Annotated in this window: 201 protein-coding genes, 1 tRNA gene and 1 pseudogene (1 of these 203 cut by a window edge); 112 read left to right on the top strand and 91 right to left on the bottom strand. The window is 34.8% G+C overall.

Features of this window, described 5'->3' with window-relative positions:
- The 8 genes from E5D58_RS13805 to E5D58_RS13770 all read right to left on the bottom strand — a co-directional run.
- Positions 1-1,998: the 5' portion of a hypothetical protein gene (locus E5D58_RS13805; protein WP_136482754.1), read on the bottom strand. 69 nt of this gene lie to the left of the window's left edge; only the first 1,998 of its 2,067 coding nucleotides appear in the window; the start codon lies at positions 1,996-1,998; its stop codon lies off the left edge, out of view.
- Positions 1,999-2,012: 14 nt separating this feature from the next.
- Complete coding sequence (locus E5D58_RS13800) at positions 2,013-3,497, bottom strand: RagB/SusD family nutrient uptake outer membrane protein (RefSeq protein WP_136482752.1); 1,485 nt, start codon at positions 3,495-3,497, stop codon at positions 2,013-2,015.
- A 13-nt stretch (positions 3,498-3,510) separates the two neighbouring features.
- On the bottom strand, positions 3,511-6,513 hold the full coding sequence (locus tag E5D58_RS13795; RefSeq protein WP_136482750.1) for a SusC/RagA family TonB-linked outer membrane protein: 3,003 nt from the start codon (positions 6,511-6,513) through the stop codon (positions 3,511-3,513).
- A gap of 229 nt (positions 6,514-6,742) precedes the next feature.
- Positions 6,743-9,556, bottom strand: a complete 2,814-nt coding sequence (locus tag E5D58_RS13790; protein ID WP_235835923.1) for a helix-turn-helix and ligand-binding sensor domain-containing protein — start codon at positions 9,554-9,556, stop codon at positions 6,743-6,745.
- Between the two features lie 166 nt (positions 9,557-9,722).
- Positions 9,723-10,397 carry a head GIN domain-containing protein gene (locus E5D58_RS13785; RefSeq protein ID WP_136482748.1) on the bottom strand — a complete coding sequence of 225 codons (675 nt, stop codon included), beginning with the start codon at positions 10,395-10,397 and terminating at the stop codon, positions 9,723-9,725.
- A 70-nt stretch (positions 10,398-10,467) separates the two neighbouring features.
- Positions 10,468-12,669: a ribonuclease R gene (gene rnr / locus E5D58_RS13780; RefSeq protein WP_136482746.1), complete on the bottom strand. Its 2,202-nt coding sequence runs from the start codon at positions 12,667-12,669 to the stop codon at positions 10,468-10,470.
- Positions 12,670-12,857: 188 nt separating this feature from the next.
- Positions 12,858-15,449, bottom strand: a complete 2,592-nt coding sequence (locus E5D58_RS13775) for a T9SS type A sorting domain-containing protein (RefSeq protein WP_136482744.1) — start codon at positions 15,447-15,449, stop codon at positions 12,858-12,860.
- Between the two features lie 11 nt (positions 15,450-15,460).
- On the bottom strand, positions 15,461-18,109 hold the full coding sequence (locus E5D58_RS13770) for a T9SS type A sorting domain-containing protein (protein ID WP_136482742.1): 2,649 nt from the start codon (positions 18,107-18,109) through the stop codon (positions 15,461-15,463).
- A 573-nt stretch (positions 18,110-18,682) separates the two neighbouring features.
- On the opposite strand from E5D58_RS13770, the gene rpiB reads away from it, so the two are divergent.
- The 3 genes from rpiB to E5D58_RS13755 are packed head-to-tail and all read left to right on the top strand — an operon-like array spanning position 18,683 to position 20,490.
- Complete coding sequence (gene rpiB, locus E5D58_RS13765) at positions 18,683-19,117, top strand: ribose 5-phosphate isomerase B (RefSeq protein WP_136482740.1); 435 nt, start codon at positions 18,683-18,685, stop codon at positions 19,115-19,117.
- The gene (locus E5D58_RS13760) at positions 19,118-20,035 is read left to right on the top strand and encodes a cation diffusion facilitator family transporter (RefSeq protein WP_136482738.1); all 918 of its coding nucleotides are present in this window, start codon (positions 19,118-19,120) and stop codon (positions 20,033-20,035) included.
- 11 nt (positions 20,036-20,046) lie between these two features.
- Positions 20,047-20,490, top strand: coding sequence for a GNAT family N-acetyltransferase (locus E5D58_RS13755; RefSeq protein WP_136482736.1), 444 nt, complete (start codon positions 20,047-20,049; stop codon positions 20,488-20,490).
- Positions 20,491-20,498: 8 nt separating this feature from the next.
- Here the strand turns inward: E5D58_RS13755 and E5D58_RS13750 are convergent, their stop codons facing one another.
- From E5D58_RS13750 to rnpA, 4 genes are all read right to left on the bottom strand, one after another.
- Positions 20,499-21,836: a T9SS type B sorting domain-containing protein gene (locus E5D58_RS13750; RefSeq protein WP_136482734.1), complete on the bottom strand. Its 1,338-nt coding sequence runs from the start codon at positions 21,834-21,836 to the stop codon at positions 20,499-20,501.
- Between the two features lie 6 nt (positions 21,837-21,842).
- Positions 21,843-22,703, bottom strand: a complete 861-nt coding sequence (locus E5D58_RS13745; protein ID WP_136482732.1) for an OmpA family protein — start codon at positions 22,701-22,703, stop codon at positions 21,843-21,845.
- A gap of 140 nt (positions 22,704-22,843) precedes the next feature.
- Positions 22,844-24,478, bottom strand: a complete 1,635-nt coding sequence (locus tag E5D58_RS13740) for a S41 family peptidase (RefSeq protein WP_136482730.1) — start codon at positions 24,476-24,478, stop codon at positions 22,844-22,846.
- 11 nt (positions 24,479-24,489) lie between these two features.
- Positions 24,490-24,957, bottom strand: coding sequence for a ribonuclease P protein component (rnpA, locus tag E5D58_RS13735; RefSeq protein ID WP_317129285.1), 468 nt, complete (start codon positions 24,955-24,957; stop codon positions 24,490-24,492).
- A gap of 40 nt (positions 24,958-24,997) precedes the next feature.
- Between rnpA and E5D58_RS13730 the strand changes: the two genes are divergently transcribed.
- Positions 24,998-26,851 (top strand): CBS domain-containing protein, encoded by a 1,854-nt coding sequence (locus E5D58_RS13730; RefSeq protein ID WP_136482728.1) that lies wholly within the window; start codon positions 24,998-25,000, stop codon positions 26,849-26,851.
- 13 nt (positions 26,852-26,864) lie between these two features.
- Positions 26,865-28,055, top strand: a complete 1,191-nt coding sequence (locus E5D58_RS13725) for a M14 family metallopeptidase (RefSeq protein WP_136482726.1) — start codon at positions 26,865-26,867, stop codon at positions 28,053-28,055.
- An 8-nt stretch (positions 28,056-28,063) separates the two neighbouring features.
- On the opposite strand, the gene E5D58_RS13720 is transcribed toward E5D58_RS13725, so the two are convergent.
- The 5 genes from E5D58_RS13720 to E5D58_RS13700 form a co-directional block, all read right to left on the bottom strand.
- Positions 28,064-28,885 (bottom strand): hypothetical protein, encoded by an 822-nt coding sequence (locus E5D58_RS13720; RefSeq protein WP_205660322.1) that lies wholly within the window; start codon positions 28,883-28,885, stop codon positions 28,064-28,066.
- A gap of 4 nt (positions 28,886-28,889) precedes the next feature.
- Positions 28,890-30,593, bottom strand: a complete 1,704-nt coding sequence (locus E5D58_RS13715) for an amidohydrolase (protein ID WP_136482724.1) — start codon at positions 30,591-30,593, stop codon at positions 28,890-28,892.
- A gap of 134 nt (positions 30,594-30,727) precedes the next feature.
- Positions 30,728-32,554 carry a M1 family metallopeptidase gene (locus E5D58_RS13710; RefSeq protein WP_136482722.1) on the bottom strand — a complete coding sequence of 609 codons (1,827 nt, stop codon included), beginning with the start codon at positions 32,552-32,554 and terminating at the stop codon, positions 30,728-30,730.
- Between the two features lie 69 nt (positions 32,555-32,623).
- The gene (locus E5D58_RS13705) at positions 32,624-34,237 is read right to left on the bottom strand and encodes a S8 family peptidase (RefSeq protein WP_136482721.1); all 1,614 of its coding nucleotides are present in this window, start codon (positions 34,235-34,237) and stop codon (positions 32,624-32,626) included.
- 27 nt (positions 34,238-34,264) lie between these two features.
- Positions 34,265-35,122, bottom strand: coding sequence for an MBL fold metallo-hydrolase (locus tag E5D58_RS13700; RefSeq protein WP_136482719.1), 858 nt, complete (start codon positions 35,120-35,122; stop codon positions 34,265-34,267).
- Positions 35,123-35,611: 489 nt separating this feature from the next.
- Between E5D58_RS13700 and E5D58_RS13695 the strand changes: the two genes are divergently transcribed.
- Positions 35,612-37,432, top strand: a complete 1,821-nt coding sequence (locus E5D58_RS13695; RefSeq protein ID WP_136482717.1) for a cation:proton antiporter — start codon at positions 35,612-35,614, stop codon at positions 37,430-37,432.
- Positions 37,433-37,449: 17 nt separating this feature from the next.
- Here the strand turns inward: E5D58_RS13695 and gltX are convergent, their stop codons facing one another.
- Together gltX and E5D58_RS13685 are read right to left on the bottom strand one after the other, a co-directional pair.
- The gene (gene gltX, locus E5D58_RS13690; protein ID WP_136482715.1) at positions 37,450-38,961 is read right to left on the bottom strand and encodes a glutamate--tRNA ligase; all 1,512 of its coding nucleotides are present in this window, start codon (positions 38,959-38,961) and stop codon (positions 37,450-37,452) included.
- A gap of 110 nt (positions 38,962-39,071) precedes the next feature.
- Entirely contained in the window at positions 39,072-39,914 is an 843-nt protein-coding gene (locus tag E5D58_RS13685; protein WP_235835922.1) for a hypothetical protein, read from the bottom strand.
- 105 nt (positions 39,915-40,019) lie between these two features.
- Here E5D58_RS13685 and E5D58_RS13680 point away from each other — a divergent pair, with 105 nt between their 5' ends.
- The 7 genes from E5D58_RS13680 to E5D58_RS13650 all read left to right on the top strand — a co-directional run bounded on the left by E5D58_RS13680 (position 40,020) and on the right by E5D58_RS13650 (position 51,177).
- A complete protein-coding gene (locus E5D58_RS13680; RefSeq protein ID WP_168796698.1) occupies positions 40,020-43,427 on the top strand; it encodes a DUF4175 family protein in 3,408 nt (1,135 codons plus the stop codon).
- The gene (ybeY, locus tag E5D58_RS13675) at positions 43,420-43,836 is read left to right on the top strand and encodes an rRNA maturation RNase YbeY (RefSeq protein WP_136482714.1); all 417 of its coding nucleotides are present in this window, start codon (positions 43,420-43,422) and stop codon (positions 43,834-43,836) included. The genes E5D58_RS13680 and ybeY overlap by 8 nt, the downstream gene beginning before the upstream one ends.
- 72 nt (positions 43,837-43,908) lie before the next feature.
- Entirely contained in the window at positions 43,909-45,780 is a 1,872-nt protein-coding gene (mnmG, locus tag E5D58_RS13670) for a tRNA uridine-5-carboxymethylaminomethyl(34) synthesis enzyme MnmG (protein WP_136482712.1), read from the top strand.
- A gap of 174 nt (positions 45,781-45,954) precedes the next feature.
- Positions 45,955-46,752, top strand: coding sequence for a class I SAM-dependent methyltransferase (locus E5D58_RS13665; RefSeq protein WP_136482804.1), 798 nt, complete (start codon positions 45,955-45,957; stop codon positions 46,750-46,752).
- A gap of 225 nt (positions 46,753-46,977) precedes the next feature.
- Positions 46,978-47,499 (top strand): OmpH family outer membrane protein, encoded by a 522-nt coding sequence (locus E5D58_RS13660; RefSeq protein WP_136482710.1) that lies wholly within the window; start codon positions 46,978-46,980, stop codon positions 47,497-47,499.
- Between the two features lie 451 nt (positions 47,500-47,950).
- Entirely contained in the window at positions 47,951-50,326 is a 2,376-nt protein-coding gene (locus E5D58_RS13655; protein ID WP_136482708.1) for a TonB-dependent receptor, read from the top strand.
- A gap of 5 nt (positions 50,327-50,331) precedes the next feature.
- A complete protein-coding gene (locus E5D58_RS13650) occupies positions 50,332-51,177 on the top strand; it encodes a DUF4249 domain-containing protein (protein ID WP_136482706.1) in 846 nt (281 codons plus the stop codon).
- 55 nt (positions 51,178-51,232) lie between these two features.
- Here the strand turns inward: E5D58_RS13650 and E5D58_RS13645 are convergent, their stop codons facing one another.
- Complete coding sequence (locus tag E5D58_RS13645; protein ID WP_136482704.1) at positions 51,233-52,387, bottom strand: DNA polymerase III subunit; 1,155 nt, start codon at positions 52,385-52,387, stop codon at positions 51,233-51,235.
- 94 nt (positions 52,388-52,481) lie between these two features.
- Here E5D58_RS13645 and E5D58_RS13640 point away from each other — a divergent pair, with 94 nt between their 5' ends.
- The 4 genes from E5D58_RS13640 to E5D58_RS13625 all read left to right on the top strand — a co-directional run bounded on the left by E5D58_RS13640 (position 52,482) and on the right by E5D58_RS13625 (position 57,555).
- Entirely contained in the window at positions 52,482-53,555 is a 1,074-nt protein-coding gene (locus tag E5D58_RS13640; protein ID WP_136482702.1) for a DUF2652 domain-containing protein, read from the top strand.
- Between the two features lie 112 nt (positions 53,556-53,667).
- Complete coding sequence (locus tag E5D58_RS13635; protein WP_136482700.1) at positions 53,668-54,855, top strand: phosphoglycerate kinase; 1,188 nt, start codon at positions 53,668-53,670, stop codon at positions 54,853-54,855.
- Between the two features lie 79 nt (positions 54,856-54,934).
- On the top strand, positions 54,935-56,524 hold the full coding sequence (locus E5D58_RS13630) for a LysM peptidoglycan-binding domain-containing protein (protein WP_136482699.1): 1,590 nt from the start codon (positions 54,935-54,937) through the stop codon (positions 56,522-56,524).
- Between the two features lie 23 nt (positions 56,525-56,547).
- Positions 56,548-57,555: a DUF4837 family protein gene (locus E5D58_RS13625; RefSeq protein WP_136482697.1), complete on the top strand. Its 1,008-nt coding sequence runs from the start codon at positions 56,548-56,550 to the stop codon at positions 57,553-57,555.
- 77 nt (positions 57,556-57,632) lie between these two features.
- Here the strand turns inward: E5D58_RS13625 and tatA are convergent, their stop codons facing one another.
- Positions 57,633-57,815, bottom strand: a complete 183-nt coding sequence (tatA, locus tag E5D58_RS13620; RefSeq protein WP_136482695.1) for a twin-arginine translocase TatA/TatE family subunit — start codon at positions 57,813-57,815, stop codon at positions 57,633-57,635.
- A 175-nt stretch (positions 57,816-57,990) separates the two neighbouring features.
- Between tatA and E5D58_RS13615 the strand changes: the two genes are divergently transcribed.
- The 23 genes from E5D58_RS13615 to E5D58_RS13505 all read left to right on the top strand — a co-directional run bounded on the left by E5D58_RS13615 (position 57,991) and on the right by E5D58_RS13505 (position 86,247).
- Complete coding sequence (locus E5D58_RS13615) at positions 57,991-58,866, top strand: M23 family metallopeptidase (protein WP_136482693.1); 876 nt, start codon at positions 57,991-57,993, stop codon at positions 58,864-58,866.
- The gene (locus E5D58_RS13610) at positions 58,867-60,360 is read left to right on the top strand and encodes a GH3 family domain-containing protein (protein WP_136482691.1); all 1,494 of its coding nucleotides are present in this window, start codon (positions 58,867-58,869) and stop codon (positions 60,358-60,360) included.
- A 38-nt stretch (positions 60,361-60,398) separates the two neighbouring features.
- Entirely contained in the window at positions 60,399-62,087 is a 1,689-nt protein-coding gene (locus E5D58_RS13605; RefSeq protein WP_136482689.1) for a DUF6909 family protein, read from the top strand.
- An 8-nt stretch (positions 62,088-62,095) separates the two neighbouring features.
- Positions 62,096-63,142, top strand: coding sequence for a hypothetical protein (locus E5D58_RS13600; protein ID WP_136482688.1), 1,047 nt, complete (start codon positions 62,096-62,098; stop codon positions 63,140-63,142).
- Positions 63,142-64,194, top strand: coding sequence for a dTDP-glucose 4,6-dehydratase (gene rfbB / locus E5D58_RS13595; protein ID WP_168796697.1), 1,053 nt, complete (start codon positions 63,142-63,144; stop codon positions 64,192-64,194). Before E5D58_RS13600 ends, rfbB begins: the two co-directional genes overlap by 1 nt.
- Before the next feature lies 1 nt (position 64,195).
- The gene (gene rfbA, locus E5D58_RS13590) at positions 64,196-65,062 is read left to right on the top strand and encodes a glucose-1-phosphate thymidylyltransferase RfbA (protein ID WP_136482684.1); all 867 of its coding nucleotides are present in this window, start codon (positions 64,196-64,198) and stop codon (positions 65,060-65,062) included.
- Complete coding sequence (gene rfbC / locus E5D58_RS13585; protein ID WP_136482802.1) at positions 65,062-65,607, top strand: dTDP-4-dehydrorhamnose 3,5-epimerase; 546 nt, start codon at positions 65,062-65,064, stop codon at positions 65,605-65,607. The genes rfbA and rfbC overlap by 1 nt, the downstream gene beginning before the upstream one ends.
- On the top strand, positions 65,604-66,458 hold the full coding sequence (gene rfbD / locus E5D58_RS13580; RefSeq protein ID WP_136482682.1) for a dTDP-4-dehydrorhamnose reductase: 855 nt from the start codon (positions 65,604-65,606) through the stop codon (positions 66,456-66,458). The genes rfbC and rfbD overlap by 4 nt, the downstream gene beginning before the upstream one ends.
- A 55-nt stretch (positions 66,459-66,513) precedes the next feature.
- The gene (wecB, locus tag E5D58_RS13575; protein ID WP_136482681.1) at positions 66,514-67,638 is read left to right on the top strand and encodes a non-hydrolyzing UDP-N-acetylglucosamine 2-epimerase; all 1,125 of its coding nucleotides are present in this window, start codon (positions 66,514-66,516) and stop codon (positions 67,636-67,638) included.
- Between the two features lie 3 nt (positions 67,639-67,641).
- Positions 67,642-68,859, top strand: a complete 1,218-nt coding sequence (wecC, locus tag E5D58_RS13570) for a UDP-N-acetyl-D-mannosamine dehydrogenase (RefSeq protein ID WP_136482679.1) — start codon at positions 67,642-67,644, stop codon at positions 68,857-68,859.
- 45 nt (positions 68,860-68,904) lie between these two features.
- Positions 68,905-70,209 carry a lipid II flippase MurJ gene (locus E5D58_RS13565; RefSeq protein ID WP_136482677.1) on the top strand — a complete coding sequence of 435 codons (1,305 nt, stop codon included), beginning with the start codon at positions 68,905-68,907 and terminating at the stop codon, positions 70,207-70,209.
- Entirely contained in the window at positions 70,206-71,426 is a 1,221-nt protein-coding gene (locus E5D58_RS13560) for an O-antigen ligase family protein (protein WP_136482675.1), read from the top strand. The genes E5D58_RS13565 and E5D58_RS13560 overlap by 4 nt, the downstream gene beginning before the upstream one ends.
- A 5-nt stretch (positions 71,427-71,431) precedes the next feature.
- The gene (locus tag E5D58_RS13555; protein WP_136482673.1) at positions 71,432-72,496 is read left to right on the top strand and encodes a glycosyltransferase family 4 protein; all 1,065 of its coding nucleotides are present in this window, start codon (positions 71,432-71,434) and stop codon (positions 72,494-72,496) included.
- A complete protein-coding gene (locus E5D58_RS13550) occupies positions 72,486-73,529 on the top strand; it encodes a glycosyltransferase (RefSeq protein ID WP_136482671.1) in 1,044 nt (347 codons plus the stop codon). The genes E5D58_RS13555 and E5D58_RS13550 overlap by 11 nt, the downstream gene beginning before the upstream one ends.
- 68 nt (positions 73,530-73,597) lie before the next feature.
- Complete coding sequence (locus E5D58_RS13545) at positions 73,598-74,896, top strand: carboxypeptidase regulatory-like domain-containing protein (RefSeq protein WP_136482669.1); 1,299 nt, start codon at positions 73,598-73,600, stop codon at positions 74,894-74,896.
- Between the two features lie 117 nt (positions 74,897-75,013).
- Entirely contained in the window at positions 75,014-76,813 is a 1,800-nt protein-coding gene (locus tag E5D58_RS13540) for an O-antigen ligase family protein (protein WP_136482667.1), read from the top strand.
- Between the two features lie 142 nt (positions 76,814-76,955).
- Positions 76,956-79,073, top strand: a complete 2,118-nt coding sequence (locus E5D58_RS13535; protein ID WP_136482665.1) for a bi-domain-containing oxidoreductase — start codon at positions 76,956-76,958, stop codon at positions 79,071-79,073.
- Positions 79,074-79,249: 176 nt separating this feature from the next.
- Positions 79,250-80,635, top strand: a complete 1,386-nt coding sequence (locus tag E5D58_RS13530; RefSeq protein ID WP_168796696.1) for a heparinase II/III family protein — start codon at positions 79,250-79,252, stop codon at positions 80,633-80,635.
- The gene (locus tag E5D58_RS13525; protein ID WP_136482661.1) at positions 80,632-81,825 is read left to right on the top strand and encodes a glycosyltransferase family 4 protein; all 1,194 of its coding nucleotides are present in this window, start codon (positions 80,632-80,634) and stop codon (positions 81,823-81,825) included. The genes E5D58_RS13530 and E5D58_RS13525 overlap by 4 nt, the downstream gene beginning before the upstream one ends.
- Positions 81,826-81,988: 163 nt before the next feature.
- Positions 81,989-83,032, top strand: a complete 1,044-nt coding sequence (locus tag E5D58_RS13520) for an MraY family glycosyltransferase (protein WP_235835921.1) — start codon at positions 81,989-81,991, stop codon at positions 83,030-83,032.
- Between the two features lie 24 nt (positions 83,033-83,056).
- Positions 83,057-84,040 (top strand): UDP-glucuronic acid decarboxylase family protein, encoded by a 984-nt coding sequence (locus E5D58_RS13515; protein ID WP_136482657.1) that lies wholly within the window; start codon positions 83,057-83,059, stop codon positions 84,038-84,040.
- Between the two features lie 10 nt (positions 84,041-84,050).
- Positions 84,051-85,460, top strand: a complete 1,410-nt coding sequence (locus E5D58_RS13510) for an exopolysaccharide biosynthesis polyprenyl glycosylphosphotransferase (protein WP_136482655.1) — start codon at positions 84,051-84,053, stop codon at positions 85,458-85,460.
- A 7-nt stretch (positions 85,461-85,467) separates the two neighbouring features.
- Positions 85,468-86,247, top strand: coding sequence for a glycosyltransferase family 2 protein (locus tag E5D58_RS13505; RefSeq protein ID WP_136482653.1), 780 nt, complete (start codon positions 85,468-85,470; stop codon positions 86,245-86,247).
- On the opposite strand, the gene E5D58_RS13500 is transcribed toward E5D58_RS13505, so the two are convergent.
- Entirely contained in the window at positions 86,231-87,538 is a 1,308-nt protein-coding gene (locus E5D58_RS13500; RefSeq protein ID WP_136482650.1) for a phenylacetate--CoA ligase family protein, read from the bottom strand. The two genes, E5D58_RS13505 and E5D58_RS13500, sit on opposite strands and share 17 nt — an antisense overlap.
- A 112-nt stretch (positions 87,539-87,650) precedes the next feature.
- Between E5D58_RS13500 and purD the strand changes: the two genes are divergently transcribed.
- Complete coding sequence (gene purD / locus E5D58_RS13495) at positions 87,651-88,922, top strand: phosphoribosylamine--glycine ligase (protein WP_136482648.1); 1,272 nt, start codon at positions 87,651-87,653, stop codon at positions 88,920-88,922.
- Here purD and E5D58_RS13490 read toward each other — a convergent pair.
- Positions 88,917-89,144 carry a DUF6341 family protein gene (locus E5D58_RS13490; RefSeq protein ID WP_136482645.1) on the bottom strand — a complete coding sequence of 76 codons (228 nt, stop codon included), beginning with the start codon at positions 89,142-89,144 and terminating at the stop codon, positions 88,917-88,919. The two genes, purD and E5D58_RS13490, sit on opposite strands and share 6 nt — an antisense overlap.
- Before the next feature lie 69 nt (positions 89,145-89,213).
- Between E5D58_RS13490 and E5D58_RS13485 the strand changes: the two genes are divergently transcribed.
- Positions 89,214-90,137, top strand: a complete 924-nt coding sequence (locus E5D58_RS13485) for a DUF6427 family protein (protein ID WP_136482643.1) — start codon at positions 89,214-89,216, stop codon at positions 90,135-90,137.
- Here the strand turns inward: E5D58_RS13485 and upp are convergent.
- Positions 90,126-90,785 (bottom strand): uracil phosphoribosyltransferase, encoded by a 660-nt coding sequence (gene upp, locus E5D58_RS13480; protein WP_136482641.1) that lies wholly within the window; start codon positions 90,783-90,785, stop codon positions 90,126-90,128. The two genes, E5D58_RS13485 and upp, sit on opposite strands and share 12 nt — an antisense overlap.
- A 68-nt stretch (positions 90,786-90,853) precedes the next feature.
- On the opposite strand from upp, the gene E5D58_RS13475 reads away from it, so the two are divergent.
- A complete protein-coding gene (locus E5D58_RS13475) occupies positions 90,854-91,459 on the top strand; it encodes a DUF4254 domain-containing protein (RefSeq protein WP_136482638.1) in 606 nt (201 codons plus the stop codon).
- Between the two features lie 83 nt (positions 91,460-91,542).
- On the top strand, positions 91,543-92,526 hold the full coding sequence (locus E5D58_RS13470; RefSeq protein ID WP_136482636.1) for a glycosyltransferase family 9 protein: 984 nt from the start codon (positions 91,543-91,545) through the stop codon (positions 92,524-92,526).
- Here E5D58_RS13470 and E5D58_RS13465 read toward each other — a convergent pair.
- Entirely contained in the window at positions 92,523-93,581 is a 1,059-nt protein-coding gene (locus E5D58_RS13465; RefSeq protein WP_136482634.1) for a ferredoxin--NADP reductase, read from the bottom strand. The two genes, E5D58_RS13470 and E5D58_RS13465, sit on opposite strands and share 4 nt — an antisense overlap.
- A gap of 112 nt (positions 93,582-93,693) precedes the next feature.
- On the opposite strand from E5D58_RS13465, the gene E5D58_RS13460 reads away from it, so the two are divergent.
- The 20 genes and pseudogenes from E5D58_RS13460 to E5D58_RS13370 all read left to right on the top strand — a co-directional run bounded on the left by E5D58_RS13460 (position 93,694) and on the right by E5D58_RS13370 (position 110,212).
- Entirely contained in the window at positions 93,694-94,044 is a 351-nt protein-coding gene (locus tag E5D58_RS13460) for a PadR family transcriptional regulator (protein ID WP_136482632.1), read from the top strand.
- A gap of 130 nt (positions 94,045-94,174) precedes the next feature.
- A complete protein-coding gene (locus E5D58_RS13455; RefSeq protein WP_205660321.1) occupies positions 94,175-94,582 on the top strand; it encodes a DUF2059 domain-containing protein in 408 nt (135 codons plus the stop codon).
- 6 nt (positions 94,583-94,588) lie between these two features.
- A pseudogene (locus E5D58_RS15155) lies at positions 94,589-94,714 on the top strand (ABC transporter ATP-binding protein); the annotation flags it as partial.
- A gap of 142 nt (positions 94,715-94,856) precedes the next feature.
- The gene (gene porW / locus E5D58_RS13450) at positions 94,857-97,418 is read left to right on the top strand and encodes a type IX secretion system periplasmic lipoprotein PorW/SprE (RefSeq protein WP_168796695.1); all 2,562 of its coding nucleotides are present in this window, start codon (positions 94,857-94,859) and stop codon (positions 97,416-97,418) included.
- Between the two features lie 17 nt (positions 97,419-97,435).
- Complete coding sequence (locus E5D58_RS13445) at positions 97,436-97,858, top strand: bactofilin family protein (RefSeq protein ID WP_136482630.1); 423 nt, start codon at positions 97,436-97,438, stop codon at positions 97,856-97,858.
- A complete protein-coding gene (locus E5D58_RS13440) occupies positions 97,812-98,048 on the top strand; it encodes an AtpZ/AtpI family protein (RefSeq protein ID WP_317129284.1) in 237 nt (78 codons plus the stop codon). Before E5D58_RS13445 ends, E5D58_RS13440 begins: the two co-directional genes overlap by 47 nt.
- Positions 98,045-98,443, top strand: coding sequence for a DUF6168 family protein (locus tag E5D58_RS13435; RefSeq protein ID WP_136482626.1), 399 nt, complete (start codon positions 98,045-98,047; stop codon positions 98,441-98,443). The genes E5D58_RS13440 and E5D58_RS13435 overlap by 4 nt, the downstream gene beginning before the upstream one ends.
- 102 nt (positions 98,444-98,545) lie before the next feature.
- Positions 98,546-99,622 (top strand): F0F1 ATP synthase subunit A, encoded by a 1,077-nt coding sequence (gene atpB / locus E5D58_RS13430; protein WP_136482624.1) that lies wholly within the window; start codon positions 98,546-98,548, stop codon positions 99,620-99,622.
- Between the two features lie 35 nt (positions 99,623-99,657).
- Positions 99,658-99,849 (top strand): ATP synthase F0 subunit C, encoded by a 192-nt coding sequence (atpE, locus tag E5D58_RS13425; protein ID WP_168796694.1) that lies wholly within the window; start codon positions 99,658-99,660, stop codon positions 99,847-99,849.
- 77 nt (positions 99,850-99,926) lie between these two features.
- Positions 99,927-100,427 (top strand): F0F1 ATP synthase subunit B, encoded by a 501-nt coding sequence (locus tag E5D58_RS13420; protein WP_136482623.1) that lies wholly within the window; start codon positions 99,927-99,929, stop codon positions 100,425-100,427.
- A gap of 5 nt (positions 100,428-100,432) precedes the next feature.
- Positions 100,433-100,969, top strand: a complete 537-nt coding sequence (gene atpH / locus E5D58_RS13415; RefSeq protein ID WP_136482621.1) for an ATP synthase F1 subunit delta — start codon at positions 100,433-100,435, stop codon at positions 100,967-100,969.
- Between the two features lie 29 nt (positions 100,970-100,998).
- Positions 100,999-102,579, top strand: coding sequence for a F0F1 ATP synthase subunit alpha (atpA, locus tag E5D58_RS13410; RefSeq protein ID WP_136482620.1), 1,581 nt, complete (start codon positions 100,999-101,001; stop codon positions 102,577-102,579).
- Between the two features lie 44 nt (positions 102,580-102,623).
- Entirely contained in the window at positions 102,624-103,484 is an 861-nt protein-coding gene (atpG, locus tag E5D58_RS13405) for an ATP synthase F1 subunit gamma (RefSeq protein WP_136482618.1), read from the top strand.
- Between the two features lie 115 nt (positions 103,485-103,599).
- Positions 103,600-105,072: an oligosaccharide flippase family protein gene (locus E5D58_RS13400; protein ID WP_136482616.1), complete on the top strand. Its 1,473-nt coding sequence runs from the start codon at positions 103,600-103,602 to the stop codon at positions 105,070-105,072.
- Complete coding sequence (gene dut / locus E5D58_RS13395; protein WP_136482614.1) at positions 105,062-105,496, top strand: dUTP diphosphatase; 435 nt, start codon at positions 105,062-105,064, stop codon at positions 105,494-105,496. The genes E5D58_RS13400 and dut overlap by 11 nt, the downstream gene beginning before the upstream one ends.
- 26 nt (positions 105,497-105,522) lie before the next feature.
- Positions 105,523-106,542 (top strand): sugar phosphate nucleotidyltransferase, encoded by a 1,020-nt coding sequence (locus E5D58_RS13390; RefSeq protein WP_136482612.1) that lies wholly within the window; start codon positions 105,523-105,525, stop codon positions 106,540-106,542.
- 5 nt (positions 106,543-106,547) lie between these two features.
- On the top strand, positions 106,548-106,865 hold the full coding sequence (locus tag E5D58_RS13385; RefSeq protein WP_136482609.1) for an antibiotic biosynthesis monooxygenase family protein: 318 nt from the start codon (positions 106,548-106,550) through the stop codon (positions 106,863-106,865).
- A gap of 19 nt (positions 106,866-106,884) precedes the next feature.
- Positions 106,885-108,219 carry a tetratricopeptide repeat protein gene (locus E5D58_RS13380; protein ID WP_235835919.1) on the top strand — a complete coding sequence of 445 codons (1,335 nt, stop codon included), beginning with the start codon at positions 106,885-106,887 and terminating at the stop codon, positions 108,217-108,219.
- Complete coding sequence (locus E5D58_RS13375; RefSeq protein ID WP_136482605.1) at positions 108,219-108,986, top strand: DUF4292 domain-containing protein; 768 nt, start codon at positions 108,219-108,221, stop codon at positions 108,984-108,986. The genes E5D58_RS13380 and E5D58_RS13375 overlap by 1 nt, the downstream gene beginning before the upstream one ends.
- Entirely contained in the window at positions 108,983-110,212 is a 1,230-nt protein-coding gene (locus E5D58_RS13370) for a murein hydrolase activator EnvC family protein (protein WP_136482603.1), read from the top strand. Before E5D58_RS13375 ends, E5D58_RS13370 begins: the two co-directional genes overlap by 4 nt.
- Positions 110,213-110,339: 127 nt before the next feature.
- Here the strand turns inward: E5D58_RS13370 and E5D58_RS13365 are convergent, their stop codons facing one another.
- The 3 genes from E5D58_RS13365 to E5D58_RS13355 form a co-directional block, all read right to left on the bottom strand.
- On the bottom strand, positions 110,340-110,552 hold the full coding sequence (locus E5D58_RS13365; protein ID WP_136482601.1) for a DUF6515 family protein: 213 nt from the start codon (positions 110,550-110,552) through the stop codon (positions 110,340-110,342).
- A 54-nt stretch (positions 110,553-110,606) separates the two neighbouring features.
- Positions 110,607-111,116 carry an acyl-CoA thioesterase gene (locus E5D58_RS13360; RefSeq protein WP_136482599.1) on the bottom strand — a complete coding sequence of 170 codons (510 nt, stop codon included), beginning with the start codon at positions 111,114-111,116 and terminating at the stop codon, positions 110,607-110,609.
- A 67-nt stretch (positions 111,117-111,183) separates the two neighbouring features.
- Positions 111,184-112,119, bottom strand: coding sequence for an HU domain-containing protein (locus E5D58_RS13355; RefSeq protein WP_136482596.1), 936 nt, complete (start codon positions 112,117-112,119; stop codon positions 111,184-111,186).
- A 104-nt stretch (positions 112,120-112,223) separates the two neighbouring features.
- Here E5D58_RS13355 and dprA point away from each other — a divergent pair, with 104 nt between their 5' ends.
- Positions 112,224-113,327 carry a DNA-processing protein DprA gene (gene dprA / locus E5D58_RS13350; RefSeq protein WP_136482594.1) on the top strand — a complete coding sequence of 368 codons (1,104 nt, stop codon included), beginning with the start codon at positions 112,224-112,226 and terminating at the stop codon, positions 113,325-113,327.
- Here the strand turns inward: dprA and E5D58_RS13345 are convergent.
- The 3 genes from E5D58_RS13345 to E5D58_RS13335 form a co-directional block, all read right to left on the bottom strand.
- Complete coding sequence (locus E5D58_RS13345) at positions 113,324-114,796, bottom strand: hypothetical protein (protein ID WP_136482592.1); 1,473 nt, start codon at positions 114,794-114,796, stop codon at positions 113,324-113,326. The genes dprA and E5D58_RS13345 overlap by 4 nt on opposite strands.
- Before the next feature lie 15 nt (positions 114,797-114,811).
- On the bottom strand, positions 114,812-115,780 hold the full coding sequence (gene trpS, locus E5D58_RS13340; RefSeq protein ID WP_136482590.1) for a tryptophan--tRNA ligase: 969 nt from the start codon (positions 115,778-115,780) through the stop codon (positions 114,812-114,814).
- 87 nt (positions 115,781-115,867) lie between these two features.
- A complete protein-coding gene (locus E5D58_RS13335) occupies positions 115,868-116,104 on the bottom strand; it encodes a GlsB/YeaQ/YmgE family stress response membrane protein (RefSeq protein WP_136482588.1) in 237 nt (78 codons plus the stop codon).
- Positions 116,105-116,166: 62 nt separating this feature from the next.
- On the opposite strand from E5D58_RS13335, the gene E5D58_RS13330 reads away from it, so the two are divergent.
- Positions 116,167-116,904, top strand: a complete 738-nt coding sequence (locus E5D58_RS13330) for a lysophospholipid acyltransferase family protein (protein WP_136482586.1) — start codon at positions 116,167-116,169, stop codon at positions 116,902-116,904.
- Positions 116,905-116,993: 89 nt separating this feature from the next.
- Here E5D58_RS13330 and E5D58_RS13325 read toward each other — a convergent pair whose 3' ends face one another.
- From E5D58_RS13325 to recA, 3 genes are all read right to left on the bottom strand, one after another.
- On the bottom strand, positions 116,994-118,457 hold the full coding sequence (locus E5D58_RS13325) for a PorT family protein (RefSeq protein ID WP_136482585.1): 1,464 nt from the start codon (positions 118,455-118,457) through the stop codon (positions 116,994-116,996).
- The gene (locus E5D58_RS13320; protein ID WP_136482583.1) at positions 118,457-119,005 is read right to left on the bottom strand and encodes an RNA polymerase sigma factor; all 549 of its coding nucleotides are present in this window, start codon (positions 119,003-119,005) and stop codon (positions 118,457-118,459) included. The genes E5D58_RS13325 and E5D58_RS13320 overlap by 1 nt, the downstream gene beginning before the upstream one ends.
- A gap of 252 nt (positions 119,006-119,257) precedes the next feature.
- Positions 119,258-120,259: a recombinase RecA gene (recA, locus tag E5D58_RS13315; protein ID WP_136482581.1), complete on the bottom strand. Its 1,002-nt coding sequence runs from the start codon at positions 120,257-120,259 to the stop codon at positions 119,258-119,260.
- A 348-nt stretch (positions 120,260-120,607) separates the two neighbouring features.
- Here recA and trhO point away from each other — a divergent pair, with 348 nt between their 5' ends.
- The 8 genes from trhO (at position 120,608) to E5D58_RS13275 (ending at position 128,980) form a co-directional block, all read left to right on the top strand.
- Positions 120,608-121,684, top strand: coding sequence for an oxygen-dependent tRNA uridine(34) hydroxylase TrhO (trhO, locus tag E5D58_RS13310; RefSeq protein ID WP_136482579.1), 1,077 nt, complete (start codon positions 120,608-120,610; stop codon positions 121,682-121,684).
- A gap of 5 nt (positions 121,685-121,689) precedes the next feature.
- Positions 121,690-122,934: a U32 family peptidase gene (locus E5D58_RS13305; protein WP_136482577.1), complete on the top strand. Its 1,245-nt coding sequence runs from the start codon at positions 121,690-121,692 to the stop codon at positions 122,932-122,934.
- On the top strand, positions 122,934-123,164 hold the full coding sequence (locus E5D58_RS13300; protein ID WP_136482575.1) for a ferredoxin: 231 nt from the start codon (positions 122,934-122,936) through the stop codon (positions 123,162-123,164). Before E5D58_RS13305 ends, E5D58_RS13300 begins: the two co-directional genes overlap by 1 nt.
- Positions 123,165-123,279: 115 nt before the next feature.
- A complete protein-coding gene (locus E5D58_RS13295) occupies positions 123,280-124,533 on the top strand; it encodes a PSP1 domain-containing protein (RefSeq protein ID WP_136482573.1) in 1,254 nt (417 codons plus the stop codon).
- Positions 124,520-125,014 (top strand): gliding motility lipoprotein GldH, encoded by a 495-nt coding sequence (locus E5D58_RS13290; RefSeq protein ID WP_136482571.1) that lies wholly within the window; start codon positions 124,520-124,522, stop codon positions 125,012-125,014. The genes E5D58_RS13295 and E5D58_RS13290 overlap by 14 nt, the downstream gene beginning before the upstream one ends.
- Before the next feature lie 53 nt (positions 125,015-125,067).
- On the top strand, positions 125,068-127,416 hold the full coding sequence (locus E5D58_RS13285) for a penicillin-binding protein 1A (RefSeq protein WP_136482569.1): 2,349 nt from the start codon (positions 125,068-125,070) through the stop codon (positions 127,414-127,416).
- A gap of 129 nt (positions 127,417-127,545) precedes the next feature.
- Positions 127,546-128,250, top strand: coding sequence for a CoA transferase subunit A (locus E5D58_RS13280; protein ID WP_136482567.1), 705 nt, complete (start codon positions 127,546-127,548; stop codon positions 128,248-128,250).
- 76 nt (positions 128,251-128,326) lie between these two features.
- Positions 128,327-128,980: a CoA transferase subunit B gene (locus tag E5D58_RS13275; RefSeq protein ID WP_136482565.1), complete on the top strand. Its 654-nt coding sequence runs from the start codon at positions 128,327-128,329 to the stop codon at positions 128,978-128,980.
- Positions 128,981-129,343: 363 nt separating this feature from the next.
- On the opposite strand, the gene E5D58_RS13270 is transcribed toward E5D58_RS13275, so the two are convergent.
- From E5D58_RS13270 to E5D58_RS13250, 5 genes are all read right to left on the bottom strand, one after another.
- Complete coding sequence (locus E5D58_RS13270) at positions 129,344-131,023, bottom strand: ABC transporter ATP-binding protein (RefSeq protein WP_136482563.1); 1,680 nt, start codon at positions 131,021-131,023, stop codon at positions 129,344-129,346.
- A 38-nt stretch (positions 131,024-131,061) separates the two neighbouring features.
- Positions 131,062-131,775 carry a 3'-5' exonuclease gene (locus E5D58_RS13265; protein WP_136482561.1) on the bottom strand — a complete coding sequence of 238 codons (714 nt, stop codon included), beginning with the start codon at positions 131,773-131,775 and terminating at the stop codon, positions 131,062-131,064.
- Positions 131,772-133,991 (bottom strand): S41 family peptidase, encoded by a 2,220-nt coding sequence (locus E5D58_RS13260; protein ID WP_136482560.1) that lies wholly within the window; start codon positions 133,989-133,991, stop codon positions 131,772-131,774. Before E5D58_RS13260 ends, E5D58_RS13265 begins: the two co-directional genes overlap by 4 nt.
- 82 nt (positions 133,992-134,073) lie before the next feature.
- Positions 134,074-135,231 (bottom strand): serine hydrolase domain-containing protein, encoded by a 1,158-nt coding sequence (locus E5D58_RS13255; protein WP_136482558.1) that lies wholly within the window; start codon positions 135,229-135,231, stop codon positions 134,074-134,076.
- A gap of 59 nt (positions 135,232-135,290) precedes the next feature.
- Entirely contained in the window at positions 135,291-135,887 is a 597-nt protein-coding gene (locus E5D58_RS13250) for a TetR/AcrR family transcriptional regulator (protein WP_136482556.1), read from the bottom strand.
- A 72-nt stretch (positions 135,888-135,959) separates the two neighbouring features.
- Between E5D58_RS13250 and E5D58_RS13245 the strand changes: the two genes are divergently transcribed.
- Entirely contained in the window at positions 135,960-136,394 is a 435-nt protein-coding gene (locus tag E5D58_RS13245) for a cupin domain-containing protein (RefSeq protein ID WP_136482554.1), read from the top strand.
- Here the strand turns inward: E5D58_RS13245 and E5D58_RS13240 are convergent.
- Together E5D58_RS13240 and E5D58_RS13235 are read right to left on the bottom strand one after the other, a co-directional pair.
- A complete protein-coding gene (locus tag E5D58_RS13240) occupies positions 136,391-136,864 on the bottom strand; it encodes a methylated-DNA--[protein]-cysteine S-methyltransferase (RefSeq protein WP_136482552.1) in 474 nt (157 codons plus the stop codon). The two genes, E5D58_RS13245 and E5D58_RS13240, sit on opposite strands and share 4 nt — an antisense overlap.
- On the bottom strand, positions 136,864-137,949 hold the full coding sequence (locus E5D58_RS13235; protein WP_136482551.1) for a CNNM domain-containing protein: 1,086 nt from the start codon (positions 137,947-137,949) through the stop codon (positions 136,864-136,866). Before E5D58_RS13235 ends, E5D58_RS13240 begins: the two co-directional genes overlap by 1 nt.
- A 132-nt stretch (positions 137,950-138,081) precedes the next feature.
- On the opposite strand from E5D58_RS13235, the gene E5D58_RS13230 reads away from it, so the two are divergent.
- The gene (locus E5D58_RS13230) at positions 138,082-140,895 is read left to right on the top strand and encodes a hypothetical protein (RefSeq protein ID WP_136482549.1); all 2,814 of its coding nucleotides are present in this window, start codon (positions 138,082-138,084) and stop codon (positions 140,893-140,895) included.
- Entirely contained in the window at positions 140,892-143,639 is a 2,748-nt protein-coding gene (locus E5D58_RS13225) for a hypothetical protein (RefSeq protein ID WP_136482547.1), read from the top strand. Before E5D58_RS13230 ends, E5D58_RS13225 begins: the two co-directional genes overlap by 4 nt.
- 78 nt (positions 143,640-143,717) lie before the next feature.
- Here the strand turns inward: E5D58_RS13225 and hemB are convergent, their stop codons facing one another.
- From hemB to hemA, 8 genes are all read right to left on the bottom strand, one after another.
- Complete coding sequence (gene hemB, locus E5D58_RS13220) at positions 143,718-144,710, bottom strand: porphobilinogen synthase (protein ID WP_136482546.1); 993 nt, start codon at positions 144,708-144,710, stop codon at positions 143,718-143,720.
- A gap of 82 nt (positions 144,711-144,792) precedes the next feature.
- Entirely contained in the window at positions 144,793-145,773 is a 981-nt protein-coding gene (locus E5D58_RS13215) for a DUF4421 family protein (protein WP_136482544.1), read from the bottom strand.
- Positions 145,764-146,666 carry an oxygen-dependent coproporphyrinogen oxidase gene (gene hemF, locus E5D58_RS13210; RefSeq protein WP_136482542.1) on the bottom strand — a complete coding sequence of 301 codons (903 nt, stop codon included), beginning with the start codon at positions 146,664-146,666 and terminating at the stop codon, positions 145,764-145,766. Before hemF ends, E5D58_RS13215 begins: the two co-directional genes overlap by 10 nt.
- Positions 146,667-147,209, bottom strand: a complete 543-nt coding sequence (locus tag E5D58_RS13205; RefSeq protein ID WP_136482798.1) for a GNAT family N-acetyltransferase — start codon at positions 147,207-147,209, stop codon at positions 146,667-146,669.
- On the bottom strand, positions 147,199-147,957 hold the full coding sequence (locus tag E5D58_RS13200) for an EI24 domain-containing protein (RefSeq protein ID WP_136482540.1): 759 nt from the start codon (positions 147,955-147,957) through the stop codon (positions 147,199-147,201). The genes E5D58_RS13205 and E5D58_RS13200 overlap by 11 nt, the downstream gene beginning before the upstream one ends.
- 151 nt (positions 147,958-148,108) lie before the next feature.
- A complete protein-coding gene (gene hemE, locus E5D58_RS13195; RefSeq protein WP_136482538.1) occupies positions 148,109-149,134 on the bottom strand; it encodes a uroporphyrinogen decarboxylase in 1,026 nt (341 codons plus the stop codon).
- A gap of 19 nt (positions 149,135-149,153) precedes the next feature.
- On the bottom strand, positions 149,154-150,728 hold the full coding sequence (gene hemC, locus E5D58_RS13190) for a hydroxymethylbilane synthase (RefSeq protein ID WP_136482536.1): 1,575 nt from the start codon (positions 150,726-150,728) through the stop codon (positions 149,154-149,156).
- Positions 150,721-151,983 carry a glutamyl-tRNA reductase gene (gene hemA, locus E5D58_RS13185; RefSeq protein WP_136482534.1) on the bottom strand — a complete coding sequence of 421 codons (1,263 nt, stop codon included), beginning with the start codon at positions 151,981-151,983 and terminating at the stop codon, positions 150,721-150,723. The genes hemC and hemA overlap by 8 nt, the downstream gene beginning before the upstream one ends.
- A gap of 191 nt (positions 151,984-152,174) precedes the next feature.
- Between hemA and E5D58_RS13180 the strand changes: the two genes are divergently transcribed.
- From E5D58_RS13180 to E5D58_RS13150, 8 genes are all read left to right on the top strand, one after another.
- Positions 152,175-153,071, top strand: coding sequence for a helix-turn-helix transcriptional regulator (locus E5D58_RS13180; RefSeq protein ID WP_136482532.1), 897 nt, complete (start codon positions 152,175-152,177; stop codon positions 153,069-153,071).
- A gap of 53 nt (positions 153,072-153,124) precedes the next feature.
- Positions 153,125-153,286 (top strand): hypothetical protein, encoded by a 162-nt coding sequence (locus E5D58_RS14995; RefSeq protein ID WP_168796689.1) that lies wholly within the window; start codon positions 153,125-153,127, stop codon positions 153,284-153,286.
- A 73-nt stretch (positions 153,287-153,359) separates the two neighbouring features.
- A complete protein-coding gene (hemH, locus tag E5D58_RS13175; protein ID WP_136482530.1) occupies positions 153,360-154,394 on the top strand; it encodes a ferrochelatase in 1,035 nt (344 codons plus the stop codon).
- 3 nt (positions 154,395-154,397) lie between these two features.
- A complete protein-coding gene (locus E5D58_RS13170; RefSeq protein ID WP_136482528.1) occupies positions 154,398-154,946 on the top strand; it encodes a CopD family protein in 549 nt (182 codons plus the stop codon).
- 237 nt (positions 154,947-155,183) lie between these two features.
- Positions 155,184-156,623 carry a sensor histidine kinase gene (locus E5D58_RS13165; RefSeq protein ID WP_235835918.1) on the top strand — a complete coding sequence of 480 codons (1,440 nt, stop codon included), beginning with the start codon at positions 155,184-155,186 and terminating at the stop codon, positions 156,621-156,623.
- Between the two features lie 39 nt (positions 156,624-156,662).
- Complete coding sequence (locus tag E5D58_RS13160; protein WP_136482524.1) at positions 156,663-157,088, top strand: copper resistance protein NlpE N-terminal domain-containing protein; 426 nt, start codon at positions 156,663-156,665, stop codon at positions 157,086-157,088.
- Positions 157,089-157,091: 3 nt separating this feature from the next.
- Complete coding sequence (locus E5D58_RS13155; RefSeq protein WP_136482522.1) at positions 157,092-157,874, top strand: enoyl-CoA hydratase/isomerase family protein; 783 nt, start codon at positions 157,092-157,094, stop codon at positions 157,872-157,874.
- Positions 157,875-157,993: 119 nt separating this feature from the next.
- Positions 157,994-159,067 carry a PA0069 family radical SAM protein gene (locus tag E5D58_RS13150; RefSeq protein WP_136482520.1) on the top strand — a complete coding sequence of 358 codons (1,074 nt, stop codon included), beginning with the start codon at positions 157,994-157,996 and terminating at the stop codon, positions 159,065-159,067.
- A gap of 66 nt (positions 159,068-159,133) precedes the next feature.
- Here E5D58_RS13150 and E5D58_RS13145 read toward each other — a convergent pair whose 3' ends face one another.
- Together E5D58_RS13145 and E5D58_RS13140 are read right to left on the bottom strand one after the other, a co-directional pair.
- On the bottom strand, positions 159,134-159,748 hold the full coding sequence (locus tag E5D58_RS13145; protein ID WP_136482518.1) for a hypothetical protein: 615 nt from the start codon (positions 159,746-159,748) through the stop codon (positions 159,134-159,136).
- Between the two features lie 348 nt (positions 159,749-160,096).
- On the bottom strand, positions 160,097-160,690 hold the full coding sequence (locus E5D58_RS13140; protein WP_136482517.1) for a hypothetical protein: 594 nt from the start codon (positions 160,688-160,690) through the stop codon (positions 160,097-160,099).
- Positions 160,691-161,248: 558 nt separating this feature from the next.
- Between E5D58_RS13140 and E5D58_RS13135 the strand changes: the two genes are divergently transcribed.
- Positions 161,249-162,121: a helix-turn-helix domain-containing protein gene (locus E5D58_RS13135; RefSeq protein WP_136482515.1), complete on the top strand. Its 873-nt coding sequence runs from the start codon at positions 161,249-161,251 to the stop codon at positions 162,119-162,121.
- Between the two features lie 18 nt (positions 162,122-162,139).
- Here E5D58_RS13135 and E5D58_RS13130 read toward each other — a convergent pair whose 3' ends face one another.
- The 5 genes from E5D58_RS13130 to E5D58_RS13110 all read right to left on the bottom strand — a co-directional run bounded on the left by E5D58_RS13130 (position 162,140) and on the right by E5D58_RS13110 (position 165,567).
- Positions 162,140-162,793: an HD domain-containing protein gene (locus tag E5D58_RS13130; RefSeq protein ID WP_136482513.1), complete on the bottom strand. Its 654-nt coding sequence runs from the start codon at positions 162,791-162,793 to the stop codon at positions 162,140-162,142.
- Between the two features lie 70 nt (positions 162,794-162,863).
- Entirely contained in the window at positions 162,864-163,862 is a 999-nt protein-coding gene (locus tag E5D58_RS13125) for an acyl-ACP desaturase (protein WP_136482511.1), read from the bottom strand.
- A 9-nt stretch (positions 163,863-163,871) separates the two neighbouring features.
- Complete coding sequence (locus E5D58_RS13120; protein ID WP_136482509.1) at positions 163,872-164,609, bottom strand: lysophospholipid acyltransferase family protein; 738 nt, start codon at positions 164,607-164,609, stop codon at positions 163,872-163,874.
- A 26-nt stretch (positions 164,610-164,635) separates the two neighbouring features.
- Positions 164,636-165,034, bottom strand: coding sequence for a hypothetical protein (locus tag E5D58_RS13115; RefSeq protein ID WP_136482507.1), 399 nt, complete (start codon positions 165,032-165,034; stop codon positions 164,636-164,638).
- A gap of 122 nt (positions 165,035-165,156) precedes the next feature.
- Entirely contained in the window at positions 165,157-165,567 is a 411-nt protein-coding gene (locus E5D58_RS13110) for a BrxA/BrxB family bacilliredoxin (protein ID WP_136482505.1), read from the bottom strand.
- 122 nt (positions 165,568-165,689) lie between these two features.
- On the opposite strand from E5D58_RS13110, the gene E5D58_RS13105 reads away from it, so the two are divergent.
- Together E5D58_RS13105 and E5D58_RS13100 are read left to right on the top strand one after the other, a co-directional pair.
- The gene (locus E5D58_RS13105; protein WP_136482503.1) at positions 165,690-166,442 is read left to right on the top strand and encodes a TerB family tellurite resistance protein; all 753 of its coding nucleotides are present in this window, start codon (positions 165,690-165,692) and stop codon (positions 166,440-166,442) included.
- A 124-nt stretch (positions 166,443-166,566) separates the two neighbouring features.
- Positions 166,567-167,019, top strand: a complete 453-nt coding sequence (locus tag E5D58_RS13100) for a DUF1569 domain-containing protein (protein ID WP_136482501.1) — start codon at positions 166,567-166,569, stop codon at positions 167,017-167,019.
- Positions 167,020-167,022: 3 nt separating this feature from the next.
- Here E5D58_RS13100 and E5D58_RS13095 read toward each other — a convergent pair whose 3' ends face one another.
- Positions 167,023-167,934 carry a S66 peptidase family protein gene (locus E5D58_RS13095; RefSeq protein WP_394345712.1) on the bottom strand — a complete coding sequence of 304 codons (912 nt, stop codon included), beginning with the start codon at positions 167,932-167,934 and terminating at the stop codon, positions 167,023-167,025.
- Between the two features lie 263 nt (positions 167,935-168,197).
- Here E5D58_RS13095 and metG point away from each other — a divergent pair, with 263 nt between their 5' ends.
- The 10 genes from metG (at position 168,198) to E5D58_RS13050 (ending at position 177,917) form a co-directional block, all read left to right on the top strand.
- A complete protein-coding gene (gene metG / locus E5D58_RS13090; RefSeq protein ID WP_136482498.1) occupies positions 168,198-170,264 on the top strand; it encodes a methionine--tRNA ligase in 2,067 nt (688 codons plus the stop codon).
- Positions 170,265-170,453: 189 nt separating this feature from the next.
- Positions 170,454-170,939 carry a lipocalin family protein gene (locus tag E5D58_RS13085; protein WP_136482496.1) on the top strand — a complete coding sequence of 162 codons (486 nt, stop codon included), beginning with the start codon at positions 170,454-170,456 and terminating at the stop codon, positions 170,937-170,939.
- A gap of 27 nt (positions 170,940-170,966) precedes the next feature.
- On the top strand, positions 170,967-171,668 hold the full coding sequence (locus E5D58_RS13080; protein WP_136482494.1) for an OmpA family protein: 702 nt from the start codon (positions 170,967-170,969) through the stop codon (positions 171,666-171,668).
- Positions 171,669-171,768: 100 nt separating this feature from the next.
- Positions 171,769-172,611, top strand: coding sequence for a helix-turn-helix domain-containing protein (locus E5D58_RS13075; RefSeq protein WP_136482492.1), 843 nt, complete (start codon positions 171,769-171,771; stop codon positions 172,609-172,611).
- Positions 172,612-172,702: 91 nt separating this feature from the next.
- Positions 172,703-172,858: a hypothetical protein gene (locus tag E5D58_RS14990; RefSeq protein ID WP_168796693.1), complete on the top strand. Its 156-nt coding sequence runs from the start codon at positions 172,703-172,705 to the stop codon at positions 172,856-172,858.
- Between the two features lie 141 nt (positions 172,859-172,999).
- A complete protein-coding gene (locus tag E5D58_RS13070; protein WP_136482490.1) occupies positions 173,000-173,548 on the top strand; it encodes a carboxymuconolactone decarboxylase family protein in 549 nt (182 codons plus the stop codon).
- Positions 173,549-173,610: 62 nt separating this feature from the next.
- The gene (locus E5D58_RS13065) at positions 173,611-173,994 is read left to right on the top strand and encodes a cupredoxin domain-containing protein (protein WP_136482488.1); all 384 of its coding nucleotides are present in this window, start codon (positions 173,611-173,613) and stop codon (positions 173,992-173,994) included.
- A 115-nt stretch (positions 173,995-174,109) separates the two neighbouring features.
- Positions 174,110-174,628 (top strand): ferritin, encoded by a 519-nt coding sequence (locus tag E5D58_RS13060; RefSeq protein ID WP_136482485.1) that lies wholly within the window; start codon positions 174,110-174,112, stop codon positions 174,626-174,628.
- 308 nt (positions 174,629-174,936) lie between these two features.
- A complete protein-coding gene (locus tag E5D58_RS13055) occupies positions 174,937-177,054 on the top strand; it encodes a Tex family protein (RefSeq protein ID WP_136482483.1) in 2,118 nt (705 codons plus the stop codon).
- Positions 177,055-177,101: 47 nt separating this feature from the next.
- Positions 177,102-177,917, top strand: coding sequence for a cyclase family protein (locus E5D58_RS13050; protein ID WP_136482481.1), 816 nt, complete (start codon positions 177,102-177,104; stop codon positions 177,915-177,917).
- A gap of 66 nt (positions 177,918-177,983) precedes the next feature.
- Here E5D58_RS13050 and E5D58_RS13045 read toward each other — a convergent pair whose 3' ends face one another.
- Positions 177,984-178,415, bottom strand: a complete 432-nt coding sequence (locus tag E5D58_RS13045; protein ID WP_136482479.1) for a tellurite resistance TerB family protein — start codon at positions 178,413-178,415, stop codon at positions 177,984-177,986.
- Positions 178,416-178,611: 196 nt separating this feature from the next.
- Here E5D58_RS13045 and mfd point away from each other — a divergent pair, with 196 nt between their 5' ends.
- Together mfd and E5D58_RS13035 are read left to right on the top strand one after the other, a co-directional pair.
- Positions 178,612-181,959: a transcription-repair coupling factor gene (gene mfd, locus E5D58_RS13040; protein WP_136482477.1), complete on the top strand. Its 3,348-nt coding sequence runs from the start codon at positions 178,612-178,614 to the stop codon at positions 181,957-181,959.
- Between the two features lie 19 nt (positions 181,960-181,978).
- Positions 181,979-183,304 carry a TlpA family protein disulfide reductase gene (locus tag E5D58_RS13035; RefSeq protein ID WP_136482475.1) on the top strand — a complete coding sequence of 442 codons (1,326 nt, stop codon included), beginning with the start codon at positions 181,979-181,981 and terminating at the stop codon, positions 183,302-183,304.
- A 13-nt stretch (positions 183,305-183,317) separates the two neighbouring features.
- Here E5D58_RS13035 and E5D58_RS13030 read toward each other — a convergent pair whose 3' ends face one another.
- The 7 genes from E5D58_RS13030 to E5D58_RS13000 all read right to left on the bottom strand — a co-directional run bounded on the left by E5D58_RS13030 (position 183,318) and on the right by E5D58_RS13000 (position 190,702).
- Positions 183,318-183,677, bottom strand: coding sequence for a YraN family protein (locus E5D58_RS13030; RefSeq protein ID WP_136482473.1), 360 nt, complete (start codon positions 183,675-183,677; stop codon positions 183,318-183,320).
- A gap of 2 nt (positions 183,678-183,679) precedes the next feature.
- Positions 183,680-184,840: a metal ABC transporter permease gene (locus E5D58_RS13025; protein WP_136482471.1), complete on the bottom strand. Its 1,161-nt coding sequence runs from the start codon at positions 184,838-184,840 to the stop codon at positions 183,680-183,682.
- Positions 184,833-185,960 carry a metal ABC transporter permease gene (locus E5D58_RS13020; protein WP_136482469.1) on the bottom strand — a complete coding sequence of 376 codons (1,128 nt, stop codon included), beginning with the start codon at positions 185,958-185,960 and terminating at the stop codon, positions 184,833-184,835. Before E5D58_RS13020 ends, E5D58_RS13025 begins: the two co-directional genes overlap by 8 nt.
- Before the next feature lie 2 nt (positions 185,961-185,962).
- Positions 185,963-186,700, bottom strand: a complete 738-nt coding sequence (locus tag E5D58_RS13015; RefSeq protein ID WP_136482467.1) for a metal ABC transporter ATP-binding protein — start codon at positions 186,698-186,700, stop codon at positions 185,963-185,965.
- Between the two features lie 136 nt (positions 186,701-186,836).
- Positions 186,837-187,742, bottom strand: a complete 906-nt coding sequence (locus E5D58_RS13010) for a metal ABC transporter solute-binding protein, Zn/Mn family (protein ID WP_136482465.1) — start codon at positions 187,740-187,742, stop codon at positions 186,837-186,839.
- A gap of 4 nt (positions 187,743-187,746) precedes the next feature.
- A complete protein-coding gene (locus E5D58_RS13005) occupies positions 187,747-190,056 on the bottom strand; it encodes a TonB-dependent receptor (RefSeq protein WP_136482463.1) in 2,310 nt (769 codons plus the stop codon).
- The gene (locus tag E5D58_RS13000; protein ID WP_136482461.1) at positions 190,043-190,702 is read right to left on the bottom strand and encodes a metal-dependent transcriptional regulator; all 660 of its coding nucleotides are present in this window, start codon (positions 190,700-190,702) and stop codon (positions 190,043-190,045) included. Before E5D58_RS13000 ends, E5D58_RS13005 begins: the two co-directional genes overlap by 14 nt.
- 126 nt (positions 190,703-190,828) lie before the next feature.
- Here E5D58_RS13000 and E5D58_RS12995 point away from each other — a divergent pair, with 126 nt between their 5' ends.
- Complete coding sequence (locus E5D58_RS12995) at positions 190,829-191,362, top strand: DUF4251 domain-containing protein (RefSeq protein WP_168796692.1); 534 nt, start codon at positions 190,829-190,831, stop codon at positions 191,360-191,362.
- 161 nt (positions 191,363-191,523) lie between these two features.
- On the opposite strand, the gene feoB is transcribed toward E5D58_RS12995, so the two are convergent.
- The 3 genes from feoB to E5D58_RS12975 form a co-directional block, all read right to left on the bottom strand.
- The gene (feoB, locus tag E5D58_RS12985) at positions 191,524-193,623 is read right to left on the bottom strand and encodes a ferrous iron transport protein B (protein ID WP_136482455.1); all 2,100 of its coding nucleotides are present in this window, start codon (positions 193,621-193,623) and stop codon (positions 191,524-191,526) included.
- Positions 193,616-193,852 (bottom strand): FeoA family protein, encoded by a 237-nt coding sequence (locus E5D58_RS12980; protein WP_136482453.1) that lies wholly within the window; start codon positions 193,850-193,852, stop codon positions 193,616-193,618. The genes feoB and E5D58_RS12980 overlap by 8 nt, the downstream gene beginning before the upstream one ends.
- A gap of 72 nt (positions 193,853-193,924) precedes the next feature.
- Entirely contained in the window at positions 193,925-194,599 is a 675-nt protein-coding gene (locus E5D58_RS12975; RefSeq protein ID WP_136482451.1) for an SCO family protein, read from the bottom strand.
- A gap of 170 nt (positions 194,600-194,769) precedes the next feature.
- Between E5D58_RS12975 and rseP the strand changes: the two genes are divergently transcribed.
- The 4 genes from rseP to E5D58_RS12955 all read left to right on the top strand — a co-directional run bounded on the left by rseP (position 194,770) and on the right by E5D58_RS12955 (position 197,813).
- A complete protein-coding gene (gene rseP, locus E5D58_RS12970; RefSeq protein WP_136482449.1) occupies positions 194,770-196,116 on the top strand; it encodes an RIP metalloprotease RseP in 1,347 nt (448 codons plus the stop codon).
- Between the two features lie 74 nt (positions 196,117-196,190).
- Positions 196,191-196,264, top strand: a tRNA-Asn gene (locus E5D58_RS12965).
- 337 nt (positions 196,265-196,601) lie between these two features.
- Positions 196,602-197,213, top strand: a complete 612-nt coding sequence (locus E5D58_RS12960; RefSeq protein WP_168796691.1) for a DUF4136 domain-containing protein — start codon at positions 196,602-196,604, stop codon at positions 197,211-197,213.
- A gap of 9 nt (positions 197,214-197,222) precedes the next feature.
- Entirely contained in the window at positions 197,223-197,813 is a 591-nt protein-coding gene (locus E5D58_RS12955) for an outer membrane beta-barrel protein (RefSeq protein WP_136482445.1), read from the top strand.
- Between the two features lie 469 nt (positions 197,814-198,282).
- Here the strand turns inward: E5D58_RS12955 and E5D58_RS12950 are convergent, their stop codons facing one another.
- The 8 genes from E5D58_RS12950 to E5D58_RS12915 form a co-directional block, all read right to left on the bottom strand.
- Positions 198,283-198,696, bottom strand: coding sequence for a hypothetical protein (locus E5D58_RS12950; RefSeq protein ID WP_136482443.1), 414 nt, complete (start codon positions 198,694-198,696; stop codon positions 198,283-198,285).
- Positions 198,683-199,201 (bottom strand): archaeosortase/exosortase family protein, encoded by a 519-nt coding sequence (locus E5D58_RS12945; RefSeq protein ID WP_136482441.1) that lies wholly within the window; start codon positions 199,199-199,201, stop codon positions 198,683-198,685. Before E5D58_RS12945 ends, E5D58_RS12950 begins: the two co-directional genes overlap by 14 nt.
- A 55-nt stretch (positions 199,202-199,256) precedes the next feature.
- On the bottom strand, positions 199,257-199,655 hold the full coding sequence (locus tag E5D58_RS12940) for a PID-CTERM protein-sorting domain-containing protein (RefSeq protein ID WP_136482439.1): 399 nt from the start codon (positions 199,653-199,655) through the stop codon (positions 199,257-199,259).
- A 261-nt stretch (positions 199,656-199,916) separates the two neighbouring features.
- Positions 199,917-200,228: a PID-CTERM protein-sorting domain-containing protein gene (locus E5D58_RS12935; RefSeq protein WP_136482437.1), complete on the bottom strand. Its 312-nt coding sequence runs from the start codon at positions 200,226-200,228 to the stop codon at positions 199,917-199,919.
- Positions 200,229-200,415: 187 nt separating this feature from the next.
- Positions 200,416-200,619, bottom strand: coding sequence for a hypothetical protein (locus E5D58_RS12930; RefSeq protein WP_136482435.1), 204 nt, complete (start codon positions 200,617-200,619; stop codon positions 200,416-200,418).
- Positions 200,606-200,968: a hypothetical protein gene (locus tag E5D58_RS12925; RefSeq protein ID WP_136482433.1), complete on the bottom strand. Its 363-nt coding sequence runs from the start codon at positions 200,966-200,968 to the stop codon at positions 200,606-200,608. The genes E5D58_RS12930 and E5D58_RS12925 overlap by 14 nt, the downstream gene beginning before the upstream one ends.
- A complete protein-coding gene (locus E5D58_RS12920) occupies positions 200,968-201,324 on the bottom strand; it encodes a YtxH domain-containing protein (protein ID WP_136482431.1) in 357 nt (118 codons plus the stop codon). The genes E5D58_RS12925 and E5D58_RS12920 overlap by 1 nt, the downstream gene beginning before the upstream one ends.
- A gap of 84 nt (positions 201,325-201,408) precedes the next feature.
- Complete coding sequence (locus E5D58_RS12915) at positions 201,409-201,771, bottom strand: arsenate reductase family protein (RefSeq protein WP_136482429.1); 363 nt, start codon at positions 201,769-201,771, stop codon at positions 201,409-201,411.
- A gap of 54 nt (positions 201,772-201,825) precedes the next feature.
- On the opposite strand from E5D58_RS12915, the gene E5D58_RS12910 reads away from it, so the two are divergent.
- Positions 201,826-202,290, top strand: coding sequence for a DinB family protein (locus E5D58_RS12910; protein ID WP_136482427.1), 465 nt, complete (start codon positions 201,826-201,828; stop codon positions 202,288-202,290).
- A gap of 342 nt (positions 202,291-202,632) precedes the next feature.
- Here the strand turns inward: E5D58_RS12910 and E5D58_RS12905 are convergent, their stop codons facing one another.
- Positions 202,633-203,436, bottom strand: coding sequence for a THC0290_0291 family protein (locus E5D58_RS12905; RefSeq protein WP_136482425.1), 804 nt, complete (start codon positions 203,434-203,436; stop codon positions 202,633-202,635).
- A 201-nt stretch (positions 203,437-203,637) separates the two neighbouring features.
- Here E5D58_RS12905 and gdhA point away from each other — a divergent pair, with 201 nt between their 5' ends.
- Complete coding sequence (gene gdhA, locus E5D58_RS12900; protein ID WP_136482423.1) at positions 203,638-204,981, top strand: NADP-specific glutamate dehydrogenase; 1,344 nt, start codon at positions 203,638-203,640, stop codon at positions 204,979-204,981.
- A gap of 77 nt (positions 204,982-205,058) precedes the next feature.
- On the opposite strand, the gene E5D58_RS12895 is transcribed toward gdhA, so the two are convergent.
- The 3 genes from E5D58_RS12895 to E5D58_RS12885 all read right to left on the bottom strand — a co-directional run bounded on the left by E5D58_RS12895 (position 205,059) and on the right by E5D58_RS12885 (position 208,668).
- Positions 205,059-205,886, bottom strand: coding sequence for an OmpA/MotB family protein (locus E5D58_RS12895; protein ID WP_136482421.1), 828 nt, complete (start codon positions 205,884-205,886; stop codon positions 205,059-205,061).
- A gap of 83 nt (positions 205,887-205,969) precedes the next feature.
- A complete protein-coding gene (ppnP, locus tag E5D58_RS12890; RefSeq protein ID WP_136482419.1) occupies positions 205,970-206,251 on the bottom strand; it encodes a pyrimidine/purine nucleoside phosphorylase in 282 nt (93 codons plus the stop codon).
- Positions 206,252-206,370: 119 nt separating this feature from the next.
- Positions 206,371-208,668, bottom strand: coding sequence for an inorganic phosphate transporter (locus E5D58_RS12885; RefSeq protein WP_136482417.1), 2,298 nt, complete (start codon positions 208,666-208,668; stop codon positions 206,371-206,373).
- A gap of 289 nt (positions 208,669-208,957) precedes the next feature.
- Between E5D58_RS12885 and E5D58_RS12880 the strand changes: the two genes are divergently transcribed.
- Positions 208,958-209,272 carry a toxin-antitoxin system YwqK family antitoxin gene (locus E5D58_RS12880; protein WP_136482415.1) on the top strand — a complete coding sequence of 105 codons (315 nt, stop codon included), beginning with the start codon at positions 208,958-208,960 and terminating at the stop codon, positions 209,270-209,272.
- 86 nt (positions 209,273-209,358) lie between these two features.
- Here the strand turns inward: E5D58_RS12880 and E5D58_RS12875 are convergent, their stop codons facing one another.
- From E5D58_RS12875 to E5D58_RS12865, 3 genes are all read right to left on the bottom strand, one after another.
- Entirely contained in the window at positions 209,359-210,555 is a 1,197-nt protein-coding gene (locus E5D58_RS12875; protein WP_136482413.1) for a hypothetical protein, read from the bottom strand.
- 199 nt (positions 210,556-210,754) lie between these two features.
- The gene (locus tag E5D58_RS12870; protein ID WP_136482411.1) at positions 210,755-213,511 is read right to left on the bottom strand and encodes a TonB-dependent receptor; all 2,757 of its coding nucleotides are present in this window, start codon (positions 213,509-213,511) and stop codon (positions 210,755-210,757) included.
- A 326-nt stretch (positions 213,512-213,837) separates the two neighbouring features.
- On the bottom strand, positions 213,838-214,224 hold the full coding sequence (locus E5D58_RS12865) for a carboxypeptidase-like regulatory domain-containing protein (protein WP_136482409.1): 387 nt from the start codon (positions 214,222-214,224) through the stop codon (positions 213,838-213,840).
- Between the two features lie 275 nt (positions 214,225-214,499).
- On the opposite strand from E5D58_RS12865, the gene dgt reads away from it, so the two are divergent.
- Both dgt and E5D58_RS12855 read left to right on the top strand, forming a co-directional pair.
- On the top strand, positions 214,500-215,840 hold the full coding sequence (dgt, locus tag E5D58_RS12860) for a dGTP triphosphohydrolase (protein ID WP_136482407.1): 1,341 nt from the start codon (positions 214,500-214,502) through the stop codon (positions 215,838-215,840).
- 156 nt (positions 215,841-215,996) lie between these two features.
- The gene (locus tag E5D58_RS12855; protein ID WP_136482405.1) at positions 215,997-216,860 is read left to right on the top strand and encodes a hypothetical protein; all 864 of its coding nucleotides are present in this window, start codon (positions 215,997-215,999) and stop codon (positions 216,858-216,860) included.
- A 6-nt stretch (positions 216,861-216,866) separates the two neighbouring features.
- On the opposite strand, the gene dxs is transcribed toward E5D58_RS12855, so the two are convergent.
- Positions 216,867-218,624 carry a 1-deoxy-D-xylulose-5-phosphate synthase gene (gene dxs, locus E5D58_RS12850; RefSeq protein ID WP_136482404.1) on the bottom strand — a complete coding sequence of 586 codons (1,758 nt, stop codon included), beginning with the start codon at positions 218,622-218,624 and terminating at the stop codon, positions 216,867-216,869.
- A 39-nt stretch (positions 218,625-218,663) separates the two neighbouring features.
- Between dxs and E5D58_RS12845 the strand changes: the two genes are divergently transcribed.
- Entirely contained in the window at positions 218,664-219,113 is a 450-nt protein-coding gene (locus tag E5D58_RS12845; RefSeq protein WP_136482401.1) for a nucleoside deaminase, read from the top strand.
- 79 nt (positions 219,114-219,192) lie between these two features.
- Positions 219,193-219,774 carry an FISUMP domain-containing protein gene (locus tag E5D58_RS12840; protein WP_168796690.1) on the top strand — a complete coding sequence of 194 codons (582 nt, stop codon included), beginning with the start codon at positions 219,193-219,195 and terminating at the stop codon, positions 219,772-219,774.
- Positions 219,775-219,781: 7 nt separating this feature from the next.
- Here the strand turns inward: E5D58_RS12840 and E5D58_RS12835 are convergent, their stop codons facing one another.
- The 7 genes from E5D58_RS12835 to E5D58_RS12805 all read right to left on the bottom strand — a co-directional run bounded on the left by E5D58_RS12835 (position 219,782) and on the right by E5D58_RS12805 (position 230,489).
- Positions 219,782-220,018, bottom strand: coding sequence for a hypothetical protein (locus E5D58_RS12835; RefSeq protein ID WP_136482397.1), 237 nt, complete (start codon positions 220,016-220,018; stop codon positions 219,782-219,784).
- A 4-nt stretch (positions 220,019-220,022) separates the two neighbouring features.
- Positions 220,023-221,810 carry a chloride channel protein gene (locus tag E5D58_RS12830; RefSeq protein ID WP_136482395.1) on the bottom strand — a complete coding sequence of 596 codons (1,788 nt, stop codon included), beginning with the start codon at positions 221,808-221,810 and terminating at the stop codon, positions 220,023-220,025.
- 42 nt (positions 221,811-221,852) lie between these two features.
- Entirely contained in the window at positions 221,853-223,607 is a 1,755-nt protein-coding gene (aspS, locus tag E5D58_RS12825) for an aspartate--tRNA ligase (protein WP_136482393.1), read from the bottom strand.
- A gap of 192 nt (positions 223,608-223,799) precedes the next feature.
- Entirely contained in the window at positions 223,800-227,309 is a 3,510-nt protein-coding gene (locus E5D58_RS12820) for an efflux RND transporter permease subunit (protein ID WP_136482392.1), read from the bottom strand.
- Between the two features lie 20 nt (positions 227,310-227,329).
- Positions 227,330-228,508, bottom strand: a complete 1,179-nt coding sequence (locus E5D58_RS12815) for an efflux RND transporter periplasmic adaptor subunit (protein ID WP_136482390.1) — start codon at positions 228,506-228,508, stop codon at positions 227,330-227,332.
- 27 nt (positions 228,509-228,535) lie between these two features.
- On the bottom strand, positions 228,536-229,882 hold the full coding sequence (locus E5D58_RS12810; RefSeq protein WP_136482388.1) for a TolC family protein: 1,347 nt from the start codon (positions 229,880-229,882) through the stop codon (positions 228,536-228,538).
- A gap of 1 nt (position 229,883) precedes the next feature.
- The gene (locus tag E5D58_RS12805) at positions 229,884-230,489 is read right to left on the bottom strand and encodes a TetR/AcrR family transcriptional regulator (protein ID WP_136482386.1); all 606 of its coding nucleotides are present in this window, start codon (positions 230,487-230,489) and stop codon (positions 229,884-229,886) included.
- Between the last annotated feature and the right edge of the window lie 197 nt (positions 230,490-230,686).

Below are 230,686 nucleotides of genomic sequence, written 5' to 3'. Positions count from 1 at the left end.
ACTATCAATAAACGTAACGTTATATACTACAGCATCGGGAGCTGTGTTAGGATCTGTAAGTTCTGCCCCGTTGACTGCTTTCGGCAAACCTACATAAGCACCTTTTCCATTCAGCGTAAAGGTTCCTGCAGCACCGTCATAAGTATAGGTTGCAGGGTTTGAACCATCATGAGGTGCAACAGGCGGTCCGCAAGAATCGCCTCCACCTTGCCAAGGCTCTGTCCAAGTGTCAGAACCTTGAACATTTTGGAATGAGCCATCTACTCCAAATACGTATAAGTCGTCATAGTAACAGGCTCTTCCTGTTACACAAGAGTCATCACAATTCCACCAACTTATATCTCCTACCGATGGGCCTACCCCAAGAGCTCCAGCCTCATTAGCCATTTGCCATGTTCCAGTTAACGGCGTAGATACAACTCCTGATCTTATTAATCTGAATTGCCAGAAAGTTCCTCCTCCCACATCAATATTAACACTAATGGTATCATTATCTAAAAACTCTAGATTATAAACGATAGAAGCAGGAGCGTCGCCAGGGCTGGTTAACTCACCTCCATTAAAGGCCTTAGGCAACCCAATAAAGGCTCCAACACCATTCAATGTTAAAGTACCTGCTCCCTCATCATATATATAAGTTGCTGGATTTGATCCGTCGTGCGGTGCCACTGGAGTTCCACAAGCATCTCCGCCGCCTTGCCAACCCTCAATCCAAGAATCTGCACCCAAATCATTTTGGAACGAACCATCATTACCAAAAATGTAAACATCGTCATAATAACACGCTCTAGCTGCTACACAATCTGCATCACAATTCCACCAACTGACATCTCCAACCGAAGGTCCTACCCCTAAAGAACCAGCTTCAGGAGCCATTACCCATTGACCAGGTAACCCAGTTGCTCCGCTTGATGGTATGGTTTGGTTAATATCATCAATGTAGAATGTCCAATTTGAGCTCCCATCTCCAACTGTTCCAAAATCAAAGAAGAAAACTAGCTTTTGATAAGACTGAGACTCATCGATATCAGAGAAATCAATGGTAACTTCTTCCCAAGCACTGTTGCCTGTAAGAGTTGCCTCTTTCTCTATAAATATCTGACCATCATCAAGGTTTTCTAGCTTTAACAATAATTTACCTCCTGCTCTCGGAGACCAAACTTTCATTTTCATTGCCTTCTTCAAGCTGAAATCTATTGGTGAAGACATAGTTATTACAGTTCCAGCCCATACTTCAGGCGCATCCTTAATAATTCTTGCAACTTTAGCTGATGCGTTGCCATTAGTATCAGGGTTATCTATCACAGCGCTCGAAGCACCACCAAAACTGCCCATTGCTGTCTCATCAAACAACTCAAAATCTATAGGAAAAACTACTGGAGCTGAAATCGTTACTGTTTGCTCCAACTCACTAGTTTCTGTGCCTCCACTTAAAGCAACTACCTTAATGTTATAATCGCCAACACCCGGATATTCGTTACTTACAGTACCATCCAACTCTAAAGGTGTTCCTTCCTCATCAGGGTTACTGGTATCAAAGAACACTAAAAAACTTGCAGCAAAATCGGCTGTCGCAGATACATTAAGCAAAAATGGGTTAGCGCCATCTATGGCCGTATTAATTTCAATATTCTCTGGTGCTCTAAACGATACATTAACCGTTTGTGTTCCAGTGGCGGACTTACCGTTAATTCCTGTAGCTTTTATTATCGCCTCATAAGTACCCTCGGCATACATGTGCTCGGCATATTCTCCAGGAGCTAGGGATTCTGAAGGTTCAGAACCGTCACCAAAGTCTACTACAAAACTGGATACACCATTGCCTGTAGGGGTTATTTGGGTAAGTCCCGTATTGTCTGGAATAACATTAACTCCTGCCGAAATATTGGTAGGTGCAGCCACATTATTCACAAAATCTACGTTTTCATCTTTATCACAACCAAAAACCAATAGTATGGCCACTAAACAAAAACTGCTTATATATTTTATTGTTTTCATAATCTCTCTTTTTTTTAATAATTCGGATTCTGTTCCCAATTTCCATTAGCAAACTGAATTTCTTCAATAGGTATAGGAAATACATTATGTTTTCCTTCAACGAAACCAGGAATCCTTGAACCATCACCTGTTCTTACTAAATCGAAAAACCGGTGTCCTTCACCCATAAGTTCTAAACGTCTTTCTTGGGCAATTGCACTTGTTAAATTCGTACCTGTATCTGTAATATCTTTTGAAGCATCGTCTACACCAAAAGCACGTCTTCTTACCCTATTTAAGTATTCTTGCGCTTTAGTGTCTCCTAAACCTCCGCTATTGTAAGCTTCTGCAGCCATAAGCAACACGTCTGCAAAGCGAATAGCTCTATAATTTCCAGGATTCGTTAAGTTTAAATCTCCTGCCGCCTGCTCGCTACGTTTTCTTGGAATGTATTTTCTATTAAAATAACCGGTATGTTCATAGCCTGTTCCAAATGTAGCACCTTCTTGAGCTGCCCATGCTTCAATATCTAAAATGGCGATATCTTTTCTTAAGTCATCATCATCAAATGCATTGTAAGATTCTTCAGTAGGCACATTAAAACTAAATCCAGAAGAAAATAATGGTCCTGTATAATTTCTAATACCGCTAAAACCAATCGCTACATTACCTTCACTACATTGTAAACACTCAAAACCAGCGCCCTCAATATCTGTGTATTGAATTTCGAAAACAGCCTCTATACCATTCTCACCTTCAGCTTCCCAAAGCATTTCATAATCTTCTACTAAATCATAGGGGCCCATTTCTATTAAATTGTCAAAAGCGGCCGTTGCTTCGGCATACTTCTTTTGAAATAGATATGCTTTTCCTAAAAGTGCTTGAGCAGACCCTTTAGTTGCTCTTCCAACCTGAGGTGCCACGTATGTTAAATTTGAAACCGCATAGCTAAGATCGGCTTCTATGAGCGCATAAACATCTGCAACCGGAGCACGAGGTACTGATGTCTCGTCTCCAATTTGAAAACGTGTTTCTTTTAAAGGTACAGGACCAAACCATTTGACCAACTCAAAATAATAGTATGCTCTTAAAAATCTTGCTTCAGCAATTAAAGCGGCTCTACCTTCAAAGTCTGTTTTATCTTGAAACTCAAGAATAAAATTTGTTCTACTTACACCGGCGTACATCCAATTCCAGATATCTCTTAAGTTATCATTAACAGGAGTATGTACCATGTCGTCTATCTGCTGCCACCCGATAACGTCGGTAGCACTTTCTCCGCCACAAAGGGTGTTATCTGATGCTATTTCACCAAGAATGGCATTTGCATAAGACGATTGTAACAAATCGTAAGCCCCTACTAGAGCGTCATAATAATCTGACTCTGAATTAAAGTAGTTTTCTGAGTCAATATTGTATACTTGAACATCTTCTAAGTAAGCATCGCCACAAGAATGAGTTCCAAACGCAACTAGTGCAACAACTAAAGCTTTTGTTATTTTGTTTATATATTTTTTCATCTTGTATATAGTTTTAGATTGATAGGTTTACACCAAGAATAAATTGTCTTGCTACAGGGTAGAATCCATAATCTATACCACCTCCAAGTGCATCTCCACTTGTTGCAGCTGGATCGTAACCATTGTATTTAGTTAACGTAAACGGGTTGTTTACTAATCCGTATATACGTAACTTATTTATACCAATTTTTTCAATCACATCATCGGCTAAAGAATACCCTAACTGCATATTTTGAACTCTTAAGAATGAAGAATCTTCCACAAAGAAATCTGAAAATAGCCTGTTGGTTGTTCCTGCATTGGTTACTCTTGGCACAGAATTACTAGTACCCGGACCCGTCCATCTATCTAAGTATAATTTTAATCGGTTTACGTTAGGTTGATCACGCTCATAGTTTCTTACCGTCTCTTTACCTAATTCTGCATATAAATAGGCTCCGAAATCCCAATTTTTGTAGTCAAAAGTTAGATTAAGTCCCATAATATAATCTGGTTGAGGTTTTCCTATTTTTGTTCTATCGGCATCTGTGATTTCTCCATCGTTATTTATATCTACAAATCGAATATCACCAGGAGAAGCTTCACCTGCTTGGGCTGATCCATCAACCTCTGCTTGAGTTTGAAATAAACCATTTGTTTTATACCCAAGAAAGTATCCAACAGGTTGTCCTGGTTCTAATACAGATATTGGCGGTTGACCAACACTAAACTCACCTCCTCTTGAGGGAATGTTATCTCTTACTTCGATAACCTCTCCTTTAATTTTAGTCACATTATAGTTTACAGCGAAGGATGCTTTTTCGTTAATTTGACTTTTATAACCAATAGCCAATTCAATACCAGTATTTCTGGTAGTACCTGCATTAACAGTTGGTAAACCAGCACCTGGAGCAAAACCTCCAAGAATCCCCGACACGGGGAAATTTTCTATTAGTAAATTCTCTCTGTCCTCAACGAAATAATCTGCAACTATAGTTAGCTTATTATCGAACATGTTTAAGTCTAAACCAACATCAAACTTTTTAGCTGTTTCCCATTGCGCATCTGGATTAGGTATTCTACCACTTGCTCTACCATTTGTAATGCTGCCGTCAAGAACGTAAGTTGCTTCTCCATTAAGTAGAGCTCTATAAAGATCGGCCCCAGTGTTATTACCCAAGGTACCATAACTTGCTCTTAATTTAAGAAAATCAATGGTGTTAGAATCTTCTAAAAAAGGTTCGTCTGAAATTTTCCACCCTGCCGTTACCGAGGAGAAATAATCGATTCTATTTTCTGGAGAAAAATCAGAGGATCCATCTCGACGAATCATTCCGGAAAATAAATATTTGCCTTTGTAGTCGTATTGTACTCTGGCAAAATATGATGATAATCTACTATCGTAAACAAAGGAATTAGCATTTTTTGTTTCGTTAATACCGTCTGCTAATTGTAGTTCTGCAAATTCCCACGAATTATTAGGAACGTCGAAACCTGTACCACTTATGTTATCTCCCCACTCTCTGATAGCACTGGTACCAAGGGTAAACGTGGTATTATGATCTTCAGCAAATGTTTTTTGATACGTTGCAAAGGTTTCCCATGTATACGAGTTGTTTGTATTTCTATATTGATTAACACTACTACGGGGATTATTAAACACTTTACCTGAACCATACTCTACTATTGGGCTAAAAGTTTTGCCTTTATCGTTATAGGACCTAACACCGATACGCGATGTAATGGCTAAACCTTCAATAGGTTTGTAAACTAATTGAAAGGTGCCTTCAATCGCATTGCCTGTATAATCATTATAAGTGTTAGCTATCTGCGATAACGGATTAATAACTTCATTACCTAAAAACCCTGAAGTATCTTCCTCATCTATTGCGTAAGTAGGTGCATAATTAAGCGCATTAAATAAAGGCGTACCTAGTGCATTTTCACCAATAGTTTGTCGGTTTTGATTGAAATAGTTTGCGGAGGTTGTGAACTTAAGTTTTTTGCCAATATCGAAATCTAGTTTGAGTTTCACGTTCGCTCTTCTAAAATTGGATTTTTCTGGCGCTACAATACCTCTTTGATCGATGTAACCGGCACTTACATAATAGGTGCTAGTTTCGCCACCGCCAGAAGCGCTAATGTTGTGATTCATTATGGGAGCTGTACTAAATGCCTCATCTTGCCAATTAGTCCCTACTCCTAAGCCACTTACATCTGGATAAGGCAAAGCTTCACCATTGGCAGCATGACTTTCGTTAATTAACAAAGCATACTCTGTAGCGTTTAAATACGGTAATTCGCGCGACGTTTGTTGAACACCAGTAAAACCATTGTAGTTAATTCTTAAACCTGCATTTCTTTTACCGCTTTTTGTGGTGACTAATACTACCCCATTTGCACCCTCAATCCCATAAATGGCAGCTTGCGCATCCTTTAGAATTGAGAACGACTCAATATCACTTGGATTAATCGTGTTTAACTCCCCCTTATAACCATCAATGATTACCAAAGGTCCATTATCACCATTAGAACTTACACCTCTAATCAGAATATTAAACCCTCCACCAGGAGAGCCTGATGGTGCAGACACCGCAACCCCAGCCGAGGTACCTTGTAAGGCTTGCGCCGCATCTACGGGTTTTAAATCGTCAATAGTTTTGGAATCTACAACGGATACTGCCCCTGTAACATCCTTTTTTTTCTGTGAACCATAACCAATTACGACAACTTCATCAAGTTGTGCTAAGTCTTCTTGCAATTGGATAATTAGTTCTTCACTGCCCGTGATTGTTATTTCCTTTGTTACATATCCTATATAACTGATGGAAATTGTTGACCCCATTTCAACCTCTGTTAATGTAAAGTTACCATCAAAGTCTGTTGTTGTACCTTTGCTAGTCCCTACTACAATAATATTAGCCCCAGGAATTGGAAACTGTGTTTCGTCCTGTACTACTCCACTAATGTCCACAGTCTGGGCACTGGAGTATGCTATAAAGAATAAGGTTAAAATTTTAAATAGCGTGTGTCTCATAAATTGTTAGTTTTTGTTTCTAGTAAAACTATTAAATGATACTATTGATTTGATAAATTACACCTCGACAAAAAACATACATCGTAAAAAAATATGTATTTTTTTATTAAAACCTCAATAATAATGTGGTTTTACCAATAAATGTAAGACTTTAGAAATCTTTCAAAACCAAGCTATTATAAGTAGATGTTGTGGCTCTGTATAGGTAAAAAAAGGAAATGTTGTGTTCTTATATTTCCAAAATATAATCTGTTAAGCTCGATTCATGCTTTAAATTCATTTTTTTTCGCAATCTATAACGCTTAACTTCAACACTTCGAGGTGATATATTTAACAAAGGGGCTATTTCTTTGGATGATAAATTTAGTCTTAGGTATGCACAAAGCCTTAAGTCGTTTGAAGTTAACTCTGGGTGCAATGATTTAATCTTTTTTAGAAAGTCTTTATCGGCATTATTAAATGCTTCCTCAAAGACATGCCAGTCGTCGGTATTATTTAAGTTTCTATCAATAACTTTAATAACTTGCTTAATACTTTTTCCAGTATTATCAGCATTTAGTAATTCCTTTTTAATAGTGTTTAAAAATTCATTCTTTTTAATTAAACTCATCGTCGATATACCCAGCTCACGGTTTTTGTTTTCTATGTCTTGCCTTAATTTTTCATTATTAAAACGCATGAGTTGTTGCTTATTCTCTAACTCCTTTAATTCTAATTTTTGCTGAGACTGTTCTAGCAGTTTCTCTCTTTGCTTTCTGTAGTAGCGTTTGTAAACATTATGCATAAACCAAGAAAACAAAAGGACTATACCAATGTAAAGGCCGATCATTTTATTCGACAAGTACCATGGCCTTTCAATACTAAACGCGTACTCTAGCGTGTTATTTGTGATCTTATTACCAACTCGAGCTCTTACTTTAAAAGTATAGTCACCATAACTTAAATTCTTAAATGACGTTGAGGCACTGGTAGACCATTCGCTCCATTCAGGATAGTTTCCTTCTAATTTAAATTGATATTCTGTATCAATGTACTTGTCAAACTCCGCAACACTATAATTAAACTGAATATTACTCTCATTGTTTTTAAAATTACCATTTTCAAGCATATTAATGGCATGAGGGGTTGTGCCAACTTTTTGCTTTGTTATAGAATTAAAGGTTATTTTATAGTCTTTATTAGGCAACTTATCCAGATCGACAATGGTATATCCCGCTGACGTGCCAACTAAATATTTTTGTTCTTTTAAATAAGCAATATTTTCATAGCCTGTTAAACCACGTGGCAACGACTGAGAAAGCGAAATATTGTTGACCTTTGGTACATCACTTAATTTACCAGGAGATAGATAGTTTAAATTATTCTTGGAAAAAGCCCAAAGGGTATTGGTTTTATGTGAATAAATAAGCTTTCCTGAAGTATACTCTTCATTCTTAAATAATCTGCTTAACAAAGAGTCTTTTACAAAAGTATTGTTAACTTCATTATACTTATGTACCCCATCCTTGTATGCAAACAATAAATTGTCTTTATATTTTACTAGACTTGAATTCAACTCTTTTTCTATGCCAGGAAACTTGTCAATACCCACTGCCCTGGTAAAATCATTATCTAGTTTTATTCTAAAAACTCCTTTATATTCATGACTTACGAAAATGTGATTGTTATAAATTTCAAAATAGCGACTTGATAAATCAAAACCTTGAATCTTATTTCTCAAAACCCATCTGCCTCCAAGCTTTACTAATACGTAAAGTCCGTTACAGTTACCTTGAATTAACAGGTTAGGGTTTTCTGGTAAAGGTTTAATATCCCAGGTACAATGTTGAATATCATTAATTTTTTGAGAATTTACCCCGTTAACTACAGAGGTACCTGTATCATGTCCACAAAACAAGGTATTATTAATTTCTACCAAATTCCAAACAACTTCTTGAATACCCTCGACAATTCGAAACTCGTCATCACTTCCCACCGGTTTATAGAACAAGCCCTGATTAGTGCCTAAATAGAGGTAATCATTAAAAACCGCTGATGTATAAACAGTACCTATCCTACCGTTCTCATCTGTATAAATACTAAAAGGAGATTCGATATTTATGCAATTAATTCCATTTTCAAGAGCTAACCATATATTGTTTTCTTCATCTTCAAAGACCCCATGCACGGTATTGTTACTTAATCCATGAATAACATCAATAGTATAATCTATTTCCCCTGTTGACGTTAAATGAACAATGCCATTAGATCTAGTTCCTAAAATAAAGCTGTCATCTTTTAATTTAATACTTCTAAAAACACTAATTTCTAAAAGTTGTTTATTAGCTGGAATGTCCCACCTGTTTAATATATTTTTCTCTAAAACATAAAACCCATTGTTTTCAGTTTCAATTAGTAATGAACCGTTCCTCTTAAATATATTTACTAATCTATTATTTAATATTACTTCATGGTTTGAAATTAACTTCGCCTCTCCATTTTCAATTTTATAAACCCCCTCATTTATTTTTTGAAAATATATGCTCTCATCTACTTTAAATATTTTGTAGATTATAGTATTCGAATCAATAGTATTGTAACTTTTGTCTGTTTTATTGAAAATATAAATTTTCTTTAAGGATTGAAATAGGATATAATCTTCAAGACTAACTATGTTCCAAAAGTTTTCCTCATCCTCAAACTCTATGTTTAATTTTGTTGATAGAGAGGTATAATGAAGTGTTCCAAACTGGTTTTTTTCCCAATAACCAAACTCACTATTACTTCCAGTATATATTAAATCGTCAATAACGCTAACAGAGCGGATGATGGTTTCATTAGGTGAATTATATAAGGTCCAACGCGCACCATTATACTCTAATAAACCTTTATTATTAGCAACATATATGTTTCTATCTTTAGACTGAGAAACACACCAATTTTGCGTTTCGGCACCATAATCTTTTGCAGAAAATACTTTAATGGGGGGTTGCTCTTGCCCATAAATATTGCACAGATACAACATTACACATAGCCTAAATAGGCATGCCTTAATTAGCTTCACGTTTGTAGTTTTTTAGTTGTAGTGTTACTAAGATAATGAAAATAAGGGCTAGCAAAGCCATTGTATAGTTTTTGTATGGGTTAAAAAATCGTCATAAATTCTCTATACATAAAGAAAAAGCCATCTAATTAGATGGCTTTTTTACGAATATAGTATTGTACTTCGTTTAGTTCATTCGTTTAACCCTACCACCAAAAACATTACTTTCATTAACAGTTTCAGGATTACCGTAAATATAAACGTCGCCACCAGCTCTCATTTTTATATCCACCATTTTAGTAGCATTAACATAGGCCTCTCCAGCAGCATTAATAGATACTTCTGCATTTTCGGACTCTAGGTTTTCTCCTTTAAATTTACCTCCGGTGAATAAGGAGATTTTTTGCTTTTTAGACTGGCCTTCAACCTCGATAATACCACCTGTTACAGCCTTCGAAGTGGTATAAGTAACATTAACAGGAACGTTAATGGTGGCACCTTCTTGGGCATATAATTCTATTTCAAATTGCTTAATGGGCTCCTTAGTTATAACCGATGACCCTTCGTTAGCATCAATAATGTCAATTGTCGTATAAAACAATTTAACATGGGTGTTGGCGCCATCATAAGATTCGTCGAGATCCATTTTTATTTTAAGCTTTCCATTTTTATTAACAAAAACCACTTTACTCGCATTGTCTCCGCTAGCAACTGCTCTATTTTGATCTGACTTTATGAGTTCTACATTTAATAAATCGTAAACCTTTAACTCTTTAAACTCTCCAACGCTTCGTTGCATAGACTCTTGCGAAAAACCTACGAACGCACAAAAAAGAATGCCAAAATAAACTACTATTTTCATGATACTTATGTTTCTATTCTTAGCTAAGATTATCAATAATTGTTCCATTATAAGACTGTAGTTCTATGTTTTATTTATCTTCAAATTTACCTATTAAATTAAAGTCAAGATGCTTTTTAACAAGGTCGGTGTTTTTAACTTTAACAACAACCTCATCGCCAAGCTGATACATAACTTTAGTATTTCGACCTACCATGGCATATAAATCTTGATCGAAAGCATAGTGATCGTCTTTCATATCTCTTACACTAACCATGCCTTCGCATTTATTCGAAATAATTTCTACGTAAATACCCCAATCGGTAACGCCCGAAATAACTCCTACAAATTCTTGATCTTTATGATCTTCCATAAAGCGTATTTGCATATACTTAATAGAATCGCGTTCTGCTTTAGTAGCCAACATTTCCATAGAGCTTGAATGCTGACATTTTTCTTCATAATCTGCCTCATTAGCCGATTTTCCATCATCTAAGTACTGTTGTAGCAAACGGTGCGCCATGACATCTGGATATCGACGAATTGGTGAGGTAAAATGGCTATAATAGTCGAATGCTAAACCGTAATGTCCAATATTATGAGTTGTGTATTCTGCTTTACTCATACTCCTAATGGCAAGTGTGTCTACGAGATTTTGTTCCTTTTTACCAACCACGTCCTTTAATAAATTATTTAAAGAGGCTGTAGTGCTCTTTCTGTCTTTAAAATTAAGCTTATAACCAAACCGGCCTACTACATTTTGTAATGCCGCTAATTTACTGTCGTCCGGCTCATCGTGCACACGATACACAAATGTTTTTTTTGGGTTTTGTTTCCCTATAAACTCAGATACTTTTCGGTTGGCAAGAAGCATAAATTCCTCAATAAGCTTATTAGCATCTTTACTTGTTTTAAAAAATACGCCCTCAGGGTTGTTATCTTTATCTAAATTGAATTTTACTTCCACTTTATCAAAAGAAATAGCTCCATTCCTCATACGTTGTCCTCGCATAATTTTAGCTAACTCGTCCAACTTTAAAATCGCATCTGCTAATTCTTGATGAGTTTGATATGCTTTTCCAGTTAAAGATACTGCTGCAGGAATGGTTGTAGTTTTAGACTCTATAATTGCTTGCGCTTCTTCATAAGCAAATCGAGCATCGCTGTAGGTAACGGTTCTTCCAAACCATTCCTTTTTAATTTCAGCTTTATCATTTATTTGAAATACAGCCGAAAAGGTGTATTTTTCCTCATTAGGACGTAAAGAACAGGCGTTATTGGATAGCACTTCTGGCAACATTGGCACAACCCTATCTACTAAATATACCGAGGTTGCACGGTCGTAAGCTTCGTCATCAAGAACAGTGCCTTCTTTCAAATAATGCGACACATCGGCAATGTGAATACCTATTTCGTATAACCCGTTTTCTAGCACTTTAAAAGATAAAGCATCGTCAAAATCTTTAGCGTCTTTGGGGTCTATGGTAAAAGTTAAATCTTTACGCATATCCCTGCGTTTTGCTATTTCTTCTTTAGTAATAGCGGTGTCTAATTGATTAGCAAATTGTTCTACTTCGTAAGGAAACTCGTGTGTTAAGCCGTATTCAGCTAATATGGCATGAATCTCGGTGTTATGCTCTCCAGGTTTTCCTAGTATTTGTATCACCTTTCCATAGGGAGAATCGGCTTTTTCAGGCCAATCTTCTAGAGAAACCAATACTTTATCACCATCTTCTGCCTTAAGTGTTTTATTGATTGGTACAAAAATATCTTTGTACATCTTATTACTGTCTGGAACAACAAAGGCATAATTACTGTTTTTTTGAATTTGAATAACACCTACATATTCTGACTTTGCTCGCTTTATAATACTAGTGATTTCGCCTTCTATTTTACCGCGTTTTCGTCTTTTATAGACATAAAACTCTACCTCATCGCCGTTTAAGGCTTTATTTATGTTATTCGAGGCTATAAACACATCGTCATCAAAATCTTCGCATATAATGTATCCGCTACCCTTAGCAGACACATCTAAAATACCAACATGATACTCGGTATTAATAATGGCTTTAAACTTACCTCGGTCTACCTGTTGAATTTCTTGCTTAGCAGCGAGTTTAGCAAGTGTTTTTATAATTTGGTTTCTGCTACTGGCATCGTTAACGCCCAATTTAGCGGCTATTTGTTTATAATTAAAGGCTTGGTTTCTATCTTTTTTTAAAATACTTAGAATAGTATTTGTTAGGTTGGAAATTCCTTTTTTTCTGGACTTTCCTTTTCTTTTTTTACTCATGTAATTTTGTAATCATTTCAATATCCTAAGATACAGGAAATTGTGTTAATCAATAATGGTGTTTAAAGGAGAAGACTCATTATTGTTTTAAACAAAACTACAACTTTAATATGAAACCTATATTTCTTTATGATTAATTTATGGAAAAGACCACATTATTGTGAGCCTTGACCTATATAAGTTGATATCTAATCTATCACTATTTTCTTAGCAGATTTACCTTCATTAGTCACCACCTCAATAAAATAAACGCCGCTTGATAATTGACTAACATCTATTTTTGATGAATTTACTGAATATAAATATTGGCTTTGGATGTTGTAGATGTTTACTTGTTTTAATTCTAAATCTTTGTTTAAGTTGATGTTTAAAATATCCTTTACAGGATTTGGGTAATATGAAAAATAATCTCTTTCGAAACTTTTTGTTGATAATAATATTGCTGATAAATCATATACACGAGCATGACCAGAAGAAAGACCATTATCATCATTGTTTGGAGCTCCTATAACTACAACCTTTCCATCTGCAGACAAACTAACACTTGTACCTGAAAAATCTTCTGCTGCTTCACCATCTATATCATTGCCTATTTGTGTCCAAACATCATTTATGTTTTTATAAAGACGTACATGCCCAGAAGCAGTACCATTGCCATTATTAAATGGTGAGCCTATAGCAACAATACTTCCGTCTGATGAGAGTTCTAGACTTAATCCAAAATTATAATTTGCTGCTTCCCCATCTATATCATCACCTATTTGTGTCCATGCATTATTAATATATTTATAAACGCGCACATGTCCAGTATCAGAACCCTCTTCTGTTCCATCATTAAAAGGAGCTCCAATGGCTACAATATTTCCGTCTGAAGATAAACTTAAACTAAATCCAGATGCATCATATTCTGCTTCACCTGTAATATCATTGCCTTTTTGAGTCCAAATGCCATTTATGTTTTCAAAAATATAAACACGTCCTCCTGTTAAGGTATTATCTGAGGGTACACCTACAGCTATAATGGTTCCATTTGAAGATAAGCTTACATTTTGCGCACCTATAGTAAGAGATTGTTCAGTTATATCTTCAGTTAATTTAACCCAATTATTATTTATATTTTCATAAACAATTAAACTATCAATAGCTACAATATTTCCATTTGCTGATAAACTAATGCTTTCTCCAAAATTATTAATAATTGGTTCATATATATCGCTCCCTATTTGTGTCCAATTACCATTATTAAATTCAAAAACTCGAACATAACCAGAATTAAATCCGTTAATTCCATCATGTCTTGGAGCACCAATAGCTACAATGTTTCCGTTTGAAGACATACTTACAGAAGAACCTGATAAATCATGATTAGCTTCTCCAATTATATCATCACCTTTTTGGATCCAATTTCCATTAATATTTTCGTAAATACGTACACTTCCTTTTGCGGAGTCGTATCTAGGAGCGCCAATAGCTAGAATAGTTCCATCTGAAGATAGACTTACACTTTCTCCTAAATTGTCACCCGAAATACCAATATCACCATCAATATCATTTCCTATTTGAGTCCATGTATCGTTTATATTTTCAAACACTCTTATATGACCAGAATTTAGGCCATTCCCAGAATTTCTTGTGGCGCCAATTACTATAGTATTACCATCAGAAGATAGACTTACACTTTCACCAGAATAATCTTGTTTTCCCTCTCCATTAATATCCAATCCAACACTATTCCAAAAAACACCATTATATCTATATACCCTAACAAGACCTGATCTGTAATTATTTGTACTACTCGTTGGCGCACCAATGGCTATAACACTACCATCAGAAGATAAACTAACACTATGTCCTAATCGAATATCTCCTATTTGGGCATCAATATCATTTCCTATTTGAGTCCATGAATTACCAATATTCTCATAAACACGTACATGTCCACTTGAATTTATAGAACCATTGTTATATACAGCTCCTATAGCAACAATACTGCCGTTCGATGATAAGTCTATACTAAAACCTGATTGGTCTCTATTTGCTTCTCCATCAATATCATTTCCTACTTGCGTCCATGTACCAGCTATGTTTTCATAAATACGTGTAAGCCCTGTTCTTAAGTTATTTCCATTAAAACTATGTGGCGCACCAATAGCTAATATATTTCCATCATCAGATAAGCTTAAACTAAATCTAAACCATTCGTTACCTTCACTTTCAATAGTACTTCCTACTTGAGTCCAAATACCAGATATGTTTTTATAAATACTAACATTTTGAGCATTTTGAGCGCCTATTGCTACAATGCTTCCATCTGAGGATAAATTTACACTAAAACCAAATTCATCTCCTGCAGCTGCTCCATTTATATCATTTCCTATTTGCACCCAATTATCATTTATATTTTGGTATATCTTTACATAACCTGAACTTTCTAAATTATTAAAATTTCCTGGCGCTCCAACAGCTACAATACTCCCATCTGAGGATAAACTCACACTTTCTCCTAAATTATCTTGTGATACGTCACCACTAATATCATTTCCTATTTGAATCCAAGTCCCATTTATATTTTTGTAAACACGCAATTGACCTGAGTTGTTTCCATTTATATCGTCATTATTTGGTGTTCCAGCAGCTACTATAGTACCATCTGAAGACATAGCAACACTTTTACCGAAAAGATTGTCTACGTAACTATCTTTTCCGTCAATATCTTGACCTATTTGCGTTTGTCCAATTAGAAAAAACGGACATAATATTAAAATCAATAATTGCTTCATAAACTTATTTTTTAATCAATTATAATCTTCTTAGCAGATTTCCCTTCATTAGTAACCACCTCAATAAAATAAAAACCACTTGATAAATTGCTTACATCTATTTTTGATGATTTTACGGAATACAAATATTGACTTTGCAGATTATAAATATTAACCTGTTTTAGTTCTAAGCCTTTATTTATATTAATATTTAAAAAATCTTTTACGGGATTCGGATAGTATGAAAAATAATCTTTTTCAAAACTTTGTGTTGATAAAACTGCGCTTAAATTATATACACGAACATGACCGGAATCTATGGCATTGCCATCATTTCCAGGAGCTCCTATAGCTACAATACTGCCATCTGAAGATAAGCTTACACTGCTCCCTGATAAATCTCCTTCAGCTTCTCCATTTATACTTGTACCTACTTGTGTCCAAACGTTAGATATGTTTCTATAAATCTTTACATGACCCGTTGTAGCTCCATTACTGTCAATTCCTGCAGCTCCAATAGCAATAATACTGCCATCTGACGATAAACTTACACTTCTTCCAAAAAAATCTCCTGTTATAGCATCATTTATATCTGTACCTATCTGTGTCCAAACATTAGATATATTTTTGTATACCTTAACATAACCAGAATCACCTCCATTTACATCGCTAAAAGGCGCACTTATAGCAACAACATTTCCATTGGATGATAAACTCAATCCGAATCCAAAACGTTCATTAGCTGATTCTCCTTCAATATCATTCCCTATTTGAGTCCAAGTACCTGAAATATTTTCAAAAATACGTACATAGGCTGATGATGTCGGGTTTCCATTATTGAACTCAGAACTAACAGCAACTACATTTCCATTTGAAGCTAGACTTAATCTTATTCCAAAACGATCTCCTGCTCCTTTTCCTGGAATATTATTACCAATTTGAATCCAAGAACCTAATACATTCTCAAAAACACGTACATGACCAGAAGATGAACCATTATCATCATTTTGTGCAGCTCCAATAGCAACAATATTGCCATCAGAGGATAAACCTACACTGTATCCAAATAAATCTCCACGGGCTTGACCATCAATATCTTCACCTATTTGGGTCCAAATTCCTGATACATTCTCAAAAACTCTTGTATGTCCGGAACTTATTCCATTGCCATCATTTCTTACCGCTCCTATTGCAACTACATTTCCATCAGGTGATAAATCTATACTATATCCAGATTCATCTAGTCTCGCTTCACCGTCAATATCATCTCCTATTTGGGTCCAAATTCCCGATACATTTTCTAACACACGAACATGACCAGCTCTTTCTTCACTGCCATTATTTAATCTTGCGCCTATAGCAACGATATTACCATCGGCTGATAAAGAAACGCTTTGACCCGATGAGCCACCTATAGGTTCACCACCATCTATATCGCTACCTACCTGTGTCCAAACATCTGATACATTCTTATAAATTCTAACGTGACCTGAATTAAATCCATTTCCGTCATTTAAAAATGCGCCTATGGCAACCATACTTCCATCGGCGGATAAACTTACCGCTTCACCAGATTGATCCCCTGCTGCTTCTCCATCAATATCACTACCAATTTGAACCCATGAATCATTTATATTTTTATAGATTCTTACATGACCTGAATTTGATCCATTACCATCATTCAATATTGCTCCTATTGCAACAATACCACCATCGGAAGATAAACTTACACTTGACCCAAAAAAATCTCCTTCTGCTTCTCCATCAATATCACTACCTACTTGAACCCATGAATCATTTACATTTTTATAAACTCGTACATGGCCAGAATCTAAACCATTACCGTTATTAAAATAAGCCCCTATAGCCACTATATTCCCATTAGAGGATAAACTAACATTTCTACCTGAGTTATCACCTACTCCTTCTCCATCGATATCGTTACCTATTTGAACCCATGAATCGTTTATATTTTTATAGATTCTTACATGACCTGAATTTGATCCATTACCATCATTGCTCGGAGCTCCAATAGCCACAATACCACCATCAGAAGATAAACATACAGTCCAACCTGATAAATCATCAACAGCTTCACCATCAATATCACTACCCACTTGAACCCATGAATCATTGATATTCTTATAGATTCTTGCATGACCTGAGTTTTCTCCATTACCATCATTAAAATATGCCCCCACAGCCACTATATCTCCATTAGAGGATAAACTTAAACTTACACCGAAACCATCCCCGGCCGACTCCCCATCTATATCATTCCCCACTTGAACCCATGAATCATTTATATTTTTATAAACTCTTATATGGCCTGAATTCGATCCATTACCATTATTAGAAGATGCTCCTATAGCAACTACATTACCATCAGATGATAAACTTACTTCACTGAAATTATCCCCTCTAGCTTCACCATCAATATCACTACCTACTTGAACCCATGAATCATTGATATTCTTATAGATTCTTACATGACCTGAATTTAAACCATTACCATCATTGTTTGGAGCTCCTATAGCAACAACACTTCCATCAGCAGAAAAACTTATAGATCTACCTGAATTATCGCCTGCAATCGTTAATTCTCCATCTATATCATCACCTATTTGGATTTGACTGAATAATAGTAATGGACATAAAATAAAGAAGTAAACTTGTTTCATAATAAAGGTTAATTGTTTAAAATACAATTTAATACATAATTAATACCAAACTGTCCTGTCCAATACTGTATAACATAAACTAAGACGAGTTAGCTTTTTATAGTTATCCACATTATATACTACATATATATTTTCTTTTAAAAATTTTAAAAATAAAATTATAGTTATTATAGTGTGTTAATATGTGGCATAACTTTTTTCTAGTTTATTTTGAAATGTATCTTATTGAAAATTGTTGATAGGAAATAAACAGCTTTTTAAAACTTAACTTATTTATTTTAAAGCTCTAGTAAAATACTATTAACAATTGTTAGAAAACGCTATTAACAAGAATTTTTAATAAATAGTCATGTTAACATGGCTTAAAACTATACCTTTTAATGCTTATAACTTAACCAAAAATTTACATTAAGTTATTTGTATGTTACCTAAATGTTACTGATTGAAAAAATAAATGAATTCTCCTAGTTTAAATTTTATAAACTAATGAACAGTTATTAACAAGTAATTAATACCAACATTCACAATGTTTATAATTGTTACCTTTGTACTTCTTTAAATTATAAAAACGTTATGACAATTTCTATTGGGAATGACCATGCAGGAACCGATTATAAATTTGCTATTAAAGAACTCCTAGAGTCTAAAGGTTTTACTGTTAATAATTATGGTACCGATGCCAATGATAGTGTAGATTATGCAGATTTTGTACATCCAGTAGCAAAGGATGTTGAAAATGGTAATTCTACCTATGGTATTTTAATTTGTGGCAGTGCCAATGGTGTGGCAATGACCGCTAATAAACATCAAAAAATTAGGGCCGGTTTATGCTGGAATAAAGAAATTGTACACCTTATTAGAAGTCATAATAACGCTAATATTTTGTGTATTCCCGCTAGGTTTACAGCTATTAAGCAAGCGCTCGAGATGGTTGAGGTATTTTTAAACACTGAGTTTGAGGGGGGAAGACATCAAAACCGTATCGATAAAATTCCTTTATCTTGTTAAATGGGACAGCATCATGGGCATAACCACGCACATGATCATTCCGATTTAAAGGGTCGGAATCTTGTTATATCTATTTTATTAAATATTGGTATTACCGTAGCACAGGTTATTGGTGGTTTGGTATCTGGCAGTTTGGCTTTATTAAGTGATGCCTTGCATAATTTTAGTGATGTTTTATCACTAATAATTAGCTATGTTGCCAATCGATTAACCAAAAAGAAAGCTTCAACAAAAAAAACGTTTGGTTATAAACGCGCCGAAATTCTAGCGGCTTTTATTAATGCGGCTTCACTAATGATTGTAGCTATTTTATTAATAATTGAAGCGTTTAAAAGATTTAGAAATCCCGAAGTTATCGAATCTAATTTAGTTATTTGGTTATCTCTTATTGCTATTTTAGGCAATGGTTTTAGCGTGTTGTTACTAAAGAAAGACTCTAAAGCTAACATGAATATGAAAAGTGCTTATTTGCACTTGTTAACAGATATGATGGCTAGTGTGGCGGTATTAATTGGTGGTTTGCTCATGAAATACTATCAGTTATATTGGGTGGATAGTTTACTTACTTTGGCTATTGCTATTTATTTAATCTGGATGGGTTTTGATTTGTTGAAGAATTCTACTAGAGTACTCATGCTTTTTACACCAGATTCTATTCCTATAGATACTATTGTTAACGAGATAAATGCTTTTAAGAGTATAAAAAATGTGCACCATGTTCATGTTTGGCAGTTAAACGAAGATGAAATTCATCTGGAGGCTCATATCGATTTTCATGAAGATATTACCTTGTCTCAATTTGATGTTATTTTACACGATATTGAAGATTTGGTTTTTAATAAATACGATATCAATCATGTAAATATTCAACCAGAATATGGTAAAGATGATGTTAAAGATGTGATTGTACAGGATTAAGTTAAATCGATATGTTAAGTATTAAGATAAAATCGTACGATGAATTATCCAAAGCTCATTTATATGCGTTATTGCAATTGCGTAGTGAGGTGTTTGTGGTAGAGCAGGATTGTGTCTATCAAGATATTGATGGAAAAGACCAAGATGCTCTACATATACTCGGTTTTAAGGCAGATAAGTTGGTTGCTTATACGCGAATTTTTAAACCTGGTTTGTATTTTGAAGAAGCTAGTATTGGTCGGGTTGTGGTGGCCAAAGAGGAACGTAAGCATAGTTACGGTTATGATATTATGAAAGCGTCAATAAATGCTATAGAAACTTATTATAATCAAAAAACTATAAAGATTTCGGCACAGTGTTATTTACAAAAATTTTATACTAACTGCGGATTCGAGGCCGTGGGAGCATCTTATCTGGAAGATGGTATTCCACATATAGCAATGTTAAGACAGTAAATAAATTTTTAACGTTTTAGCGCAAAATAACCTCTTAATACTTGGCCCGTATTTAAAACTACTTCGTACCAGTAACTGTCTGTATTCATTGGGAGGCCTCTATAAGTCCCATCCCATTTTGGAGTGTCTCCAGGTAAAAACTTTAATAATTTTCCATGACGGTTAAAAATACTCACATTATTAATCGTTTTTGAACTATCCAAAATTTCCCAGGTATCATTAAAACCATCATTATTTGGCGTAAAATACTTCGGAATGTAATATGGATTATCGGTAATTAAAACATTGAAATTAGATTCATTGCGATAACAATTCTCTTCATTATATATGTATATGGTTTGTGAAGCGCTAATGATATCTCCAATATTTAATCTATTACCATTAGCGCCAGATTGTGTATAATACTGCCCATTTACAATTGGGGGAAGTGTATAACTTACACCAATAAAATCGTCTAAAGAATCTACAGGGACTTGAGCATCACAAGCTTCATTTGATGCGGTATAATTATTAAAAGTACTAGGAATCCAAGTACTGTGATCGGCATTAGGATTATCTACCACCACACAGTTTAAATTAGGATTGTTTGAAAAGTTTATATCGATAATATTACTGTTATTACCATTGTTAAGAATAAGTTGGCATAGTTGATTGTTGCTTGCATTTAAGGTAGTTAAACCAGTATTTTTACTTAAATCTAATGTATTTACTAGGTTATTTTGAACCAGTAGTACTTTTAAATTGCCATTATTAGTTAAGTTAAGACTAGCTATTTGGTTTTGTTCACATGATAAATATGAGAGGTTTGAATTGCTGGTAACATTTAAGCTTGATAAGGCATTATTTCCACATTGAAACCTACTTAAAAAGGTGTTTTTTGAAACATCTATAGCGTTTAGGTTATTGTTTTCACAAGCTAAATCAACCAAGTTAGTGTTATTGGATACGTCTAGCTGGGTTATCATGTTATTTTCGCAACGTAAAGCTGTTAATGCCGTGTTTTGGCTAATATTTAAAGTACTAATTTGGTTACTAAAACACCACAGGATTTTTAAATTTGAAAGTTGTGCTAGGTTGATAGTTGTTAGCATATTTACCGAACAATCAAGGTTTGTTAGGGCTTTAAAATCCTGAATACCTGTTAAATCCTGAATACCCTTACCTTTAATATCTAAATTGGTAACATTAGCAATATTGGTGGTTGGTACTTGATTATCGAGAGGGGGTGTATCTAATCCTAAATCGATTAGTGCTTGTTCAAAATTATTGTCTGGAATAGCTGTGTTTTGGCCAATACTTGTTAAGCAGAAAAAAAGGGTAACAATACAACACCAAGTTTTAAACATAGTTGATTAATTAGCATCGTCTTCTGCTGTGTGGGTTATTAATATTTCAACCCGTCTATCAAATTTAGGATCACCGCCTAAAGGAAATTTTCTACGCATTCCTAAATGACGCATACGCCTTTTATCAATGCCCTTTTTCGCAAAATAATCGTACACATATTTTGCCCTAGCTTCAGAAAGGTTTCTCTTTTTTGTTTTTCTATCTACAGCATCTCTGGTATATTGTGTACAGCATACATGGCCTTGAATGGTGAAGTAGATATCTTTTCTTTCAACTAAAGCGTTAGCTATGTCGTTAAGGGTTTGTTTAGATGATGGTGTTACGGTAGCATAGCCTGTTTTAAATAAAATATTTTTAAAAACAATTTTATCTCCCTTCTTACTATCATTAATTAATTCTACAACACCTTTTTCTTCAGGTTCAACTTTTTTGGGTGTTTCAGGCTTTGGTTTAGGCGGCCTAGGTTTTACTATAATTTCCACCTTTCTATTCAAACCACGTATTTTTAAAATATCATCTTCTTCTTCAACAATAATTAACAGAATTTCTCCTTTTCCATCTACATTGTTTATTAAACTTTCGCTTATTTCATTATTAGAAAAAATAGCTTTTATAGCATCAGCACGTTGTTGAGAGAGTCTTAAATTATAGGAATCGGCTCCCCGATCATCACAAAAGCCAAATATGGAAATAGATTCAATATCGACATCGGTTAATTTTGAAATAAATAATAATAAACGATTAACCTCTGTACTAGGAACTTCATATTTATCGGTCTCAAAATAAACCTCATGAGTTAGTTCATTTTGAGATAACAGCGTTGTAGACTGAAGCACAATTAATATTGTTACTATTAATTTAGTCATAGTAGGGAATAGAAAACGATATAAATATAATATTTTCTACTTAAATTTTAACGACATACCTACATATGTAAATATTTCATGGATAAAGAGAATCGTTCTTAGCACTTTCAATATAAAAATCCGATAAAATACGCTACTCTTTATTCTAAATAGCTTTGGTAGCTTGTTGGTTTGGCTAGTATTTCCATAGATTTTTTAATAGCAGGATCATGAATTTTGTAGTACTCATACAAACCTTCTCTATATACATATCTTTTTACGATATCTTCGGTTAAAAGGCTTAATAAAAAGTCTTTGTTTTCATCGATAACTAAAGTTTTGGATGTGTTTAAGTTAGTAATTAAGGTATTATAATCTTTAGATATATTGTCATTTAACTCTTCCTTTTTTGAAGTCTCAAAAGCCTTTTTAAGTGCTTTTTCCGTTTCTGTTTCAAATGAAAAATTATGAGTTATTAAATAATCTTTAAAGTTTTTAAAATCATTAGCCGATAACGATAAGCTATTTATATCATCATAGGTATGGTTGTAGTAATATTGAGTTGCAAAGTCAAATATTAAATCGCTGTCTACGATAGCTTTAGTAATCGTTGAGTTTTTTGGAGCTCCTATAATTTCGTCCGGAAATATACCTCCGCCATCAAATACTTGCCTACCATTTTTGGTTTTAAAAGCGTTGTAATTCTCTTGCTTTACTCTTACGGCTTCCCCTTTTTCATTACGGTTCCAATAATCTAAAGATTGAATACATCGTCCAGATGGGGTAAAATACCTTGAAATAGTAATTTTTACTTGAGTGCCGTAGGTTAAAGGTTTAGGGCGCTGTACTAAACCTTTTCCAAAGCTTCTAGAGCCTACAATAACAGCTCTGTCAAGGTCTTGAAGTGCTCCAGATACAATTTCACTTGCAGAGGCGCTAGAACCATCAATTAAAACAACCAAAGGCATGTTTGCATCAATAGGTTCGTTTTTGGTGATATATGTTCTATTGTATTTTTTTACTTTTGATTTGGTTGTGGCTACCAATTCGTTCTTTGGTACAAACAAGTTAACTATTTTAATAGCTTCGTTAACCAGTCCTCCAGGATTACCTCTTAAATCTAAAATCATTTTTTCGGCACCTTGGGCTTTTAAGTCTCTTAGAGCATAATTAGTTTCTACATAGGCTTTTCTACTAAATTGGCTTAAAACAATATAGCCGGTATTACTATTAATCATAGAAAAATGCGGAACTGCTTTTATTTCAACTTCTGCTCGTTTAATACGAGTTGTAGCTGTTTTACCTTGTCGTTTATAGGTAATCTCAACGTCAGAGCCCGGTGTACCTTTTAGTAAATCTCCAGCATTGTCATTATAATTTGAGACTTGAATATTTCCTATTTGAATAATTTCGTCACCAGCCTTTAAACCTGCTTTATCTGCAGGATAATCCTTATAGGGTTCTATAACAATTAGCTTATCGAGCAGGGTTTTAATTTTCGCGCCTATTCCCGTATAATCGCCAGTATTATTAATTCTTGCCGCTTCTACATCTTGCTCATTCATAAAGTTAGTGTATGGATCTAGGTCTGATAGCATACTTTTTATGGCGGTATCCATTAAATCACCAGGGTTAGTATCATCAACATAGTTCATGTTGAGTTCTTTAAATAAGGTGGTAAAGATTTCAATTTGCTTTGCTATTTCAAAAAAATCCTTTTTGAAGGCCGTAGTAGTAAAAAACACCACGCCAATCAAAACAGGAACAAGCACCTTCTTTTTTAGTAATAATTTCATGTAATCAGTTCTTATTTAGATATCTTTTTAGAGAATTTATCAAATAATAAATTCATTTTTTTTTCAACTTCTTGATACGATGGTTGGTCTTTACCAATGTACAAAATCATTAGGGCGTACTGTGTTGAAATATTGTTAAAATAGCGGGACTTATTCAATCTGTAAGATTCTCTCAATAAACGCTTTATACGATTTCTGTCTACGGCAGTTTTAAAGTTTCGTTTACTAACAGACACGCCTGTTTTGGCGAAAATAGATTCTTCAAAGCTAGCTGGTAGGTATACCAATCGTAAAGGAAAAACAGATATAGACTGACCTTCTGAAAACATTTGATCAATTAGCTTTTTACTTTTCAGTTTTTCTTTTTTCGAATAGGTGTAAAACATAAGTAGCTCTCTTGTTACAAAAGTAGCAATTACAATTAAAAGACTGCCCAGTATGAGGACCTCATGATAAAAATCATATTTAAAAAGCGACATTCGGAGTAATTTTAGCCCTTAGAACCAATCAAGATAAAGGATGGGAAATTTAAAAATAACCTCACTAAACACTAAAAAGGACCGAGAAAACTACGTGCATCATTTATTAAATGATATTAAAGCACTAGACATGCTAATAGATAAAGGCTTAATAGATGATGGTCCTCTAAGAATAGGAGCAGAGCAAGAGTTTTGCATGGTAAATGAAGATTTTTTTCCTGAAAGCAAATCTCTAGAAATATTGGAGGATATTAATGATAGTCATTTTACCACAGAGATAGGAAATTATAATTTGGAACTTAATTTAGATACTTTTGAGCTAGGTAATGAGTGTTTTTCAAAACTGCATAAACAACTAGAATCTTTATTAAACAAGGCCAAAACTGTAGCCGAAAAGAAAGGTATTAAAATTGTGCTTACTGGAATATTACCATCTTTATCTGTAAGTAATGTAGATGAGAGTAGTATGACGAATAAGGAACGTTATACCGTTTTAAATGATGCCATTAAAAAGAGCCGCAGAAAGAGTTTTGATATTCATATAAAGGGTGTTGATGAGCTTAATTTATTACATGATTCTGTAATGCTCGAGGGGTGTAATACAAGTTTTCAAATGCATTTACAATTAAACCCTAATGGTTTTGTCGACAATTACAATTGGGCGCAAGCTATCGCAGGTCCTATTTTAAGTGCTTGTACAAACTCACCACTTCTGTTTGGAAAAGAGCTTTGGAGTGAAACAAGAATAGCCTTATTTACCCAAAGCGTCGATACCAGAGCCAATTCATATTTACTTAATGAAAAGCAGTCTAGGGTGAGTTTTGGAAGGGATTGGCAGAGAGGTACAATAACCGATATTTTTAAGGATAATATTACGCGTTTTAGAAGTTTTTTAACAACCGATTTTGTTCTTGATAGTGTGAAAATGATTGAGAATGGCGAAACACCCAGGTTAAGGGCTTTGCAACTTCACAACGGAACTGTTTACCCTTGGAATAGGGTATGTTATGGTGTTTTAAATGATAAACCAACCTTAAGAATTGAAAATAGATATATCCCTTCTGGGCCTACGACTGTTGACGAAATTGCCAATATGATGTTTTGGGTAGGTGTTATGTTAGGTAAGCCTAAGAAGTATGATAATATCCATGAGCAATGGGATTTTAAGGATGTAAAAAATAACTTTTTTAGCGCCGCACGATATGGAATGGCTACTCAGTTTTATTGGAACGGAAAGTATGTGTCTAGTCATCAATTAATTATTGATGAGCTTTTACCAATGGCTTATAAAGGGCTTTATAGGTATGGGGTGTCTCCTAAGGACGCCGAGTACTATTTAAAGATTATTATCAATAGGGTAAGGGGGCATAATGGTTCGGAATGGATGGTTAGAAACTATAGGGACCTTCAAAAAACACATCATCGTTTTGAGGCTATGCAAATGTTAACAGCAAAAATGTATGAGAAGCAAGAAAAGGGATATCCTGTTTCGGCCTGGGGTACAGTGCATCATTCTGATGAGTCTTTTTTTAGTAAAGGCAAGCTAGTAAAGCATATTATGAGTTCAGATATTTTTTCCGTAGGGAAAAAAGATAGTGTCGATTTGGTTATTAATATTATGAAATGGAAAAATATTCATCATATGCCAGTTATAAATAGCGATAGAGAATTACTAGGACTAATAAGTTCAACTGATGTAGATGCCTACTTAGCCCAAGACAAAGTTCCTCATAATAGCGTTTCAAAGCTTATGCAGACAAGTATTGTGACTATAGATCAATATGACTCGGTTAAAAATGCAAAAGACCTTATGCAGAAGCATAATTTTAGAAGTTTGCCTGTTGTTAAAAATAATAAGTTGGTGGGATTAATAACTAGTAACGATTTTGATTAATAATGCATGATACATGATTGATGTATATAGTAAGGCCTTAGATAAGTATACAAAAGTTAACCGAGTAATAGGTAGGGTAGAAGGGTTACAACCTGGACCCACAGTTGTTTTTTTTGCTGGTATTCATGGTAACGAAACCTCGGGGGTATTTGCTATTAAGAGTTGTTTACAGTCTCTAACAAAAGACCATGTTCGTGGTGTAGTATATGGTATTTCAGGAAATTTAAGAGCACTAAAAAAGCATCAACGATATATTAACGAAGATTTAAACAGGCTTTGGACCAAACCGCATATAGATATTATAAAGTCAAAAACGGTTTTAAACCCGGATGAAGCAGAGTTATTAGAACTTCTTGAAGTGCTCAATGATATTTTAAAGAACGAGGTTGCGCCTTTTTATTTTATTGACTTACATACAACCTCCAGCAGAACATTACCATTTATTACTATTAATGATGCTCTTATTAATAGAAAGTTTTCTCAGGAGTTTCCTGTGCCAATTGTTTTAGGTATTGAAGAGTATTTAAGTGGACCTTTATTAAGCTATATTAATGAATTAGGGTATGTTTCTTTAGGGTTTGAATCTGGGCAACACGACGAATTAAATGCTATTACATATCATGAGGCATTTGTGTATCTATCACTAAAAAAATCTGGTGTTTTAGATGAGCAGTCGTCCTTAGATTTTTCATATTATCACAATCTGCTTTTTCTTGCAACATCTGGTTCTAAAGCAGTTTTTGAGGTGGTATACTTGCACAGCCTTAAAAATGAAGATGCTTTTAGTATGTTAAATGGGTTTGATAGTTTTCAACCTATAAAAAAAGGTATTCCTTTAGCCATACATAATAATAAGGAGTTAAAAGCACCCACTACAGGTAGTATTTTTATGCCATTATATCAGAAGAGGGGCTCCGAAGGCTTTTTTATAATTAAACCTATTAAACCCTTTTTTTTAAGATTATCAGCTCTACTGAGAAAGGTAAGGTTTGATGGTGTTTTAGTATTATTACCGGGGGTGTCTTGGGCTAATAAAAAGGAGGGAATACTTCAAGTAAACCTAAATATTGCTCATTTTTTTGCTAAATCTTTTTTTCATTTATTAGGCTATAGAAGTCGTCATATAACAGAAACACATTTAAGATTGAACAACAGAGAGCGTGTAGCCAAGTCTAAGCTTTATAAGAAAGAAGCTTGGTATTAGTTTATTAGCTATTTAGGAAATAGTAAAACAAGACCTGTTCTAAAACCCCATTCTGCAGTATTACCGTTACCGTAGGGTATTCTGGGACCTAGAATGAACTGAGTCATTTGTTTTCCTAAGGTGAATACTTTTGAAGCTATAAGATGCAAATACCCTGAGGAGGTATTGTTGTTCCAATTATGGGTGAGTTCAGTATTAAGTGCTAAAGCATAACCTCCTGCAAAGTTTTTTGCAAGAAACGGTTGGAAGAATGTAGCATTAACCGCAGCTCTTTCGTTACTGCCTGTTAAAGACCAAATATGATTTATAAGGCCACCAAAAGTTAAGGTCCCAGTCTGTTTTAGGGCTACTGCGGTGGGACCAACACCAAATTTTTCAGTACCTAGCAATTGGTCTGTTGCAGTTGGTACTAGTAAAACAGGGCCTGCTCCCCAGATTACTCCTCTTGATGTTGGTGCTTTGGGCGAAAAAAATCCACTTACTACAGCATCACTTATTCCAAATTGATTACCACTATTACCGAAAACGTCATTCTGGGAAATAACAGGTAAAATAATTCTACTTACTAAATTCCAGTTTTCACTAATACTTATGGGGATAACGGGCTGAATATTTAGGGTCATTCTTGATCCATCACTAGAGCCTACACCAAAATCAAAATTGAATTGAAAGGGGACACTAACTAAACTTGCTATAGGGTTTTGTAGTTGTTTCGCTAAGGCATCAGCCTCAGCGATTGGCGCGACCGAATTATTGGTGTTATCGGGTATTTGTGCATATATTAAGCCGTGTATAGTAAATATGCATAAAAGTAAACTTAACGTTTTCATTTTTTTATGGTTTTTGATAAACAACCTGGCCTTCTTTTATGGTAGTATTCACCAAGATATTTTTTATGTTTTCTTCCGAAACTTTTAGCGGATTTTTATCAAGTATAACCATATCTGCTAATTTACCGGCTTCTAAAGTTCCTTTAGTTTGCTCTTCAAAATGTTGATAGGCAGACCATACGGTTATACCTTTTAAGGCTTCATAAGGTGTTAGTTTTTCATGAGCGCCTATAACCTGTCCTGATCGTGATTTACGTTCAACAGAGATACCCACCATGCGCATTAAATTTGGCAATGCTACTGGAGCGTCGGTATGAATAGTTACTTTAAGACCTTTATTTATAGCGGTTCTCATTGGGCTTATTTTGTTTCCAAGGCTATCTCCAATAATCTGCTTATGCCAATCGCCCCAATAAAAGGTATGCAAAGGAAAAAAAGATCCGATAATATTTAGTTCTTTAAAGGCATCTAATTGATCTTCTCTAATATATTGACCATGTACCAAAACATTGCGTCTATTACTATTTCCGTATTTTTTGGCAATAGGTGTCATGGTTCTTATCATTTGATCCATCGCCGCATCACCGTTGGCATGTGTAAGTATTTGCCAGTTATTTTTAAAACCCGTTTCATAAATGCTTTGTACAACACTATCATTAGGTATGGCGGGGTAGCCGGCGTAGTCTTTGCTCGTCCCTTCTGGTGGAATAAGATAAGGTTGTGTTCTCCAAGCTGTTCGCCCTTGAGGAGAACCATCTAATGTTAATTTCATACCTCCAATTCTGTAGTGATTTGTATATGATGTCCCATACCATTTAGAGTCCATGAACTGGTCAGTAAATAAATAATCTATATAACTTACAACGTCTAATTTGATTTTACCTTGCTCGGCTGCATTTGCTAATATGTTATGGTTTTGCATGGCTCGGCCTTCTTGAGCTGTAGTATAACCATAAGAGAGCGCCAAATCCTGGCCAGCCTTAAAGAAAATATCCTCGGCCTCATTAGATGCGGGATGTATAACTTTTAACATATGTGGAATAGCTGCAAGTTCTTCTAAAACCCCGTTAGGTTCGTTACCGTTTTCTCTTCTTATAATACCGCCCTCAGGATCTTTGGTGCTTGCATTATAACCAATTTCATCTAAGCCTTTAGAATTTACAACGGCAAAATGTCCAGATATGTGTATCAGCATAATGGGATGTTCTGTGGTTACCTTATCTAAATCATGCTTGGTGGGAAATCTTTTGTCTTCGAGTACAGAATCATCGAATCCCATACCAAATATCCAACCAGTTAGGCTTCTGTTTTCAGGTGTGTTCCATGTTTTTAATATTTCTATTAACGACTCAATATTGTTAGCTTCGGCATCTGGAGGTGGTAATATTTGAGCTCCAATAGCTTGTGCAGAAAATGCGGCAAAATGGGCGTGTCCATCAATAAAACCAGGTAGAAGAGTCTGTCCATTTAGATCAGTCATTTTATGTCCTGGCCCAGCAACCTCCATGGCTTTATTCGAAGCACCGACAAACTCAATTTTTCCTGCCCGTTCAACCAGCGCTTCCTTGTACTCTGGAGTGTCGCCAACCATGGTTAAAATATCGCCACCGTAATACACGGTAGCAACACTTTTAGTAGTGTTTTTGGAATCTTTACAAGATACTATGAGTAAAGCTAATAGTAGTATAATTGTGGCATGCCTAGTCATTCTTCCTTGAGTTTTTCAGTTAGAAGTCAGTAAGTTATAAAAAAATATGTTCTTATAGCTGACACAGATATGTTTTGTAAAGCATAGTTGATATGCTTATAAAAAATGAAGTGCGGAGAATACGAGTAGGTGCTTTATTTTACATTGTTTACTCTGTTAATATCTGCCATCCTACTACTAGGGTCTATTTCTACTGATTTTACAGGCTTAGAAACTTTAAAACTATAAGTAGGGTAGGACCAAGCCCAATCCTTTATTACTGTGGCTGAGGTTGGTTTTTCTCCCCGCATCATTTGTAAAGGAATATAAAAATTTTCAGTGGTGTTATCGGTATAAGTAATTGATAGGTCTATAGGCATTGGCATTAAACCAATTCTTTCTAAAGTTATAGAGTCCCCTTCAATAGACTTTACACCATAATCTATGGTGTTGATGGTGCGTGTCCAATCATTTAAGTACCAATCTAATTCGAGGTTTGAAACTTTTTCGGCAATTCTTATAAAATCGGTGGGAGTGGGGTGTTTAAAAGCCCATTCGTTAAAATAAGATTTAATGGTTTTTTTAAGGTTATTATTTCCAATTACATAACCAAGTTGATTTAAGAAGATATAACCTTTGTAATAAGCAGATATTGCCGAAGAACGATTAAAATTAAATCTATCGGCATGTGTTGTTTGTGGTTGCTCGGTTCCAGATTCAACATAGTAATTATAAACATCGTAAACACGCCGTGTAGGTTTACTAAAAGGCTTATTAAAGATTTTGCTTTCTGCTAGTTCTCCAAAATACTCTGTAAAGCCTTCATCCATCCAGTAATTGGTAAGTTCATTTGTTGCTAGCAAAAATTGAAACCAAGAATGTGCCATTTCGTGGGCTGTAACTCCAAATAGACCATCAAATTCACCTTCTCCAACTATTAAAGTACACATGCCGTACTCCATACCACCATCACCACCTTGAATAATAGAGTATTGTTTATACGGGTATTGCCCAATATTTTGGCTATAAAATTCCATTAGTTTTTGCGCATAAGGTTGCAGTTTTTTCCAGTTATCGAGCTTTTCTTGCGGCATGGTGCGCTTATACAAGAAATGAAGTAAAGGACCATTAGGAACCTGCAAAGTATCATGATTGTATTCTGGGTCGGCTGCCCAAGTAAAATCATGTACATTTGGAGCCACAAAGTGCCAAGTAAGTTTGTCTTGGGTAGTTGGTGTAATTGCACCAGTTTCGTAGCCATGACCTATTCTATTAGGGTTTTGCAAGTAACCAGTACCTCCAAGGGTGTAATTTTTATCAATTGAAATCTTAACGTCAAAATCCCCCCAAACACCATGAAATTCACGACCAATATAAGGGTCTGTATGCCATCCTTCAAAATCGTATTCAGCTAGTTTAGGATACCACTGCGCCATGGATAAAGCAACTCCTTCTTTATTGTTTCTTCCCGATCTTCTAATTTGTAATGGTACTTGTGCATCAAAATCCATTTGAAAAGTAACTTTTTCTCCTGGTTGTATTGGTTTTGCTAGAGCTACCTCTAAAACAGTACCTACGGTTTCATAGTTTAAATTTGTATCATTTTGTTTTAAAGATATGACGTTTATATACCCAATTTCATCTGGTTTTAGTTGGCTAATTCTATTACCAACTCTTGGGTCTGGATCTTCTATGGTTCGAGACCTTACGTCCATTTCACTTCCTGGTTGAAAGGCATTGAAGTAAAGATGATAAAACACCTTGTTAAGTACGTCGGGCGAATTATTGGTATACACCAAAGTTTGTTTGCCTTTATACTGGTAGGTGTTCACATCCATATCAATATCCATGGTATAGTCTACGTGCTGTTGCCAATAGGTCGACTTTGAAGTTTGCGACGTACCTGTAGCTTTAACATTTTTAGAACTACTACAGGATATGAATAATGAAACAAGAAGAACATAGATAAATATACGATTCATAGATACTTAATTTAAAATAAGCTTGTCTAGACTTATAACTAAACAAGCTTATAAATTTAATATATGTAATTACTTCGCAGCCGATAATTTGGCGGCCATAATTAAGGCATTATAAGCATTTACCATTTTTGAAGATTTTGATAAATCTGCAAATGGACGAACATCTTCAGAGTCTCCGCCCACAATAACTTGTCTTTTAATAGCTAAACCAGAATCCATTATAATTTGCTTTACTTGGGCAGCTGTTAGGTTTGGGTAGTAGGAGCGTATAAGAGCTGCAACGCCAGCTACAGCAGGGGCAGCCATAGAGGTGCCTCCTTTGGTATCATATTCGCTCTCTGGGGTTGTAGAGTACACACTAGCACCAGGCGCAAAAACATCAACATTTTGCTTGCCATAATTAGAGAAACTAGCCACCATATTTGAACCATATTTTGGAGCTAATGCTCCAACACGTATGTAGGTGTCTGATATTTCTTCACCATCAATATTATCATCAGGGAAATTAGGTTCAATATCAATGTTTGCACTGTCATTTCCAGCGGCATGTACAAATAGTACATCTTTTTCAGCAGCATAGGTTATAGCCTCACGCACCCAATCACTATGTGGAGAATAACTTTTTCCAAAACTCCCATTGATTATTTTAGCACCGTTATCTACGGCATAGCGTATAGCAAGTGCAACATCTTTGTCGTATTCATCGCCATTAGGGACCGTTCTAACACTCATAATTTCAACGTTGTTAGCAACGCCATTAGCTCCTAAACCATTGTTACGCTCGGCAGCAATAATACCAGCAACATGCGTGCCATGACTTTCACTTTTCTTAACAGGTTTAACGTTGCCGTCTCCATAATATTTGGTAGACATATCGTCAGGGTCATCGCCAGTAACCCGGCCTTTAAGGTCTTTGTTTAAATTGGAGTTTAATCGATTATTAATACTCTCAAGGCTATTGCTAATTTCCTTTAAGGCGTCTTGCATACTGTCCAGATCATTGCTGAACATATATTGTGCTATTTGAACCGACCTGCCCAAAACCTCATCTTCAGTTTTAATGGCATTAACTTCTTCCTTAGAATAATCTTTTTTTCCGAGGTGATTAGCTATAGCTTCATCTGCATTTTTTACCTGCTCATAAATTTGATCGTATTGGGTTTTTCTGCCCAACCATTTTTCGTATTCTTCTTCATATTCTGCTTTGGCTCTAGCATAGTCTGGATTTGAAGTGTCTCCTTTTACTAAAATCCTTACCAATTCTAATTGTTCATCGTAACCAGCACCCAAGAAATTCCAACCATGCACATCGTCTACATACCCGTTTTTATCATCATCAATACCGTTATTTGGTATTTCTCCTTTGTTGGTCCAAATAACATTTTTTAAATCTTCATGATCAATATCAATACCTGAATCTAGAACAGCCACCAAAACTTTTTCGCCTTTTTTCTTTTTAATGAGTTCAGCATAAGCTTTGTCGACACTCATCCCTGGAATGGTATCTTTCACTAAGTCTAGGTGTCCCCAATTATGCTTTTCTGCTTCTGTTAATTCTGAAACTTTTAAAGGCGATGTATCAATATTTTCTACAGGAGTTGATAATATATCTGCGGTACCACCACATCCAGAAATTAAAATAGTTAATAATGCTGATGCTGTTATTGATTTAAATGATTTCATGCGTATCAATTGATTTTATCATGTTTATTATAAAATGTCGTTTGCCGTAATTATACTTTTTAGTCTTACCCCTTTTTCTGTTTGTTTTACAGTAATAATTTCATTGTGAGCATCGTGCTCTAGAAACAAATGGATTTGCTCATTAGCTGCCATATTTAAAAATGTTTCCTTTTCTTTTAAGGTTAATAATGGTCTAGTATCATAGCCCATAATATAAGGGAGAGGTAAGTGTCCTGCCGTTGGTAATAAGTCGGCCATAAAAGCTATGGTTTTTCCTTTATGTTTAATTAAGGGAATCATTTGCTTATCGGTATGGCCATTTGCAAAGAAAATATCAAAGCCTAATTCGGAGTTTTTGAGTGTATCTCCAGTGGGAATGTTAACAAACTTTAACTGTCCGCTTTCTTCTATAGGAAGTATATTTTCTTTTAAAAAAGAGGCCACCTCCCTTTTATTAGGGTTTGTTGCCCATTCCCAATGGTCCTCATTGCTCCAGTAATACGCATTTTTAAAGGCTGGTTCGTAACCCGTTTTGTCTTTGTTCCGTTGAATGCTACCTCCACAATGATCAAAATGCAAATGAGTTAAAAATACGTCGGTAATGTCATCTCTATGAAAACCATATTTTTTCAATGAATCATCCAAATTATCATTACCCCAAAGGTGATAATAACCAAAAAACTTATCGGATTGTTTATTGCCCATCCCATTATCAATTAAAATAAGCCTGTTACCATCTTCAATTAGTAAACATCGCATACTTATTTCAATCATATTATTGGAATCGGATGGGTTGGTACGTTCCCATAATGACTTGGGTACCACGCCAAACATGGCGCCACCATCAAGTTTTAAATTTCCTGCGCTAACGGGGTATAAATTCATAGAATTGTAAAATTAAGAAATCTGTTTAGATTCCTTGAATTTGTTAAGAATATATTTAGATATTTATGTTTTAAACGTTTTCCAAAATCAAAGATTGTCGAGATTTCTTTTATTGATGATGACATGAGTAATAAAAGGACCAACTAATCTTTCAACTAGACTAGAGTTAAACCATTTGTTAGAGGCGTTAGGAGGGTAGTTCTTTGTTTATAGAAAACATTTTTATGCTCATGTTAGAAGAAACTCATCGATAAACAGAATACACTAAAATGGTCATGAATACTAGAAGTAGGATCTTGTATGTTTTGTGCTGAAAAACACTATGAAAAGCCCTAAAAACACTCTTAAAGAGCTTTAAAGACTAGCATTTTTCGTTTTTATAAGAAGCTAAAAGTTAGATAGTATTTTTTATAAACTTAAAACAAAATATTATAAGTTGAAATCGATGGATTTAGTTAAATTAGTGATTTTTATTATTCATATAGCTATATGTTAGAACTAGCAGGTATTATTATTTTAGGAATATTAGCCCAATGGGTAGCATGGAAGTTTAAAATACCAGCTATTCTGCCACTTATTTTAATTGGCCTTTTAGTTGGACCAATTGCTTCTGAGTATTTTAGTGAGGACGGCTCTAAGTGGATGGAGCCTGTTTGGAATGGAAAGAAGGGTTTTTTTCCTGGTGAGGGTTTATATTATTTTGTGTCTTTAGCCATAAGTATTATCTTATTTGAAGGAGGACTTACACTTAAGCGTTCTGAAATTAAATCGTTGGGTCCAGTAATATCAAAACTAATTACCTTAGGAACAACGATAACTTTTTTTGGGGCTGGAATCTTAGCACGGGTTATTTTTAATTTAAGTTGGGAGCTCTCTTTTTTGTTTTCGGGTTTGGTTATTGTAACAGGGCCAACTGTAATTACACCTATTTTGAGAAACATTCCGCTAAAAAAAGATATTTCTACCGTTTTAAAATGGGAAGGTATTTTAATAGACCCGATTGGAGCTTTAGTAGCTGTATTGGTATTTGAGTTTATTAGTGTTGAAGGAGATAGTGGTTTTACAAAAACAGCATTAATTGAGTTTGGTAAAATTCTTTTATTTGGTATTACTTTTGGGTTTACGTTTGCACATGCTTTGGCCTTCGTTATTAATAAAAAATTAATCCCACATTATTTAATGAATGTGGTATCGTTATCTACGGTGCTCTTGGTATTTGTAGAATCTGAAATATTTGCTCACGAATCTGGTTTACTAGCGGTCGTGGTTATGGGTATGGTTTTGGGTAATGGCAAACTTAAAAATATTAAGGAATTGCTTTATTTTAAGGAATCCCTTAGTGTCTTATTAATTTCCATATTATTCATTCTCCTTGCGGCCAATATTGATTTTGAGGACCTCATGCTACTTTATACATGGAAAACAGTTATTTTGTTTTTTGCAATAGTGCTCGTTATTAGACCTTTAGGTGTTTTTTTAAGTACTCAGGGTTCTAAGCTACGTTTTAATGATAAACTTTTTATTAGTTGGGTAGGGCCAAGGGGTATTGTAGCGGCTGGTATAGCATCACTTTTTGGGAGTAAATTAATTAAGCAAGGTGTTGAAGGGGCGGAATATATTACGCCTTTGGTATTTATGGTTGTGCTAGGTACCGTATTATTGAATGCTACCACGGCCAGGTTGTTTGCTAAAATGGTGGGTGTTTTTCTAAAAAAATCGGAAGGTATTTTAATAGTAGGAGCTTCGCACGTATCGCGTCTTATAGGCAGGTATTTAGAAGATAATGGCAGGCATGTTGTGCTAATTGACAGCAATCAAACTAATATTAAATTGGCCCAAGAAGAGGGGCTGGAGGCGATTGATACCGACATTTATTCTGAAACGTTAGATGATAATATTGAACTTAATGATGTTGGCTTTTTAATGGCTTTAACTGGAAGTGCCGATATTAATGCCTATGCTATTGATAAGTTTAGGGGGCAATTTGGTGAGAGTGGTTATTACCGGTTAATTACGGCAGAAGAAATTGACAATCCTGATAGTCCAGAAGAAGGCTTGTTTTCTCAAACCGACGATTTTAATTCATTGACAGAGGTAGCAAGAAATAATCCTAAAATCCATGAGATAGAGCTGAAGGACAGAATGCATTTTGAGAAACTAATTGAAAGAACCAATAACGACCCAGATATTATTCCGTTATTGGTAAAAGACAAGAAGGGCGTGTTGGAGATAATCTCATCGCAGAATAAGGCTATTGATAAAATTGCATCAGGCTACAAGCTAGTGTACTTGGGTAAAAAAATAAGGTAAGCAAGGATATAACTTAGCTATAAACTTGCAACGACTTTTTCTAAACGCTTAACGGTTTCATTTTTTCCAATCATAAACATAATATCAAACACATCAGGTCCTTGCAAGGCTCCTACAAGGGCTAGCCTCAACGGCATCATAACCTTTCCAAAGCCAATGTTGTTTGATGTTATCCAACCTTTAATCGCACTTGTAAGGGTGCTCACAGTAAAGTCTTCCATGTTGTTAACCAAGGTTAACACTTCAGTTAAAATGGCCGCTGTACCGTCTTTAAAGGCTTTTTTAGACGCTTTTTCATCATAGCTCGATGGTGCTACAAAGAAGAAATGACTCAGATCCCAGAAATCAGAAATAAATGTAGCACGTTCTTTAATGAGACCTATAACCATAGAAATATAATTTATATCTATATCTTCTAGCTCTGAACGTTGTTTTTTAAACGAGTTTGCAAGCGTGTCATTGTCTTGTTCTTGCATATAATGATGATTAAACCATTTAGTTTTGTCAGGATCAAAACGGGCTCCAGATTTATTAACACGACCTAAATCAAAGGAATTTATTAATTCTTCAAGGCTAAATATTTCTTGTTCTGTTCCTGGGTTCCAGCCTAAAAATGCTAAGAAGTTTACCATGGCTTCAGGGAAATAACCATCTTCTTTATAACCTCTTGAAACATCATTGGTTTTTGGATCCGTCCATTCTAACGGAAATACGGGAAAGCCTAGTTTATCCCCATCACGCTTGCTTAGTTTCCCTTTTCCTGTAGGTTTTAAAATTAACGGTAAATGTGCAAATTCTGGAGTGTCCCAACCCAAAGCGTTGTACAATTGATAATGAAGTGCTAACGACGGTAACCATTCCTCACCACGAATAACGTGTGTAATTTTCATTAAGTGATCATCAACTATGTTTGCTAAATGGTACGTGGGCATACCGTCGCTTTTAAACAGAACTTTGTCATCTAAAATGTTGGTGTCAATTTTTATGTCGCCACGAATTATATCTTTTAAATGAAGTGTTTCGTCTTGGGGCGATTTAAAACGGATTACATAGTCTTCTCCGCCATCTAATTTTTCTTTTACTTCTTCTGCACTTAGCGCTAAAGAGTTATTTAGTTTTAAACGGTTATGCCAATTGTAAATAAACGTTTTGCCCTTAGCTTCATGGTCTTTTCTATGAAAATCTAAAGATTCTGCCGTATCAAAAGCATAGTAAGCATTTCCAGAAGCGACTAAATTATCAGCATATTGTTTATATAACTGTTTGCGCTCACTTTGCCTGTAGGGACCAAAATCACCGGGTTTACTAACGCCTTCGTCAAACGGTATACCACACCAATTTAAGGAATCAATAATATATTGCTCGGCACCTTCAACATAACGATTTTGGTCTGTGTCTTCAATTCGTAAAATAAAGTCTCCGCCATGTTTTTTAGCAAATAAATAGTTAAAAAGAGCGGTTCTTACACCTCCAATATGCAGAGGTCCTGTTGGGCTTGGTGCGAAACGCACACGAACGTTTTCGGTCATTTTTTTACAATTAAGACTGCAAAGATAAAATGTTATTTAGGAAAAGGAATAAGAAGGCTATATCATTTATAAGAAAGTTGATATGTTCTTAACTTAATACCATAAATTCTTTAGAATTTATGGTAAACACCAAAAGTTAAGGCTTGTCTTTTTGCAACATTGTTCCCAGAAAAAGCGCCGCCAATACCAACATTTACACCGAGCATTTCGGTTATTTCGCCAATAAATTTTAAACTATAAGCAGCATATTCCTGATCGTTTACATAAAGTCCTGTTAGGGTGTTTGATGGAGGCAGTATTACGTTGCCATTTTCAAACGATTTTACGACGTCAATCATACCTATTACTAAAATACGTTTAATAGGTTGCACCCCTAATTCGCCACCAATTTTAAAACTACTACTGTAATCGTTTGTTCTTAAAGCAACACCAGTAAATACTTGCGCATAGAACCATTTAAAGCTCCGGCCAGCATTAATAGTTGGGGTTAAAGACCAAGCATCAATACCTGTTCTTATACCAGAGGCATTGTCAAAAGAACTCGTGTTAGCCTCGAGATTTACTTGACCAGAAACCACCCACTTCTTGTTATAAAAATTTCTTTTAATACCAACTTCAAGATTTCCTATACTGGTTTTTGATGCTGCTGTAGTAATTGGAGTACCAGTGCTTACCGGATTACTTGTTTCTATTAATTTGAGTGGTAGGTTTAGAATAAGCGTTGTCTTATCGTTTAAACCATATTCACCATAGAGCTGCACCGTATTATCGGTAATTTCCCGTTCGGTACTGTAATCGGGATTACCATAAATATCTGCATATGGTCCGATATTTGAAAACGATAATTGGGTGTAGGCTTTTCCTTTTTTTTGAGTCCATGCGCCCTGAGCATGGGAAGTAATTATACTTAAAAAGGAGAAGGTGAAAACGACAAGTGCATACTTTTTCATCATGGATAATTTTTATGCTTAGTGGGGTTTCATGAGAGCTCCTTACAAAGGGTTTAACAAATATTAGCACATTTGTTATGCTAAATGCCGTATTTTTATCACATAATTATGACAAGTTTTAATACCATACAAAGTAAGTTGGAAACGTTTATAAAGCGTTATTATGCCAATGAGCTGCTAAAAGGTTTCATTCTTTTCTTTGCGGCGGGAACTTTATATTTTTTTCTAACACTTTTGATTGAGCATGTCTTATGGTTGGATACAGTTGCTAGAACAGTATTGTTTTGGCTATTTATTGTTGTTGAGTTTTTACTCTTGTTTAAGTTTATTTTTATTCCCTTGGCAAACTTGTTTAAGCTAAAAAAAGGAATAGATTACAAAGAGGCGTCCAAGATAATTGGAAGACATTTTCCAGAGGTAAACGATAAACTATTAAATGTTTTGCAACTGCACGAATTGAACTCAGAGTCAGAATTATTGTTGGCTAGTATCGAACAGAAGTCAATCGAATTAAGTCCTATTCCTTTTAAATTAGCCGTTAATTTTAGAAGTAATTTAGGTTATTTAAAGTACGCCGCTATTCCAGTTACGATATGGGTGATTATTTTTCTTACAGGAAATACGTCCTGGTTTTCCAGTAGTTATAAACGAGTTGTAGATTACCAAACAGCTTATGAGCCACCAGCGCCTTTTGCTTTTTTTATATTCAATGAAAAATTAGAGGCGCTAGAGAATAAAGATTTTAAACTTAAAGTTAAAACTGTTGGAGATGTAACGCCAGAAAGTATGCAAATAGCTTACAATGGCGAAACATATTTTCTGCAGCAAAAAAATATTGGCGAATTTGAATATGTGTTTACTCAACCCAAGGCATCTTTAAATTTTAGGTTATTTAGTAACGAAGTAAATTCAAAGCCTTACACGTTAAAGGTTATTAGAGTGCCATCATTACTAAGTTTTGAAATGACTTTAGATTATCCAGTATATACTAAGCGAAAGAATGAGCTTTTAAAAAGTACGGGTAATGCGATAGTTCCTGAGGGTACTAAAGTGGGCTGGAAAGTTACTACTAAGGCCACAAGTGATGTGTCGATTTGTGCAACAGATACGGTGAGTATGCAGGCCATTAGAGAAGATTATTTTGAGAGCTCAAAAGAAGTTGTTAATGATTTTAATTATGCCATTAGTACCAGCAATAAAACACTAAAGTATTTTGAGAGCCTAGAGTTTCATATTGATGTTGTAAAAGATGAATACCCAGCAATTGATGTCGTGGTTAAAAAAGACAGTTTAGATTTGCAATCACTCTATTTTTATGGGCAAATTAGCGACGATTATGGGTTTACTGGTTTGCAAATGGTCTATTATCCTGCTGGTAACGATAAGCATAAAGAATATCTTAACATTCCTATATCCAAAAGTAATATAGCTGATTTTATTAGTGCTTTTCCTAATGGATTGAACATTACAGATGGTGTTGTTTATCAAATATATTTTCAAGTATTTGATAATGATGCTGTTAACGGTGTTAAGACTACCAAAAGTAGTGTGTTTAATTATAGAAAACGTACCGTTGAAGAGGAGCAAGAAAGACAACTAAAGGAACAAGGAGAAACCATAAAACGTTTAGGGGAGTCTTTAACTAATTTTAAGGATCAGGAAAAGCGTTTGGACGAAATAACCAAAACTCAAAAAGAGAAATCTAGTTTAAATTTTAATGATAAAAAGAAGCTAGAGTCTTTTCTTCGTCGTCAAAAACAGCAAGACGAGATGATGAAAAACTTCAATAAAAAACTTTCAAAAAACCTGGAAGAATTTCAAAAGGAGAACCAAGAGAAAGATCAATTTAAGGAAAATCTTAAGGAGCGAATTAAGGAGAATGAGGAGAAATTGAAAAAGGATGAAAAAATGCTTGAAGAAATTGAAAAAATTCAAGATAAAATAAACAAAGAAGAGCTTATTAAAAAACTGGATGAACTGGCTAAAGAAAATAGGAATAAAGAGCGCAGTCTTGAGCAACTTTTAGAACTGACTAAGCGGTTTTATGTTGAAAAGAAATTAGAGAAACTTGCTGAGGACTTAAATACTTTGGCAAGTAAACAGGATGAGTTGTCAAATAAATCTGAGGAGGAAAACACGAAAAAGAATCAGGATAGTCTTAACGATCAATTTGAAGAATTTAAAAATCGCCTTGATAAGCTTGAAGAAGATAATAAGAGTTTAAAAAAGCCTATCAATATTCCCAGGGATCAACTTGAAGAACAGGAGGTAAAGAAGGAGCAGCAACAAGCGTCAGACGAATTAGAGAAGAATGAGGAAAAACAAAAAGATGGTAATAAGGAAAATTCTTCTGGAAGGAAAAACGATGAGTTGAAGAATGCTAAAAAGAGTCAAAGGAAAGCAGCTCAAAAAATGAGAAAAATGAGTCAAAATATGCAGAGTGCTATGCAAATGCAAGGGGAGGAGCAGATGCAAGAAGACCTTGATATGCTACGGCAGATTTTGGATAATTTGGTACTGTTCTCTTTTGATCAAGAAGCACTCATGGAGCAGTTTAAAGCTATTGAAGCTAATCATAATAAGTTTGCGAATTATTTAAAAAAGCAACATGATTTAAGGGAACATTTTGAACATATTGATGATAGTCTATTTGCGTTGTCCTTACGGCAGCCCAAAATATCGGAACAAGTAAACGGTGAGATTTCAGAAGTGTTTTACAGCATAGATAAGTCTTTAGATTTGATGGCCGATAATAGGTTATATCAAGGTATATCTAGTCAACAGTTCGCTATAACGTCGGCTAATAATTTGGCTAACTTGCTAAGTGATGCATTGGATAGCATGCAGGAGAATATGAGCATGTCTGCGGGCAAAGGTGGAAAGGGGGATATGCAATTGCCAGACATAATTATGAGTCAGGAGCAGTTAAATGAAATGATGAAAGAAGGGATGAAGAAGGCTAATAAAGGGAAGCCTAAAGATGGTGAAGGAAAAGAGGAAGGAAAAGGAAGAAAGGAAGGGGATGAAAAGGGTAAAGGAGAGAATACAAAGAATGGAAATGGCACGCAAAGAAATGGTGAAAATGGCGAAGATTTCAATAATGAGCAGGAAGGGTTGTTATTCGAAATTTATCAAAAACAGCAGCAGTTAAGGCAGGCACTACAGGATCGATTGGAAAAAGAAGGTAAAGGAGCGAATGGTTCATCTCTTGTAAGGCAAATGGAACAAGTCGAGCTAGAACTTTTAAACAAGGGCTTTAGCAATCAAACGTTGCAGAAGATGATGCGCTTAGAACATCAGTTACTAAAAATGGAAAATGCTGCATTACAACAAGGAGAAGATAGTAGTAGGGAATCTAAAACAAATAGGGATGATTTTGATGTTAATAGCGATGGTCAATTACCTACGGCAAAAGAGTATTTTGAAACCACAGAAATATTAAATAAAAGGGCATTACCTTTACAGCAAAGTTATAGGAAAAAGGTTCAGGATTATTTCAAGCAAAGTTATGATTAACTTCAATTACGAAACGGCATTTAGTTTAGATGAAGAAGGTAGGATTTCTAAATGGATAGTTGAAACCATCACATCGGAAGGGTGTAAATTAGAGGAAATAAACTATGTGTTTTGTGACGATGAATATCTTCATAAATTAAATGTAGAGTACCTTAATCATGATACCCTTACCGACATTATTAGTTTTGATTATTCTGTCGGGAAACTTCTGCAGGGCGATATATTTATTTCTGTTGAGCGTGTTAAGGAAAACGCAAAGGAGTATGGTGTTTCATTTGACGAAGAGATTAATCGCGTTATTATCCATGGCATTCTACACTATTGTGGATATAAAGACAAGTCTGAGGGTGAAGCCAAGCTTATGCGCAACAAGGAGAACTTCTACCTTGGGCAGCTTAGTACTTATTAAAGATTTCGGCGTATATTTGCAGACTTAAACGAAGATGTGTTCCACGTGGAACATGTTAATGAAAAGCTTATTATGTTTAACGAAGTTTATGATGTTATAGTTGTTGGTGCTGGGCATGCGGGAAGTGAAGCTGCTGCTGCTGCTGCTAACATGGGTAGCAAAACATTACTTATTACGATGAACTTGCAAAATATTGCGCAAATGTCTTGTAATCCAGCTATGGGTGGTATCGCTAAAGGACAAATAGTACGTGAGATTGATGCCTTGGGGGGTTACAGTGGTATCGTATCTGATACGTCGGCTATACAGTTTAAAATGCTTAATAAGTCTAAAGGACCAGCAATGTGGAGTCCACGGGTGCAAAGTGATAGAATGCGATTTGCTGAGGATTGGAGAATGCTTTTAGAGCGCACACCTAATCTTGATTTTTATCAAGAGATGGTGTCTGGATTACTAATTGAAAGAGACAAGGTGGTTGGTGTAAAAACATCCCTCGGTGTAGAGGTAAAAGCCAAAACGGTGGTATTAACTAATGGAACGTTTTTGAATGGGTTAATTCATATTGGGGATAAGAATTTTGGAGGAGGAAGAGCTGGGGAAAAAGCTGCGACTGGGATTACAGAGCAACTAGTGGATTTAGGCTTTGACTCAGGAAGAATGAAAACGGGTACACCACCTAGAGTTGATGGTAGGTCTTTAGATTATACTAAAATGGTGGAACAACCTGGAGATGATAACCCAGAAAAGTTTTCTTATTTAGATATTACAAAACCGTTGGAGACACAACGTTCTTGTTATATGACCTACACGAGCGAAGTGGTGCACGACTTGCTTCGAGAAGGCTTTGATAGGTCGCCTATGTTCAATGGTAGAATTAAGAGTTTAGGGCCTCGTTATTGTCCTTCTATTGAAGATAAAATAAATAGGTTTGCAGATAAGGATAGGCATCAATTGTTTATTGAGCCAGAGGGTTGGAATACTTGTGAGGTTTATGTTAATGGGTTCTCGACCTCATTACCAGAGGATGTTCAATTCAAGGCGTTGCGTTCTGTGGCAGGTTTCGAAAATGTAAAGTTTTTTAGACCAGGTTACGCTATTGAGTACGATTATTTTCCACCAACGCAATTAAAGCATACTTTGGAAACAAAATTAGTAAATGGCTTGTATTTTGCTGGGCAGATTAATGGTACCACAGGGTACGAAGAAGCAGCGTCTCAAGGTTTGATGGCTGGTGTTAATGCTAGTTTAAAAGTTCAGGAGAGAGATGTTTTTACACTTAAAAGAGATGAAGCTTATATTGGTGTTTTAGTTGATGATTTGATTACAAAAGGAACCGAAGAGCCATATAGGATGTTTACTTCGAGGGCAGAATATAGAACCTTATTGCGTCAAGATAATGCAGATTTAAGATTAACGCCAAAAGGGTTTGCGCTGGGATTAGCAACAGAAAAGCGTCTTAGAAGAATGGAGGAGAAGCATGAATCAGCGAAACAATTCGTTCGTTTTTTTGAAAATCAAAGCGTAAAACCGGAAGAGATTAACCCTATTCTCAAAGCTAAAAACTCGGCAATGGTAAAGCAGTCGGGTAAGCTTTTTAAAATTTTTGCTAGACCTAATATTGAGATGAATGATCTCAGGGAATTGGGCAGAGTGGCTTCTTATATTCAAGAACATGGTTTGGATAGGGAGATGATTGAGCAAGCGGAAATTCAAGTAAAATATGCGGGATATATTGCAAAGGAAAAGAACAATGCTGATAAATTAAGTCGATTGGAGTATGTAAAAATACCCGAGAATTTTGACTATTCAGTTATTAAATCTATGAGTTTTGAAGCTCGGGAAAAATTGAAAAAAATACAACCTACAACGGTGTCGCAAGCATCAAGAATTAGTGGGGTGTCTCCCAACGATATTTCTGTTTTATTAGTTTATATGGGCAGATAAGTTTCGTGAAAAATTAGTGTTCCACGTGGAACATTGTAAAAAAACACAGGTTTTTCAAAGAAACGTGAATACAATTTCAAGAGTAATAAGTGGTGTAACAATTTATAGTTCGTGCTAAAAACAAATCAAAAACGTGTTCGTTTAAAAGTTAAAGACTACTCTGTTTCAGGAGAAATGTTTGGGTTAATTAAAAACTCCGTTTATGGGTTTTTAGAAACATTTCCTCAGCCTTCCTCAAATAATTTGCCTAAATATTATCAGAGTGAAGATTATATTTCTCATACAGATGCCAAGCGAAATGTTTTTGAAAAGGTATATCATCTGGTAAGATCATTTTCATTAAAAAGTAAACTTAGTTTGATAAATAATTTTGCTGGAGAAAAAAAGACACTTTTAGATGTTGGGTGTGGTACTGGAGATTTTTTGCACAAAGCACAAAATAATGGTTGGAGTATTTCTGGAGTCGAACCCAACGATGAGGCTAGAGCTATTGCTAATTCAAAAACACATAAAGCAGTTTATAATATAGAGCAACTTTTACAATTTGAAAATAATAGTTTTGATGTTATTACGTTATGGCATGTTTTGGAACATTTGCCAAATTTAAATGAACAGCTTGCTGTGTTTAAAAAATTACTTAAAACAAATGGAACTTTAGTAATTGCGGTACCGAATTATAGAAGTTTTGATGCGGGGTATTATAAATCATTCTGGGCAGCTTTCGATGTTCCGAGACATTTATGGCATTTTAATAGAAAGTCTGTTTCAAAATTATTTAATAGTATAGAAATGGAGGTTATTAAAGTAAAACCTATGTGGTTTGATGCGTTTTATGTAAGTATGCTTTCAGAAAAATACAAAACTGGAAAAATGAATGCTATTAGGGGGCTTTGGATTGGTTTACTTTCAAATCTGAAAGCCGTCTCCACAAAAGAGGCCTCTTCGCTCATTTATATCATAAAAAACAAATAAAATTTAATTTAAAGGCTTTGTGGCGGGTTTTTCTTGAAAAACGCAAAAGTGATTATCCTTTTTTTAAAAGTGTTTTAAATCGCTTCGCAGTAAGTAGTTTTGTATAAATATAATTGATTGGTTTATGTTAAGTATATAGATTTTTATAATACGTTAAAGTAGAATCAATTAAAGGTCGCTTTTTAACTTACTTTGCTACATTTGTCCGGATATAAAAACAGAATAATGAAAAACATACTTTTTACTGCAGTTATAGCCTTGAGCTTATTTTCTTGTCAGCAACAAAAAATTGGATTTGTAAACAACGGTACTATTATTAACGATTATCAAGAAAAGAAGGATGTCGAGGCAAAATTTCAAAAGAAAGAAGAGGCTTTTAGAAAAAGAGCGGATAGTATAAGTCAGGCTTTTCAGTTGGAAGCTCAAAGTACGCAAACCGAGGCCCAAAAACTAGCACAGACAAATAACAGAAAGAAGGCAGAAGAACTTATGACAGGCTTACAGCAAAAGCAGCAGATGCTTCAACAGCAGATGCAGTTTGAACAAAGCCAGATAACCCAAGAATTCCAGGCGGAAATAGATACTTTAATTGTAAAAGTAAAAGACTATGTTAAGGATTATGGTAAAAAGAATGGCTATACGTATATATTAGGTACAAGTGATGCGGCTGCATCGGTTATGTATGGAGCAGACGAGAATGATTTAACGCAAACGGTTTTAGAGGCTCTTAATAACGCTTACGAGTAGTTTTAATATATTGATTTTCAAACAGATAATCCTATTGAGTGTTGCTTAATAGGATTTTTTTATTTATTCAATAGACAAAACTTTTTAATTCAATCTTCTTTTTTTTACGTCAATTACATTTAATTTAAACACAAAGAGTGTGTGTAAGAATGGATAATTTCATCACGCATTGCTTTCTTAGACCTAATTAGTCCAATGAGTTCTTAGTCAACTTTACAGGGTTACTATTAAGAACTTGTACCGGTCATACTGTTCAGCACACTTAAGTTTCTTGCGAAAAAGTCATATTGGTCAATATTTTAATTCAAATAGTGTTATGCCACCTCAAATAATTTGTTTTTGGGAGTATCGGTAAGTATTTAAATTTTCATTGTGTTTAGTTTTTTATGCAACCCTATCATATTTGGGTTGTCTATGATGGTATCAACAATCAAAAAACGAACAAATTAAAATGAAAAAAATTCTATTAGGAATATGCTTATTATTTGGCATATCACTCACGGCTCAAAACACGCATAGTGTTAGGGGAACCGTTAAAGACTTTAAAAATGGCGAAACCTTGTTAGGGGCCACGGTGTTTTTAAAAGGAACCTCTATAGGAACCATTACAAATGCTTATGGGTTTTACTCTTTATCTGCAAAACCAGGGGCTTACACCTTGGTGGTGTCTTATATGGGGTATAAGGAAACATCTAAAAAGATTGTATTAGACAAGGACCAAGTACTCGATTTTGAAATTGAGGAGCTTACCGAGCAACTAGAGGAGGTTGTCGTGATTGCTGAGGAATCAGAACGGGTAAGTATTAAAAGCCCTGAAACGGGAGTTTCTAAGTTAAATGCTGGTACCATTAAACAAATGCCAGCTGTTTTGGGAGAGGTAGATGTTATAAAATCCATTCAATTATTGCCTGGTGTTACCAATAACGGAGAAGGAACTGGAGGGTTTAATGTAAGAGGGGGAGCTGTCGATCAAAATTTAGTACTGTTGGACGAGGCCATAATTTACAATACCTCACATTTTTTTGGTTTCTTTTCTGTATTTAATACAGATGCCATTAAAAATATTAAACTTTACAAAGGCGATATTCCAGCAAAATTTGGAGGTAGGGTTTCCTCGGTGTTAGATGTACACCAAAAAGACGGAAATAGCAAGCACTTTGCTGCTACTGGTGGGATAGGGACTATAACAAGCAGGTTAGCCTTGGAAGCACCGTTATTCAATGAAAAGGGGTCTTTTTTGGTGGCTGGGCGTACTTCTTATGCGCATCTATTTATGAAAGGTATTGACGATTTTAAGGATGATAAAATATCTTTTTACGACTTAAACCTTAAGACAAATTACAGATTTAATAAGAACAATAGGTTATTTCTGTCTGGGTATTTCGGCAGGGATGCCTTTAATCTTTCAAAAATTGTAAAAAACAATTACGGTAATGCATCTGCTAACTTAAGATGGAATCATGTTTTTAATGATAAGCTATTCTCTAATTTGTCATTAATCTATAGTAAATATGATTATCAAGTTATTTTAGATTTTGCCGAACTAGACTGGATTGCCGATATTAAAAACTATAATGTTAAGTATGATTTTGGGTATTATCTTAATGATAGGATAAGAATCGATTTTGGAGTTAGTGGCATCTTGTATGGCTTAAATCCAGGAGAAGTAAAACCCACATCGGAGACATCTCCTATCAATTACCTGAAATTGGAGCAAAAGCGGGCTTTTGAAAGCGGGTTGTATGTTAGTGCAGAGCATCAATTAACAAATAAACTAACCGTGCAATACGGTTTAAGGTATAGCATGTTTAATAGGTTGGGTGGTCAATACATTACGCAGTATGTTAATAATCAACCTGTTGTTTATAATAGTAAGTTAGATATTTATGAAGATGGCGAAGTTTTAGGTCAGACCTATTACAAGAAAAATCAAAGTATAGCTACCTTTAATAATTTAGAACCTAGGTTTGGTTTATCCTATCAGCTAAACCCAGTGTCTTCTGTAAAAGCCAGTTTTAATAGAGCTGCGCAATATATGCATCTATTATCTAATACGTCCGCAGTAACACCTCTGGATGTATGGACACCTAGCGGAACCTATATTAAACCGCAGTTGTCTAATCAGTACGCTCTGGGGTATTACAGGAATTTTAAAAACAATATGTTTTCTGTTGAGTTTGAAACCTATTATAAAACGATTGAAAACCGAATAGATTATTTAGATGGCTCAAGTTTAATAGGTAATAATACCATTGAAACCGAAATTTTAAATGGTGAGTCTCGTGCTTACGGTGCCGAAGTTTTACTGAAAAAAAACAAAGGAAGCTTTACAGGGTGGTTTGCCTATACACTATCCAAATCTGAGCAAAAAACACTCGGGGGCACTGCTGGAGGCCCAGGTATAAATGGAGGAAAGTGGTACAATACACCTTATGACAGAACCCATGATTTTTCTGTTACAGGAACTTATAAGCTAAATGATAAATGGCGATTTAGTTCGAACTTGGTTTACCAAACAGGTCGACCAATAACCTATCCAGTAGGGCAATACCAGTATGAGGATCTCTCTATTGCAAGTTACGCTGATAGAAATGAAAGCAGGCTTCCAGCATATCATCGATTAGATGTTTCAGCAATACTCAGTCCGGGGAATAAAAATAACAAACGTTGGAAAGGGGAATGGGTATTTGGAATTTATAACGTTTATAACAGAAAAAATGCTGCCTCCATTTCATTTAGTCAAAACCAAGATACTGGAAACAATGAAGCCACTAGAATAGCCATTTTTGGTATTATTCCTTCAGTAACCTACAACTTTAAATTTTAATTATTATGAAACGATATATAAAACTATTTTTAGCCATTCTTATAGTCAGTTCGTCATCTTGTGAGGATGTCATCGAGGTGACAGTACCAAGTGCTGAGTCAAGGCTAGTCATTGAAGCCTCTTTAGATTGGCAAAAAGGAACGGATGGAAATAATCAGTTGATCTCTCTAAGTACTTCAACACCTTATTTTGATACTAATAAGCTAGTTCCTGTTACTGGAGCCAGTGTTAAAGTAACTAATAATAATAACGGTACAGAATATGTCTTTACGGATCAAAAAAACGGGAATTATATTATTTCAAATTTTGAACCTGTTATTAATAACACCTATACCCTAGAAGTTATTTATAATAATGAAACGTATACTGCAACCGAAACTTTACATGGGGTTTCACCAATAAAGGCCGTGGAGCAAACGCTTGAAGGTGGGTTTTATGATGATGTTCTTGATGTGTATATTTTTTGGGACGATCCCGCCGACGAGAAAAACTTTTATTTTATCAAGTTTATTGAAGAAGGCGATTTATTTCCAAATTTGGAGGATTTTCCAGATGAGTTTGTAAATGGGAATCAGTTAGATACTTTTTTTGAAAAAGAAAGAGATGATAATGACCCTGAGGCAGAATTTAACCCTGGCGATGAGGTGGAGATTGCGCTGTATGGTATATCGGAATCTTATTTTAATTATGTAAGACTTTTAATTGAGCAATATTACAGTGCAGGAGATCCGTTCTCGGCCATTCCGGCTAAGCTTAAAGGGAATTGTGTTAATGTAGATAACCCAGACAATTACGCACATGGCTATTTTAGGTTAACTGAGTTTGACAAGGTAAATTACACCTTCGAATAGCTTATGTTTTCTGCTTGTTGATTCCCCTGGCTAAATTCTTTTTAGTCGGGGGTTATTACTCAGCTTTTTTATGAAGCAATCGGGTAAGTTTAATCGATAAATCGGTTAAAATAATTTTTGAATTGCCATTGCGTTCAATATGGTAGATGGCATCTTGTAGCTCGTTGCTAATGTCCATGATATTATTACCATGCACAAAAGGTGCAAATTTTTCTAATTTAAAGCTATCCGCTTTTGGTTCGAAAAACACTAAATCTGTTGCGTTGTAGTTTAACAAAAGGGCCTGACGGAAAAAATCTAAACAAAAATTTAAAAATTGTTTTTGGGTTTCTCGCCCCGTTTTAGCAATGTCCTCACTCCAAGAAATTAAATCATGAATAGCTGCTTTATTGCCTTTGGCTTTAAAAGCACTTCTAATCCAGAAAATAAACCATGTTTCAAACTGCGTGTCTTCAGAATCATGATAAACCAAGTCGCAAGCTTTGTTATAATTTCCATTAGATTGGTGGGCAATTTTAGTGGCCACGGCACTATCTATATTGAATTGCTTTATCAATGATGCTTGAATAACACTTTCCGCCAATGGAGGAAAATGCATTATTTGGCAACGAGATTTTATGGTATTTATAATTTGCTCTTCATCTTCCGCAATTAGTAAAAATATGGTATCGTTGGGCGGTTCTTCTATTAATTTTAAAAGCTTATTAGCACATTGGGAGTTCATTTTTTCAGCCATCCAAATAAGCATAATCTTATAGCCACCTTCATACGATTTCAAAGTAAGCGATTTTAAAATCTCATGGGCTTCATCAACACCTATTTGTCCTTGTTTATTATCTACACCAAGTAGCTTATACCAATCAAAAAGGTTGCCATAGGGCTGTTCGTTTAATAACTGGCGCCATTCTTCTAAATAAAAGCTAGAAACAGGTTTACTCTTTACTTTGTCACTGGTAGTTACTGGGAAGGCAAAATGTAAATCGGGATGCGAAAAGTTTTTAAATTTGAGATTACATGATTCATTTCCAGTATTGTTTTCAGCATTACTGTTCGAGCACAAAATATATTGAGCATAGGCTAGGGCCATTGGTAAAGTGCCGCTGCCCTCAGGCCCTACAAATAGCTGGGCGTGTGGAATACGTCCATTATCTGCACTTTGAGTTAAGTGCGTTTTTATGTGTTCCTGCCCTAAAATATCTTGGAAAAGCATAAAACAAACCTACACATTTTTAACATTATCTTGTAACAAATTAATGATTAATCGACTTATTTTTATAGAGTAAATAAAGGCCTATAGATAAAAAATGACTCAAAACGCGATGCTATTTATTCCAGATATTTCTGGATTTACAGAGTTTGTGCATCATACTTCTATGGCGCATAGTAAACATATAATATCTGAACTTCTAGAGTTATTAATTGACAGTAATACTATGGGTTTAGAGTTGGCCGAAATTGAAGGAGATGCTTTGTTTTTTTATCATCTTGCAGACACCATTGAGATGCGCGTTTTAGAGCATCAAATAGAAGTTATGTATGTGGCGTTTCATACGCATTTAAAACGTTATGAACTTCAACGTATTTGCAATTGTGGTGCCTGTTCATCGGCCTATAATCTCAAATTAAAATTTGTAGTTCATTATGGTGAGATAGAGTTTATATCAGTTAAAGAAACTGAAAAACCTTATGGCAGTCATGTTATTAAGGCGCATAGGTTGCTTAAAAACAACGTTCCTATTGATGAATACGCTTTGTTTTCAGAGGCGGTTTTACCGGCGTTTAAATCGTATAATAAGACACTAAGTTCCCGGTACGATTTTGGAGATATTAGCTTTGTTTATAATCCGCTTAATCACCTAAAAAGACACGTACCAAAGATAGATCCTATTCCAGAGAATATTCCAAAGCATAAGTTGTACGACAAGACAGAAACCATACATATGCCCATAAATGATTTGTATGAAGTAATTAGTAATTTTGACTATCGGTTACTTTGGATCAATGGTGTTGACCGCTTGGAATATGAAAAAAATAAGGTGAATAGACTGGGAGAAAAACACAAATGTCTGTTTAACAAGAATGCCGATATTTCTCAAACTACAGTTACTAAAGCAGCAGGTAAAAATCAGCTTGTTTATGGCGAGTCTACCACAAATGTTCCGTTTACAAAGCTGTTTAATAATTATTTTGTGTTTGAAGAAACTGAGGGCGGTTATACTAAAATGAACATTCAGGTTTTTGCAGATTTTAATTCTTTTGGATGGTTTATGAAACCCTTTATGAAAAGAACGTTGAAAAAGGTAATTTCTGAAAACATTAAGCAACTTGTTTTATTAATTAATTCGGGATTTAGCCCCAATAAATCTGTTCTGGAATAAAATTTAGAAATCTTTTATCACTTCAAACGTTTTCGTTAAAAAAGGCATTTTTTATGGTCTTTTAATTAGTTACATTTGTGTTTCAAATAGTTAAAAGACAAAATATATAATAATGAAAACGCTTAACGATTTTAATTTCGAGAATAAAAAAGCATTAATTAGAGTAGATTTTAATGTGCCATTAAACGAGAATTTTGAGGTTACGGATGCTACTAGAATTGTATCGGCTAAACCAACTATTATTAAAATATTAGAAGATGGTGGTAGCTGTATTTTAATGTCACACTTAGGACGCCCAAAAGGGTTTCAGGATGAGTTTTCATTAAAACATATTGTGAGTAAAGTAGAAGATGTTTTAGGTGTTGATGTGAAGTTTGTTTCAGATTGTATTGGTACAGATGTTGAAGCGGCAGCGGCCAGCTTAGAACCAGGACAGGTTTTGCTTTTAGAGAACTTGCGTTTTTACAAAGAAGAAACAGCAGGGGATAAAGATTTTGCTGAGAAACTATCTAAACTAGGGGATATTTACGTTAATGATGCCTTTGGTACAGCGCATAGAGCACATGCCTCTACTACCATAGTGGCTCAGTTTTTTGAAGGGAAAAAATGTTTTGGAAGTTTATTAGCTCAAGAAATTGATAGTATTAAAAAAGTAATGGAAACTGGTGAAAAACCAGTTTTAGCTATTCTTGGTGGGGCTAAAGTATCATCAAAAATCACCATTATTGAAAACATTCTTGATAAGGTAGATCACTTAATTATAGGGGGAGGTATGGCGTTCACGTTTGTTAAAGCCCAAGGAGGAAAGATTGGAAATTCGATTTGCGAAGATGATAAAATGGAATTAGCTCTGGATATTTTAAAACAGGCTAAAGCAAAGAATGTTCAGGTTCATATTCCTGTTGATACAGTAGCAGCAGACGACTTTAGTAACGATGCGAATAAACAAATAGTTGATATTAATGCCATTCCTGATGGATGGGAAGGCGTTGATGCAGGACCAAAATCCATACAACAATTTCATCAAGTAGTGATGCAATCAAAAACGATTCTTTGGAACGGGCCATTGGGGGTTTTCGAAATGGAAAGTTTTGCTAACGGAACGATTGAATTGGGAAATTCTATTGCTGAATCTACCAAAAATGGCGCCTTTTCTTTAGTTGGTGGAGGCGATTCGGTTGCTGCCGTAAAGCAATTTGGTTTTGAAAATAAAGTGAGTTATGTAAGTACTGGTGGTGGGGCTATGTTAGAAAGTCTTGAAGGAAAAACGCTTCCTGGTATTGCTGCTATATTAGAATAATAAGCCTTAAGCTTTCAAATTAGAGTAAAAAATACGATTTTCGCCATAATGTCGTTCAATAACCAACTGAATTGATTTTATGGCGTTTCGTTTTTTTATATTGACTTTATTCTTACATACTTGTTGTTTTTCACAAACACAAGATTCTATTTTATTAGCTCAAAAATCTATTAAGGATAGTGTTTCTGTTCAAAACACTCAGGTTAAAGATTCCTTGGTTAATGCTACAACAAGCACTATTACGTCCTTAGAGACTTCAATCGATAGCTTATCGGTTAAAAACCTTAAGGATCTTGAGTTGGCTGCCAAATATGATGAAAAATGGTATGCCGAACTTTATAGTGCCATGCTGTTTGATTCTGTTTACAAATCGGTAGCAGAACTAGACTACAAACCTGTTGATTACCCAGATCTGCCCACAGACACTTTAAAAGCTAGATTAAAAGCTTTGGATGCCAAGACACCATTTAATGTGGCATATAATCCTTCTTTAGAGAGTGTTATTAAATCTTATTTAAAGCACAGAAGAAAACTACTTCAAAAGCTCATTACCTTAAGCGCTTTTTATTTTCCTATGTTTGAAGAAGAACTGGATAAGCATAATATACCTTTAGAAATTAAGTATTTAGCCATTGTGGAATCTGCGCTTAAACCAAGAGCCAAATCTCGGGTTGGAGCAACGGGGTTATGGCAGTTTATGTATGGTACAGGCAAAATGTACGGTCTTAATGTAAATAGTTATGTAGATGAGCGTTGCGACCCAATTATGGCAACAGAAGCCGCTGCAAAATACTTGTCAAAACTCTATGAGATTTTTGGAGATTGGGATTTGGCATTGGCGGCCTACAATTCGGGACCAGGTAATGTTACCAAGGCCATAAGGCGTTCTGGAGGTTACCAAAACTATTGGAATATTCGTCATAATCTCCCCAGAGAAACGGCTGGTTACTTACCAGCTTTTTTAGCTAATATGTATATTTTTGAATATGCTAAGGAGCATGGTTTTGTGGTGAATTCTAAACCAGAGTTTGCTTATATTGAAACAGATACTGTTAAGGTTAAGCAAATGATTACTTTGGATCAAGTTTCGGAGGTAACGGGGGCACCTATAGAAGAACTTCAATTTTTAAACCCCTCGTACAAACTAGATATCATTCCATATTTGGAAGACGAAAACTATGTTCTAAGATTGCCTAGGCAAGTGATTGGGAATTTTGTCACTAACGAAGATAAAATATACGCTTTTGCAAAAGACGAATTTGATAAAAGGGAAAAACCATTACCTCAATTTTTTAAAGCTAATGATAGAATTAGGTATCGTGTTAAATCGGGAGATTATTTAGGCAAAATTTCTAGAATGTATGGTGTGAGAGTAAGTGATATTAAAAGATGGAATGGTTTACGAAGTAATAACCTTAAAATAGGGCAGCGTTTAACCATATATCCACGTAAACCCTATATTGCACCAGCTGTTGTGGCAAAAAATACGGCAAGCAAAACAAAACCAATTTCTGGTGAAGCTATTACCTATACCGTTAAGAATGGTGATTCCTTATGGAGTATCGCTCAAAAATTTCCTGGAGTTTCTATTCAAAATATTAAAGATTGGAATGGTATTAGTGGTAGTCGCTTAAAACCAGGAATGAAACTTAAAATAGCAAAAGGTTAAATTCCTATTAAATAAAAACTATAATGAAACATGTTCTTTTTTCTGTTTTAGCATTAATGATTTTAATGTCTTGCGGCGATAAAAAAAAATCTACTGAAAAGTTTTTACCTGATGCCTCTGGGGCTATTAATAATGTATCTGTGGTTACAGAAAACGAAATTTGGGACGGTCGTGTAGGCGATGCCATTAGAAGCGTTTTGGCTAAACCAATTTATGGATTACCTCAGGATGAACCGATGTTTACTATTAGCCAGATTCCTCCTGCCGTTTTCTCAGGGTTTGTAACAAAAAACAGAACGGTACTAAAGATTGAAATGAATAAAGAAGTAGGTATTAAAACTTTAGAAGACGTATATGCTCAACCTCAAAAAGTAATTGTTATTTCAGGACAAAATAAAGAGGACATCATCAATACATTAAAAAAACACGAATCTGAGATAATTGAAACTTTTAGAAACGCAGAATTGGCAGAACGAATGCGTCAAATGTCTAAATCACCGCATAGTTTTACTGGTATTAAAGAAAAATTAGGGCTCACTATTCAGTTTCCGTCAATATATGAGGTGGCAAAAGAACGAGATGATTTTTTCTGGTTTAGAAAGAACATTACAACGGGCCATTCGCACCTTATGATTTATGAATTACCCTATAATGCTATCAAACGAAATGATAGTACAGTCGTACAACTCATTAAAATTAGAGATTCCATAGGGAAATTATATTTTAAAGGAAGATTGGATAACACGGTCGATGCTAAGGGAAATAAAATTAGTTCTTTTATGGTAACTGAAGATGCTTATACCCCTTTTTTTGGTGAAACCAGAATTGATAATAAACTGGCATTTGAAACCAAAGGTGTTTGGGAATTAACAAACGATTTTATGGGTGGTGCGTTCATAAATTATACCATCGAAGACATGGCAAATAATAGATGGGTAGGTGTTGAGGGGTTTGTGTTTGCGCCATCGATTGAGAAAAGAAATTATATGTTGGAATTAGAATCTATTATTAAATCTATTAAGATTGAATAGTATTGCTGCTTAATATTGGGCATAAAAAAAGACCGGTGTCTAAACACCGGTCTTTTTTTATGATACGATTATTAGATTTATTCCTTTTTATCGTCAGTTGTGTCCTCTTCTTTGCTAGCGTCTTTAAACTCTTTGATACCACTACCTAATCCGCGCATTAATTCTGGAATTTTCTTACCTCCAAATAACAATAAAACAACCACAACAATTAACGCAATTTGCCAAGGGCCTATAGCTAAGGGTAACATATATATGCTCATAATTAAAAATTTAAAAGGCAAAGTTAATAATTATAGTTTAATAATCTCGTTTTATAATTATTTTTAGCCTATTGGTAATAGCAGCTCAAATGCTGTAATTACTAATGATAATTAAAATTGGGCTTTATTAAAACCACATGAATAAAGTCATAAATTCTATTTATTTTTGTGGATAATGGGAGAAAAGGAAAAGAGACTAAGAAGACTAAAATTAAGGCGTAAGCTACTTGATAAGTACCGCCTAGTGATTCTTAATGAGAATACCTTTGAAGAGCGCCTATCGTTCAAGTTAACGAGGCTAAATGTTTTCGTAATGGGATCATTAATTGCCGTGTTCTTTATTTCAATAACATACATTATTATTGCCTTTACACCTCTTAGAGAATACATTCCAGGTTATTCCTCCACAGCATTAAAAAAGAAGGCTACAGAGCTCACTTATAAAACAGATTCTTTGCGTCAGGTTATTTTAATGAATGATCGGTATTATGCCTCCATTAAAAAAGTGCTAACAGGAGACGTAAGCACTATTGATTTTAATAGAGATTCTATCATTGATGCTGTTAAAATTGAGGCCAGCGAAGTCGATTTAGCACCAACAGCAGAAGATTCATTGTTGCGTGAAAAAGTTGATAAAGAGGACAAGTACAACCTTTTTGAATCGGCTACCTCGGCAACTAATTTTGTGCTGTTTCCACCTGTAAATGGAGAAATAACAGAACCCTATAATGCTCAGGAAAAGCATTATGCTGTAGATATTGTAGTCGCAAAAGATACTCCAATAAAAGCAACAGCCGATGGCGTGGTAATTTTTGCCGAATGGACAGCAAGCACTGGCTATGTAATTATTTTAGAACATAGCTATGGCTTAATATCTATATATAAACATTGTGCAGAACTTAATAAAGAACAAGGAGAATTAGTAAAATCGGGTGAGGTAATTGCCTCTGCAGGAAATACTGGAGAGCTATCTACAGGACCGCATTTACATTTTGAATTATGGAGTGATGGCTATCCAATAAACCCAACTAACTTTATAGATTTTAAGTAAATGGTATCATTAAAACCTGTATTAGCAAAACTGTTTGCGAAACGAATCTTTAAAAAAGTTCAAAAGTGGGCTAATAACCCTATTAGGGCGCAAGAAAAAGTATTTCAAAGCTTGATTCATGATGCTATCAGAACAGAATTTGGAAAAGACCATGATTTTGTCAATATAAATAATCATGCAGATTTTGTACAACGCGTCCCAATAAGGGATTATGAAGGCTTAAAGCCATACGTTGAAAAAGTGGTTGCAGGAAAAGAGGATGTTCTTTGGAAAGGAAAACCCCTGTATTTTGCTAAAACGTCAGGGACTACTTCAGGAGCTAAATATATTCCCATTTCTAAGGAAAGTATGCCTGGTCATGTTGAAGCTGCCAGAAATGCTATTTTATTTTATATTCACGAAACAGGTAATAATAAGTTCGTTGATGGAAAAATGATTTTCCTTCAAGGAAGCCCCATACTAAAGGAGCAAAACGGGGTGCAATTGGGCAGACTTTCAGGTATTGTAGCGCATTATGTTCCTAAATATCTACAGAAAAATAGGTTGCCGTCTTGGGAAACCAATTGCATTGAAGATTGGGAAACCAAGGTTGATGCCATAGTCGAAGAAACCTTACCAGAAAATATGACGGTTATTTCTGGGATTCCATCCTGGGTACAAATGTATTTTGAGAAACTTCAAAGTAAAACCGGTCAAAAGGTAGGCGATATATTTAAAAACTTTAATCTCTTCATTTTTGGGGGAGTTAATTACGAACCTTACCGTGCTAAATTTGAGAATTTAATAGGAAGACGTGTTGATAGTATTGAGTTATATCCAGCTAGTGAAGGTTTTTTTGCTTTTCAAGACAAACAGGCAGAAAAAGGGATGTTACTTCTATTAAACTCTGGGATATTTTATGAGTTTGTTAAGGCAGACCATTTCTTTGACGAAAACCCAGAGCGGATTACAATAAAAGATGTTGAATTAGAGGTAAATTATGTAATGATAATTTCTACCAATGCCGGGCTATGGGCTTATAATATTGGAGACACTGTAATATTTACCTCCATAAAACCCTACAGAGTTGTTGTTTCAGGCCGAATAAAACACTTTATTTCAGCGTTTGGGGAGCATGTTATTGGTAAAGAGGTTGAGCAAGCTATGCAAGAAGCTGTTTTAGGGTTGGATATACAAATCTCAGAATTTACAGTTGCTCCGCAAATAACCCCTCCAGAAGGGTTGCCGTACCATGAGTGGTTTATTGAGTTTGAGAAAACACCTCAAGATATTATGGAGTTCTCCAGAAGAATAGATGAATCACTTCAAAGGCAAAACACTTATTATTTTGATTTAATTCAAGGAAAAGTCTTGCAACCTTTAAAGATAACTATTGTTGAAAAAAATGGGTTTCAAAACTATATGAAATCTGTTGGTAAACTTGGAGGGCAAAACAAAATTCCAAGATTATCAAACGATAGAAAAATTGTTGACAAGCTAACGTATGTAAATTAGTTCAAATAATCTTATCTTTGGCCCATTCAAATTAAGCTATGGCCAGTAATAAGCAACATGAAAGAACAAGGGCGCAAGAGAGCTCTAACGCCATAGAGCGCATGTATATTACCATGCGTCATTTGTTTAATAGAGGGTTTTACAAACCTATGGGAGTTTCTGGCGAAACCTTAAGGCAAGCATTATTACTGTTAAGACCAGAAATTTATGGTTCGGTAGGCGAAGAAAAAGCAGAGCTAGAAGGGCTTCTTTATGTTATAGATAGATTACCACGAGGTATTGAAGAGTGTTCGTTTATAAACTTGACAAGTGATGAAGGATACTCCAATTCGCATTTTGAACCTATTATTCCTAAAAAAAGACGACGTAATTGTTATAGAATAGATGATGAACAGATGAATATTGAAATTACAAGAGGGCGTTCAGAAATCTACGATATTCTTACCCATTTAACGTTTCTTTTTATTGAATCTCATAAAATTGGGAACCGAGTATTAATTGATGAGGAAGGTTCGACAACGCGCGATTGGATCAAGTTAGAAAAAGTAGTACTTTCAAAAAAGAAGCTTACAAATGAACAGAGGGAGGTAGCTATTACACATGCTGCAAATATCCTTGGAAGAGCGTTTAACGAAATAAATGTAATCTACAGGTCATTTTCTTGTCCGTCACAACCAGAAAGACTTTTGCATATTGTATATTGGTTAGGTAAGTTGGCCATAGAAGAACTGGTTCATAATAACAAAAGAACGGTTACTTTTAGTCCTGTTTTAAGAGAAAGAATAGGGCATCACATTCATGGAGAATTATGGGCAAATTCTATCAAAGAAGTACTATATAGCCATAATCTTTTGGAGAGGCCTTTGCATATAATAAGTGCTAATATGCATAGCGTTATGAATACGCTTTTTGCAGGAAAGGCTTTAAAGGCCAAAACATCAAATTTGGATGTTGTTGAGCTTTATGAATCGTTGAGTAAAAAAGAGAATGAGGCATTAAGGAATAAAGTTACAAAAGTAGCCTTGCAAAATGGGATGATTTATATTGAAGATAAATCTAGAGCAAATATTGATGTTCAGATATTTGACACGTCTAAAATGGATATTTCAAAAGTTGGTGTTAAGATGTCAGAAGTTGTTATTGAAAAAGAAAAGCCTGTAGTTTTGGTTATGGATTATGCATTTGGGGAACAGGCCTATGAATCAATTGATGAACTATTAAAACCATATAAAAGGCAGGATGAAAAAATTCATTTAAATGTAGAATCGGTATCTATAATGGGTAAGGCGGGTATTTTAGAAGGAGGAAAGGGAGATATTATGATTCCTTCAGCACATATTTTTGAAGGCACTGCCGATAACTATCCTTTTAAAAACGAATTAAAAAAAGAAGATGTTGAGGGGCAAGGAGTTGGTGTTTATGAAGGCGCGATGATTACCGTATTAGGAACGTCCTTGCAAAACAAGGATATTTTGAAATTCTTTTATAATTCCACTTGGCAAGTTATAGGGTTAGAGATGGAAGGGGCGCATTATCAAAAAGCTATTCAAGCGGCATCGAAAGTAAGAGGAAGTATAAAGAAGGATGTAAAAGTACGATATGCCTATTACGCTAGTGATAACCCACTTGAAACAGGAGCTACTTTGGCATCTGGTGGACTTGGTACCACTGGGGTAAGACCGACATATTTAATTACGAAAACAATTATACAGCAAATACTTAATTAACAACTATTATGAGTAAAGAATCTAGTCAGCCGCAACAATCAGAAGAGGTAGATTTAGGCCAATTGTTTAAGCTTATAGGAAATGCCTTTGAGCGTTTTTTTAAATTTATTGGAAGCATTTTCAAAGGCATTTTTCGAATTATTATATTGTTTTTGCTTTTTATTCAAAAACATTTTATAAAGTTTGCGATTGCTGGGGTAATAGGCTTATTAATCGGGGTTTATTTAGATTACAATAAAGAACCTAAATATATTTCCACCATGGTATTAGAGCCAAATTTTAACAGTGTTCAACAGCTGTATAACAATATAAACTTTTATAATGAGTTAGCCGTATCTAAGGACTCTACGGCTTTGGCAGAGGCTCTTAATATTTCTCAAAGGGAAGCTTCTTATATTAAGAAATTTTCCGTTGAGTCATATTCCGATGAAAACCAAAAAGTGCTGTTATTTGATGAATTTGTACGCAGTTTAGATACAACTACTCAGAAGGCCATTGATATGAAAGCATATCTTAAGAATTTTAATTCCTTAGATGCCCGTTTTCATACCGTTTCTGTTGTTGCCTCAAGTAATGTTATCGCCAAACAAATACAGCCTGCTATCATAAACTCTATTTCAAGCAACGATTATTTTAATCTTCAGAAGGATATTAGTGATGTTAATATTCAATTACAAGATAGTTTGTACAATAAACAATTGATTGAAATAGACTCATTACAGTTGTTATACAAGAAAGTCATGCTAAAAGAAGCTGAAAAGATCGAATCAGGAACAAATATTAGTTTGGGACAAAATGGATCTAGTGAAAACAAAGAACTTTCTTTAATAAATAAAATGGAAGCTTTAAAAGCAAGACTGGTTGAACTTAACGAAGAACGAGCGAATAAATCTAGTATTTTAAATGTTATTTCAGACTTCCCTTCAAAGGGTGTAGAATTAAAAGGGGTTTTAAATAGTTATAAGTTTATTGTTCCTATTGTAATCGTTTGCATAATGATCTTGTTTTTTGGCTTAATAACATTAAATAGTTTTTTGAAGAACTATAATAAGTAGTGAAAGTGAGAGTATTAATTACAGGAGGAGCTGGTTTTATTGGGTCGCATGTGGTTCGGCTTTTTGTGAAGAAATATCCTAACTATAAGATTTTTAATTTAGATGCCTTGACATATGCAGGTAATCTCTCAAATCTTAAAGATATTGAGGAAGAGGCTAATTATACTTTTATAAAAGGAGATATTAATGATGAAGCATTTATCTCAGAAATCTTTCAAACGCATAGATTTGAAGGAGTTATTCATTTGGCTGCGGAATCGCATGTGGATAGGTCGATAAAAGACCCTTTGGCATTTGTGAAAACTAATATTATAGGTACATTAAACTTATTGAATGCTTTCAAAGATTTATGGAAAGATAATTTTGAAGGTAAACGTTTTTATCATATTAGTACAGATGAGGTCTACGGGACATTAGGGGAAACAGGATTATTTACAGAATCCACTTCTTACGATCCGAATTCTCCTTATTCAGCTTCGAAGGCCAGTTCAGATCATTTTGTTAGAGCCTACAGCGAAACCTATGGTTTGCCCTATGTTATTACAAATTGCTCTAATAATTATGGTGAGAACCAGTTTCCCGAGAAACTAATTCCGTTATTCATAAATAATATAATACACAACAAACCATTACCAGTATATGGCGATGGAAATTATACTAGAGATTGGTTGTATGTTAAAGATCATGCGATAGCAATTGATTTGGTTTATCATAAAGGATTAAACGAAGAAACTTATAATATAGGAGGGTTTAATGAATGGAAAAACATTGATTTGGTCAAGTTGCTATGTGAGCAAATGGACAGTAAATTAGGAAGGAAAAAGGGAACTTCTGAAAAGCTCATTACATATGTCAAAGACCGTCCAGGTCATGATTTAAGATATGCTATTGACGCTTCCAAAATAAAGAACGAATTAGGCTGGCAGCCTTCGGTAACTTTTGAGCAAGGACTTGAAAAAACAATTGAATGGTATTTAAATAATAAAGAGTGGTTAGATGATGTAACAAGTGGGGAATATCAGTCTTATTACGAAAATCACTATAATAAATAGTATGAAAGGAATTATACTCGCGGGGGGGTCAGGAACACGATTACACCCGCTAACACTTACAGTAAGCAAGCAACTTATGCCTATTTATGATAAGCCTATGATATATTATCCTCTGTCTACTTTAATGTATTCAGGGATTCGAGAAATTTTGATTATTTCTACGCCTAAGGACTTACCACTATTTAAAGACTTATTAGGAGATGGTGAAAAGTACGGATGTTCTTTTGAATATGCTATTCAAGAAGCTCCTAATGGATTGGCTGAGGCGTTTTTAATTGGAGAAGAGTTTATAGGAAACGACAAGGTGGCATTAATATTAGGAGATAATATTTTTTACGGGACTGGGCTCAAGAAACTCTTAAGGGCAAACAATAATCCTGAAGGAGGGATTATTTACGCTTATAGGGTTCATGATCCAGAGCGTTATGGGGTAGTGGAATTTGATGATAACAACAAAGCTATTTCTATTGAGGAAAAACCAGCTGAACCAAGATCAAACTACGCGGTTCCTGGAATTTATTTTTACGATAATTCTGTAGTTGGAATAGCCAAAAATATTAAACCCAGTCAGAGAGGGGAACTAGAGATAACAGATGTTAACAAACAGTATCTGGAACTAGGGAAATTAAATGTAAGTATCTTAGATAGAGGTACGGCCTGGTTAGATACGGGAACATTTCAATCCCTTATGCAGGCAGCTCAATTTGTTGAAGTCATAGAAGAAAGACAAGGGCTAAAAATAGGTGCTATTGAAGCAGCTGCATTTGAAATGGGTTATATTAATGAAAGTCAGTTTAAAGTTTTGGCAGAGCCTCTATTGAAAAGTGGCTATGGAAAGAATTTGCTAGGCATATTAAAGGAGAAATGATGAAGGCTACCCTAACTGAATTAGAAGGTTGTATTATTCTTGAACCGAAACTATTTGAAGATAAAAGAGGTTATTTTTTCGAGTCTTATAATGAAGCTGTTTTTAACGAAATTGTAGGGAATAAAGTTGGTTTTGTCCAAGATAACGAGTCCTTGTCTTTTCAAGGAGTTCTGAGGGGACTACATTTTCAACAAGGGAAATATGCACAAGCAAAATTGGTAAGAGTTCTTGAAGGACAAGTTTTGGATGTGGCGGTTGATATCAGAAGAGAATCACCAACATTTGGGCAACATATTGCTGTTGAACTATCTGAAGAAAATAAAAGGCAGTTGTTTATACCAAGAGGCTTTGCTCATGGCTTTGTTGTTTTAAGCAACACTGCACGTTTTTCATATAAATGTGATAATTACTACAACAAAGAATCTGAAGGCGGGGTATTGTATTCAGATAAGAGTTTAAACATTGATTGGAAGTTGCCAGATGAACAACTAATTGTTTCAGAGAAAGATTTAATATTACCTGAATTTGATAAAACCCTTATATGATAAATATTTTAGTTACTGGAGCTAGTGGTCAACTTGGACACTGCATAAGAGATTTATCGCCTAATTATATGGGGTTTAACTTTATTTACACAGATTATCAAGAACTAGATATTTGTAAAATGGATGAGGTCATTCCATTTTTTGAATCAAACCAAGTTGATTACTGTATAAATTGTGCTGCTTACACTGCTGTTGATGAGGCTGAATCAGATGTAGAAAAATCCTATAAAATTAATGCGCTCGGCCCAAAAAATTTGGCCTCGGCTTGTGCTAGACACAATGCTGTTTTAATTCATATTTCTACAGATTTTGTTTTTAATGGAAATCAATCAGTCCCTTATACCGAGGAAGATATGCCAGAGCCAATAAATGTTTATGGAGCCTCTAAATTGAAGGGAGAAAAAGAAATAGGCCACACTTTTAGCGAACATTTTATTATTAGAACGGCTTGGTTGTACTCGGAGCATGGGAATAACTTCTTGAAAACTATGTTAAGGTTAGCTAAGACGAAAGAAGTTTTAAGCGTTGTAAATGATCAAATAGGGACTCCCACCTATGCAAGAGATCTAGCCAATGTTATTTTGAAACTTATTGCAGAAAGAAAGGATTGTTATGGACTATATCATTACAGTAATGCGGGTATAGTAAGTTGGTACGATTTTGCTAAAGAGATATTTGATTTGTCGGAAGCAACAGTGCAATTAAATCCGATTAAATCTGAAGAGTACCCAACACCAGCAGCAAGACCAGCTTATAGTGTGATGAATAAAGGTAAGATAAAGGATGCTTTTAGCTTAAATATTCCATATTGGAAGGATAGTTTAAGTACGTGTTTATCAAGACTAAAATAGCTTTAAGCAATAGGGTATGGACTATATGGTTAATTTAAAGAAGGAAAGGTAGGATATGAAAAAAAAGAATTTATTGATTTTTGGTACAAGGCCGGAGGCAATAAAAATGGCTCCATTGATTAAAGAGTTTCAAAGATTCCCTAATAAATTTGACACAAAAGTTTGCATTACGGCTCAGCATCGTGAAATGTTGGATCAAGTTTTATCTTTTTTCGAAATTACTGCAGATTATGATTTAGACCTAATGAAGCCTAATCAAAACTTATACTCTTTGACGGCAGAAATTATACAAGGGCTGAAGGTTGTTTTAGAGGAGTTTAATCCGGATTTTGTATATGTTCATGGTGATACCACCACTACAATGGCTGCTAGTATAGCTGCATTTTATTCGGGTTCTAAGGTTTGCCATATTGAGGCTGGATTGAGAACCTTTAATAAAAGATCTCCTTTTCCAGAAGAGGTTAACAGAAGTATTACGGGCGTAGTATCAGACTACCATTTTGCCCCAACCATCACGTCGAAGAAAAACTTACTAAAGGAGAATATAAAAGATGATTTAATTTTGGTTACTGGAAACACGGTTATTGATGCTCTTAAGTTTAGCACAAATAAGGTTTCTTCAGAAGACTATTCTGACGAAGAGGTAGATGGACTAAAGACCATATTAGATCTTTCTAAAAGAATTATATTAGTAACTGGTCATAGAAGAGAAAACCACGGAGACGGATTCGTTAATATTTGCCATGCCTTAAAAGATATAGCTCAGGCCAACCAAGATGTTGAGATTGTTTATCCTGTGCACCTTAATCCAAATGTACAAAAACCTGTTTATAAGCTTTTGGGAGAAGTGAGCAATATAAAATTAATCTCGCCCTTATCCTATCCTGCCTTTGTTTGGTTAATGAACAAATCTTATTTAATAATAACAGATAGCGGTGGCGTGCAAGAAGAGGCACCAAGTTTGGGGAAGCCTGTTTTGGTTATGAGGAATACTACAGAAAGGCCTGAAGCGGTTGATGCTGGAACGGTTTTATTAGTGGGGACGAATACAGAAAAAATAGTAAAAGAGACGAATCGTTTACTATCAAATAAAAGCTATAATAGCATGAGTAGGTTACATAATCCTTATGGAAATGGAATGGCCTGTAAAAGAATTGTTGAATTTATTACTAAGTTATAAGATATGAACAAAAAACCACAAGTAGTAATGATAGGTTTAGGGTATATCGGATTACCTACGGCAGCCTTAATAGCTCAAAATAAAACTTACGTTCACGGGGTTGATATAAACTCTAAGGTTGTTGAAACAATTAATGCAGGAAAGATACATATTGTCGAGCCAGAATTAGATTTGGCAGTTGCAAGCGCCGTAAAAAACGGTTATTTGAAAGCAGACACGGTTCCCGTAGAGGCTAATACATATTTAATTGTTGTTCCAACCCCTTTTAAGGCAAAAAATGAACCAGATATTTCGTTTGTTGAATCTGCCACTAAAGCGATACTACCTCTTTTGAAAAAGGATGATTTATATATCATTGAATCAACCTCTCCCATAGGTACAACAGAAAAAATGATGCAGCTTATATATTCTGAAAGACCAGAGCTTGAAGGCATGCTAAATATTGCTTATTGTCCAGAACGTGTTTTACCAGGGAATGTTATGTATGAGTTAGTTCATAATGATAGAGTTATTGGCGGGGTTGATGAAGAATCGACAGAGAAGGCCCTATCGTTCTATAAACAGTTTATAAAAGGAGATTTGCACCGTACCAATGCTAGAACGGCAGAAATGTGTAAACTAGTTGAGAATTCATCAAGAGATGTACAAATAGCTTTTGCCAACGAATTATCTTTAATATGCGATAAGGCTGGAATAAATGTATGGGAATTAATAGAATTAGCAAATAAACACCCTCGAGTTAATATTTTGCAACCTGGTTGTGGGGTTGGAGGGCATTGCATTGCGGTAGATCCTTACTTTATAGTAGCAGATTACCCTATGGAGTCTAAAATAATAGGAAAGGCCAGGGAGATTAACAATTATAAGTCTTTTTGGTGTGCAGAAAAAGTACAGACAGCTAAATTAGAGTTTGAATTAGCTCATGGTAGAAAGCCAAGTGTTGCTATAATGGGCTTAGCCTTTAAGCCTAACATTGATGATCTAAGAGAGTCTCCAGCAAAATATATAGCTCAAAAAATATTGCAGAATGCCAATAATGAGAAACACTATATTGTAGAGCCCAACATAGATGTACATAATATCTTTAAGTTAACAGATTATACCGAAGCTGCTAAAAACGCAGATATTGTGGTGTTTTTAGTAGCCCATGATGAGTTTAAAGCCCTAGAACTGAATGAAGACAAGATTGTTTTAGATTTTTGCGGGGTATTTAGAAAGTAGAACGATGGAAAGAAAAGTGGTCACTATTAGAGGAAGCTTTATTGTATGAAGCAATCATGGAAAAAAAATTTTAGTATTCTTCTTATTGCTACTTTGTCGAGTAAGGCGATTGGATTTCTTAGAGAGTTAGTCATTGCTTCTAGATTTGGTGTTTCACAGGAGTTCGACATACTCTTAACAGTTTTCGTTGTGCCCAACATGATAATTAGTTTGCTTTTATACGCTATACCTCATATTGTAATTCCAAGACTTGATTTGGGCCAAAAATCCGAAGCTAAATTCTATACCCTCTTTGCCAAACAGTTTTTTTGGCCATATATAATATTTCTGCTAATTATAGTTATTATATATAACTTATTGTTTCAACTTTATATTAAGTTAACACCTTCAATTCAATTTGAAAATCACATACAATTAGCATCTAATCTTACCATTTTATTTGCTTTTTTCACTTTTTTTAGTTCAACTTACAACATTTTTAAAGCTGTTTATAACGCAAAAGAAAGGTTTACGTTACCTGCATTTACACCATTACTCATCCATATCTGTGTTATTTTATCAGTCCTATTTTTTTATCAAGAATATGGGGTGCTTTCATTTGCATATGGTCTTGTTTTGGGAAGTGTTTTACAAATATTTGTGTTTGTTTTTGATTTAGTTAAAAGAAATATTTTTAAATATTTTAGATTTTCCCTTCAGCCAAATAAGTTACATGTGGGGTCTTATGTGATAATACTTTTAATCGAATTTTTGGGGCAGAGCTATGCCTTAATTGACAGGTCTTTTATTGCAGATTTGCCTGAAGGACATATATCTTCAATGTACTATGCAGGGATTTTGAACAATCTGCCTGTAACAATTATTGGTTTGACATTGGGAACTGTATTTTTTCCAAAAATTTCACTTTATGCGCAAAACAGAAATTTCCTGGTTCTCAAGAGTTTTTTAAAGAAAGGGTTGGTGTTTTCTTTCTTAGTGGGATTCCCTTTCTCAATTGTTTTTTACTTTTACGGGGAGGATATAATTACTTTGATGTTTGAAAGAGGAGCTTTTAGCAATAATGCAAGTTTTGTTACAAGTAAATATCTTCAAGTTCTGTCAATAGGGCTGCCATTTATATTTTTTCATATCCTATTGGCTAAAGCGTGTTTTGCGTTGCATAAGGAAAGAATACTTTTTTTGAGTACTTTTTTAGCAATAGTAGTTAAAATTGTATTAAGTGTTTTGTTTATGAGTAAATCCTATTTTTGGGGACTATCGTTGGCCACTAGTATAAGTTTTATGCTGAATGTGATTATAATTGTGCTACTTCTTTATAGGCGATCTGAATTGTTTTTAAAAGTAAAATGATGAAAGAAGTTGATAACAGAGTTGATGATTATTACTACCCTATATTTATATTTTTGGTAATTATCACAGGATATTGGGATTCCCCTTTAAGGAAAGTAATATCCATGATATTTCCAATAATGTTAATTACCTTCTTTTTAGTAAAATTTAGGTTTACAGTAAAAATAAATTTTACAACATTACTGATATACTTATATATATTTATATGCGTAATTGCCTCAATTTATGCTTATGATAAAGCTAATAGTTTTTTCATCACTTTTAGGATTATTATTTTCTTTTTATTGATTAGTGGATTGTATTTATGGATGGATAATTATTATAGGTTTCAATTGATCGTTAAATCGATTATCTATGCAGGAATAGTAGTTTGTGGTTCTATATATTTGGCTGTTCTATTGGGAAACGTGCAGCATGAATCTAATGGTAGTATTAGAACCGGAGGAATTTTTTCCAATATCAATAGTGCTGGATTTATTTGTTACATATCCTGTGCATACTCATATTTCAAATTTATTGAAAAGAAGAAGAGTCGTTTCGTTTTTTTAATGTTATTTTTTGTAGGCGGAATTATTATAACTGGCTCTAGGGCAAGTATGCTGGCTTTAGCGGTCTCTTTCTTATTTTATAATTTGCGATTCAAATTAACAAAGAAAGTTATTAGTTTATTGTTTTTAGGGCTTATTTCTCTGTCTGGCGTCTTATTCTTTTTTAAAGATAAAATTCTTACAATGTTAAGATTAGATAAGGGCTTATCTGCAAGAGACGTTTTATTTAATATTGGTATAAATATTACTAAAGATCACCCTTATACTGGTATTGGACTTGGTAATCTAAAAGATATCGGAGCTATTTATATAGAAAAAGAGGACGTTGGAAATTGGTTAAAAAATATGCTATTAGATATTGGAATTCAAAGTTCTCATAACGTATTTATAGAAACAGCAGCAGAAATTGGTGTTTTTGGATCAGGAATTTTGGCGTTAATATTGCTGCACATTGGAAGAAAATATTATAAAGGACTGAAAGTCAGTCTCCTCAAAGACAGAAATTTTTATTTTATTATTTGGGGTATTTTTATGGGCATATTGGTAAGGTGTTTTTTTGAAAGCAATGGAATAATAAACCGAGGATGGATTACTATTGATATTTTTTTCTGGATTACCTATGTCATTTTTTTAAGATCTAAGCAATGGAAGCTTCAAAAAAGTATTTAATTTAAATGAAGAGAATAACCGTGTTGTTGCCAAAAGTTACTAAACCAAAAACGGGAGGACAGAAGTATGACATTTATCTTGTAAACAAATTAAAGGATTTACATGGTGAGATTGTTACAGTTACCGATAAAACCTTTAGTATTCAGCCAAAAGTTGCACTTATTTATAATTTTATTTATTCGTTGAAACTAAATAGTTTTCTTAATGCAGATGTTTTAATAACGAACAGTAGGATGTATCCGAGGCAATATTTGTTCTTAAAAATCTTGAAGATATTTAGTAAGAACATTAAACTTATTGTAATTCATCATCACTATAATTATAAGGTTAAATCTGGGTTAACTCGAAAGATACACAGATATTTTGAACTTCGATTTTTAAAAGGTTTTGATTTAATAATTATACCGAGTAGATATGTGAAGAATGAAACAAAGCGGCTTTTTCCAGAAAAGGCCTTACGGTTACTTGAAATAGCTTTTGAAAAAAGTAGCGATTTACAAGTTATAAAAAAACATCCTGAACCAAATTTACTTTATATAGGTACCATAGAGTCAAGGAAAGGAATACACCTGCTTATAGAGTCGTTAAAAGAGGTAAAAGAAGACTTTCAGCTTAAGCTCGTTGGAGCTTTTAAAAATCAAGACCCGTATTATTTAATGCTAAAATCCAAAATAGAAGAAGGTCATTTAGAGGATAAGATAACTTTTTGTGGGAGAGTTTCAGATGAACAAATGAAAGATTATCTCAAGGAGGCATCCATATTTGTTTTCCCAAGTTTGCATGAAGGCTATGGAATGGTTATGGTTGAAGCAATGTCTTACGGATTACCGGTTATTGCATTTAATAATTCCGCTATTCCTTTTGTAATAAAGGATAAACATAATGGGTTGCTTGTTGAAAATGAAAATATATATGATTTGACAGCAAAAATTAGACAAATATTATCTAATGAAGCATTACTTAAAAAATTAAGTAAAAACGCGCAATCCACTTATAAAAACATTAGAAAATTTGATGACTTAAACCTAGAGATTGAGTTGTTTTATAATGAGCTTATAGATGAAAGTTGAAATTTGGGGAACCTATCCTCCTCCTATAGGAGGTGTATCCATACATATAATGAGATTTATTCATGAAGTTAATAAACTTAACTCAAATATTGTACTGAAGGATTTTAATGGGTTAGATGAAAATGAATTCGATTATATAATTAAAGTTAAGAGTAAACTTAATGAATTTTTTGCCTTACCTTTTCGTTCAAAGATGTTAATTCATTTGCATTCAAATAAGTTTATTGTTTTTGTTTTGCTATTAATTTTTGGACGAAAGCATAAAATTGGGATGACAATTCACAATAAAAATCTTGTTAAGACCTCAAAAGGTGTAAAAAAGAAATTAACAACTTTATTTCTAAGAAGACTAGATTTTATAATACTAAATGATCCAGAATACGCTAATCAATTTACAGAAGCGTTTAAAATTGATAAATTAAAAACACATGTACTCCCCGCTTATATAAAGCCATTGGAGACAGAACGAAGTAAACTACCTAAAAAAGTCCTTCAATTTAGGCAACATAAAGAATTTTTAATATCCGCTAATGCATTTATGCTTCGTTTTGAGGAAGGTGTTGATATATATGGTTTTGATTTGTTAATTGATTTGGTATATGCCCTGAAAAAAAAAGATATTAATGTGGGCTTAATTTTTTGCTTACCACAAATTGGGAATCAGCAATACTATGGTCAATTGTGTGCTATAATTAAGGACAAAAGCTTAGAAAAAGATATATTAATACTACAAGAAAAATTACCAAATGCCTTCCAGATATGGGAGGCTTCAGATCTTTTTATTCGACCAACAACTACTGATATAGAGGGCGTTTCCGTTAAAGAGGCATTAGACTTTAACACTCCTGTTATTGCAAGTAATGTTTGTAAAAGACCTAAGGAGGCGGTCCTTTTTAAAAGTAGGGACTTTGAAGAACTATTAAGTAAAACTTTCGAGTTGTATAAAGCTTCAAAAGCTATTAATAAAACTCCCATTTCTTTCAATGGCGAAAAGATTACACCTAAAATTTTAGAGATCTATTTAAATTCTTAGAAATTATTTTCTATTTGTTAAAGCAAAACCAGGATATTTGTATCTTTATTCGTTCAAATCAAGAATTTATGAAAAGGAATATTTTAACCCTGTTTTTTCTAGTCATTACTTTGTTTCATTCATGTTCAAAAAAGGAAGATTCAAAGTTCTTTGAAGTAAAAGGAAGAGTATTTTTAGAAGGAGAGCTGGTTGAGGGTGCAGAGGTATTATTGAAAAATGAAAATGACAATTATAAAACCGTAACTAAAAATGATGGAGAATTCATATTTGAAAATTTAAATCCAGTACCCTATACATTGGAGGTATCCAAAGATTTGAATAATGAGGGGTTACATGTAAAAAAAGTATATAATACTAAAGGGAATAATGGAACTGAATTAGAGAGTATTTTTTTACCTATTCCAGTAGACTTCGCGGATCCTATTGAGGTTAGTAATACGTTTATTAATTTAGCGTGGAATGCATCAAATTCCGACGACTTTAAAGAATATAAAATATATAGAAGTGGAAGCTCCGCTTTAGATGAAGATACAGGAATTTTAAGACATGTATCAACTATTAGAAACGATACCACTTTTATCGACGACCAGAATTCCCCTTTAGGCGGTCTATACCCTAATACGGACTATTATTACCGTATTTATGTAATGAATGATAAAGGCAAGCTTGGAGGGAGTAGTATTTATAAAATAAAAACAAAAGAATTTGCTAATAATGTAAACACGGCTTATAAACTCAAATCTGTAACTAATTTTGCGGTTGAAAAAACAGTAACAGGTATAGAATTTTATGGTAGCCATTTATGGATAATGTATGAAAACGGTAAGCTTGTTAAATATGACTTTAAAACAGGTACAAATTTAGAGACATTTATTTTAGATGGTGATTTTAAGGGACTAGCATATGATGGCACGTATTTATGGACAAATTATAGGGTTCCTTTTGAAGGTACGTTGTTTCAAGTAAATCCTATTGATGGTAAAATAGTAAAAAGTTTTGGGATGGACCCTTCAAGTGATTTAGCATATTTAAATGGAAGCCTTTATATGCTTTGGAGAAATTTAAATCAAATAAACCCAATTAACGGTGGATTAATTAACCAATTTAAAAAACCTTTTCCGGAGGCTACTTGGGGGATTACTGCTAGAAATGGTGAAATTTGGATAAATAGTTATGCAAGAGACAGCAATAAAATAGCTATTTTGGATGAAGAAGGTAATCATTTTGGAATTGCCTACATCTCTGAGGATGAACATGATATTTTGTCGAATGGAGATCGATATACCATGTGCTTTATGAATAATCAAATTGTGTTATCATATGGCTCTAGGCTTTATATATATGATATTGAAAAAATTGAACTTTAGTAATTGAATATGATGGTTTTGGAGATTTTAGTTTAACAGTGGTTAAAAATAACAACTTAAATTAAAAGAAATCATAAGAAATTAAGTTCTGTTAGTGTAAAATAGTTTATTTATATTTTGTCAGAAGTATTAAAGCCACAGTATTCGAGATTGGAGATTTTTCAGCAATATGCCCTATACCTTTGGGCATTTTGTGCTTTTTTTTCAGATCTTAATTTTGTAGCATATATTTTCATTGGGGTTACTTTGGTTAAGATTGCTAAGCAAAAAGAGTATCATAATTTTAAGTTGTCAAGAGATAAATACCCTTATGTTTTTTTAATGCTTTTTATTGTTTGGCATTTAGTTTCTTTATTGTATTCAGAGAATTTATATGGGGGCATTAAGCAGATAGAAAAAAAAATTCCTTTACTACTTATTGCTATTCTTGGTATTGTTTCAAATACAATAACACTTCAGTTTAATAAAACTTTACGCTTTTATTTTTATGGTGCAATAACGGCTATCATAATTAGTTTATGTTATTGTTTTTACATGTTTTTTAATGGGTATTTAGGAGCAATAGCTTTAGTAAAAGGATTTAGTCAAGTTAATCTATTAAGCTTTTTTGAACATAGATTATATGTAGGCGTTTTGCTATTAATGATTCTACCTTTAATATTCCATAATTTAATAAGGAAAATCAGCTGGGTTAGAAAAGTTGGATATTTCTTATTGTTTGGAGTTGTTTTTTTTATGATATATTCTACCGGAGCAAGAATCTTGGTGCTTTGTACATTAGTTATTGCCCTCGGATTTCTTTTGAAATTTTTGAGAACTAAGGTAAAACGTGTATATTTTATTATGACGCTTATTATACTGGTTACTGCAGCGTTTTCGGTTTTAAGTTCCCATCCACGCACAAAACTAACCATAGACCTTATTAAGAAAAATAAGCCATTAGAAGATATTGATAATCGCTTTGTTACTTGGGTAAATGCCGTTGAAATAATAGCAGACAACCCAATTCTTGGCGTGGGTATAGGAGATTCTCATAATAAACTATTGCAATCATATCAAGCCAATGGAAATATTTTAGAATTATCAAATAAATTAAATGTTCATAATCAATATTTGCAAACTGTTCTTGAGACTGGTGTTGTTGGAATCATTTTGTTTATTTTTTTTCTTGTATCCTTATTTTTTGTTGGCTTTGATAGAAAACCTTACTTATATGCGTTTTTAGCATTATTTGGAATAGGTTTTTTTATTGAGTCAATGCTTTCGCGAGATATAGGTACTTTTCCAATGGCTCTATGGGTTTTTATTTTGGTTTCAACAAATAGTAGTAAAGAGGGAGGTAATAGCGCATATAGAAATGATGACAATATGATTGTTTTGGGAAGCAGTATAGCTTCTCTTATTTTAATTTTAATGATGTTTATATGGTCTAAAACTAATGGTTTTGATAATGCAAAACCTTATACGTATATGACATTACCTTTTACATATGTAAAATATGCAGATCTACCAGATAAAGAGGGTTTGCCTTTTGTGACGGATGCTTGTTCTTTTAATAGTTTAAGTGATTTTAGAGTGTTTGAGAGAGGCTATTTTATTGCGCCAGAGGTTTATACAACCACTATCGACCAGCCAGCAAAAGTTAATTTTGGAATATGGTGTTATCTTTCTGAAGATAGTAATATCAATGAAGTATATGTTTTTGCTTGGGATAGAGTAAATGTTTCATACCGAAAAAAGTATAACCTGAATAAAAAAAATACTTGGCAGTATTTAGAATTAGAAAATGAAAGTTTCAGGAATAGCTTTTCATTAGGTGTTAGAATAGATGTTTTAAAAGAACAATCTAAAATTGAAGGAAAAGTTTTTTTTGCATTACCAAAATATGACATTAAGTATAAAGAAAAGCCTCAATAAATTGTATTTTTGGCTTTTATTTTAGAAGACGCAATCTCTAAGTTTTATAAACTTAAGATACTCCGATAATTATGGATAAATTAAAGAGTAAGTTAAGGAATTAAAAAACTGGTAATGGTGTTAGAAAACGAAAACTAGATTTATGAAACAAATCATACAAGACCTTAAAAACGGAGAAACAATTCTAGAAGAAGTACCTGTGCCAATGGTAAAATCGGGTCATGTTCTCATAAAAACCTCGAAAACATTAGTTTCTCTTGGTACCGAAAGAATGTTGGTAGAATTTGGAAAAGCCAATTTTATCCAGAAAGCGAAACAACAACCGGATAAGGTGAAAATGGTTTTAGATAAGGTAAAAACCGACGGCTTAAAACCTACTATGGATGCTGTTTTTAATAAATTAAATCAGCCCTTACCTTTAGGATATTGTAATGTAGGGGAAGTTGTGGGAGTTGGTAAGGGAGTTAATGAATTCAAGATTGGAGACCGGGTAGCATCAAATGGGAATCATGCAGAATTTGTTAACGTACCAAAGAATTTGGTTGCTAAAATTCCTGACAATGTTTCTTACGATGAAGCTGTATTTACAGTAATAGGTTCGATAGGATTGCAGGGAATTAGGTTGTTGAACCCCACTTTTGGAGAAACGATAGTTGTTGTTGGTTTGGGGTTAATAGGACTGATTACCGCAGAATTGTTAATGGCTAATGGTTGTAATGTTGTAGGTTTTGATTTTGACTCTGAAAAAATAAAAATAGCCAAAGGAAAAGGTATTATGGCTCTTAACCCAGCCGAAGGAAGTGATCAAATTAAATATATAGAAGCCCATACAAATGGAGTTGGAGCCGATGGTGTCATTATTACGGCATCCAGCAAGAGTAATGAAATTATTTCTCAATCCGCAAACATGTGTAGAAAAAGAGGACGCATTGTTCTTGTAGGAGTAATAGGATTAGACATTAGCAGAGCAGATTTTTATGAAAAAGAAATATCCTTTCAAGTGTCTTGCTCGTATGGGCCAGGAAGATATGATGAAGAGTTTGAACAAAAAGGAAATGATTATCCAATAGGTTATGTGCGTTGGACCGAAAAAAGAAACTTCGAGGCGATATTAAATTCTATTTCTAAAGGAACACTTGATGTAAAACCCCTAATTACCGAACGAATTCCGTTAGCAGAATATCAAAAGATTTATGGAGATATGAAGAACCCAAAATCGATAGCCTCTATTTTGGAATATAACGACACAAAGTCTCCTCAATCTACAGTAGAGATTTTTCAAAAATCATTTGAGGGTAAAAAAGGAGTTTTAGGAATTATAGGGTCTGGTAATTTTACGAGCTCTACGATTTTACCAAATCTTAAAAAGTTAAATGCGGATGTAAAATATATTGCAAGTTCTGGGGGGCTTTCTTCTACAATTATGGCGAGACGCCATAACATTAAGAATTCAACGTCTGATTATAAAGAAATATTGAAGGATGATGATGTTGATCTTGTTTTTATTACTACAAAACACCATATGCATGCATCAATGGTTTTAGAAACTTTGAAAGCTGGGAAAAGTGTTTTTGTAGAAAAACCTTTGGCTTTGAATAATTCTGAGTTAGATGACATAATTGATGAGTACAATAAACAAAATGTAAATATATCAGTTGGTTTTAATCGGCGTTTTGCACCGTTATCTAAAAAAATGAAAAAGCTTTTAGGAAATGACAATACTCCCATTAATATTGTTGCGACAATGAATGCCGGTTTTATTCCAGGGGATGTTTGGGTTCATGACATGGAAGTTGGTGGTGGTAGAATCATAGGTGAAGCTTGTCATTACATTGATCTTTGCAGTTATTTTTCAGGAAGCAGAGTAACAGCTGTTTGTATGAATTCTTTGGGTAAAAACCCAGAAGAAAACACAGATAATGCAAGTATTCTATTAAAGTATGAAAATGGGAGTAATGCTGTTATTAATTATTTTTCAAATGGAAGTAAAGCATATTCTAAAGAGCGAGTTGAAGTGTATTCTCAAGAACGTACTTTGATTATGGATAATTGGCGTAGATTGAAAACCTACGGATTTAAAGGAGCAAATGCATCTTCTAAACAAGATAAAGGGCATTATAATCAATTTAAAGAGTTAATAATGAGTCAGAAGAATGGAAGTAGTCCCATTATTGCTTTTGCAGCTATTGTTAATACAACAAAGGCTTCTTTTGCAGCTATTGAATCACTTAAACAAGGTAAATGGATAGACATAAATTAAGTCTAATATTTAACACACTAAAGTATTTAAGGTTTAAGCAGGTCTATTATCGACTGGTTTATTTTGTTAAGCATAATTTTTTTAACCCTAAATATGAAAAAAGCCTGCCTAAGAATTTTACGAGATTAAATTGGAGTGATTCATTGCTTTACCCAAATTCTTTTCTAAAAAGTAATATGTTTCTTTTTTTAAATATTAAACATGTTTTTAAAAATGGGATAGATTGGAATTACTCAGGCTATGGAAAATTATGGACATTTAATTTAAACTATTTTGATTTTCTCAACCAAGAAAACATTAAAGTAGATGAAGGTCTTAGTTTAGTGAATGATTATATTTCTAATTATAAAATCCTTAAGGATGGTAAAGAGTCCTACACAATATCCTTAAGAACTATAAATTGGGTTAAGTTTTTGTCCAAACACAATATCCAAGATTTGTCAATAAACCAAGTTTTGTTTAACGATTATCAAAGGTTGTTAAGTAATTTAGAATTACAGTTTTTGGGAAATCACTATATGGAAAATGGTTTTGCCCTTTTATTTGGAGCATACTTCTTTCAAGACGACGAGCTTTATAAAGCATCGAAGAAAATATTAGAGTCAGAACTTGAAGAAGAAATTTTGAAAGATGGAGCACATTTTGAACTTTCACCAATGTATCATCAAACTATGTTGCATAGGGTTTTAGATTGTTTGTGTTTAGTTAGATATAACGATTACAAGTCTCAGGAGCTAGAGGAGTTCTTGAAATGTAAAGCAATTCAGATGTTAGCTTGGCTAGAAAAAGTGACATATAAGAATGGCAGTATTCCAATGGTAAACGATAGCAGTCATGATATAGCACCATCCTCTAAAAAACTGTTTGATTACGCTAAACTATTGAATTTAAATTGGAACCAAGGGGAGCTTAAGGAATCTGGGTATCGGAAAGTAATAATGAAAAATTATGAGCTTTTTATAGATGTTGGTCATATAGGAGCATCTTATCAACCAGCCCATGCTCATGCAGATACTTTTAACTTTGAGTTGATGGTTAAACAAGTCCCAATAATTGTTGATTCTGGGACATCAACATATGAAAAAAATAATTTAAGACAATTACAAAGAAGTACGGAGTCTCACAATACTGTGAAAATAGGGGATTATAATCAATCTCAAGTATGGAGTGGGTTTAGGGTAGGAAATCGAGCAAAAGTCATTAGTATAAATGAGGAAGGAAATATAATAGAAGCAACTCACGATGGGTATAAAAGAATAAAAGTGTTACATACCAGGAAGTACGTTGCTAAACCTAATGAAGTTATTATTGAGGACCTGCTTTCTAAAGAACCAGATTATGTATCACGAGCCTTTTTTCATTTTTACCCTGGAATTAGAGTTGTAAAAGATGAAAATAGTATTAAACTTGAAAAGGAAGGTGTGATAATGAAATTTTCCGAAGATGTATTAGATATTATTATACGCGAGTATAATTACGCTTTAGGATTTAATAAAACCACTAAGGCGCAAAAGGCAGAGGTGGTTTTTCGAAGAATATTAAAGACTCATATTTATCTATGAAAATACTTTTCTTAACAGATAATTTTCCGCCGGAGGTTAATGCTCCTGCTACTAGAACCTATGAGCATTGTAGGCAGTGGGTTAAGGAAGGTACTGATGTTACAGTAATTACATGCTTTCCTAACTTTCCTAAAGGAAAGGTGTTTGGTGGCTATAAAAATAAATTATATCAAAAAGAAATAGTTGATGGAATAAAAGTTGTTCGGGTTTGGACTTTTATATCCGAAAATAAAGGATTTATCAAAAGAATATTAGATTATGTAAGCTTCATGATATCATCATTTATTGTTGGTTTGTTTATTAGGACAGATGTTATAGTTGCAACATCTCCACAGTTTTTTACGGTTATTTCAGGAAGGTGGTTGTCTTTTTGGAAAAGAAAAAAATGGGTTATGGAAGTAAGAGATTTATGGCCAGAATCTATTAAAGCCGTTGGTGCAATGCAAACAGGCCCCATTATTAAGTTTTTTGAATATTTGGAAAAGAGTATGTATCGTAATGCGTCCAAAATAGTTGTGGTTACAGATTCTTTTAAAGACACATTAGTTTCTCAGCATAATATTCCAGAAACCAAAATAGAAATTATTAAAAATGGCATTAATAACGATTTGTTCTATCCTTCTGAAAAAAACATTTCATTATTAGAAAAATTAAATTTAAAAGATAAATTCATTATTGGATATATTGGAACGCATGGAATGGCTCATGGTTTAGATTTTATTTTGAAAAGTGCAAAAAAACTAAATAATAAAAGATTTCACTTTTTGTTTTTAGGAGACGGAGCGAAAAAGGAGGAGTTATTGATTTTAAAGGAAAGTTTAGATCTTGATAATGTGACCATGCTTTCGTCGGTTAAGAAGAACGATGTTGCAAGCTATATTTCAATTATTGATGTAGGCTTAGTGAACTTAAAGAAGTCTGATACTTTCATGCATGTATTGCCATCTAAAATTTTTGAATTATCTGCAATGCGAAAACCTATATTATTAGGTGTTGAGGGGGAGGCTAGAAAACTAATTGAGGATTATAATATTGGTATTGCCTTTTTGCCAGAGAATGAAGAAGATTTTATTAATAATCTCTATAAGATAGAGGCTATGTCCTTTAGCGAAACTGGCTTTAAAAGAATAGTAAAAGACTTTAACAGAAATAACCTTGCGTCTGCTATGCTCAGTTTTATTAGTAAATAATTAATAAATTCTACTGCGCGTAAACTAAGCATACTTTTGTACTTTTGCCATTAAACTACCTAGGATGCCATTTTACTACCTCATATTTTTTTTTGTAGGAGCTTATATATTGACTTTTTTTACTATTCCGAAAATAATAGGACTTGTTGAGTATAAAAATCTCATGGATAATCCTAATAGTAGAAGTTCCCATATTAGTAAAACACCTACTCTTGGAGGCGTTTCTTTTTTTTATGCACTTGTTTTAGCTCTTTTCTTTGCAAAAGATTGGTGTGAATATGCCGAGGCGATTTATCTAATACCAAGTTTAACTATTTTATTTATTGTAGGCTTAAAAGATGATTTAGTGGTATTATCGGCATATACGAAACTTGGTGCTCAGTTGCTTGCCGTTATTTTTGTGCTTAGTAATGAAAGTTTTACCATTTTTAGCATGAACGGATTTCTTGGTATTAACAACATTCCGCCTTATATTTATTATTTAGCAGGTGCCTTTATTATGTTAACCATCATAAATGCATATAATTTAATTGATGGTATCGATGGTCTAGCTGCAATTGTGGGTATAATTATTTTAATTATTTATACCACTATTTTTTATATGACGGAGGAGTATTTCTTTGTGCTCTTAAGTTTAACCTTAAACGGATGTTTAATAGCATTCTTAAAGTTTAATTTATCGTCCAAGCAAAAAATCTTTATGGGAGATACAGGCTCATTATTAGTTGGTTTTATAATTAGTGTTTTGACGCTAAAATTTTTGGCATTATCACCTGAGAAATACGATAGCTTGCCGTTTTTGATTGAAAATGTACCTCTAATTGCTATCGCCATATTAATAGTTCCTTTATTCGATACAGCTAGGGTTTTTACCATTCGATTGGCTAATAAAAAGAGCCCTTTTTCCGCCGATAGAAATCATACACACCATATATTAATAGATTATTTCAAGATTTCTCATAAAAAAGCGAGTTTAATAATAGGTGGGTTTAATTTAATATTTGTTTATTTAATTATAATTTTGGGTAGTACATCTTACAATTTTTGGTTGGTAACTGTTTTAGTTTTAACTGTTATTGGATTAGGATACTTTTTCTTCAGGTATGATTATAGTTTTGCAAATATTAGAAGAAAGATTTTGTTTAAAAACAAAGTTAAAAGCGTAAAAGGGAAAAGTAAGAAGCTAATAAAAAAAAATAAAAAGTAAAAGTGAAAAATCAATATATAGATTTTGAGTAAAGTATTAATAACAGGTGCTGCGGGGTTTTTAGGATCACATCTTTGCGATCGATTTATAAAAGAAGGTTATCAGGTTATAGGAATGGATAATTTTATAACTGGTGATAAGAAAAATATTGATCATCTCCTATCTAACCCATGTTTCGAGTTTATTGAGCATGATGTAACAGAATTTGTTCATATTGATGGCGATTTAGACTATATACTTCATTTTGCTTCGCCAGCAAGTCCAATAGATTATTTAAAGATTCCTATTCAAACTTTAAAAGTCGGTTCTCTTGGCACACATAATCTTCTGGGGTTAGCTAGAGTAAAAAAGGCCAGAATGCTCATTGCATCCACATCTGAGGTATATGGAGATCCCTTGGTGCATCCGCAAAGGGAGGACTATTACGGAAATGTTAACACTATTGGGCCTAGAGGCGTTTATGATGAAGCTAAGCGATTTCAGGAATCAATGACCATGGCATACCACAGGTTTCATAGTGTAGAGACCCGTATTGTTCGTATTTTTAATACCTATGGTCCAAGAATGCGGCTTAATGATGGAAGAGTCATCCCTGCATTCATGGGACAAGCATTAAGAGGGGAGGATTTAACGGTATTCGGTGATGGTTCTCAAACTCGGTCGTTTTGCTATATTGATGATCAAATCGAAGGCATTTACCGCCTATTACTAAGCGACTATGTCGAACCTGTTAACATAGGAAATCCTCATGAGATAAGCATTAAGGATTTTGCTGAAGAGATTATAAATTTAACAGGAACGACTCAAAAAATAATCTATAAGGACTTGCCTATAAATGACCCCATGCAGCGACAACCAGACATAACATTGGCTAAGAAACTTCTAGGCTGGGAACCAAGAGTGGGAAGAGAAGCAGGTATGAAGCTAACCTTCGATTATTTTAAAGGATTAACTGAAGAAGAGCTTTATAAAAGTGAGCATAAAGATTTTACGGGGTATATTAATTAATAATTAGCTTTTGAAATATAGACGAGGACGATATTCATGGCTCTTGAGACCTTTGTTAATTGGGTACGATATTTTTGTTGTTAATTTTTTTGCCTTTAAATATTTAAATTTTAATGACGAAAGCATGTATTTTTTTTCGTCAGATTTGTTTAACGATAGAAACTTATTGTATGCTTTCTACTCAACAGCATTATGGAGTGTTTCAACTTATTTTATTGGATTTTATAAGGTTTACCGATATACTTCAGCCTTTAAGGTTTTATCATTGCTGGTAAAGCAATTCATTGTCTATACTATAATTGTATTTGCCTTTATAGGAGTGTTTAGAAGTATTAATATGCCTGCTAGCGTTACTTTAAATTATCTCTTATATTCTTTTTTAGCCATTGGATCATTAAAATTGATTAGTTACTATTTTTTGAAATCATTTAGATCTTTATTGCAAGGGAATCTTAGGAATGTTATTCTTATTGGGAGTAGTGAGAGTACCGAAGAACTCAATATTCTCTTTAAAACTCAAAAAGAACTTGGATATAAATTGAAAGCTGTATTTAGTAACACAAGAGGGGGTGATTTTGAAGGTACCATTGCAGATAGTTTTGAGTACTTAAAGAAGAATAGAGATATTGACGAGATTTATTGCAGTATTGACGAGCTTACTGAAAAAGAAGTTAACGAATATGTTAAGTACGCTAATTTGAATCATTGCAATATTAAGTTTGTCCCCAACACATCAAGACTTTTTACAAAACGACTTCGTACGGATTACTATGACTATATTCCCGTTTTATCCATAGATGAGGCCAGTTTGAATGACGATTTTAATACATTTATAAAACGAACCTTTGATGTCTTATTTTCATCTTTTGTCTTAATATTTATTTTTTCTTGGCTTTCGGTAATTTTATTTATTTTAATTAAGTTGGAGTCTAAGGGCCCCTTATTCTATAAGCATAAAAGAAACGGGATAAACTATAAAGAGTTTAACTGCTATAAGTTTAGGTCTTTAAAAACCACAGACGAAATTAAAGGAACTTATGTAAAGCAGGGAGACAATAGAGTAACTAAAATTGGTGGGTTTTTAAGAAAAACCAGTTTAGATGAGCTGCCACAATTCATCAACGTATTAAAAGGAGATATGAGTGTTGTAGGGCCAAGACCTCATATGTTGTCTTATACCGATGAGTATTCAAAAGTCATTGACAAGTTTAACTTTATTTACAGACATCACGTAAAACCAGGGGTAACCGGTTTAGCTCAAATAAAAGGTTATCGAGGTGAGATAGAGACTAAAATAGATATTATAAACAGAATTAAGTACGATATTTTTTATATTGAAAATTGGTCTCTATTGTTGGATTTAAAGATTATTCTTCAGACTATCTTTAATATGTTTAAGGGAGAAAGTAAAGCTTATTAATTTTATATTGAATGCACTAGTATCCATAATCACCCCATTATATAATTCTGAAGCGTATATCTCAGAGACTATAAATAGCGTTCTTAGTCAAACCTATACCAATTGGGAGTTAATTTTAATTGATGATTATTCATCAGATAATACTTTGGGAATTGTAAAATCCTATACAGACAAATACAATAACATTAAACTACTGAGAAACGAAAATAATTCTGGAGCCGCAATCTCAAGGAACAAAGGCATTACGGAGGCTAGTGGGAAGTTTATAGCTTTTTTAGATGCAGACGACTTATGGAAACCCAATAAGTTAGAGGTTCAAGTTGCTATTTTGAATAAAGCAGACTGCGACGTGTGTTTTTCTAGTTATGAACAAATTGACGAATCTGGAGAACCTTTAAATAGAAAGGTTCGGGCTTTAAATTTATTAACATATAAGAAGTTATTGAAGAGTAATTACATCGGTAATTTAACAGGTATCTATAATGTTGAAAGCTTAGGGAAAATCACATCTCCAAACTTAAGAAAGAGACAGGATTGGTTGCTATGGCTGGCTGCGTTAAAAAAGTCCGGAAAACCTGCCATAGGAATTAAAGAGCCCTTGGCTTATTATAGAGTCAGAGAAAGGTCTATTTCCTCTAATAAAATAAACCTCTTAAAGTATAATTATTTGGTGTATAGGAAAGGCTTGCGCTATTCAAGCATTAAGTCTTTGTTGTTTTTAATAATATTTCTTATGGAACACTTTTTAGTAAAATCTAGGCAAACAGTTACTATAAATAAGATCTAAACTGTTTTAATTTACCTCTATTGGAGCGTTCCATTTTTTCTTTTCTTTCAAAAGTCACAACCAAATTCGGCTCGAGATAGTTAATGATTGCCGCTTTTATTTCTTCTGATTTTTCGAGAGATAACGCGTCGTCACTCACGTAACTTATTTTAAAAGTGTTTAGGTTAAGTTGCTCAATAATAAACTCTTTTACATTGGCACTATCTTCTATGACGGTTTTTGTAACGTAATAAAAAGTAAGTCCAGCTGCTTTTTTCCCACTTGGCAATTGTACCATGTCGTTTGTCCGCCCTGTCAGCTTTTTAAGAATGGGCTTTTGAGGTGTGCTTTTTTGTGATAGCGTACCAATATCACCCAAGTCGTATCTAATAAAAGGATGCGCTTTATTGTAAAGGGAAGTAATAACAATTCTGCCATTATTTCCAAGAGGTAAGGGATTATTATTGTCGTCTAGTATTTCCACGAATAAATCCTCTGAGTTCACAATCCAATTATCTTGTTCATCTTGAAAAGCAATTAGGCCAAGTTCGGCAGCTCCATATTCATTAATTATAGGCACACCTAGTGTATGCTCTAAAAGTTTTTTGTCACTATCAAATAGCATTTCAGAAGTTACAATGCAGCCTTTAAGCGAAGGGCATAACGATTTTAATATAAGATTTTTGCGTTCCAAATATTTGGCAACCTGCACTATCGAGCTTGTGTAACCGTTTATGTAATCAAATGCTGTTAATTTGAATTTTGTAATATTTCTATCAAGTTGCTCATCGCTTAAATCAAATACAGAAAAACGAAATCTGTTGCTAAAAAAATCTTTGAGTCGTTCCTTGTAATACCCTAGCATGTTCAAAGGGATGCCGTAAAACCTTGCTTGCTTGGAGCGGTTTATATCGATGTTAAACCAGTTATATCTGTCTATAAAAACAGCCCAGGTTAAAGCATGGCAAAACTTGTCTTTTGCAAAAATAAATGGATTACCAGAAGAGCCCGACGTTTTGTTTACATAAACATTCTTTTTTGTAAAACCGTCAGATAACCTAAGTTGTAGTGGTTGCTGAAGATCTTGCTTGGTCATAATGGGCAAATCATTCCAATTATTTATATCAATGTTTTTAGTAAATGATCTATAAAAAGAATTATGTTTTAAATGATAGCTTAATATGGCTTTTTTTCTAGTTTCTAAATGACCCACAAAATCAGCGTTGTTTTCGTTTTTAATGGTTTGGAAGTAAGCTTTTGCTTTTTCAATAGGAAAACCATTAAGCTTCAGCGAAATATCAAATAAGTTCAAGAATAAAAATTTTTGTAAAGTAAATAAAAAAATAACATGAAATAGAAGCATTAATTCTATTTTTGTAAACTAAATTTTGTTTCGGTTTTCGAGACATTAAAGTATCAAAACAATGAATATCTTAATTCTTGGTTCTGGCGGAAGAGAACATACCTTTGCATGGAAGATTGCACAAAGTTCAAAATGTGATAATTTGTTTGTAGCGCCGGGAAATTCGGGAACCGCTCAAGTAGCTACTAATGTTAATATTGGTGTTACAGATTTTCCCTCTATTAAAAAATTGGTATTAGACAAACGTATTGATATGGTCGTGGTAGGACCAGAAGACCCGTTGGTTCAGGGTGTTCATGATTTCTTTTTAAATGACGAGTCCATTAAGCATGTTTCTGTCATTGGACCACAACAAAAGGCAGCTGAACTAGAGGGAAGTAAAGAGTTTGCAAAAGAGTTTTTGTTTCGACATAATATACCGACAGCAGCATACCAGAGTTTTACTAAAGATAGTGTTGAGCAAGGTTATGCCTTTTTAGAGACTTTAAAGGCTCCATACGTACTAAAAGCAGATGGCTTAGCCGCAGGCAAAGGAGTGGTAATTTTGAATGATTTAAATGAAGCTAAAGCAGAACTTAAAAGCATGCTTGTTGATGCTAAATTTGGACAGGCAAGTACAAAAGTTGTTATTGAAGAGTTTTTGGATGGAATCGAGCTGAGCTGTTTTGTACTAACTGATGGTAAAAACTATAAAATATTACCTACGGCAAAAGACTATAAGCGCATTGGAGAAGGGGATACAGGGCTTAATACAGGAGGTATGGGAGCTGTTTCACCAGTGCCATTTGCAACAGAAGATTTTCTAACTAAAATAGAGGATCGAATAGTGCGGCCTACTATCGAGGGTTTTAAGATGGATAACCTTCCTTATGTTGGGTTTGTTTTTATTGGTCTTATAAAAGTAGGAGACGATCCAAAAGTTATTGAATACAATGTACGTATGGGTGATCCAGAAACAGAAGTCGTTTTTCCAAGAGTAAAGAACGATTTGGTTGAGGTTTTAGAGGCTATGGCTAACGGGACTTTAGACGAAATAAATATTGAAATTGATGAGCGGGCTGCCACAACCATTATGTTAGTATCTGGAGGCTATCCAGAGGCTTATGAAAAAGGTAAGGAAATTACCGGAGTTGATGCTATTGAGGGGTCAATTCCATTTCATGCAGGTGCCATATTAAAAGAGGGTAAAACTGTAACCTCTGGTGGACGCGTTATGGCTATAACCTCCTATGGTAACACATATCAAGAGGCCATAAAAAAATCTTACCAAAATATAGAAAAACTACATTTTGATAAGATGAATTATCGTAAGGATATTGGTTTTGATTTATAAAAAGGAGTGAGAAGAAATGCTTTTGTCTTCTTCATTATTATCATTAAACCCTTTTAATTGTATCATCCAATAAACCATGGCAACAAACCCTATGATTATAAAAATCCAAGAAATAAGATTTGCCATACCCCAGTTTTCAAGTTCTAAAGCTCTTAGTGCGTCTAAAGGAGCAAAAAGAACATTTACAAATAAATCTTGTATTGCGTAAAAGAAATCGGTCATTTTAATAAAATTAAGAACTAACGCAGCAATAGTTAGTATATTTACAAGGCAAAAATACAAAAACAGTTAATGTTAACAAGTTTTTTTAATAAATCTAAGCCAACAAACTTCATCATCGTTTTGGTTATTACGTTTTTAGCTTTTGTAATTGCGAGAACATCATATGAATATCAGGAGTTAACGGTAAATGTTTTAATCAAACAGGTTGTTCTATTACTAATATTAGTTGCCTCCATATTCCTTCTTAATTTTATTGCAAGTAAAAATAGTTTAACCCATAAGAGTAATTTTGAGGTCTTACTTTTTAGTCTTTTTTTATTACTCATACCACAGACTACTGGTAGTTCCAGTGTTATAGTATCAAATTTGTTTGTGCTTGTGGCGCTGAGGCGTATTGTAAGTTTGCGGTCACAGAAGCAAATTAAAAATAAGTTGTTTGATGCTGCATTTTGGATTGGTATTGCATCGCTATTTTATTTTTGGTCTATTATTTTCTTTGTGCTTATTATTCTATCCCTTGCTCTATATGCAGATAACAATCTAAGACATTGGATCATACCTTTTTTAGGTATTTTGGCAGTTTTTGTTACGTCTGTTGCATACTCTATTGTATGGAATGATGATTTTTTTTCAGTTTTCAATTTACCACCCTTAGTTAGTTATGATTACAGTGGATATAATTCAGTCAAATATTTAGTTGCAATTACGGTACTTTTATCCTTTGGAATATGGTCTTCATTTTTTTATCTGCAAAATATAAAAAAGCAAAAGAAAGTATTAAGAGCGTCTTTCAAAACAGTCATTTTAGGGGCTATACTTAGCTTTATTGTGGTTGTTATTGTTCCTAATAAAAATGGAAGTGAGTTTTTATTCTTATTGGCCCCATTGTCAATTGTAATTGCTAATTACCTTGAAATTATCAATGAAAAATGGTTTAAGGAAGTGTTTTTAGGCTTACTTATTCTCGTTCCTTTTGTGTTATTACTGCTGTAGTTTTTCACCAAATGCCAAATCACCTGCATCTCCCAATCCTGGAACGATATAGCCTTTTTCATTGAGATCGTTATCAATGGCAGCAATCCATAAGTCCGTATTTTTATCAAAATAATCGTTTACAAAGGCAACACCTTTTTTGGATCCTATAATGCTAACAATATTTGTTTTCTTGGGTATTCCGTAAGGTTTTAATGCTTCAAATGTAGATACTAAGGATTGTCCAGTGGCCAACATAGGATCGGCCAGAACAAGTGTTTTTCCGTTTAAATCTGGGCAGGCTAAATATTCAACTAAAATTTTAAACGTGTTAGAGTCTTCGTCATGTTGTCTGTAAGCCGAAATAAAAGCGTTTTCCGCGCGATCAAAGTAGTTTAATAAACCATTGTGCAACGGAATGCCTGCTCTTAAAATAGAGCATAGTACTAGGTTTTCCGATATTAGTTGCACAGAACTATTTCCAAGAGGTGTCTTCGTAGTTGATTTTTGAAAATTCAGAGTCTTACTCATTTCGTAGCCTAAAATTTCACCTATTCTCTCAATGTTCTTTCTAAATCTCAAAGGATCCTTTTGAGTATGAACATCTCTAATTTCAGAAAGAAAAGTGTTTAATACCGAGTTTTGCCTTGAGATATGGTGAATATGCATAATGAGATACGAATTAGCAGCTTAAAATTAATCAAATATAAGTATCTTTGCCTTCTAAATTTAATACTATGTTTTCAACTAAGGCGAATAAGATATTTCAAGATGTTATTGAAAAGTACCATGTTATTAATGAGGTAGATCAACCTTTCGAAAATCCTTATGATAAGGCTGATTTATTAGAGCATTTATTGTATAGAAAATGTTGGATTGATACCGTGCAATGGCATTATGAGGACATTATTCGTGATCCTCAAATAGATCCTGTTGCAGCTTTGACTTTAAAGCGTCAAATAGATGCTTCTAATCAAGATAGGACAGATATGGTGGAGTATATTGACAGTTACTTTCTTGAACAATATAAGAACGTTACGGTAAAGGAGAATGCAACGATTAATACAGAAAGTCCTGCTTGGGGAGTAGATAGGTTATCTATTTTGGCTCTTAAGATATATCATATGAATGAAGAAGCAACACGAGAGGACGCTTCTAGTGAACACAGAGCGGCATGCCAGAAAAAGTTGGATATTTTATTAGAGCAACGCGTTGATTTATCCACAGCAATAGATACGCTTTTAATTGACATTGAGAATGGCGATAAATACATGAAGGTTTACAAGCAAATGAAGATGTATAATGATGATGAGTTAAACCCAGTATTACGTTCTCAAAAGTAATCTTGTTTTTTCTAGCATCCTTTTAAGTTGAGATGCCACAACAAACACTAAAAAAACACATTCTAGTTATACGTCTTTCAGCTATGGGAGACGTTGCAATGACAGTGCCTGTTTTAAGGGCTTTGAATAAACAATACCCAGATGTACACTTAACCATTTTAACGCGGGAATTCTTTAAGCCTTTTTTTAGAGACTTATGTAATACTCAGGTGTATGCTGCTCAGGTAAATAAAAAGCATAAAGGTGTTTTCGGGCTTTATAGATTAGCCAAAGAATTAAAAAATATCATAAACTTTTATGCGGTTGCTGATTTGCATAACGTTTTAAGAAGTAAGCTGCTAAGACAATTTATGGGTTGTGACCTTACAGCCTATATTGATAAAGGGAGGGCAGACAAAAAAGCATTGGTTTCGGGTAAAGCGTTTAAACAACTTAAAACAACACACCAGCGCTATGCAGATGTCTTTGAAGCGTTGGGGTTTCCTTTGGACCTATCTAAACCTTTTTTGCCAGAACGGGTTGTTTTAAATGATGAATTGAGTTCTTTTTTGGTTAATAAAGACAGGAAATCGATTGGGATTGCTCCATTCGCAGCTCATCAGGGTAAAGTGTATCCGTTAGGGCACATGGAAGAGGTTGTATTAAAACTTTCTAATAATTATAATGTGGTATTAATAGGTGGGGGAAAAAGAGAAATAGAATTACTAGATAAAATTGAGGTTAAGTCTCCTAATATTAAGAGCATAGGTGGTAAATTGAATTTGAATGATGAGTTGGATTTAATATCTAATCTAGATGTAATGCTATCAATGGATTCTGGAAATGCGCATATAGCCGCTATGCTTGGTGTTAAAGTTGTTACTATTTGGGGAGTAACACATCCGTTTGCTGGTTTCTCGCCCTTTAATCAGCCTAAACATCATGCTATTTTAGCCGATAAAAAGAAGTATCCATTAATTCCTACGTCTATTTATGGGAATAAGTATCCGAACGGTTACAAAGAGGCAGCTGGAACTATTGCGCCCGATACTATAGTAGCTAAAGTTATATCGGTTCTAGAGGATTAGACATCGTCGAAATCAATTTTTAGAGTAGTTGAGGTTGGATGCGCTTGACAAGTTAAAATCAACCCCTCTGCCACCTCGCTTTCCGTTAAAATATTGTTTTGCACCATAGTGGCTTCACCCTCTGTTATGCGGGCTAAGCAACTACTACAAATACCGCCCTGACAGGAGTAGGGAGCATCAATGTCCTCATCTAAAGCTGCTTCTAAAATGGTGCGTTTTTGAGACATTTCAAAAGTAGATGTTTCGTCATCAACTGTCACAGATATTTTGGTGTTTCCAGATGGTGCGCTGCTACTGTCCTTGACTTCAGCTGGTTTGGCTGCTTTAAACAATTCAAAGTGAATTCTGTTTTCGTCAATATTATGTTCAGTTAGAACGTCTTTTACAGTATGAATCATACCTTCAGGTCCGCACAAATAATAGGCATCAACTTCGACATGCTTATGTTGGTTTTTCATAACATAATTAACGGTACTTTTTTCTATTCTACCAAAAATAGCGTCGTCTTCATCCTGTTGACTAAACACAAATTGCACAGAAAACCGTTCCTTGTACTGGTACTGCAGATCTAAGAGCTCTTGCAAGAACATTGTGTCTTTAGTGGTTTTATTACCGTACACAAGAATAACCTTGCTATACACCTCCTCTTCCAAGGCGCATTTTATGATGCTTAAAATAGGTGTAATACCACTTCCTGCAGCAAATAAAGCAATGTTTTTCGTTTTTGAATCGTTTGGCTCAAAAATAAAACGACCTTTTGGAGGAGCCACTTCAATGAGGTCTCCTGCCTGTAAGGTATTGTTTGCGTACGCCGAAAATGTTCCGCCCTTTACCTCTTTAACGGCAACTTTTAGTTCACTGCTTTTTGGCGATGAACACAAGGAATAGTCGCGCCTTATTTCGCTGCCATTAATTTTAGTTTTTAAAGTAATGTATTGTCCTGCTTTAAACGAAAATTGTTCTTTTAAATTATCAGGAATGTTAAATGAAATGCTTATGGCTTTATCGGTTTCTCTATTAATTTTTTTAACTGAGAGCGTGTAAAATGACGACATGGAATAAGTTTTTGGCAAAAATAGTGAAGCCTTTAAAAAAACGAGGGTATTTTAAAAGAAAAATATACCTAATATTTCAATGCATATATAAATTATGTATATTTTTGATGCTATGAAAAGCTCTCAATTATACAAAGGAAGTTTAACTATAATTATTTTAAAACTTCTCAATGAAAATGACAAGATGTATGGGTATGAAATTACTCAAAAAGTTAAAGAAATAACTCATGGCGAACTTATACTAACAGAAGGTGCTTTGTATCCGGCATTACACAAGCTTAAATCCCAAGGTTACTTGGAAGTTGAGGTGGTTAAAATTGGCAATAGGAAGCGGAAGTACTATAATTTAACAGAATCGGGTACCAAAGAAACTGTAGATAAACTTGCAGAGCTTGAAGATTATATTAGGACGATGCGAGCATTAGTAAATCCGAGGTACCGTTCTAATGAAGGAGCTAGTTAACTAGTTTTAAGATAATATGTTTTTTGTCTTGCAAATAGAGGATGCTAAAAAAATTCTAACAATATTGGAGCAGTTAACGTAATTTTACTCCAATAAACAATTCCTCTCTAACCACAATAACACTATTAAAATGAAAAAGATTTTATTTGTTTCCCTGCTTCTAATAACCATGAGCTTTGTTCAAGCTCAGGAAGGCAAAAAATTTAAAAATGAAACCGTCGAATTTTTAAAAATCACGGGGGCAGGAGCCGCTTTTGAGAATGCAATTACTCAAATTGGAACTATGGTACCCGAAACAAGTAGGGCAACCTATGTTCAAGAAGCTCAAGGAACATTAACTGATTTATACGATCAATTGGCAGAACTTTACATGGCCGAGTTTACTCCTGAAGAAATACAACAATTGGTTAACTTCTATAAAACAGATTTAGGTAAAAAATTGGCCGAAAAGCAATTGGGGTTAACACAAAAAGCCATGTCACATGGCCAAGCATGGGGCATGAAAGTGCAAAAGATTGCACAAAAATATAGTCAATGAGTTATTCATGATTTGCTACTCATAACGGATGTTTGTGAACGTATTTCGGTTTTAGAAAAAGGAATGGTTCTAAAAGATCTTCACACCAGTGAGGCCACTTTAAAAGAGCTAGAAGCACTTTTTTCTAGCTAATCAGGGCATGCAACGTAAAGCAGGTCTATTTTTTGTAAAATCAGTAGATAACTACTAATAATTCAAAAAGATGCTTATTTTTACCCGGCTGTATAATAATAACGGCCGATTGTAGTTATTATTTAGACTAAAAATACCAGTATTGAAAACATCCTTTAAAGTCATATTAACCTTTGGTTTTTGCGTAGTATTTGCTTTGAGTTGTTCGCGAAAAAAGGACAAGTTTGTAAGCAGAAATATGCATGCGCTTAGTACGGAATATAATATTCTATATAATGGGTACATTGCTTTAGAGCAGGGAAGAGAAGGTCTTAACACATCTTATTTTGATAACTATTGGGAAGTTTTGCCTGTTGAACGCATGCAGCTAAGCGAAGATATTGTGTTACCTGGTCAGGTGAAAAACGAAAACTTTAATCGAGCTGAAGAAAAAGCGATAAAAGCCATTCAAAAACATAGTATGAATATTGAGGGAAAAGAAAAAAACCCTCAAATGGATGAAGCTTATATGCTACTAGGGAAATCCAGATATTTTGATGAACGCTTTATTCCTGCTTTAGAAGCTTTTAATTACATACTTTACAAATATCCAGCTAGTGACAAGATTAATCAAGCTAAGGTTTGGCGTGAGAAAACCAATATGCGTTTAGATAATAATGAGTTGGCTATTAAAAACTTGAAACGCCTATTTAGACAAGAGGAATTAAGTGGACAGGACTTGGCCGATGCTTCTTCAACTTTGGCGCAAGCTTATATTAATACGAAAGTTATTGATACAGCTATTACCTACTTAGAAGTGGCTTCTGTAGCAACTAAAAGTCACGACGAGCGAGGTCGATATCGGTTTATTCAAGGTCAATTGTACAATAAACTCGGCTTAAAAGATAGTGCCAATATTGCTTTTGATAGGGTTATTGAGCTTAATAGAAAGACGCCAAGAATATACATGATTGCTGCGCACCTTGAAAAAGTTAAAAATTTTGATTTTGAAAACGGCGACGCTTACGAGGTAGCTCAATTATTACGTGAATTAGAGGAAAACCGAGAAAATCGTCCCTTTTTAGATAAAATATATCATCAAACGGCAGAGTTTTACAGGTTGAACGGATCCGATTCTCTTGCCATTGCTTATTACAATGAGTCATTAAGAACCAACTCTAGAGATAGTCATTTAAATGCTCGTAATTATGAAATTTTGGGTGACATGTATTTTGATGCTTCAATTTATGCCGATGCGGGGGCGTATTACGATAGCACGATGAGCAGTTTACCCTTAAACTCTAAGCCGTATCGAGTTATAAAAAGAAAGCGGGACAACTTAAATGACGTTATTTATTACGAAGGTATTGCAAAAGTTAACGATAGCGTTTTAAGACTAGTGAATATGCCCAATGAAGAGCGCAATTTGTATTTTAACGATTATGTCGAGCAACTAAAAATAAAAGCCGAGGAAGAAAAAGAAAAAGCGGAAGCTGCTGAGCGGCGAAATAATGGGCTGGTTACAGTAAATAACCGTATTGGAGGACAACCTAGTAGAGTAGGTGGAGATGCAGATCAGGCGCCATTATTCTATTTTTATAACCCTACAACAGTAGCCTATGGTAAAAATGAATTTGTAAAAATTTGGGGTAACAGAAAACAAGAAGATAACTGGCGTTGGTCTAGTAATGCAATAGGAATAATATCCAATAATGGTGTAACCAACATATCTGATACAGCTTCCGACGACGAAAAATTTGATCCTCAGTTTTACATTTCAAAAATTCCAACAGAACAAAAAGAAATTGATAGCATTTCTAAAGATAGAAATTACGCCTACTATCAACTTGGACTTATTTACAAAGAAAAGTTTAAGGAATATGAATTAGCAAAGAGTAAATTTCAAAATTTACTGCAAAGTAAACCAGAGGAACGTTTAATACTACCGTCAAAGTACAACCTGTATAAAATTTATGAGGCTTTGGGTAAGGCTGATGAGGCTAACATAGCCAAGAAAGATATTGTTAGCACGTATCCTGATTCAAGATATGCCACAATTTTACTTAATCCAGATCTTGTTTCAGAAAGAGATGAAAATAGCCCACAAAGTCTGTATGAAGCCTTATATCTTCAACATGAAAATCAGGAATACGCTCAAGTTATTTCTAAAAGTGAAAATTATATTAATAGGTTTGAGGGAGATGCCATTGTACCAAAATTTGAACTTCTAAAAGCAACAGCTACTGGGCGTTTGTATGGGTATGCCCCATATAAGGAGGCTATCGACTATATTGCCGTTACCTATGCTAACACGCCCGAAGGGAAACAGGCCCAAGACATATCGTCGAATATTTTGCCTAAATTAGCCAGTACAGATTTTGTTGAATCGAATGATAGTATTAGGGTGGGGCATAAAGTGGTGTTTCAGTTTAAGGAAACTAAGCCAGAGGCTATATCTAGATTTAAAACAACTTTAGATACTGTTTTAAAGCATGTTAGGTATTATAAATTAAAATCTTCTGTAGATGTTTATAACCCCAATACGACATTTGTAATGGTACATGGTATAAAATCTAAACAAGTTGCAGAAACCTTTGACCAATTGATTATAAAAAAAGATAAAAATAAAATAAAAGCCCCGTATTTTGTAGTATCGTCTACAAACTATCAAATTATTCAAATTCACAAAAATTTGGATGCTTATTTGAATCTATATAGTAACTAACCCTAACAATTACAATTATGTTCTCTGAAAACAAAAAAGACAAGCAAATGACAGAAGGTTCAACAAGTCAAAATATCGTTGCGCAAGGCACAAAAATGATTGGTGACTTTAATAGTGAAGGCGATTTTAGAATAGACGGTACTATTGAAGGTAATATTAACACTACAGGAAAAGTGGTAGTTGGAAAAGCAGGTCTAATTAAAGGAACTTTAAATGGTACAGATGCTTATTTTGAAGGTAAGTTTTCTGGTAAATTGGCGTTATCTGGTACCTTAACTTTAAAATCTTCGGCTCATATTGAAGGAGAAGTCGTGGTTGCTAAACTAGCTGTGGAGCCTGGTGCTAATTTTAATGTAACCTGCGTTATGAAAGGTACGGTGAAAGCTATGAATAATGACAATGGCGGGCAACAACAAAGGAAACCAGAAAAAACAGCTTAAACAGATTGCTGCATTATCTGGAATAGCTATTCAAATGGGTCTCACAATTTATCTGTTTGTGTTACTTGGTAGATGGCTAGATACTAAGTTTAATGGAGAGTCCAAAGTTTTTTTAATCATTTGCACATTGTTTGGTGTGGCGGTATCTTTATATGCTGTTTTAAAACAAATAAAGAAGTTAAATCCTTGATTTTTAATAAACTTTTAGAAAGCTGCCTTGTGGTTATTTTGGTAGCGGCGGTTTCTTTTGCCGTTCATTATGTAATAAATTTTTTTTTAGAGAGTGTTGTTACTTTAAATCAGCTTCTTTATTCATATAGCATAAACATGCTGTTAGCTTGTGGTGTTATTTCAATCATTTTCTTACTTAAAAAAAAGCTTAAAGACCAATTAGGTTTTGTGTTTATGCTGGCAAGCATGCTTAAATTTGTGTTCTTTTTTATTTTATTGTATCCAGAGTATAATGCAGATGGTCTTTTAAGTCGAATGGAGTTTCTAACCTTCTTTATTCCCTATGCGATTTGCTTGATTACAGAAAGTGTTATTCTATCTAAGTTTCTTAACAGTTTAGACAATTATAAGTAGTTAAAATTGAAGCAGGTAAATAATATTAAAATTTGTTTTTGGCTTTTGAGATAAAAACATACCTTTGCACCGATTTTTAAGCCACTATTTATAATAAGTGATATGCAAAATATTATTTCTAGAAAAACGATTTGTTTACTCTTCTTAATGGTTACAACGTTTTCTTTTGCGAAAGAAGAAAAGCATGAAGGTGAAGGAGATATTAAAACTGAAATAAAAGAATACATTAATCATCACTTGCTTGATTCTCATGATTTTAGTTTGTATTCGTACACAACCGACTCTGGAGAACATAAATATGTAGGGTTTCCTCTTCCAGTAATTCTGTGGGATAACGGTTTAAAAGTATTTTCATCATCAAAGTTTCATCATGGTGAATCTGTTGCCGAGGTTAATGGCGATTACTACACATTATATCATAATAAGATTTATAAAACAGATGCTCAAGGAAGTATCGATTTAGACGATCATCATCACCCAACAAATACAAAACCTTTAGATTTTTCAGTTACTAAAAACGTATTTACCATATTTTTAGTTGGCTTACTAATGTTTGTTATGTTCAGCCGAATGGCTAAAAAATACAAAACAGGTAGTTTGCCAAGAGGTATGGGTAGATTTTTAGAGCCTATCATTTTATATATTAGAGATGATATTGCGGTTCCTAATATTGGAGTAAAGAAGTATAAAAGATACATGCCCTATTTGTTAACGGTATTCTTTTTTATCTGGATTATAAACTTACTAGGTTTAACGCCATTAGGGGTAAATGTTACCAATAATATTGCCGTAACATTAGCATTGGCTTTAATAACCTACTTCCTAACAACATTTACAGCTAATAAGAATTACTGGGGCCACATTTTCTGGATGCCAGGTGTGCCAACTCCAATGAAAATTATCTTAGCACCTATTGAGTTGTTAGGAACTATAATTAAACCTTTCTCATTAATGATTCGTTTGTACGCTAACATTACAGCAGGACACATTGTATTGATGAGTATTATTGGTTTAATGTTCATATTTAAAAACTGGTTAGGAAGTTCGTTATCATTTGGTTTGGCATTTGCTTTATCATTGTTAGAACTTTTAGTAGCTGCTTTACAGGCATATATCTTTACAATGTTATCTGCACTGTATTTCGGTATGGCAGTTGAAGAACACCACGATGAGCACTAAAATTTTGAATGTTTAATTTTTAATATATATACATTATGACAATTCCAAACATTGTAGGAGCAGGTTTAATCGTTATCGGTGCTGGTTTAGGTATCGGTAGAATTGGTGGACAAGCAATGGACGCTATTGCACGTCAGCCAGAAGCTTCTGGAAAAATCCAAACGGCTATGCTTATTGCAGCAGCCCTTATTGAAGGTATTGGATTTGCTGCTTTATTCGCAGCTTAAAAAAACTAAAACAGCTTTAACGGTTGGTTAAAGCTGTTTTTTTAAAGTTACTATTTATTAAAAACTAAGATATATAAATGGAAAAGTTAATTAATGAGTTTTCAATAGGATTGTTTTTTTGGCAATTGGTGTTGTTTATTGGACTGGTTTTACTTTTAAGAAAGTTTGCATGGAAACCAATTCTTGACGCCGTTGAAAAGCGCGAAGACGGTATTAAAGATGCTTTAGATTCTGCTGAAAAAGCAAAATTGGAGATGACCAATCTGCAAGCTGATAACGAAAAGTTATTGAAGGAAGCAAGAGCCGAGCGCGAAACTATGCTGAAAGAAGCACGTGATATCAAGAACAAGATGATTGAAGACGCTAAAGGTGAAGCTCAAGAGCAAGCTAATAAAATGATTGAGCAAGCTCAAGCAGCTATAGAAAGTGAGAAAAAATCCGCTATGGCAGAACTTAAAAATCATGTTGCAGGATTATCTTTGGATATTGCTGAAAAAGTGGTGCGTACAGAATTATCTAATAAAGACAAACAATTGGAATTAGTTGAGTCCTTATTAGCTGAAAAAACTTCAAAATAAGAAACATGGCCGGAGCAAGAGCAGCAATACGTTATGCAAAAGCAGTATTAAGTTTAGCTACAGATCAAAAAGCAGCTGATGCTGTAAATAAAGATATGAAGTTGATAACTGATACAATTGCAGGTAGTAAAGAGTTAAATAGCATGCTTCAAAGCCCTGTAATTCCTTCATCTGAAAAGAAAGCTGTTTTATTGCAAGTTTTTGCAAAAGCAAACAAAACAACTTTAAGCTTAATAGATACCTTAAACGACAATAATAGAATTGATATTTTAGGTTTAGTAGCTGGAAAATTTACACAGTTATTTGATGAAGCTAAGGGTGTTCAAGTAGCAACGGTTACAACCGCTGTGCCTTTAACGGCTGCTTTAAAAAAGGAAGTCTTAGCAAAAGCTAAAGAACTTACGGGTAAAAATGTTGAAGTAGAAAACATTATTGATGAAAGCATATTAGGTGGTTTCATTTTACGAGTTGGCGATGTACAATATAATGCTAGTGTTGCAAACCAACTCAACAATTTAAAAAGAGAATTTACATTAAACTAAGATATTTATATATCTAAATAAATAATAAGATGGCAGAAGTAAAACCAGCTGAAATATCAGCAATCTTAAAAAAACAACTTTCAGGTTTTGAGGCTAGTGCTTCATTAGATGAAGTAGGAACTGTATTAACTGTAGGTGATGGTATTGTACGAGCTTACGGATTGGCTAACGCTCAATATGGTGAGTTAGTAGAATTTGAAGGTGGATTAGAAGGTATTGTACTTAACCTAGAAGAAGATAATGTGGGTATCGTATTATTGGGTGGATCGACTGGAGTTAAAGAAGGATCTACTGTAAAACGTACCGATAAAATTGCTTCTATTAATGTAGGTGAAGGGATTGTTGGTCGTGTGGTTGATACTTTAGGAAACCCTATCGATGGTAAAGGACCTATTACTGGAGATACTTACCAAATGCCTTTAGAGCGTAAAGCTCCTGGTGTTGTATTTCGTGAGCCAGTAACAGAACCATTACAAACAGGTATTAAGTCTATTGATGCCATGATTCCTGTAGGTCGTGGACAACGTGAGTTGGTAATCGGTGACCGTCAAACAGGTAAAACTACCGTTTGTATTGATACTATCTTAAATCAAAAAGAGTTTTACGATGCAGGTGAGCCTGTATATTGTATATATGTGGCAGTGGGTCAGAAAGCATCAACTGTAGCTAATATTGCTAAAGTATTAGAAGAAAGAGGTGCTCTGGCATATACTACTATTGTAGCGGCAAACGCATCAGATCCTGCGCCAATGCAAGTATACGCTCCTATGGCGGGTGCTGCAATTGGCGAGTATTTTAGAGATACTGGTCGTCCAGCATTAATCATTTACGATGACTTATCTAAGCAAGCAGTTGCTTACCGTGAGGTATCTTTATTATTAAGAAGACCACCAGGACGTGAGGCTTACCCAGGAGACGTTTTCTACCTACACTCTCGTTTATTAGAGCGTTCTGCAAAAGTAATTAATGATGATGCTATTGCTAAAGATATGAACGACCTGCCAGAAGCCTTAAAGCCTATGGTAAAAGGTGGAGGTTCTTTAACAGCGTTGCCTATTATTGAAACACAAGCGGGTGATGTATCTGCTTATATTCCAACAAACGTAATTTCTATTACAGACGGACAAATTTTCTTAGATGGAGATTTATTCAACTCAGGGGTTCGTCCAGCAATTAACGTAGGTATTTCTGTATCTCGTGTTGGTGGTAATGCCCAAATTAAATCCATGAAGAAAGTATCTGGTACCTTAAAACTAGACCAAGCGCAGTTCCGTGAGCTAGAAGCGTTTGCTAAGTTTGGTTCAGATCTTGATGCTGTAACGCTTAATGTAATTGAAAAAGGTAAACGTAACGTTGAGATATTAAAACAAGCTCAAAACGATCCTTTTACTGTTGAAGATCAAGTAGCAATTATTTATGCTGGTTCTAAAAACTTGTTAAAGGATGTGCCTGTAGATAAAGTAAAAGAATTTGAAAGAGATTTTATTGAATTCCTAAATGCTAAACATAGAGGTGTTTTAGATACATTAAAGTCAGGAAAATTAACTGATGAGGTTACAGATACATTAACGGCTGTAGCAAAAGATTTATCAGGAAAATATAGTGCATAATTCATGATTCCTGCGTAAGCGGGAATCTTTTCATATTTTAAAATATGGCAAATTTAAAGGAAATACGTAACAGAATATCATCAGTATCTTCAACGATGCAGATTACCAGTGCCATGAAAATGGTATCGGCTGCAAAGTTAAAGAAAGCTCAAGATGCTATTACGGCAATGCGTCCTTATGCAGATAAATTAACAGAGCTTTTACAAAGCTTAAGTGCTACTTTAGATGCAGATTCTGGAAGCACCTATTCTGAGCAACGTGAGTTAAAAAAGGTCCTTATCGTTCCAATTACTTCTAATAGAGGGTTGGCAGGTGCTTTTAATTCAAATATCATTAAAGAAGTTACAAGATTATCTTCAGAGACTTATGCTAATCAAGAAGTGTCTTATTTAGCTATTGGTAAGAAAGCAAATGATGCTTTTAAAAAGACGAATAAGGTTATTGCAAACAAAAGCGAAGTTTTTGATGATTTAACTTTTGATAATGTCGCAGATATAGCACAACTGTTAATGGATAAGTTTGTGGCGGGCGAGTTCGATAGAATCGAAATTGTATATAACAAGTTTAAAAATGCTGCGACTCAAATAATCATGACAGAGCAGTTCTTGCCAATTGTGCCAGTAGAAGGCGATGCCAATGTAAATGCCGATTATATTTTTGAACCATCAAAAGAAGAGATTGTAGAAGAATTAATACCTAAGTCCCTAAAGACTCAGCTTTATAAAGGTATTAGAGATTCTTTTGCAAGTGAACATGGAGCTCGTATGACCGCTATGCACAAAGCAACCGATAACGCAACAGAGTTAAGAGATCAACTTAAGTTAACTTATAATAAAGCACGTCAAGCTGCAATTACTAACGAAATCTTAGAAATTGTGGGTGGAGCAGAAGCTTTAAATAACTAGTAGGACTTTACAGAAGTAAAGAGAGCTACTAATAATTATACCAAACCTAACTTTAACGAGTTAGGTTTTTTTGTTTTAAAAACGCTATTTTTAGCCAACCAAAAAAGACCCATTTTTGAGCGCACTCAAGTCATTATTCAAGCAAACATTTATTTATGGTTTAGCAACTGTGCTTCCCAGAATGTTAAGCTTTTTATTGGTTAGACTCCATACCGATGATGACGTTTTAAAAGCGGTGGCAGATTACGGAAGTCTTTCCTTAATATATTCGTATTTCGTTCTATTCAATATTATTTTGGCCTATGGTATGGAAACAGCTTTTTTCAGGTTTTATAATAAAGAAGATAATAAGGAGCTGGTAATTGGCACTTCGGTAATTTCCCTCATAATTACATCGTTATCCTTTTTTCTACTGGCGTTAGTTTTTAATTCTAATATAGCTAGCCTTGTCGATATCAAAGTTGAATATATTAACTTAGTTGTATGGATTTTGCTATTTGACGCCCTTGTAATTATGCCTTTTGCTTGGTTAAGAGCTAATGCTAAACCCATAAAGTACGCCGCAATAAAGATTTTAAACGTTGTTATTAATTTAAGTTTAAATCTGTTTTTTTTAATATGGTTAGATGATTTAGCAGTCGATTATACTTTTTTTGACAGTATCTATAAACCGAACTTCGAAATTAATTATATTCTTATAGCAAATCTCGCCTCAAGTGCTATTACATTATTTATCGTACTTCCTATGTACTTTAAAGTGAACTATACCTTCAGCAGGGCTTTATGGACTAAAATGATGCGCTATGCCTTACCTATTTTTGTGGCAGGTTTGGCTTTCTCCATAAACGAAACATTTGATCGCATTTTGCTCGACAAGATATTACCTGAAAATATAGCCGAAACGCAAATTGGAATGTATTCGGCTTGTTATAAACTTGCCTTGTTTATGACCTTATTCGCTACCGCTTATAGGTTAGGTATTGAACCATTCTTTTTTAGCCACGCCAATACCAAAAACCCGCAAAAAAATTACGCGAAGATTCTTGAGTTTTTTGTTGTTTTTGGCTCTTTAATTATGCTAGGAGTAGTTGTTTTCGCAGATGTTTTAAAGGTTATTTTAATTGGTGATGAAGACTATTGGCCAGCTATGTGGATTGTACCAATAGTATTGTTAGCTAATTTTTGCTTAGGGATTTATCATAATTTGTCTGTCTGGTATAAGATTACGGACAGAACAAAATTCGGAGCATATATATCCGTATTTGGAGCCGTACTTACCTTGGCTCTTAACTTTTGGCTGATCCCAATAATGAGTTACAAAGGATCTGCTATAGCAACCCTATCTGCCTATGCTTCTATGATGCTGCTTTCGTATTATTTTGGTAAAAAATATTACCCCATACCCTATAATATTAAGAAAATTGTGGTGTATTTAGTGCTTACAATATCATTTTCAATGGTATCTTTTTATCAATTTAGGGGTAATTATTACGTTGGAATTTCACTGTTAGTTGTATTTTTGGGTATTATTTATATTTCAGAAAAAGAAGAAGTTAAACAGCTTTTAAATAAGAACAATGAAAATTAAAATCATAAATAAATCAAATCATAGTTTACCCAATTACGAAACCTTAGCCTCTGCTGGCATGGACTTAAGAGCTAATTTGTCAGAGCCCAGAATATTAAAACCTTTGGAAAGAAGCATTGTTGGTACGGGTTTGTTTTTGGAGCTTCCAGTAGGGCTCGAAGCTCAAGTGCGCCCAAGAAGTGGTTTGGCTGCAAAAAAAGGGATTACAGTATTGAATGCTCCAGGCACTATAGATGCAGATTACAGAGGTGAAGTAGGGGTTATTCTAGTGAACTTATCCCATGAAGAATTTACAATCAATAACGGCGAGCGTATTGCCCAATTGGTTGTAGCAAAACATGAGCGCGCTGAATGGATAGAAGTAGATGAGCTCTCCGAAACAGAACGTGGATCTGGAGGGTTTGGTAGTACTGGAGTCAAGTAAAAAAGCTATTAATAAAAAAAATAAAAATGAAAATTATAGTTCCAATGGCAGGACGTGGTTCTAGACTGCGTCCGCATAGTTTAACAGTTCCAAAACCTCTTATCCCAGTTGCTGGTCAGCCTATAGTGCATAGATTAGTAAAGGATATAGCAAAAGTTTTAAAACAACCCATTGAAGAAATTGCCTTTGTTTTAGGTGATCCGGCTTGGTTTGGCGATGAGGTTGTGGCAAGTTTGGAAGCACTTGCTAAAGGTTTAGGAGCCAAAGCATCAATTTATCGTCAAGACCAACCCTTAGGAACTGGTCATGCCATTATGTGCGCCAAACCATCATTATCTGGACCCGCCGTAATTGCCTATGCCGATACGCTTATTCGTGCAGAATTCGATTTAGACCCTCAGGCAGATAGCGTTATTTGGACAAAACAAGTTGAAAACCCTGAAGCCTATGGGGTTGTAAAATTGAATCAGAATAATGAAATAACAGAATTAGTTGAAAAGCCAGAAACATTTGTTTCTGATCAAGCGGTTATTGGAATTTACTATTTTAAAGATGTTGGCGTTTTAAAAGGGAAACTACAAGAAATCTTGGATGAAAATATTATGAATGGTGGAGAATATCAAATTAATGACGGTATAAAACGCATGATGGCCGATGGCAAAATATTTAAAACAGGAACGGTTGATGAATGGATGGACTGTGGTAATAAAGCCATTACCATAGAAACTAACCAAAGAATGTTAGGCTTTTTAAAGGCGGATGGCAATGAGCAGCTCATAGCTAGTACGGCCACTTTACAAAATACATCTATAATTGAGCCATGCTTTATTGGCGAGAATGTTGTTTTAAAAGATTGTACAATCGGACCTTTTGTTTCGGTTGGAGATCATACAGTTATAGACAATTCAATTGTTAAAAATAGCCTAATCCAAACGCATTCTAGTATTAAAAATGCTAAATTAGACCAAGCCATGATTGGAAACCATGTTAAATATAACGGGGAGTTTACCAGTATTAGTATTGGCGATTATTCGGTTCTAGAATAAATTGTATGTATATTGTCTTATATCGGTTTAAGGTAAAAGAAACATTAGCAGAAGCTTTTGTTAAAGGCTGGAAGGGCTTAACATCACATATATATAAATATGAAGGGAGCCTAGGGTCTCGTTTGCATAAAAAAGGACCGTTAGAGTATATGGCTTATGCACAATGGCCAGAAAAAGCAATTTTTGAGAATGCAGGAAAAAACCTTTCTAAAGAAGCCTTGAAATTTAGAGACTTAATGAAATCTGCTTGTGAAGAAATAAAGATTTTAGATGAGTTTGAAGTCGTTGAAGATTTGCTAGAGAAAAAAACGTATGAGGCTTAAAACCATTTGTATATTAACCATGTTTTTTGGAGTAATCGTTGCTCCAAGGCTATGTGATGCGCAAGTTGATTTTAATAAAACTCCAGATGATGATTTAGGGGATATAGAAGACAAATTTCAGGAGTCATTTTATGAGGGCCTAAAACAAAAAAGTATTGAAAATTTTGATAAGGCAGTTGAAGCTTTTACAGCATGTGTGAATTTGGATAATACTGTGCCCGTACTTTATTTTGAATTAGGGAAATGCTACAGCAAACTCAAAAATTTTGATGCTGCCGAAAACGCCTTTAAAGAAGCTGTTGCCAAGGCCCCAGATAACGAATGGTTTTTAGATGAATTGTACGGGTTCTACGCTGCTCAAAATGAGCATGAAAAAGCTATTGAAACCGTGAGACTTTTAGTTAAATATCATCCAGACTATAAAGAAGACCTTGCTGCCCTGTATTTAAGAACCGAAAAATATGACGAAGCTTTAATTATTTTGGATGAATTAGACGCTGAGTTTGGTAATTCTGTAAGTAGGGATATGATGAGAAATACTATTTATAACGCTACCGGAAGAAAGGACGACCAAATAAAGAATTTACAACAGCGCTTAGAGAACAATCCTGAGAAGGAGTCAAATTATTTGGCTTTGATTTTTAGGTACAGTGAGAATAATGAAAAGGAGAAAGCCTTTAAAGTGGCTAAAGAACTACTTAAGATAAACCCAAATTCTCAAAAAGTGCATCTGGCATTATATAAGTTTTATTTGGAAGACAATGAGACTGAAAAGGCCATCGAGTCTATGAAAATAGTGGTTAAAAGTCCAGAAATTAAGCCAAATGCGAAACTAAAAGTCTTAGCAGACTTTGTGTCTTTTGTAAAAGCGCACCCAGCGTACGAGGCCGATTTAGTGGAGGCTACAGCATTGGTAAGCAATACTAACGATAGCAAAACACTTATAGAATTGGGTCAGTATTATTTAGCCAAAGGAGAAAAGGAGAAAGCACTAAACTATTTTGAATCGGCTTTATCGTTAGAACCAAATAATTTTAAGGTTTTAAAGAGCACCATATTGCTGCATATCGATTTAGGCATGTATGAAAAAGCTCAAATCATGACCAAAGAGGCTTTAGGCAAGTATCCCTCTCAGCCTTTGCTATATTTGCTGGACGGTGTTTCACAGAACGCATTAAATCATCCAAAACTTGCTATAGAATCTTTAGAGCTTGGCCTAGATTACATAATAGACAATAATAGCATGGAGGTAGATTTTTATAAACAATTAAGCAAAGCATACAGCTTATTAAACAATACCTCTAAGGCAAAAACGTTCAGTGATAGAGCAAAAGAATTACAATCTGGAAATTAATGGGAAAATATATCTGCGTTTTAATCAGTATTTTATTCGTTTTTGTAAGTTGTAAGTCGGTTAAAACAGCACGTGCTGGTGAAGCTAACTTTAAACTATCTACAAGGCAACTTATTAAAGAAAACAGCAGGCAGGCAGCAAATTTCGAAACACTTCAAGCAAAGCTTAAAATTAATATTATTCAAAAGGGCAAGTCTCAAACACATTCTGTTAGTTTTAGGGCAAAAAAGGATGAAGTTTTATGGATTAATGCTACTTTTTCGGTGATTAGAGCTATGGTCACCCCCGAAAAAGTAAGTTTTTATAATAAGCTAGACAATACCTGTTTTGAAGGTGATTTTAAGTATTTAAGTGATTTATTAGGCACAGAATTAGATTTTGAGAAAGTACAAAACTTACTTTTTGCCGAAACACTTTACCCGTTAAAATCAAGTGAGTATTCCTCTGAAGTAGACGGCGAGTCCTATATTGTTCAACCTAAAGAGCAACAGGCCCTCTTCGAAATTTTCTTTTTGCTTTATCCAACTAATTTTAAAGTAAAGTCACAGCAAATTTCACAGCCTAAAACCTTTAGGCACCTTCAAATAGATTATTTATCATATCAAGAGATAGGGGCGCAATTAATCCCTGAAAAGATTAAGGTTATAGCGGTTGAGGCCAACGAAGAAACAATAATTAACCTTGAATATAAAAATGTTTCTTTAAACGAAGCACTCAGGTTTCCTTTTAAAATACCTGCAGGATTCAAAAAAATTGAACTTGAATGATTAGAGCCAAATCATTGTGTAAAAATATTGCTATAATAGCTATTCTGTTATGTGTAGGTTTAGGGTTTTCTCAAAACAATAAGCAAAAGCAGTTAGAATCGCGCCGTCAAGAATTAAGGCGTGAAATTCAGAAAATTAATGCGTTAAGGGCTGAGAATAAGTCAAGAGAAAAATCACAATTGTCTTTAATTGAAGATTTCAATTATAAAATTAATGTCTTATCAAATTTAATAAAGGTCACTAATCAACAAGCAAATTTACTTACACGTCAAATCAATTCAAACCAAAAGAAAATAACGGTTTTAAGAGATGAACTTGAGCAGTTAAAAGAAGACTATGCCGATATGATTGTGAAATCTTACAAAAGTCGAAATCAGCAAAGTAAAGTCATGTTTCTTTTATCCTCTGATGATTTTAAACAAGCCTACAAGCGCTTGCAATACATTAAGCAGTATTCGGAGCATCAAAGACAGCAGGGAGAGATTATAAAGCAAAAAACAGTTGATTTACAAGAGATAAATGTGAAGCTATTGGAGCAGCAACAAGAAAAAAAGAAATTAATTGCCGAAAACAGGATTACTCAAAGGTCTTTAGAAGAAGAACGAAAGGGACATCAGGTGCTGATGGCTTCCATTAAGAAAAACTTATCTAGATATACAGCACAGATTAAGAAAAAGCAAAGAGAAGCAGCTAAAATAGACCGAGAAATTGATAAAATTATTAAGGCGGCTATTGCTAAATCAAACAAAAAAGCAGGAAAGGCCACATCGTCGAAAACATTTGCTCTAACAGCCGAAGAGAAGGTTTTGGCTTCCAACTTTATGGCGAACAAAGGAAAGTTGCCATGGCCGGTAGAACGCGGCGTAGTAAGGTTAGGCTATGGTACCCAAAGGCACCCTATAGACCGTTCTTTAACCATTAAGAGTAATGGCGTGAGAATTGCAACTTCAAAAGGTGCCAAGGCCAGAGCTGTTTTTAATGGTGAAGTGAGTGAAATTATTAAGTTGAAAAATGTAAACCCTATTGTTATGATACGCCATGGTAATTATTTAACCATTTATAAAAATCTAGCATCGGTGTACGTAAAAAAAGGAGATAGAGTGACTACAAAACAGAGTATTGGAGAGGTGTTTACAAACCCTAGTAATGGAGAAACCATTTTGAGTTTTACTATTTCAAAAGGCTTTAATACAGAAAACCCTGGAAGCTGGATTTATAAAATGTAAGGTTGTTTTCTAGTACGTACACATTTAACCTAATCACATTATTAAGATAGTGTTTTCAAAAAAATATCGGGGCAATCGAACCGATTTATCTCGTCCTAACGTGCGTATATATGGAGCTCTAAACAATTTAAACCCTTACAACAACATAACCTTTTTTTGTTTTTCTGTAGTGTTTTCCATTCCAAACATAGTACCGTTGACCTTTAATTTTAACAACCCTATAGTGTTTAGGAGGTGTTTTAATTACAGTAACTTTTGCTGGTCTTGGAGTTACATGGGTAGCACAGGAGGAGGTGCTTAATACAACACTAAAAATGAATAACATTAAAGTAAGTCTCATAGCATTTTAAATTTGGTTCTGCTTTTAAGACTCACAAAAACTATAAAGGTTTAATTACTCAAATAGAGCTTTTAACTCGCTGGCTTGTTCTGGACCTATTTTTCCTGCTAATAGAAGGCTTAATTGTTTTCTTCGTAAAGCCGCTTCATACCGTTCTATTTCTAAGGGCGTGTCTGGAATAATTTCGGGTATGCTTATGGGTCTTCCTGTTTCGTCTACAGCAACAAAGGTATAAATAGCCTCGTTGGCTTTGGTGCGTTCGCCAGACTCTCTATCTTCGGTCCAAACATCAATATAAACTTCCATAGATGTTTTAAATGCCCTAGAAACTTTGGCCTCAACAGTAACAACACTTCCTAAAGGAACAGCTCTGTTAAATGCTACGTGGTTTACTGAGGCCGTTACAACAATACGTCTTGAGTGTCTGCGGGCAGAGATACTGGCGGCTCTATCCATTCGTGCCAATAACTCTCCGCCAAATAGGTTGTTTAAAGGATTTGTTTCACTGGGAAGAACCAAATCGGTCATTATGGTTTTTGATTGTTCTGGAGTCTTTGCTTTCATCACCAATTTTTTGATGTGCAAAGTTACATATTTTAAAGCTGTAAAACGGAGTTTAGCGCAGGATAGACTAGTCTAATCTTTTAACTAGAAGCCATGCTTCGCTGTTGTGAGTCCTCTTAATGTTTCTAAGTGCTTTTAGAGCGTCTAATCGGCCTTCATAGCTGGCATAAACTACCTGATGAAGTCCATATTTGTTGGCTCCTATTTTTCTAGCACTATACCCTTGGGCTTTTAGTTGCTTAACTTTTTTATCGCAATTGCTTTCAATTCTGAAGGCCCCAGCTACAATATGATAATTACCCGTTTGCTTCGTAACATTTAAAGTAATGGACGGCAATGGGTTTAAGTTAAAAGTGGCTTGTTGTATTCTCGAATCTAATTCCTTAATGGCTTCTTCTTGAGCTAACTGGTTATGAGCTTCAATCTTATCTACGTAAAACTTTGAAGCCCCAAAACCGCCAAGAGTAAGCGCAATAAGGGCTACAGCAGCGTATTTTAAATAAGGTCTTGACTTACGTTTTTCTGGAGTAACTGCAATAGGAATAACGCGTTCAATAGATTTAACTTCTTCCTTAAAAGATTCTCGTTTTACCTCAGCGGACACAAATTGGGATAAACCAAAAGCATCTGTTAAATAGTTTAACTGATATGTTGGCTCAAACAATATTTTCCCCTCGTTATTAAAAACAATGTCGCCAATATTTTTAAACGTTAAGGTTTCTCCTTGGGTTAAATACGATTTTAAAAGTTTGACACGTTTTGCAATTTTTTTGTTAGCAACCTCAAATGGAATTTTTTCAATGTCGGCGATATAATGTGCTAATAAACCATCATTTTGTTGAATTTGCTCATTAAAAGACAGTACTTTTTTAGGAGCATAAAATGTATGAGACTCAGGTTCAATAGTTGCCGACACGCACTGCGTTAAAAAAGACCCAAAGTCAGGAATGGTAACGCATTCATATCTATAAAGTAAATCGCTAATGTAGGTTTCTAATTGCATACGACCAAAGTTAAAAAATTATGCTTTTTGTAAAAATTTAGTCTTAACTATTTATTAACAGGGCAAAAATTCTTTTATTGTAATTTCATTATCAATGATATAGAATGACCGAAAATGATTTGCTCTATACTTTAGCACTCCAACACGTTCCTAATGTTGGAGATATTTTAGCCAAACGTCTTATGGCTTCTTGCGGTTCGGCGGAAGCGGTGCTTAAAGAAAAAAGACAAAATTTATTGAAAATAGATGGTATAGGTAGTGTTACGGTTACTGAATTAACAAAGGCAAATCATTTAAAGGAGGCTGAAAAAGAGCTAGAGTTCATCAAAAATAATGGTATTAAAACATCTTATTTTAAAAGTGAAAATTACCCTGAAAAGCTAAAGCATTGCATTGACGCTCCCATTTTACTATTTCAAGTTGGAAATATTGATTTTGATAATCGACCAATAATTAGTGTGGTTGGCACTAGAAAGATTACGACCTATGGTATAGCATTTTGTGAAAAACTAATTGAAGAACTAGCAATTTACAATCCAATAATAGTTTCTGGCTTTGCATACGGTACAGATATCACGGCACATAAAGCAGCGATACAGAAGGGCCTACAAACTATTGGGTGTTTGGCACACGGACTTAATCAAATATACCCTAGGGTTCATAAAAAGTATATGGTAGACGTTGAGAAGAATGGTGGGTTTTTGTCCGATTTTTGGAGTACCGATATATTTGACAAGAATAATTTTTTAAAACGAAATAGAATTATTGCTGGATTAAGTGAAGCCACGGTGGTGATTGAATCTGCTGAAAAAGGAGGAAGCTTAGTAACAGCCGATATTGCAAATTCCTATAATAGAGATGTTTTTGCTGTTCCGGGTAGGATTTCTGATAGCCAAAGTATAGGCTGTAATAATTTAATTAAACATCAAAAAGCCCATATGCTTACAACACCTTTAGATGTCCCGTATTTGCTAAACTGGCAGCTAGATAATGTTGAAAAACCAGCTATACAGAAACAACTTTTTGTGGAGTTAGATGGTAGCGAAAAAGTCATTTATAATTACCTCAAAGAAAACGAAAAACAACAATTGGATACGATTGCGCTTCATTGCAGTTTACCCATTTTTAAGGTGGCAAGTATGCTTTTAAATATGGAATTAAAAGGGGTGGTTAGGCCTTTACCTGGAAAATTATTTGAGCTGATTTAAAAATTGATTTTTAAAATCCAGATGTCTTCAAAATAGTCTAGTTTAGAAAGTTCCTTTTGCCTTTCGTAAATAAGAACGGGGTCTTCATCTCTATCTAAATAAACATAAGTCCATCCGTTTTTGGGATTAATATAGGACTTGGTTTCAAATCCTTTGGCCTTCAGGATAGTCATCCAGTTTGAAGCATTGCTTTTTGAAGCAAATACATTCGTTACCAAGTAATATCCTTTTTCAATGGATGGAATAGATAAGGTTTTAAGATTTTTTATTTTCTCTAGGTCTTGGTCTATTATTGGTTCTTTATTTTTTTCAATGACCAAGATAGATTCCGTGTTAGTTTTGCTTTCTAAGAAAATAGGATTGATTTCTGTTTCAAAAGCGACGAAAAACAAATAGAACTGATCTGCTTTAGAGTTAAAACTAACCTGGGCATGTCGCATATTATTTGAAATAATACTATTATTAGAATTAGGGATTTCCATTTTTAGCAAATCAAACCCTAATGTATTCTCGTTATTTGGGACTCTATTATTATAAAAGCTTTCATTAATAGTAATACTACCATTAAAAAAATTAAGCTTGGGCCTAAGTCTATTAAAAAGTGGGATGTAGGTTTCACTTTTATAATCTAGAAAAGAACAAAAATCTGTTTTAAATTTTTTATCACCTTCTAAGGCACCAAGTAAAATCGATGTTTTTATTTGCCCAGTTTCAGGGGCTTTAAAATCTTCAAAAACAATATCTACAGGTTTTTTAAAAACATTAATAAAACCATTATAAGCTGTAAAATATTTTGGCGAACTATTGTCGTCTTCGAATATAACATAAAGTAGCCAACCCCCAGCTGCACCACCGGAAAGCATACCTTGTGTTGCTTTTATATTGGCTACCGTATATTCTCCATTATGTTGCTTTAAGTTTTGTAATATCGAAGTCACATCGGCGTAGCAAACATAAGGTTTGGTTTCAGGAAAGGCATGCTCTTTGTTAAAACTATCATATATAATACGACCTTTAATTGGGCGGTATTCGCTGTTTGGAGTTTTAAACAAAATGGAATTAACGTCGGTAGAGCGTATATTATCGCCTTCGTAGAACATTTGTTTTATGTTCTTATTATGTCCCGATAGTTTTTTTGTTACCGTGCGGCCTTTATCATATTTATATATCGCACTCCAATATAATGCGGCGTATGCTACTTTTTGACCTTTTTGCGTTGTTTCTAAGGTAGCTTTACTAGAACTAAAAGTGGTTTTATCCTTGTCAACATCTATATATCTTAAACTTAAAACATCGTTGAAAGAGTTGCCTTGATAGGTTTTAGTTGGGTGGGTGCTAACTATATTATTTCCTATTAATGTAGAATAGCCTTTTGTGTAAACTTTTTTATTTGAAGAAAATGGCAATCCGTTTTGGGCTTGAAAACTATAGATAGCGAATAAGGAAATTACTAAAGCTTTCTTAAACATAATCTTAATTTTTAATTAATACCCAACTTTCTCTCTTACTCTACTTAAAACGTTATTAGCAATTAATTTCGCTTTTTCGGCACCAACAGCCAGAGCTTTATCAACCTCGTTCAGGTTACTCATGTAGTAGTTATACTTTTCGCGCGGAACCGCAAATTTTTCAACGACTAATTCATAAAGGGCCTGTTTAGCATGTCCATAGCCGTATCCCCCATTTTCATAATTAGCTTTCATGGTTTCAATTTGTGCAGCAGAGGCGAGTAAACTATAAATAGCGAAACAATTACAGGTTTTCCAATCTTTTGGATCTTCAAGCGGGGTGCTATCCGTTTGAATTCCCATAATCTGTTTTCTAAGTTTTTTATCAGTTAGAAAGATATTTATGGTATTGTTTCTACTTTTACTCATTTTCTCACCATCTGTTCCTGGAATGAGCATGGTATGTTCCTGAATTTTTCCTTGAGGCATTACAAAGGTATCGCCAACTTTAGCATGAAAACGCGACGCCACATCACGAGTCATTTCAATATGTTGTAATTGGTCTTTTCCAACGGGAATAATCTCGGCATCATAAAGCAAAATATCGGCAGCCATTAACATAGGGTATGTAAATAAACCCGAATTCACATCTTCTAGTCTATCTGCTTTATCTTTAAAACTATGCGCTAAGGTTAAACGTTGATAAGGAAAAAAACAGCTTAAATACCAAGATAGTTCTGTTACTTGAGGAATATCACTTTGTCTGTAAAATACCGTTTTTTCAACATCTAGGCCAAACGCAAGCCAAGTGGCAGCCGTTGAGTAGGTGTTTTCTCGTAATACTTTAGCATCTTTTATTTGAGTAAGTGTATGCAGGTTTGCTATAAACAAATAAGAATCATTTTCTGGGTTTTCAGCCATTTTAATAGCCGGTAATATAGCCCCTAAAATATTACCTAAATGTGGGGTTCCTGTACTTTGAATACCTGTAAGTATGCGTGCCATAGTTTTTCCAATAAGGCGCAAATTTAAAGATAAGTTCCGCAATAAAAAAAGGAGGCTCTTACCACTTTTATAAAATCACCTAATTCATTATTTTTTAAAAAGCCCTGCAATGAATAATATGGCACAGGCGCCAATAACACCTGTAAGGATATCACCTACTAAACCGCCTGTTATTGAGATTCCTATGGTGGCAAATAACCAATTACCAACAACGCCTCCAATTATACCAATTATAACATTAAGTAAAAGTCCAAATCCACCACCCTTCATTAGTTTTCCTGCTAGCCACCCAGCTATCGCCCCAATTAATAATGCATATATCATAATTCAAGATTTAAGTTATTTGATTTAAAGATAATCAATTTATAATAGTACTTTTAGGCACGATGAAGGTATTAAAGTACATCTTCTGGACACTCTACCGTGTTTGGTTTTACATATTGGTAACCTTGCCAATCATTGTTTTATTCCCAATACTTCTTGTTTCCATATCTAAAGAATCGTGGTATCCGTTTTTCTTTAAGCTTGCCAGATTATGGGCCAAGTTTATTTTGATAGGCATGGGATTTGCTTATCTTATAGAACGTGAACAAACGCCCGAGATAGGAAAAAGTTATATGTTTATTGCAAATCATACCTCCATGGCAGATATCATGCTGATGTTGGTTTCTATTAAAAACCCTTTTGTTTTTGTTGGAAAAGCAGAATTAGCAAAAATTCCTCTTTTTGGTTTTTTTTATAAGCGAACATGTATTCTTGTTGATAGGAGTTCGGCTAAAAGTAGACAAGCCGTTTTTTTAAGAGCACAGCGAAGAATAAAGTCTGGATTAAGCATATGTATTTTTCCTGAGGGAGGCGTTCCTGAAGAACATATTGAATTAGATGAATTTAAAGATGGTGCCTTTAGGTTGGCAATAAACCACCAAATACCAATAGTACCTCTTACTTTTGGGGATAATAAAAAGCGACTTTCATATACTTTTTTTAGCGGTGGACCTGGTAAAATGCGGGTTAAAATTCACAAATTTATTGATACGAAAGGATTAGAAATTGAAGATACGAAACCTTTGAATATTCAGTCAAGACGAATAATAAAAGATCAGCTACAAGAATTCAATTCATAAAACATAAAAAAACTGTTTGTTTTACCAAACAGTTTTTTTGACATTGATTTTGAGCTTAATTAAAATCAATGTCCAGATCTAACCAAAACCTAGAACTTTATTGCAAACCCAGTGTAAACACCAATAAAGAACGGTGTGAAATTACCCGATGTATTGCTAAATGTGTTAAATTGATATTTAAAAGTAGGCTCTAAGTTCAAATCAATTTTCTTTGAAAATCTATAGTTTAAACCGAGGCCTACATTGGCACTGTAACTAATATCATTTATATTATTGGCTTCTCCCAGATAAGATCTAGTGCCATTATCTATTTCAGAATATATTTCATTACTCTCTAAGAAAAAGGAACTAAACCCGCCAATAACGTTAATACCTACTCTTTTATCGACAAAAGTATATTGAACCTCTAAAGGTACTTCTATATATCCAAACGATTGATTTATTGAAGAATTAGTGCTAATTACAGTATTTAATGAGCTATTACTTTCTATGGATTGATCGCTTGCAACGGCCAAGCTCGTACTAGATTCGTTAACATTTCTTAGAGCGCTACTACCAACACCATTTGATTGATAAACGATAATATCGTTTGTGTTGTAGCCCAAATTAACTTTGTTAATACCAGAGCGTATTTTTAGTTTTTTGTTTATTGCATAACTGGTAGCAATCCCATAACTCATGTTTACATCGCCAGTTTTAGCATTATTATTAAATTGCCCATCTATAGTAGAACCTTGGCTTAAAGTATTGAAATAAACAGGCGCAATATTAGGGGCAACGCTCCATCTGTTTTCAGGGATGTTACTAGGTGTTATATCTTTGTTTTTGTCAATGGCTTCTTCAATGGTTAACGTGTTTTCATTGATATTTGTTTTGCGAAGATTGTTGGCGTTTTTTTCTTGAACCGTACTTAGCGCTACACTATTTTGTTTAGAGGCTAAATTGTTAAAGTCTTCTTTATCAATTATAGGGCTCTCAAGTTGCGCATTTTGTTCTTTTTTATTTGTTTCTGTACTGGCAATCTTTTGATGTTTATCAGAAATATTAGAAGAAGCTACTACCTTATTAGAATGCTCTTGTTGATTGGATAATAACTGGTTGCGCTGGTTCACTTTTGAATTAGGACTGGTTATAATTGTTTGACCATTTGAGCTCGTAAAACCATGCTGAACTTCCTGTTTTTGTTGAAACAAGGTGTTTTCTGAGTTCGTGTTAGAATTAGATGACGCATTATCAATTACCTCATTATTTACAACACTAGTAGAACTTTTGTTTAAATTTTGTAGATTGTTTAACTCTTGCGATTCGGTATCGACAACTTGAATATTTGGGGTTGTTTGATTATTCTGTAGGTACAGACCCCCTAATGATAAAAACAAGAGTAGTAAAGCTGCAACCCCGGTATAGCGCCACCATAAAGGGATTATACGGCGCTTCCTGTTCTTTTTTTCAAGACGCTCTTCAATAGTATTCCATACGGAATCACTAGGTATGGCCTCAAAATCTTTAAAGCTCTCCTGAAAAATTCGATCTATATGTTTCTTTTCGCGCATTATAAGGATTGCGTGTGTTCTTGTTCTTTAATTCTGTATTGTTCTATAGTTTGTCTCAAAATTTGTCTAGCCCTTGCTAAATTTGATTTTGAAGTACCTATATTTATGTCTAGCATACTTGCTATCTCTTTATGAGAATAACCGTCTAACACATAAAGGTTAAAAACCAATCTGTATCTATCGGGTAATTCTTGAATAATCCCTAATAAATAATCAATGGAAATACGGTGCTCATCAATTTCTACTAAAGGGTCTTCAATAATATGTTCATTTATAAGCTCAAACACCTTTTCATTTCGATAACGCTGTAAAACAGTGTTAACCGTTATTCGTTTTATCCAGCCCTCAAAGGATCCTTTGTGCTTATATTGCTCAATTTTTTTAAAAATTGTGATAAAAGCATCCTGCAGATTGTCTTCAGCTTCACTGCGGTTTCTAGAATACTTTAAGCATATGGCAAACAATTTACTGGCAAACAGATGGTACAGTTCGCTTTGCGCTTTAGTATTTTGCTTTTTACAATTTTTTATGAGTTGATCTAAACTCACTTAAACCTCTATTTTAGTTATTACTAGTTCAATATCACTGTTTTTATGGAGCTAAAAATGGCTTTATCTAAAAATTTGATTACAAAACCATTAATGAGTCCTTAAAATACAACTTCAGCAAATTACAATATTTTTTCACCAAAGACAATAAGAGCGTAAAACGCAAATAGATGCTTGTACGTTGAAGATGTCAATTAGGTTAAAAGGTTGCGTTAGGGGGCAAAAAAAATCCCGTAAAAACGGGATTTTAATTTATTTTTCTGCGACTAGGGTCCTTACTTTGGTTTCAAGTTCGTCCATGAGTTCAGGGTTGTCTTTTATGAGTGCTTTAACAGCATCTCGCCCCTGTCCTAATTTAGTCTCATCATAACTAAACCAAGACCCACTCTTTTTTACAATGTCGTATTCAACGGCTAAGTCTAAAATTTCACCTACTTTAGAAACGCCTTCTCCGTACATAATATCAAATTCGGCCATTTTAAAAGGTGGTGCTACCTTATTTTTTACCACTTTTACGCGCGTTTTATTACCTGCTACTGTACCGTCCGATTCTTTTATTTGCGTAGACCTTCTTATGTCTAATCTTACCGAAGCATAAAATTTAAGAGCATTACCCCCAGTTGTGGTTTCTGGGTTTCCAAACATAACACCAATTTTTTCACGTAATTGGTTAATGAAAATAACCGTACAATTTGTTTTACTAATAGACGAGGTTAGTTTTCTAAGCGCTTGCGACATTAAACGTGCGTGTAATCCCATTTTAGAATCGCCCATTTCTCCTTCAATTTCACTTTTGGGAGTAAGTGCTGCCACAGAATCTACAACAACAATATCAATCGCCCCCGAACGAATTAAATTATCGGCAATTTCTAAGGCTTGCTCACCATTGTCTGGCTGAGAAATAATGAGATTATCAATATCTACACCTAGTTTTTCTGCATAGAACCTGTCGAATGCATGTTCAGCATCAATAAATGCTGCAATGCCTCCAGATTTTTGAGCTTCTGCAATAGCGTGTAATGTTAGCGTTGTTTTTCCCGATGATTCTGGACCATATATTTCAATTACTCGCCCTCTAGGATACCCTCCAACGCCTAATGCAATGTCTAATCCTAAAGACCCAGATGAAATGGCATCAACATCTTGTATGGCGGCATCACTCATCTTCATTACGGTTCCTTTTCCGTAAGCCTTATCTAATTTGTCTAATGTTAGTTTAAGTGCCTTTAATTTAGCGTCTTTTTCAGTGCTCATGTATCTTGTTTTTTCTTAATTGTGTAGGCTAAAATACTATATCTTTTATCATATCACAATAATAGTTTTCAACACAAAAAGTAGATACCATATAAAATTATTTAGCTTGTTCACGCAACCTTTTTGTTTGTCGAGTATCTTACTTATAAGTAAGGAAATTTTTGCTATCAAATTTATCAAAGAATCCTATTGACTAACTCAAACTAACTCAAAAAGGCATTTAAATATTTAGTTTTAAATGCCTTTTTTTTTGTGATTCGGCTTAACTTGCTTTTAAAGTTGTATTTTTGCGCCTCAAATATTTCTAACTCCGCATGTATGCGGCTTTAACCTTAAAATTAGTATAGCATGCAACTGTACAATAAATTAAGTGCTAAAGAAAGAGCTGAGTTAATCGAGAAAGCAGGAAAAGATCGATTAACCTTGTCTTTCTATCAATATGCCAAAATTGAGAACCCTCAAGAATTTAGAGATCAATTATTTGTAGTTTGGAATGATTTAGATGTTCTAGGTCGTATTTATGTTGCAACAGAAGGTATAAATGGTCAACTTTCCTTGCCCGCTGATAAATTTAATGCCTTTAAATCCCATTTAGATACCATTACATTTTTAAAAGATATTAGACTGAATGTGGCTGTAGAGCAAGACAACATGTCTTTTTTGAAATTGAAAGTTAAAGTACGTCATAAAATTGTGGCTGATGGTTTAAACGACGATTCCTTCGATGTCACCAATAAAGGGGTGCATGTTGGTGCCGAACGTTTTAATGAACTTATAGAAGACGAAAAGACGGTATTGGTAGATATGCGCAATCACTACGAAAGTGAAATAGGGCATTTTAAAAATGCGATCACCCCCGATGTTGATACATTTCGTGAATCTCTCGATATTATTGGAGACGATCTAAAATCCTATAAAGAGGACAAGAATTTGGTTATGTATTGTACTGGGGGAATCCGTTGTGAAAAGGCAAGTGCTTATTTTAAGTATAAAGGCTTTAAAAATGTATTTCAGCTTGAAGGAGGGATAATTGAGTATACCAGACAGGTGAAAGAACAGGAGCTTGAGAACAAGTTTATCGGGAAAAACTTTGTTTTTGATGAGCGAAGAGCAGAAAAAATAAGTGAGGATGTTATTGCCTGTTGTCATCAGTGCGGTAATCCTGCCGATGTCCATACCAATTGTGCCAACGATGCGTGCCATTTGCTATTCATACAATGCGAAGCGTGTAAGGAGGAAATGAACAACTGCTGTTCAACAGCCTGTAAAGAGATTCATGCTTTACCTTATGAAGAACAAAAGGCTTTAAGAAAAGGTCAGGGAAATAGCAATGATATCTTTAAAAAGGGAAGAGCAGATCATTTACCTTATAAAAAGGATTTACGGAATATCTTCGAAACGTTAAAAACAGATAAACTAAGGTAAGCGTTATGCAAAAGATTGAATTAATGGCACCAGCGGGTAACTTTGAGTCACTTCAGGCTGCTTTAGATAATGGTGCAGATTCTGTATATTTTGGTGTGGAACAACTTAATATGAGAGCTAGGGCCTCAATAAACTTTACTTTAGATGATCTTTCTGAAATAGCTAAACGTTGCAAAGCCAAAGAGGTTAGGAGTTATTTAACCCTAAATACAATTGTTTACGACCACGACTTATCAATAGTAAAAACCTTAATAAAAAAAGCCAAAGAAGCAGATATTACAGCGGTTATTGCTATGGATCAGGCGGTTATAGCCATGGCAAGAGAGGCGCAAATGGAGGTGCATATATCAACTCAAATAAATGTAACCAATATTGAAACGGTTAAGTTTTATGCCATGTTTGCAGATACTATGGTGTTAAGCAGGGAGTTAAGTTTACGACAGGTAAAAAAGATAACCGAGCAAATTAAAAAAGAGCAAATAAAAGGGCCTTCAGGTAAGCTAGTAGAGATCGAAATATTTGGTCACGGTGCCTTGTGTATGGCGGTTTCTGGGAAATGTTATCTGAGTTTACATTCTCAAAATTCATCTGCAAATAGAGGGGCTTGTAAACAAAATTGCAGAAAGAAATATACAGTGATAGATCAGGAAACTGGTTTTGAAATGGAATTAGATAATGAGTACATCATGTCTCCGAAAGATTTGTGCACCATTGATTTTTTAGATGAAGTGGTTGATGCAGGAATTAAAGTACTAAAGATTGAGGGCCGAGGAAGAGCGCCAGAGTATGTGGCTAAAGTAATTAAATGTTATAGAGAAGCTATAGATAGTATTGAAAGCGGCACCTATAGTAAAGAAGAGGTTGTCTCATGGATGCAAACTCTGGAAACCGTTTACAACAGAGGCTTTTGGAGCGGTTATTATCTTGGTCAAAAATTAGGAGCTTGGAGTAAAGGTTCTGGTTCGCATGCTACACAGAAAAAAGTATACATTGGTAAAGGAACACATTTTTTCCCAAAAGCCATGGTAGGCGAGTTTAAAATTGAAGCTTATAATGTGACTGTAGGCGATACCGTTTTGGTAACAGGGCCAACAACAGGAGCACAAGAGTTAGTGGTGGATCATATGTTCGTGAATGATGAAAAATTATCAGAAGCTTTAAAGGGAGATATGATTACCTTGAAGTTGCCATTTAGAATTCGTCAATCAGACAAGCTTTATAAAATTGTTGAAAACAAAGTAGAAGTCTAATGGTTGTAGTTACCTTACAACGTAATAAATGTATTGGGTGTAATTATTGTGTAGAATTAGCGCCTAGTCAGTTTCAAATGTCAAAGAAAGACGGCAAAACGGTATTACTGCATTCTAATAACAAAAAAGGGTTTTTCACGCTCAAGTCTAACGACGAGGTAATTTTCGAAGCATGCGATAATGCTGCCAAAGCATGCCCTGTAAAGATTATCTCTGTAAAACAGGTTTAACTTGTTAAAAATCTCCTTTTTAAGTCCTGATAATAATCATATATTTACAGATTATAAAACAGTATGAATCTTCATTCGTAATAATATAATTATTAACGAATTCAATATATAAAATATGGCTTGCGCAAGTTGCTCAACAAAAGACGGCTCTCCAAAGGGTTGCAAGAATAATGGTACTTGTGGAACAGACAGTTGCAATAAATTAACCGTTTTCGATTGGTTATCGAATATGTCTCTTCCTAGTGGTGAAAAACCTTATAACTGGGTTGAGGTACGGTATAAAAATGGTAGAAAAGAATATTACCACAATACTGAAAATTTAACCTTAAGCATCGGTGATATTGTTGCTACACAAGCAAAAGCAGGTCATGATATTGGTATGGTAACTCTTACAGGAGAGTTGGTGCGTATCCAAATGAAGCGCAAAAATATATCAGAAGATACTGAAGCAGCCTTAAAGATTTATAGAAAAGCTTCTCAAAAAGACATCGATATTTGGCAAAAAGCTCGGGACAGAGAAGAGCCTATGAAGGTAAAAGCGCGCCAGTTTGCCATCGATCTCAAGCTTCAAATGAAAATTTCAGATATTGAATTTCAGGGAGATGCCAGTAAGGCTACGTTTTATTACACTGCAGAAGAACGTGTTGATTTTAGAGAATTAATAAAGGTGTTTGCTCGAGAGTTTAGAACCCGTATTGAAATGAAGCAAGTTGGGTTTCGTCAAGAGGCGGCAAGACTTGGGGGTATAGGATCCTGTGGAAGAGAGTTATGCTGCTCTACGTGGTTAACAGATTTTCGTTCGGTAAGCACCTCGGCAGCAAGATATCAGCAGTTATCATTAAATCCTCAAAAACTGGCAGGGCAATGTGGGAAACTAAAATGCTGTTTAAATTATGAGCTAGACACTTATCTTGATGCCTTAAAAGATTTCCCGAAAACAGATACCAAACTCTATACAGAAAAAGGAACTGCTGTATGCCAAAAAACAGATATTTTCAAAGGCCATATGTGGTATGCTTATGAAGGAGAGTGGATGAATTGGCATAAGATTACCACGGTTCAGGCCAATGAAATTATAGAACTCAACAAAATAAAAAAGAAAATTGCTAGTCTTGAAGAATACGCATCGGATTTGGTTGAAGATACTAAAACTGAGTTTGAAAACGTTGTAGGTCAAGATAGTTTAACACGTTTTGATGGTCCAAAACGTAATAAAAAACGTAGAAATAATAGAAGGAAAGGGAATCAAAAAAATAAAAGCACGGAGTCTAATAAAAACAAGACAACTACTGCTGCAACCCCTAAACCAAAAAATAGAAATAGAAACAAAAAAAGAAAACCTCAAAACAAAAAGAATGCTACAAAATAGAGTCTTGTTATTTTTTTTGATAGGTTGTTTTATGCTTGTTGGTTGCGATTCCAATCAAGTTTTCGATAAATATAAATCGGTTCCAGAAAAATGGCATAAAGATTCTATAATAAGTTTTAATCTAACCCCTCCCGATTCAATAAACCCTTACAATCTATTTGTAAATCTAAGAAACACCAATGCTTATAAGTACAACAATTTATTCCTAATAGTTGAAATGGTTTTTCCTCATGGTAAAACCGTTAAGGATACTCTAGAATATAAAATGGCAGAGCCTAGTGGAAAACTTCTTGGAACGGGTTACACAGATATAAAAGAAAACAAGTTATGGTATAAAGAACAGGTTGTGTTTAATGAACTAGGCGAATATACTGTAAACATTCAACATGCCATGAGGGAGCAAGGAAAGGTGAATGGGGTTATAGAGTTGGAGGGCATTACCGATGTTGGATTTAGAATTGAAACCCTAACGCAAAAATAACCAACGGAACTTTTAAAAACTTAAGGCTACCTTTAACTTAAGAGACTTATACTATGGCTAAAGCAAAAAAAGACACAAAAGCGGTTCAAGACTTTTCAAAATATATACGTTGGTTTTGGATTATCTTCTCAGGAGCAATTTTATGTGTAGCACTACTGTTTTTATTAGCTTCTTGGGGTGCTTTTGGTGAAATGCCAGATCATACCCAATTAGAGAATCCAAAAACGAATTTAGCTACCGAAATTATTTCTTCAGATGGAAAAACTTTAGGGAAGTTTTACTTTAATGATAATAGAACACCTGTTAGCTATGATGAATTGTCAGAATATCTTGTAGAGGCATTGATTGCAACCGAGGATGCTAGATTTTATGAACATTCGGGTATTGATGCTCGTGGTACATTAAGGGCAGCTGTTAAACTAGGAAGTGGAGGTGGAGCAAGTACTATTTCTCAGCAACTAGCGAAACAATTGTTTCACGGGGAAGGATCAAAAAATATTGTTGAACGTGTGCTTCAAAAACTAAAAGAATGGGTTATAGCCATTCGATTAGAGCGTCAATACACCAAAGAAGAGATTATTGCACAGTATTTTAATATTTATGATTTTTTGAATAATGCTGATGGTATTAGAAGTGCGGCCAAAATATACTTTGGCAAAGAACCAAGAGATCTAGAGTTGAAAGAAGCCGCTATGTTAGTGGGAATGTTTAAGAATTCATCACTTTTTAATCCGAGAAGGCGACCTGAATTGGTGAAAGAAAGACGCAATGTAGTTTTGGCTCAAATGTATAAGTATGATTTTATAGATGAACACCTAAAAGATTCTCTTCAAGCAACAGATTTAGATTTAAACTATTCACCAGAGTCACATCGCGAAGGTATTGCCACTTATTTTAGGGGGTATTTGGACGGTTTTATGAAAGATTGGATTAAAAAGAACCCAAAGCCTGATGGTTCAAAATGGAATTTGTATAACGATGGGCTAAAAATATACACCACTATAGACTCTCGCATGCAGCAGTACGCGGAAGATGCAGTGCAGCAGCATATGCCTAGGTTACAAGCCGAGTTTTTTAATCAAAATACACCTAAACGAAATCCAACGGCACCATTTTTGGATTTAGATCAGGAAGAGATTAAGGCGCTTATGAATCGATCCATGAAACAATCAGAACGCTGGCGGCATATGAAGTACGATCTTAAAAAGTCTAATAAAGAAATTGAAGAATCTTTTTATAAGCCTGTTAAGATGTCTGTTTTTGCATGGAAAGATGGGAAGCCTTCAGAGATTGATACCATACTTAAACCCATAGACTCTATGCGGTACTATAAAATGTTTCTAAGAACGGGCATGATGTCTATGGATCCGCAAACAGGGCATGTTAAAGCTTGGGTTGGAGGTATGAATTATAGGCATTTTCAGTATGATATGGTAAAGCAAGGTAAACGTCAAATAGGTTCAACCTTTAAACCTTTGGTTTATGCCACAGCCATCGATCAATTACACTTTTCTCCTTGTGATGAATTTCCCGACACCCCTTTTTGTATAGAGGCCAATAAGTTTGGTAACCCAGAGGAATGGTGTCCAAGAAATTCGAATGGTGAAAATGATTATGGTGGTACTAGAACCTTAAAAAATGCGCTTGCAAACTCTGTCAATACCATTACGGCCAGATTAATTGATAAAGTAGGGCCACAACCGGTAGTAAATTTGGCAAAAAAATTGGGAATTGAGTCAGAGATTCTTCCCGTTCCTGCAATTGCTTTAGGGGTATCTGAAATTAGTGTTTACGAAATGGTGGGAGCCTATTCAACGTTTGCTAATCAAGGTGTTTATACGAAACCCGTTATGGTTACAAGTATCGAAGATAAAAACGGTACTATTTTGTACCAGTTTAAGCCAGAAACCAGAGATGTTTTAAGTGCAGAAACAGCTTATGTTGCAGTTAAACTTATGGAAGGGGTTACACAGTCTGGTTCAGGAGCGAGGTTAAGAGGAAGGGGCAGAGATAAGGTAAGAGTAGATTATAGAGAAATAATAACAGGCTACCCTTATGAGTTTGAAAACCCTATTGCTGGAAAAACAGGAACCACGCAAAACCAAAGTGATGGTTGGTTTATGGGTATGGTGCCAAATTTAGTAACAGGGGTTTGGGTTGGAGCAGAAGATAGAGCGGCTCATTTTAAATCCATTACCTACGGACAAGGAGCAGCTATGGCATTACCTATTTGGGGCGTATACATGAAAAGCTGTTATACCGATGAAACTTTAAATATATCTAAAGCCGAGTTTGAAGCGCCAGAGAACCTTTCTATTCGTGTGGATTGCTCGGGCAGTGATAATCCTGAAGATATCGATAATAATACGCTCGAGGATGATCTCCCAGAGCTAGACTTTTAAAAAAAATCTAGGGTACTTTCTAAAATATTGAAAACCATTCTTTAATTAAAGAATGGTTTTTTAAATTGTTATTGTTTAGAACAAATTATTCAATTATTCGTAAATTTAGACAGCATAAACTGAATAATAATGATAAATAAGAAAGTGTCTAGCGTTGAAGAAGCTCTTATAGGCGTTACTAATAATATGACATTCATGCTTGGTGGTTTTGGTCTTAGCGGTATTCCCGAAAATGCCATTGCACAATTGGTAAAACTTGGGGTGAGCGGACTTACATGTATTTCTAATAATGCAGGAGTTGATGATTTTGGTTTGGGGTTGTTATTACAGCAAAAACAAATAAAAAAAATGGTTTCGTCATACGTGGGTGAGAATGATGAATTTGAGCGTCAAATGCTCTCTGGGGAATTGGAAGTAGAACTTATTCCTCAAGGTACTTTGGCCGAACGATGTAGAGCTGCACAGGCAGGTTTTCCAGCAATTTATACACCAGCTGGTTATGGTACCGAAGTAGCTGAAGGTAAAGAAACTCGTGAATTTGATGGGAAAATGTATGTTTTAGAACATGCTTTTAAAGCCGATTTTGCGTTTGTAAAAGCCTGGAAAGGTGATGAAGCAGGTAATCTTATTTTTAAAGGAACAGCAAGGAATTTCAATCCAAATATGTGCGGAGCTGCTAAAATTACAGTTGCTGAGGTTGAGGAGCTTGTACCTTTAGGGGAGTTAGATCCTAATCAAATTCATATTCCTGGAATATTTGTTAAACGTATTTTTCAGGGAGCTGTTTATGAAAAACGAATTGAACAGCGTACTGTAAGACAAAAAAGTACTTAAAGCGGCTATGGTTTTACCCCAAAAAAAGAACTAGGATATAAGCTTTTATATGTTGTAACTGTATAAACCAAAAGAAATGTTAGATAAAAATGGTATTGCTAAGCGTATAGCAAAAGAAGTTCAGGATGGTTATTATGTGAACTTAGGAATTGGTATTCCAACGTTAGTAGCAAATTACGTAAGGCATGATATTGAGGTTGAATTTCAAAGTGAAAATGGGGTTTTAGGAATGGGGCCTTTCCCCTTTGAGGGTGAAGAGGATGCCGATATTATTAATGCAGGAAAGCAAACTATTACAACCTTACCTGGAGCAAGTTTTTTTGATTCTGCACTAAGCTTTTCAATGATAAGAGGACAGCATGTTGATCTTACCATATTAGGCGCTATGGAGGTTGCTGAAAACGGCGATATTGCCAATTGGAAAATTCCAGGGAAGATGGTTAAGGGAATGGGAGGTGCAATGGATTTAGTGGCGAGTGCAGAAAATATTATTGTGGCCATGATGCATACTAATAAACGAGGGGCCTCAAAACTCTTAAAGAAATGTTCGCTTCCGTTAACGGGAGTGGGCTGCGTAAAAAAAGTGGTAACCAACATGGCTGTGCTAGAAGTTACTCCAAGGGGTTTTAAACTGTTGGAACGGGCACCAGGCGTAAGTGTGGACGATATTAGGAATGCGACTGAAGGCCGTTTAATTGTTGAAGGCACTATTCCTGAAATGGTTCTGTAAGTAAAAAAGTAGGTGTGGTTTCGATGAAATAAGGGCTAAATGTTAAATAAATAAACATTTCATCGAATTAATATGTTTTTTAACGATTAAATTGAAAATAAATTCGATATTAGTACTCCCAAAAAACAAGTAACCTAAGATTTTTTAAAATCTGCCATAAACTTTTAAATCTATGAATATTGCCACAAATCTACCTGAACTACCTACGAACGAAGAGAGCAAATTCAAAGAGACCTTAAAGGAGAATTTGCAGTTTTTTAGAAGTTTGTACTATCTAACTAAAAAGATATTTATGCTTTAATTATATTTAGATAGTTTAGTTTTTAAAAAGGTCATTTTTATTTAAATAAAAATGACCTTTTTTTATAGCCCCTTTGGTATGGCATCAATCAGTTTTTTGGTATAGGCTTTTTTAGGATGGTTGTAAATGGTATCGGCATCATCCAATTCTTCAATTTGTCCTTTATTCATAACTAATAATTGATCAGACATATATTTTACAACAGCTAAGTCATGAGAGATAAAAATATAAGTGAATTTAAAGCTGTTTTTTAGCTCGTTAAGCAGGTTTAAAACTTGCGCTTGAACAGATATGTCTAAGGCCGATACAGATTCGTCACAAACAATCAGTTTTGGGTTTAAAGCAATGGTTCTAGCAATGCCAACACGCTGCCTCTGGCCACCTGAAAACTCATGTGGATATCTGTTGAAATGTTCTTCAGATAAACCGACTTGTTCTAATAAACCAATAGCCTTTTCCTTTCTATTCGAATCGGTCTGATAAAGCCCATGAACCTTCATAGGCTCCATAATGGCTTGACCAATTGGAATTCTTGGGTTAAGCGAAGAATATGGGTCTTGAAAAATTATTTGAATGTCTTTTCTTAGCTTTCTAGTTTCTGTTTTAGAAAGCTTGGTAATATCAACGCCTTGGTATAAGATTTTACCAGCCGTGGCTTTATCCAATTGTAAAATGGCATTGCCTAAGGTTGATTTTCCGCAGCCAGACTCTCCAACAAGACCCAAAGTTTCACCTTCAAATAGCTTGAAGCTTAAATTATTAACAGCCTTAAATGACGTAGGTTTTCCAAATAAGCCCGATTTCGATAGGTATTCTTTTTCAATATTAACAACTTCAAGAAGAGGCGTACCATTATACAATTCCTTATGTCTGGTTTGGCGGTTCTCTTTAGTAATTACTTCCGTTTTAATGTCGTCTTCTAAAAAGTTTTGAATGGTAGGTAAGGTTTTTAATCTTGTGTTTAAAGAAGGTCTGGAATTAATTAAGGCTTTTGTGTAGTTATGTTTAGGGGTCTTAAAAATGGTGCTTACAGAACCTTGCTCGACAATGTGCCCTTTATACATCACTAAAACGCTATCTGCAATTTCAGAAATTAGTGCAAGATCGTGAGTGATAAACACAATGCTCATTTTTGTAATGCTTTGAAGCTCTTTTAAAAGCTCAATAATTTCCTTCTGAACTGTTACATCTAGGGCTGTTGTTGGTTCGTCGGCAATTAAAACATCTGGTTTGCAGGCAATAGCCATAGCAATCATGACACGTTGTTTTTGTCCTCCAGAGATTTCATGAGGATATGCATTAAAAACACGTTCTGGGTTTGGGAGTTTTACTTTTTCAAATAATAATATGGTTTCGCTTATTCCTTCTTTTTTATTGATCCTGGTGTGATTTAATAAAATTTCAAGTACTTGCGCGCCACAGGTCATAGATGGGTTTAAGGAGCTCATAGGTTCTTGAAAAATCATGGCGATTTTTTTTCCTCTAATTTTTTGAAATTCCTTATTTGAGAGCGTTGCCAAATCTTTACCCAGAAATGCAATACTACCAGAAGTAATTTTCGAAATATTCTTTGGAAGCAGACCTAAGATGGCTAACGAGGATACCGATTTTCCCGAACCCGATTCGCCAACAATCCCCAAGATTTCATTCTTATTCAAATGATACGAAATACCGTGAATAACCTCATGTTCGCCAAATGCGATGGATAGGTTTTCTACTTTTAATATTGGGTGATTGTTCATGTTGCAAATTTACTTTTTCTTAACTCCTATGGCAAGAACTATATATGCATAATATCATCATCAGTCAACAAGTCATCGCCACGAAGTCTCAAAAATATCTGAGCTACAGCAATGGTGTCTTTCTCGCAATAAGTTATGATTCTGTCAATATCGTTTTCTTCATAAAATACGCGGCATACTTCACTGCCATCAATATCATCTTTGGGAGAAGGAATGCCTAGAACGTTGGTTAAAAGTTTTAAAGAGGTGTAGGTTTTATAATCGCCAAATTTCCATAATTCTAAGGTGTCTAGATGGGGCACTTCCCAAGGTTTTTTTCCAAACAGATTCAGTTTAGGAGGCAATTCTATATTATGAATAATCATACGCCGTGCGATGTACGGAAAGTCAAACTCTTTTCCATTATGAGCACACAGTAAGTGTTTGGTTTGGTTAAAATGGGTGGCTAGTAGATTTTTAAAATCTTTTAAAATCGCAATTTCATCGCCATAAAATGAGGTCACTCTAAAGCGTTTTAAATCGTTTTGAATATTAAAATAGCCCACCGAAATACAAACTATTTTACCAAATTCGGCCCAAATACCAGCCCGTTCGTAAAACTCTTCAGCTGTATAATCGTCTTTGCGTTGGTACTTCGATTTGGTGTCCCAAAGTGCTTGTTTGGTTCCGTTTAATTCGGAAAAATGCTGAACCTCCGGAACCGTTTCAATATCTAGAAACAAAATGTTTTCAAGGTGTAGTTTGTTAATCATTGTTTTGAATCATTAAAGTATTCTATAGCTTTTTCTAAAACTTCATCTCTACCTTGTTTTATTCCTATAATAGTTGGTTTTACCTCTACATCTGGAACAATACCAACGCGCTGTGTTTCTCTTCCGTCTGGGTAATAAACACCTATACCCGAAATCCTAGTGCTTAAACCTCCAGGTAGAGGAATATTGGATACGTTTCCATCTGCTCCTGCAGTTGTACTTCCCATAATGGTCACATTATCACCCGCTCTAAAAGCCATGGCTGTGTATTCTGCTTGACTTTGGGATAGCTCATTAACTAAAACTACAACTTTTCCTTTGTAGCAGGTTTCTTCTGGAGTGATAGACAATGTTTTTCCAAAGGAAAATTCTCCAGGATTATTCACGTTTCCAATTGTAAATTTAACGAATGGACTGGGTTTTGAAGTAAAAAAGGAGCCCAAAACAAAAGGCATAAATTTCGCAGGATAATTTCGAATATCAACAATGATACCTTGGGTGTCGATAAATTCCTTTCTGATTATCCTGACTTCAGGAACTCTGATGTTTTTAAGGGTTATATAACCAATATTATGGTCAAGCATTTTATAGCTTTCGCCACCAATTTCATACCTATACCAAGTATAGTAGTTTAAGTCTGCTTTTTTGAATAATTGTAGTTCTTTAGTAAATGACTGTTTATTTCTGAGATAAGTTATATTTATTGTTTTAGATTTAGACCTTAAGATATCATGTGACATGTCACGAAGGCGCGCTGATTGGTTTGATGCTGGGTAGAAATCGTGGTTTTCTTTTAAAATATCTTCAATAGGTTTCTGGTTAACATGGGTGATAACATCTCCTATTTCTAAACCTATTTCAGGTTTCATTTCTGGGTTGAAATAGTCATCAACTATTAATTTGTTTTCTATAAAGCGTAAATGAACGGGAGGGAAATAAAATCCACGATGTTTCTCAACTTTATCACGGTCGCCCGATAAATTGGCATGCGTATCGTTTACTTCACCAATTACTTGTATCAAGGTTAGTTCATATTCGAGTTCCGTTTTAGCATTAATGAATTTTGGAATGTAGGCTGATAGCACATCGTTCCAATTTTTATCCGTTAAGCGCCTGTTCGGATTAAAATATTGCATCATATTCCAATATCGATATAATGCTAAAAGACGAAATCCAGAATCTGGGAAGGCCATATTTGAATATGGATTTTCATTTTTAAACTCTGAATTCCCTACCTTAGTAGTCATGCCAATATAGTAATGGTTTCCTTGGTGTCTGTTTTTTTGAATATATTTTAGTTTTGAAATTAATGAGTTCGATAATGAGTTATTATCAATCCAAGTTAAGTCAGGTTTTAAAACGGCATCAGTTGGTGTATCTTTACATGATTTACAGGGTTTAACTTCCCCTAAAGTATTAATCCAATTAACAAGAATTACATCTCTTTCAGAGTCGTTTTTAGAATTCAGATATTTTGGGAGTATTCTAAATAATTCATAATCCCAATTGTATTCACCTGCTCCAACAGCTGGATGATAGTATTTTAAGAACCCCCAGACTTTACCTAAAAGGTCTAAATTACCAACAAGGTTTTCATCAAGTGCAGGAAAACTAATTTGCGAACCAGAATCAAATTCTTTATCCAAATCGGCCTTATAAATGGACTCCTCTTTTTCTTTTAGGGTTTGAATGTTTTTGCCGTCTATAGTTAATTCATAATCATCAAACCAGGCTTCTCCTTTGCCTACTAAAATTCCTGCTATATATATTCTTTCAGCTTCCTCAGGAAATGGTAATGTAATGGAATATTTATGCCAGTCATTGGTACCATGAATATTTTGATTTTTCATATTGTCAAAACCTAACATTTTATCTTTGCCATCTATTCTTAGTAGCAATCCAGCAAAGCCATTTTTGACATCTTTGGTTTTCATATAGCCTTCAAGACGAATAGATTTTCCTTCGTAAGTTACGGGGATGCGATATGCTATACTTCCAAAAGAATCTTCTGTTTTGTTTGAAGTAATTTTTCCAGAATATTTTCCAGAATGCGCATGAAGCGTATCCGCACCTATAATATAATTGCCCCAGATAAACCATTTTTTAGGTAATTTCAAATGGTAGCTATATTCTTCAAAATCTAAATTATGAGGGTTTTGCGCAGGCGCAAAGAAGTTTATAAGTAATGGAAAGAGAAATATAATTGTCTTGTTCATAAAGGATTGATTGATGCCGTTTCAATCAAATTAAAAATAAAATATTTTCTTACAATAAGATTGTTTGTTAAATAACAAAATTTTAAGATTTGGAGTTCAACATGTTATAAGCCTCTTCAATGTACGTGAAAATATCCGTTGTAAATTCACCAACTTTTTCATCATTTCCTTTGGAATGCCCTAAACGAACAATAATCACATTGTCAGTTGGTTCAACAATTACGTATTGCCCCAAATGACCACGCATCATAAAAAAGTTTTTGGCGCCAATTGTTTTTAACCACATACCGTAACCGTACATGTCGCCATCAGGATACACAGGTGTTACGGATTTAGCCACAGCTGTGGAGTCTAAAACTTGTTTGTTATTCCATTTGCCGTGGTCTTTGTACAGTTTTCCGAAACGGGCAAAATCTTTGGCGTTACTGGCAATACAACAGTAGGCTTTTACCAAATCGTGGGCTTCACTGTCAACTTGCCAAAGGGTTGGGTTTTCACATCCTAAAGGTTTCCAAAAACTTTCAGTTAAATAGTCATAAAGTTTTTTCCCGGTAGCCTTTTCAATAACCATTGCTAGCATTTGGGTGTCGCCACTTGAGTATTTAAAGCTTTTCCCAGGCTCGGTAACCACATCCAAACCTAGCATGACTTTTTCTAAGTCGTCATCAAAATAGGCTCTGGTCACAATAGAAAATGGTGAATAATACTGCTCGTCCCACGAGGTTCCAGAAGCCATACTGCTTAGGTGTCCAACAGTCATTTTAGCGGCTAAACCTTCATTAAAGGTAGGTAGGAAGTCACTAACAGGTTGGTCAAGCCCTTTGATATAACCTTGCTCAATGGCTTTAAACATGAGTCCAGACACATAACTTTTAGCTATAGAAAACGAATTGCTTTTGGAGTTTTCATTAAAACCATCGTAATAATTTTCAAACCAAATACTGTCGTTTTTAATAATCACATAAGCGATGGTTCCGTTAGAATTATTAATGGAATCAAGGGTTGCCGTTTCTTTTACGATGTTATAATCTTTATGAATTGGCCAAGGTTGTGGCTCGGCGTTGTTAACCATTTGATTGTCAAAATACTTGTAATCTTCTAAAAAGGCAGTGGTATATCCGTTAAGGTAAATGGTTCTTACCGCTTTTAAAAGATAATCGGTATCTGTGATATATAATGCAAGAATAACAAGGCCGATAAGAATTACGACCCATTTTACATGTTTTTTAAGGAACGTCATAGGTTTATATTTAGCTGTACTAAATATAATAATAATATGGTAAAAGTAAGATTTGACTTTTAAGGTTTAAATACTGTTTCCAAAATGGTTTTTAAGCCCCAATTGAGGTGCTTTTCGGTCTCTTCACTAGTTAATCCGCACACATCTTTACCCACGACAAAAGGTTCAATTCCCATTAAGGCGGTCGCAACCGTAATGAGTTTTTGGTAATCTTTTTTCGGAATTTGATGCCTGTATGGCTGAATGGCAAGTTTTAGAGCAGCAGTGCGTCTTGATCCGCGTGTGGATTTTGCGGTTTCCGATTCTTTTAGATAGATACTTAAATAGGTTCTGAATGCCATTTCATTACGAAGTGCCAGTTTATTGAAATAAGATTGAATATGAAGAATACGATCAACCACCGATAAATGCTCGATGTCTTTAAAAATAGATGCTGTGGAATGGGTGACTAAATCCAGACTCGCTTCAGAATAAAGCACATCAATATTTGAAAAGTACCGGTAAATGGTGGCTCGGGAAATTCCGGCGGCTTGTGCGACTTCCTCAAGGGTTAATGGTGTTTGCTGTTCTAGAAGTTTTTGTGTTGTACGAAGTATGTTTTGTCTGGTGAGTTGCTTTTGTTTACTGCGTCCTGTGTTTAATGATGAATTGGTCATGAGACAAATGTCTTATAAAAATTTGAAAACTCAAAAACAAATTTTATATTTGTGAGACAAAAATCTCATAAAATGAAAAATACAGTTACAAAATGGGTTTTGGGGCACAAGGTAACATTGCATAATACGTCTGGCGATTATGATTTAGCCTTTGGAGAAACACCTGCAGGGGTTCCGGGACCACCACCGCATGTTCATACAGGTTTAAAAGAGAGCTTTTTAATTACTGAAGGTGAAATGGAATTTATGGTTTCAGGAGAAGTTAGGGTGGTTAAGGCAGGAGAAACCGTTGATTTACCTGAAAATACCATTCATACCTTTGGCAATGTAAGTGACAAGCCCTGTAAATGGGTAAATATTCATAGTCCAAAAGGCTTTAGACGTTTTTTTGAAAACGTTGGCATACAGGCCGATATAGAAAATGCACGAGCTAAATCTATTTCAGAAAGTATCATTAATGAAGTTATAAAGACCGCTTCCAATTATGATATGCAAATTAAAACCTAAAACAGCGATTGTTGCTTGTAGGGGCTTTCATGATTGAGAAGCCACTGTTTTCTATGTAAACCTCCGGCATAACCTGTAAGTGAACCGTCACTGCCAATAACACGATGGCAAGGCGTAATAATCCATATGGGGTTTTTACCGTTGGCATTTGCAACAGCGCGTATGGCTTTGGTGTCTCCTAATTGTTTAGACAATTCAAGATACGAGATGGTTTTTCCAAAAGGAATTTGATTGAGCTGCTCCCAAACTTTTTTCTGGAAATCGGTGCCTTGAGGGTTTAGTTTTATATTGAATTGTTTTCTACTACCACCAAAATACTCTTGAAGCTGAATAACGCAATCTTCAAGTTCAATAGGAATAATGTCCGTAATTATTTCTTCAGAATTGAGCACAATAACCGAAGAAATACCATGTATGTCACCAACAATTTTTGCGAACCCAAGAGGTGTGTTAATGGTACAAGTCTCCATTACTTTTCTGATGAATCGGGATCAAATATGCCTAGTTTTTTTGCTCTTGATTCCCAACTTTTTCTGGCCAGGACTTGCAGGTCTGAAACACTATCGCTTTCGTCCATGATTTCTAACCCTAGTAAGGTTTCAATAACATCTTCCATGGTTACCAGTCCACTTACCGAGCCATACTCATCTACTACTAAAGCCATATGATTCCTGCTTTCAACCAATTTTTCAAATAAGATCGGTATAGCAAGACTTCTGTTCACTACTATAATATGGCGTTTTAGATCTGCTAACTTTTTGGAGTTATTATCGAGTGCCATTTCCTTAAAGATTTCATCTTTAAGCACAAGCCCCGTGATATTGTCTGGATTATTAGTGTAAACTGGAATTCGAGAAAATCGAAGGTTTAAATTTCGTCTAAAAAAATCTTCAACACTAGTGTTTTCATCTTCAGTTTCCATAACGGTTCTGGGAGTCATGACATCTTTAGCAAAGACCTCTTTGAATGTGAGCAAATTTTTAATAATCTTACTTTCATTTTCTTGAAAAACACCTTCTTCATGCGCAATATCGGTCATGGCCATAAAGCCTTCTCTACTCAATACACTCCCATGTCCTTTTCCTCCAATTAGTTTTGTTGTAAGCTGTAACAGCCATAAAATCCCTGTCCATTTTAACGGAAAAATGAGAATAGTTAAGGTCTTGGAAGCAAAATTCGCCAAGCTTTTCCAGTAGGTAGCCCCAATGGTTTTAGGAATTATTTCAGAAGCCACTAAAATTAAAAAAGTCATGATGGCCGAAACAATGCCCACGGTATTAATACCCCAGAGTTCAATTTTATAGGGCAGTTTTTCGGCTTCAATACCCACCATCATGGCACCTAAAGTATGCGCAATGGTATTTAGTGTTAGTATAGCAATTAATGGTTTATCTACATCTTTTTTTAACTCTTCCAAAGTAGTAGCATAATCTTTTCCCTCTTGTTTTTTTACATTAATAAATGTTGGTGTAACACTAAGTAAAACGGCTTCGAGAATAGAACATAAAAAGGAAAAGAAAATAGAAATGGTTGCCCAGAAAATTAATGCGCTCATTAAATAGGTTTTAGTAAGGTGCTAATTTACAAAAGTAATTTAACTAAAAATTGGTCGAAGTATGACTACTAATCCTTATATTTAAAGGAAAAAGAGAATATTTTGCTTAATAAGAAGTCTATCATTGTTCTAATGGGTTCACTCTTTGTGACGGTTTGTTTGGCACAAACAAAAGTTGCCGATGTGAATACTAAGATTTCCAAATCATCCTACGCCGAAAAAATATATCTTCAATTAAGCAATACGATGTTTACAACAGGTGAGACTATTTGGTTTAAAGCCATAGTAACAAATAGCTTAAATAAACCCTCATCAATAAGCGGTGTTTTATATGTAGATCTTATTGATTTTGATAAGAATATTCTCGAGACAAAAACCCTTAAACTAGAAAATGGCTTGTCCGATGGATTTTTCAAATTAAGTAATACCTTGGCCTCCGGTCGTTATTTAGTTAGAGCATATACCACGTGGAATCGTAATTTTGGACAGGATTTTATTTATGAACAATACATAGACATTCTTGATTTAGAAACTATTAATAACCGAGATGTGATAAGGAAGATCACAATTACTGAAACAAAAGAAAATCTAATTAGACTGTCCGCAAGTGTTTTTCCAGAAGAAATTAAAGACGAATACAAAAAGGATATAATCGTATACGTTTATTCAGAAGGCCTTTTGGACTCCGTTCAAATTAAAAGAAATAATAAGGAGTATCTTTTTAATTACCAACTCCCAAAAGATTTGGTTTCGGTAAAACTTAAGATAAAACTTGAAGATATTAAATTAAAAAATCGAAAGCGCAAAGCAATAAATACTTACTCCAGGACGATTGCTCTAAACCAAGAGTTTTTAGACTTACAGTTTTTTCCAGAAGGAGGACAAATGATAGGTGGGTTTATAAATAAAATAGCCTATAAATCCATTAATTACAAAGGGTTGGGGGAGTACGTGCAAGGGCAAATTGTTGATGAAGCCGATAGTGCAGCTGGATCTTTTTCAACTAATAAACTCGGAATGGGTTATACGTTTTTCAAGCCAAGTATTGGTGAATCTTATTATGGTAAAATAATAGAGCAGGATGTTATTTATAAATATCCGTTACCCGAAGTTTTGCCTGAAGGTTATATGCTTAGTGTTATGGAAACTCAAGACTTTTTTAGATTGATTATTAAAAGCAATGTCAAGAATTCTGGTCGGTTGTATTTTCAGATAAAAAGTCGTGGTGTCTTAATTAAGGAGCATACTTTTAAACTAAAAGGCGGAGAGCATGAGGTTTTCATAAATAAAATGGATCTTCCTCATGGTATTTCTAGTGTTAGATTATTTGATGAAGATGAATCTCCACGTTGCGAGCGGTTATTTTTTAATTTAAATACAAAGAGGGTACTAAACATATCGGCAGAGACGGATAATACGTTTTACGCGCAGCGCGATAAAACGACATTAAACGTAGCAGTTTCTAATAAAAATAACAAGCCCGTTGAGGCAAATTTTTCTGTACTTGTAATAGATAAAAACAAACTAAATTCACACCAGAAACTCCAGCCTAACATCCTGGCATGTTTTCTTTTAAATTCTGAACTAAAGGGGTTTATAGAAAACCCTAATTATTACTTTAGCTCGGCTGATACAACCAGGAAGCGCGATCTTGAGGCGCTTATGCTAACTCAAGGTTGGCGACAGTATGTTTATAACAGTCCAGATAAACAAACCGATTTTGAATACCAACCAGAAGTTAATGTGTCGATTCCGGGTCGTGTAGGTGCTGTTTTTAACGAAAATAAAATACCTAAAAAGCCAGTTAATCTTACCATGATTACAAAACCTTCGTTTGGTACGCAAACTAGGGTTACAGATAGCTTAGGGAAGTTTACTTTTAATTTAAATAATTATTTTGCTGATAACCTTGATGTTATTATTCAGGCAACGAATAAAAAAGGGCTGCCAAAAAATTACAATATTAGGTTAGACCCTCCGTTAGATCCTCCCAAGGTAAGTTTTCAGGCTAAAGAAACTATGTTAAGCGGCAAAAAAGTATATAAAGATTTTGTAGAACACCGTATTACTGAGTATGAAACCAATAAGGATTTTAAACTCTCTAGTGAGCACGTTGCACTGGATGCGGTTGAACTAACGGGTTATAATTTAACACCAGAACGTGAGAAAATACTAAAACTACATGGACCACCTGATGTTGTCATAGAAAATGAAGCCCTTGAAAAAGAAGAAGAGGACTGGATGTCTGGATTATACGCTCTTCTTTTAGCTAAATTTCCAGATGATATTGCTTTTAAAAGCGTAAAGTATATGGAAGACCTCATTGGAATTCCCCCAGATACGTTGGGAATGGGCTTTGAGAGAGCATCAACTTTTGAAGCCGCGCATGTGGTTAATGCAGATTTTACACTTGTTTATATTGATGGAGAAGTAGTTAGTGGTTTAGAATATGAGTTTTTACCTTATTTGCCCGTAAGAAGTGTTAAAAGTGTTGAGATTTTAAGAAGGCCCAAAGGTATGTTTGTGGATTATCTAAGAGAGGCATATCCTAGATTGAATCCATTTGAGAGAGATAGTGCAGCAAATATGAGTAACATAGCTGTCCTTAGTATATATACCTTTGGTAGTAATGGTATTTCAGCACTTATGCCTACTAAAGGCATCTATAAAGGTAGAGTTTCAGGGTTATCTGTGAAGAAAGAATTTTATGCCCCTAAATACGCTGTTTTAAAACCCGAAGATTGGGACATTCCAGATTTGCGAGCGTTGTTACACTGGGAGCCTTCGTTATACACAAACCAAAGGGGCAAAGCCCAAATTGAATTTTATAATGACGATAGTATTGGAGACAAACTCATCATAATTGAAACCATTACACCTGATGGGAAAATTGGATATTCTGAAACAACATACGGTATAGAAGAGAAAAACGAAAATTACCGATGAAACTGCTCCACTCGTTTAAGATTATATTTTGTATTTACCATGTGTTGTCTTCAATTCCTTCATTAAACGCACAAGATACTATTATTGTTACTAATACAGTTTCCAGAACCTCTTACGCCGAAAAAATATACCTACAACTCAATAATTCTGTATTTACCAACGAGGAAACCATCTGGTTTAAGGCCATAGTAACAGACGCCAAAAACGCACCAACAAGACTAAGTAGTGTTTTGTACGTAGAACTTATCGATTTTGATAAGGACATTGTAGCCACAAAAACGTTGAAGTTAGTAAATGGAATGGCCGATAATGGTTTTAAATTGGAACAGACCTATACCCCCGGACGCTATTTAATAAGGGCCTATACAGCGTGGAATAAAAACTTTGGCGAGGATTTCATGTTCAAGCAATACGTTAACCTGCTTCCTGCCAATGGCAACCCACGGCCATCACCCATACAAAACATAACATTGTATCAAGAAGAGGATGGCCAGCACGAAGTATTTGCCCAACTTTTCCCAGAACTTATAAAACCCGACTATAAAAAGGATGTAACGGTTTACATTAAAACCGAAACGTTTTTAGACACCATAGAAATTAAAAGAGAAAATGGGTTTTACAAGTTACAATATGTACTCCCTGAAGATGCGGTTTCGGTAAACCTAAAAATGAAACTAGAGGACACCAAGCTAAAGAACTTTCAAACAAGGGTAGAGAAAACATACGACAAAACCATCGCCATAGATAGAGCGTTTATAGACCTACAGTTTTTTCCTGAAAGTGGGAAGTTAATTGATGGCTTAGCCGGTAAGCTTGCGTTTAAGGCATTAAACTATAGAGGTTTGGGTATAGAAATTAATGGTGTTATCGTTGATGAAAAGGATAGTATTGTGGTGCCGATTAAAACCAATAAGCTAGGTATGGGCTATGTGTTTTTTACACCAAAATTACACAAAACTTATTATGGTAAAATTAATTCTAAATATGATGTCACCTGTAAGTTTGAACTCCCAAATGTGTATCCCGAAGGGCACGTTTTAGGTATAACGGAAACAACAAGTTACATGAACATAAATATGACTTCCAAGGTTAAAACCACCCGTGATTATTGGATACAACTTAAATCCAAAGGTGAGATATTAAAGGAATTTCCAGTATCATTATCCAATGCACCTTATAATGCCTCGATACCCAAACAAAAATTACCCCAAGGCATTCTTAATGTTACATTGCTAAGTGAGCATAAAACACCATTGTGTGAGCGTTTGTTTTTTCATCTTAATGAAGCCGATAATTTAAATATTGTTAAAGAAACCGAAGGGCAATATTACAGCCAGAGAGATAAAACGGCTCTTAAGTTTAATGTTGCCAATAGTGATGGCAGGCCAGTTGAGGCAAATCTTTCCGCCTTAGTTGTAGATAAAAATCAAATAGCGCAAACCGCGCAATTTAAAGGTAACATTCTATCCTATTTTTTATTAAACTCAGAATTAAAAGGGCATATTGAGCACCCCACACATTACTTTAACAATAACAACATATACAGAAAACGAGATATAGAAGCCCTTATGCTTACACAGGGTTGGCGCAATTATAAGTATAGTTTTGAAGATGCAAACCCTATTTTTGATATACAACCTGAAACCGCCTTACGTGTTTCTGGGAAGGTGGGTGCCATCTGGAATGAAAACAAAGTACCTAAAAATGACGTGAATTTAATCTTAATGACCTCGGGTAAACCACCTAGAGTTTATACTCATGAAGTGGACAGTACTGGTAATTTTGCTTTTGATTTATTTGACCCTTATGGCGATAAGCTAGATGTTATAATACAATCTTCCAACAAAAAAGGGCGAGCCAAAGAATATTCTATTAAGATAGACGCACCGATACCCCCGCCTAAAATCACCTATGAGAAAGAAGAAGTAATAGCGCTCCCAGATAGTATTATAAATGACTTTTTAGAGATTAAAAAGCAAGAAAGACAAGCCGTAACTGGGTTCGATTTGGACGACAACACCGTAGAGTTGGATGCCGTAGAATTAACGGGCTACAACGTAACACCAGAACGCGAAAGAATGTTTAAACTCCACGGACCTCCAGATATCGTCATTGAGAATGAACAACTCAAAGAGAGAGAAGAAAAATGGATGTCTGGATTATACGACCTTCTTAGCACTAAGTTCCCAGATGATATTATATTTAGAGTAGTGCAAATACCAAATGGGGGAAGCTTTCTACTAGCACATATTGCTAGTGCAGATTCGACTTTATATTATATGGATGGCTATCCGGTTGGTCAAGAAGCTATTACTTTATTGCCCTATTTAACCATCGAAAATATAAAAAGCGTTGAAGTTATAAAAAGGCCTAAAAGAGTGCTTGGTGCCCAACACATGGCTATTATAAGTATATATACCTATGGCAGTATTGGAATGGAAGCTCTACGATATGCAAAAGGTATTTTTAGAGGAAAGTTTTCCGGTTTTTCAATTACCCCCGAGTTTTATCAACCAAAATACGAGACCTTAAAACCTGAAGATTGGGATATGCCAGATTTACGACCAGTATTACACTGGGAACCTTCTTTGTTCACCGATAACAAAGGAGACATTGAACTGGAATTTTACAATGATGACATTATAGGTGACAAACTCATCATTATAGAGGCTATTACACCAGATGGAAAAATTGGGTATTTTGAAACCTCTTATACTGTTGAAAAAAGATTGGAAAATAATTAAGATATTAACTTCACAACGCCCTTAGCAATCCCTCGACTACACTAAAGATAACTTATGCTAGTTTCAATTGATGATTTTTTATCCATTTAAAATCTTAACAACATCCTTAGCAAAATAAGAAGCAATAATATCTGCTCCAGCTCTTTTAAATGCTATTGTTGTTTCCATCATAATTTGGTCATGATCCAACCAACCTTTTTCAGAAGCGGCTTTAATCATGGCATATTCTCCAGATACTTGATACACAGCAACAGGTACATCCACTTCATTTTTTATCTCTCTTAAAATATCTAAATAAGAAATGCCGGGCTTAACCATCACAATGTCGGCCCCTTCATCAATATCCATTTCGGTTTCTTTGATGGCCTCAAAACGGTTCCCAAAATCCATTTGATAGGTTTTTTTGTCTTTAGGGATATCCACCAAATCTACTGGAGCAGAATCTAAAGCATCCCGAAAAGGCCCGTAAAATGCGGAAGCATATTTGGCTGAATAGCTCATGATGCCTGTATTGATGAAACCTTCATCTTCTAAAGCTTCACGAATGGTTAAAATACGCCCATCCATCATATCACTTGGTGCTACAAAATTGGCCCCTGCCTCAGCATGGGAAATACTCATTTCTGCTAAAAACTCTGCGGTAGGGTCGTTTACTATTAGTCCATTTTCAATAATGCCATCATGCCCATAAGCTGAGTACGGGTCTAGAGCCACATCGGTCATGACCAACATATCCGGACACACATTTTTAACCGTTTTAATGGCGCGTTGCATTAAGCCGTCTGGATTTAAAGCTTCAGCCCCTTTGTTGTCTTTTAAATTGTCGGGTACTTTTACAAAAAGTAAAACCGATTTTAAACCCAGATTCCAAAGCTCTTTCACCTCGCCTTCAAGTAGATCTAAACTATATCGAAAGTAATTGGGCATGGATGGAATTTCATCTTTTAAGCCTTTACCTTCCACTACAAAGAGCGGGACTAAAAAATCGTTTGGTGTAATTATGGTTTCTCGAACTAATGATCGTATGGCATCGTTGGCTCTTAGTCTTCTATTTCTTCGTAATGGGAACATACTCTATTGCTTTATTGAACGCAAAGTTAATAATATATCTGCTTTCGGTTGGTTGCGACTTGGATCGAATTTTGCCTAATCTTTATAGCCCTAATTTGTCGTCTATAATATCGGCTTTATATATTAGTTTTCTTGGAGCTTTGAATCTATAGCCAACAAATATTTCAAAATATGGGATGTTATCTTTAACATAGGTTTGCCGGTCGGTGTTGTGATTAAGAACAAGGTAGCTATAGTGGGTTCCCAAATAGAGGTTTTCAATATCGTACGTTAGAGATCCTCTAAAATTAAGTTCGGTTAGAAGAGATGTTAAGCTTTGAGTTGTCGAGTTTGAGAAATTAATCCCTATTCCAGCAGAGGCTCCTGCAGAGATTAAAAGGTTTTTAGACGGTACAAAATTGTAATAGTAGGATGGGGCAAATGCTATATCGAAGCTGTACAAGTTACTGGCTGAATTGGGATCGTCAAAATTAAAGTTAAATTCCGAATAGAAGTAAACAAACCGCGGAATAAAAGATCCTGCACTTTTTAGTTGTTTTTCATTTTGTCCAACAATGGCTTTAAAGGAGAAGTTTTCATTTATTATATACGATGTGCCTCCCCCAATTTTAAACGACTTAATGTTAGGATAATAGGTGTTGAATTCGTTGTTACTTAAATAAAATCCTTTTTCATTGTAAAGCATTATGGTTTGCATCCAATGTTTCCCAAAGTAGTTTCTAAAGTTGAGGTTAAATAGTCTTGAGCCTGTGTTATCTTTATTATTTGAGAGAAAATTAGGTGCAAAAGCATAAGATATTTGAATGGATCTAAATGCAATTGAGGCGCCTATTCTATCTTGTTTGTTCGGCGTGAGTTTAAAAAAGAGATCTGAATTTCTGTCGTTTAACTGGAGTGCATTGGATGTGTTTACATAAAACAAGCGCCCTGTAATTCTATTTAGAAATTTTTTTGTGTGACCATTAAGTGTTTCGTATGAAACCGTTTGAATACTATCTTGAGCCGAACACAGATGCACAAAACAAAATAAAAAAGAAGCAAGGAAAATTTGTTTTATGCCCATGTTTTAGGGTTGGCTAACACTTCAAGCAGCTTGGCTTCTTCACTTCCTGGTTTAGGGTGGTGGTCATATACCCACTGCACATGAGGCGGTAAACTCATTAGAATACTTTCTATACGGCCGTTGGTTTTTAGACCAAACAAAGTCCCTTTGTCATGTACTAAGTTAAATTCTACGTAGCGTCCTCGTCTTATTTCTTGCCAATCTCGGTTGGCTTTAGTGTATGGTAAATCCTTTCGTTTTTCAACTATCGGGGTATAAGCTGTTAAGAAGCTATTCCCAATTTCGGTTACAAAGTTGTACCAATTTTCCATTGTCATGTCGTCAGATGTTTTGCAGTAGTCGAAAAACAGCCCCCCAACTCCTCTGCCTTCATTCCTGTGGGTGTTATAAAAATACTCGTCGCAGCGTTTTTTGTATATGGGATAAAACTCAGGGTTGTGTTTATCGCATGCCGTTTTACATGTTTGATGAAAGTGCTTTGCATCGTCTTCAAACAGGTAATAAGGCGTTAAATCTTGTCCGCCTCCAAACCAGCTATCAATAATACTACCATCTTCATCATACATTTCAAAATAACGCCAGTTGGCATGAACGGTGGGAACCATAGGGTTTTTGGGATGTAATACTAGGCTCAATCCACAGGCAAAAAAATCAACAACACCAACATTAAAATATACTTGCATAGATTTTGGTAGTTTGCCGTGAACGCCAGAAATATTCACGCCTCCTTTTTCAAAAACCGCGCCGTTTTCAATAACACGGGTGCGTCCGCCACCACCTTCTGGACGTTTCCATAGGTCTTGTTTAAACTTAGCCTTACTGTCGATAGTTTCTAGTTTTGTGGTGATACTATCTTGTAAATCCTGGATATATTGGTAGAATTTGTTTTTCATTTATTCAATGTGTTTATAGAGTTCATATAACTCCATGTTTAGAGCTTGTTCTCCTTGAGGTGTGTACTCGTTTTTTAGCGTTTTTATCCATGTATAATTACAGTTTTCTGCAACTTTAACACTGCCTAAATTACTTCTATGAACAATAATTTGCAAGGTTTTTAGGCCAAGTTTTTCAAAAGCATAGTCAGATAACTGGCTAATGGCTTTTGTCATTATGCCTTGTTTTTCAATGTCATAACTGATGGCATAGGCAAACTCGCCTTGTTTGTTTAACCAGTCCAATTCTTTAATATAAATTAGACCTACTATTTTTTTTGTCTTAGTAGTTTTTATTGTGAATAAAAACTCTTCTTTCGATACGAATTGTTTTAGTTTTTTCTGGACAAAAATATTGGATAAGTCTGGGGATAAGTTCTGTTGTAAGGTTTTTGGGAAATAACGTTTTAAGCGATCTTCGTTAGTCACAACAAAATTGCAGCAACCCCAACCGTCTTTTGGTTGAATTGGTGACATGTAATATGAGCCTAAATTAAGTTGCATCAACTGGACTCGGGTTTAATTGGAGAGCTTTAACAGTTCTTGTTGAAGCAGCTGTTACAGATAAAGGTAATACTAAAATTACACCAATTAGAGGAACCAGTAAAACAAGGATAAAAACAATACCATTGCCAATGGCTAACCCTCGGTGCTTACGTACAAATCGTACACTCTCTTTATATTGAAAATGACGCTCTAAAGTATAATCCATATTACCAAAACCGGCGTAATAGGCTTGGACCATGAATAACAATATGGTTGAAAAAATATTAACCACAGGAATGAATTTTAAGAGTAAAATAGGAATAGTTAAAACTAGTTCCATTATCAAATTTCTACCATTAATTTTTATCCCTCGCCAAAGTTGTTGGATAAACGAGGTGTCTCGGGAAGAGTGTGATGGGTTGGCTGTGAAATGGGCTTCTATCTTCTCGGAAACGGGACTCATAAATGGCGCCGATAATGCCATGATGATGTGTTTAAATAGTATAAGACCAATAACCACAATAATAAGACCTCCAATAAAATTGCTAATGGATGAAAAGGTGGCTTTACCCCAGTCCCATATCCAGATTTTTGAGATAAAATCACCTAGGTTATCTGATAGTAAATAGGCTAAACCGAAAACCATAGTTGCTGTGACAAAACTAATCAGCATAGGAATGGCAAAGTATTTCCAGAGTTTTAGTTTTGATATTAAGCTGAATGCTCCGAAGTATGCTTGAATTCCTGAAATGATAGTTTTAATCATAACTTTCCTTTTACGCTAGGGGATTGAGGAATTTGTTCAAGCTCCTCGAAGGCCTGCCTAACAGCAGGCAGGGCAAACCTACTTTTTACGGCTATAAGGTGATTACTGAAACCAATTGTTATTCAAAAAAAGTAGGTAACGCACAATTATTTTAACTTTCGTACTCTTTTACGGCATCAATAAACGCTTTGGCATGATCTAAACCAATATTAGGCAAGATGCCATGGCCAAGGTTAACAATATATTTGTCTTTCCCAAAATCGTTAATCATTTGGTGCACCATTTTTTTTATTTCTGCTGGTGGTGAAAACAGGCGTGTAGGATCGAAATTACCTTGCAACGTTATGTTCCCTCCTGTTAAATAGCGCGCGTTCCTTGGAGAACAGGTCCAGTCTACACCCAATGCAGACGCACCAGATTTTGCCATTTCGCCCAGTGCAAACCAACAGCCTTTTCCGAAAGCAATTACAGGGGCATCGTCTTTTAAAGCATCAATAATTTGCTGAATATATTGCCATGAAAATTCTTGATAATCGACAGGCGATAACATGCCTCCCCAAGAATCGAACACTTGTACTGCATTACAACCTGCTTTTACTTTCTCTTTTAAATAGGCAATCGTAGTATCTGTAATTTTTTGAAGCAATTGATGGGCTGCAACTGGGTTTGTAAAACAAAACTCTTTGGCTTTATCAAAGTTTTTACTGCCTTGACCTTGCACGCAATAACATAAAATAGTCCAAGGAGACCCTGCAAAACCAATTAATGGAATTTCATTATTAAGCTTCTCTTTGGTGGCTTTTATGGTTTGGTATACGTAATCTAATTCTACGGTTACATCGGGTACAATAACATTATCTACATCTTTTTGAGAACGCACAGGATTAGGCAAATATGGTCCAAAATTAGGTTTCATTTGCACCTCGATATTCATGGCTTGCGGAATGACCAAAATATCACTGAATAAAATGGCAGCGTCCATACCGTATCTGCGGATAGGCTGCACGGTAATTTCACTTGCTAATTCAGGAGTTTGGCAACGCGTAAAGAAATCGTACTTTGCCTTAATTTCCATGAATTCTGGTAAGTAACGTCCTGCTTGTCGCATCATCCATACTGGCGGACGGTTTACTGTTTCTCCTTTTAATGCTCTTAAAAATAAATCGTTTTTTATCATACTTCCTCGTAATGACGTTTTAAATATAATGCTGATTCACTAACTCAATTACACTCTCTACAGTTGGTACTTTTGCCACCCTAACATCTTTAAAATGCTGTTTAGCTTCACTTGCTGTGGTTTCTCCAATACAAAAGGCTATAACATCATTTTTATTACTGCGAACAAAACTCTCAACTGTTGATGGGCTATAAAACATAGCGCTCTCCACAGAGTTTTCCACTTTACTGCCATCATATTTAGTTTGGTATGCTTCTACTTCATTTACCGCTATATTGTTTTCGCTCAAAATAGTAGGTAATGCATCCAACCTAATGTCACTGCAAAAATAAGTTACTTTAGTACCTTCAATATACTCCACTAAATAGTCTGCTAACGCTTTTGCGTTTTTAGCAGCATGTTTCACAGGACCTATTTTACGTTCTATTAAGCGCTTTGTTCTGCGACCCACACAATAAATATTTTTAAATTGTAATTCTTCTGCGGAGTAATTCGTGATTAGCGCTTCAACAGCATTTTTGCTTGTAAGAATAACATTTTCAATTTCTGATTTTAAAATTTGAGGGCGGATACGATTCAAACTTATTTTTATAAAATCGTCGCTTTTAACAACCACTTTCTCGTGGAATAATTTTTGCTGATCTTGGGTTAACTTTTTAGTAGAAAACACATTGGTAACTTTATTTGAGTATTTAATCTCATCCATTAAACGTTTACCACCACGTTCTATTATATAGTCTGCGCAAAAGACCGCTAAATCTTCATGTTTGCCTAATTTTTCAGAACGTTCTACTTGTATTTTTTTTGAGCCATCTTTACTTAAAAGAATACCTTTAAAGAGTATTTCTTCATCTTTAATTTTAGCTAGGGCCCCTATTGGAGCCGTGCATCCGCCTTCTAACCGGTTAAGAAATTTGCGTTCTATGGTGGTGCAAATCTCTGTTTCCTCATGGTTTAACGAGGCACAAGCTTCTTTTACGAATGCGTCTTCATCTAAAGCCGTAATCATAATAGCACCTTGTGCAGGTGCAGGGATCATCCAGTCTAAATTGATAGCTTCTTCGGGTCTAATACCAATTCTGCCAATGCCAGCAGCAGCGAAAATAGCACCGTTCCAGTCGTTATTTTGAAGTTTTTGTAACCGGGAATTGACGTTACCCCGCAAATCTGTAATGGTGTGTGTGGGGTAACGATTAAGCCACTGTGCTTTTCTTCGCAAGCTTCCTGTAGCGATAACCGCCTCTTTCGCCCCTAAAAACTCTTCATTATCTTTAAAAACTAAGGTGTCGTTCACATTACCACGTTTTAAAACGGCAGCTTGGACAATACCTTTTGGTAAAACGGTAGGCACGTCTTTAAGCGAGTGTACAGCAATATCAATATCATGATTCAACATGGCGATATCAAGTGTACGCGTAAAAATACCGGTTATCCCTAGTTCGTAAAGAGGCTTGTCGAGTACTAAATCTCCAGTAGATTTTACAGGTACTAATTCTGTTTTATGACCTGCTTTTTCAAGTAAATTTTGTACAATGTTGGCTTGCCAAAGTGCTAATTCACTATCGCGAGTACCAATTCTTATGGTTTTAGACATTTTTTGTGGAAGGTTCTAACTGAAATACTTTTTTGATGAGTTCCAGGCTATCATCAGTAGATACATCATCATCTTTTAAATGATGCGCAAAATGATTGGTAATTTTTTGAATGATTTTATTACTGATTAACTCGGCTTGCGCTTCATTAAAATCACTTATTTTTTTGCGTTGCGTGTCTAATTCGGCAGCGGCAAAATCTGTTAATTTATGCTTTAAGGCCTTAATTGTGGGCGCAAATTTTCGTGTTTCTAACCAGCTGTTAAATTCGGTTTTAACCTCTTCAATAATAACTTCGGCATCAGGAATATGCGCTTTTCTAGCTTCAAGAGTTTCATCTGTAATTTTAGATAGATGATCTAAATGAACCAAAGAAACATGGTCTAACTCTTCAACATTTTCATTTACATTTTTAGGAATGGATAAATCTAAAATTAAAAGTGGCTTTTTGCTTTGAATAAGATGTTTGTCAATTGTTGGGCGTTGGGCTCCTGTGGCAACAATTAAAATATCGGAATGACTTATTTCTTCCTGCAAATTAGCATAATCCTTGACCACTAAGTTGAATTTGCCAGCAATTTTTTCAGCTTTATCTTTTGTTCTATTGATAAGTGTAATGTGCTCGTTTTCGGTATGCTTTACGAGGTTTTCACAAGTGTTTCTACCTATTTTACCTGTTCCGAAGAGTAAAATGTTTTTATCTGATACGTTTTCAATCGTATTAAAGATGTATTGTACGGAAGCAAAGGAAACAGAGGTTGCTCCTGATGAAATGTTTGTTTCTGTTTTAATACGCTTACTCGCCTGAATCACGGCATTAACCAAACGTTCTGTAAAGTGGTTTAATAAACCATGCTTTCTTGATAATTTGGTGCTTGCTTTTAATTGGCTTATAATTTCAAAATCACCTAAAATCTGGCTGTCTAAACCTGAACCTACACGGAACATATGAGCTATAGCCTCTTTGTTTTTGTGAATGTAAGCAACATCACGAAACTCTTCTACGGTGCCATTAGTGTTATCACAAAGTAATTGAATAAGCTGGTAAGGATGTTGTGCAAAACCATATATTTCGGTTCTGTTACACGTAGAAGTAACTACCAAACTTTCAATATCATTTTCTTTGGCTTGTTGGAGCAATGCGTGCTTAGATTCATCATCTAAACTAAAGCGACCTCTTATATCAGCATCGGCTTTTTTGTAGCTTAAGCCTATGGCATAAAAGTAGTTACTCCGTGAAATATTGTATTTCTGCATTGCTCAGTTTGAAATTGTGTAGCAAAAATATAGGGATGGTTTAAAAAAAAGTAACGCTAAAAGAACTTTTAGTGTCGTTTGTGGTTTTTTAAAGCTATTTCTCTAATAAATATGATAAATGTCATATTTTTGTAGGGAAATAGGCAGTTTTGAAGACCTTAATATAGAATGAATCTAAATAACGCTTAAAAATGAGTCAAGAATTAGATCAAAAAAATGTCGCTAAAAGTACTTTTGATGAAACAATGGTAGATGATGGTGTTGTGGTTTTAACATTTAAAAATGAAGAACAAAGTCCTCAAAGTGTTTTAAAAGCAATTGATAGCTCGTTCATTCAATTTCATTTTTGTGTAAAGGGAACCACGAAGTTTGTTTTTAATCAGGGTAGGTATACGTTGGATATTCATGAAGAGAACTCACTGTTACTTTACAATCCGCAGAGAGAGTTGCCAATTAATCTTCTTGTAGACCCAAATTCTTGGATTGTTTCAGTGCTAATTCCTATTAAGAAGTTTCATGGGTTATTTTCTTCTGAAGCGGATCATATTTCATTCTTAAATGATGATAATAAGGATAAGAAGTATTATAAGGATGGGGTTATTTCTCCGTCCATGGCTATTGTTTTAAATCAGCTGATAAATTACAGTTTAAACAGCTCTATTAAGCATATTTATTTTAAAGGAAAGGCTTACGAACTATTAAGTTTATACTTTAATAGAAATGAGGATGCCAATGTAGAGCAGTGTCCGTTTTTGGTCGATGAAGCCAACGTGATTAAAATAAGAAAGGCAAAAGACATCGTTGTATCTAGAATGGCAGAGCCACCAAGCTTGCAGGAATTGGCGGACGAGATTGGATTAAGTTTAAAGAAATTAAAAGAGGGTTTTAAACAAATTTATGGCGATTCGGTATTTAGCTTTTTATTAGACTATAAAATGGAGGTAGCCAGAAAATTGCTTGAGGCGGGTGAAGACAATGTGAATGAAGTAGGCCATAAAGTAGGGTATAGTACCTCTAGCCACTTTATTGCAGCTTTTAAGAAAAAATATGGTACAACGCCAAAAAAATATATCATGTCGTTAAATTAATATTTCTTAGTTTAATTTAGAAAGTTATCCAAAAACACATAAAATTATTAGTTATGAAGTATTTAACACCAGAAATAGCTACTTTTTTTAAAGGCGAGAATCAAAAAACCCTAGCGAAGCCAAATGTTTCGTGTGGTATATTTCAAGATTTGAGTAATAATGAAAAGGGGTCGGTATTAAATTATGCGCAATTTAATTTAAAAGAAAAGAAATAGGCGTACTATTTGTATCTAGCAAGTTGACACTTATGTAATTTGTGTTGTATTTTTGTAATAATTAAAAATGTGCATGAAAAAAGGAATACTACTTGTAAATCTTGGTTCTCCAGATAGCCCAGAACCTAAAGATGTTAAAAAGTACTTAGGGGAATTTTTAATGGATGAAAGGGTTATAGATATTCCTTATGTGGCCAGAGCATTATTGGTAAGAGGGATTATTTTAAAAACCAGACCCAAAGCTTCTGCGGCTGCTTATAAGAAAATTTGGTGGGAAGAAGGGTCGCCTCTTATTGTGATTTCCGAGAGGTTACAAGGTAAAATACAGAAACAAGTAGAAGTGCCTGTGGCTTTAGCAATGCGTTATGGGAGTATGTCGATTCAAAAAGGTTTAGATGCATTGGTAGACCAAGGCGTTGATGATGTCCTATTATTTCCGTTATATCCACAATTTGCCATGGCTACAACCGAAACGATAGAAGTTTTGGCTGAAAAGTTGCGTAAGCTTCATTTTCCTAACCTTAAAATAACCTCGGTCCCTGCTTTTTATAACAAGCCTGATTATATCGAGGTGCTTTCTAATTCTATTAAGGCACACTTAAAGAGTAAACCATATGACCATTTGCTTTTTTCATACCATGGTGTTCCAGAGCGACATATAAGAAAAAGTGATATCACTAAATCTCATTGTAAAATTGATGGCAGCTGTTGCTCAACACCCTCTCCAGCTCATGAGTTTTGTTATAGACATCAATGTAAAGAGGTTACCCGTTTAGTAGCGCAAAGATTAAACTTAAAAGAAGGTACTTACTCAACCTCATTTCAATCCAGATTGGGTTTTGACCCTTGGTTGCAACCTTATACAGATAGAACCATTGAGCGTTTAGGAAAGCAAGGTGTTAAGAATATGGCTATAGTAACTCCGGCCTTTGTGAGTGATTGTTTAGAAACACTTGAAGAAATAGCCATGGAAGGTCAGGAACTTTTCCATGAGGTTGGAGGACAGGAATTCACTACTGTTCCTTGTTTAAATGACGATCAAGCATTCGTAGACTTACTTTCTAATTGGATTAATGAGTGGGTGAAATCATCTGTTAAAATAGCTTAGTTCATGGCGTATTACTACTATTTTAAGGCCTTTCATTTAATTTTTGTGATTACTTGGTTTGCTGGGTTATTTTATACCCCAAGACTTTTTGTTTATCAAATTGAGGCTTTTCAAAAGCCGTCTCCAGAAAAGGAAATACTTGGAAAACAGCTCAAACTAATGGCAAAACGGCTTTGGTTTATTATTACTTGGCCTTCAGCTATACTCGCGTTACTATTCGGTCTTATTTTATTCTACATAAATCCAACCCTTATTTATGAAGATTGGATGCAGGTAAAAATAGGATTCATTTTATTGTTATTTGCTTACCACCTCATAACACATAAATATTACAAACAGTTGCAAATAGATGACGTACGAAAAACATCGAGTTATATGCGCATCTGGAATGAGGGTGCTACCTTTATTTTGTTTGCGGTTATCTTTCTGGTTATCTTAAAAAGTGCCATTAATTGGATATGGGGTGTTATTGGTATTTTGGTGCTTGGCATCCTTATCATGTTGGGCTTTAAGTTATACAAGAATTTTAGAGAGAATAACCCAGACGCTTAATACTTGGTTATTGATATTGGGCTAGATTAAGTTTTTTTGATGATTCTTTTTTTGAGAGAACAAAGTCCCTTTTAAGACTTCAATTTTTAATATTCAGATTTTTACTCTTTTATATTTAAGTTGAATGATTGAAGGCTTTTGGTTTGATTATTGCTATATTTAGATTCGTTAAAACAGACACTTAGATAGCTTTTGAAACTCAAAAAATTATCCTTACGGACCAGAATATTTATTGCCATGATTTTATTGGTATTACTGGGGTCTGTATTAATTGCAGCTGTAGCTATTTATCAATATAAAGAGCAAAGTGCAGATTATCATAAAGCACGTTTAGAGCGAAAGGAAGAAAATATTAGAACCCATTTAAAACGGGTACTAAACGGACGTCAAAATACATGGGAGGTTATTACTGAAAATATCCCATATATATTTAAAGATGAGGTCTACAATATTGCAGATATCCATAAGCTTCAAATAAATATTTACGATTTAGAAGGCGGATTATTAATTTCATCAAAAGCTGGTTTGCAAAACACGGGCTCCGAGGTTTGCTTGACGGCCGATATTATGAATGCCATAAGTAATACTGTAGAGTTTAATAATGCATTAGAGGTTGCGCAACACAGGTATGTAGATAAGCTTAAAGAAAATGGAGAGACCTTTCAGTCATCGTACACCTATATTACAGATAATCGTTCCAAACCACTCGCGATATTAAATATTCCATATTTAGAAAAAGACGATTTTTTAGATAAAGAGCTTAAGGAATTTTTAACTCGAATAGGTTTTGCTTTTATAGTGGTGCTTCTTATGGCTATTGCTATTGCTTTTTTATTATCGAAGTACATCACAAAGTCTTTGAAAACAATAAGTGATAAAATTAATGCCACGAGATTAGAGCGCTTAAATGAAAAAATTGAGGTTGACGATATGAGTGAAGAGATATCCACTTTGGTAAATTCATATAACAGTATGATTGATGAGCTGGAAGAAAGTGCTGTGCAATTGGCAAAAAGCGAACGCGAACAAGCATGGAGAGAAATGGCAAAACAAGTGGCTCATGAAATTAAAAACCCATTAACCCCAATGCGTCTAACAGTTCAAAATTTTCAAAGAAAGTTTGACCCTAATGATGCACAAATTCATGTAAAATTAGATGAATTCAGTAAGACTTTGATACAACAAATAGACACCATGAGTTCAATTGCTTCGGCGTTTTCAAATTTTGCTAAGATGCCAGCGCAACAAAATGAAACTTTGAATGTTGTTAAAATTATTAAGTTAGCCTTAGATATTTTTAATGAAGATTATATTTTGTTTAAAGCAGATGCAGACGAGATTATTGCAAAGTTTGACAGAACACAATTAATTAGAGTGGTTACTAACTTAGTGAAAAATGGGATTCAATCTATTCCAGATGAAACCATGCCAAAAATTGAGATTTCTGTTAGTGAGCTTAACGACGAGGTTATTATTAAGGTCTCAGATAATGGAGCGGGGGTAGCCGAAGAAAATAAAAGCAAAGTATTTGAGCCTAAGTTTACTACTAAATCCAGTGGTATGGGCCTTGGTTTAGCAATGGTAAAGAATATTCTGGAGACTTATAAAGGAAGTATTTCTTTTGTTTCTGAAAAAGATAAAGGAACGACCTTTAAAGTTACATTTCCAAAAGAATAACTGTAATTTCTGCAGAGTCAGGAGTCCTATAAATAAAAGATGAATTTAAAAAGTAAGCTTCTAATAATAATTACTTTCTTATTTACGTTACATGTGTTTTCTCAAGCAGGTGTTTATAATAGAGGAAGTGAAGAGCCTAGAGAAGACGGTACCATAATTCAGTGGACAATAACGTTAAACCAAGATGGTACATTTTTATATCATTTTTTAAGAGTTGCAGGAGAAAGGAACCCGGAAGAAAACTTTTATGGAAAAGGGACTTGGAAAATAGAAGGAAAAGTAATAATGTTCTTTTCAAAGGAGGATGATTTAAACCAGGAATTCACCGTGAATCTAAATAACTCTAAAGCAAGATACATCACAAAATCACCAAGAGATAAATCAGATAAAGTTGTAAAAACAGCATTAAGGTTTTATGAGTCTGAAACTTCTCATATAGTAGGTTTAACAGTATATAAAGAATAAATTATGGTATACAACAACATTTTTACCCAAGAAAATAATGGAATAACGACAATTACCATTAATAGACCAAAAAAATTAAACGCACTTAATAAAGAGACAATTAGTGAACTTCACGATGCTTTTAAAAGCGCAGATCAAGATAAGACAACAAAAGTTATTGTAGTAACAGGAAGTGGCGAGAAAGCCTTTATTGCAGGAGCAGACATTAGTGAATTTGCACATTTTAACGTTGATGAAGGCACCGAGCTAGCAGCAAAAGGGCAAGAGCTTTTGTTTGATTTTGTTCAAAATTTATCGACACCAGTTATTGCAGCAGTTAACGGTTTTGCGTTGGGCGGTGGACTTGAATTAGCCATGGCTTGTCATTTTAGAGTTGCCAGTGATAACGCAAAAATGGGGCTTCCAGAAGTGTCTTTAGGGGTTATACCAGGGTATGGTGGTACGCAGCGGTTACCTCAATTGGTGGGTAAAGGAAGAGCTATGGAAATGATTATGACCGCGGGCATGATTGATGCGAATCAGGCATTATCGTTTGGTTTAGTAAACCATGTAACTTCCCAAGAGGATTTATTAGACTTGTGTTATAAAATAGCGGCTAAAATATCAAGAAACTCATCGGTAGCTATACGTTCTGCTATTCAAGCTGTAAACGCAAATTATATGTCTCATGTTAATGGTTTTAACGTCGAGATTCAGGAGTTTGGTAATTGTTTTGGCACTGATGATTTTGCCGAGGGCACTACAGCTTTTTTAGAGAAGCGTAAGGCCGAGTTTCCTGGCGAATAGGTTATGCTTGATAATATAAAGGAATTAATCCCTGATTTTGTTAATAACCTAGTCTTCCTTTAACATATACCGAGTTTTATTATAGCTAATTTTAAAGAGAACTTTTCAATCTAGTTGTTATGAATCCCAAAACTTACTTAAAAGGGCGTGGTGCCCAGTCTCAAGTTTCAAATAAATTTTTAAAATATAATGAGGTCTTAAGGGATGACTTTTTAGAGTATTGCCTAAAGGAAGGTGAGTTACCTGCGGATAATAAAACCCATTTTCAAGAGGTGTTTCCAAAAACTATTGTCAATAAGGTAACAAGTCCTGATGTAGGTATGAATTATAGTATGAATCCTTACCAAGGTTGCGAGCATGGTTGCGTTTACTGTTATGCGCGAAATACCCATGAATATTGGGGATATGGGGCGGGTTTAGATTTTGAACGTCAAATTTTAGTAAAGAAAAATGCTCACAAACTACTAGAAGCTCATTTAAAAAAGAAATGTTGGGAAGCAAAAACTATTGTAATGTCGGGAAATACAGATTGCTATCAGCCTGCAGAAAAAAAGTATAAGATTACTCGACAATGCTTAAAGGTGTTTTTAAAATATAAGCACCCCGTTGGGATAATTACAAAAAATGCCCTTATACTAAGAGATTTGGATATTTTGAAAGCCCTTGCTAATAATAATTTGTTGGCTATCCATATTTCGATAACATCTTTATCCGAAGAAACACGATGGGTATTAGAGCCTAGAACAACATCTATTAAAATGCGCTTAAACACAATTAAGGTACTTTCCAGTCATGGTATTCCTGTAAATGTTATGCTTGCACCAATTATTCCAGCTATAAATAGTCATGAAATTCTGAATTTAGCTAAGGCAGTCAGTGAACATGGAGCTACATCAATATCACATACCATTGTTAGGCTAAATGGTGCTATTGGCGAAGTTTTTAGAGAGTGGATTTACAAAGTCATGCCCGATCGCGCCGAAAAAGTACTGCATCAAATAGAAGGTTGTCATGCAGGTCGCCTTAGCGATTCTAGGTATGGCCAAAGAATGCGCGGCGACGGTAAAATAGCCGAACAAATACATGATCTAGTTAGTTTGGCAAAGCGATTATATTTTAAAGAGGCGCGCATGCCAGAGCTTAATTTAGAATTGTTTAGTGCTTATAAACATGGTCAGCTAAAATTGTTTTGAACGAAAAAGGTGAGTCATTTTAATGACTCACCTTTCTCAACTAAATTAAAAATAAGGAACTAGACTTTAATTGATTGTTTTTGTAAAGGTTCTTCCTTGTGTATGGTATACTAATTTGTAAGATCCTTTGTCCATTCCCGATAATTTGAATGCTTTTTGTATGTTTTTTATGCCTTTAACTTTTTCAGCATGCACTAATTCAAAAGCATCAGAATAAAATCGGTCATCAGAAAAGAAAATTTTAATCTCAAGAGGTGTCTCGTTAAGATTTAATTGAGAAACAAAAACCATGTCGCCTTCAACTCGAGTAAAGGGTTTAAAACTAATAGTTTGAGCCTCTTTGTTAAAGGTTACTTCCTTAGATTTTACCTTAAACGGGATGGTTTTTATCTCTAAATCTTTTTCAAGTTCGAATAAATAATCGCCATCTGGAAGAGCGACTAAGTCAAACCCCTTAATATAGGTTCCAGATTTCTGTATCGATTCTTTATATAAAGTGACTCCGTGATTATCTTTAATTGATAACAGGTTTCCCTCTTTAACACTTTTTAAAGTAAGGGTGGTTCTTGAAGCATCATTTTTAATACTGTAAAAAGATCCTTCGTTTGCGAAACTTAACAAGGTAGTCATCATGATTACCATTAAGATTCCTTTTTTTGAGTGTTTAATTACGTTTTTCATAATTTGGGTTTTATAACGTTCAACAAGTCAAAGGTATATCAGATTTGATTGTTGTAAAACATTGAAATTGACCAATTTATGTGGGATTTTAACTGTTATTTTTGTATTAAATATGTGTTAAGTTAATTGAGTATATATTGAGGTTAAGTGTGTTTAATTTTGGTCTTTATAAACGGTCTAATAAAATAGTATCATGGAACGTATAGTATTCAAGAAAAAAATAAGGTCTACTCAAAATCTCTTTGTTTTCCTTTAGAAAACAATTAAAAACGGTTTGTGTTATTTCCATAAATAGAAAAGTGGGCCATCAAGGCCCACTTTCAAAACTAAACTAAATAAGACATTAAACTAATTACTAATAAATGTTGTGTAAGTTTTGTTGTTAGCGTTTATCACTATTTTATATTGGCCTTTTTCCAATTTATAAATACGTTCTAAAATGGTTTCGTTTTCAATATTTTCAGAATGTACTAAAGCAGAGGAGTCATTATAAACGGCGTAAACTTTAATAGAAATACTTTCGGCACTGGACGCTAATTTTGATATAAATACCAGATCGTCTTCTTGTCTTGTATGTGGCTTAAAAATTGTGGACTCTTGCTCCTCATTAAAAACAACATGGTTGGCTTTAACAGTAAACGGAATGGTATTGATTTCTAGATCTTTTTCAACCTCAAAAATATAGGTTCCATCTGGCAAGTTATTAAGGTCAAATCCTTTTTTGTAAATCCCATTGGTTTCTATAAGTTCCTTATATAATACAAAACCGTTATTGTCTTTAATATATATCTGGTTTCCTTTTTTTACATCCTCTAAGACCAATGCTGTCGTCTTAGTTTTATTATCGATTAGAATTTTTGCGTCATTGGCGAATCCCATAATAGTAGCAAAGAGCGCTACCATTAAGAATGCTTTTTTTGTGTTTGAAATAATGCGTTTCATAATTACCATATTTAAGGTTCAATACAACAAAGATATAATGGGGAGGGTCTTTGTAAAACATTGAAATTAATGACTTTGTGTGTTATATTGATGGTTAATTGAGCATTGTTTTTGGTTAAAAGAGTAGTGTTAAAAATAGAAACAAAATCTACCAGAAAGCGCTTTTAAAAAAGGAGGCGATATAAATTTATGGATTTAAAAAGCTGGTAAAAAGAAAGTGGGCCACCACAGCCCACTTTACCAACTAAACTAAACTAAATAAGACATTAAACTAATTATTAATGAATACCGATACTCTTTGCGAAAAGAGTTTATGAGTATTTAAAACTACTTTTTAATGTGAAAAATGTTTTAAGTATTATGAATACTAACATTCAACAATACAAAGATATAGGAGAGAGGCATGGTAAAAAACATCAATTTTGGCTCTTATCTATGCTATTTTAACTGTTAAAGCAATGTTAACTTACTGTTAAGTTAAAATAGCATACAATTAGGGTAATAAAATATATAATGTATGCATAATAAGTAGTAATTTTGTATTAAAAAGGCCCTGCTATGATAAATAAGAAACCTACACTAAAAAAATTAAGTCCGAGTTTTGGAAGCTCGCTCTTAATTAAGCAGCACACAGAAAAGGTTGATAAGAATGAGGCATACTGGCATTTTCACCCGGAGTTAGAATTAATATATGTAAATAAAGGTCAAGGTAAAACTCATATTGGGAGTCATTTATCTTACTTTAATAATAGTCAGCTTATATTAATAGGTTCTAATTTACCTCATAATGGATTTACCGATCGATTAACAGCAAATGGATCTGAAACAACCATTCAGTTTAAAGCCGATTTCTTAGGTAAAGATTTTATTGATATTCCTGAAATGGTCAATGTTGTGTCTTTGTTTGAACGCGCTAAAAAAGGCATTCGTTTTCAAATAGAAACCAAAGCTGTTATTGGACCTAAAATAGATAAACTTCTTGAATACCAAGGTTTAGAGCGTCTTATCAAATTCTTGGAAATATTAAACTATTTGGCGTCTACGGACGATTACAAGTTGCTTAATGCTGATGGCTTGGCAGTCGAAGCGGAAGCTCAAGACAGTGCGAAAATAGGAACTATATTCAAGTATGTGAATAAGAATTTTCAAAGCCATATAGCATTAGATGAAATTGCAGATCTGGTAAGTATGACGGTTCCAGCTTTTTGTCGATATTTTAAAAAATCTACCGGAAAAACTTTCACCCAAGTGGTTAATGAATATCGTGTAGTACATGCTACAAAACTGCTTACTGAAAGTGATTTGAGTGTAACCGATGTTTGCTACGAATGTGGATTCAATAATTTTTCGCACTTTAATAAAACGTTTAATGATATTACGGGAAAAAGTGCATCGAGTTATAGAAAAGAAACAAAAATGCTAATTAGTTAGGGGAATAGAGAAGGTCTTTTATTTTAGGCCGTCCCATTCCTTATAAAATTGTTCTAGAAAATCTAACATATAGTTATGGCGTTCTAGAGCAACTCTTTTTGCGGTTTTGGTGTGCATTCTGTCTTTTAATAGCAGAAGTTTTTCGTAAAAGTGATTTATGGTTGGCGCTTTAGAATTCTTATACGCCGCCTTGGTCATATTTAGGTTTGGTTTAATATTGGGATCATAGAGCCCTCTATTTTTAAATCCACCATAGTTAAAACATCTGGCAATACCAATAGCTCCAATGGCATCCAACCGATCGGCGTCTTGTATAACATCGAGTTCTGCCGATTTAAAGTTTTGAGTTTCGTTACCCCCTTTAAAAGAAACGTTTTCTATAATCGCTGCAACATGCTCAATAATTTTGGAGTCTACATTATGCTTAAATAAGAACTCTCGTGCTATTTTGGGGCCAACGGTTTCGTCGCCATTATGGAATTTGCTATCGGCAATATCATGGAGTAAAGCCCCTAAGGCAACCACTAAGGTATCTACATTTTCGCCTTTTGAAATTAATAAGGCATTATTAAAGACGCGTTCAGTATGAAACCAATCGTGCCCTCCTTCAGCTCCAGAAAGTGTTTTTTTTACAAAGGTTTTGGTTTTATTAATAAGACTTTCGGCGTTCATAAATCCCTTGTTATGTATGCTTTATTGATACTTTTTGAAAATCAATTTGACATACAAAGAAGTTTAAAATTTACTTAGCAATAGCAGGTTCTACCCACTTAAATTGAAATGAATTTTCAGGAATTTTCATGCGATCTGCCAATCTATACATTCGAGATGGAAGTTTCATTAGGTAGTCTCTCGCTTTTTCAGCTTCGTCATTCAGCCCTGTTATTTTATCTATTTCCCAGCGATCTATTAACTTTTGAAGAATGTCTACATAATCGGTAGAAGTATAGACACCAATACGCTGTGCTGTATTAGAAAATTCTTCAAAAGCAGTACTAATTGCTCCTCCAGATTCTCTTAAAAAGTGTGCTGGCATGGTTATTTTTTGCTTCATCATGTAGTGAAAAGCCATCATCATTTGGCTTGGGTCTACTTTAAAAATACGATCTACAAAATCTGAATAAGCATGATGGTGACGCATTTCATCTCCAGAAATTATTTGACACATTTTAGCTAAGCGCTTATTGCCTTTTTTTCTTGCAATTTTAGCAACACGATTATGCGAGATATAGGTTGCTAATTCTTGGAAACTTGTATAAACAAAGTTTTTGTAAGGATCTCTATCCGTTCCAATGTCAAAACCATCCGCAATAAGGTGTTGGGTGGTAATTTCAATTTCTTTCATGTTTACGCGCCCAGAAAGGTAGAGGTATTTGTTCAGGACATCGCCATGTCTGTTTTCTTCAGCGGTCCATTGCTTTACCCATTTCCCCCAGCCGTTAACACCGTCAACTTGTTCTATGCCTTCAACATCCATTAGCCAAGATTCATAGGTTGGAAGAGCTTCTTCTGTAATCATATCTCCTACTAAAACCACCCAGAAATCATAAGGTAATTCTTTTGCAAGCTCTCGAATCTCCTTAATTTCTTCAAAGAACGCACTGTCTTGTGCCTCAGAATTAGGAAGAAAGTCTGTTGGTTGCCAAATGCTATCAATGGGGATTAAATACTTTTCCATTAACGCATCAACGTCTTTTTCCAAAAACTTCATTACTTCTAATCGCTTATTCTTTAAAGACATATTTTAATTTTACGGTTTTATGTGTTCGGTAATTGTAGTTTCAACACTACTTATTAGATCCTGCTTATTCACAAAGGTAGCTATTTCTATGGGTTTATGAACAGTAAATGTTAGATGAATGCCTAAACCCATGGGAAACTTCCCATATTTAAGCATTTTCCATGAATTATTAATAGTAACAGGTACGACTAGTGCAGATGGAATTTTTTTAATGAGAATCTCTAATCCTTTTATTTGAAACTTTTTTGGATTACCATCTTTACTGCGTGTTCCCTCTGGAAAAATAACTGCAGCTCTTTTATTGGATTCAATATATTCGCCAAATTTCATAAGGGCGGGTAAAGATTGTCTTGGGTTTTTTCGATCAATTAACGCTGCCCCACCATGACGCAGATTATAGGATACACTAGGAATGCCTTTTCCAAGTTCAATTTTACTAATAAATTTTGGATGGTGCTTACGCATAAACCAAGTTAGTGGGTAGATGTCATGTAAACTTTGGTGGTTAGCCACTATAATTAATGGTCTATTTGTTGGAATATTATAGGGATTTGTAAACGTGAATCTGGTTCCTAAAATATTGGCACAACGCATTAAGGCCAGTTGTAGAAAATCAACACTTTTTTTATGAGTTTGATAACCAAAAACATTGAAACAAAACCATTGAATGGGATGAAATATAACAAGTGTTAAGAAAAAGCACAGGTTATAGATAATTGATAAAGGGTATGATACAAGTTTTAACATGCCCCAAAAATAGCAAAACTCAAGATTTAATACTCAGCAATACAAGTGTTATTTTTACAATTTAAGCTTGTTGGAGGAGTTGTAACCGCACAATCTGATGCGATATTCCATTTGGTGTTATAAGCCTCATTTTTTTTATTGTAGTCTTTTACTAAAGCTGTTAATTTGGTGGTGTTTATGGAAGTGGAGTACACTAAATATTCCAATGGCCCGCCACAGGGTTTTGCGCCTAAACCAATAAATTTACATTCCGTAGTTTCGTTGCAAATGGATTTATTTGCAAGAGATATAATTTCAGTTTTTAAAGTTATTAGTTCTGCCAGTTCATCTTGTTGCGGAGAAGACATGTCGTCACTATCATTACACGTAAAGGATATGATTGCAAAAAAGACAAGAATAATAATAAGTGTATAGGTTTTTTTCATTCCGACCATATTGTTTTAAGATGTAAATGACCTCCAAAGGTTGCGTTCTAAAATAAAAAAACCACGAAAATCGTGGTTTTTATCGGTTTTTTTAACTCTAATTAAGAGTGTTGCTGTCTGTTTTAACAATGCTCATTGTAGGCATCTACAAGGTTTTCAGCAATAAGTTCGGCTGGACGACCTTCAATGTGATGACGTTCTAACATATGAACAAGTTCTCCATTTTTAAACAAAGCCATACTTGGCGAACTTGGAGGAAACGGTACCATATAACCACGAGCAGTGTCAACAGCTTCTTTGTCAACACCTGCAAATACCGTTACAATGTTGTCTGGTTTTTTAGCATTTTGCAAGCTCATTCTAGCCCCTGGTCTAGCATTGGCTGCTGCGCAACCACAAACAGAGTTAACTACAACTAAGGTAGTACCCTCTTTTGCCAAAGCAGCATCAACAGCTTCGCTTGTATGTAACTCTTCAAAGCCAACATTAGTTAAGTCTTCTCTCATTGGTTTTACTAATTCTGCTGGATACATATTTTTAAATTTAAATAATTAACAATTTTTATGTCTACAAAGATATCAATTGTGTAACAAATGGATTAGACAATCAACTAACAAATATTATATTTGACGATAAACAAAATTTATACTTACAGATGAGTTTTTCAAAATGGATTGGTGGCGCATTAGGGTGGTCTTTTGGAGGCCCTATAGGGGCCATAATTGGTGTGGCTATAGGAAGTTTGATAGATTCGATGTCTAATGGTACAGCCGTTTTTAAAGGTGATGAGCCTTACAGAGGAGGTAGAACAAGACAAAGGCCTCAAACACAATCGGGTGATTTTGAAGTGAGTTTACTCATCTTGGCCTCAGTGGTTATTAAAGCCGATGGAAAACAAGATCAAAGAGAGTTAGATTATGTGCGGCAGCAGTTTTTAACTATGTATGGAAAGGAACGCGCCAACCATGCCTTTAAACTCTTTAAAAGTATTAATAAGCAACGCATTTCTGTTCGCCCTGTTTGCTTGCAGATTAGACAAATGATGGATCATGCATCGCGTTTACAATTGCTTCATTTTTTATTCGGAATTGCCAAAGCAGATGGTGTTGTTACTGAAGATGAGGTTAAACAGATTTATACCATTTCAAATTACTTAGGCATTAGTTCTCGGGATTATGAGAGTATTAAAGCCATGTTTTATAGTAATAGTGATAACGCTTACAAGGTTTTAGAGATCGATAAAAATGTTTCGGTAGACGATATTAAAAAAGCGTATCGTAGAATGGCCAAAAAATACCATCCAGATAAGGTTATTCATTTAGGAAAGGAGCACCAAAAGGGTGCTGAAGAAAAATTTAGAAAGGTTCAGGCCGCATACGAACAGATTCAAAAGGAACGCGGTTTTTAATTCACTTTTATCAACTAAATTAGGACATTCGTTCTTCGATAAATCGTAAAAACCCATAGCATCTGTTTCAAAGTAAAAATAAAATAAATAAATTGCAGAAGCATCTATTTATCTTTTTTGAATTATGAGAAATATTTTTGACGCTAAGGAAACCGATTTGGTTATTGAAAGAATCAATAAACTTAAACCAACAACACAGCCGTTATGGGGTAAAATGAGTGTAGGCCAGATGCTTGCTCATTGCAATGTTACTTACGAGATGGCTTTTGAGGATAAACACAAGAAGCCAAACGGGTTTACCAAATTTATGTTGAAGTTATTTGTTAAAAATGCGGTAGTTGGCCCGAAACCATATAAGAAAAACAGCAGAACAGCCCCTCAATTTTTAGTGTCTGATGCTAAGAATTTTGTGGAGGAAAAAGCGCGTTTAACAGATTATCTTAAGAAAACACAAGATTTAGGAGCTAGTTATTTTGATGGCAAAGAGTCGCACTCCTTTGGGAATCTATCCAAGGATGAATGGAATAATATGTTTTACAAACATCTTGATCATCATTTAACTCAGTTTGGTGTTTAATTCTTATCTAAATTTAATAATAGTTTCCTTTTTACCCACTTCTAAGTCTATGGTTCTTCCAAGGATTAAAGCGTTGTTTTCTTTTTCATGACCTGCAGGCATATTAAAGGCAATAGGGAAATTATATTCTGAAAGGGCGTCCAAGATAAGCTGTTCTATAGAACTCCCCCAAAGCGTTGTGTTTTTTCTGAGTTTAGACATGTCTCCAACAATTACGCCTTGGCAGTCTTTAAAATATCCTGCCCGTTTTAGACTTTGTAACATACGGTCTATATGGTATTTATATTCGCCTATTTCTTCAATAAATAGAATTTTTCCATTCGTGTTTATGCTGGAATCGGACCCTAGCATGGTGTGAAGCATCGTTAAATTACCACCAACTAGTTGTCCAGAGGCTATTCCTGTTCTATTATATGTAGATCCTGAAAGTGTATAGCTAAGAGGTTTGCCAAAAATAGTGTTCTTAAAACTAGAAAGACTGGACTCGATTTCAGATAAATCTTGAGTTAAACTTACACACATAAGGGCATGCAAGCTTTCAATACCTTCGTTATGTATTTGATTATGAATGGCTGTAATATCTGAATAACCAATAACCCACTTTGGGTTTTCTTTAAATGTTGTCCAATCGATATGGTCTAAAATTCTAACAGAACCATAGCCGCCTCTAGCACACCAAATGGCTTTAACCTTAGGATTGTCTAGGGCCTTTTGGAAATCTTCACATCTATCGTCGTCTGTTCCTGCAAAATGATTGTTTTGACTAAACACATGCTTCCCCAAAATTGGATGTAGCCCCCAACTTTTTAGCAAGGTTTTAGCTTGCTCTATTTCCCTTGTTCTATGTCTTAAAATTCCTGAAGGAGCTATAATAGCAACGGTATCTCCTGCTTTTAAATATACTGGTTGTTTCAAAATTTGTTGTGTTGTTACTGGCGCATTATTTTGGGCTTCAATCTTGTTGGATATGAAGCACAAAAGCATCCAAAATATACTGAATTTTAGGAGGTTTTTCCACATACGGTAAATGTACATTTTTTTTCTAAATGCCTGCTTATTTGATTACTTTTGTGGCGCAGTAAAAAATAAGAATATCAGAAAATGTGAGCAACCACGAGTTCCTCATAATAAAACCTTATTTTTTCAAGCTTTTATAACGATAGATTAATATAGATTCAATGAGCCATCCTAAAAGATATACCATTACCACTGCTTTACCTTATACTAACGGCCCTATTCATATTGGGCATTTAGCAGGTGTTTATGTACCAGCAGATATTTATGTACGTTTCTTAAGGTTAACAGGGAACGATGTCGCTTTTATTGGTGGCAGCGACGAACATGGTGTGCCTATTACGATAAAAGCAAAGAATGAGGGTGTGTCTCCACAAGATATTGTAGATAAATATCATGCCATTATTAAAAAGTCGTTCGAAGATTTTGGAATTACTTATGATAATTATTCAAGAACGTCTGCCCCTATTCATCATGAAACGGCTTCAGAGTTTTTTAAGATCTTATATGATAAAGGAGAGTTTATTGAGGAGACTACGGAACAGCTCTACGACAAGGAAGCCAATCAATTTTTAGCCGATAGGTTTGTAGTGGGTACCTGCCCTAAATGTGGTAATGAAGAGAGTTATGGAGATCAATGCGAAAATTGTGGCACTAGCCATAATGCTACAGATCTTATAAATCCAAAATCGGCTTTAACAGGAAATGTGCCAACGCTCAAACAAACAAAACACTGGTTTTTACCTTTGGATAAACATGAAGCGTTTTTAAAAGACTGGATTTTAAAGGGTCATAAAAAAGACTGGAAACCCAATGTATATGGGCAGGTAAAATCTTGGATTGATGATGGATTACGACCAAGAGCCGTAACCAGAGATTTAGATTGGGGGATTCCGGTGCCCGTTGAAGGGGGTGAAGGAAAAGTATTGTATGTTTGGTTCGATGCGCCTATTGGTTATATTTCTTCTACCAAAGAATGGGCTGAAAAAGAAGGAAAAGATTGGGAGCCATACTGGAAGGATAAAGACACCAAGCTGGTACACTTTATAGGTAAAGATAATATTGTATTTCATTGTATTATTTTTCCATCTATGTTAAAAGCCGAGGGGTCTTATATTTTACCAGAGAATGTGCCAGCTAACGAATTTTTAAACCTAGAAGGACAGAAGCTATCAACATCAAAAAATTGGGCGGTTTGGCTACCTGAATATTTGAAAGATTTTCCAGGGCAACAAGATGTGCTAAGGTATGTGCTTACTGCCAACGCTCCTGAAACTAAGGATAACGATTTTACCTGGAAAGACTTTCAAGCCAGAAATAATAACGAGCTTGTGGCTATTTTTGGAAACTTTATAAACCGTGTAGTGGTACTAACCAATAAGTACTACAATGGCGTAGTACCAGAACCCGGCGAGTTTTTACAAGAAGATCAAGATACGCTTGCCGCTGTAAGAGCTTATCCAGATGTTATTGCTAGTTCTATTGAGCGATACAGGTTTAGAGAGGCGGGCCAAGAGTTAATGAACTTAGCGAGATTAGGAAATAAATATTTAGCAGATGCCGAGCCTTGGAAGGTTATTAAACAAGATGAGGTACGTACTAAAACAATCATGTATGTGGCGCTTCAGATAGCTTCGGCTCTGGCAACGTTAAGTGAACCCTTTTTACCTTTTACTTCAGACAAATTAAAACACATTCTTAATGTGGTTTCGGGTGAAGCAAAAACCGACTGGAACCATGTGAAAAATAAAAAAGAATTGCTTCCTGCTGGTCATCAAATAGGAAAAGCAGAATTGCTGTTTTCTAAAATTGAAGACGCTACGATTCAAGCACAGTTAGATAAGCTTGAAGCCAGTAAAAAAGCCAATGAAGCAGCAAATAAGGTTGTAGAACCTCAAAAGGATACTATTACTTTTGATGATTTTACCAAGTTAGATATTCGCGTAGGAACCATTATAGAGGCAGAGAAAATGCCTAAAACTAAAAAACTTTTAAAGCTGAAAGTTGATACTGGGATAGATACCAGAACCATAGTTTCGGGTATAGCAGAGAGCTTTACGGCTGAAGACGTTATTGGTAAGCGGGTAACTGTTTTAGTAAATTTAGCGCCAAGAGCCTTAAGAGGTGTGGAAAGTCAAGGTATGATTTTAATGACTGAAACGGCCGAGGGCAAATTAGTTTTTGTAAGCCCGGATGATAGTAATGTGGCTAATGGGCTGCAGATAAGTTAGTTCAATATAATTGAAAATTAGAACGTCAAAGCTGGGCAGAATTAATAAAAAAAACTGGATTAAGGAATCATCTAAATAGGTTCATTGAGCGTAAATTAGTTAAAGTATTTTATTTTTTAAAAGTGACGTTTTATTTAAAAAGGGTCATAGTTGTAATACCTTTATCTAACCTAAAAATCAAATTATTTCATGAGAAACATTGTAATGCTGCTATTAGCTTTTAGTTTGATAGCCTGTGGAGGGTCGAAAACAGTAAGAATCTCTAAAAAAGTAATGAAAGGGGATTGGACCCTTACCAATATTGCCTTTAGTGAACAAGGACCGTATAAGCTAACGCTTCTAAATGACGAAAATAAGGAGTGCTTTGAGGGAAGTACATGGAAGTTTATTCCTAATAATAACACAGGCACCTATGCTATTAGTGGTGTAGGCTGTAGTAGTGGGGACCGTTTTTTTATTTTTACTATTGATGAGGTTGATGAAGCTACAGGCCTATATGACTTTTTATTAAAACCAACCGATGCCAAGGGGAAATCCGAAACTAACCAAGGCTTTCGTTTAAAGCTTGCGGCCTTATCTGAAACTAACATGCAATGGGAGCAAACGACTACGGTTGACGGGAAACCTTTTGTGATTACCATGAATTTTTCGAAAACTATAAATAGCACAAATTAAAAGTTTAGTTTAAATCAAGTTATTATTATGAGAACATATATTAAAAAAACATCAGTATTTTTATTTGCATTGGTGCTGGCGCTTAGCCTTGTTAATTGTAAATCCATTCAAAACGCTAATAATAAACAAAAAGGAGCTGCTATTGGAGCAACTGGCGGTGCTATTTTAGGAGCCATTATCGGGAATAATGTAGGTGGCGGAAATGCGGCATTAGGTGCTGTTATAGGTGGCGTTGTTGGCGGTGGTGCTGGTGTTCTTATTGGCGATAAAATGGATAAACAAGCGCAACAAATAGAAGAGGAAGTTCCTGGGGCTCAAGTAGAGCGCATAGATCAAGGAATTGTAGTTACTTTTGAGGACGGTAGCGGCGTGTATTTTGCAACAAATAAGTATAATATTAACGAGCCTTCACAAAATACCCTAAAGAAATTAGTTTCTATTTTTATTGAAAATCCAGACACTAAAATATTGGTTGTAGGGCATACAGACAGTACGGGAGATGCTGGATATAATATGACGCTTTCAAAAAACAGAGCCAATTCTGTAACCAATTTTTTAAAACAAAATGGAGTAAAGTCTTCAAGGTTAATTACCAAATGGTACGGAGAAGAACAGCCCATTGCAGATAATTCCACTGAGGCTGGACGTTCTAAAAACAGGCGTGTAAATATTGTTATTTTACCTAATGACGATATGATTGAAGAAGCAAAACAGCAAGCGGGTAATTAGTACCAGTTTGTTTTAGATTAAAATCCTGTTTAGATTCTAAGCAGGATTTTTTGTTTTTAGTGTTCTGTAATTATTCTAAGATTATATAGACTAAGCGGTCATGCAAAATACATTTACAGAATTCTCTACCAATGCCATTCTTAAAATAGGTAATGAAGGGCTTTTAGAATCTTACAGTACACCAAGGCAACCAGATTTATACACCTTTATTAGAACCAATGATTATCCAGCAGAGGTTGTAGTAGATAGTATCCCTTATAGCATTGAGCCAAATAGTATACTAGCGCTTACAGTAGTTCAATATTTTCAGTTTATTTCGGGTAGAGATTTAATTGTATATCAGTTTAATCGAGAGTTTTATTGTATTAAAGACCATGACCAAGAAGTGAGCTGTGCAGGCTTATTATTCTTTGGGAATATGCATATTCCTATAATCGCACTCGATATAAAAGAGCAACGCAAACTAAATATTCTTCATGAAGTGTTTTTAGATGAGCTAGAAACAAAAGATACGATTCAAGCTGAAATGTTACGCATGCTAATGGCGCGTTTTATAATTATTAGCACACGCTTACTAAAGGCTAAAGAAGGCTTTGTAGAGACTGCTAAAAACACTAAAATAGATTTGCTTCGGGAGTTTAATATGCTGGTTGAAGCTCATTTTAAAGCAGAGCATAGTGTTTCCTACTATGCAGACAGACTCTTTAAATCGCCTAAAACACTGTCCAATAACTTTGCTAAGTTAAATACCAGTCCATTACAAATTATTCATGAACGTATAATCTTAGAAGCGAAACGGTTATTGATGTATACAGATATGACAGCCAAAGAAATTGCTTATAAGGTAGGTTTCGAAGATGCCTCTCACTTAAGCCGATTATTCAAAAAACACACGACTCTATCTCCATCAGATTTCAAAAAGCAGATAAAAAAAGTCTATTAGGGAAAAATTGACAACCTTATGGGTATTCTTGTCATTTTATCACCTTTCCTTTTCATGCATCTTTGTACTGTATAATTAAAACAGCAAAATCATGAATTTAAAACACACATCCATTTTCAATCTTATTGAAATATTTAAAGGAAAAAGAAGGTCGGTAGTAAATACGATTTCGCCAAAAACGCATTGTGAGCAAAACTATATCTCAGATTTTTACTGTGATACAGAAAGGCCTCATGTTGTTTCTTAGATTGGTGATTTTTCATAAAGGGAAAAATTGACATCTTAAAAGGAAATTGCTACATGGTGCAAAATCCAGAACCAAAGCATCTTTGTACCAAGAAATTAAAACAATAAAATTTAAAATATTAACAATTAAAAATTAGAAGTAATGGACACATTTAATGTACCAACAAGAGAAGAAGTAAGCGAAAATAACCAAGCTATTTTCGACAACTTAACAAGGGCCTTAGGCTTTGTTCCAAATTTATATGCAACCTATGCAAATAGTGATACAGCTTTAGAAAACTATTTAACCTTTGCTAACGCGAAAACGTCGTTGTCTGCAAAAGAAAAAGAGGTAATTAACTTAGCCGTAAGCCAAGTAAATAACTGTATTTATTGTTTATCTGCCCACACGGCAATAGGAAAAATGAATGGCTTCTCTGAGCGTGAGATTTTAGAGCTTCGAGCAGGAAGCGCATCATTTAATTCAAAATTTGATGCCTTAGCAAAATTTGCCAAAAACTTAACTGAAAATAGAGGACGTACAGATTCTGATGTATTAGAGAATTTCTTTAACGCAGGTTATACAAAAGCCAATTTAATAGATGCTATTTCTTTGGTAGGAGATAAAACCATTTCAAATTATATCCATAGTACAACGCAGGTACCAGTTGATTTCCCTTTGGCTCAGCCACTTGAAGCAGAATTGGCTTAACAAATTAAAAAACTTAATAATTAACATATAATCAGAGCGATATGCTCGCAAAACTTAAAATTATGAAAAAGATAGTATCAGTATTAGTAGTAGTGTTAGCATTTACATTTCAATCAAATGCACAAGATCAAATGAATAAAGCAACAAAAACCATTGCTTTAGAACAGACAAAAGGAGAGTTTACTCAAAAAGGATTAACTGTAGATGCAGGAACCTACATTTTTGAAGTGTCAAATAACCATGCTGCCAAAGAGGTTGGTTTAGTTTTGGTGCCAAAAGGAAAAGACGCTAGCAACCCAGAAAATCATATTAAGACGGCTTATGTAACCACAGTTGTGAAAGATGGTGAAACACAAAAAACAAATGCAACAACTTTAACCCAAGGCGAGTATGTATATTTCTGTCCGTTAAATCCAACACCACAGTATACGCTTACAGTAAAGTAGGGGGTAGTTTGGTTAAATGTTGAATAAGGTTATCCTAATGCGGGATAGCCTTTTTTTATACCAGAGCATTGAAAGAAGTCGATGAAATCTGTAACTTTACAAAAAACGAAATATTATGTTGTCAAAAACTATAGAAGAAGCATTAAATAAACAGATACGTGTAGAGGCTGAATCTTCGCAAATTTATTTAGCGATGGCTTGCTGGGCTGAAGTGAAAGGCCTTGAAGGTGTTGCTAATTTTATGTTTGCACAATCGGATGAAGAACGGGAGCACATGCTGAAACTAGTAAAGTTTGTTAATGAACGAGGTGGTCATGCGAAAATTTCTCAATTAAACGCGCCTAACGTAACGTTCAAATCATTTAAAGAAATGTTTGAAAAGTTGTTTGAGCATGAAGTATTTGTATCTCAAAGTATTAATGAATTGGTACATATTAGCCTTCAAGAAAAAGATTATGCTACTCATAATTTCTTACAATGGTATGTTGCCGAACAAATAGAAGAAGAGGCCGTTGCAAGAACTATTTTAGATAAAATTAATATGATTGGGGATGATAAGGGAGGCCTTTATTTATTTGATAGAGACATAGAAAATCTTACGGTTACAACAGCTGCTATGAATGCACCTGAATAATTTTAACATTTAGGCTTATTTAGATTTAATAAAAATAGCTTATTTTTGCTCGCAGATTCTTATATGATAAATTTCTGTGGGTAAGAAAAAGCAAAAAAAGGCAGTAAAAAAACTAAAAAAGCTAGGTATAGAAGTTCCAAATAAGGTAAAATCTAGCTGCTGCAAAAAATTTAAGAAAGGAGAGGCTAAGCGCTGTAAAAAATGCCCTTGTTTCGATTTAATCAAGAAAGTAGCTTAAGCTTTTTAATAAATAGATAAAAAAGACCTATCAAGTTTTTAAACTTGATAGGTCTTTTTAAATTAGTGCCATGATAGATTTTATTACGCGAGCGACAGAACTCCCAAAGCAGGGCGTGAAGAGTACTATTAAATTGTTAAACGAAGATTGCACGATTCCTTTTATTTCTCGGTATAGAAAAGAACAAACAGGCAATTTGGATGAAGTTCAAATAGGAGATATAGTAAAATATAAAGAACAATTTGAGGCTTTACAAAAACGTAAAAAATCTATTCTCAAGGCTTTAGAAGAGCAGGGGGGGCTTACTGCTGAATTGAAGCAAAAAATTGAAAAGACGCAAGATGTTACAGCCCTTGAAGACCTATATCTACCATTTAAAAAGAGCCGAAAAACCAAAGCAGAAAAAGCCAGACAAAACGGTTTAGAACCATTGGCTAAAATTATCATGTCTCAAAATGCAAATAATGTTGAGTCAATAGCTCATAGATATGTAAAAGGAGCTGTTGGTTCTGCTGAAGATGCTTTGGAGGGCGCTAGACATATTATCTCAGAATGGATAAACGAACGTTCCGATATAAGAAAAGGAATTAGATATCAGTTAGAGCGATTTGCTGTTATTTCTACCAAAGTTGTAAAAACCAAGTCCAAGGAAGAAGGTGCTCAGAAATTTCAGGATTATTTTGAATGGGAAGAGTCTTTAAACAGAATTCCATCACACAGGTTGCTGGCTATTTTAAGAGCTGAAAAAGAAGGTTTTATCCGTATTAAAATTGGTATTGATGATGATCGAGCCTTAGATAATATTCAAAGACGCATTATAAAAAGTGATAACGCCTTTGCAGAACACATTGAAATAGCAATTCAAGATGCCTACAAGCGATTATTGCTGCCATCTCTAAGCAATGAAGCTTTGCAAGTAGCTAAAGAAAAGGCCGATGATGCTGCTATTGGAGTTTTTGCAAAAAACCTAAAACAGCTATTATTGGGTTCTCCACTTGGAGAAAAACGGGTCATGGCTATTGATCCAGGTTTTAGAACCGGTTGCAAGCTGGTCTGTTTGGATGCTCAAGGACAGCTAAAATATAACGAAACCATCTATCCACACCCGCCAAAAAATGATAGCAAGGGTGCTATGAAAAAGATTAGTTCGCTGGCAGATGCTTATAAAATCCACGCTATTGCTATTGGAAATGGTACGGCTTCAAGAGAAACAGAACACCTTGTTAGGAAAATATATTTTAAAAATGAGATTCAAGTGTTTGTTGTTAGTGAGGCTGGAGCTAGTATTTATTCTGCCTCAAAAATAGCAAGAGAGGAGTTTCCTAATTATGATGTAACAGTTAGAGGCGCAGTGTCTATTGGGAGAAGACTACAAGATCCATTGGCAGAGCTGGTTAAAATTGATGCCAAATCTATAGGCGTAGGTCAGTATCAACATGATGTCGATCAAGGGAAGCTTAAAAAGGAATTAGATACTGTAGTTGAAAATTGTGTTAATGCCGTTGGCGTAAACATCAATACTGCCAGTAAGCCCTTATTGAGTTATGTGTCTGGAATAGGCCCCAAATTAGCTGAGAATATTTTAGACTACAGAAATAAAAATGGTGCTTTTCTGTCAAGAAATGACATAAAAAAAGTACCAAGATTGGGAGGGAAAGCCTATGAACAGAGTGCCGGTTTTTTAAGAATTAAAGGCGCCCAAAACCCTCTTGATGATTCTGCCGTACACCCAGAACGCTATAAGCTTATAAATAAAATGGCGTCGGATTTAAAAACAACGGTGGCAAACTTAATCGGGAATTCCGAAAAGCTCCAAAGATTAGATTTAAAAGCATATTGTAACGAAACAATAGGGGTTTTAACATTGGAAGATATTATAATAGAACTTGAAAAACCAGGGTTAGATATTAGGGAACAAGCTAAGGTGTTTTCCTTTAATCAAAACATAAAGACTATCAACGATTTGCAATCGGGGCAGTTATTGCCTGGTATTGTCAATAATATTACAAATTTTGGCTGTTTTGTTGACATTGGTATAAAGGAAAGTGGTCTTGTCCATGTTTCGAATCTATCAGATGGATTTGTAAAAGATGTTAGTGAACACGTGCACTTGCATCAACAAATTATCGTTAAAGTATTGGATGTCGATATTTCAAGAAAGCGTATTCAGCTAAAGCTACATAAATAAATTTTGCTAAATTCTTATCTTTAAAGGAATGGTTTAAACTTTAAGATATGAAACAAATATTATCCTTAAGTGTTATTGGTTTTTTATTGGCATGTAATAACGCAGCAGAAGCTCCGCTTAGTGCCAAACAAGATTCAATTTCCAATAAACGAGTTATTGATTTAACTCATGAGTTTTCTGAAGAAACGGTATATTGGGTAACAGCCAAGGAGTTTGAAATGGATACTGTTGCTGCTGGTGAAACCGATAAAGGGTTTTACTATGCCGCGAATAATTTTGCTACGGCAGAACATGGAGGTACCCATATTGATGCGCCCATTCACTTTGCAAAAGGGAAACAACATGTAGACGAAATTCCTCTCGAAAGGCTTATTGGACATGCAATAAAAATTGACGTGAGTAAAAAGGCCTTAAATAATCCAGATTACCTTATTACTATTGATGATTTAACAAATTGGGAAACACAAGAGAATCAACAAATTCCCAATGGCAGTATCGTTTTACTTGAAACGGGCTTTTCAAAGTATTATCCAGATAAAGAAACTTATTTAGGGACCAGTCAAAGAGGGGAAGAAGCTGTTAAGCTATTGCATTTTCCTGGGTTATCACCCGAGGCGGCCTCGTGGTTAGTTGCTAATAGAAGCGTACATGCTGTTGGTATCGATACACCTAGTATCGATTATGGGCAATCCACGTATTTTAAAACCCACGTGGTTTTGTTATCTGAAAACATTCCAGCTTTCGAAAATTTAACGAATTTGAATAGGTTGCCTAGTCAAGGTTTTGATATTGTAGCATTACCTATGAAAATTAAGGGTGGCAGCGGTGCCCCTTTGCGTATTGTCGCATTTTTAAGCAATTAATTTGTAATTCTGGTATAAAAAAAGCATCCTATTATTGGATGCTTTTTACAGCGATAATCTTATAAATTATCTATTCATATTTTTTATTTGATCTACGAAAGTATCTAAATCTACACCATTGTTTACAAGGGTTAAAGCTTTGTCTACTATGTATTTTACATTAACGGCATGAAATCCAAGACCCACTCCAATTTTATGTAATAATTTATTTTCAGAGTTTCCTTTAATTTGATCCACATGAACCATACGCACCAAATCATAAAGGCGCTCTAAACGCTTTTCATAAGACACTGGAGGGTTAATGGGATGCGACTTGTAATCTTTTAAAATTTGCTTGTATTTCTCTTCTCCAATATTCAAATTGTGAGCCAATCTGTCTAAAAAAGCTTGTTCCTCAGGGGTTATTATACCATCATCCATTGCAACACGCACAATAGCAGCAAAATGACTTTCATTACGCTTCTTGAATCCTCCATCAAATAAATTTGAAAACGACATATATCTTATCTTTTATGTATAATAACAAACCTACATATTTTTTTGATTTTTTAATAGTTTACCTGCCGATAATTTTTATTCAAAATATCATTTTTAGTTATGATAAGTAACAGTTTAAAATCAAGTTTAATATGTTCTAAAAAATAACTCTATTAATATAGGCAAGTCTTATATTTGCAGTTCAAAACAGAATTAGGTGAGCAAAAAGGCCCTCTCTCAAACCTATTTACAGGCTTTGCAAACGCAAAATCTGCAGAAATTTATTGCTAATCCCCAAAGTATTACCCATCTAAAAGGTTTAGTAGGATCGGCTTTTTCCTTTGTTGTTTCCAGTGTTTTTAAAGACTCGAAAAAACCATTTTTATTGGTTTTTAATGATAAGGAGGAAGCGGCACATTATTTAAATGACTTAGAGCAGTTATTAACCGACAAAGATGTGTTATTTTATCCTGGAAGCTATAGAAGGCCTTACGATATTGAAGAAACCGATAATGCCAATGTGCTTTTAAGAGCAGAGGTTTTAAACAGGATTAATTCGCAAAAAAAACCCGCTATTATTGTAACCTATCCAGATGCATTATTTGAGCAAGTTGTTACTAGAAAAGAGTTAGAACGTAATACACTTAAGGTTGCCATTAATGATAACTTGTCTATCGATTTTGTTAATGAGATCCTTTTTGAATATCAATTTAAACGGGTTGATTTTGTTACAGAACCTGGCGAGTTTTCTGTTAGAGGAGGTATTGTGGATGTTTTTTCGTTCTCTCATGATAAACCCTACAGAATAGAGTTTTTTGGTGACGAGGTAGATAGTATTCGAACTTTCGATGTCGAAACACAACTGTCTATTGAGCAGATAAAAAAGATTAACATTATCCCTAATGTTGCTAATAAGTTAGTTCAAGAAAAACGTCAAGGCTTTTTAAAATATATAGCTCAAAAAACAGTAGTGTTTGTAAAGAATACGGATTTGCTCTTTTCTAGGATTGATGATTTTTATAAGAAGGCTGAAGATGCCTTTAAATCATTATCGTCCGATATTAAGCATGCCGAACCCAATGCGTTGTTTTGTAATTCTAATCTCTTAAGGAAACAGTTATTAGATTTTACATTAGTAGAGTTTGGAACGCAGGCCGTACTTTCAAATAATGCCCCAAGCAATAGCATCGAATTCCATACCACCCCACAACCATCATTTAATAAGCAGTTTAATCTCTTAATAGATGATTTAAAAAGCAACCACAGTAAAGGCTATTCCAATTACATAGTATGTGTGAGCGAGCAGCAAGCAAAACGGTTTCATGATATTTTTGATGATGTTGAAGAAGAGGTGTCTTATCACACAGTGGTGCTATCATTGCACCAAGGTTTTATAGATCATGATTCAAGACTGGTTTGTTATACCGATCATCAAATCTTTGAACGTTATCATAAGTTTCAGTTAAAAAATGGTTATGCAAAAAAGCAAGCTATTACTCTAAAAGAACTTACAAATTTAGATATTGGCGATTATGTAACTCATATAGATCATGGAATTGGGCGTTTTGGTGGTCTTCAAAAAATTGAGGTAGAAGGCAAAAAACAGGAAGCAATTAAATTGGTATATGGTGAACGGGACGTCCTTTATTTGAGTATACATTCCTTGCATAAAATTACTAAGTTTAATGGGAAGGACGGGAAACCTCCAAAAATTTATAAATTAGGAAGCAGCGCTTGGAAAACACTTAAGCAAAAAACAAAAGCTAGAGTTAAGCACGTTGCTTTTAACCTTATTAAATTATACGCAAAACGAAAAACAGAAAAGGGTTATCAATATGACGCCGATAGTTACTTGCAACACGAGCTGGAGGCCTCTTTTATTTACGAAGACACTCCTGATCAGAGTAGTGCTACTGCAGATATTAAGGCCGATATGGAGAGCGAGCGCCCCATGGATAGATTGGTTTGCGGTGATGTGGGGTTTGGTAAAACAGAGGTTGCTATAAGAGCAGCGTTTAAAGCTGTAGATAACAGTAAGCAAGTGGCTGTGTTAGTTCCAACCACGATATTAGCATATCAACATGCTAGAACCTTTAAAAGACGCTTAAAAGATTTTCCTGTAACGGTTGATTATTTGAACCGTTTTAGAACAGCCAAAGAGAAAAGAGACGTTCTTGAAAACCTTAATAACGGTAAGATTGACATCATTATAGGGACGCATCAGTTGGTTAATAAAAATGTTAAATTCAAGGATTTAGGGCTTCTTATTGTTGATGAGGAACAAAAGTTTGGGGTTGCGGTTAAAGAAAAATTAAAATCATTAAAAGAAAATGTTGATGTTTTAACCTTAACAGCAACACCAATCCCTAGAACTCTTCAATTCAGCTTAATGGCTGCCAGAGATTTATCGGTAATCACGACGCCACCACCAAATAGATACCCCATTGAAAGTCATGTTATCAGATTTACTGAAGAGACCATTAGAGATGCTGTGAGTTATGAAATTGAACGGGGCGGACAGGTGTTTTTTATTCATAATAGAATTGAAAACATTAAGGAAGTGGCAGGTATGATTCAACGCTTAGTACCAGATGCCAAAGTAGGTGTTGGGCATGGCCAAATGGATGGAAAAAAATTAGAACAACTTATGTTGTCTTTTATGGATGGTGGTTTCGATGTTTTGGTAAGCACGACTATTGTTGAAAGTGGTTTGGATGTTCCCAATGCCAATACTATTTTTATAAATAACGCTAATAATTTTGGTTTAAGTGATTTACACCAAATGCGCGGTAGAGTTGGGCGTAGCAATAAAAAAGCATTCTGTTATTTTATCACCCCTGAGTATTCAGCCATGACCGATGATGCCAGAAAACGTATTACAGCGCTGGAACAGTTTACCGAATTAGGTAGTGGTTTTAATATTGCTATGAAAGACCTAGAGATTAGGGGAGCTGGCGATTTGTTAGGGGGTGAACAAAGTGGGTTTATTAATGAAATAGGTTTTGATACGTATCAGAAAATCTTGAATGAAGCTATTGAAGAACTTAAAGAAAACGAGTTTAAGGATTTGTATAATGAAACTGAAGATGACAAAATATATGTTAAAGATGTTACAATCGATACAGATTTTGAACTTCTATTTCCTGATAGCTATATAAATAATATAGCTGAAAGGTTAAATCTTTATACACAGCTTAATAACCTTAAAACAGCCGAGGAATTACATATCTTTGAAAAAGAATTAATGGATCGTTTTGGTGAACTTCCAAAGCAAGTGACCGATTTATTAAACAGTGTCCAAATTAAGTGGTTGGCAACCAAAATAGGTCTAGAAAAAGTGGTGATGAAGCAAGGTAAACTCATAGGTTATTTTATAAACGATCAACAAAGTAGTTTTTATCAAAGTTCCAGTTTTACTAATGTGCTTAAGTTTGTGCAAACCAATCCGATGGCATGTAAAATGAAAGAAAAGCAAACCCGAAATGGGCTGCGATTAATGCTTACTTTTGAAAATATTAAATCCATTAAACAGGCTTTGGAAGCATTACAGCCAATTGTGGCTTAAAATTTGTTTTTAACTATATATGAAGCGATTAGTTTTTATTTTATTCATTTTACCATGTTTTCTTTTTTCCCAGCATGTCATAAAAGGGACCTTTACCCCAGCGGAAAGTTATAACGTTTTACTGCTGTACAAAGTAACGCCTACTATATCGGAGTATGTGGCCAGTTCTAAACTAGATGAGCATGGTCATTTCGAAATTAAGTTAGATGCTTCGCTTTCAAAAGGCGTGTATAGATTGGTGTATGCGGTACCACAGGAAGATTATAATTTTGATGTTATTTATAATGCTAAAGAAGATATTGAGTTAAGTTTTAATGCAGAAACAGGTGTAAGTTATATTAATTCTTTCGAGAATAAATTACTTTCATCTTATACAAGTAGCATGTCTATGGTAACTCAGAGTATCGGGAATTATTTTAGACAAAAAAGTAATGACACCCTCGCTTTAAAGAGCATTTTTAAGACACAAAAAGAAACACAGGAAGGCTATGAGAAAGCAGCCGAAGGAACCATTGCTTTAGATTTTATTAAAGCCAATAAACCTTATACTCCTAATAAATACTTAAAAATAGATGCTTACATAAAGGCCTTGAAAGCACATTATTTTGATTATGTAGATTACAGTAATCCGGCTTTACAAAGTTCTAGTTTTTTGACGGAAAAAACGCTGAACTATGTATTTGGAATGTCATCTTCTAGTAAAGATAAGTTGGCTGTTTTTAAAAAGAATATTGATGTTGTTGGCGAAAAAATGAAGGTGGCGCCAAAAGAAGTTCAAAGGGCCTTATTATTTGATTTATGGCAGCAAATGGCCGATTTAAAACTTGAGCCTATTGCTAATTATATTTCTGAAACGTATTTAATGGATGTGGCAGTAGCTTTAAACGATCAAGAACTTTTACGGGCATTAATATTGTATAAAGACCTTTCAAATGGCACGCAAGCTCCTGATTTTTTATTAGAAACAGAACAGGGTAATACAGGTCCTGCCAAAAGATTAAGCGAATTGGAAATAGCGGATTATTACGTGCTTGTGTTTTGGAGTAGTGGTTGTTCACATTGTTTAGACGAGGTACCTCAACTTAAATCTTATGTTGAAGCTAAACCCAAAGGAAATATCCAAGTTGTGGCCGTCGGTCTAGAAGACGAACCAACACGATGGAAGGAATTGATTGGGCACTTTCCAAATTTTATTCACGTTTATGGAAAAGAAAAATGGAAAAATGAGGTAGCGCAGTCTTATGGAGTTAAATCCACACCTACCTATTTTATTTTAAATAGAAATAAGGAGATTGTTGATAAACCCGAGAATTTTGATGCAGTAAAGGCGTTTTTCAGCAGATAGTGCTCAAGTTGCTTTAAAAATGATAGAAGGCGTTTTCTAGATGTTCAATATCATATCGCGTCTCCGATTTTATAATAGCTATAATATCAAAGCGTACTTCTAAATCTAAATTATTTGAAGTAATATAGGCATCAACTGCCTTGACTAGGTTTTTTATTTGTTTTGGTTTAACAAAGTCTTGTGGGTTACCATAATCTAAGGTTGAACGCGTTTTAACTTCTATGATCGCCAGAATGTCATCTTTTTGCGCTATAATATCCACTTCGGCTTTCTCAAAGCGGTAATTACGCTTTACAATATGATAGCCTTTTTCAGAAAGGAAGTCTACCGCGAGTTGTTCTCCTTTTTTTCCTAGTTCATTATGATGTGCCATAGTTATCCTCTAAATAAAAAGAAGTCCTCCTTCATATGCTCTATTTTACCATCTTCGTTGGTTATAATATAATCAATGGCTTGAGAGGTGAAGGCTTCTCCTTTTGTGGTTAAAGACACAATATTTTTATCAAATTGAATCATATTGTTTTTTAAGGCTAAATCGAGTACGGTTTTTGCTCTAACTTTTTGCCAGTTTATATGCTCATTAAGATGATTAACATGACGTTCACTTTCTTCAGAGTGGTTTTTTAGATGAAGTAGAAAGGTAAGCAAGGATACTTCTGTACGTTGCTGTTTTTCTCTATAAATTACAGCCAAGACGCCTTTATTAGGTGCAAATAAATAGACTAGTAAAAACACTAGACCAAGCATAGTAGTAATAGAACCTGCAATTGAGGCATCTAAACCATGAGCTAACCAATAACCAGATAGAGCGCAGAAAACTCCAAAACCAATAGAGTACAAGAGCATGCGCTTTAAATCATTGGTAAGTAAATATGCTGTCGCTGCAGGTGCTATCATGAGTGCTACTACTAATATGGCACCTACGGCATCGAAGGCACCAACCGTGGTAATTGATGACATGGTCATTAATCCGTAATGAATGCCTATTGGAGAAAACCCCAGTGATGCCGCTAAACCTGCATCGAAAGTGCTTATTTTCAATTCCTTAAAAAATGCAATCAGTAAACCGATAGTTATTATTAAAATACTGCCAATAACCCATAAAGATTTTGGTCCTAGATCTACACCAAAGGCTAAAACCCTGTCAAATGGAGCGAAAGCCAGTTCTCCTAATAGTACGGCATCCACATCTAGATGGACATCATTAGCATTTTTAGCAATTAGAATAACACCAATACTGAACAAAATAGGGAACACAAGACCGATGGCGGTATCTTCTTTTACGAGTCCTGTTTTTTGTATGTACTCCACCAACACGACCGTAATAATACCTGTTATTGCAGCCAAAAGGATTAATAGTGGTGAGTTTAAATCTTGGGTGATAAAAAAACCAATGACAATGCCTGGTAAGATGGAATGGCTAATCGCATCGCTTATCATAGCCATTTTTCTGAGTACTAAAAACGTACCTGGAATAGCACATGCTATGGCCACTAAACTTGCAATAAGCTGTATTTCAAATTGAGCACTAGTCATCGTCTTTATTTTGTTGGTTATACAAGTTAGTTGCTGTTTTAAACCCGGTATCTGTTAAGCTCCACATACTACCCTCTAATTTTACGTAGTTTTTTCTAACCAACTGCTGCAACGTACCTTTTGTAAACCCTTGAAAGTTATTTAAAATTTTTATAGAATGGGGATGCGCAATATTTTCATGTGTTTCGGCAATTCGAAACATGAAGGCCAATGTTTTATGAAGTTTAAGATCACGCCTGTTTTTAATAAATCGTATTTGCTTAAACAGGAGCCCTCTACTAGGAGAAAATATAAATGAGAATAGTACAAAAACACCTGCAATTATTACAATAACAGGGCCTGTAGATAGGTTATTTTGAGAGGCACTTATGGCGGTGCCTAATACACCCGAAAATGCTCCAAACAAAGCTGCGAGTAATACCATTACACCAAGACTGTTGGTCCATTGTCTTGCTGCAGCGGCAGGAGCAAGGAGCATCGCACTCATCAATACCACGCCTACAGTTTGTAAGCCTAAAACAATGGCCAATACGATGAAAGAGGTAATAAGAATATCTATGAGTTTTGTATTAAAACCCAAGGTTTTTGTATAATCGGCATCGAAAAGAAGAATTTTAAACTCTTTCCAAAACAAAAGTAGAACTATTAAGCACAAACCTGTTACCAAAGTCATCATCCAAACATCGCTTTCTACAAGGGTGGCTGCCTGACCGAATAAATATTTATCTAAGCCCGCTTGATTGGCGTTAGGTTGCTTTTGAATCAATGTAAGCAGTAACATTCCAAAACCAAAGAAAAGTGATAAAATGAGTCCTAAGGCTGTATCGGATTTTAAGTGTGTTTTTTTAATGATACCGCGTATCCAAAAGGTTCCTATAAGGCCACTAATGAGCGCACCTAAAAGTAATATATTACTGTCTTTGGTGCCTGTTATTAAAAACGCTACGGCTATACCTGGAAGGGCAGCATGTGAAATAGCATCGCCTAAAAGACTTTGCTTTCTTAGAACTGCAAAACTACCAAGCATGCCCGTTACGGCTCCTAAAATTGCTGTGCCGAGTGTTATAGTCCTTAGGGTGTAGTCTGTAAAAACCAGTTGTATGTATTCTTGTAAATCCATAGTTATTCTTGAATACTTACTTTGTAATTAATACCGTAGGTTTTAGTTAAATTGTCATCATTAAAAATGTCTTTTACGGGACCCGTTGCTATTTTTTTAACATTTAAGAAGGTTACCCAATCAAAATATTCAGGAACTGTTTGTAAATCATGATGCACTACAATAACCGTTTTACCTGCTTTACGCAGTTCTTTTAAAATATTGATTATGGCAATTTCGGTCGTAGCATCCACCCCTTGAAAAGGTTCATCCATAAAATAAATAGAGGCGTTTTGAACAAGGGCTCGGGCCAGAAATATACGTTGTTGCTGCCCACCAGAAAGCTGGCTTATTTGCCGGTTTTTAAACGGTAGCATACCTACTTTTTCTAAGGCTTCTAGGGCTGCTTTTTTTTCTTTTTGCCCCGGCCTTTTAATCCATCCTAAACTACCATAGGTCCCCATCATAACCACATCGAGGGCTGTGGTAGGGAAATCCCAGTCTACACTACCTTTTTGTGGCACGTAGGCCACTTGCGATCTTTGCTTGTCATAGGGTTTTCCATAAATACTAACGCTACCAGCAATAGGTTTTAAAATGCCTAAAATTGATTTTATTAGTGTTGATTTACCTGCGCCATTTGGCCCTACAATTGCCATGAGTACACCTTCTGGGATTTCTAAGTCGATATCCCAAAGTACAGGTTTATAATTGTATGCGACGGTTAAATCGTCAATTTGAACAGCAATATTATTACTCATAATGTTTTGTTTTAGCCCTGATAGAAACGGCATCCTTTTTTTGAGATTATCAAGAACAAAATAATATGTTGTTCGCAGATACCGAAGCGTAGCTTCAAAAAAAGATACTGTGGATAGCAGGATTAGCTACTAAAAATTACTTTAAAGCATTGACAATAGTATTTACATTATATTTAAACATACCTATGTAGGTACCTTCTGTAGTACCAGCATTTCCTAGTGCATCCGAATATAAGGAACCGCCAATTTTCACATGATGGCCTTTCGAATTTACCGCGGCTTGTAATGCTTCGATGGTGCGTTTTGGTACGGAACTTTCAACAAAAATAGCTTTTACATGATGCTCAATGATGAAATTTGAAAGTTTTTGAACATCTTGAACGCCTGCTTCGGTTGCCGTTGATAGCCCTTGTAAACCAACTACCTTGAAGTCAAAGGCTTTTCCAAAATAATTAAACGCATCATGGGCTGTTACTAAAATACGGTTTTCTTGAGGAAGTTTAGAAATAGCGGTTTCTATTTCAGATTTTAATTCTTGTAAGGCTTTTATATAGCTATTGCCATTATTTTGAAAAATTAATTTTTGTTGGGGCACTGCTTCTGAAAGTTGATCGACCACAAATTGAGTAACCTGAATCCAATAATCTATATCAAACCAAATATGCGGGTCGTAATTAGATGCAAAATATTCTGAACCTATAAGGGTGTTTTTATCGATGGCATTTGATATAGCAATGGTTTTCTTGTTTTTCATTTTTTCGAACACCTCTACTAGTTTACCTTCTAGATGAAGCCCGTTATAAAAAATAATATCAGCGTTGGCTAGTTTAGTAACATCGCCTTCGCTAGCTTTGTATAAGTGGGGGTCTACGCCACTACCCATAAGCCCATTAAGGTTTATGTGGTTCCCTCCAATTTGCTGCACTAAATCGGTAATCATGGTAGTTGTGGTTACAACGTTTATTTTGCCGTTAGATTTTGTTTCGGTTTTACAGCTAATTAAAACAAGGGATAATGAGAGTATGATAACAAGCTTTTTCATATTTTTAGTTTAAAGTATATCTTAATCCAATGAATAATCTACGTCCTTGGTTGGGCGCATATACATATGTGGGATCAAAAGTTAAGGCATATGGGTTATTGTCTGTTGGTAATACGCCTCCTGGTTGCACAATAATGGTTTGCCCCGTAGCTGGACTCGTGGCAGAAACAGGTTGATCGGTTTCGTTGAAGTCAACGTTTTTGTCGAAAGGATCCTCTGAACGTGCAATTATAAAAGGATTTCCTTCGTTAGGAGTCCAGTCTAAAAGGTTTTTTATACCTCCGTATATTTCGAAATTATTTAACCCGTTATAAGTAAATTGAATGTTCTGTATGCTCCATGTTGGCGAATATTCTTTACGAGGGTCTAGTTCTCCTAAAAGCGGTAAACGCATGGGGCCGTAAAGATTTCCAGTATAATCTACTGTTATATTTGTTGGGTAATGACGGTAGGATAAAGACCAAACTCCCGAGAAGCTTTCGGTTAAAATTTGTTTCGTGGTTACACCATCTTCACGTTTAGATACATCTTGAAGTGTGGCTCCAATAGAACCACTTATGCCGCTTCCAAACACGGCATCAATATTTAAACTCACTCCCTTTGAGGTGGAGTAACCGTCAAGGTTTCTATAAAAAATCTTGTTTGGATCTGTATCATAGTCAGGGATAATGGCATTGGTGAAATAGGTGTAAAAAGCTGAAGCATCAAAAGTAAACAACATCCCGTTTTTAGTGTACAATCGCTTTAGGTAATTAAGTGTGATGTTGTAAGATTGCTCAGGTTTTAACTCTTCTTCAATAATAACATCTCTTGCTCCAGTTAAAGCCGCATGATCTTCTGTAAACAAGTTAACTACTCTAAATCCAGTTCCAGCATTTAGTCTGATAATATCATCTTCTGTAGGTTTAAAACGATAAGCAATTCTTGGCGTAAATATAGAGCCATGTCGGCTATCATAGTCATAGCGAGCGCCTAAAAGTAATCGTTGTTTTGGGCTTAGGGTTACTTCGTCTTGGGCAAATAGTGACGGAATAACAACTTCGTCAACAGTTGCAGTGGCAGGGGTATTATCATTATAGTAATTGTATCTACCTGCTATTCCAAAGAGTAAATCGTGATTTGTAATGGGTTTGTCCCAAACGAGTTGGCCAAATCCTATACGCTGTTTTGCCAAATATGGGGTGTCACCATAAACAGAGTTCTGATCGTGATCTGAATAAGAAAACTGAAAATTCATATTTTCTTCTACAGGTAATTGATAATTCCCTAGGAGCTCGTAGCGTGACGTATATATACTTTCACCGTATACGTCTGTGCCTCCTCTAAAACTTGAATTCCATTGCATTTCACCACCCCATCTATCTTCGTAGTAGTACCTTCCAGCTAGAGAAAATGCTTTGTTACTTTTTCTTTTAAAATTCCATTTTTGAAAAACGGATATTCTATTTTGAATCGTAACATCTGTAAAGTTATCGTTATTGTTATCAATTGGGTTGGTGTAATTGAAGTAATTAACGCCTACCAAAACATCGGCACTTTTACCAACTCTTGATTTAAAACCTAAATCGGTATTAACCTCTCCCCAACTCGATACAAAGGTATCTCCAAAAAACATGGGCGCATGTTCTGGAAGTTTGGTTATAATATTGATTAGTCCGCCCACAGCCTCACTACCATAAAGTGACGATGCTGGTCCTTTAACAATTTCAACTTGGTCTAGCAAAGAATTAGGAATTCCTGATAAACCATAAACAGTGGATAGTCCACTAACTATGGGCATACCATCAATAAGCACTAAGGTATAAGGGCCTTCTAAACCATTTATGTGAATATCGCCTGTGTTACATACGTTACAGTTTAATTGGGGCCTTACACCATTAACATTTTGAAGAGCTTCAAAGATATTTGTTGTTGGATTTTTTTTGAAAAATGTGGGGGTGTAAACTTCCACTGGAACTGGACTTTCTAAGCGCGAAACTGCTTTAAGTGTTCCGGTAACGATTACTTCATTCAAGCTTTCGGATTCCTGAAGTTCAAAATTAACAATCGTGTTTTTATGCTTTGTAACAGTAATCTTTTTCTCAATATTTTTAAATCCAGTAAACGACGCTACAATAGTGTAGGTGCCTGGTGAAACATTTTTTATGGTGTATTGTCCATTATCATTACTGGAACTTCCTTTGGTTGTGTTTTTTAAGAAGATATTTACATAAGGAAGTGGCATACCTTCGGAGGTTGTTCGCCCCGAAATATTTTGAGCCTTGATATGGCTGGCTAAGAATAGAAAGAAACAGGTAAATTTAATTGTTTTCATTAACGTAGATAATAGAACTAAAATCCTGATTTAATAGGATGTTATTATTGTTTACTTGTATTTGGGTCATTTTGTTATTGCTAAATTGCTTTGAAACAAAAACGGTGTTGCTGTATTTTAAACCGTTTTGAGCGCAGAATTCAAAAAATTCTTTGTCATCGCTCATTAATCTTGAAATAACATATGTTTTACCTTCTTCCGCATTTGAAAGAGCTATAGAAGTATCTATTGTGGTTATTTCTCCTTGAGCATTAGGAATGGGGTCTCCATGGGGATCAAATTTTGGGTTTCCAAGGTATTCACTAATCTTATTTGCTAATAGGTCTGAAGTTTGATGTTCTAATAATTCAGCTTCGCGATGAATATCGTGTAGTGATAAGTCAAATAGTTTAAAAAGTAAGGCTTCCCACAGACGATGTTTTCTCACCACATTGAGTGCCATTTTAGTGCCTTTTTCTGTTAGCTTTAATTCTTGATATTTTTCATAGAGTAACAAGTCTTTTGCTGCTAACTTCTTAGCCATATCTGTAGCTGCTGCATTGGATATGCCTAATTCCTTAGCAATATTCCCGGGTTTGGTATCATTATTGTCTCGCTTGCCATTTTTGTAAATGGCCTTTACGAAATTCTCTATTGCGGTCGACATTAATTGTGTGCTTTAATTAATTTTTAAGTAAGCTTAAATATTTTGCAAATGTAACTAAAAAAATAGAAAATATTTTTATTTATAAAAAAGTTGTAATTTTAGGTTTAAACTTAAATGATTCAAAAAATGCGGTTATCGAATAATATTGAGAGTGCGTCTTATTTAAAGGTGTTAATGCTGGTGTTTTGCATAGGCCTTTTTTTTAATTCAGGACTTGCTCAAGGGCAGAGTAAAAAAGAGTTAAAAGAAAAAGAAAAGTTGCAAAAACAAGAGGCAACTAAAGCTTTGTTAGCAACTAAAACTTTTACTTTTGTTGGCAGGACAGCTATTGCGGCTGGAGGAAGGACAGTAGATTTAACTAGTAATGAGAATTTTATTAAGTTTAGTCCAGAAATGGTTGAAAGTGAAATGCCTTTTTTTGGTCAGGCAACAGGGGCAGGACACTATGGGTCGAATGATGCCGGTTTATATTTTAAAGGAAAACCTGAGAACTATTCGGTTAATGAAAAGAAAACGACTAGGATTACCATGGAGGTTAAAGATGATAGTGATAGCTATAGGCTTAATTTAAGTGTCTCGTCTGAGGGGGGCTGTACGGTTACCATAACAAGTAATAGAAAAAGTGTTATGACCTACTACGGAAGGATTTCTTCCAAATAGTTTATCTTCTATAATACATGCTTATTGACAACCACAGTTATTTGCACCACAGGTCTTTTTAGCTTTAGCCTTTGGTTTAGACCATATAAACTTTCGAATAAGAAAGGCTAAAGCAAGAGCGATAGCTGTAAAGGCAAGTATATTCTGTATAAAATTATTCATTACTTCAAAAGTTGAAAGGCTAATAACGCAATAAGATAAGCAAAAATGGTCATAATAACTAATTGTAAAACAGGCCATTTCCAGCTGTTAGTTTCTTTTTTAACAATGGCCAATGTACTCATGCATTGCATAGCAAAGGCATAAAATAAAAGTAGAGAAATACCGGAAGCAAAATTAAATAGAGCCCCCCCAAAAAAAGGATTTACCTCTCCAGCCATTCTATTTTTTATGGTTTCCTCGTCATCGCTTCCAACGCTATATATAGTTGCCAAAGTCCCAACAAAAACCTCTCTTGCTGCAAAAGAACTTACAATGGCAATACCAATTTTCCAGTCGTAACCAAGAGGTCTTATAATGGGTTCGATACTTCTACCAACCACACCAATAAATGAGTATTCTAGTTTATGTGAGGCTATTTTGTTTTGAAGCTCATTTTCATTCAAATTTTCAGAGGCATATTCTGTTTTAATAATTTGTTCAGCATTATTAAAGTTTTCACCTATACCATAAGATGCTAAAAACCATAAGATTATTGAAATCGCTAAAATGATTTTCCCTGCTCCAAATACAAAGGCTTTTGTTTTTTCAATAACAGTAAATGCCACGTTTTTAAAAAGCGGCAGCTTGTAATTTGGCATTTCAACAACAAAAAACGATTTACTTTTTATTTTTAAAAGTTTATTTAACACGTATGCCGATAAAACTGCTGTTCCAAACCCAATTAAATACAAAAGCATTAAGGTGAGTGCTTGGTAACTTAAAACAAAAAATCTACCTTCAGGAATAACTAAAGAAATGATTATTAAGTAAACAGGCAATCTTGCGGAACAGGTAGTAAACGGTGTTACAAGAATAGTGATTAATCTTTCCTTCCAGTTTTCAATGTTTCTAGTGGCCATGATAGCAGGAATCGCGCAAGCAGTACCAGAAATGAGGGGCACGACACTTTTGCCACTTAATCCAAATCGTCTCATTACACGATCCATTAAAAAGACCACACGACTCATATAACCACTTTCTTCTAAAACGGCAATAAATAAGAATAGAAATGCTATTTGAGGAATAAAAATAACGATACCACCTAATCCAGGAATAATACCTTCAGATAATAAGTCGGTAAAGGCTCCTGGCGGTAAGACGTTTTCAGTCCACTCACTTAAGGTTGCAAACGCCGAATCTATTAAGTCCATAGGGATGCTTGCCCAATCATAAATAGCCTGAAAAATAAGAAGCAATATTAAAAAGAATATCACATAGCCCCATACTTTATGCATTAAGACTCTATCTAGCTTGCTTCTTAAATCTTTTGCTTGCGAAGTATCTATCTGTTGTCCTAATTTAAGAGCGTTATTTATAAACTGATAGCGTTTAATTGTTTCCTTTTGCTGTAATCGTTTTAAGTCACTCGCACTTTTTGTTTTGAAATCTTCTACGGCATCAAAATCTTTTCTATTGGTTTTTCCGAAATTTACATCTTGAGTTATTACTAACCAAAGCTTATAGAGTAGTTGATTTGGAAAGACTTTTTGTAAATTTTCAAAATACTTTGGTTCAATAGATTTAATATCTATACAAGGTTTTATCGAGATATCTTTGTAACTAGTAATAAGGCTTTTAAGATGATCGATGCCTTCATTTTTCCGTGTACTAATTAGTGCAATTTTGGTTTCAAGTTGCTCTTCTAAATAATCAATATCCAATGAAATCCCTTTGTATTTCATTCTGTCAGCCATGTTAATAACCAGAAGCGTTGGAATTTGTAAATCTTTTATTTGCGTAAAAAGCAACAGGTTGCGTTTCAGGTTTTCAACGTCTGTAACGACTACAGCAATATCAGGAAAATCTTTGTCGTTTTGATTAAGCAACAGTTCAATAACTACATTTTCGTCTAATGAAGAGGCATTGAGGCTGTAGGTACCGGGTAAATCAATAATATGAGCTTTAACACCTCGCGATAGCTTGCAAACACCTTCTTTTTTCTCAACAGTTATGCCAGGATAGTTACCTACTTTTTGATTTAACCCTGTTAGTGCATTAAATACAGAGGTTTTTCCTGTATTGGGATTCCCAATTAAAGCTACATTTATTTGCTTACTCATGCGTTACTTTTTCAATTAGGATATGAGCAGCGGTCTCTCGTCTTATAGCAAGATGCGAACCATTTATGTTTAAGTACATGGGGTCTTGAAAAGGAGCTAGTTGAACCAATTGTACAGGGTTACCTGGGAGGCAGCCCATTTCAAGAAGTTTTAATGGAATTTGATTTGATGAAACGTCTGTAATAACAGCGTTTTCTCCTCGTTTTAATTGCGCTAAAGTGTCTTGCAAGCTTATTTAGATTGATTTTAAAGAAGCAAAAATAGTGTAAAAAATATCGCTAAAAAAATAGATGTAAAAAAACTATTGTTTGTATTCTTCCCTAAGTATGCTTATGTCTTTTAATAGGCGGTTTATGTCCTCAGCATTGGTGCCGTCATAAAAGCCCCTAATTTGTTTTTTCTTATCAATTAGCATGAAGTTTTCAGTATGAATCATATCAAAAGGACCGCCGTCGCCATTATCTTTAACAGCTAAATAGCTCTTTCTTGCCAATTTGTAAATAACCTTTTTATCACCAGTAACAAGGTTCCATTTTTTATCTATAACACCTTTTTTTAAAGCATAGTGCTTAAGTCGTGCAACACTATCTATTTCTGGTGTTACGGAATGCGATAACAACATGATATCGTTATCATTTTTAATACTTTCTTGAATTTTTACCATATGATCGGTCATGATTGGGCATATGGTTTGGCAAGTTGTAAAAAAGAAATCGGCCACATATATTTTATCTCTGTAAGTCTCTTGAGTAACAACGTTCCCGTTTTGGTTAAGAAGTTCAAAGTCGGCTATTTTATGATATTTTTTTTGATACTGAATGGTGCTATCCACTAATTCCGTACTAACCATAGCAGGTTGATAGATGGGAAGCGGTTGATATACATTTAAGGTGTTGTAAATTAAGGAAATAATGATAAGTGAGATTATTCCAAAAACAATAGCAAACAGTTTATAATCTTTAAAGAAGGCCAGCATAGGAAGTCAATGACAATTCGGTAGAGCAAAAATACAATGAAATTTAGATTTTAAGATTTAAATAGAAGCTTAAATTGCTGTTAAATATCAGTCAGAAGAGCAATTGTTTTTTCAAAGTTGGTTTAAAACCTTACTTTTGTGCGGTTATAAAAAAATGCTAAGCCTACTATATGGAGTTTGTTATAAAAATATCGCAGTTTCTACTCAGTCTTTCTCTACTAATCATTTTACATGAATTAGGACATTTTATTCCTGCAAAAGCTTTTAAAACCCGTGTGGAAAAGTTTTACCTGTTTTTTGATGTGAAGTTCTCATTGTTTAAAAAGAAAATTGGTGAAACAGTTTATGGAATTGGTTGGTTGCCTTTAGGAGGGTACGTGAAAATTGCTGGTATGATTGATGAAAGTATGGATACAGAGCAAATGGCACAGGAACCACAGCCGTGGGAGTTTCGTTCTAAACCGGCTTGGCAGCGGCTTATCATAATGTTAGGAGGCGTAACTGTAAACTTTATACTGGCGATTTTAATTTATATTGGGATGAGCTATTTTTATGGCGACACGTTTTTGCCTAACGATAATATTAAAGATGGTCTATTAATTGAGAGTACCGTGGCTAATAAAGCAGGGCTGTACACCGGAGATAAAATTATAGAAGTTGATGGTGATAAAATTGAAACGTTTTCTGAGATTTCTGAAAAAGTTTTATTCGGGAAAGATATTGTGATTGATAGAAACGGATCAAAGTCTACCATAAATATGCCGGAGGACTTTTTATCGCAGTTAATGGACGCTAAAGAGAAAGGGTTTATTAGTTTACGACAGCCATTTGTAGTAGTTCAAGTTCCTGATACCTCATTTAATAAGGGTAGCGGACTAAAAGAAGGCGATATTATCGTAGAAATTAATGGAAAGCCTACTAGGTATGCCGATGAGGTGAAGAATTTGTTGGAGGTATATAAAGGGCAGGATGTGACTACCTTAGTAAAAAGAGAGGATAATAAAATAAGCCTACCCTTAAAGGTAAGTGAAGAAGCTAAGTTAGGTTTAGTTATTGCGGGAAGTTCAACGCCTGAAACATTGAATGCTTTAGGTTATTACGATTTTGATGTTAAAGATTATGGTTTTTTAGAATCATTTCCTGTGGGAATGAAAAAAGCAAAAGATAGAATCGTTTCTTACTGGGATCAGCTAGCAGCTATTTTTACACCTAGCACAGGAGCCTACAAGGGTGTTGGTGGTTTTAAGGCAATATACGATATTTTTCCGAGTACTTGGAGTTGGCAAGTGTTTTGGAGCATCACCGCCTTTTTATCAATTATGTTAGGCGTTCTAAACTTGTTGCCCATACCAGCATTGGATGGAGGGCACGTCATGTTTTTGTTATATGAAATGGTATCTGGAAGAAAGCCCGGGGACAAGTTTATGGAGTATGCCCAAATGGTAGGATTCTTTATTTTGATAGCGCTGGTTTTATTTGCTAATGGTAATGATATCTATAAAGCGATGTTTGGTTAAAAAATTCATCAAAAAAAATTTGTAGTATTTAAAAAACAATATATATTTGCACTCGCTAAAGCAAAAATCAATCTTCCTCTTTAGCTCAGTTGGTTAGAGCATCTGACTGTTAATCAGAGGGTCCTTGGTTCGAGCCCAAGAAGAGGAGCTTAGCAAGTTAAAGACTTCACAGAGATGTGAGGTCTTTTTTTTGCTTAATTTTTCTGTAAATAATTTATGTTTGCTTTATTGGTGATCTATAAATTTAATTACATTTAAGCTACTTTATAGTTGAAGATTAAATGATTTTAAACAAATAATATAAGGTTATATGCCTCAGGGGCTTTTAAAGACCATTAGGTTTTATATCCACTTTAAAAACTGTTATATCTTAGTTTAAGATTTTTTTCTGATTCGATTTTAACTAGTTTATCTACAAAAAAATATTGTAATTTTACCGACCTTAAAACTCCTACTGGGCTTTAAAAATTTTAATGGCATACGCTATGAAGTATATTCTAAATGTAAAACGATTTGATTTTCTATTTTTATTTTCTTTCATTTTATTTGTTGCTGGTTGTACCCCAGAGGGCGGGCAATATGTAAGTGATTATGATTTGGTATACACGAACTATTCACCGGATTATGATTTTAATAAGACCTACAGTTATTCATTGCCGGATAGGGTTATTAAGATTGATGGAAACGATGATGATGATCCAGAATATATAGATAAAGTTTATAGCGATGCTATTTTAAGTAATTTAAAGACCAATTTAGATGCGATGAATTGGACTCAGATAGATGAGTCTGAAAGCCCTGAAATTGTTATCGTAGCCTCTGCATTTGATAAAAGTTTTTATTATTATTTCCCGCCGCCAGGATATCCAGGTTGGGGTTGGTGGTATCCAGGTTATTTCCCTGGTTACGTTGGGGGGTACAAGACAGGCTCAATTTTGATTCAAATGACCGTGCCTAATGGCGCCATCAATAATGAGATTCCAGTTATTTGGATTTGCGGTATAAATGGTTTACTACAAGGGAGTACCAATTATATTATAGATAGAATAGATAGAAACTTAGATCAAGCTTTTAATCAAGCGCCATTCAATAATTAAAGATGACTTATGAAATTTAAATTTATATTATTCGTTGGTTTATTAGCTATTTCAACAATAACAGTTGCACAAGATAAGTATAGTCTTAATTATATTATTGGATTCCCGACTGGGGAAACCTCGGAATTTATTGGTACTACTAGCTGGAGGGGTGTAGGTTTTGATTATACCCACGAGCTTAACAGAAATTGGGGTATAGGCGGAAGTATTAGTTGGCAAACATTTTACGAAGATATAGGGTATCAAACTACTGAAAACGGTACAGAAACTGTTTCTGCTAGACGCTATAATTATATAAATAGTTTGCCTATTCATGTTACAGGAAGTTACTTTTTTAATTCATCAAAAAAAGAATTGACACCTTTTATATCTTTAGGCGTTGGTGTTATGTATAACAAACAGGAACAGGATTTAGGTTTGTATATTCTGTCTAGTGATGCATGGCAATTTAGTTTACGACCAGAGCTTGGAATAGAATACGAATTGAGATATGGATTTGGATTAAGAGGTGCTTTTCGGTATAATTACGCGGCAAAGTCTGGTGGGCTGGATGGTTTATCTCATTTTGGTCTTGCTTTAGGCGTTTTCTGGGATAATTAATATTAAGGTTATTATTGGACTAGTAAACTTAAGTCTTTTTTTTGCGCCAAAAGGTTGTGGCTTTAGACAGTTATTAAACATATGGAGCTACATTCTATAGATTGTATAATAAATTGATTGTTTACTTCCCCGGTTTTTTATATTTGAGCTATTCCGCCAGTGGATGAGACTATTATATTTACTGTCGTATAATAAAGCAAGCCTGAATAATTCTTTTTGAATAGGTTTGTCAAAACAATATTTGGGTTAGCTAAGCAAGTTAAAGACTTTACAGAGATGTGTTTCTGTTTGATAGTTTTTTTGGGCTTATTTGTAAGTGTTTTTATAGAATTGTTTCTCCAATTTTTAAATTGGAAAGCTTTATAGCAAAAACTGTTTGTGTTATTCAGAGAATGAATGCTAATTTTCGATGCAGAATTATTCGCAAAGTATAAGTTTGACTAATTTTATTTAGCACCAGTTTAAATAATTAATTAGGTTTTTCATCTCTATTTAAACTTTTATTGAGTAAACCCATAGCAACATATAGCACTGGTGAAATCAGTATTTCTTGAACAGAAAGGGTAAAACTTCTTAAACTTAAAGAGATTCCATTGGTTAGGACCCAGTCTGCAAACCCCAATAAAGTAATTATGCTTAAACCAGAAATGTGAACTAAGTGCCATATTGACGACATCCATGAGTCTTTTAATTTTCCCAAATGTAATGTTCCTACAAAGTAAACAGCTACTGTAGCCAAAAGCATAATAGCATGCTTGAGTTTTCTTGAAATAGGTAAGGTGTTTTTATTTTCTACAAAGTATATATAATAGAACGAATATATTAGAATTATAATGATTAGTCCAGAAATGAAGCGAATTTTATCGGATTTATATAACTTCATTTTTTAAATTGATTTTTCGTGAGTATATCATCCATATAAAAAAGGTAGATGCATATACAGTTGCTTTAAACAAATAATGATGCGCAAAGTCAAAATAGGTTTCATAATACTCTTGTAACAAGATTAAACCAACACATCTCATAATATTAATGGAATCTAACACCAAAAGTCCTAAAACTATATATTTTAGTTTTCGCCAAAAACTAGAAGGCATACACACAATAAAACCAATGTATAGAACCAAAAGGGAAAGTCCATTACAAGCGTTGGCAATATAAAGAACTCTTTTGTTATTATGATAAATTGCAGAAACCTGATTTTCCAACGTTTCTCCTGAATAAACTGAGCTCCAACTTTCTGTTCTAGAGGTGAATCCTGAAAAATCTCCCAAGTTATTCAAAATCATCACAGAGGATTCTCCAACATGCGTAGTCAATAACCGATCGATAATTTGTGAATCATACAAGAATAAGCCATAAACAATTTCCCAAATGATAAAAATCAATAAGGCTTTTCCTAAGAAAAGCCTTATTGGTGAAGGAATTTTGTCTTTTAATACACTAATGCTGTTTACCGTTCTTTGTGTTTCGTAATTTTCTTATTCCAAATGCTGCAGCTCCTAGTGCTAGAATGCTCAAGCCACCATCTAAAGGAATTGAAGTTCCTCCTCCAGGGGGAGTACCTCCTCCATTGGGTCCGCAAGATCCTCCACATTTAGTTCCACACTTGCTACAAATAGCATTTTTCAGCCATTCCAAGAATTTTTTCCATTTAGAATGACCCCAAGTCAAAGAGTACATGTTTAGTGAAATACCAATTGTGGTTGTAGATATGTTTTTCATTGAACCTTGCTCAATATGAATCATGCTGCTTGATGAGGTAGAGGCATTAGCATTGGTATAGAATGTAAAAACAAGAATAATCAAGAGGGGCTTTAGAATTCTAAAAATCTTATTCATTTCCATGAAATCTTTAAATTGGTTAATAATAGCTATATGAAATTAATAACATTTTTACTTTTTAAGGAAAGTCCAGAGTATTTTTCGATAAAATTCTTTTTTTTTTGGTGTTTGGTAATAAATGGTTCAGTTTATCGGACTTTTTTACAACTAATGATAAGGCTAAATTTTAAAATTTCAGTTCTAAGCAAAAAAGGCCTCTAATAAATTTAGAGCCCTTTTTTTGATAAGATTGATTCTTGCAAGGTGACCAATACCTATTTATTTTCTTTTTAATTTTCTAACACCAAATGCTGCTGCGCCTAAAACTAATATACTCAGACCTCCATCTAATGGGATTGATTTACCTGATTTGTTAGTGTGAGGGCAGCCTTTTCTACAGCCGTTTTTGCATTTTTTATTCTTAGGTTTTTTTGGTCTTTGAGGTCTTTGAGGTCTTTGAGGTTTTTGAGGTTTTTCTTTTTTTTCTTTTCTGTCTACTGTTGTTGCTCCCACTTCAGAAGGGACGATTAAGGCTGCAATAAAAAGTACCATAGCAAAGTATTTGCTAAGGGTCAACAATTTTGATTTCATAATTTCTTTAAAAAATGGATTAATAGCATTGCTAAATTACCCTATAATTTAATTGCAACTTTTTTTTTCGATATATGGTCGAAATCACCATATTAAAGAACCAAGTCAATTATAACTTTACTTAGTTTGTCGAAGAATATAGTTTGTTTGTCGAATTGAGTTTGAAAAGATTTGTATGAAGTATTATTTATTTTTTAAACACTCTTTTCAGCATAAGAATTGTGCTTGCTTTATTTAAAATGCTCAATCCGCTTTGAAACCAATTGGGTAACCTAAAGCTGTTTTCATAATCATTTTTTAAAAGTTTTAATTCTTCTAAAGCTATTTTGCGTTCTAGGTCAAGGATTTTTAAGTCACGCTCAATACTTTCTATATTTTTATAGACTTTCATCTTTGTTAAAAAAATGTTTTGATAATGATTTTACTATTATATTAGTAATGTACTTTCTTAAAAAATAAGCAATCAAGCCTAAGACAAGATAAATAATACCTATTGATGTAAACCCTAAAACATAGCTTTTAAGGTACAAGCTCACTTTTATTCCTAGAGCAATTGTTAGAAATGTAAAACCTATAGCTACTAAGCCCCCTATAACAATAATTTTAAGAAGCATACTAATAGAAATTACCAACTGTTTAAAGGCTTTAAGCTTGTAGTAGTCATATGATTTGTTCAGAAATTGCTCACCAACTTCTGAAGCTTTTTTATTTGTATCTTTTATGGAATCAATAACTCCCATTAATCAATGCTTGTATTAGGGTCAATATTCGATTTGCGCTGGTAACTTTTATTTTTTTCTTTTAGTAATGTTAGTTTGTTTTCTAAATATTCAATGAGGTCATCTGCCTTATAGCTCACATTTGTTAGCATCGAATCAAGTTGCTCTTCCAAAAATTCTTTGTTATTCAATGAAGATTCCAGATTCTCAATAATATCACTGGCTTTTTCAGAAAGCTCATTTTTTACCAGTAAGGCCTCATCAAGTACTTTTTTTCTTGTAGAACTACCTTTGTCAGGCGCAAACAATACTCCTAACATTACACCAATGGCTCCACCTGCTAAGAACCCTAAAAACCCATTTCCATTATTGCCCATATTAAAATTTTAAAATAAGACTGTTTAAAATTAACTAAAAAAATTTACACTTGTTTGAAAGCTCCAATGCTGCGACTTATATACTTATGGTTTATTCTTTTCAAGAGCCTTTTTTAACGTATCTAATGTTTTTTTTGAGCTTCCAATAAAAATCTGCTCATCAAAAATAATGACAGGTCTGCTTAAAAACGTGTAATGCTCTAATATATAAGCTTTGTAATCGCGTTCTGTTAGGTTTTGATTTTTTAGGTCCATTTCCTTATAAAGTTTTGCGCGTTTACTAAAAAGTGCTTCATAGGAACCCGCAAGACTTTTCATCTCGTCTAGCTGCTCTACCGAAATGGGGTCGCTTTTTATGTCTTGAAGGATAAAACCTTGGTCTAAGTTCAAGGCCTTGATTATTCTAGTACAAGTGTTACAAGTCTTTAAATAGTATACTTTTTTCATGGATGAATCATTTAAAAGGCAAATTAAGATTATATTTATCAAAAAAAGAATTAAATGGATTTTACATTTCAGATATTAAAGAACATGAGAGGCATTTTCAAAGACATTATCGATAATAATTCTTTAGAAGATTTAAATAAAATACCAGAAGGTTTTAATAATAACATTATTTGGAATATTGGTCATATTGCGGTAACGGAACAATTACTCGCTTATAAGTTATCTGGTTTAGAGGTAGGACTATCAGACGATATGATTAGTAGGTTTATGAAAGGCTCAAGCCCTCATGGCGATCTTTCTATAGAAGAAATGGAAGAGATAAAGGCCTTGTTGTTTTCTACTATTGAGAAAACGGAAAAGGACTATGATGCGGGTGTTTTTAAAACGTATAACACGTACACTGTATCTACAACAGGTAATACACTTCATAATATTAACGAAGCTTTGCAGTTTATTGTGACCCATGAAGGCATTCATTACGGATATATTTTAGCTTTATTAAGAGCTGTTAAAGGTTAAATAACTTCTCTTTTTTTCTAAACGGGTGAAATCGGGCCTAGTTTATAGGAGCCATTCTAGTGTATTAAATAAACGGGCCTTCTTTATTAGAGGGCTTTTGTTGGAGGTATTGTTGAGGCTAAATAGTCTTTAGATTCTTTTTGGGGCTATAACTGGCAAACACTTTTTTCAAAGCTAATCTCAATATTGTTGTTTTTGGTTGGTAATGATTTTGTGTTAAAACCTAATCTTTCGGCCCTGATTTTTTACTTGAAAGACTACTGGTGTCAATCCACTAGAAAGTAAGCGTGGAGTGGCGTGCGTTTCTCTTAGGTCAAGGTAATATTATCTAAGACCGGAAAATTAGTCCAAATAGTGAATGTAGCCTACATTAATCCAAACCAACCAGTCATTACCTTTGTTACTAGGTAATTGGTGGTTAAGACCATCTACCCAATCATTGAGATAGTATTGGAACCTAAAGTCTAACATTAAATCCGAAACTCTTGTTAGTTTGTAGTTAACACCTGCACTTGTAACTATAGACCATGAATTAGGACTAGAAACATCTACCGATCCTGGTTCCCAAAAGGAATAAAAATTACTCGGATCTGTAACGTCTCCTATTGCATCTGGATTGGGGTTGTCGTAAGTTGTGCTAACCTTAGCATTAGAAAATGTATAATGGGCCCCCAAGGACACAAATGGTGAGAATCGATGACCATATCCTTGAAATTCATTTAAACTTAAAGGTGAAAATTCTAATTGGGCTCCAATATCAAAGTTATTAGCTTCTCCTTTGTGGGCTCTTAGTCTTTTGGCGTTTTCACTAGTTTTCGATGGGTCAACCCACTCACCAAAATGTTCAAGTTTTGATGTGTTGTATGATAATTCAGTTCTTACCTTAAAATGGTCGTTAAAGTAGGTATTTGTGAAAGAGGATATGTGAGCATCTGCATATGTGAAGTTTAAATAATGTACAATTCCAACTCCAAATCCCATATTCCCAAAATTAGTTTCAGAATTTTGCCTTTGACCAAAATCAGATCTTAATTGCACTGGGCCAGCAATAACACCTATTTCGTGATATAACCCAAACTGAGCATTAGCAAACTGCATGAAAAGTAACAAGCAAAAACTAAGTCCAAAGTGTTTTCGTTTAAGCATAAAAAGGTGCGTTTTTTCGAGGCATAATTACGAACAAATATATAAAAACTGACACTAGAAACAAATATTAAAATACTAGTGGAATTTTTAAACGGTATTTTATTATGAAATTAAGAAAAAAACATGTGTATTTTTGAATATAATGTATATTTGTCCCAATAAACTACATATTTAATAAATAATTCTTTAATAATTGTATTTATGAAAAGAAAAATTGAAGCATTTTTAGATCTCGTCAAGCAAAGAAATGGTCATGAACCAGAGTTCTTGCAAGCAGTAGAGGAAGTTGCAGAGACGGTAATCCCTTATATTGTAAAACATGATATTTACTATGGAAAGAACATTTTGCTAAGAATGGTGGAGCCAGAACGGGTTATTTCATTCAGGGTTTGTTGGGTTGATGATGAAGGGGAAATTCAGGTAAACAGAGGATACCGAGTACAGATGAATTCTGCTATTGGACCTTACAAAGGCGGATTAAGATTTCATCCATCTGTTAATTTAAGTATTCTGAAGTTTTTAGCGTTTGAACAAGTTTTTAAAAACAGTTTAACTACTTTACCAATGGGTGGTGGTAAAGGAGGTAGCGATTTTGATCCTAAGGGAAAAAGTGACAACGAAATAATGCGATTTTGTCATGCTTTTATGAGCGAACTGTTTAGGCATATTGGCCATAATACTGATGTGCCTGCAGGTGATATTGGTGTTGGGGCTCGTGAGATTGGTTTTTTATTTGGTATGTACAAGAAAATTAGTAACGAGTTTACTGGTGTTTTAACAGGTAAAGGTATGTCTTGGGGAGGTTCCTTAATACGGCCTGAAGCTACAGGGTATGGAACCGTTTATTTTGCGCAAAAAATGTTGGAAACACAGGGTCATACTATTGAAGGTAAGAACGTGGTTGTTTCAGGGTCAGGAAATGTAGCGCAATATGCAGCCGAAAAAGTACTTCAGCTAGGGGGTAAAGTGCTTACACTTTCTGATTCCTCAGGTTATATTTATGATAAGGATGGTATCAACGAAGAAAAGTTAGCCTTTGTAATGGAATTAAAGAATGATAAAAGAGGTAGGATTAGTGAGTACTTAAAAGCATATCCAAGCGCAGAGTTTGTAAAAGGGAAGACCCCTTGGCATGTTAAATGCGATATTGCATTGCCCTGTGCTACGCAAAATGAACTTCAAGAAGAAGATGCCAATGCATTGCTAAACAATGGATGTATCTGTGTAAGTGAGGGTGCAAATATGCCATCTACAATTGGGGCTATAAATGCGTTTCAAAAAGCTAAAATATTGTTTGCTCCCGGTAAGGCATCAAACGCGGGAGGTGTTGCTACTTCTGGTCTAGAGATGACACAGAACTCCTTAAGATTTAAATGGTCTAGAGAAGAGGTGGATAATAAACTTAAAGATATTATGGCAGATATTCATGCGTCTTGTTTGGAATATGGTAAAGACGATGATGGCTATATTGATTATGTTCGTGGTGCTAATATTGCAGGTTTTGTTAAAGTAGCCGACGCCATGTTGGCCCAAGGAATCGTTTAGTAGCATCTGTTGTTAAATGAAAAAAAATGCTTCTCAATTTGAGAAGCATTTTTTTCTAAGTTTATGTGATCTTTACTCTAGTTTTCTGAAGCCATAAGGGCAAAAAATTTGTCAATATTTGGAAGAATTATAATTCTAGTTCTTCTATTTTTGGCTCTATTTTCTGTCGAGTTGTTTTCTGCAATAGGTTGGTAGCTGCTTCTACCTGAGGCTATCAATTTTTCCGGAGCAACATTATATTTGTCTTGTAGTTTACGAACCACCGATGTAGCTCTTAAAACACTTAAGTCCCAGTTATCTGCAATAAACTCTGTATTAATTGTTCTAGAATCGGTATGCCCTTCAACCATAACATCTAAGCTTGGTTCAGAATTAATAACGTCTGCCAATTTTTTCAAGATTGGATCAGCTTTTGAGCTTAATCTGTAACTACCTGTATTAAATAACATGTTGTCGGCAATAGAAATCATTACAACCGTTTCATTGATGTTTACTGCAAAGTCTTCATCTTCATCAATATTACTCGAGTTGATTGTTTTTTCAAGGTTATAAGCAACAGCTAAATTCATAGAATCTTTTAAAGTTTTAGCTTGGCTTAGTTTTTCTGGATCCACATTTTTCAATGTTTCACGCATTTTAGCCTTAGTATTATTGGAAATCACAGCACCATCTTTAACCTCTAGTTTTCCGTCTGTTTCGGCTTTAAGAGTGTTGATTTTTTCATTGTATGCATCAACTCGCGCCTCAATTTTTGCAAATTTTTCCTCTAATTCTTCTTTTTCAACTTGAGTTTTTTGTAATTCACTTTTAATTTGTCCGTTTTCTTGCTCTAATGCTAAGTATTTCTTTTTTGAAACACAAGAGAACGTAATAACAGCAAGTAGTAAGATTGAAATTCTTTTCATAATTAATAACTTTTGGTTTAGAAGATTTACGTAATAAACCCTCATCCAGATTACGAATTACATTGATTTTTTAAAAAATATTACTACTGGTATTTACACAGGTAGGCTGTTTGCTCCAAAACTTTTACCTGAAACGATTGGTTGGCTTCAATTTCATAAGATTCACCAGCCTTGTATGTGATCCAGTCATCATTATTTGGTAATTTTACAATCATCTCTCCTTCAATAACTTGCATAGTTTCGTGGGTAGATGTGCCAAATTCATACGTACCTGGCTCCATGACTCCTATAGTAGATTTTCCAGAAGTCCTATTGTAGCCTAAAGATTTTACTTGACCTTCAAAATATTCGTTAGTTGCAATCATAAATTTTGTTTTTAAAGTTTCAAAATAGGTATAAGGTATAGAGAAATACGAGTTTAGTTCTTAAAAAGCTCATAGTTATACTTTAAAGAAAATAAGAGCTAATAATCATGGTTGTGCCCTTATTCCTCTTCTTTTGAGGAATCAGAATCCGCGACATTTATTGTAGCAGGCTCTACAGAGTCATCATGAGCGTTATAGTATTCTTCTAACAGTGTCATAGTAGCGTTAAGCAAGTCTTTAGTTTCTAGTAATATGCCAAAATAAAGTGTGGTGTTTTTTGGGCTAGATTCTTCAGTACGCGTGCGCTCTACTTGTTTTTGAATTTTTTCGGTAAGTAGATTCGTAACATCTTGTTTTCTACCTAAAACATAACCAATTTCTTCAAACGAACCAGAGTTAAAAGCCTTTTTAGTGTTATTAAATAGTTCCTCTAAGGCACTATCAACTTCCTTTAATTCTTTGATTTGTGTAAACTTTAATTTTTTATGATTATTGTTTACATGTTTTAAGCTAACATTTGAAATGTATTCTAAAGATTGGGTCATGTCTTGAAGATGACTTAGAACCGTTATATAGAAGTTACTGGCCGTAACACTTGGTTCCTCAAGTTTTTTAATGAAATAGAAGATATTATCTCTAAGATCTTCTATTTCATCTGAGAGTTTTTCAATATTTTTATTGTTCTTCTTTAGAAGTTTTAGGTTGTGGGTTGCTAAGCCATTTATAGCACCTGAATAGATCTTCTTACCACGTCTTACCACGTTAGCAATATTATCTGCACTTTCAATAATAACACCCTGTATAGAGCTGCTTTCGGCTTTGTGTAAACTGTCTTCAACTTTTTGTTCTATAGTTTTTTTCCTGTGTTTTAGGTAGTTTCTAAATAATAGTACCATAGCAAAGAATAACAAGGCTGTTAAGGCATAACCTTTACCATAAAACAAGATAAAAGCCATTAAGGATGCTGCAACAAAAGCACTTAAGGCTGTAAAAAACCAACCACCAATTACATTTAATACACCTGCAACACGGTATACGGCGCTTTCACTGCCCCATGCTCTATCTGCTAAAGACGTTCCCATGGCTACCATAAAAGTTACGTAGGTAGTAGAAAGCGGGAGTTTCATAGAAGTGGCAATAGAAATAAGCACGCTGGCGACCATTAGGTTAACTGCAGCTCTAACTAAATCGAATGCTGGTTTGTCTTCGGTTTTTAGAGTTATAGTATTTTTGGGTTTTTGGAATTGTTTTTCAATTTGCTTTTTGACGCTTTCGGGTAATAAACTATTAAAATTATCGGATGCAGCAATAGTCATTCTAACAATACCACGCGATAAGAAGTTAGGCTCAAAACGTTCTTTTACAGCATCTTGGCGAGATAGGTCTACCGATGTTTTTACCACGGCCTTAGCTTTACTTGAAAACCATAATGTAAGAACCATTACTAAACCTGCTATTAATAATAAATATGGCTTGGTGGCAATAGCTTCAGATAAACTAGTCATTCTAAATTCGGATGGCAAAACACCGCTTACAGACCAATTGGTAAAAGAATCAAGTGCAGCAATGGGTACACCAATAAAGTTTACTAAATCGTTTCCGGCGAACGCAACAGCTAAAGCAAAGGTCCCAACTACGATAATAATTCTGTAGATATTAGTTTTGAAAAACGTCATTAAAATAAGGGAAGCTAAGGCGAAAACTAAAAAACCAATACCAATTATGGCAGAAGGGTTTCCCGCAATAAAAGACTTAAGTTCTGCACTCATAAATGTAGCATTCTTTATTCCTTTAATAAGAATAAAATACATGATTGAAGTAACCGCGATACCGCTAAAAATGGCGCCAAATATTTTAGGTTTATCATTAAAATCAAAAGATAGTAGTAAGCGTGAAAAAAACTGTATGATCGCACCAACAGAAAAGGCTACCACCACAGAAAGGAGTATGCCTAAAATGATTTCGATGGCTTTTTCATTGTTAATATAGTTTCCTAAATCTAAAAGGGATTGGTTGTTATCGGTAGTTATTTTGATAATTGCAACACAGACAGAAGCTCCTAAAAGTTCAAAAACAATAGAAACGGTAGTAGAAGTTGGTAGACCTAGCGTATTGAAAAAGTCTAGCAAAAGTATATCTGTAATCATGACAGCCATGAAAATAATCATGATTTCATCAAACATAAATTCGCTAGGATTAAAGATACCTTTTCTAGCTACCTCCATCATGCCACTTGAAGTTAAAGCTCCCACTGCAACACCTAAACTGGCAACAATCATAATGGTTTTAAACGAAACGGCTTTAGAACCTATGGCAGAGTTAAGGAAGTTTACTGCATCATTACTAACGCCAACAACTAAATCGGCTATGGCTAGAAACGCAAGTGCAACTAGCATATAGATATAAATGTCTCCCATTTAAATAAGGTCAAAAAATTACAGGAACAAATGTCTTATTTTTAAGTGAACCCAATGTTACGCGAATGTTATGTTCTTTTCATTTTAAAGAAACTAATAAGGAGTTAGAGTCGGTATTTACGAGGCGCTTGGGTGTTATGTTAACGAATGTTACTAAATTTAAATAAAATAAATTACTGAATATCAATTATTTATAGGTTTAATGTTAAATTAATGTTACGTGAATGTTGCTTAAATGTAAAAACAAATGTATATTTGTAAAGTAATTATTAATTAAAACCCCATCGATATGAAAAATATAATCTTATTCACAATAGCGCTTTTTACTACGGTTACTTTTGCTCAAAAAGAAAGAACCTTAACGCATAATAAAGAAACAAACCTAATTGAAGTTGTTTACTATCATGATAATGGAGAAGTAAGCCAAACAGGAACTTACACCGTAGATGGTAAGTTAGAGGGAGAGTGGTTAAGTTTTAATGAAAAAGGAGAAAAACTTGTTACTGCTTATTATAAGGATGGAAAGAAAGTTGGTAAATGGATTTATGTTATTGAAGGTGAGTTGAAGGAAGTTGATTATAGTAAAAATGTAGCTTCACTTTAAAAATAGCAACTAAACTAAATTAAATACAAAAGCATCCCAATTGGGATGCTTTTTGTTATCAAGTGTTTTTAATTGTAACCCGAGAATTATTTTTTGGTAACCACAAAGTTTTGGTCAGCCCAATCAAAAGCAGCTAGGTTAGCTCCAACTCCAGACTTGAACTCAACAGTATTATCTGCTGGTACAGAAAAACCATCAGTTATTTCAGTTACAGATCCGTTTATAGCACCACCTTCTTTATCATCTCCCACAGAACCTTGAGCATTTGCATTTACAATAGTTAAAGTACCATTTCCTTTGTCATCTTTTGTGTCTATTCTATTTCCAAAGGAAGCATCACCATAAGCAGCAAAGAAAATATTATTGATAGTAGCAACGGTTCCTCTTCTAATTTCGGCACCTGCTTTTAATTGCACATTTGGATTTAAGTTAAGGATAGTTACATTGTTTAATGTAGGAGTTGAAATTGGAGTTGCTGTTGCATCAGAACTGTTGCTGTCGCCTTCAATACCTCTTGGGTCATCAGTAGCAGCATCAAAATCTTCGTTACGAACACCGAACGCATTTGTGACGGTTCCCGTATATCCACCAGTCCAATCAAACATGTCATCTGCTATGTTCGCGCAGTAAACATTGGTTACATTTACGCTTCCTCCAAAGAATTCAATTCCATCGTCGTTACCATTGCTTACAACAATATTGTTTACAGTAGTATTGTTTCCAACACCAAAGAAAGAAATTCCGTTAAATTCTTGCTCACCGTTAATTTTTGCTCCAGTATATTCAGCAATAACATAGCTGAGTTCACCAGAATTGTCGTCTACTTCCGTTCCTCCATATAATAATCCTGCTACTTCAGACTGTACATCAAGCCCTTTATTTGAAGGAGCCTTTCCTGCTAATACAAGACCTCCCCAATCTCCAGCCTTAGGAGAACTAGCATCAGATGTAAATACAATAGGATTAGAAGCAGTTCCTTTTGCAATTAATTTAGCGCCTCTTTCAACCGCTAAAAACACATCTGTTCTTCCGCTTTTAGCTTTAATAGTTGTTCCTGGCTCAATGGTTAGTGTTACACCTTCTTTTACAGTTACTGAACCTGTCATAATATAGTCAACACTTGCAATTAACTTACTATCGGCCGTAATATCTCCTTTTAATTCGCTACCAATGATATCTCCACCATCTCCCGGAGGAACAATAGTTCTATTATCATCATCAGATGAACATGAAATAATTGAAGCTGTTATAGCAACTAAGAATAAATTTTTTAAAGTTTTCATTTTTCGTTTTTATTTTATTGTGCTGCAAAGCACGAAATTTTCCTTAAACATAATCTTACGCTTGTATTAGTATTATGTTAAGAATTTATCCTAATGTTAAGTGTTTGTTTACTGCTTTGATTTTTTTCTTTTTCAAGATTTACTTTTTAGTAACAGTACTATGTAAAAAAGCCTCCTAAGTTAGGAGGCTTTATATTTATTAGAAATTAAAGGAGACACCAGCAGTAATAGTGACGCCATTCTTATAGGTGTTCATCGTGAGCTTTTCTGGAATATCTCTGTACCTTTCAAAGCTTGGATTAAGCAAATTCTTTGCGTTAAATTTAACTCCAATTTGATCATTAAAATCATGTTTAAAAACAAAATCCAAAATTGGCACGGCTTTTTCAATAATATTTTCCTTGAAGTTAGTACCAATACTGTATACTTTATCACTTTGATAATTAAATACTAATGTTGAAACGGTTTCTTTGTCTCCATTAATAAATCTATAAGAAACATCGGCATTTATAGTAAAAGGAGATGCGCCCTCTAACTGTGAATTCTCGCCTGTGTAGTTAAAGGCAGTGTTGCTAGTATCAAATTTTAAATCTGTGTGCATAAATGTTGCATTCGTACCAAAAGTAAAATATTGCGATTTTTCATCATCAATTTCTTTTGAATATAAATCTAATCTCGCTTCAAGTTCAGCTCCATAAATTGTTGCATCGCCCGAATTGTCAAAAGTAAAATCACGTTCAATAGCCGAGTTTCTTTCTAATCTATTGATTGAATTTTCAATAAGTTTTCCAAAAACGCCTATCGCAAATAATTCACTTTTTTTCGGGAATAATTCAAATTTTAATTCTGCGTTATAGTTATCTGAGGGTTGCAATGCAGGATTACCAGACTCTTGATAGTTTATGCCTTCATAAGTAAAAGGCGCAATTTCCTTAAACTGCGGATATGTGTATGTTAAACTACCAGACGCTCTTAAGTTAATTTTATCGTTAAGTTGGTATTTTAAATTTAAAGCAGGCAGAACATATTGTTTATCCAATGCTATTTGGCTATTGTCCGTAAATCCAGGAAAACTAATATTCGTGTTCCAAGCTACATTCATTTTTACGTTTTCAGCACGTAATCCTGCGTTAGCGGTAAATTTGTCGTTAAATTTATAAACAACATCTCCAAAAGCAGCATGTGTAGTTTTATCGGCATCATAGAGTTGTGGCAAAAAAGTCTCGGCATCTTGGTTATTTCGTCCTCTAGATGTTTCAAGCCCAAAAACGCCATCGTCTAAATTTGTTTGATTAAATGTAGCATCAAGGTTGTTAACGTCTACAAAAGTAGTCCTTGGACTAGTGAAATTGTGGTCAAAATACATACCATCAAACTTTCTTTGGGTATATCTTCCATTATAGCCTAAGGTTAATTTTCCGTTATTTTCAAAACGCTCTCCAAAATACTTTATAAAATTAAGGTTACCTGCAATATCATCTTCAAAAAGATTTCCGTAAAATCTACTATTATCTCTCACGGCATTTTGAGAAATTCGAGTTTTCTCAAGATCATTATCAATAATAAAAGTGTTCTTACGTCTATCAGGTTCGTCATTATAAATGGCATTATAACTTAGCCCAGCATTAACATCAATGGATTCACCAAATTTGTTTGTAGACAAAAGCTGGTTAGTGAACAACTTGTTTTGAATTTCTGTTTGCAAAACTAAATTTACAAGTCTGTTGTCGTCTTCATCTCTACCAATGTCTGGCGTCGTACCAACAAAATCTTCTATTTTTTGAGTATTGGAGTGAATAAAAACATGGTTGAAGCTTATTTGGTGATTGTTATTAATTTTATAAGCCACATTCCCCATGAGCATTTTTGAGGCGCCATAACCAAAGGTTTGAGTATCCCATTGTGAGCCCACATTACCAGCGTCTATGATGTTTTCATTACGTCCTTCTTGGTAACGGTAAGAATTACTAAAGGATCCCACTAAAAATATGCTAATATTACTCTCATCGTTTATTTGGTATTTGTTACCATAGTTTAAACTTAAACCAAAATTAGGACTGGCTTTAATGGATTTAGGAGTAAAGCTATTGTCAAAACTGTAAATAGTTAAGTCTCTAACTTTATGTTTGGTATTTGTATTAACACCAATCCAGTTAGCACCATCCATTTGTTTAAAATCTTTAAAGGTGGTTTGGGTATTTGCCCCAGCCGATAGAGAAACTTTAAAAAACTCTTTTCCAGACATCTCTTTACTTACAATATCGACGTTGGCTCCAGCAACATCAGATGAAAATGTTGAAGAAAATGATTTCGATATTCCTACGTTTTGTATAATTCCAGACGAGAACATAGCTAAATCAATGTTTTTATTTCGTGGATCATTAGATGGGAGTGGCAGTCCATTTAAGGTCGTACTATTATATCGATCCCCAAGACCTCTTACATATATTTTACTGGAACCTTCTTTTTTGTTAACGCCGGTAACTTTTAAAGTCGCGGCACCAGCATCAGAGACGGCCTTTTTTTCCAGTTCTTGAGCTCCAATGGCTTGTTTCATAATTACTGCCTTTTTCTGCTCCAATAATAAAGCGGTTTCGCTTTCTCTTTTTGTGGTTGTAGTAATAACCACCTCATCAAGAGATGCCGCACTGGCTCCCATAGGCACGTTAACTTCAGTTACTTTTCCTGCAGCAATAGTAACAGAAATTTCTTGAGTCTCATATCCAACAAAACTAAATACTAAGGTGTAGTCTCCAACTTCTAAGTCATTAAAGGCGTAAAGTCCATCAAAATCTGAAGTGGTTCCTGTTGTTGTTCCTTTTATTAAAACATTTGCAAAGGCTAACGGCTCGTTATTGTATTCTTTGTCTGTTAGTTTCCCAACTACAGATCCTGTAGTTTGAGCGTACGTAAATACTGTTGCTAAAAGTATAAACAGAAATGTGATTTTCTTCATTTTTTATCTATGATTTCTTGCCGCAAAGGAACTGACATATTGTAAACAAAGCGTTACCTATTAGTTAAAGAACAGTAACAAAAGCGTTAGGATAATGTTATCAAGAAGCGATTAAGCATTATATTTAGTTACATTAATTTAACATTAAAACGTTAAACCCTTGATTTAGTAGAGATAGGGGTTTTACATTATTGCAAAGCTGGTTTTGCAAGAATATTTTAATGATATGTTAATTGCTTGATAATGTCTATAATAAAAGAAGCGGTTTTTAATTACTTAAAAACCGCTTCTAAAATATTTTAAAAAAAGAACTTTTTATGTGCTGCTTAATTGGTGCTCGTTGTACTTTTTTCGTCTGTACTTGCAATAGCCATAACCAAGTCGTCTAGTGAAATAGTGCTAGCCGCTAAATGTAAAGTTATGTTTGTGGATTTGTTTGAAGTAATTTTCACCTCAGTTTCTTTAGTTTCATAACCAACAAAACTGTAAATTAAAGTGTAAGCGCCTGCCTCTAAGTTGTTAAGCCTAAACACGCCATTTTCATCAGAAAGCACTTCTGCACCTGTTTCCTTAATTTTAACTCTTGCGAAAGTTAAAGGCGCATTGTTAGATTCAAGATCTAATAAGGTTCCGCTAATAGATCCTGAATTTTGACTGAAGCTTAAACTTGATGCCGCAATAACTAATAATAATGTAAAAACAATATTTTTCATTTGCTATTTCTTAAATGAAATGCAAATTAAAGATATAAACATGATTAAGATGTTACCTAAACTTTAAACCTGTTTAATCAAAATGTTACCCTAATGTTACCAGAATCATGAAGTTTTACGGATTTTGCTAAACCCTGTCTTTTCATCGTATTTTGATGCGGTTTATCTGTAAAACAGACATTATAGTGATTACTTTTGTTTTGTAAAGTAAAGCGCCGATTAGTTCAATAATAAACCAAATTCTTTAGTATCTTGCCTCAGCTTAAATCAAAACAATGAACTGGGAACAACTTCTCTCCTTAAAACGCTATGGCGATACCAATAAACGACTAAGAAAAGAACAGGATGAAACTCGGCTGGGTTTCGAAGTGGATTACGACCGTATTATCTTTTCTCAAGAATTTAGAAGCCTACAGGATAAAACGCAAGTAATCCCTTTATCACAAACCGATTTTGTGCACACCCGTTTAACCCATAGTTTAGAGGTTAGTGTTGTTGGGCGTTCTTTAGGGCGAAAAGTAGGGCAAAAAGTATTAGAAAAACATCCAAGTTTACAAAAGGTTCATGGTTATCAAGCAAACGATTTTGGGGCTATTGTTGCAACCGCGGCTTTGGCTCACGATATTGGAAATCCGCCATTTGGGCATTCTGGCGAAAAATCTATAGGAGAGTTCTTTAAATCAGGACTCGGGAAGCAGTACAAAAATCAATTAACCGATAAAGAATATCAAGACTTATGTGATTTCGAAGGGAACGCCAACGGATTCAAGATTCTAACCCAAAGTAGAGCAGGTCGAGAGGGCGGGCTTCGTCTAAGCTATGCTACTCTAGGGGCATTTACTAAATACCCTAAAGAATCCTTACCCAAGAAACCAACAAAACACATTGCCGACAAAAAATACGGATTCTTTCAATCAGACAAAGCGGCATTTAAAGATGTAGCGAACGAACTAGGGCTTATAAAGCGAAGCGATAAAGATCTGAGTTATGCCCGGCACCCATTAGCTTATTTGGTCGAGGCGGCAGACGATATTTGTTATACTATTATTGATTTTGAAGACGGTATTAACCTTGGGCTTATTCAAGAGGAATATGCGCTAGAGTATCTTTCCAAGGTAATTCGTGATAATATCATCCCAGAAAATTATTACGCACTTGGGAATAAGGAAGATCGTATTGGGTATCTTCGAGCTTTGGCCATTGGAGCCCTAATAAATGACGCTGTCGATATTTTTATGAAAAATGAAGATGCTATTTTAAATAGTACTTTCGATTGTGCATTGCTGGATAAAAGCAAGTATGACGCACAAATAAAGGATATCATTAAAATAAGTGTCGAAAAAATTTACCAATCCGACGAGGTGGTCGATAAAGAAATTGCTGGCTATCAAATAATCAACAAATTGCTCATGGTATATACTGTTGCGGTAAATAACAGTTTTAATGGTACTGCATCAAACTACGACAAGCTTATCTTAAAACGCCTCCCAGAAACCATAAATTTTAGTGCTTCTAGTTTATACCAACGCTTGTTATCTGTTTGCCATTATGTGTCTTTGTTAAGTGACAGCAAAGCCATCCAGAATTTTAAAAAGATTGAAGGCGTTACATTCTAAAAAATGCGTAACCTCAAATAGTATTTCCTAATACAAGAATGCTCCTGTTATTTTAGAGGCATTCCTTTTTCTGTCAGGAAGCTTTAGCAAAGGTATTAGTCTTTGGCGCAGAGTATTACTTTTTGACTATTTTTAAGCAATAAGAAATTCAGCATTATGACATCGAAAGTTTTACTCTTGGCATTAGTTTTGGTATCATGTAATTTTGTACGGTCTAGTGAACGACCTTTTTTTAATGCAGAAAATGATTTGTTGATTGCTCAGTTTGATAGTAAACCAGATCCAGATGATATTCACGCTCAAGCAGCTTTAGGATCTATGTTATTGCACAAGGATTTAAGAGGGGTAAATTATTTTGTGGTAGCAGGAGCCACTGGCATTCAAGAAGGTGCATTTATAGATTCCAGTAAATTACTAAAATTAGCATTTGGTAATAAGTGGACCAATGCTCATAAAGATTGGAACGGAGCCGTTGCTCGCATTACAAAGAAAGTAGTTTATACATTAAAAAAAGGTGGAAAAGTTTGGGTGCAAGAAGCAGGACAATCGAACATTACTGCAGATTGGATTGCAGAAGTACTAAAAGTAATTCCAGAAGTACTTGTAAAATCTAACGTTATTGTAGTACAACATAGTAAATGGAATGAAGATCATACCACGGCGTCAGATTTAGACTATGTAAAACAAAAAACTAACTATTTTTCAATAGACGATGGTAATAAAGCCTATGGAGTTGAAAAGGGAAGTCGAGGGCCTCATCAAACACCAGAGTACAGAGCTAAAGACAGTAAATGGATAGCTTTAGCTAAAACATCACCTAATAAAAAAGCAAGAAAATTATGGACTGAAGCCGACAATGTTATTGCTAGAAAATTCCCAAACAAATTCCCTCATGAATGGTCTTATATTCGTTATGATGGAGTAGACTATTCAGATTGTGTCGAGAATTGGTGGATTTTTAATATTGGAGAAGTAGCTGATAATCATGCTGAATTTTGGAATAGATATGTTACGAATTAAACTGGACTAGCTTGAATATTTGCTAAAAAGCTGTTTTAAACTTTCAACATCTAGCCCTACTATGGTTTGTAATTCGTCAACCCTTCCGTGTTGTACAAACCCATCAGGAACCCCTAAAACTTTAACCGAATTTTTGTAGTCATGTGTTGCAGCAAATTCTAAAATTTCCGAACCAAAACCGCCTTTTACAGAATTGTCTTCAATGGTTACAATAAATTGATGTCTTTTGAAAACGGCGTGCAATGTAACCTCATCCAAAGGTTTTACAAAACGCATGTCATAGTGCGAAATTTCTAACCCTTCAATAGCTTCAGAAACATTTTTTGCGATAGGACCAATGCTTAAAACCGCAAGCTTTTTACCCTGCTTTAGTTGAACTCCTTTGCCAATGTCTAGTTTGATAAAAGGTTGTTTCCAATTTAAAGTCACGCCTCTTCCACGTGGATATCTTATGGCTATGGGGTGTTCTAAACCTAATTGCGCAGTATACATAATGTTGCGCAATTCTACTTCGTTTCGTGGCGCAAAAATAATCAGATTAGGGATGCAACGTAAAAAGGATATATCAAAAACTCCATGGTGTGTAGCTCCGTCTTGTCCCACCAACCCTGCACGATCTAGACAGAATACAACTGGTAGGTTTTGAAGAGCAACATCATGAATAACTTGATCGTAAGCGCGCTGTAAAAACGTAGAGTAGATGCTGCAAAACGGAATCAAACCTTGTGTTGCCATACCTGCAGCAAACGTAACCGCATGTTGTTCGGCAATGCCAACATCGAAAGCACGATCAGGAATTTCATCCATCATGTATTTTAAAGAACTTCCAGTAGGCATGGCGGGAGTAATCCCTATAATGTTTTTGTTGTTCTTTGCCAGTTCTACAAGTGTATGCCCAAATACATCTTGATATTTAGGTGGTTGCTCTTTATTGGGTTTTACAGCTAAATTACCTGTTTTGGCATCAAACTTTCCTGGGGCATGATATTTTACTTGATGGGTTTCGGCTTGTTTTAAGCCTTTGCCTTTGGTGGTAATGATGTGTAATAATTTAGGGCCTTCAACAGTTTTTAGACGCTCTAATTCAGAAATCACTTTACTTAAATCATGGCCGTTAATAGGCCCTGAATAATTAAAATTTAAGGCTTCAATGATGTTATTTCGTTTTTGAACACCTTTTTTAACGTTAGTTAAATATTGTTTTAATGCACCAACACTAGGATCTATGCCAATGGCATTGTCGTTCAAGATAACCAATAGGTTGGCATTGGTTACACCAGCGTGATTTAACCCTTCAAAGGCCATGCCACTGGCAATGGAGGCATCACCAATTACGGCAATATGCTGCCTGTTTTCGCCTTTTAGTTTTGAGGCAATCGACATGCCTAATGCTGCAGAAATGGAAGTGGAAGAATGTCCAACACCAAAGGTGTCATAGATGCTTTCGTCTCGTTTTGGAAATCCGCTAATACCACCTAATTGTCTATTAGTGTGAAAATTATCTCGTCGTTCTGTTAAAATTTTATGACCATAGGCTTGATGTCCAACATCCCATAACAATAAATCTTCTGGGGTGTTAAAAACATAATGTAGGGCAATGGTGAGTTCTACAACTCCCAAACTAGCTCCTAAATGGCCTTCTTTGGTGGCAACAATGTCAATAATAAACTTGCGTAACTCTTGGGCAAGTTGGGGAAGATCTTTTTTGTTTAAAAGACGGAGTTCTTTAGGAGAATTGATATTTGATAGTAGACTTTTTTGCACGAGACAAAAATACAAGAATGAAATCGTATTTTTGTTACCATGATAGAACCTTTTGATGATGCATATTTTATGAAAAAGGCCCTTCAAGAGGCAGAGGTGGCTTTTGAGCAAGGCGAAGTACCTGTAGGTGCAGTGGTAGTCGTTGATAATAAAGTGATTGCCAGAGGGCATAATCTTACCGAGACGCTTAACGATGTTACAGCACATGCCGAAATGCAAGCTATTACAGCAGCAGCGAATTTTTTAGGAGGAAAATATTTAAAGAATTGTACCCTTTATGTAACCCTAGAACCTTGCCAAATGTGTGCTGGAGCTTTATATTGGAGTCAAATTTCAAGGATTGTTTATGGTGCTAGAGATATGGAGCGCGGATTTACAACGTTAAATACAAAATTACATCCAAAAACAACTATAGAGGGCGGAATTATGGCAGAAGAAGCGTCCAGTTTAATGAAGCGTTTTTTTATTTTGAAACGTAACCTAAACTAGAAGTAAAAAGCTTTCAAAAACTTTTTTTATATTTATAGATAGTAATTCATATCCAAAGCCATCGTTTATGAGGTTCAATATGATAATAATAGTTTGTTTATGTGGTTTGATGTCTTGTTCAAACGACGATGATAACAATGTTCCAATAGTTCCAGATACTGAGTTTATTGATACACGAGACAACCAAGTTTATGAAATTATAACTATTGGTGACCAAACATGGTTTGCAGAAAACCTTAATTACGATTTTGGAGACGATACCAGTTCATGTTATGACGGTGAGACCGATAATTGTTTTATATATGGTAGACTCTATACAGGAGATGCTGCTCAAACCGCATGTCCAGAAGGTTGGCATTTACCATCTAAGGAAGAATGGGACCTTCTTATTGATTATTTAGGAGGTATTAATGCTGCCCATGTGTTTTTAAAACCTTTTGCCATGCAACAAGGAGAGCCTGTAGGCTTTAATTTATTAGCAGGTGGTTGGTATTTTGCAGGTTATAAAGACATTACTCTTAAAGGATATTACTATACGTCTACTGATGGTGGTCTGCCAAATTCATGGAAACAAGTACGTATTGAACCTAACGTTTTGGTTTCTACATCTGGAACAGTGAGTTCTGGAATTATGCAAAGTTGCAGATGCATTAAAGATTAGTTGTAGCCTAAAACTTTCTGTCTTTTTGACTTTCACGCATTTTATCTAAATTCTCCTTTGTGAGCATATACTCTTTAACATTCCTGTCTTTCCAACGGTAGTAAGAAAATAAAGGAAATACCACTAAAAATAAACCTGCAACACCAAACCCGATAAGCTTTTCTTGATAATCTACGTTTAATACAAAGCCCAGTATAATACTTGTTAAGGCGGCTATGGTAAGTGTAAGAATGATATATTTCATGGTACTATTTAGTAAAATTAATGAGTTGCTGCCTGTAGGCTGTAAGTAATTTTGATTTTGAAATATAACCAAAATACTTGCCGCCCTTTACAACGGGTAAATTCCATGCGCCACTGGTTTTAAATTTATTCATAATATCATTCATCGAATCTTCATCATAGTTTATAATACCATGATCGGCGTGCATGAGGCTAGAAGCTTTAACCTTGTCATACAAATCTGTATCAAACATCATGTGTCTCATATCATCTAAACGAATTACACCCAGAAACTCGTGGTCGTCGTTAACCACCGGAAAATGATTTCTCGATGATTTTGCTACCGCTTTAGTAAGGATGTCACCAAGTTTCATTTCTGGTGTTAAGATGACAAAATTATTTTCAATGACTTTATCAATATCCAAAACCATCAATACATTTTGATCTTTATCATGAGTCATCAGTTCACCGCGCTCAGCTAGTTTTAAAGTATAAATAGAATGTGATATATAGTATTTAGTTACTGCGAAGGATATGGCCGAAACAATCATGAGCGGAACAAAAAGCTCATAGCCACCAGTAATTTCGGCAATTAAGAAAATGGCGGTAAGGGGGGCATGTAGCACACCCGCCATTAAGCCAGTCATTCCAATAAGAGTGAAATTTGATTCTGAAACATGAAAATCCAATCCTAAATTATTAATTATTTTTGCAAAGGCGTTACCTATAGCACTTCCCATAACAAGCGTTGGAATAAATACCCCACCAACTCCACCCGCTCCAAATGTGGTGGTCATAGCGATGGCCTTAAATATGGCAATTCCTAGCAAAAGTGCAATAACAATCCAGATGTTTGATAAATCAATATCAAAAGGGGTGGTGCCAATTGCAGCCAAATGATCATCTTTTAAAAGGTTATTCATAATACCATACCCCTCACCATAAAGAGGCGGAATAACATAGAGCATGGTGCCAATAGCCAAGCCACCTATTAGTAGTCTTAATGCTCTGCTTTCAAACTGTTTGAAGAAATTAGTGATGGCAAAAAACACCTTTGAAAAATAGACTGAAGCAAATGCTGTGACCAAACCTAGTAGGGCATAAAAAGCAATATCATTAACTTCAAATTTATCAGTTAGTTCAAAACGTAATAATACGTCTGTTCCAGAAAACAAGTAAGAGGTAACTACTGCAGAAACCGATGCTAATAGTAATGGTACTAAAGAGGTAAAGGCAATATCCAAACTAAATATTTCTATGGCAAAAATAATGGCCGCAATGGGTGCTTTAAACATGGATGCCATAGCCCCTGCTGCGGCACAGCCTATTAAGAGCATTCTAGTTTTTACATTCATATGAAATAAACGTGCCGCATTAGAACCTAAAGCCGAACCAACGCTTACTGCTGGTCCTTGCAATCCTACCGATCCACCAAAACCAGCAGTTAACGGAGCGGTAATTAATGCTGCATAAATATTATATCTTGGAATAATTCCGTTTAGTTTTGATATGGCATATAAAGTTGTTGATATACCATGACCAATATGCTTTTTTAGCCAGGTTTGTTTTATAATATAAACCAGTAATAAGCCTATTATGGGAAGAATAAAGTAAAGGGTACTTTGATAATCATGAAAAATATAAAGACTAAAAAAATGTCTGATGTAGTACGTTAAGTTCTTAAGTACAACAGTTCCCATACCTGCAAGAAAACCAACAAGAATACTGAGTATATAAATAAACTGGCTTTCTGAAATATGCTTGTACTTCCAGATTAAAAATTTGCGTAATAGGCTTTTGGTACTAAAAGGCATGCTTAAAATTACTAAAAAATCCCGCCATGGCGGGATTAATTTTTATGATTTTAAATTAAGTTTTAAACTTAATTCTGAGAGTTGCTCGTCGTCTATTGGGGATGGAGCATCAATCATGACATCGCGTCCAGAATTGTTTTTTGGGAATGCAATAAAATCTCTAATAGTTTCTTGGCCGCCAAGTATTGCAACGAGTCTATCTAATCCGAAAGCCAGCCCACCATGCGGTGGGGCTCCATATTGAAAAGCATCCATTAGGAATCCAAATTGTATTTTGGCTTCTTCTTCAGTAAACCCAAGATAATCAAACATTAATGCTTGTGTTTCCTTATCATGAATCCTTATAGAACCGCCTCCAATTTCATTACCATTTAAAACTAAATCGTAGGCATTGGCTTTTACAGCGCCCGGGTTGGTTTTTAATAATTCTAATTGTCCAGGTTTTGGAGAGGTAAATGGGTGATGCATAGCGTGGTAACGTTCTGTTTCTTCATCCCATTCTAATAACGGGAAGTCCATAACCCATAATGGCGCAAATTCATTGGGTTTACGCAATCCTAGACGTTCCGCTAATTCCATACGAAGAGCACTTAATTGACCACGTACTTTATTTTTATCGCCAGAAAGCACACAAATTAAATCACCAGCCTTGGCTCCTGTAACTTCTGCCCATTTGGCTAAATCGTCTTGATTGTAAAATTTGTCTACAGACGACTTAAACGAACCATCATCATTACAACGACAATATACCATACCTAAAGCTCCTACCTGAGGACGTTTAACCCAAGAAATTAGTTTGTCAATTTCTTTTCTGGTAAAGCTATTAGCACCAGGAACCGCAATTCCAACCACTAATTCAGCATTATTAAAAACACCAAAATCCTTGTGCTGGGCAACCTTGTTTAATTCTCCAAACTCCATTCCAAAACGAATGTCTGGTTTGTCATTTCCGTACAGGCGCATGGCGTCATCATACTGTATTCTTGGGAATTTGTCGACTTCAACCCCATTAACTTCTTTTAATAAGTGGCGTGTTAGTCCCTCAAAAGCATTTAGTATATCTTCTTGCTCAATAAATGCCATTTCACAGTCTATTTGTGTGAATTCTGGCTGCCTATCGGCACGCAAGTCTTCATCTCTAAAACATTTTACAATTTGGAAGTACTTATCCATACCACCTACCATCAATAATTGTTTGAAGGTTTGAGGTGATTGTGGTAAGGCATAAAACTGTCCTTCGTTCATTCTTGAAGGTACCACAAAATCGCGTGCCCCTTCTGGAGTAGACTTGATTAAGTATGGGGTCTCAACTTCAATAAAACCATCGTTAGACAAATAGTTTCGTACTTCTTGAGTTACTCTATGCCTAAAGATTAAACTGTCTTTTACAGGATTACGACGAATATCTAAATAACGATATTTCATTCTTAAGTCTTCACCGCCATCTGTTTGGTCCTCAATAGTAAAAGGAGGTAGCTTGGCTTCGTTTAGAATGGTTAATTTAGATACAAGAATTTCAATATCACCAGTTGGTATATTAGGGTTTTTCGAAGCTCGTTCTATAACGGTTCCTTTAATCTGTATAACAAACTCACGTCCTAAGTTTTGCGCTTGTGCTATCAAATCTTTGGAGGTACGTTCTTCGTCAAACACTAGTTGCGTAATGCCGTATCGGTCGCGTAAATCTACCCAAACAATAAATCCTTTGTCTCTTGATTTCTGAACCCAACCGGCAAGGGTAACTTCTGTGTTGATATGTGCAGCTCTTAATTCGCCGCAATTATGGCTTCTAAACATTATCGTAAAATTGAGGTGCAAATTTACATAAGTTAGATGATTAAATGCGTATTTGAATATTGATTTTAAGCTTTAATTAATACGATAGAAACACAAGTCTAAGTGAAGGTCTTAAAAAAGAAAAAGCTTCAATAATTATATCGAAGCTTTTTCACTATTAATCGAGTTAGTCAGAAACAATTAATAAAAATACTAGTTCACACCAATGGCATCAATTTGTTCAGTTTTAGAGACTCTATTTTTAAAGAGACTCATTTTAAACTTTGTAACCAAATAAAACAGAATTGGAACCACAATTAATGTTAAGAATGTTGCGATGAAAAGACCGTAAATAACGGTCCATGCCAGAGGACCCCAGAAAATTACGTTATCACCACCCATATAAATATGAGGGTTGAACTCACTAAATAAAGTGAAGAAATTAATGTTTAACCCTGTAGCCAACGGTATTAATCCTAAAATAGTCGTAATGGCTGTTAATAATACTGGACGCAAACGAGCTTTACCGCCTCTAACAATGGCTTCAATTAAATCTGTTTGTTGCAGATATTGATCATCTTCTAAATCTTGTTCTACTTTTTTTCTGTCGATAAGAAGTTGTGTATAATCGAGAAGTACCACACCATTGTTTACTACAATACCAGCTAAAGAAATAATACCCATCATGGTCATCATAATAACAAAGGCACTTCCTGTTGCTACAATACCACCAAATACTCCAATTAAACTCAAGAAAATAGCTAACATGATGATACCAGGTTTTGAAACCGAGTTAAACTGAAATATTAAAATGAAGAATATTAAACCCAGACCTGTAAAGAAAGCTCCCATAAGGAATGCCATTTGCTTGTTTTGCTCTTCTATTTGACCTGTGAAATCTATTTTTACACCGTCAGGCTGTTCTGTAAAACCTTGCATCTCGTTTTGAATTTTGGAAACAATGGCTCCAGCATCTGTAAATCCAGGTGCAAGTGCCGAATACAAGGTTACCACTCGCTTAACATCTTTGTGTTTAATGGCGCTAAAACCAGAGGAGTTGTTTTGCCTAGCCACCGCCGATACCGGTATTTCTTTAATTTTACCAGTAGCCATATCTCTAAATGTAATCTTCTGATTAAATATAGCACTCGTATTATATCTATTTTCTTTATTAAACCTAACATAAATATCATAATCTTCCCCATCCTCTTTATATATGCCGGCTTTAGCTCCGAAAATGGCATTACGTAGCTGTTGTCCAACTTGACCGGAGGTGATACCTAATTCTCCTGCTTTTTTCCTGTCTACCAAAACCTGCATAGAAGGTTTAGCCTTATTGACATCAATTTTTAACTCATCGATACCTTGAATATTTTTAGTATTGATAAAGTCACGCATTTTTTCTGCCGTAGTGATGAGTTCCCCATAATCGCTCCCTTCAATTTCAATATTAATGGGGTAACCAGCAGGGGGGCCAACGGCGTCTTTTTCGACCGAAATAGCAACACCAGGGTAAATACCCTTGAGGTCCTCCTGAACTCTTTTGAGCAATACATTACTGTCTGCACCATCACGATATTTATATTCTCGCATGGTAGCCGTAATTTTTCCACGATGCGGCATTTCTGCCGCAGAGCCTCCATCTGTTTGAGGGTTTCCAGCACCTTCTCCTACTTGCGATACGGCACTCTCTGTTAAAAAGTTAAAATCGCCATGCATATAAGCTTCATCATTTATAATCTTATAGACACGCTCCTCAATGTCTTTGGTAATGGCATTCGTTTTTTGAATATCGGTACCTTCGGGGTATTCAATATAAACAATGATTTGGTTAGGGGTATTGTCTGGGAAGAACTCGACTTTAGTTCGCTGACTTCCTACGGAAGCTCCAAAGCCCATAAAGGCTACTATGAGTAATATAAAGGTTCCTACAGATATGAGAATGGGTTTCTTTCCACTTAGTGCAAAGCGCAATGACTTTTCGTAAACACGTTCCCATCGGGGTAAAACATGATTTTGAAAACCATTAGCCCATTTTCTCAAGAATAATCTATATAGCCATAGTAGACCTACGGTTACAATCATTAAAGTTCCTAGACCTCTATAACTTCCTCCCGCCACTAAAATTAGTAAACCAATACCACCAACAATAGCTGAAATTCTTATGATTTGTTTGAGCGGCATGTTTTTGTCTTCGATGGTCATAAACTGTGACACCATTACAGAGTTGAAGAAAATAGCAACAAACAAAGAAGATCCTAATACAACTGAAAGTGTAATTGGGAAATAAATCATGAATTGCCCCATTACTCCAGGCCATAATCCTAATGGGATAAAGGCTGCCACCGTAGTTGCAGTAGAAATGATTATAGGAAATGCAATCTCACCAATACCTTTTTTGGCGGCCTCAATTCGACTCATGCCTTCTTCGCTCATTAGGCGGTAAACATTCTCAACAACCACAATACCATTGTCGACCAACATACCTAATCCCATAATTAAACCAAATAGTATCATGGTATTCATGGTGTATCCCAAATAGTCTAAAATCATTAAAGACATGAACATAGACATTGGGATGGCAAACCCTACAAACAAGGCATTTTTAAACCCTAAAAAGAACATAAGTACGGTAACCACTAGTATAATACCAAAGATGATATTGTTTACTAAATCGTCTACCTGACCTATGGTTTTCGAGGATTGGTCGTTGGCAATCGTTACTTCCAAATCTGGAGGAAAAACATTTTCAACAGCTTTGTCTACAATAACCTGAATTTGTTCTGCTGCTGCCACCATGTTTTTACCAGCGCGCTTTTTTACATCAAGCATTACTACGGGATGTCCAAACTCTCTGGCAAACGTAGTTTTGTCTTCATCTTTAAATGTAACCGTAGCAATATCTCTTAAATAGATAGGGTTATTAAGTTCAGATTTCACGACAAAATTTTCAAGTTCTTTGGGATCTTCTATTTCTCCTAGAATACGAATGGTTCTGCGCTGCCCGCTTGTAATTAAATTACCAGCAGACATGGTCATGTTTTCTCTGCTTATGGTGTTAATAACATCATCAAAACTCACTTGGGCAGCCATCATTCTGTAAATATCTACAGCGACCTCTACTTCTTTTTCCTGAGCTCCTCTTATATCTACTTGCTTAATTTCTTGAAGGCTTTCAATCTCGTCTTCAAGATATTCGCCATACTCTTTAAGTTTGTCAACTGGGTAGTCACCAGAAATGTTAATATTGAGGATCGGGATTTCTTCAGACATGCTCAAATCGAACACATTAGGCTCAACTTTAGCGCCATTAAAAGTAGGCCAGTCCTCGCCAGCCGTTTCAGAATCTACTTCATCTTTTACCTTTTGCTTTGCAGCTTCAACCGTGATGTTTTCGTCAAATTCAACAATAACAATGCAATAATCTTCCTGAGATGTAGATGTAATTTCAACAACATTACTAACCGTTTTTAACTTGTCTTCAATGGGGTCGGTAATTAATTTCTCAATATCTTCGGCTGTGTTTCCTGGGTAAACAGAACTAATATAGATTTTGGTTTCTTTTATTTCTGGGAAGTTCTCTCTTGGCATGCTAAAATACGCTCCAGCTCCAAGAAAGAGTATCAAAGCAATCAACACATACATGGTTGTTTTGTTGTTAATTGCCCAAGAGGATAATGCAAACTCTTTATTTACTTTTTTCTTCTTTTTATCTTTAGTCATTGCTTGGGTAGTCTTTAAAGTTATTTGGCATTATCGATTACAAGAATTTTCACATCTTGTCCTTCCTTTACACTTCTTGCACCTTCGTTAATAATCTCTTCTCCATTTTCAATACCCGATAGTACTTCAATGTAATCGCCTTGCGTTTTGCCAGTTTCAATAATAACACGCTTTACTTTAGCTTTGTTCTCTACTTTATCAGTGATTGTATAAACATACTGTTGGCTGTAGGCGTTTTCAGAAATAATACTCTGAGGTATTAGAATGGCTTTGGGGTTTGAATAATCGTTAATCTTTAACCTAGCTGTTAGGTTAGGTTTTATTGATTTATCTGTATTTGGAATGCCAATTTCTACTTTAAATGTTCTGTTTGCAGGGTTTATAAAGTTTCCAGCTTGTCTTACCTTGGTGTCTATTTCTTTACCTAAAACGGGGAAATAAACTTTTACTTCTTTACCTTTTGTAATGTCTGTTACGTAACGCTCTGGAACGTCTGTTTCAATGTACATGTTGTCCAGGTTAACAATTCTAAAAAGTTGAGATTGCCCAGGAGATACAACACTTCCCTGTTCCGTAATAACATCGTCGATAGTTCCAGAAAACGGTGCTTTAACTTGCGTTTTAGCCACTTGCTGCTCTAACTGGTTAGTAGCTTGTAATTGCGCTTCATAGGTAGCTTTTGCTTGCAGGTACTGAATTTCGCTACCAATTTTTTGTTTCCAAAGGCGGTCTTGGCGTTCAAAGGTAGTTTTAGCCAGTTCTGTTTGAATTTTTAATTGAGATAGTTGTTGGCTTAAACCACCATCATCAATTTTGGCCAGCAATTGCCCTTTTCTAACGTTTTGGCCCTCTTTTACATAAACGTTGGTTAAAATACCAGAATATTCTGGGTGAATAACTAGGTTCTGTTTGGTACTAACACTTCCTTGAAGTTCTGTAAAGTGGTTGAAATTAGTCTCTTCAGCTTTAAAAGTAGTAATAAGAGGAACTTTAGCCTGAGGGTTGAGTTCTTTGATTTTCTTTTCTAATAACTTTAATTCTGCTGAAATCTCTTGAGCGGTTATATCTAATTCACTTTTCTTTTTTCTCATGAGTTCCAAATCATCTGAAGCTAGAATGTCTTCTACGGATTTTTTACTTTCAGAACCACAAGAACTTAAAAGAACAGTAGCAAATAATAAGGTGTATATCGTTTTCATTGTTTTGATTGTTTGATGATAAGTTATCTATTGATTGATGCGGTTTAATAAGGTTTCTAATGTTGCTTTTTTGGTGATTACATCTAGCATGGCCTGAAGAAATTCTTGCTGTGCCGTATATAATTGAATTTGTGCTTGCCGGAGGTCAAAACTAGAAGCAATACCTTCAAAGAATTTTGTTTGGTTTTTAGCTTCAATACGTTCTGCCAAGTCAAGGCTTTCTTTTTTATTGGAGTAATCTTCAATAGAATATTGATAGTCACTTTGCGCAGTGGCAATATCTAATCTAATGCGTTGCTCTGTTTCTATTAAATCGTCCTGTGCTTTCTCATAATTTATTTTGGCGCGCTGTGTGGCTGCACTACGACCACCTGAACTTAGAATGGGAATGCTCATGCCAACACCAAAAACAGCAAATCCAAAATAGTCTTGGTCTTTGTTAAGAAAGGTAAAATCATCACTAAAAGAATTATATCCCCCATTCAAAAAGGCGTTTAGCGATGGCATGGATTTACTTTTGGCAAGTTTTATTAAAAGTTCTTTTGATATTTTATCATTTTCTGCGATTTGGTAATCTATATTATCTTCGATGGAGTAGGGATCCGATATTAAACCCAAATCTACATTTCTGGCGGTTAAGGTCTCTAAATTGTCAAGTAATTGGGTTGGGTGGGTTATGTCTAACCCCATAGTCATATTAAGCATTTGAAGCGAAACGTCTTTAATACGTTTGCTTCTGTTTAGAGCACTTTCAATATCAGACAATGTGATTTTTATTTGCTCAACACTTTCTTCTTCATCTAAACCGTTTTCGAATATCTTAGTAATTTCATCAAGATTTTTTTGAAGTGTAGCTTTATTTTCTTCCAAAATAGCAACGGTTTCTTCGGCAAGAAGGACATTGCCATAAGCATTAATGGTTCCTTTTCTAACCTCTAAATCGGTTTTTTCTTTGGCGTTTTTAGAAATTTCTAGAAAAACTTTAGCCGATTGAAGCCCTACAATATAAGAACCATCAAATATGAGCTGGCTTAAAGTTGCAGCAGCAGTAAGATTTTGTTTTGCTCCAAAAATTACTGGAACAAGGGGAGAATCAGGGTCTTCAAAATCACTAGGAATTACATTCACCTGTTGTTTTAGGAAATTCTGGTAATCTATTTGCCCATTTAGTTGAGGTAGCCCTAAGGCGATGGTCTCCCATTTTTCTTTATAGGCGGCTTCCACATCTCTGGAGGCATTTTTAGCGTTTCTATTGTTTTCTATGGCATAGTCGATAGCTTCCTGCAATGTATAGCTTAGCTTAGTTTGTTCTTGTTCTTGCGAGAATATAACAGACGTGCATAGTAAACTAAATAGTATTAGTTTGATTTTCATTTTATGATTGATTTGATGTTATAAATTTATTTAGCGTTTCTAAGCCTTTAGCCGTACAAATACCTCTTAAATGATATTCTAAATAGTTGCTCATAAGCATATTCATTGAGAAAAGTTTATCGGGAAACAGGTCTTTATCTTTTATAGCCAGCATAATACTAAAGTATATTCTTGCTACAAACTCTACATTTATGGATTCCCTGAATAACTGCAGTTGGATACCTCTTTTAAGATTATCTATAACGCAAGTTTGCATAACCTTAAATTGTTTTTCTTTTAAGGAGTTGCATATTTTAGGATAGTATTTTTGCAGTTGATATTGAGGCGAGGACTTTTCGTCCTTTAAATGTTCCATAATGAATTGCTTAATACTGTAAATTTCTTCAATGGGATCCTTTTGTAAAGCACAAATTTGATTAATACCTTCCGAAATAGATTCAAAGAGGTACATAGTTGTGGCTTCCACCAACTTGGTTTTGTTAGCAAAATGTAAATAAATGGTCTTTTTTGAAATACCTAAGTTATTGGCAATATCGTCCATAGTTACGCTCTTGAAACCAAAGTTTAAGAACAGTTCGGAGGCGCCAATTAAAATTTTCTCTCTCATAATCGAGGGCAAATCTACACAAGGAAACTTTAAAAACCAAAAAAGTTTCCTAAGTTTTAATCTTTTGTTAACACTATGTAGCCTATCCCTTTTTAGGACACCTCTAAATTCGACAAAAAATTGTTATTAAGGTCAGATTTGGAGATTAAATTTATTTCATCTTCAAATCTGGGCATAAATTCTACAGGGGATTTATT

The sequence above is a fragment of the Cognatitamlana onchidii genome, assembly GCF_004804355.1.
In the GTDB taxonomy this organism is placed as follows: domain Bacteria; phylum Bacteroidota; class Bacteroidia; order Flavobacteriales; family Flavobacteriaceae; genus Cognatitamlana; species Cognatitamlana onchidii.
The sequence above is the reverse complement of the archived record's forward strand: the minus strand, read 5'-3'. Positions and strand labels throughout refer to the sequence as shown.

Bases quoted from the DNA above. Each gene is read 5' to 3' on its own strand.
- mnmG (WP_136482712.1), top strand. From the start codon at position 43,909: ATGTTTAACGAAGTTTATGATGTTATAGTTGTTGGTGCTGGGCATGCG.
- gltX (WP_136482715.1), bottom strand. From the start codon at position 38,961: ATGACCGAAAACGTTCGTGTGCGTTTCGCACCAAGCCCAACAGGACCT.
- metG (WP_136482498.1), top strand. From the start codon at position 168,198: ATGAGCCATCCTAAAAGATATACCATTACCACTGCTTTACCTTATACT.
- E5D58_RS13380 (WP_235835919.1), top strand. From the start codon at position 106,885: ATGTTTTTTGGAGTAATCGTTGCTCCAAGGCTATGTGATGCGCAAGTT.
- E5D58_RS12875 (WP_136482413.1), bottom strand. From the start codon at position 210,555: ATGAAAACTTTAAAAAATTTATTCTTAGTTGCTATAACAGCTTCAATT.
- E5D58_RS13635 (WP_136482700.1), top strand. From the start codon at position 53,668: ATGAAAACGCTTAACGATTTTAATTTCGAGAATAAAAAAGCATTAATT.
- E5D58_RS13615 (WP_136482693.1), top strand. From the start codon at position 57,991: ATGGGAGAAAAGGAAAAGAGACTAAGAAGACTAAAATTAAGGCGTAAG.
- E5D58_RS13545 (WP_136482669.1), top strand. From the start codon at position 73,598: ATGAAAAGGAATATTTTAACCCTGTTTTTTCTAGTCATTACTTTGTTT.
- E5D58_RS13265 (WP_136482561.1), bottom strand. From the start codon at position 131,775: ATGATTAACAAACTACACCTTGAAAACATTTTGTTTCTAGATATTGAA.
- E5D58_RS13565 (WP_136482677.1), top strand. From the start codon at position 68,905: ATGAAGCAATCATGGAAAAAAAATTTTAGTATTCTTCTTATTGCTACT.
- E5D58_RS13355 (WP_136482596.1), bottom strand. From the start codon at position 112,119: ATGCAATTAGAAACCTACATTAGCGATTTACTTTATAGATATGAATGC.
- E5D58_RS12820 (WP_136482392.1), bottom strand. From the start codon at position 227,309: ATGACTAAAGATAAAAAGAAGAAAAAAGTAAATAAAGAGTTTGCATTA.
- E5D58_RS13160 (WP_136482524.1), top strand. From the start codon at position 156,663: ATGAATTTAAAAAGTAAGCTTCTAATAATAATTACTTTCTTATTTACG.
- hemH (WP_136482530.1), top strand. From the start codon at position 153,360: ATGAAAAAAGGAATACTACTTGTAAATCTTGGTTCTCCAGATAGCCCA.
- ybeY (WP_136482714.1), top strand. From the start codon at position 43,420: ATGATTAACTTCAATTACGAAACGGCATTTAGTTTAGATGAAGAAGGT.
- E5D58_RS14990 (WP_168796693.1), top strand. From the start codon at position 172,703: ATGAATTTAAAACACACATCCATTTTCAATCTTATTGAAATATTTAAA.
- E5D58_RS13300 (WP_136482575.1), top strand. From the start codon at position 122,934: ATGGTTGTAGTTACCTTACAACGTAATAAATGTATTGGGTGTAATTAT.
- rfbA (WP_136482684.1), top strand. From the start codon at position 64,196: ATGAAAGGAATTATACTCGCGGGGGGGTCAGGAACACGATTACACCCG.
- hemB (WP_136482546.1), bottom strand. From the start codon at position 144,710: ATGTTCCCATTACGAAGAAATAGAAGACTAAGAGCCAACGATGCCATA.
- E5D58_RS13290 (WP_136482571.1), top strand. From the start codon at position 124,520: ATGCTACAAAATAGAGTCTTGTTATTTTTTTTGATAGGTTGTTTTATG.
- E5D58_RS13225 (WP_136482547.1), top strand. From the start codon at position 140,892: ATGAAACTGCTCCACTCGTTTAAGATTATATTTTGTATTTACCATGTG.
- E5D58_RS12955 (WP_136482445.1), top strand. From the start codon at position 197,223: ATGAAATTTAAATTTATATTATTCGTTGGTTTATTAGCTATTTCAACA.
- E5D58_RS13215 (WP_136482544.1), bottom strand. From the start codon at position 145,773: ATGGGCATAAAACAAATTTTCCTTGCTTCTTTTTTATTTTGTTTTGTG.
- E5D58_RS13560 (WP_136482675.1), top strand. From the start codon at position 70,206: ATGATGAAAGAAGTTGATAACAGAGTTGATGATTATTACTACCCTATA.
- E5D58_RS13305 (WP_136482577.1), top strand. From the start codon at position 121,690: ATGCAAAAGATTGAATTAATGGCACCAGCGGGTAACTTTGAGTCACTT.
- E5D58_RS13465 (WP_136482634.1), bottom strand. From the start codon at position 93,581: ATGTCGTCATTTTACACGCTCTCAGTTAAAAAAATTAATAGAGAAACC.
- E5D58_RS13065 (WP_136482488.1), top strand. From the start codon at position 173,611: ATGAAAAAGATAGTATCAGTATTAGTAGTAGTGTTAGCATTTACATTT.
- E5D58_RS13665 (WP_136482804.1), top strand. From the start codon at position 45,955: ATGTTTGGGTTAATTAAAAACTCCGTTTATGGGTTTTTAGAAACATTT.
- E5D58_RS13075 (WP_136482492.1), top strand. From the start codon at position 171,769: ATGCAAAATACATTTACAGAATTCTCTACCAATGCCATTCTTAAAATA.
- E5D58_RS13755 (WP_136482736.1), top strand. From the start codon at position 20,047: ATGTTAAGTATTAAGATAAAATCGTACGATGAATTATCCAAAGCTCAT.
- E5D58_RS13730 (WP_136482728.1), top strand. From the start codon at position 24,998: ATGGGAAATTTAAAAATAACCTCACTAAACACTAAAAAGGACCGAGAA.
- rfbC (WP_136482802.1), top strand. From the start codon at position 65,062: ATGAAGGCTACCCTAACTGAATTAGAAGGTTGTATTATTCTTGAACCG.
- E5D58_RS13385 (WP_136482609.1), top strand. From the start codon at position 106,548: ATGTATATTGTCTTATATCGGTTTAAGGTAAAAGAAACATTAGCAGAA.
- E5D58_RS12960 (WP_168796691.1), top strand. From the start codon at position 196,602: ATGAAGTATATTCTAAATGTAAAACGATTTGATTTTCTATTTTTATTT.
- E5D58_RS13625 (WP_136482697.1), top strand. From the start codon at position 56,548: ATGAAACATGTTCTTTTTTCTGTTTTAGCATTAATGATTTTAATGTCT.
- E5D58_RS13200 (WP_136482540.1), bottom strand. From the start codon at position 147,957: ATGATTAAAACTATCATTTCAGGAATTCAAGCATACTTCGGAGCATTC.
- E5D58_RS13745 (WP_136482732.1), bottom strand. From the start codon at position 22,703: ATGACTAAATTAATAGTAACAATATTAATTGTGCTTCAGTCTACAACG.
- trhO (WP_136482579.1), top strand. From the start codon at position 120,608: ATGCAACTGTACAATAAATTAAGTGCTAAAGAAAGAGCTGAGTTAATC.
- E5D58_RS13655 (WP_136482708.1), top strand. From the start codon at position 47,951: ATGAAAAAAATTCTATTAGGAATATGCTTATTATTTGGCATATCACTC.
- E5D58_RS12870 (WP_136482411.1), bottom strand. From the start codon at position 213,511: ATGAAGAAAATCACATTTCTGTTTATACTTTTAGCAACAGTATTTACG.
- E5D58_RS13475 (WP_136482638.1), top strand. From the start codon at position 90,854: ATGTTTTCAACTAAGGCGAATAAGATATTTCAAGATGTTATTGAAAAG.
- E5D58_RS13255 (WP_136482558.1), bottom strand. From the start codon at position 135,231: ATGACGTTCCTTAAAAAACATGTAAAATGGGTCGTAATTCTTATCGGC.
- gdhA (WP_136482423.1), top strand. From the start codon at position 203,638: ATGAAAAGAAAAATTGAAGCATTTTTAGATCTCGTCAAGCAAAGAAAT.
- E5D58_RS13115 (WP_136482507.1), bottom strand. From the start codon at position 165,034: ATGAAAAAAACCTATACACTTATTATTATTCTTGTCTTTTTTGCAATC.
- E5D58_RS13535 (WP_136482665.1), top strand. From the start codon at position 76,956: ATGAAACAAATCATACAAGACCTTAAAAACGGAGAAACAATTCTAGAA.
- atpE (WP_168796694.1), top strand. From the start codon at position 99,658: ATGACAATTCCAAACATTGTAGGAGCAGGTTTAATCGTTATCGGTGCT.
- E5D58_RS13715 (WP_136482724.1), bottom strand. From the start codon at position 30,593: ATGACTAGGCATGCCACAATTATACTACTATTAGCTTTACTCATAGTA.
- E5D58_RS13345 (WP_136482592.1), bottom strand. From the start codon at position 114,796: ATGTTTAAGAAAGCTTTAGTAATTTCCTTATTCGCTATCTATAGTTTT.
- E5D58_RS13070 (WP_136482490.1), top strand. From the start codon at position 173,000: ATGGACACATTTAATGTACCAACAAGAGAAGAAGTAAGCGAAAATAAC.
- E5D58_RS13235 (WP_136482551.1), bottom strand. From the start codon at position 137,949: ATGAGCGCATTAATTTTCTGGGCAACCATTTCTATTTTCTTTTCCTTT.
- E5D58_RS12940 (WP_136482439.1), bottom strand. From the start codon at position 199,655: ATGAATAAGATTTTTAGAATTCTAAAGCCCCTCTTGATTATTCTTGTT.
- rnpA (WP_317129285.1), bottom strand. From the start codon at position 24,957: ATGTCGCTTTTTAAATATGATTTTTATCATGAGGTCCTCATACTGGGC.
- E5D58_RS13150 (WP_136482520.1), top strand. From the start codon at position 157,994: ATGAATCCCAAAACTTACTTAAAAGGGCGTGGTGCCCAGTCTCAAGTT.
- E5D58_RS12840 (WP_168796690.1), top strand. From the start codon at position 219,193: ATGATAATAATAGTTTGTTTATGTGGTTTGATGTCTTGTTCAAACGAC.
- E5D58_RS13125 (WP_136482511.1), bottom strand. From the start codon at position 163,862: ATGTCTTTAAAGAATAAGCGATTAGAAGTAATGAAGTTTTTGGAAAAA.
- E5D58_RS12905 (WP_136482425.1), bottom strand. From the start codon at position 203,436: ATGCTTAAACGAAAACACTTTGGACTTAGTTTTTGCTTGTTACTTTTC.
- E5D58_RS13140 (WP_136482517.1), bottom strand. From the start codon at position 160,690: ATGAAACGCATTATTTCAAACACAAAAAAAGCATTCTTAATGGTAGCG.
- E5D58_RS13610 (WP_136482691.1), top strand. From the start codon at position 58,867: ATGGTATCATTAAAACCTGTATTAGCAAAACTGTTTGCGAAACGAATC.
- E5D58_RS13280 (WP_136482567.1), top strand. From the start codon at position 127,546: ATGATAAATAAGAAAGTGTCTAGCGTTGAAGAAGCTCTTATAGGCGTT.
- E5D58_RS13470 (WP_136482636.1), top strand. From the start codon at position 91,543: ATGGGAGACGTTGCAATGACAGTGCCTGTTTTAAGGGCTTTGAATAAA.
- E5D58_RS13750 (WP_136482734.1), bottom strand. From the start codon at position 21,836: ATGTTTAAAACTTGGTGTTGTATTGTTACCCTTTTTTTCTGCTTAACA.
- E5D58_RS13685 (WP_235835922.1), bottom strand. From the start codon at position 39,914: ATGATGAAAAAGTATGCACTTGTCGTTTTCACCTTCTCCTTTTTAAGT.
- hemA (WP_136482534.1), bottom strand. From the start codon at position 151,983: ATGCAGAAATACAATATTTCACGGAGTAACTACTTTTATGCCATAGGC.
- E5D58_RS13630 (WP_136482699.1), top strand. From the start codon at position 54,935: ATGGCGTTTCGTTTTTTTATATTGACTTTATTCTTACATACTTGTTGT.
- hemE (WP_136482538.1), bottom strand. From the start codon at position 149,134: ATGATAAAAAACGATTTATTTTTAAGAGCATTAAAAGGAGAAACAGTA.
- E5D58_RS13770 (WP_136482742.1), bottom strand. From the start codon at position 18,109: ATGAAACAAGTTTACTTCTTTATTTTATGTCCATTACTATTATTCAGT.
- E5D58_RS13260 (WP_136482560.1), bottom strand. From the start codon at position 133,991: ATGAACAAGACAATTATATTTCTCTTTCCATTACTTATAAACTTCTTT.
- recA (WP_136482581.1), bottom strand. From the start codon at position 120,259: ATGAGCACTGAAAAAGACGCTAAATTAAAGGCACTTAAACTAACATTA.
- E5D58_RS13045 (WP_136482479.1), bottom strand. From the start codon at position 178,415: ATGTCGTTTTCAAATTTATTTGATGGAGGATTCAAGAAGCGTAATGAA.
- E5D58_RS12805 (WP_136482386.1), bottom strand. From the start codon at position 230,489: ATGAGAGAGAAAATTTTAATTGGCGCCTCCGAACTGTTCTTAAACTTT.
- E5D58_RS13055 (WP_136482483.1), top strand. From the start codon at position 174,937: ATGATAGATTTTATTACGCGAGCGACAGAACTCCCAAAGCAGGGCGTG.
- aspS (WP_136482393.1), bottom strand. From the start codon at position 223,607: ATGTTTAGAAGCCATAATTGCGGCGAATTAAGAGCTGCACATATCAAC.
- E5D58_RS13060 (WP_136482485.1), top strand. From the start codon at position 174,110: ATGTTGTCAAAAACTATAGAAGAAGCATTAAATAAACAGATACGTGTA.
- E5D58_RS12995 (WP_168796692.1), top strand. From the start codon at position 190,829: ATGCGGTTATCGAATAATATTGAGAGTGCGTCTTATTTAAAGGTGTTA.
- atpB (WP_136482624.1), top strand. From the start codon at position 98,546: ATGCAAAATATTATTTCTAGAAAAACGATTTGTTTACTCTTCTTAATG.
- E5D58_RS13010 (WP_136482465.1), bottom strand. From the start codon at position 187,742: ATGAAAAAGCTTGTTATCATACTCTCATTATCCCTTGTTTTAATTAGC.
- E5D58_RS13390 (WP_136482612.1), top strand. From the start codon at position 105,523: ATGAAAATTATAGTTCCAATGGCAGGACGTGGTTCTAGACTGCGTCCG.
- E5D58_RS13440 (WP_317129284.1), top strand. From the start codon at position 97,812: ATGACAATGGCGGGCAACAACAAAGGAAACCAGAAAAAACAGCTTAAA.
- E5D58_RS13145 (WP_136482518.1), bottom strand. From the start codon at position 159,748: ATGAAAAACGTAATTAAACACTCAAAAAAAGGAATCTTAATGGTAATC.
- E5D58_RS13530 (WP_168796696.1), top strand. From the start codon at position 79,250: ATGTTTCTTTTTTTAAATATTAAACATGTTTTTAAAAATGGGATAGAT.
- E5D58_RS13720 (WP_205660322.1), bottom strand. From the start codon at position 28,885: ATGAAAACGTTAAGTTTACTTTTATGCATATTTACTATACACGGCTTA.
- E5D58_RS13650 (WP_136482706.1), top strand. From the start codon at position 50,332: ATGAAACGATATATAAAACTATTTTTAGCCATTCTTATAGTCAGTTCG.
- E5D58_RS13555 (WP_136482673.1), top strand. From the start codon at position 71,432: ATGAAGAGAATAACCGTGTTGTTGCCAAAAGTTACTAAACCAAAAACG.
- E5D58_RS13710 (WP_136482722.1), bottom strand. From the start codon at position 32,554: ATGAATCGTATATTTATCTATGTTCTTCTTGTTTCATTATTCATATCC.
- E5D58_RS12885 (WP_136482417.1), bottom strand. From the start codon at position 208,668: ATGGGAGACATTTATATCTATATGCTAGTTGCACTTGCGTTTCTAGCC.
- E5D58_RS13460 (WP_136482632.1), top strand. From the start codon at position 93,694: ATGAAAAGCTCTCAATTATACAAAGGAAGTTTAACTATAATTATTTTA.
- E5D58_RS13130 (WP_136482513.1), bottom strand. From the start codon at position 162,793: ATGAACGCCGAAAGTCTTATTAATAAAACCAAAACCTTTGTAAAAAAA.
- E5D58_RS13795 (WP_136482750.1), bottom strand. From the start codon at position 6,513: ATGAGACACACGCTATTTAAAATTTTAACCTTATTCTTTATAGCATAC.
- E5D58_RS13600 (WP_136482688.1), top strand. From the start codon at position 62,096: ATGAGTAAAGAATCTAGTCAGCCGCAACAATCAGAAGAGGTAGATTTA.
- E5D58_RS13775 (WP_136482744.1), bottom strand. From the start codon at position 15,449: ATGAAGCAATTATTGATTTTAATATTATGTCCGTTTTTTCTAATTGGA.
- E5D58_RS13335 (WP_136482588.1), bottom strand. From the start codon at position 116,104: ATGATATATGCATTATTAATTGGGGCGATAGCTGGGTGGCTAGCAGGA.
- E5D58_RS13420 (WP_136482623.1), top strand. From the start codon at position 99,927: ATGGAAAAGTTAATTAATGAGTTTTCAATAGGATTGTTTTTTTGGCAA.
- E5D58_RS13170 (WP_136482528.1), top strand. From the start codon at position 154,398: ATGGCGTATTACTACTATTTTAAGGCCTTTCATTTAATTTTTGTGATT.
- E5D58_RS13490 (WP_136482645.1), bottom strand. From the start codon at position 89,144: ATGACCGATTTCTTTTACGCAATACAAGATTTATTTGTAAATGTTCTT.
- E5D58_RS13700 (WP_136482719.1), bottom strand. From the start codon at position 35,122: ATGAATTTATACCCCGTTAGCGCAGGAAATTTAAAACTTGATGGTGGC.
- E5D58_RS12915 (WP_136482429.1), bottom strand. From the start codon at position 201,771: ATGAAAAAAGTATACTATTTAAAGACTTGTAACACTTGTACTAGAATA.
- E5D58_RS13105 (WP_136482503.1), top strand. From the start codon at position 165,690: ATGAGTTTTTCAAAATGGATTGGTGGCGCATTAGGGTGGTCTTTTGGA.
- E5D58_RS12920 (WP_136482431.1), bottom strand. From the start codon at position 201,324: ATGGGCAATAATGGAAATGGGTTTTTAGGGTTCTTAGCAGGTGGAGCC.
- trpS (WP_136482590.1), bottom strand. From the start codon at position 115,780: ATGGCACGCATACTTACAGGTATTCAAAGTACAGGAACCCCACATTTA.
- atpA (WP_136482620.1), top strand. From the start codon at position 100,999: ATGGCAGAAGTAAAACCAGCTGAAATATCAGCAATCTTAAAAAAACAA.
- rpiB (WP_136482740.1), top strand. From the start codon at position 18,683: ATGACAATTTCTATTGGGAATGACCATGCAGGAACCGATTATAAATTT.
- E5D58_RS13325 (WP_136482585.1), bottom strand. From the start codon at position 118,457: ATGCGCGAAAAGAAACATATAGATCGAATTTTTCAGGAGAGCTTTAAA.
- E5D58_RS13705 (WP_136482721.1), bottom strand. From the start codon at position 34,237: ATGAAATCATTTAAATCAATAACAGCATCAGCATTATTAACTATTTTA.
- E5D58_RS13375 (WP_136482605.1), top strand. From the start codon at position 108,219: ATGGGAAAATATATCTGCGTTTTAATCAGTATTTTATTCGTTTTTGTA.
- upp (WP_136482641.1), bottom strand. From the start codon at position 90,785: ATGCATATTCACCATATCTCAAGGCAAAACTCGGTATTAAACACTTTT.
- wecB (WP_136482681.1), top strand. From the start codon at position 66,514: ATGAAAAAAAAGAATTTATTGATTTTTGGTACAAGGCCGGAGGCAATA.
- E5D58_RS12835 (WP_136482397.1), bottom strand. From the start codon at position 220,018: ATGAAATATATCATTCTTACACTTACCATAGCCGCCTTAACAAGTATT.
- E5D58_RS13455 (WP_205660321.1), top strand. From the start codon at position 94,175: ATGAAAAAGATTTTATTTGTTTCCCTGCTTCTAATAACCATGAGCTTT.
- hemF (WP_136482542.1), bottom strand. From the start codon at position 146,666: ATGAAAAACAAATTCTACCAATATATCCAGGATTTACAAGATAGTATC.
- E5D58_RS13100 (WP_136482501.1), top strand. From the start codon at position 166,567: ATGAGAAATATTTTTGACGCTAAGGAAACCGATTTGGTTATTGAAAGA.
- E5D58_RS13760 (WP_136482738.1), top strand. From the start codon at position 19,118: ATGGGACAGCATCATGGGCATAACCACGCACATGATCATTCCGATTTA.
- E5D58_RS13085 (WP_136482496.1), top strand. From the start codon at position 170,454: ATGAGAAACATTGTAATGCTGCTATTAGCTTTTAGTTTGATAGCCTGT.
- E5D58_RS12950 (WP_136482443.1), bottom strand. From the start codon at position 198,696: ATGAAGTTATATAAATCCGATAAAATTCGCTTCATTTCTGGACTAATC.
- E5D58_RS13240 (WP_136482552.1), bottom strand. From the start codon at position 136,864: ATGGAGACTTGTACCATTAACACACCTCTTGGGTTCGCAAAAATTGTT.
- E5D58_RS13485 (WP_136482643.1), top strand. From the start codon at position 89,214: ATGTTAACAAGTTTTTTTAATAAATCTAAGCCAACAAACTTCATCATC.
- tatA (WP_136482695.1), bottom strand. From the start codon at position 57,815: ATGAGCATATATATGTTACCCTTAGCTATAGGCCCTTGGCAAATTGCG.
- ppnP (WP_136482419.1), bottom strand. From the start codon at position 206,251: ATGATTGCAACTAACGAATATTTTGAAGGTCAAGTAAAATCTTTAGGC.
- E5D58_RS13740 (WP_136482730.1), bottom strand. From the start codon at position 24,478: ATGAAATTATTACTAAAAAAGAAGGTGCTTGTTCCTGTTTTGATTGGC.
- E5D58_RS12845 (WP_136482401.1), top strand. From the start codon at position 218,664: ATGATAGAACCTTTTGATGATGCATATTTTATGAAAAAGGCCCTTCAA.
- E5D58_RS13330 (WP_136482586.1), top strand. From the start codon at position 116,167: ATGAAGGTATTAAAGTACATCTTCTGGACACTCTACCGTGTTTGGTTT.
- rfbD (WP_136482682.1), top strand. From the start codon at position 65,604: ATGATAAATATTTTAGTTACTGGAGCTAGTGGTCAACTTGGACACTGC.
- atpH (WP_136482621.1), top strand. From the start codon at position 100,433: ATGGCCGGAGCAAGAGCAGCAATACGTTATGCAAAAGCAGTATTAAGT.
- E5D58_RS13525 (WP_136482661.1), top strand. From the start codon at position 80,632: ATGAAAATACTTTTCTTAACAGATAATTTTCCGCCGGAGGTTAATGCT.
- atpG (WP_136482618.1), top strand. From the start codon at position 102,624: ATGGCAAATTTAAAGGAAATACGTAACAGAATATCATCAGTATCTTCA.
- E5D58_RS12815 (WP_136482390.1), bottom strand. From the start codon at position 228,508: ATGAAAACGATATACACCTTATTATTTGCTACTGTTCTTTTAAGTTCT.
- feoB (WP_136482455.1), bottom strand. From the start codon at position 193,623: ATGAGTAAGCAAATAAATGTAGCTTTAATTGGGAATCCCAATACAGGA.
- E5D58_RS12865 (WP_136482409.1), bottom strand. From the start codon at position 214,224: ATGAAAAATATTGTTTTTACATTATTATTAGTTATTGCGGCATCAAGT.
- dprA (WP_136482594.1), top strand. From the start codon at position 112,224: ATGACCGAAAATGATTTGCTCTATACTTTAGCACTCCAACACGTTCCT.
- E5D58_RS13785 (WP_136482748.1), bottom strand. From the start codon at position 10,397: ATGAAAATAGTAGTTTATTTTGGCATTCTTTTTTGTGCGTTCGTAGGT.
- purD (WP_136482648.1), top strand. From the start codon at position 87,651: ATGAATATCTTAATTCTTGGTTCTGGCGGAAGAGAACATACCTTTGCA.
- E5D58_RS13080 (WP_136482494.1), top strand. From the start codon at position 170,967: ATGAGAACATATATTAAAAAAACATCAGTATTTTTATTTGCATTGGTG.
- E5D58_RS13640 (WP_136482702.1), top strand. From the start codon at position 52,482: ATGACTCAAAACGCGATGCTATTTATTCCAGATATTTCTGGATTTACA.
- E5D58_RS13550 (WP_136482671.1), top strand. From the start codon at position 72,486: ATGAAAGTTGAAATTTGGGGAACCTATCCTCCTCCTATAGGAGGTGTA.
- E5D58_RS13285 (WP_136482569.1), top strand. From the start codon at position 125,068: ATGGCTAAAGCAAAAAAAGACACAAAAGCGGTTCAAGACTTTTCAAAA.
- E5D58_RS13270 (WP_136482563.1), bottom strand. From the start codon at position 131,023: ATGAACAATCACCCAATATTAAAAGTAGAAAACCTATCCATCGCATTT.
- E5D58_RS13245 (WP_136482554.1), top strand. From the start codon at position 135,960: ATGAAAAATACAGTTACAAAATGGGTTTTGGGGCACAAGGTAACATTG.
- E5D58_RS12930 (WP_136482435.1), bottom strand. From the start codon at position 200,619: ATGAAAGTCTATAAAAATATAGAAAGTATTGAGCGTGACTTAAAAATC.
- hemC (WP_136482536.1), bottom strand. From the start codon at position 150,728: ATGTCTAAAACCATAAGAATTGGTACTCGCGATAGTGAATTAGCACTT.
- E5D58_RS13000 (WP_136482461.1), bottom strand. From the start codon at position 190,702: ATGTCGACCGCAATAGAGAATTTCGTAAAGGCCATTTACAAAAATGGC.
- E5D58_RS12810 (WP_136482388.1), bottom strand. From the start codon at position 229,882: ATGAAAATCAAACTAATACTATTTAGTTTACTATGCACGTCTGTTATA.
- E5D58_RS13370 (WP_136482603.1), top strand. From the start codon at position 108,983: ATGATTAGAGCCAAATCATTGTGTAAAAATATTGCTATAATAGCTATT.
- E5D58_RS13445 (WP_136482630.1), top strand. From the start codon at position 97,436: ATGTTCTCTGAAAACAAAAAAGACAAGCAAATGACAGAAGGTTCAACA.
- E5D58_RS12975 (WP_136482451.1), bottom strand. From the start codon at position 194,599: ATGCTGGCCTTCTTTAAAGATTATAAACTGTTTGCTATTGTTTTTGGA.
- E5D58_RS13605 (WP_136482689.1), top strand. From the start codon at position 60,399: ATGGCCAGTAATAAGCAACATGAAAGAACAAGGGCGCAAGAGAGCTCT.
- E5D58_RS13025 (WP_136482471.1), bottom strand. From the start codon at position 184,840: ATGACTAGTGCTCAATTTGAAATACAGCTTATTGCAAGTTTAGTGGCC.
- E5D58_RS13725 (WP_136482726.1), top strand. From the start codon at position 26,865: ATGATTGATGTATATAGTAAGGCCTTAGATAAGTATACAAAAGTTAAC.
- E5D58_RS13165 (WP_235835918.1), top strand. From the start codon at position 155,184: ATGATTTTATTGGTATTACTGGGGTCTGTATTAATTGCAGCTGTAGCT.
- E5D58_RS12925 (WP_136482433.1), bottom strand. From the start codon at position 200,968: ATGGGAGTTATTGATTCCATAAAAGATACAAATAAAAAAGCTTCAGAA.
- E5D58_RS13295 (WP_136482573.1), top strand. From the start codon at position 123,280: ATGGCTTGCGCAAGTTGCTCAACAAAAGACGGCTCTCCAAAGGGTTGC.
- E5D58_RS13360 (WP_136482599.1), bottom strand. From the start codon at position 111,116: ATGAAAGCAAAGACTCCAGAACAATCAAAAACCATAATGACCGATTTG.
- E5D58_RS13135 (WP_136482515.1), top strand. From the start codon at position 161,249: ATGATAAATAAGAAACCTACACTAAAAAAATTAAGTCCGAGTTTTGGA.
- E5D58_RS13020 (WP_136482469.1), bottom strand. From the start codon at position 185,960: ATGGATTTACAAGAATACATACAACTGGTTTTTACAGACTACACCCTA.
- E5D58_RS12895 (WP_136482421.1), bottom strand. From the start codon at position 205,886: ATGAAAAGAATTTCAATCTTACTACTTGCTGTTATTACGTTCTCTTGT.
- E5D58_RS13695 (WP_136482717.1), top strand. From the start codon at position 35,612: ATGTTAGAACTAGCAGGTATTATTATTTTAGGAATATTAGCCCAATGG.
- dut (WP_136482614.1), top strand. From the start codon at position 105,062: ATGAAAATTAAAATCATAAATAAATCAAATCATAGTTTACCCAATTAC.
- E5D58_RS14995 (WP_168796689.1), top strand. From the start codon at position 153,125: ATGAAGTATTTAACACCAGAAATAGCTACTTTTTTTAAAGGCGAGAAT.
- E5D58_RS13110 (WP_136482505.1), bottom strand. From the start codon at position 165,567: ATGTATCCAGCAGAATTAGTAAAACCAATGAGAGAAGACTTAACTAAT.
- E5D58_RS13005 (WP_136482463.1), bottom strand. From the start codon at position 190,056: ATGAAAACAATTAAATTTACCTGTTTCTTTCTATTCTTAGCCAGCCAT.
- E5D58_RS13680 (WP_168796698.1), top strand. From the start codon at position 40,020: ATGACAAGTTTTAATACCATACAAAGTAAGTTGGAAACGTTTATAAAG.
- E5D58_RS13035 (WP_136482475.1), top strand. From the start codon at position 181,979: ATGAAGCGATTAGTTTTTATTTTATTCATTTTACCATGTTTTCTTTTT.
- E5D58_RS12910 (WP_136482427.1), top strand. From the start codon at position 201,826: ATGGATTTTACATTTCAGATATTAAAGAACATGAGAGGCATTTTCAAA.
- E5D58_RS12935 (WP_136482437.1), bottom strand. From the start codon at position 200,228: ATGAAATCAAAATTGTTGACCCTTAGCAAATACTTTGCTATGGTACTT.
- E5D58_RS13155 (WP_136482522.1), top strand. From the start codon at position 157,092: ATGGTATACAACAACATTTTTACCCAAGAAAATAATGGAATAACGACA.
- E5D58_RS13205 (WP_136482798.1), bottom strand. From the start codon at position 147,209: ATGCAACTTAATTTAGGCTCATATTACATGTCACCAATTCAACCAAAA.
- dgt (WP_136482407.1), top strand. From the start codon at position 214,500: ATGAACTGGGAACAACTTCTCTCCTTAAAACGCTATGGCGATACCAAT.
- rseP (WP_136482449.1), top strand. From the start codon at position 194,770: ATGGAGTTTGTTATAAAAATATCGCAGTTTCTACTCAGTCTTTCTCTA.
- E5D58_RS13800 (WP_136482752.1), bottom strand. From the start codon at position 3,497: ATGAAAAAATATATAAACAAAATAACAAAAGCTTTAGTTGTTGCACTA.
- E5D58_RS13230 (WP_136482549.1), top strand. From the start codon at position 138,082: ATGGGTTCACTCTTTGTGACGGTTTGTTTGGCACAAACAAAAGTTGCC.
- E5D58_RS13645 (WP_136482704.1), bottom strand. From the start codon at position 52,387: ATGCTTTTCCAAGATATTTTAGGGCAGGAACACATAAAAACGCACTTA.
- E5D58_RS13660 (WP_136482710.1), top strand. From the start codon at position 46,978: ATGAAAAACATACTTTTTACTGCAGTTATAGCCTTGAGCTTATTTTCT.
- E5D58_RS13275 (WP_136482565.1), top strand. From the start codon at position 128,327: ATGTTAGATAAAAATGGTATTGCTAAGCGTATAGCAAAAGAAGTTCAG.
- E5D58_RS12880 (WP_136482415.1), top strand. From the start codon at position 208,958: ATGAAAAATATAATCTTATTCACAATAGCGCTTTTTACTACGGTTACT.
- E5D58_RS13050 (WP_136482481.1), top strand. From the start codon at position 177,102: ATGAAACAAATATTATCCTTAAGTGTTATTGGTTTTTTATTGGCATGT.
- E5D58_RS12830 (WP_136482395.1), bottom strand. From the start codon at position 221,810: ATGCCTTTTAGTACCAAAAGCCTATTACGCAAATTTTTAATCTGGAAG.
- E5D58_RS13520 (WP_235835921.1), top strand. From the start codon at position 81,989: ATGGATAATCCTAATAGTAGAAGTTCCCATATTAGTAAAACACCTACT.
- E5D58_RS13180 (WP_136482532.1), top strand. From the start codon at position 152,175: ATGAGTCAAGAATTAGATCAAAAAAATGTCGCTAAAAGTACTTTTGAT.
- E5D58_RS13365 (WP_136482601.1), bottom strand. From the start codon at position 110,552: ATGAGACTTACTTTAATGTTATTCATTTTTAGTGTTGTATTAAGCACC.
- wecC (WP_136482679.1), top strand. From the start codon at position 67,642: ATGAACAAAAAACCACAAGTAGTAATGATAGGTTTAGGGTATATCGGA.
- E5D58_RS13015 (WP_136482467.1), bottom strand. From the start codon at position 186,700: ATGAGTAATAATATTGCTGTTCAAATTGACGATTTAACCGTCGCATAC.
- rnr (WP_136482746.1), bottom strand. From the start codon at position 12,669: ATGAGTAAAAAAAGAAAAGGAAAGTCCAGAAAAAAAGGAATTTCCAAC.
- E5D58_RS13030 (WP_136482473.1), bottom strand. From the start codon at position 183,677: ATGGCACATCATAATGAACTAGGAAAAAAAGGAGAACAACTCGCGGTA.
- E5D58_RS13120 (WP_136482509.1), bottom strand. From the start codon at position 164,609: ATGTTAAAACTTGTATCATACCCTTTATCAATTATCTATAACCTGTGC.
- E5D58_RS13250 (WP_136482556.1), bottom strand. From the start codon at position 135,887: ATGACCAATTCATCATTAAACACAGGACGCAGTAAACAAAAGCAACTC.
- E5D58_RS12855 (WP_136482405.1), top strand. From the start codon at position 215,997: ATGACATCGAAAGTTTTACTCTTGGCATTAGTTTTGGTATCATGTAAT.